Genomic DNA, 166,215 nt, shown 5'->3' with positions numbered 1-166,215 from the left:
TTTTCCTAAAACACGCTTATAGAAAAATACCAATGATCCATTTTTATTATTAAGGGTAGATGATTTATCGCCTTTGTCCTTTAAATATAAAAGGAAATCTCTTGCGTCTTCACAAGTGAGATCTTCAGGGTGTTTGTTGATAAATTTCAGAAAATCTCTGACATTATTTTTATAAGTTCGAATGGTGCCGGGTTTCAGATTTCTAAGCTTGCCAACATCTTCGATTTTATTCATATATGATTCGTACATAAAATAACCTCCATGAAATAAATGTGGTAATAACAATAGTAACTACCCATCATGGAGGTGCATTTGCAAAATAAAACTGCTTGTGTAAGCAGCCTAAAGATGATATTCTTTTCATAGGCAGTTGTTGGGACTAAGCCCGTGTTTGAAGTTTGTTATTGGTGGTACTTTAACAATACTATCTTGGGACAATCCTGTCACTGCCTATTTTAGAAAAAGTAGAAAACTGCGCCACAGCCTTGGCAGGCCATCGCGCAGCGATTTTGTTCAACTGAAAGTTGTTGGGTTCTTTACATAGATTAAATATCAATTTATAAATCAAACTCGTCTTCTATCTTTTCCTGTTCGTCTATAATATTCATCCTTATCTGCATACATCAACTTATCAGCCATTGCCTTAATTTCTTCAAAATTAAGTTCTATATGTTCTGAACAAACAACTACTCCCTTAGACACACTAAGTTCAGAAATAAGATTTCCCTGGAAGTTTTCAGTTAAATAATCAAATGTCTTAACTGCATCCTGTGCTTCTTCTCTCGTTCCTCTCAGTAATGCAACAAACTCATCGCCACCTACACGATACGTCCTTCCAAGACCTGAGAATGCATTATCCATACACTTCGAAGCGCCAATAATTAACTCATCCCCTGCTTCATGACCAATATTATCATTAGCTGCTTTTAAACCGTTCAAATCCATCATAACAAGAACGTATTCTATTAAGTTATTATTTTTCTTGATTATTTCACAGTCAACTTCAAACCCTCGTCTATTATATAAGCCTGTAAGCTCGTCCTTTATAGATGCTTCATATCTTCTGTTGTATGCATCCTTTGCCTTCTTCTCTCTCATACTAATAATAACAAATGAAGTTGCCATTATTAATACGCCTGCAATAAAGATTAAAACAATTGGAAGTATAATTTTATTTACATCCAATTTAACAGGATTATTATCTCTTATTACTATATACCCATCAAATCCTTCGAGATACTTGGTCATATAACAGCCATTCTCCGATAACTGATAATAAAAATCATCATCTGATATATTGCCAAAATATGAATTATCCAAGTAGCCTGTTTCTATAGAACTTACATCCGTATCAACCTGTATAAGTCCATCATGATTAACTAAATATACTTTGATATTGTATTCTTCCTCGAACCTGGCAAGTATGTCTACAAGGTCATTCATATCAACTCCGACACCACATGCTCCCAAAATGTCTCCATTCGTGTCAAAAATACCGTAATTAATAAACACCGAAAGACTCCAGTTATTATCTTCATCAGTATCAACATTAACTGTATATCTTTTCCCTGAATCCAAGTAATCCTTATACCATATATCATGGCTGTCATTTTCAACATCAAGATACCTACTTATTCCACTATATGTATAATATGCTCTTGTTTTATCCGAAACAACAAATACCATTTTATAATCAAATTCATTACCAATGGATACCAGACGATTAGTTATATCGTCTTTGACACTCTCCGCCTCTTCTCTGGTTTTCCCCTCTATATAGGTTCTTATATCAATATCACTGCTAATCGTCTGAGAAACAGTAATTAGCTTAATAAATTCATTCTCAACCTTTGCTGAAACCATCTGCGCAATTGTTCTGCTCTGTATTTCAGAGTTTTCCTTAGTTACCTGCTGAATCACATTAACACATGCTATGATGGAAACACTCATGCTAAGTAGCATTATGATAAACATAATAACAGCATCAAATCTGCTGTCATTAATCATATTCGTATGTTCATCCCCATTATGAGACCAATCATACATATATGCAGCAAACATTACGAATGAACCTATTCCCAGTCCTAAATTGGTTATAGAAAATCCATAAATAAAGGACTGTACAACTGTTGCAATTATTGGAATAAACGAAAACAGCATCATTGAAATGAAGCTTCGTTTTTTCAAATACTTTCTATACTTAATCGCCATACCTGCTCCTATAAATATGACGACAAGTGATATTAGTGTATATACATACCAGGAATTATTCCTGTGATAATAATTTGCCTCATCGAAATAATACATCCATGGATAAAACAAATTAACCACAACAATGAAAATATTAATGCACGAAAAGATATTGGCAATTTTAACACTATTGCCACTTACTTCAGCACCTTTTTCAACAAAAACAGAACTAACAAACCTAACATAGGTATTTGCCATTGCTATGTTCATAGCAAATACCATAAGATTAGCAATTCTAGTTACTAAAATATTAAAAAGACCAAGGTTACCTCTAAAAATATATGCCAAAGTCTCTCCAAAAAACAGAACTGTAGCAATAAGAAATAATCGAACGAACATCCTCATACTCTTCTGTTTTGGATTATTTGCTTTAATTGAAACAAATATTATTAGACAGAACAAACAAAAGAACATATCCATTGTTGCCTGTGCAATTTCAAGACTTGTAATATTCATCTATTTTTCTCCTCGTCGATTGATACTCTTTTTTACCTTATATTTGAATTGATGGATAATGCTTGTTTTTTTATTCTTATACAAGATTACTGTTTTTTCTTCAAAAGGTAAATTTATCAATTCTGCAACTTCCGATTTATCTCTTACATTTTATCATATTCTATCCCAAAACTCTATTCTTAGATTGCCAAAGAGCAGCCTTCCGACTGCCCTTTCTGCTCACATATAGACTTCTTTCAGATTCTCATTCCGGTAACAAATATTTAATTGCACTCTGTCTGGATCAACATTTTCTGCTATAAAATCTCGTCTGTTATGAGCCAGAGACCCTGTCCCGATCATACCACTGATTGTTCGTTTCATCGTCATATTCCTCACCCCGCTTTCTAAAACCAGTGCCAGACATGGCACATAAATTTGTATCTTTGCCAGCTATAGTATAAAAAGAAATATTCGCCGGATACGGCGGTTTTGTTACTTTTGTCAAAAGTAACGCAAAAGCACTTTCGACAGCCGTACCGTCCATCGAAAGTTCTCCGGTATTCCCCGTCTGTCCAGATATTCCTGCCGGAACTTTTCTCTTTCTTCTTCCGTTGGTGCTGTTTTGGATTTGCTATATACTTCACGATTCACCATTGCATCCAGTTTTTTCTCCAATCCCAACCGGATTATTTCTTCGCCATCGTAGTTATCCATCAAAAAATATTGTAGGAGTTGAAAAAATAACTCGTATGGAATCTGTACATTTTTATTCTGGCAACATCCAATACCATTGCTTTCCACGTTTTACGGAATCAATTTCAAGTTCCCGTTTGGCGTTCCATAGCGTTTTACTTTTAATTCCTCTGGCTTCTGCTTCTTCTGCAATTTTCTTCTGAGTCATTCCTCCATTTGCCAGTATCTCAAGGAGAAATTCTTTTGCTTTCCGGCTTTTCTGTCCTCTTCCGTCTCCATTAAGAAGTTCATCAGCACTGATATCATATTCTCCAATCCATTCAAACCCATTATTCTTATCCAGTCTGAATGCAATGGACGTTCCTTCCGGTGCAAGAGAACTCTTCGTATGACATACCACTCTTACTTCCGGTTCATCCTTCACTCGCCCGACAATCAGGACACTTCTTGCAGCAGCCTGAAAATCAATGGAACCAAGTCCACGGTAAGAAGATTTGCCATTGCTGTTTTTGTTCATATGACCGATTAAAATGACTGCACAGTGATATTTTTCTGCCAGCACTGCGATACGCTTCATCAATGGCCTGATCTCATTTGCCCGGTGCATGTCTACATCTGCTCCCAGGAATCCCTGTATCGGATCAAGAACAACCATTTTTGCTTTTGTCTGCACGATTGCTTCTTCCAATCTGACATCTGCCATCGTCAGTGGCTGATCGCTGTCATCAATCACCAGCACCTTTGAACAATCTGCACCTGCAGCAAGTAATCTGGGTTTGATAGTATCTCCAAGTCCATCTTCTGCTGTCTGGTAGATTACATTTACGGGTGACGCTGCAGACTGTTCCTGCATATTATCTTCGGCATCTAAATCTTCATTCCCACTATCGACTTCATCACTTCGTTTTTCTTTTGTTTTCGTTGTATCAGTAACAGGAAGAATCGGCTCTCCTCTGGTCAGTTTTGCAATAATCTGAAGTACCATCGTTGTCTTGCTTTCTCCTGGATCTCCCTGTATAATGGTCACTTTTCCATAAGGAATAAACGGATAAAGCAGCCATTCTATCTGTTCCACCTCGACTGAATCCATGTTGATCAGTTTCAGTTTTGGTTCTATTCTGCAATTCTCAATTTTATTTTTTTCATTCATATTCATTTCATCATCTCCTCCTGCCCGTCCGGGCAAGTCTCTGATGAACAGATATTCGGGAATTGTCGTATTTCCCGATTCGTGATATACTGAATCTGCCAAGATGGTATATCAGTGAATCTGATTATCAGAGAACTTGCTCAGATTATTTATCTGGGCTTTTTCTTTTGCCTTTTCAACATTCATCTCTTTCTTCTCCCAATCCGGTAACTACATTTTCATTATCCAACAGATTTGCAATCTTCCTCTGCTGATTTGGATAAAGATGTCCATAAGTGTTCAATGTGATACGAATATCTTTATGACCTAATCTGTCCCGAATCAGTAACGGTTCTACACCTTTCTCAATGAGATAAGCCACATGGCTATGCCTGAGAAAATCCAAACGTTTGGATTTCATTCGATATCCAAACTTACATAAAATCCAAACCTTTTACAGATGATGCAGGAAATGCAATAAATAAGATCTGAAAACAATCCGTCTGAAACTACAATATCATCGTGATCCGGAACGTGCTGAACAGATCAAACAGATCAAAGGCTGGTAAAAAAATTACTCCTGTGAATAGCAAACATTCGCAGGAGTTTCTTTTTGGCACCGTTTTGGCACCGCTGGTCTGATTATTCGGTTTTTAGTTTGTTTGTACTTCGTCTTACTGATTAATTTTCTGTTTACTTTTATCTTGAAAACTCATAGGTGATTTTACTTTCCACTCGACAGAAAACCCCGGAAACCTTACGGTTCCGGGGTATCTTACGTTTGGACACAATGTACCTTACGGTACTCAATATATATAATTAAGATGTTATGCTAAAATTATTCGATAACTGTAGCAACACGTCCTGATCCAACAGTACGTCCACCTTCACGGATAGCGAAAGTAAGACCCTGAGCCATAGCGATTGGGTGGATCAGTTCAATTGTCATTTCGATGTTATCTCCAGGCATGCACATTTCTGTTCCTTCTGGAAGGTTGCAAACACCTGTTACGTCTGTTGTTCTGAAGTAGAACTGTGGACGATAGTTGTTGAAGAATGGAGTATGACGTCCACCTTCATCTTTTGTCAGAACGTAAACCTGAGCTGTGAATTTTGTATGGCATGTGATTGTTCCTGGTTTAGCAAGAACCTGTCCACGCTCGATTTCGTTTCTCTGAACACCACGAAGAAGTGCACCGATGTTATCACCAGCCTGAGCTTCATCAAGAAGTTTACGGAACATTTCGATACCAGTTACAACAACTTTACGTGTTTCTTCTTTGATACCAACGATTTCAACTTCGTCAGATACATGAAGTACACCAGCCTCTACTCTACCAGTAGCAACTGTACCACGACCTGTGATAGAGAATACGTCCTCTACAGGCATTACGAATGGTTTATCTGTGTCACGCTGTGGGTCTGGAATGTAGCTGTCAACAGCATCCATAAGTTCCATGATCTTGTCTCCCCACTCGCTGCTCGGATCTTCAAGAGCTTTAAGAGCTGAACCCTGGATTACCGGAATGTCATCTCCTGGGAAGTCATACTCGCTTAAGAGTTCACGAATTTCCATTTCTACCAGTTCAAGAAGTTCTTCATCATCAACCATATCACATTTGTTCATGAATACAACGATGTAAGGAACACCTACCTGACGGGAAAGAAGGATGTGCTCTTTAGTCTGAGCCATAACACCATCTGTAGCAGCAACAACGAGGATAGCACCATCCATCTGAGCTGCACCTGTGATCATGTTCTTAACGTAGTCAGCATGTCCTGGGCAGTCAACGTGTGCATAGTGTCTATGCTCTGTTTCATACTCAACGTGTGCTGTAGAAATTGTGATACCACGTTCTCTTTCTTCCGGAGCTTTATCGATGTTAGCGAAATCTGTAGCTGTGTTACCAGCAACTCTTTCAGCCAGAACTTTTGTGATAGCTGCAGTTAAAGTTGTTTTACCATGGTCAACGTGTCCGATGGTACCAATGTTACAATGCGGTTTTGTTCTCTCAAACTTAGCTTTTGCCATTTTAAAACGTCCTCCTTAAAACATTTGGCTCTTATATATTATAGAGCGCCTTTTTCGGTTTTAAACTTGCTATTCTTGATTATATTGCATAACCGGAATATTTGCAAGCATTTTATACAATTTGATAAGTTTCACACTATAAACAGTGTATTATTATCAATTGTTGTATCGTTACAGTTCACACATTACTGAGAACATAGTGAACAGTAACTTTATATCTCCTACACCCTGCCGGCTTTAAACACCGGCAGACTGCAGATGATCAATAATTATCAGTCTTTCTTAGAAAGGATTTTTTCCTGTACAGACTTCGGAACCTGCTCATATTTCTCAAAGAACATAGAGTAGTTACCACGTCCCTGTGTTCTGGAACGAAGGTCTGTAGCATATCCAAACATTTCGGAAAGCGGTACATATCCACGGATCATCTTACCACCGCCGATATCTTCCATACCTTCGATACGTCCACGACGGGAGTTGATATCACCAATTACATCACCCATGTAATCTTCAGGTGTTGTAACCTCTACCTTCATGATCGGCTCAAGAAGTACAGGAGCTGCTTTCTGCATAGCATCCTTGAATGCAAGAGAACCTGCAATGTGGAATGCCATTTCAGAAGAGTCGACTTCATGGTAAGAACCATCGTATACATTAGCGTATACACCGACTACTGGGAATCCGCCAAGGATACCAGCTTTCATAGCATCTTCGATACCTTCGCCGACTGCCGGGATGTATTCCTTCGGAATAGCACCACCAACGACTGTGGATTCGAACTTGTACAGTTCTTCACCGTTGGCATCCATAGGCTCGAATTTAACTTTACAGTGACCATACTGTCCACGACCACCAGACTGTTTAGCATATTTGCTGTCGATATCAACAGGTTTGGTGATTGTTTCTTTGTAAGCAACCTGAGGAGCACCTACGTTAGCCTCTACCTTGAATTCACGAAGGAGACGGTCAACGATGATATCCAGATGAAGCTCACCCATACCAGCGATAATGGTCTGTCCTGTTTCCTGATCTGTATGTGCACGGAATGTCGGATCCTCTTCTGCAAGTTTTGCAAGAGCTTCACCAAGTTTACCCTGTCCAGCTTTAGTCTTAGGCTCGATAGCCAGCTCGATAACCGGTTCTGGGAATTCCATGGACTCCAGGATTACCGGATGCTGCTCGTCACAGATTGTATCACCGGTTGTTGTGAATTTGAATCCGATTGCTGCAGCGATATCACCGGAATATACTTTATCAAGTTCCATACGTTTGTTAGCATGCATCTGAAGAATACGTCCAACACGTTCTTTCTTGTCCTTAGTAGCGTTAAGTACATAAGAACCGGAATTCATTGTACCGGAGTATACACGGAAATATGCAAGTTTACCAACGAATGGGTCTGTCATAATCTTAAATGCCAGAGCTGAGAATGGTTCTTCATCAGAAGAATGTCTCACTACTTCGTTACCGTCCAGATCAGTTCCCTGAATTGGAGGAATATCTGTAGGAGCCGGCATATACTCAAGGATAGCATCAAGAAGTTTCTGAACACCTTTGTTTCTGTAAGCAGAACCACAGCAAACCGGAACAGCTGTACACTCGCATGTCGCTTTTCTTAATGTTGCTTTCAGTCTCTCAACAGTTGGTTCTTCACCTTCAAGATATTCCATCATTAAGTCGTCATCAAGCTCACAGATTTTCTCAATGAGCTCTGTATGATAAAGCTCAGCATCTTCCTTCATGTCTTCAGGAATATCAACGATGGAGATATCATCACCTTTTTCATCGTTGTAGATGTAAGCTTTCATTTCGAATAAGTCAACGATTCCTTTGAAATCATCTTCTTTTCCGATTGGCAGCTGTAAGCAGATTGCGTTTTTACCAAGACGAGTCTTGATCTGCTCTACTGCACCGTAGAAGTTTGCACCAAGGATATCCATCTTGTTGATGAATGCCATACGTGGTACATTGTAAGTGTCGGCCTGACGCCATACGTTTTCAGACTGCGGTTCAACACCACCCTTAGCACAGAAAACGCCGACAGCACCGTCAAGTACACGAAGAGAACGCTCAACTTCTACTGTGAAGTCAACGTGACCTGGGGTATCAATGATGTTGATACGATGTTCCAGAGCACCTGGCTTCGGTTTGCAGTTCTCTTCCAGAGTCCAGTGACATGTTGTAGCCGCTGAAGTGATTGTGATACCTCTCTCCTGCTCCTGTTCCATCCAGTCCATGGTAGCAGTACCTTCATGAGTATCACCAATCTTATAGTTGACACCTGTATAATACAGGATACGTTCTGTAAGAGTTGTTTTACCCGCATCGATATGAGCCATAATACCAATATTTCTGGTACGCTCTAATGGATATTCTCTTCCCTCTTTAGCCAATGGATTTTCCTCCTATATTAGAAGCGATAGTGAGCAAATGCTTTATTTGCCTCAGCCATCTTGTGCATGTCTTCTTTTCTCTTAACGGATGCACCTGTGTTGTTCATTGCATCTAAAAGCTCATTTGCAAGTCTTTCTTCCATTGTTTTCTCGCCTCTTTTACGAGAGAACATTGTTAACCAGCGAAGAGCCAGTGCCTGACGTCTGTCTGCTCTTACCTCGATCGGAACCTGATAAGTAGCACCACCGATACGTCTAGCTTTTACTTCAAGAAGTGGCATGATGTTGTTCATAGCCTCTTCGAAAACTTCAAGTGCTGGTTTACCAGCTTTTTCTTCGATTCTGGCGAATGCACCGTAAACAATTTTCTGTGCTACACCTTTCTTACCGTCTAACATGATGTTATTGATAAGTTTGGTAACCACTTTATTGTTGTACATTGGATCTGCCAGAACGTCTCTTTTCTGAGTATGTCCTTTACGTGGCACGTTACTTCCCTCCTTAATCATTGTGATTAAATCATCGGTACTCACGCAGATAACTATTGCATGTTCGCACTGGTAAGGTCCTATATTTAACCCGCAACCGGCAGGGTATATGGAATACCGTACAAATTCATAGTTCTAGTCTTCCGTGAATTTTCGATTGATTAATTCCTGCTGTCCCAAACAATAGGATCAGCTCTTAAAATTCTTATGAAACCTTTTTAGAATTATTTCTTTTTCGGTCTCTTAGCGCCGTATTTAGAACGGGCCTGTTTTCTGTTAGCAACACCTGCAGTATCAAGAGTACCTCTGATGATGTGGTATCTTGTACCAGGTAAGTCCTTAACCCTTCCACCACGGATAAGAACAACGCTATGCTCCTGAAGGTTGTGACCTTCTCCTGGGATGTAGCTTGTTACTTCGATTCCGTTGGAAAGACGAACTCTGGCGATTTTTCTAAGAGCTGAGTTAGGCTTCTTAGGAGTTGCAGTCTTAACTGCTGTACAAACGCCACGTTTCTGTGGTGCAGACTGTTCAACTGCTTTCTTTCTTAAAGAGTTGAATGTTTTCTGGAGAGCCGGAGCTGTAGATTTCTTTACAGATGTCTGGCGTCCTTTTCTTACTAACTGGTTGAATGTTGGCATTCCATTTCACCTCCCGATTTATTTCTCCATAGATTTTTCTATGGGGCCTTGCGGTTGCTATTCGTGTAATTACGCACAAAAAAATTAAACGTTCCTTTTGCACGCTTGCTCATTATATCCCGTAAAATCCACGCTGTCAAGGTATTTCGCATGAAATTTACATGATTTTTTCTAATTTTTATCATTACCGTAAATTTCTTTTTTCATACACCACATCACCGCAATAAACTTATCAGACAATACCCCTTCCCCAAAAATCTTAACTGCCATCTCTCCCCAAATGTATCCAGACAAGACACTATTCTCTTCCTATTATAATTAGCTACCCACTTCAACTTTTAAAAGCAAAATACACCAAGACCTCACCAAGCCTCCGAACAGAGTTATCGATAACAGTTCCCATAAATCCATATATATTGCGGGAATGATTTTTCAAACACGCTCTAGTACTCCATCCAGCCAGTAATCGTACTTTCAGTACCGAAGGTTTTGTCAGCCTGCAAGGCGGTAGAAAGAGTCAATGTAGTGGCATCGTCAACTGACAACGACACAACAAAACACAACAAATAACAAAACAAGCAACGTCAAAAGTACACTTAGCGATCGGATAGGGTACCAGTCCCAGCCAACAGTCAGCGCCGGAAAATATTTTCCGGCGCGTCCCCCCTGCCACGCTTTCATTCACAATTGCATTTTCCCTCCCCTTTCATTATAATAACAACCAAAGCAACAATTCAAATTTTCAAGAAAGGACACCCCAAAATGAAGAAACCCAGCATGATCAGCGTACTTCTATTCCTGACAGGCCTCCTATGCATCATAGCCCTTATCTTCTTCAATAAAAGTACCCTGAAACAAATCACCACCACCGAAAAAGAAGTCGACACCATGTCCGAGCAGCTCACCACCAAACGCGACGAAGTCAAACAAGCCGTCGATAAATATGCAACCGCCATAGACACCGTTCAATCAAACATCGACCGCATGAAACAAAAACAACAAACAGCCTCCCAGAAGAAAACACAGGAAAAAGCCGAAATCACAGAAGAGCCATCCAAACCATCCGTTTTCAACGAAGCCAACACCTCTTCCGGTTCAGACTCAAGTACCAGCGTTTTCTCCTCCCAGCCAGAAGGCAATGGCCATATAGTAGGAATAGACCCCGGACACCAAAGCGAATCCGTAGATATGAGCGCATTAGAGCCAAACGGTCCCGGCTCCTCCGAAATGAAAGCCAAATGCTCCACCGGTACTCAGGGAACCTACAGCGGCGTACCCGAATATCAGCTCAACCTTGAGATTTCTCTCCAATTAAGAGACGAACTCGAACAGCGAGGCTATCAGGTCGTAATGACCAGAACAGACAACGAAACAGCAATCAGCAACATGGAGCGTGCTCAATATGCTGCTGCACAGGGATCAGAAATCTATGTCAGAATCCATGCAAACGGAGATGACTCCCACACAGCATCCGGAGCCCTGACAATGTCTCCATCCCAGAACAACCCATATATTCCACAACTGTTCGACCAGTCCAATCGTTTATCCCAGTGCATCATCGATTCCTACTGTGCCGCAACCGGTTTTCAAAACCTTGGAATCCAATACACCGACACCATGACCGGAATCAACTGGAGCACCATTCCTGTCACAATCCTGGAAATGGGCTTCATGACAAGTCAGAATGATGACCTGAAAATGAACGATACCGAATTCCAGAAGGCCATGGTACAGGGAATCGCAAACGGAATTGACAGCTATTTCGCATCATAATCGTACCACAATTTCTTCTATATTAATATGAAAGGAAACAATCAAATGAGCATGAAAAACTCTGATAACAACAATAATGAAACTAACAGATTTTCCAAAAACGAAAAACCAGTTTTCCTGTATACAGTGATTGGCGTACTGACAGTTGCTGTTATTGCACTGGGTGCAGTCTCCTTCTTATCACTGAACCATCTTGTCACCCTCCAGCAGAAAGTACAGACACTTTCCAACACCGTACAGGATATCTCAACTGATGCGAACACCCTCATCAGCCAGGCAGATCAGCTGGATGAACTAAGAGAACAGGAAAGTTCCGTTCAGACAGCAACAGGAGAAACAACTGCTGCCGCCCAGTCTGAATCACCAGAACCCGCTCCAGGATCAGAACAGGAAGGAACACTTTCCCCTTCTTCCGGCACCACATTCACTGACAACACAGACTCCAGCATGGATAATCTTCTGAATCAGGTACAGTCACTACTCCCAACAGATAACGGAACCTGGTCCGTATATGTCTGCAACCTGCTGAAAGATTCCGATGGAACGATCAATGACACTCCAATGCAGGCTGCCAGCCTGATCAAACTTTATATCATGGGTGCTGTCTACGAAAATTATGGAACAATTGCCCAGTCCCATAACAGCGAAGAAATAGACAGCAATATTTCTGCCATGATCTCCGTCAGTGATAATGATGCTGCCAATACTCTGGTAAACTGGCTCGGAAACGGCAATGATGCCGCCGGTATGACAAAAGTAAATAATTTCTGTCAGGAACATGGTTTCACCAGCACACAGATGAACCGGCTCCTTCTTGCCAGCAAAGAAAATGGTGACAATTATACATCCGTCAAAGACTGTGGAACATTCTTAAAACAGATTTATCAGGTAGTCAATGGAACTCTTCCATCATCTACTCTCGCAAATGCAGACGCCATGTACTTCCAGTTAAAAACACAGCAACGCAAGAATAAGATTCCGGCTCAGCTCCCTGAGGGCGTTGGCACCGCTAACAAAACCGGCGAACTCGACACAGTAGAAAATGATGCAGCGATCATCTATGACACCGCCAAAGGCATTGATCTTGTTGTATGCTTCATGTCACAGGATCTCACCGATACCGGCGCAGCCCAGAGCACCATTGCTGCAGATGCACGCGCTATCTACGGATATTATAATGAATAAACACTATCTTCTGAATCTACAATCTGTCCAGATAATTGTCATAAATCAGATAGATATTCACAGTTGAAACAAAGAACTTACCTGATTCGATTAAAAGAAGGAGGCACACCCTTAACGGGTTGTGCCTCCTTCTGCAAATTTAACAGGAAGAATTGTCAATGTCTCAATCTCTTCTCCCTTTATTTTCTTTAGTAAAAGCTCCACGCTCTTTCGTGCCATATCCGACACCGGCTGTACAATTGTTGATACCAGATATTTTCCGCTGTTCATCCACTGTATTCCATCATGTCCCACAAGCTGCACTTCCTCCGGAACTTCCACACCAAGAAACTGCAGCTGTTCCAGCAGAGCTTTCGCAAGCAGATCTGTGCTGGTATAGATACCATCGTACCTCATTTTTCCGGTCTTTCTTGCAGATATGATAAAATTCCTCAATACCTCTTCCACAGAAGTTTTTCCTCTGATCAGATCAAAATCATCTCCCAGATTTAATGTTTCACAGGAGACTCCATGAGCATCACAATATCTCTTAAATCCTTTTCCCCGCTTCAACGTCTCTCCGGAAATCTCTGACCCATTTCTCAGATAAAGCAGATGTCTGCTTCCTGTTGAAATCATTTTCTGTGCAGCAAGTTCTCCTCCATGATAGTTATCTGAACTGATACAGCTTACTTTTTTGTGAAAATGTCTGTCCAGAGAGATAAGAGGGATATTTTCCGATACATATGGCTCAACATCCTGATATGTAACACAGATAATGCCATCCACTTTATTCTGCTCTGCCATACGATAATAATATTCTTCCTTCTCAGGCATTCCCTGTGTATTGCATAAGAGCATTTTATAGCCGTTCTTATAAAGTTCCTGCTCAATATAGTAAACCCATTCTGCAAAGAAAGGATTCAGTATCTCAGGTACAATTACCGCTATTGTATAAGTATTCTTTGTCTTCAGACCTCTGGCATAGAAGTTCATCTGATACCCAAGCTTTGTTACAGAAGCTTCTACTTTTATTCTGTTTTTCTCACTTACATGCTGTCCGTTCAGCACCTTGGAAACAGTTCCAACAGCCACCCCTGCATCCTGTGCCACATCTTTAATTGTTACCATATACAACTCCTGATATTTTTTACTGTATATCGCTTATAAAACGGACAAAATCATCTACTTCCACTATATGCTCATGAACGCAGACGCTTCGCGATCTGCGCTCATGTTTCTCATCCGGACAGACTATAGTTGAAACAGGATTCTTACCTGATCCGGTAAAAATCTTTATTTATACAGACACATTTTTTCTGAAACTTTTAAATCTTCTGTTCTGAAAACTTCCCAGTCCATACCCAGAATATTCTCTCCTGTTTCCGCTGCGCCATATACCTTTCCGTTTTCTGCAAATACCTCAATAACTTCCTGATCAAAAATGAAGCTGATTTCCTGTTCTGTTGAGATTCTTTCCCTCATATAATATACATGTGTTTCTGTATCCTCAATACTCAGGATATTGCTGTAGAAATCCGCTGTCAGTCTCAGGCTTCCTATTGTCAGTCTCCACTCTCCCTTAGTACCTGCTTCCGGAGTCAGAACGATCTTGCATGCCTGTCCCTCAGGAGAAATTGTGCTTTTTAGATTATCATACCATCCTGCTTCCAAATTCTCAAGCTCTTTGGCAGGTGCAAAACAGATTTTATAGTCATTGCCTTCTTTTTCAAGGGATAATTCCGTAGGAAGGGACATCAGTCCTCTGTAATTTCCTCTGTCATTCTTCATACGGAGCCATGCCATACTGATCACCCTGTCATCTACACCACTGAATGTCTGAGCTGCATAGGGCAGAACAGAGCTATACCCTGATTTACGGCATCCATCAGGTTTAAATTTATACCCGTCAAATTCTCCGGTCATATAGTAACCATCTGCGGACCAGAATACCCATCTCTTTTCCCCTGGCACATTTTTAACTTCCAGTTCAAGAAGATCCGGACACTCCCACATTCCAGGCTCTGAAATTCTCTGAGTTTCCTCCCAGTTCAGCAGATCTGTTGAGCGATAGACAGCAAAATCATATCCGTCCAGGTATAATACCATAATAAATGCTTTACTTTCTTTATGATAAAAAACCTTAGGATCTCTGTTCTCATTTACAATATGCGGCATACAGAATTTTTCTGATCTCTGAAGAGTTTTTCCTCCATCTGTAGAATACGCCAGTCTCTGGGTGAACAGATTTCCGGCATCCACAGACCACTGATTTCTGCCGCCTGCAGCTGTATAGAAGTACAACAAAGCTCCTTCGCCATAGCCTGTCAGATTAGCTTTATCCTGAATTCCGCAGCCGGAGTAAACAGTTCCTGTTTCATCCGGTGCAATAGCCAGTCCTTCCTGTTCCCAGTGATAGAGATCCTTACTCTTTACATGACCCCACTGCATATTTCCCCACATACTTCCATATGGATTCCACTGATAATAGAGATGATAAAATCCATCTGCATAAACCATACCATTAGGGTCATTATGCCATCCTGTTACAGGTGCAGCATGCAGTTTCGGACGATAAGGATATACATTATCATAAGGTTTTCCGTAACAGAAAATCCCTTCCAGAAGTTCCTTGTCTGCACCCTCTATCTGCAGATCTTTTCCTAAGAACGCAGAAGCATCCCAGCATCCGTAAAATTCACAATCTGTTTTTCCAAGATGAATATCGATCTCCTGGATTTTTTTCCCTTCTATATAAAAATGCAGTTTTCTCTCCGGTGCATTCTTGCTTACCGGGAGCCAGATATATGGTTTTTCAACGTTTAATATCATTTTGTATCCTCCATTTAGCTGTTCCGTTCAAAAATCTTATACTTCCAGTTGTTGCTCATTTCATTTTTTATGGCTTCAACAGATTAGTTTTTCGCTCCTGTAGATGCAATTCCTGCCACATAGTATTTCTGAAGACTAAGGAAAATAATCAGTACCGGAATTGTTACCAGTGTCAGACCAGCCATAACATTTCCATAGTTAACCGGCTGGATACTGAACAGACTGCTCAGAGCCATCTGGATGGTCTGCTTGGAGCTGTCTGAGATTACCATAACCGGCCATACAAAATCATTCCAGCAGGCAATAAATACAAGAATACCAACAGTTGCATACACCGGTTTTGCCAGAGGCACGATCAGTGCAAAAAGCAGATTTTTCTTTGGAAATTTTAATCTGGCAAATGCATAACCTGCCATAGAATTTACGATCAGTCCCAAAGCAATGATAACTATAATATATGACAGTGAATTCAGCATTGCTTTTACAAGAGGAAGCTTTGAGATAACCTCTTTATAGTTAAAAAATACGTCTTCTTTGAATGCCGGTACAAAAGCCTTCAGACTGGTAATATCTGAAAAGATCATAGCATCATCTTTAAAAGAAGAAACGATCATCCAGATCAGTGGAAACATAAAAATTAATGCTACCACTGTCATACCAATATATATAAGAAACTGTTTTGGCAGAGATGGTTTTTTATACATTTATTTTTCCTCCTTTTTTGAGTTTAGTTTTGAAACGTTTTATTTTTTGCTTTTATTTTTTTGCATCCACAAAAGTATTTTTCCATCTGCCGGATTCAGATAAACACTTTTATGAATGCATTATTGATATCAATGGTTGTTTCAAAAAATGAAACGATTCATTTGATAGTTTTATCATATAGTTGAAACGATTCATGGTCAAGAGTCAATTATGTTGTTTTTTACTTTTCTAATATTTTCAACAATATTATATATCTTTTTTTATATATTATGCACAAATCGCAGTTCTTTTAACAAAATAATAAGAGCAAAAAAGAAGCCCTCTGCCTATGCAGAATAGAACAATCTACGTCCGGCAATCCCGAACTGATTTATCCTGCTTAAAGCAAAAGGCTTCTCCTGTTTATACCATTATGCCTCTTCAGTTTCTCCCTCTTCATAGGACTTCTCCCATATCTCCGAGAACACTGCCAGAGGGCAGTCCGTCAGGAGACACATAAGAAGGAAACATTCATAAGGATTCACTATGTAGATTTCGCCCATTCCGCATCGAAGCAGGATGCCCTGAATCTCATCAAGGAAATGCTTGTATCTGTTAAATGGATCATCATCCTCCAGCTCCTGCGATACAATAAAAAACTCCAGCGTGATCAGGTCAAATCGCTCCACCGGGAGTTTGTGGCTGAGGATGTTCGTGATTCTCTGTCTGCTGAAACGCTTCTGGCTGAAATGTTTTGCGAGAATGGAGGCCGACATCTTTTTCAGATTTCCCATTTTGTTAATCGGAATCCCACTGCAGATTACTTTTTCCACATCGGACGGTGTGATTCTCTCTGCTGTCCACACTTTACCCCCGCCTTTTTCCTCCTCATCATGTTGATAAAGTCCGGCGATGATCTGTTTTGCATGATAAAGCAGTCTCGTAAATTCCTGGAATGCCTGACTTTTCTCGGATATCGGATCTACTCGTTTGGCCTTCAGTTTTGCAAGATAATCTATCAGCTTCTCTTCTGTATCCAGACAGAGATTATTTCCGTATAGAACCTGAGTATTATCCATTTCTACCGGAGAGAGCGTTTCATATTTCTTCTTTAACTCCTCTGCTTTGTGATATCCCTGCTGGGTACTGTAACAATACCAGTAGATTACCTCATCCGGATTGTGGAAATCAAAATCCTGCTCTTTTAATACTCTGGTCAGAAAATCCGAAACATCTTCGGCTGTCATTTTTAATCCGAATCCAAGCAGGAAAACGGTTTCTCTTTTTACTGAAGCCTGATTCAGCCAGTTATTGACTAGCGCCGATAATTTCGTTGAGGTAGGATTCATTGACTTAGGGGTATAGGTCTCTTTAAATGAATCCAGTATGATTTCCTTATATACCTCCTGTGGAACTTCTGAGAAAGGTTCTTCCAGTTCTGCTCTCTCATAAATATAACGCTTCAGGTGATCACCAAAGGATACCAACTCCATCTCTTTATATAAATAATGAAAAATAACATCTGCATCCTCATCTTCGAAACTGTCAAGGCTTACTACCTGGCGGAATCTCTGAGCTGCCCTTCTGGTAAATTCATAATCCTGTACTTTATCAAATGCCACCGTCTGCTCAAAGTCCAGATCCTGCATACGATTTTTCATACTGCCTTCACCTCTCATTTTTTATCTTTCAGATTTTTCATCCATGTTTTTACCATTCGGACCGTATCTAACTTCTGCACTTCGCAAAGCACGATCGTCACATTGTCTCTTCCGCCTTTATCCAGTGCAGTCTGTAAAAGAGTATCTACCATTTCTGAAAGCCCCAGATCTCCCGACAGAATTACTTCGATTTCTCTGTCCGAAAGCATATCCGTCACCCCATCCGAGCACAGCAGATATTTATAACCTTCTTTATGCTCGATTTCTGCCACAGATGGTTCCAGCATCTGCAGATCCTCTGGAAGTCCCAGATACTGTGTTAATGGAGCTTTTCCCACCATCGGCCTTCCCAGAACATGATCGGTAGAAATCTGGCGCAGTTTATTTTCACCCCAGAGATAGATTCTGCTGTCACCGAGATTGCAGGCAAACATAGACTCCGGCGTAAATAGAACCATCGCCATGGTACTGCCCATACTCTGAATATGGTTGTCCGTCCCATAACTGCATACTGCCTGATTCATCTTCTTACATATGCCATCTATGAACTCTTCCGGGATATCTCTCAGCATTCTTTTATTTGTATTGTAAAATTTTCCAAATTCTTCGGAAGCGAGAAAAGCTGCTACTTCTCCACAGCTTTCTCCTCCCATGCCGTCAAATACTGCCATTGCCGGTACTCTGCTTCCGGAAATAATCTTCGAACAGATGCCTTTTGTCCCCTCATTGTTCATTGGAAGGGATTCTCCAAAGCACCAGAAATTATCCTCATTATTTGCCCTGACATTTCCCATATGGCAGGTATATGCACACTCAATCTGATACGCCATCGTCTGTCTTTGTACCTTCTCCCTTCAATGCTTTCAGTGAATTATTCCAGTATTTCTCGCCACGTTTTACAAACTCATCATTATCTGTTTCATTGTCATGGCATTTGCCATTGGAATCGATCCAGCGGATCAGCTCACCGTCATCATAATAATAGTATTCTGAAGTTTCATCATACCAGATATATGCAAAGAAAAGCTTCTCACCCCAATAGAAATATTCCTCATAAACACCGTCTTCTGACTCTGCCGGGTAAACCAGAGCTTTCATGCATTCGCTTTCAATGTCCATATTTCCGTCTGACTGCTGAGTAGTCTTAACTCTGCGCAGATATCGTAAAACAGTTCCCTCTGTACCAACCCAGTCATAGCTGTCCAGATTGTCAGTAATCGTTGTTGCCCGCTCCTTGATCGTATCCAATGTCTTTGAGAAATCTTTGGAATCAGATTTCGAGGAGCTGTATTTCTTATCCTCCAGAATTGCAATCGGGTTATCTTCCTGATTTGCCTGCTGATTACGCAGACTTACTTTATAGTAAATGCCTGCCATACCCAGTATTGCTGCTCCTGCTGCGATTGCAACCAGCGCCCTTCGCAATAGCTGCTTCTTTCTGCGTCTGCGTTTTCTGGCTTCTACCGCTCTGGCAGATCTCATCGCAACTGTCTCTGATGGTGTTTCCTGAGTAATTGTACTTCTAACCGCTGAGGCTGTAGCACTCATATTTCTGACCGTTGAAAATGTAGCACTTGTTGCTGCGCCTGCATTTTGCTGCTGCGTTTTATCTGCTGATACAGCAGTCTGTACTGATGCATCTGCTGTTCTCGTCCTATTCGGATTTTGCCCTGATGTAACAGCTGCTGTCTTTCTATTTACGGAACTGTGTAATGGAGCATCTGACAATCTCTTTCTGTCTGAAATATTTTGTCCACTTGACTGGCTTTTCTTTTTAGACACATTCTGCTCTTGTACATCCCGTATATCTGATCCCGTTTTCTTTTCATTTTGGCTCTTTGAGCTCTGTTCGAATGTAATTTGTGGTGTCCTATACTGGTTTCCAACAGTTGATGCAATCTTAGATGAAGGCATCTCGCTTTGCGATATCTGCCGATTCTTTACAATTCTTCCATTCTTCAGATCATCCAGCGCACGATAAAACTCCTCCGGAGTCTGGTACCTCTCCGCAGGATCACAGGCACAGGCTTTCAGAATAATCTGTGCGAACAACTCTCCTGCATCCGCCGGAACGCTCATCTTCTCACCTGCGACACGCTTATTTAATGCATTCTCTTTATCTCTGTATGTAATAAACTGCTTTTCCAAACTCATAAATGGCAGTCTGTTGTGGTTCATCAATTTGTATAGTACAATTCCAAGGGAGTAAATATCTACTCTGCTGTCATATTTCTCGCCCTTATACATCTCCGGAGCCATATAGGAGTAAGTTCCCTTCTTGGAAAATCCGCTCATTGTCCGCTCAAGTTCACGGGCAATTCCGAAATCTCCAAGCTTAAAATCGCCAAATCTGGATACAAAAATATTCTCCGGCTTGATGTCTCTGTGAATAATCTTAAGTTTCCGGCAATACTCCAGTGCTTTACTCAGATCCATTCCAAGCTGTATCACTTCATTTTCAGTCAGCTGTTTCTCTGCACAATAATCAATAAAACTGGTAAGATATTCCATTCGTATGGAGATTTCCCAGCCTATGGCATCCAGATATTCCATAACCTTGAAGTCTTCTACAGAAACAATATAAGAATTTCCCCGGAAATACTCCATGGTGCTGATTTCCTGGATACACTCCTCTACCAGATTCTGAAAATACTGTCTGGTGGACTGGTCATCTCCCGTTTCGGAACGTACACTGTTTAGCTCGCTCTGGCTTCCGGGTATGTTGATGATCTTAATGGCTGAATAAAAAGATTTTCCACGTTCTGTTCTCTGCGCTTTGTAAACTTTTCCAAAAGAACCTTCGCCGATCTTCTCTATAATCTTCCATTCCGGCCATGCCGAAACCGGCAATTCTTTATCCATGCTGCACCTCCTTCTTTGTCTTATATCTATAATACTTTCATTATAATATCAAAATCATAAAACAAATCTTCGTCTTATCTGCAAATTATAACACAAAACCCGACTTCTTTGTATTTTTCTCTTTTTATCTCCACTGGAATCTTTTGGGTCAATCTTTTGGTTAAATCTTTTTATAATATCAAAAAAGAGAACTACCATACCAGCAATTCTGCCAGTATAGTAGTCCTCTTATCATTCATATTAAAGCGAATATTCGCAATTCAATCAATCCGGATAAAAATCCTGTGCCGAAATCAGGAATTATTCATTATCTTCTGTATCATCAGCATCTTCCACATCATCAGCTTCATCTGCATCAAATTCTTCAATATCGAATTCTTCCTCTTCCGGAAGTTCTTCATCCATTGTGATCATCTCATCGTCTTTGATCTCTTCATCCTGAAGTTCCTCTGCTGTTTCTTCAACAGGAGCTTCTGTCTCAGGCATTGTACTGTTCAGTCTTACATCTCTGTAACGCTTCATACCAGTACCAGCCGGAATCAGTTTACCGATGATTACGTTCTCTTTCAAACCGATCAACGGGTCAACTTTACCCTTGATAGCGGCTTCAGTCAGAACTTTAGTTGTTTCCTGGAAGGAAGCGGCTGACAGGAAGGAGTTTGTAGCAAGAGATGCCTTGGTGATACCAAGCATAACCTGTTTTCCTTCTGCAGGCTGTTTGCCTTCTTTTTCCATCTGCTCGTTAACGTCCTCATATTCAAGGAAGTCAACCAGTGTTCCCGGAAGGAATTCTGTATCTCCGTTATCTTCGATACGGATCTTTTTCAGCATCTGACGAACAATAACTTCGATATGCTTATCACTGATCTCAACACCCTGGAGACGATATACACGCTGTACTTCACGGATCATATAATCCTGAACTGCACGAACACCTTTAATTCTCAGGATATCATGCGGATTTACGCTACCTTCTGTAAGTTCATCACCGGCTTCAAGAATCTGTCCGTCTGTGATCTTAATACGGGATCCATAAGGAATAAGGTAAGTCTTAGATTCACCTGTCTCCTGATCTGTAACGATAACTTCACGTTTCTTCTTAGTGTCATTAATAACAGCAACACCAGGAATCTCTGTGATGATGGCAAGACCTTTCGGCTTTCTTGCCTCGAAAAGCTCCTCGACACGAGGAAGACCCTGTGTGATATCTCCACCGGCAACACCACCACTATGGAAGGTACGCATGGTAAGCTGTGTACCTGGCTCACCGATAGACTGAGCAGCGATGATACCAACAGATTCACCAACCTGAACAGCTTCACCTGTTGCAAGGTTCGCACCGTAACATTTCGCACAGATACCAACTTTACATTTACATGTAAGAATTGTACGGATCTTAACTCTCTCGATAGATCCGCCAGTCTGGTTGTCCACGCCTTCTTTCATGATACGGGCTGCACGTTTTGGTGTAATCATATGGTTAGCTTTAACGATAACTTCGCCATCTTTATTCTTAATTGTCTCACAGGAGAAACGACCTGTGATACGTTCCTGAAGTCCTTCGATCTCTTCTTTACCGTCTGTAAAGGATTCTACATACATACCTGAGATCTCATCTCTGTTCTCACAGCAGTCTGTCTCACGTACGATCAGATCCTGAGAAACGTCAACCATACGTCTTGTCAGGTAACCTGAATCGGCTGTACGAAGAGCGGTATCGGACATACCTTTTCGAGCTCCATGCGCAGACATGAAGTATTCCAGTACGTCAAGACCTTCACGGAAGTTTGACTTGATAGGTAACTCGATTGTGTGACCGGTTGTATCGGCCATCAGTCCTCGCATACCAGCAAGCTGTTTGATCTGTTTATCGGAACCACGGGCACCGGAGTCAGCCATCATGAAGATGTTGTTGTATTTATCAAGTCCGGACAACAGAGCATGTGTCAGCTCATCGTCAGTCTTCTTCCATGTATCAACAACTTCTTTGTAACGCTCTTCTTCAGTGATAAGACCACGTTTGTAGTTCTTTGTGATAAGGTCTACAGTATCCTGGGCCTGTTTGATCATTTCCGGTTTCTGAGGCGGAACGGTCATATCGGAGATGGCAACAGTCATGGCTGCACGTGTGGAATATTTATAACCTGTAGCTTTGATTGCATCAAGAACCTCAGCAGTCTTTGTAGCACCGTGTGTATTGATAACTTTTTCAAGAATCTGTTTCAGCTGTTTCTTAGCTACCAGGAAGTCAACCTCAAGAAGAAGTTCATTTCCCGGAATACTTCTGTCTACGAAACCAAGATCCTGAGGAAGGATTTCGTTGAACAGGAAACGTCCAAGTGTAGATTCTACTGTACCGGTCAGAACAGTTCCGTCCGGCATTGTCTTGCTGCAGCGAACATGAATTCTGGACTGCAGTGTGATTACTTTATTTTCATAAGCAAGGATTGCTTCGTTTACACTCTTGAAGTATTTGCCTTCACCCTTATTTCCAGGTCTTTCCTGTGTCAGATAGTAGATACCAAGTACCATATCCTGTGAAGGAACGGCTACAGGACCACCATCAGAAGGTTTCAGCAGGTTGTTCGGTGATAACAGAAGGAAACGGCACTCTGCCTGTGCTTCCTGTGAAAGCGGAAGATGTACGGCCATCTGGTCACCATCGAAGTCGGCGTTGAACGCAGTACAAACTAGCGGATGCAGTTTGATTGCTTTACCTTCTACAAGGATCGGTTCGAATGCCTGGATACCAAGACGGTGCAGTGTAGGTGCACGGTTCAGCATAACCGGGTGTTCTTTGATTACATCTTCCAGAACATCCCATACAGCCGGCTCCAGCTTCTCAACCATTTTCTTAGCGTTCTTAATATTGTGTGCAGTTCCGTTTGCAACAAGCTCTTTCATAACGAATGGTTTGAACAGCTCGATTGCCATTTCTTTCGGAAGACCACACTGGTAAATCTTAAGTTCCGGTCCTACGACGATAACGGAACGTCCGGAATAGTCAACTCGTTTACCAAGAAGGTTCTGACGGAAACGTCCGGATTTACCCTTCAGCATATCAGAAAGGGATTTCAGGGCTCTGTTTCCAGGACCTGTTACGGGACGTCCACGACGACCATTGTCGATCAGGGCATCAACTGCTTCCTGAAGCATACGTTTCTCGTTACGAACGATGATATCCGGTGCACCTAACTCCAGAAGTCTCTTCAGACGGTTATTACGATTGATGATTCTTCTGTAAAGGTCATTTAAGTCAGATGTTGCGAAACGTCCGCCATCCAGCTGAACCATCGGACGAAGGTCTGGCGGGATTACAGGGATAACAGTCATGATCATCCACTCAGGACGGTTTCCTGACTCACGGAAAGATTCTACAACTTCGAGACGTTTGATGATTCTCGCACGTTTCTGTCCGGTAGCATCTTTTAATTCTTTCTTAAGTTCTGCGGAATCTTTCTCAAGATCGATTGCTTCGAGAAGCTCTTTGATAGATTCTGCACCCATACCTACGCGGAAATTATATCCATAAGCCTCGCGGGCATCCTGATATTCTCTCTCTGTAAGTACCTGTTTGTACTGGAGTCCGGAATCTGCCGGATCCAGTACGATATAGTTTGCAAAGTAAAGAACTTTCTCCAGAGTTCTCGGAGAAATGTCAAGGATCAGACCCATACGGGACGGAATTCCTTTGAAATACCAGATGTGGGATACCGGAGCAGCCAGCTCGATATGTCCCATACGCTCTCTACGTACAGAAGATTTGGTAACTTCTACACCACATCTGTCGCAGACAACGCCTTTATAGCGAATCTTTTTGTACTTTCCACAGTGGCACTCCCAGTCCTTGCTCGGTCCAAAGATTCTTTCACAGAAAAGTCCGTCTTTCTCCGGTTTCAAGGTACGGTAGTTGATGGTCTCAGGTTTTAAAACCTCGCCTCTTGACCACTCTCTGATTTTCTCAGGGGACGCCAGTCCGATTTTGATGGCATCGAAAGTCATTGGCTGATATGTTTCATTGGCGTTAGTTGTTTCTGCCATGTATTCTTTCCCCTTTCTTACTCTTCGTCATTGTCTTCAAGAACCTCATCCAGTTCATTGAAGTCGTCTTCCTCATCTTCGTCCTCTTCAACGTCAACGAGTTCTTCTCCGTCAAACTCCTGCTTTGTATAGCCGTGTTTGCCGTAGTCTTCTTCTCTGTCGTGATGTCTTCTTGAATCTCCCTCGATGACAGAACGAAGGTCTGTGTCACCGTAGTCTACAGATTCGAGAAGATGTACTTCTGTATTGTCATCCTTGAGTACCTTCACGTCCAAACCAAGAGACTGAAGCTCTTTTAAGAGAACCTTGAAGGATTCCGGAATACCCGGCTCAGGAATATTGTCACCTTTGATGATTGCTTCGTATGTCTTAACACGACCAACAACATCATCGGACTTAACTGTCAGGATCTCCTGCAGTGTGTAAGATGCACCGTAAGCTTCCAGTGCCCAAACCTCCATCTCACCGAAACGCTGTCCACCGAACTGAGCTTTACCACCCAGAGGCTGCTGTGTTACCAGAGAGTAAGGACCTGTAGAACGTGCATGAATCTTATCGTCTACCAGGTGGTGCAGTTTCAGATAGTGCATGTGACCGATTGTTACAGGGCTGTCGAAATATTCGCCTGTACGTCCGTCACGAAGACGCACTTTACCATCTCTGGAGATCGGAACGCCTTTCCACAGTGCTCTGTGGGCTTTATTCTCATCCAGATACTGCATTACATCCGGTGCTAAAATATCTTTATATTTCTCACGGAACTCTTCGAAATCTTCTGTGTTTACATAGTCATTTGCAAGTTCCAGTGTATCCTGGATATCATGCTCATTGGCACCCTGGAAAATAGGTGTGGCAACATTAAATCCAAGTGCTTTCGCAGCAAGACTTAAGTGAATCTCCAGGACCTGTCCGATATTCATTCGGGAAGGCACACCCAGAGGGTTCAGCACGATATCAAGAGGACGTCCGTTCGGAAGGAATGGCATATCTTCTACAGGAAGTACACGGGAAACAACACCCTTGTTACCGTGACGTCCGGCCATCTTATCACCAACAGAAATCTTTCTCTTCTGTGCGATATAGATACGTACGGACTGGTTTACACCAGGGGACATCTCATCGCCATTCTCTCTTGTAAATACCTTGGCATCTACGACAATACCGTATTCACCATGAGGTACTTTCAGAGAAGTATCACGTACTTCACGTGCTTTCTCACCGAAGATCGCACGGAGAAGTCTCTCTTCTGCAGTAAGCTCTGTCTCTCCCTTAGGAGTGACCTTACCAACAAGGATATCACCGGCACGAACTTCTGCACCGATACGGATGATACCACGTTCATCAAGATCCTTCAGTGCGTCATCGCCGACACCAGGAACATCACGTGTGATCTCTTCCGGTCCGAGTTTGGTATCACGGGCTTCTGCCTCATATTCTTCAATATGAACAGATGTGTAAACATCGTCCATAACAAGTCTTTCGCTAAGAAGTACAGCATCCTCGTAGTTGTAGCCTTCCCATGTCATAAATCCGATCAGCGGGTTCTTACCAAGAGCAAGCTCTCCGTTTGCTGTGGAAGGACCATCTGCGATAACCTGTCCGGCCTCTACGTGTTCACCCTGGAATACGATTGGCTTCTGGTTGTAGCAGTTACTCTGGTTACTTCTTAAGTATTTAGTCAGATGATAATCATCTTTTGTACCATCATCGTTCTTGATGCTGATATCTGTAGATGTGGAACGAAGTACAGTACCGGATTTCTTTGCAACTACGCAGACACCGGAGTCAACTGCTGTCTTCACTTCCATACCTGTACCAACTGCAGGAGCTTCCGTTGTCAGAAGCGGTACGGCCTGACGCTGCATGTTGGATCCCATCAGCGCACGGTTAGCATCGTCGTTCTGCAGGAACGGAATCAGAGCTGTAGCGACAGAGAATACCATACGTGGAGATACGTCCATGTAATCGAACATATGACGCTCATACTCCTGAGTCTCTTCGCGGAAACGACCGGATACATTCTTATGAACGAAATGTCCTTCTTCGTCCAGAGGCTCATTGGCCTGTGCTACATGGTAGTTATCCTCTTCATCAGCGGTCATATATACAACCTCATCTGTTACACGAGGATTCTTAGGATCTGTTTTGTCGATCTTACGGTAAGGTGCCTCAATAAATCCGTACTGATTGATTCTTGCATAAGATGCAAGGGAGTTGATCAGACCGATGTTAGGACCTTCAGGTGTCTCAACAGGGCACATTCTACCGTAATGGGAGTAATGGACATCTCGAACCTCGAATCCGGCTCTGTCTCGTGACAGACCGCCAGGTCCCAGGGCGGAAAGACGTCTCTTATGGGTCAGCTCACCAAGAGGATTGTTCTGATCCATGAACTGTGACAGCTGGGAAGAACCGAAGAACTCTTTCACTGCTGCAGTTACAGGTTTGATATTGATTAAGGACTGCGGAGAAATATTGTCCGTATCCTGTGTTGTCATTCTCTCACGAACCACACGTTCCAGTCTGGAAAGACCGATTCTGTACTGGTTCTGAAGCAGCTCACCTACCGCACGGATACGACGGTTTCCAAGGTGGTCGATATCATCGGCATTGCCAAGGCCATATTCCAGATGCATATTGTAGTTGATAGAAGCAAAGATGTCTTCTTTTGTGATATGCTTCGGAATCAGATCGTGGATATCTCTGTGGATCGCTGCGATTCTGTCTTCTAATGTGTCATTTTCTTCCAGAATATTCTCGAGAACAGGGTAGTATACTGATTCTGTAACACCGATGCTCTTCGGATCTTCGATCTCCGGAAGGTAGTGGCGGATATCCACCATTAAGTTGGAAAGGACCTTGATTCTGCGGTCTTCCTCGCCAAGGATCCATACATATGGAACGGCGCTGTTCTGGATGGTATTTGCCATTTCTTTTGTTACAACAGTTCCCTCTTCTGCCAGGATCTCGCCTGTAGAAGCATCAACAACATCCTCAGCCAGCTTATGGCCAACGATTCTCTTGTTGAAGTGGAGTTTCTTGTTGAATTTATAACGTCCAACCTTCGCAAGGTCATATCTTCTCGGGTCAAAGAACATTGCGTTGATAAGGCTCTCTGCGCTGTCAACAGCAAGCGGCTCACCCGGGCGGATTTTCTTGTATAATTCAAGAAGACCTTCCTGATAGTTTGTGGATGTATCCTTTGTAAAACTTGCAAGAATCTTTGGCTCTTCACCGAAGAGGTCAATAATCTCTGCATTGCTTCCTACGCCAAGTGCACGGATCAGAACAGTGATTGGAACCTTTCTTGTTCTGTCAACACGTACGTAGAAAACATCATTAGAGTCTGTCTCGTATTCCAGCCATGCACCTCTGTTCGGGATTACGGTACTGGAGAACAGTCTCTTACCAAGTTTATCATGCGCGATTGCGTAATAGATTCCAGGGGAACGTACTAACTGGCTGACAATTACTCGCTCTGCACCATTGATGACAAAGGTACCTGTAACTGTCATGATAGGTAAATCTCCCATGAAAATCTCGTGTTCGTTGATTTCCTCTGTTTCTTTGTTAATCAGTCTCACTCGAACCTTCAAAGGTGCGGCGTAAGTTGCGTCACGTTCTTTACACTGTTCGATATTATATTTTGCATCTTTCTCGTCAAATGTAAAGTCGATGAATTCCAGGCTGAGCTTTCCGGCGTAATCCGCGATCGGAGAAATATCATCAAAGACTTCCTTCAGTCCTTCATCAAGAAACCATTTATAAGAATCTCTCTGGACTTCGATCAGGTTTGGCATTTCCAGGACTTCTTCTTGTCTCTGGTAGCTCATACGCATGCTTTTTCCAGTTTTTACAGAACGAATTCTGTTTTTTTCCATTGACGTTTCACCCCTGTTTTTTCTTTAAATTTATTATAACTTGACCCTTTTTGCCAAAAGACATAAAGGCACATCTTGCCATAATATAGCATTCTTCACTATAGCACAGCAAGTTGTGCCTGTCAATCACTTTTTTTTGATTTTTTTATACTTTTTTAAAAATTGGGTTACTGTTTTTTCTCTATATAAAAATCTGCGATTCTTTATCAATAACGTCTTTGTTAATTGTTCACAGTGTACATATTAACTATTCCTCAGAAATTTTGCTGTTCTTTGCGCGGATACTGTCGGAATGACCATTTTCATTGAATTCATTATCCTTACTGCTGTTAATGCGGGAGTTGCTGAATTCGGCCGCATAGTCCTTATTGCTGTCAAATGTGTTTCCATCCACAGAAATCCCTTTTGAATCTGTAATGCACAAACCTGATTTGCTATTTGATCCACATATATTCCCCTGAATTCTGGAATTATCGCTTTCTGCATTGATTTCGATCCCATTGCTGCCATTTCCGGAAGAAAAATTATCCGTTATATCCGCTGACGGACATCTCTGTAAAAGTATTCCTTTTCCTTCATTTTTATAAGTATAGTTTCCATTAACAATACTATTTTCTGTATATTTAACAAGAATACCGTTTCTAAGATTTGAACTTACCCTATTTCTCTCAATCCGGCCTCCTGCTGCAAATCGCAACGCACAGATTCCATCTTTCGAAAATCCGGATATGGTATTTCTATAAACCAGGCAGATTTTCTTTGCTGCCTCTGTTCCATTTATATAGATTCCATAATCGTTTCCACCAGACATATCATTATATAAAATCCGGATATTGCTGCCTTTCGCAACGCTGATTCCCGTATTACTGTACACCTGGTTTTGTGAAAGCCTTATTGTGTTTCCCCGGCATATACAATCCTCAGCCCAGGTAAGCTTAATTCCGTCCCCATATCCACTGATCAAATTGTTTTTGGCAGTAACGCCCCGGACAATATATCGCCCTGCCGGAACACCGTTTGCCGCCGGGCTTGCAGTATTTTCCAGATCATCATCTTCAGACGGTTTATTCTCTCCGGCTGACCCCTGAGATATTTCCCCGCTGATCCAGATACCATATCCATCCCACTGCTTATTATCTATCAGTGCCGGATCCGCAATTGCGATCTGGTTATTCTCGATCCGAATATTCTCCGCATACTGGTTTCCGGCCGCTGAAAGTTCCTGACCATCCAGAGTGTGCGCATTTCTGGTATAAACGGAACGCACATAGATTCCGCCACCAACATTACTCATGACGTTTCCGGTTATCACCGTATCCTGATAGTTCAGGCACCAGATTGCTCTCTTTCTCAGATTGGCAAACTGATTGTCGCAGATCGTAATGTTCTTATATGGTCTGTCAAACACCATACTGTGACTGCCGATTCCTGCAAATACATCCTCAAAAGTGTTATCCTTTATCACGATATTCTCACAGACACTTCCATCATATGGAAGATATCCTGGGAAAATCTTCGGCATACAGGCATCCAGCTGAATACATTCCTGACCGCCGCCTTCATAATCTTTCCAGTAGCCTCTGAATGCACACCCTGTGATTTCTGCATCCTTTACGCCCGCAAACTCCAGAAAATGGGATTTGAGATTGTTAAGAAATATGGCATTTTTTATTGTGACATTTGTAGCATGTCCTATTCTGAAACCTACAAAACCACCAGATTCTTCTTTATTTTCCACCGATTCATAGTTTGCATCCCAGATACCACCATCGATTGTTATATTGCGATATCCATCATATCCGCCTTCTGATGTCTGACTGTCTCCCAGGCGAAGTAAAATCTCTTTTCTCGGTGAAGTTTTCGTTATCGTGGCACCTTCTGCGTACAGATAAATGTTGCTGTACATATGAAGAGTTCCTGTAAGTATGTAGTTCCCTGGCGGAATAATCACTTTGCATGGTTTTTCATCGGTTGCACGGTCTCTTGCCTGAGCCAGCAATGTATTTAATTTTACAGTGATGTCTTCTCCATCCTGCACATTCAGCACAAGCTCCTGCATCTCTTTCTGAGTCTGATCGTCATCTCCCGCGGAAAAACTCTCCGTATTTCCGTCATCAAAGCCATCCACTTCAGATTCATTTTCTGTAAATTCATTCGCAAGATTCTCTGCTGATTGCACATCCGCATCGGAAACATCTTCAAAAGATCCGTCACTTTCAGATGCGTCTTCAAATAACTGCTCTTCCTCTTGCTGGGCAGCCTGTACATTTACACCTACGTATGTGGTCAGGCAAAGCCGCGCCGCCATAATAATGCCAAATATCCCTGCTGCTGTCCTGTTCATCATAGTCTGTAATCCTCCAGCTCTGTAAAAAAAGCAGGAACACCACTGGCATTCCTGCTTGTAAATCTTCTATACATAATAGGAAGATAATTATTTAAGGTTAACCTTAGCACCTTCAGCTTCAAGTTTTGTCTTGATGTCTTCAGCTTCTGCTTTGGATGCGCCTTCTTTAACAACCTTCGGAGCACCGTCAACCATTTCTTTAGCTTCTTTAAGACCTAAGCCAGTTACTTCACGAACAACTTTGATAACTTTAACTTTGTTTGGTCCAACTTCTGCAAGTTCTACGTCGAACTCATCTTTTTCTTCAGCTGCTTCTCCAGCTGCTCCAGCTGCTGCTACTACAACACCTGCTGCTGCGGATACACCAAATTCTTCTTCACAAGCTTTTACTAAGTCGTTTAATTCTAATACAGATAATTCTTTGATTGCTGCAATAAATTCTTCTGTTGTTAATTTTGCCATTTTAAATTCCCTCCATATAATATTATTTTAGATTCGTTCTTTTTGTGCCCTTGGGCATTAATGAAAATTATTCAGCTGCTGCTTCAGAGCCGTTTTTCTCAGCGATCTGATTAAGCACACGAGCGAAGTTTGTAATCGGAGACTGGATGCTTCCAAGCAGTTTGCCAAGAAGTTCTTCTCTGGACGGGATTCCAGCCAGTGCCTGAATACCTGCCTGATCGTTGTAGTTTCCTTCAACGACACCTGCGATTAACTCTAAAGCCGGGTTCTTCTTTGCGAATTTATCAAGGATTCTTGCCGGAGCAGTTGCGTCTGTAGCAGAGATTGCCAGAGCGTTTGTTCCATGTAAGTGCTGGATAAGTTCTTCACACTGAGTACCCTCGAATGCACGATGCATCATTGTGTTCTTGTATACTTTATACTGAACACCAGCTTCTCTTAATTCCTTACGTAAAGCAGTATCCTGTTCAACTGTAAGACCGCTGTAGTTAACAAGTACTACAGATTCTGCCTCTTTCACGTTGTTGATGATTTCTTCTACGATCGGTTGTTTAAGTTCTACTTTTGCCATGAAATGGTACACCTCCTTATAGATTTTGTATACCGCTGCAAATGAGTAAAGAAAAAGCCTTACTGCATGACAGTAAGGCTTGCGTAATCTTCCATAAACATTAAAGAATACTTAGTCCTCGGTAGGCGTTTACAACTTATGCCTTACGGCACCTACTGTCTTCGGCAGCGTTCTTGCATAGAATAGCACATTGACTTTATGTTGTCAAGAGTGATTTTTAATATTTTTTATTTCGTTCCGAAAATTCTGTCTCCGGCATCGCCGAGTCCCGGGCAAATATAAGCATGGTCATTTAATTCACGATCAAGATGTCCGCAGTAAATCTGCACATCCGGATGTGCTTCGTGGAGACGTTTGAGTCCTTCTGGTGCTGCGATGATACACATGAATTTGATGTTTTTGCCGCCCTGTTTTTTGACAAAATCGATAGCCGCTTCTGCGGAGCCGCCGGTTGCGAGCATTGGGTCTACGATAACTGCAATTCTTTCATCAATGGATTCCGGAAGTTTACAGTAATATTCGTGCGGTTCGTGTGTTACAGGGTCGCGATAAAGTCCTACATGACCGACTTTTGCAGACGGAACGAGAGTCAGGATGCTGTTGACCATTCCAAGACCTGCACGCAGAACCGGTACGATTGCCAGTTTCTTTCCGGCGATCATTGGTGTCATACAGGTTTCGATCGGAGTTTCCACTTCCACATCTTCTACCGGAAGATCTCTCAGGGCTTCATAACCCATGAGGATTCCGATTTCCTCTACCAGTTTACGGAATTCATTTGTTCCTGTGTTTTTGTTTCTCAGCATGGAGATTTTATGCTGGATCAATGGGTGATCCATGATATAAACATTTTTCATTATCTTTTTCCTCTCTTAGTTATAGATTGTAACTATTTTTCCTATTATAGTGCCTGATGGCATTTTATAAAAGGAATACTTACATCTGTTTGCGCACAATACGATATTCATCGCCCATCTTGAAATATGGACACTGATGGAAGCTTCCGGTGATAAATTTCACCATCTCGTCTTCATCGAGATTTACTTCGCAAGTATAACATTCGTAATCGTCGTCATAACTGTAGTTTACACAATATTCGCAGTTTACTGCATCGGACATCGTTAATCTCCCCTTTCTGTGACTGGAATCAGGATTTTCAGTTCAAACCAGTTATTTTTCTGGGATGCCACTGCTGATCCCCCATATTTCTCTACAATGGTACGGATACTCTTCATTCCATATCCATGTAAGTGTTTATCTGCTTTCGTTGTCACCGGCAGACTGTTTGTGAATTCAAGTTTCTCATCACAATAATTCTCTGTTCGGATTCTTAAGAATTGTTTTTCCTGTGTAACATATAATCCGATCAGGCGCTTCTCCTGATTTATATAATTGGCAAGACGGATTCCGTATCTCATGGAATAAATCAATATTGCCAGGGAGGCTGCCTGCGTGTTCAGACCTTCGCCACAGTCTACAAAGCACCAGAATTCGCCACTTCTATCTGATACGATGTTCTCCTCATTCAGATAGGACATTCCAATCTAATAGTCAAGCAGAACAAAACCATATAATAATGCATAGTCAGAAAAATACTGTTTGCGATTCCGGCTCAAACCAGCTTCGCAAACGGTACATTTTTTAATTCATGTATATTTAACTTTTACATATCTCCAGCTTCTCGATCTTGCAACTATGCTTCTTAGTCTTTTTATCATAGTTTATTCCCGCAAGAATCAGATTTCCCTGATAGTCTTTCAATGCCTCTACATACTGTTTATCTTTTATCTGGGTAATTGCTCCTTCTGCACTTTTATCCCATTTAGATTGTTTTCTGCCTGTGCAGAGTATGTCTTTTCTGATATACTAAAGCGTGTTTCTATAATGATAAATTGCTATCAACTAATTACAATGTTTCTTTATAGCCACGTTACTATCCACTCCATTTTGGTAAGGAAGCACCTGAACAGTATCATCTATCTCTCCACCCCTACCAGATATGTTTATTAAAGAGGTTACATTTATGTTATTATATCATAGATCTATAAAAAAAATAATAAAACACTGTACTTTTTCAATACTCGCAGGGACTTTTGTGCTGTCTTCTGCGATTACGTCCGGATGTTCTGCAGAAACAGACACTACTCAAACCACAGAGTCAGAATCTCAGGAACCAATTTCCACTACCGCAATTAAACTGAATACTGCAGTTACTGTCACTATTTATGATTCCCAGGACAGAAATCTCCTTACCGAATGTATGAATTTATGCGATAAATATGAAAAAATATTCAGCCGCACCGCAAGTGACAGCGAATTATATAAACTAAATCACAGACAACTCACACCTGTAGATGGAACAGATTATACCTATCAGGTATCAGATTCTCTGGCTGAGCTGATTCAGAAGGGACTTTATTATTCTGAGCTGTCGTATGGTGCTTTCGATATTGCGATTGAGCCATTAACTTCTTTGTGGGATTTTACCGCTGAAGATCCGCAAGTACCGGAAGACAGCCTGATTCAGACTGCTCTGTCGAAATGTGATTATCGCAACATCTCCATTGGCGGAAAAGACAATAATGAGATTACATTAAAAACTGACGACACTGCCATAGAGTTAGGTGCTATTGCCAAAGGATATATTGCAGACCGATTGAAAGAATATCTAATCTCTCAGGATGTGAAAAGTGCGATTATTAATCTTGGCGGAAATGTTCTCTGTATCGGTGGAAAGCCTGATGATTCTTCATTTAAGATTGGAATTCAGAAACCATTTGCGGATCGAAGCGAAACGATTGCTGTTATGGATATTAAAGATAAATCTGTTGTTTCTTCTGGGGTTTATGAGAGATGTTTTGAACAGGATGGAACTTTATACCATCATCTGCTGAATCCCAAGACAGGATATCCTTATGACAATGGACTAATCGCAGTTACGATTATCTCTGATCAGTCTGTAGATGGAGATGCACTAAGCACGACTTGCTTCGCGCTTGGACTTGAAGATGGATTGAAACTGGCAGAATCCCTGGATGATGTGCAGGCATTTTTTGTTACATCAGATTATGAGATACATTATACAAAAGACTTTCAGAAAGAAATTACAGTCACAGAAACTGACTAACACTTCCCTATAATCAAAGTAAAAGAGCTGTTGTGCTAAATAGTTAGTACAACAGCTCCCATATTTCCACTATATTCTAAAATTAAGTATAATTATTATTTCTGCAATTATGCTTATCCCCAAATTCCACTTCTCTGTTCTTCCAGATGATCGAGGATAAAGTTATAAATGTCTATGGACACGCTGTCAGGATAGTGTGTTCCATCTACGGTTGAAAATCCTTCTGATACCAGATGAGAATACACATCTATATAAGTAACACCGCTTAAGTTGGCCTGCATTGCTGCATTGAAGCTCTCAATTTCCGCATTACTGCAATATGGATCGTTCTGCACTGGTCCTACGGAGACAAAATACGTCTGTGCTCCACGACTAGCCCATTCAGCTGCTTTGGAATTGATATAGCTGAGATAATCATTGACATGATAGAGGTCGTTGACTCCCATCAGAATAATGACCGCCGTATTATCTTCTATCTGATCTTCTACCTGCGGCACGCCTGTTGATACCATCCAGTCATAGCCCATGGAAGAAAGACAGGACCAGACGCTGTCATCGTTCACTGCATCTCTGAGTCCTTCTGTTCTGGAATCTCCGATGAAAACAAGCTTGTCTGCTGAGACTGTATCCGGATGATTTGGTTTGCTCAGCGTTCCCTGATCTGCCGGATTCTGTTTAGCTGCTTCTGGTGTCGCTGTCGGCACTGGTGTTGACGTCGGCTTCGGTATTGCTGTCGGTTTTGGTGTTGCCGTTGGTGTAAGTGTTGATGTTGGCTTCATCGCAGCTGGTCTTGGTGGGCCTGCAACTTCTGACGCATAAACGTTTGAGAATATACAAATTGTTGCAATGCCTGCTGCTAATATTATTGATTTGATTTGATGTTTTTTCGTCGTACTCACTCCCCTCAGAATGAATTCTCACATAGTTACCTAATGGATATATCTGACATCTATATATCGTAATTACATCCCCGGCATCATATCCGGCCATGAGAGGATTTCTTTAGAGATAATTTCTTCATAATCACCCTCAATATCCTGGCTTCTGCCTGCTTCGAATACGTTTGTCTCTGCTCCCCAGACACGGTCTTCGTATTCCCACACATGGAATCTCAGACCACGGAACATAAAGTCAAGGCTTCCACATCCATTTTCTTCTGTGTATTCATAATGAATATTTTTTGTTTTTAATGCTTCCTGCACTTTTTCTAATCGCATCGAAATACCTCCCGTTTGGATGATCAGAATATTTTCATACTGATTATTTTTACTGTAAAAATCACTACAACTATTAAACACATACACAATTATCTGCTTAATATCTCTAAGATACGAAAGATAAATACAAATAACTGCAAATTGCTATAGTTTGCATCCCCATGTATACCCCATTACATAGAGATTATTATACCATACTCTGCAATATCCCATGTAATCTGAATACAACTTGGGGCATTCCGAAAATAGATATTGTATTACGGTTCACTCCGTTCTCAGCAGCATAATAACGCATGAACAGCAGCTACTCAATTCTTATTCTTCTTTGTCGGAACCGCCAGAATAATGATCGTCGCAATTACAAGCAAAGTTCCGATCAGATCTGGTGTCGTAAAGCTTACTTTCATCCAGACCGCGGTCAGCACCATCGAAGCTACCGGTTCCACACAGGAGAAAAGACTGGCTTTTACGGAGCCTATCATCTTCACACCTGTCAGGTACATGGAAAATCCGGCCATTGTTCCAAAAATAATAATAAAAGCCAGTGCCACAAATGCTTCTCCGTCAAAAATCACCTGATAGTTCCACGGACGAAATACTGCCATAAGCACCACGCCGCCAATCAGCATCCCCCATGCCAGTACAAGTGGTGTATCAAACTGCGCCTGCAATCTGGCTGGTTTTACCGTATATATGACTACTGAAACTGCCGAAATCAGTCCCATAATCAGTGCTTTCTGTGATAGCGCCAGTGAGGTAGGATTTCCATGTGTTGCGATCAGAAAAATTCCTGTCACCGCAAGGGTTACGCCCAGCACTTCTTTTTTCTCAGGAAGACGTTTTGTGCGCAGACATACCCACACAACGATCAGCGCAGGTCCGAGATACTGAATGACTGTTGCAGTTCCGGCATTGGACCACTCGATTGTCTGAAAATAGCTGTACTGACACAACATCATTCCCGCCAGTCCGTAAATGATAATATCCCCCCTGTTTCTCTTACTTCTCCAGATGTCGAAGGTTTTTCCCTTAATTCTGATGAAATAGTAGCACAGAAGCAGAACTCCTGCTGTTACCAGACGTATCGGCACCAGCCAGGAGGCCGTTACCTCTTTGTTCTGAAATAGAAACTGACCACAGACACCGGAGATTCCCCACAGAATGCCGCCAATGATCGTCAGAAATGTTCCCAGAATCACCTCTCGTTTTTTGTTGTTTGAATTTGTTTTCTCATTCATAACGTATATATCCTGTCTGCATTAATATAATTCAGAAATGAGTATAATCCGCAATGCCAAAACTTGTCAAGGAATCAATTTGAGTGCAAAAAACCGCCACAGAAATGTTCGTTATCTGTGACGGTTTATATTATTTTTCGGAATTTATTCTGCAATAGTTTACTCACATACTTACACAGACCGTTTTCCATATGCTGTCTTTACATTTTTCTGATCCGATCAGATATAGTTTCCATCCTGTGCATTCTGTACTGCAAATACAGATTTCTTCTTCACGAAGTCTACTGCGTCTTTCACAGTAAGTCCATCCAACTGCCAGTTTGCATAGAATCCTTCCATCCCTTTGAGTGTCTCGTCTTTTGCTGTATTTTCATCAAGGACAAGGAGTACGATCAGCCCGGCTGCTTTGAGGTGGCGGACGGTTTCTGCATAATTTTCACTTGCTGCCGGATGATACAGATAGGTATGTCTTCCAAGTACAGTCAGCCCTTTTTCTACCTGCTCTGCAAATTCAAGTGTGATTCCTTCTTTGCCGATTGGGAATTCTACGACAACCGGGGTCTGACCCTTAAGTCCGGCACGAACCTGCTCGTCTACTTTACCAATCTGGGATTTATCCTGGGAAACGAGAGTTTTTCTCACAACGCCGCAGGCAGATGTCATGTTTGTGACACGGTCGATCAGAATTAGTTCTCCAAGTGTTCTGTGCTTGTCAAATTCGTCTACCACGATCTTCTCTGAGAACTCCAGAGTACAGGAGGCAATCTCATTTTTATTTAAAGTATAGGCGTTTTTCTTTTCGCCTGTGTTTACGTCTACGGAATAATTAATCTTTGTAACCAGACCTGGGATCATCTTTGTGCCAATCTTTACAAAGAAATTCTTGCCGTCTGTCAGAGCATTGTCGTCCATCCAGAGGATATCTGCTTCCACAGAGTCTGTCAGGACTGCACCGGAATCGATTGTGAGCACGCATCCTCGGGAAACGTCTACTTCTCTGTCAAGCTGGATGGTGACAGGCTGTCCCTGTACTGCTTCTTCGGCTTCTTTGTTTCCAACCAGAATGCTCTTTACATGAGCTTCTTCCTTGCTCGGAAGTGTAGTTATAAGATCACCGACTTTAATAGAGCCATTCTCGATCTGTCCCTGAAATCCGCGGAATTCATGGTTGGGCCGGCAGACTCTCTGTACCGGCATGTAGAAACCTTTTTCTGTGTCTTCCTTGATATCTACGGTTTCCAGATGTGTAAGGAGTGCTTCGCCTTCATACCATGGCATATTGTCAGATTTTGTTGTGACATTGTCACCCTCTGTGGCAGATACCGGAATAATGGTTACATTGGCAAGTTTTAATTCCTCTACCAGTGCTGCGATCTGATTCTCGATCTCACGAAAACGCTTCTCATCATAACCGATAAGATCCATTTTGTTTACTGCGAATACAAAGTAACGGATTCCCATCAGTGCGCAGATTCTTGCATGGCGTCTTGTCTGAACCAGAACGCCCTGGGAAGCATCCACAAGGATAACTGCCAGATCTGCAAAAGAAGCACCAACTGCCATGTTTCTGGTATATTCTTCATGTCCCGGTGTGTCCGCAACGATGAAGCTTCTGTTATCTGTTGTAAAATATCTGTATGCAACGTCGATTGTGATACCCTGCTCACGTTCTGCCATCAGGCCATCCAGAAGAAGTGAATAATCAATGGCGCCGCCTCTGCTTCCTACCTTGGAATCCAGCTCCAGAGCTTTTTCCTGGTCTGCATAGAGAAGCTTTGCATCATAAAGAATATGTCCGATCAGAGTGGATTTTCCATCATCCACACTTCCGCATGTAATAAATTTCAATAATCCTTTCATCCTAGAAATACCCCTCTCTCTTTCTTCTCTCCATGCTGCCTGTTGCCTCGTGGTCGATCACACGGCTGGTACGTTCAGAGGAAACAGCACTTAATGTCTCATCAATAATCTCGTCCAGTGTATCTGCCTCAGATTCGATACCACCTGTCAGCGGATAACATCCAAGAGTACGGAATCTGACTTTTTTGTGTTCGACCTTTTCACCTGGGCGAAGTTTTAATCTGTCATCATCTACCATGATAATGTTTCCATCTCTGTAGATGACCGGTCTTTCTTTTGCAAAATATAATGGTACGATTTCGATATTTTCACGCTGAATATACTGCCAGATATCCTTCTCTGTCCAGTTGGAAATCGGGAATACTCGCATGCTTTCACCTTTCTGTATCTTGGTGTTGTAGAGTTTCCACATTTCCGGTCTCTGGTTCTTCGGATCCCATGCCTGAGCAGAATTACGGAAAGAGAAAATTCTTTCTTTCGCTCTGGATTTCTCTTCATCACGACGGCCGCCGCCAAATGCTGCTGTAAACCCATATTTTGTCAGGGCCTGTTTTAATGCCTGTGTTTTCATGATATCTGTGTATGCAGAACCATGATCAAATGGATTGATTCCTGCTTTCACACCTTCTTCATTGGTGTATATCAGCATGTCAATTCCGTTTTCTTTTGCGACTCTGTCACGAAATTCGATCATCTCGCGGAATTTCCATGTTGTATCAATGTGCAGGAACGGGAAAGGTGGTTTCTCCGGGTAAAATGCTTTCAGCGCCAGATGGAGCATAACGGAGCTGTCCTTTCCTATAGAATAAAGCATAACCGGCTTTTCACACTCGGCTGCTACTTCTCGCATAATATAAATTGCTTCTGCCTCAAGCTCATCAAGATGAGATAAGTTACTCATTGCATTATCCTCCTCTGTTTGTTAAATATATTTTGAAAAATCTGGCGGATATTTTTCTGCCATATTCTTGGAAAATTTTCTTTCAAAGTTAATACCAGTCAATATTTATTGGCATCCTTCTTATTAACCTGAATCGTAATCTTTGTACCGTCCGGCTTCTCCACTGTCCATGTGGAAATGTCCGGCTTTTCTGATACGACCATGCTTGCGCCTCTGCCGCCCACATCAGCTCCAAGGAAGAATCGGATGGCGTCGTGGCTGCATTCTTTGATACAGGAAGTACATCCCCAGCAGTCTCTTACCTGACGGATGAAGGCTTTTCCTTCTTTGTCCTTTTTAATCAGATTTCCGGGACAGGCTTCGATGCATTTGCCACATCCTACGCATTTGCTTTTCTGAATCCGAATGCTCATCTTTCACCTGCTCCTTTCTCTGCTGTATTTGCTGTTTCCTGCTTACCAGCGTTCTCTTTTGTTACCAGATCTCTATATAAAATTTTGATCTCACCATTTTCCATACAGGAGTTTACATATTTCATCCAGTCTTCACTCTGATCCGGATAATCTGTATTCTCTCCGAAGCTGTGCCATCTGGTTTCCTTTCTTGCTGCCAGATGTGCGATAACTGCGCGGCATATGATCAGTCGCTCACGAAGTTCATAGATCTGCATCAGCTCATAAGCATCTGTCGCTGCCAGTGTATCTACAACAGGAAGCAGTGCTGCGATCTTTTCATCTGCTTTCGCAAGGCTTGTCTCACTGTATCTGTAATCGGTTCCGATTCCGCCTGCATACTGATCCATGATCTTCTGCATTGCTTCTTCAAGCTGTTCTGCATTCATCAGGGAACGGGGAGCATTTAAGTGAGATTCATACTCTGCTTTCTTTGCTTCTGCTATTTCAGAAAGCTTTTTATCTTCTACTATTTCTGTATCTTTGGCTATTTTTGTTACGGTTTTCTCTTCTGTCTGTCCAAATGCATCTCGCTGTTTTTCAGTTGCCCCTTTGCCTCTGGTTTCGGCATCTTTATTACCCAGATATTTCAGAATTGCTTCCGCGGCAATCTCGCCCTCTGCCAGTGCACCGGTTACATATTTCTGCGGGCATCCACCTGCAACATCTCCGGCTGCATATAATCCCTCGATTGTTGTGGCTCTGTTATTGTCTACCCAGTAACCGCTGGCTGTATGTCCGCCTACGATATATGGCTCTGTACCTTCGATCTCTACATTTTCTTCCGAAGGACCCTTGCCGTCTTCCATCCATTTCAAGGTCTGAGATGGTGCCATATTCAGGTATGCTTTGTAGAGATCCTGTTCCTGTTCTTTGGAAATTCCTTCTGTTCTGAGATAGCAAGGGCCATTTCCTTCCCGGTTCTCCATGACCGTACCATAAACACGCTGAGAAGTTGTCAGGCCGTATTTTGTCTCGTAAATATCGCCATGTGCATTAACTTGTCTGGCTCCTACGCCCTGCGCGATAGTTCCTGTCGGAGCGATCGTATCTTTACATCTCAATGCGATGAAACGCATCTCGAAAGTTGTCATCTCTGCGCCGGAAAGTAATCCCATTGCATATCCTGCACCTGTGTTAAATGGCGGATACCACATCTTATGTCTGGAAAATCCCGGATTATTCGGTCTGTAAAGTCCTGCCGCACCGCCTGTCGCACAAAGGACTGCTTCTGCGTCGATATCATAGAAAATATCTTCATTTACGCTGAATCCCACCGCACCTGTGATCTTTCCGTTTTCTGTTTTGTAGTCTGTAATGTTTACGTGGTTTAAAACTGTGACATTTTCCTGCTCAGCCGCCGCTTTTGCCAAGATTGGCTTCATGTTCTCGCCGTTGATCTTGATGTTTCGATTTCCTCTGGCAACGTATTTGCCATTTTCATCTTTCAGTATGACCAGACCCAGATCTTCCATCACTTTTGTCACATGATTCAGTCGCTCTGACATGCTCAGAAGAAGATCTTCTCTGACGATTCCGTGAGCGTCCTTTTTGGCATAATCCACATAATCCTGTGGAACTCTGCCTTCTGTTATATATGCGTTTAATGCGTTGACACCTGCTGCCAGACATCCGCTTCGTTTAATATTCGCTTTCTCCGCGATCAGAACTTTTCTGTCGCTTTTCTGACCGATGACGTATGCTGCAAAACAGCCTGCTGTTCCGCCGCCGATGATCAGTACGTCGGTCTTGATTCTCTCTGTTCTCATACCCTTTCCTCCGAAAGTATGCTTCCTGTTTATTTCTTAATTTGCTCTATCATAAAATTACCTGGACAGAATATTTACAACCTACCTGAGTATGTAATTTTATGTAACGCTGTTTTTATCACTTACAGTTTACCATTTATCATTGTTTAATGAATTAATATCAGGTAGAATTTCGGTAAAATAATAATCATGCCAGGATTTGCTGTCCGAGTTAGTATACATCTCGATTTCAGCCAAATGCTGCATTACTTATTTAGATGATTACCGAATCATCTCTTACAGCTTCATTCTCAATCAGCTGCACCGTATCGTCTCTCAGTGCAAAAATCCTGTACAGGAACACATTAACGATTTCCCCTTCCCTGACATCTGCTTTCTCAAGGCTTCTTCTTGCTGTTACCACCGAATTGTTCACTCTGATCTGAAGTTCCAGATTATCTCCCCGGAAGGAAACCCGTTCAACCACTCCCTGAGATACGGAAGATCTGAACTTTTCTACTTCATCCAGTCTGGAAACTTTTACGAATTCCGGACGGACAATAATCTTGTCTGCACCCTCCGCCTGAGTAAATGTGTGGAAATCATCTGCATTTTTCAGTATAGATGGCTGTCCGAAGAAAGATGCGGTAAAAGCTGTCTCCGGGTTTCGGTAAACTTCTACCGGAGTGCCTTTCTGCTCAATCCGTCCTGCGTTGGTAATGATGATCTCATCCGCTACCTCGATTGCTTCATCCTGATCATGTGTAACGAAAATACTGGTAATTCCCAGCTTCTCAATCATTTCTTTCAACCAACTTCTCAGCTCCTGACGAATCTTTGCATCAATCGCTGCAAAGGGCTCATCCAGAAGCAGCACCTGTGGATTCGGTGCAAGGGCTCTGGCAAATGCTACCCTCTGTCTCTGTCCACCAGACAGCTGACTCGGATACCTTTTCTCCAGTCCTTCCAGACCTACCAGCTTTACCAGCTCTCTGACCCGGGTGTCTATTGTTTTTTTATCTACTTTCTGAACTTTCAGACCAAATGCTACGTTATCATAAACAGTCATGTAACGGAACAGCGCATAATTCTGAAATACAAATCCGATTCCTCGCTCACTGGCCGGCACATCGTTGACTACTTTTCCATCGATAATGATCTCGCCGCTGTCCGGAGTTTCCAGACCTGCGATCATTCGAAGAATGGTTGTTTTTCCACTTCCACTTGGTCCCAGCAGACCGATCAGCTTGCCTTTTTCGATTCCGAAATTTACATTCTTTGATGCCTGGTAGGAACCATAGGTCTTATTTATATTTTTTAACTCTACATACATATCAGGCTTCCTTCTTTCCTTTGTATTCGATCACGCTTCTGACCACCAGAATGATAACTGCCATGATCACCAGCAATGAAGATACGGCAAACGCCGGAACATACTGAAACTCGTTAAATAAAATCTCGACATGGAGAGGAAGGGTATTTGTCTTTCCTCTTAAATGTCCGGAAAGGACGGATACTGCGCCGAACTCTCCCATGGCTCTTGCCGTACAGAGCACAACTCCATAAAGCAACGCCCATTTAATATGAGGAAAAGTAATCTTCCAGAAGATCGTCCAGCCGTTCGCTCCCATCAGTGCTGCGGCTTCTTCCTCGTCTGTTCCTTCTGTTTCCAGAACCGGAATCAGTTCTCTGGAAATAAAAGGAAATGTTACAAATACAGTTGCAATGATGATTCCCGGTACAGAGAATACAACTTTAATTCCGAATTTAATAAGGAAAAAGTAAACAGGACTCTGACGTCCGAAAATCAGAAGAAAAATCAGACCTGCAATGACCGGCGAAATCGTAACCGGAAGATCGATCAATGTGGTCAGCAGTTTTTTGCCCTTGAACTGAAACTTAGTCAGTGCCCAGGCTGCGAAGATACCAAAAATGGTATTAAAGATGACTGCGATCAGTGTTGCTTTGACCGTAAGGAGAAGTGCTTTAATTGTGTACTCATCCGTTACCGCCTCAAGGTAAACTTTCCAGCCGCTTCGCAGAGCCTCTGTGATCACAGTAATCAGCGGGAGGAGAAGCATTACTGCCAGAAACAGGACGCTGATACCGATCAGCAGCCATTTTGTGATTTTCTCTGAAGTCTTTACATTGTTGTCCATCAGGCATTTCCTCCCCGTAAGATTCTCGCGTTTCTCTGCTGGATCACATTATTGAGAAACAGAATGAAAAATGAAACCGCCAGCATCACCAGTGCGATCGCCGTTGCGCTGGAATAATCAAATTCCTGAAGTTCTGACATAATGATCAGCGGTGTGATTTCTGTGTAATATGGCTTATTTCCTGCGATAAATACGATGCTTCCATATTCACCAAGGCATCTGCCAAAAGCAAGTCCGGTTCCTGCAAAAATCGCCGGTTTCAGTTCCGGAAAAATGACTTTCCAGAAAATCGTTGATTTCTTTGCTCCCAGCACTCCAGCTGCTTCGCTGTAGGAATTGTCCATCTTCTCCAGAACCGGCTGTACGCTTCGTACGACAAACGGAATTCCTACGAAGATCATGGCTACTGTAATACCGATCCTTGTGTATGCGATCTTGATACCGAATCTGGCAAAAAAGCTGCCGACGAGTCCGGAATCGGAAGTTAAGGATGTCAGCGCGATACCTGCAACTGCGGTTGGCAGTGCGAACGGAAGCTCAATCATTCCATCCATGATCCGCTTGCCCGGAAATTCATATTTTACAAGTACCCATGCGAGGATAGTTCCCATAATCCCATTGATCACTGCTGCTGCAAAAGCGGATATGAAGCTTGTGTAAAAGGAAGCCAATACTCTGGCTCTTGTAATGGTTTCAATGAAATCTTTAAAGCTCATCTGTGCTGTGTAGATCACCAGACTGGCAAGTGGGATCAGAACCACCAGACTTAGTATGGAAATGGTAATTCCCATGGAGAGTCCGAATCCTGGAATCACTGGTTTATTTCTTTTTTTCATAAAATAAATCCTTTCGTTTGTCGTAGACGGAAACCTACTGCCTTTAGGCGGTGGAAGAAGCCTTGCTAATTGTTACTAAATATGCTACACTTATTGTAACAGTTTATAAAGAGAAAACCGTTAGATGTGTAACTCATCAAAGGCACTCTTTTGTACATTGACAAGATATGAGGTTGCAATACAAAATTCGTGTATTGCGTAAAATCTTGACCGTAAAAGAATGTTTGCTGTATAGCATGGGAAGTTTAGTACCTGATACAGTTACAGATGAGTATATCTTGTCTGTAAAGGGTGCTGTTAACCACCCTATGATGTAACGCCACTTTAGGGATTAAAGGTCGGAGACATAAGCCGTTACTACGACTGGGCAGTTACAAGCCCATTACCTTTAGGTGATGGATCGTTGACAATCAATTACCACCTCTCTGCTTTTCTCTTTCATAGATCTCATCAAAGATCCCACCATCTGTGAAGTGCTTTTTCTGCACTTCATCCCATCCGCCGTAATCACTGATGTTTACCAGATCTACGCTCAGGTCAAACACATCACTGTGTTCTTTCAGGATCTTTTCATTGGTCGGACGGAAGTAGTTCTCTGCTTCAATCTCCTGCGCTTCGTCGGAATACAGATATTTTAAATACTCAGTTGCCACATCTCTCGTTCCTCTGTAATCCACTACTTCATCTACCACTGCTACAGACGGCTGTGCCAGAATACTCACACTCGGAGTAACGATCTCGTACTCATCCGGATAGTCACGCATGGAAAGATATGCTTCATTTTCCCATGCCACCAGCACATCGCCCTGTCCGTTCTCTACGAAAGAAGTGGTTGCACCTCTTGCACCGGAGTCAAGAACTACTACATTCTGATAAAGCTTCCTGATGAAATCCTTCATCCGGGTTTCATCTCCGTCATACTTCTTATCTGCGTAAGCCCATGCTGCCATGTAGTTCCATCTCGCACCTCCGGATGTCTTAGGGTTCGGAGTTACCACACCCACACCATCCTTTATCAGGTCATCCCAGTCTTTGATGCCTTTGGGATTTCCCTTCTTTACCAGAAATACGATGGTCGAAGTATACGGAGAACTTTCATTGTCAAACTTATCCTGCCAGCCTGTCTCGATCAGTCCTGCGTTTTCAATGGATTCTATATCGTATTCCAGTGCCAGTGTTACTACATCTGCATCCAGACCATTGGCTACTTCCAATGCCTGTTTCCCGGAACCGCCATGGGACTGTGTCACTTCTACATCTTCCCCGGTTTTCTCCTTCCAGTGTTCTTCAAATATTTTGTTGTACTGTTCAAACATTTCTCTGGTAGGGTCATAGGAAACATTGGTGATTGACACTGTTTTTCCAAAAGCCTGTACCGGTGTCAGTGCCAGTACAGCTGCCAGGCCAAATGCAAATAATTTTCTGATCATTTATTTCTCTCCTGCTTTGCTTTACAGTAATACAAGTTCTTCCTTCTCAGATTCCGTTCCTTCTATATGGAAAGAATTCAGAACAGGATTCTCATTATCCATCAGAGAAAGAATCATATAGCTTGCTGTGCTGTCATAAGCCAGTCGTTTATCTTCTTCTGAAGGTCTGGACGGGCTTTCCGGATGGGAATGCCAGTTTCCAAGAGGTACCAGACCATTCGCACGCATATCTTTTACTGCTGCAAGCTGTTCTTTCGGATCTAGCGAAAAGTGCTCATTGGAATGATCGATGTTTGTCAGGCAGTAAACCTTTTTGATAGATTTATCATTTCCATCCTTAGTTCCTGCGATCAATCCGCAGGCTTCTTCCGGAAGATTTTCTCTGGCATGTTTTAAAATTATTTCGTAGTCATTCTTTGACATTGTGATCATGATTTTTCTTGCTCCTTTATCTCCAGCCGATATTTACGATCCGCTTTCGCAGCTTACTTATTGCTCTTCGCAGCCGAAGCAGAAGGCTTATCTGAATCGACCAAAGCGAATCAGATTCCGTCACATTCTGCCTGTTCATAGTCGATCAGCTCTGTGATTGTCGGATGCTCACCGCATACCGGGCAGTTCTTTACATGTTTCGGAAGTTTGATCTTACGGAATTCCATTGTAAGTGCATCATATGTAAGAAGATATCCTGTAAGAAGATCGCCAACTCCCAGAAGATATTTGATTGCTTCCATCGCCTGAAGGCTTCCGATAACGCCTCCCATCGCTCCGATAACGCCGGCCTGTTTACAGGTAGGTACGGCATCCTTTGGCGGCGGATCTTTGAATATACATCTGTAACATGGCCCTTCTCCCGGAACATATGTCATCAGCTGTCCCTGGAAACGAAGGATTCCTGCGTGGGAAAATGGTTTCTTTGCCATAACGCAGGCATCATTGATCAGGAATTTTGCCGGAAAATTGTCGGTTCCATCGATGATAAAGTCATAATCTTTGATCAGATCCATGATTGTCTCGGAATCTACGAAAGTCTGGTAAGTTTTAACTGTCACATCCGGGTTGATGGCTTCCATGGATTCTTTTGCGGAAAGTACCTTTGGTTTGCCAATATCTTTTGTTGCGTGGATGACCTGACGCTGAAGATTGGAAAGGTCTACCTCATCTGCATCTGCAATTCCAATCGTTCCCACACCTGCTGCCGCAAGGTAAAGAGCTGCCGGTGCTCCAAGTCCGCCTGCTCCGATGATCAGAACACTGGAATTGAGCAGTTTTTTCTGTCCTTTTGCTCCAACCTCTTTCAGAATAATATGTCTGGAATATCGTTCGAGCTGATCATTTGTAAATGCCACTATCTTCCACCTCCCATGAAGTACAGGAATTCAACGCTGTCGCCTTCTTTTAATGCGTAAGTTTCAAATTCTGCCTTGTCGATAAAGTCATCGTTTACAGATACTGTTACATACTGAGGAGTCTCTACATCTTCCTGTACGATCAGTTCTGCCACTGTGATTGCGTCTTTTACTTCTTTTTTATCTCCTGCTACTGTGATAACCATAATCTCTGTTCTCCATTTCTGTATGTTTTTATATGTGTAATTTTTTAAAGATTTTTATCAATGATTTCTTCCAGATCTGCCGCTTTCTTTGCTCCGGTCAGCTTCTCGATCTGTTCTCCGTCTTTCAGGAAAATCAGTGTCGGCGCCGACATAACTTTGTATTCTTCTACAAGTTCCTGCTCGTAAGCTACATTTACTTTTCCTATATAAATCTGATCACCGTATTTCTCTTCCAGCTTTGCAAATACCGGAACCATTCTCTTACATGGTACGCAGCTGTCGGAATAGAAATCAATCAGTGTAAGTTTTCCTGGCTGGAAAGCTTTCTCTTTAAAAGTCTCTCCGTTTAATCTCTCTGCCATGATAGTTCACTCCTGTCAGTTCCTGTCTTTTTTATTCAGCCTCTTATTCTCAGTCTCTTGTCTTTTTTATCCGGCTTCCCGCTTTCACGGATCAGTCTCCTGCTTTCTTCACATAAAGTGTGTAGGTTCCATCTTCATTATCATCAAGTTTCAGGATCTGATGTCCTTCCTCTTTGATACTTCGTGGTACATTCTGTACCGGTTCTCCATCATTCATGCGGATGGATAAGATCTGACCTTCATCCAGTTCCTCCAGTGCTACCTTTGCTTTTACAAAAGTTACCGGGCAGACAACATCGGTAATATCTACGGTATCATCAAATTTAATCTCACTCATTTTCATATGCCTCCAGGATTTCTTTATTGAATTCGTCCTCGCCTACGCGGTCAATCGTAAATTTCAGTCTCTCACCGGCTTTCGCATTCTTCTCGAAGAATCCGATTGCTGCATCACACACCTTGAGAAGTTTTTCGTGATCTTCGATAAATGGGATCACTGTTTTTCCTTTATTAATGTGATTTCCGAAGATTCCTCCGAAAGAAACGATATATCCGTGAGTATTGTCATAAGCGTCTGTCGGACAGGCTTTTGTACATCTTCCACAGAAGTTACATTTGGAAGAATCTACTGTGATCTTTCCGTCTTCTAATGTGATGGCACTTTCACGACAAGCTTTCACGCAGACACCACACTGGATACATTTATCTTCCTGCCATGCTACTTTGATACCACCTTTGATTCCTACATCGTTCTCCTCTGCTTTTAAGCAGTTGTTCTGGCATCCGGTAACACCAAATTTAAATTTGTGAGGAAGCTCACGTCCGAAGTATCTCTCATCCAGTTCCTGTGCCAATGCGTAAGTATCGATACATCCGCTTGGACAGATGGCTGCACCCTGACAGGCTGTGATGGTACGAACTCTCGGTCCGCACACACCCGGAACTACATCTCCCTCTTCCAGTGCCGCCTTCACTTCATCAATCTGGCTTAATTTGATGAATGGGATCTCCACACCCTGGCGGGAAGTAAGATGTACGTAGCCCTCACCATATTTCTCTGAAACCTCAGCTACTTTCGCAAGCTGTTTCGCATCCAGATGTCCGCCAACTACACGGATTCTTAATGAAAAATTATCTTTCTGTTTCTGGCGCATGAATCCGCCTTTTTTTAATGCTGCATAATCTGCCATTTCTCTTTCCCTCCTGTCAGAGTTTCCCTTGATTTTTGTTTACTTTTCTTTCTCTCATTCACTTTACCGCAGTCAATCGGATATTCGCAATCCGCTTTCGCTACTTGCTCATAACCGAATAACTGCTCCGCAGTTTATCAGAAGGGGCTTGTACCCCTCCTGATACAAGCAAGTCCCACCCACTGCTTATTGCTCTTCGCAATTGAAGCAGGGGACTTACTTGATTCGGTTAACTTGATGGTTATTTTCTACTTTTCATAGTTATTCGGTAGGTTTTCTATGATATTACACGAAATGACATTATTTGTCAATAGTGTATTGAAATAAATACAATGTGCAAAAGTTATATGGTTACTGTTCACATAATTCCTATAAAAAGGACTGCTGTTTTAATATCATCTATTAAAACAACAGTCCTTCTTGTCAATAGTATATCTACAATTCACTTTCGTTGCGCAACCCTATACGGAATAACAGATCTACAGGTTCATTTAAAATTTATTTCTTACTGTGCAAGCCATTTTTTCATTTTATTCAGATCACTAAATACCTTTGTATTAGAACTCTGTATACCAGTTCTAATATTTGACAAAAGCTGTCCTGAAGCATTTGTTACATTTGCCTTGCTTGTATCAAATCTTCCTGCGTTACTCCAAATACCATTAGAATCTTTACGCATCGCCCAACTGTTTAAATAGCTGCTCGAAATCCCATCATCAAGAACTTTTCCTTTATAAGCAACATATGCTGAAATTCTTGCGCTGGTTACATTTTCTCCTTTAAACGCTATCGTACGGTAATAATAGGAGCCGCTTTTGTAAAGATATACTGCACATTTTTCAATAACTGCGTCATCATTTACCACAATTCTTATGCCTTGCTCATCAATTGTTATCGTGGAATATCCTTTACGATATGAGGTTGGTTTAAATGTAAAATATGTTGAATATACCGGATGGGTCGCTTTTTTCACCGTGACAATACACTTTGCTGTGACTCCCTCAACCGATGCAGAAATTGTGACTTTCCCGGCTTTTTTTGCTTCCACTACACCACTGGAGGATACTGATGCCAGTGAAGAATTACTGCTTTTCCATTTTACAGCAGAATTGCTTCCCTTAACTGTAGCTTTTAGCTTAAGCTTCTCGCCTGTATAAATAGTAGCTTTTGTTTTATTCAAAGTAATCTTAGGTTTTACTGTTACTACACAAGTGACACTTGCATCATTCAGTTCAGCGGTAATGGTTGTCGTTCCAACCATTTTCGCTGTAACCTTTCCCTTGCTGTTTACAGAAGCAACCAATGAATCAGAACTACTCCAGATAGCCGTTTTTGTTACACCATTTACCATTGCATTTAATTGATAACTACTACCTGCTGTCAAAGTTAATGAAGTCTTATTTATTGTTGTTTTTGTAATATTGTCAGCAATATTATCAAATACATGATCCAGATCTGATGAATCCTGTATTATAAAATACTTATCTTTAGATGCCAGATCTTTCATAAGACGTTTTCCAAATTTCAGATCATTTCCTTTGGAATTATGAAAGAATCCAAGTGCATAAACAAAATATCCCTTGTCTTTAGAAACTTTTGCTGTATTATATGACGCATTCGCATATCCATACCATTTATGGTCACCCGAACTGTATCTGCCTGAGGAAGTAAGTTTTCCCACAGTTGGCAAACCATCTGAACACAAAACGATATTCTTAAAAACAGTTCCACTTTTATTCACACTATTAAGCAGATTATCTGCAATCGACAATGCAGAATTCATATTTGTATGTCCATTTACTGTAATGGAACTGATTCGCTGATTCAGAACACTGTAATTATCAGTAAAACCTTGCACTACTACAGGAGAACTATTTAACGCAACTACTGCAACATAATTATTTCCTTCTGTGGATAACACTTTCTGGCAAAAACGTTTTGCCGCGGTTTTCTGACCACTGGCGGGAGTTCCCTTCATACTTCCTGACGCATCCAGAATCAAAACATTATAGCGGCTGGTAGAATTGGTCGTTTTTTTCAAAACAGTAACCAGACATTCCACTGTAGAGCCATTCACCATAGCTGTGATCACTGCTGAACCAGCTGCCTTTCCAGTTACAAGACCGGTATTATCAACTACAGCAACAGAAGAATCCGAACTTCCCCATGCAGCATTTTGCTCAATTCCATTCACAGTTACCTGAAGTTGATAGCTTTCATCAGATTTTATGGTAATACTATCCTTATTAATCTGAATATTTCCCTCTGCAAATACCGGAAGTATATTTCCAATAAACATAGCAAATGCCAGAAGAACTGCCAGAAGACTTTTTCTTACTTTTTTCTTATTCATTCTTTTCCCCTCATTTTTAATACCATAAACCAGATATCTTCACTTTTGACCATGGTCCATACTGCTTTTTACCCTTTACAATTTTATATGCTCTGACTTTAGCTTTAGATTGCTCAATTGAAGAGCCAGCTTCTGAATATGAACGTTTCTTTGTTATAATGCTTCTATAGGCACTCCAATTTCCTTCTTTTGTTGATATCTTTACCTGATATCCGGATGCTCCTGCAACTTTATTCCAGGTAACTGTATATTGAACTCCATTTGCCGGCGGTGTACTCCACCTTCCATCCCATGTCTTTTTCCAACTGGACAGTACCGGTGCTTTCAGATTTGTTTTCTTTGTTGCGGCATTAACAGATATTGGCTGAAATGTAAAAATTATCAGTAATACCAGACACCAAAGCAAGCTCTTTTTCATTGTTTTTCTCATACTATTTTCCTCCTTTATCAGCAAGCTTTTTATTTATATTTTCAGTATACCTGTTTTTTCTCTGCTGTCAATAAAACAAATTTGTTACTGTTTACTCCGTGCACAGTAACACACTTCGCGATGCACAGAATTTATGCTATTCGCATAAATTCGCGCGATATGTCTCAGGATTTTGGCATTCACATGCCAAAACACCTCGCGGGATAGTGGCGTGTGAACAGTAACCACAATAACCTCAGTAAGTCAACTTTCAATACTTTATATCATAAAAAAATTTCCCACAAATCAATTCTGACACCTGTTTTTATAAGGACGCATCGTCAGGCGGTCTTTCTTATAATATAAAAGCAGCATCCTGCAAATGCAGAATGCTGCGATCAAATCTCAATATTTTATTCAGCAGAAGCTGCTGCTTTTTCTTTTTCCGGAAAAAATTTTCCGAATACGAATCTTACGAACGGACCTGCATAAAAAATCTGCCAGAAGAATGCCATCGGGAAGTTCATTGCTGTTGTCTGAAGCCATGTCGGGATGATCTGGCTTACCGGTGCATGTTTGATCAGCACAGTTGCCGCAAAGCTCATACATGGACACATAAATGCAACGGATACTGCTGAGATTGCAAGTACAAGGTGGAACGGATTATCTCTTCTCATATCCACAATACCAAATGCAATCTTCTTTGCAAGACCACCGATGATAAAGAAATCAAGAATAAATGCAATCGGTCCCATGAATGTTAATTCATGAAAAGCTAACAGAAATGTCTCATTTGTCATTGTCCCTGTGTTCAGTACAATGTTGTAGCAGATCATGGCATAAACCATTACAAACACCATGATAATCGTAAAAATAACTTCCTGAAACTTGTTTTTAGGCATAAAAAATCCTCCTTAGATAGTATGAATAACATCAATTAGAGATTTGTGTTGTTCATAACCATCCAGGAGGATGTACCGTTTCCAATAATACCAAATATCTGTTTCTTAAATTCACCGTTGGTTATTATACGGACTGTTTTAAAAAAAGTCAAGGATTTTTTCAGTACCTGCAGTGTGAATCAGGGAACAAAGTTTATCTCTACAAATATGGGATCCCCGGTATCTCCGGATAACTGCCCATTCCGATCAGAAGCTCCAGACCTGTCTGTCTGGCATTTAATACCGCTGTCTTAGCAGCACTGGCATCTCCGGAAACTGCCAGGATCACTTCATTGGAATGGCTGGTTCCCTTATTCGGCGTCATATATTTCGCAATGGAAAGAGGCGCTGATTTCACCGCAGTATCTGCCATCACAAGCCCGATCGTATCCAGAACTGCGGTTCCTACAAATTCACTCCTCGTACAGTGTGTACTTATACTGTGTACATCTATCATTCGAAATCCTCTCCCGTTCTTTTTCCGTATTTACTCTGTTAATGGGTATCTTCCTTATACCGCACTCTCAGTCAGACAACAACTTTCTGCGCGTTTTTTCTTATAGCAATTCCATGAAATAATGATAACATGAAACCATTTTACCGTAAAGTTAGATCATGCACATTCCTTGGATTTCTGCGACTTTTCCTCCCCTGCGGAGATTGTGAATATCTGCCTGACTTATAGCAAAAGAGTCCTTCTGTTTCCCACTAACTGAATTATAACGATAAGTACTGATCAGATTATCCTTCGTATCATAGAGATACATAGCCAGAACCTGAGCCTCCTTCGTAAATCGTCTTCTCGCAAAATACCAGCTTCTCCAGTAATAGTCCTTCAGACTGGCATCCTTCTCTGCCGCATCGCGCATAGCACTTATCAGATCCTGTTCACTGTAAATTGTGAGCATTTCTCCACGTATCGTATGGATAAAATCAGACAGATCTGTCTGCATTTTATTCAACGACAGCTCATGGTCTGAAATACTCTCCACCCGGATTTGTCTGCGCAATGACTGATGAAACAGAAATGTCTGTAAAAGCAGTGCAAATACTACGCTGCTGATACACAAAACGAGCAGAGCTTTTCGCATCGTCCATCTTTTCTTCATTATCCGTATCCCCTCAAAAATTATCGTGATTTATATAATTATAATACAGAAATTCCCCCTTGAAGAGAAAAAAGAAAGCAGCGGGAACCCACTGCTTTCTAAAATATGAATCTATATATTTTTTACAGTTCGATATGTACTGCACCAACTGTGCGGATATTCATCGGATATACATTCTCTTTTCCTGCAAATTCAGAAATGTAGGAAACGTAATTCTCAGTCTCTTCTTCCGGTACTACGCACATGATAACTCCGGCAAATCCGCCACCATGAATACGGCAGATACCTTTGCCCAGTTTCTCAAGGAAGAGATCTGTAAGGGCAAGTGCGACAGAAATTTTCTGCTCTGTGTAGGCTTTGATCGGATAACAGTTCTGAAGTAATTCCCATGAAGATTTTCCGGATTCGCTGAGAAGTCTCAGTACAGTCTCTCCGTCTTTCTCCTCAACAGCCTTTGCAGCTCTTTCTACACGTTCATTCTCTTTGAAGAAATGAATCGCTCTTAAGATTGCTCTGTCATTCTCAATCTCAGACATATGCGCCAGCACATCTTCAAGAGTTGTCTCGCAGAGAAGTTCTGCACCTGCTGCTTTTGCTGCCTCTCTCATTTCCATCGGAATTTCAGAGTATTCCTGGCTTAAATCAGCATGGCCTTTTCCTGTATTTACGATTACAAGGTGATGACCATAGTCATGGAAGGAGAAGTTTACTTTTTCATATTTCGGGTTCTCTTTATCAGAGAAATCAAGAAGAATCGGTCCGCCTACTGCACATGCAAGCTGATCCATTAATCCGGAAGCTTTCAGCCAGTATACGTTCTCAGCGTACTGTCCTGCTTTTGCATAGTTAATATATGTCATTGCACCATCATTAAAGAAATAGTTAATGATAGAACATACAAGCATTTCGAAAGATGCAGAAGAACTTACACCTGCTGCACGGATTACATTTGTTGTCACGTAAGCATCAAATCCGGCTACTTTGAAGCCAAATTTCTGGATAGCTTCTACCATACCAGCTACAAGAGATACTGTTCCCTGAGCCTTCGGTACATCAGAAAGCTTCTCAATATCAACAACAACTTCTTTATCATATCCCTCACTTGTGATGCGGATGATATTGCTGTTGTTCGGATAAGCGGCACCAATGGTATCCATATCAATACTTCCTGCGATTACGCGGCCGCCGTTATGGTCTGTGTGGTTTCCGATAATCTCTGTTCTTCCAGGCGCTGTGAAAAATTCTGCTGTATCATGATGGTAAATTTCTGCGAAGTGATCAGCGACTGCCTGAAAACGGGCTGCTGATTTCTCTGCTTCGCCGTAAATACGTGTTAATTCATTTTTATTTGGAATATTCATTTCAAAAATCCTCCGGATATTTTCCGGTCTGGCCGCTGATATACAGGCTTATAAACAGCTGTATACTCTTACTTTTCGTTGTTTACAGTGGCAGTGTATGAAAAGCCAGCGGCAGACGGGAATATGTGTATGAAAGTTTGGAGTAGCCGTTACTGTTACCAGTAACGAAGCAGCCTTATTACGGCTTCACTCTTGGAATTGAGTATACCTTCGTGAGTTGGAAAATTCCTTAATAATTTAAGGAAGAAATAGTAAAATCTTGCGTTTATCACTCTATGCGTGTACAATAAAAATATAGTTACTTTCAGTTTATCATTCATCAAGTCTTTTGACATAAATATAAGCTTCAAAGTATATAGAAAACCAAGATTGAACTGAAATATGTTATGTTGCATCAGGAGGATTTTTATAATGGCGGAAATTATAACAGATGGCTCGCAAAAAGAACTCAAAAAACACGGCAGTGACGAATTTCCTCTGCTGGTAAGCTACGAGCAGCTTTCCGGCTATAAATCCGGTTCTTTTTTATGGCACTGGCATCCGGAAATAGAGATCACACTTGTCTTAGACGGTCAGATTCTTTATAAAGTAAATCAATGTACTTACCATATGAAAACCGGAGATATCCTTCTCGGAAACGCCAATGTCCTTCATGCCGGTTTCATGGAAGATATGCAGGATGGAAAATATGTTTCCATTACCTTTCTTCCGAAAATCATTTATGGTTCTTATGAAAGCGTCCTGCGCCGAAAATATGTAGAACCATTTGTACAGAACTTCTCACTTCCTGCAATTTACATTGACCACTCCCAGCCATGGCATCAGCTTTTTGCCGGATATGTAAAAGACATCATACGTCTGTATGAAGAAAAGAATGCTTTTTATGAACTGGATATCACCGGAACTTTGCAGAAGCTGTGGCGATGCATGCTGCAAAATCTTCCGGAAGATCTTCCCTATACTGAACACAGTAAACTGGAACGTAATCGTATGCGTGAGATCATGGACTACCTGGAACACAACTATATGAACAAAATTCAGATGAAAAATATCGCAGAGGAAATCCACCTCTGCGAAAGTGAATGCAGCCGCTTATTTAAGCGCTACATGAATGTATCTTTATTTACATTTTTGCAGGAATACCGCGTAGAGAGAAGTCTGGAATTTCTCTTAAGTTCCGGCGACAGCATCATGGAAGTCGCCCAGAAATCCGGATTCACAGACTCCAACTATTACGCTAAGGTCTTTTCCAGGGTCAAAGGCTGCAGTCCACAAAAATATAGGAAGCAAAATATAAAAAAAGAATAATGTGCCAATATATTAAGGGAGACAAAATCAAGCTATTGGCTTTTCAAAATGCTGAAAATCTTTAATCCCGCTCTCCCAGTCTCCGCCCCAGCTGAATCCAAGGTTTGTAAATATCTGATAGCAGATATCATCATGTGTGATTACATGCGCCTTTCCACTTGTTCTGTCGAGATATTCCCTTGCATTTTCATGAGAACAGGAACCATTTCCATTCGCATCATAAGTTACATAAGGATTTTGCCGGGAGTTAATATCTATTGCACAGCCATATGCATGATTAGATAATTTCGTACTTCCTGTTGCAACACGATAGCAAAATGCTGAAGTATTATTCTCTTCAATAGAAGCATTATCACTGGTTGAACCATCGCCAGTCCAGTAATTATCAATCAGATACATACTTTGAATTTCATATTCCTGTTCGTATAAGGATCTGAATGCATTAAGAAAATCATCCGTAAGTTGTGCATTTACGATTAATTCTCCGACTTGAACCTGATGTTCAAAATTATAATGTAATACTTTCAGATAACGCAGATCTGACAGCGCAACATTGTCATTCACCTGATAAGATTTTCCAATAATACGGTTATAAATTTCATCACCTTCTATAATCTCATATGCCTGAAAATAATTATCCATATTTGACCATAAAATCTGAGATTCATCTACAATGCTGCCAACCTGAAGGTCTGTAATTCCTGTATCTGAGCTCTGTATCAGTTCTGCATTTGTCTGAGAAGTTTCTATACCCGCACTTTCCTGTTCACTTCTGACCTTTTCTTTTTTCTCCAGTTTCGCTACTTTTTTCTTAATCTTTGTATAGTTTGTCTCAAGATCATCCAACTGTTTTTTAAGTGTCTCTATCTGTGCCTGTTCTTCTTTCAGCGTATTTTGCATTCTCAGATAAATTCTGGCAGCTGCAATACCTACTGCTGCCAGAACGCACAAGCACACAATCCACGTCAGGATCTCTGCTGCTTTTTTTTTCATTTTTCACATCACTCCTTATCGCAAAGAACACGAACATCTGTAATCGCAGTATCATCCCAGCTTATACCTTTATAGACATCATCGATTCTGAAAGTAATTGAAGATGCTTCATACGGATGATTTAATTCCACGCAAAATTCCTCCCAAGTATCCGGGAATTGCACTTCTGTGTTAAAATCTCCAATCGTAATTCCGAGTTTAGAAGGACGGTTATTTCCATAAAAATATTCTTCTGTTTTCCAGTTTCCAAGTTTAAGCAATATATAATGAACCTTTACAGTTTCATCAAAATATGCCGTAACACTCTCTCCAATTCCAGGACCATCGACTCCCTCCTGCCAGTCCGTCTGAGTATTGTTATCAAAAACACAGATAGCTCTGTTATCCACATTATCCTGCTCAATTATCGAAGAAGAATCTGCTGATACAATAGCTACTTCTTTCAGCCTGCTCATATCCACAGACTCCTTATTAATCAGACTTGCAGTAATGTCCGAAGCTTTGTAACTGACTGGAGTCGGATCTGGCTCTTTTGTTGGTGTCGGTGTTACTGTTGGAGTTGGTTCTGCTGTCGGAGTTGGCTCTACCACTGGAGCTGGCTCTGCTTTAGAGACGGGTATCGTTCCTTTTACAGCTAATAAAGCCACACACACTACAACTGCAACACCAACGCAAATCATAACCGGAAGCCATATCCCTTTCCGTTTATCTGGTTTTTGAAAATTATATGGGTCTGACTGATCATGAGGAATCCCTTGTTCATATGGATTTTCCTGGGTATACGGATTCTCCTGGATATACGATTTTCCTTGTCTATATGGATTCTCCCGGGTATATGGATCCTCTTTCAGCTTCTTTTGACTCTGTTGTTTTTCCATCTCCACTTCCTTATCGGAACTCTGTGTAAAAGGACTTTTAAAGTCTTTGCCAAAAGAATCTATATTATCATTAGATACCGAATTGCCATTATAAAATCCATCTGCTCCATACGGATCTTCTGCTCCATACGGATCTTCTGTTCCATGTAAGTTTTCTGTTCCAAATGGCTGCTGCTCCCCAAATGGTGACTGTTGTCCGAATGGCAACTGCTGCCCGAATGGTGACTGCTGTCCAAATGGTGACTGCTGTCCAAATGATGACTGCTGCCCAAATGATGACTGCTGCCCAAATGATGACTGTACAGTTTCAGAATCTTCCTTCTCTTCTACCTTTGCTCCACATTTTGGACAATACAGACAATCATCATCTATTTCACTATTGCATGCCATACACTTTTTCATATGCATTTTCCTCTCTACATACCTATTCTTCCAAGATTACCAATCCCACTCTCTCTTACTACAGTCACTAATTTCTCAATCGTAGTTATCATGAGGCTAAAAAGCAGAACCAGACATGCTCTTGCCACGAATTCTGTCAGAATCAGCTTAAGTCCGAATTCCATAATCAGGGCTCCCAGAATAATTCCTGACAATGAAGTGATCACTGTCATTTTGATATTGGTAGAATCATCTGTAACTGCAATCTTAATGCCAAGAAAAATAATACCCAGAATCGTCAGAAATACAATTCTCATTATTGCATATAGCCAGTTATGATTCGTACGTGCCCTTGCAGACAAAAGGTTTCTATTATTATTTGTAATTCTCACTGCCGAGGCCATCGCATTTGCCAGATCGTCCACGTTATCTGTTGTTACACTGATTCCTCCTGTTTTTTCAGAAATATTATTCAGCATATTTTCGTCTACGTCTCCAAGTCCTACCGTACTTACACTGACATTTTTCTTATTAAATTCTTTTAAGACCGAATTCAGATCCACATCAAAAAATCCTGAATCTGTAGCATAGCCATCTGTCAGGAGAACTACCTGACAGCCATCATAAGACAGGGTTCCCATTTCCATATCCTGCGCAATCTGTCTTAATACTCCTACGATTGGAGTTCCACCTTCCGGAGAAATCGTAAAGTCTCCAATTCCATCTGAAACCGGAGCCATTTCACGAATACATTCAATATTGTCCGAAAATGTATACACTGCAAACTGTACATCCTTGTCACGATTTTCAAGGAGTTCCTTTACTGCAACAACTCGTTTCTGTTCCGGATCATTTTGTTCCATTGAGCCTGAATTATCAATTGCAAATACATACTTATCTGTAGAAATCTTTAACTGATTAAAATTTAATTCATAAAGAAATTCAAATAAACATCCCAATGCCAGAAGCAGAACAATGCATATACCTATGATTGCCAACCCTTTTGATGTAATTTCCAATCCACTGAGCTTCGACGCAATCAAAAGGCAAATTGCCAGAATCAGACCAAATATTGCAAAGTAAACCCCCATAAAGAAAATAGAATTTACTTCTTTGACCAGTGCTCGTTCAATCACTTCGCCGAGCAGAAAAAAGATAACTGCTGCAATTAATGATGCGATCAGAAGTGCTTTGGAAAAATGAGTTTCTCTGTGCTGTTGAAATCTATTCATCCCATTCATTCCGCCACCCCAGGCGCCTGTAGCAGAATTTCCAAACGGATTTCCATAAGAATTCCCTCCGTATGGATTCCCTCCGTATGGATTTCCCTGTGAATTTCCAAAGGATCCACTTCCTGGATTTCCAAAAGGAGAACCTGAAGTACCTCCATTATAAGGAGAACCTCCCGGCATTCCGGAAGGTGTACCTGATCCCTTTATATTTTTGTTCTTATTTATAAATGACATACTTTTACCCCTCGTATTCCTTAGTTGCCTTCATTTTCTCCGTCTATCATTTCTGATGATTCTTGAAGCTCCTGCATCTGTACTTCGTCTTCTACCTGTGCTTCGTCACCTGTCTGTGCCTCTTCCTCTGCCTGCGCTTCTTCCTCTGCCTGCTTTTCTTCCTCTGCCTGCGTTTCTTCTATATGCGCTTTATCTTTCTTTATCTGCTCCTGTTTTGCTTCTTCTTCTGTCTTTGTAATATCCAGCTCTGTCTGCAGACTTTTCTCACTTTCTGATACTTTATGTATCTGGGAATTTACACGGAATCCAGCTAACATCAGAAAAACATTTCCTGCCAGAAATACAATGCATATAACTGTCATAATAATAAGTATAATTCTGGTCTTCTCACTTTTTCTCACTTTTCTTTTCCCTTCTTTCTTTTGGGATTATCACTCAACTTCCTCTTGCTGCTGAGTTCCCTCTTGTTCTTCCTGCTTCTGTTCTTCTAGTTGCTGCGCTTCTTCTTGCCGCTGTCGTTCCTGCTCTGCTTTTTCTTCAACTTTTTTAATTTTCATGTTCAGAGCTTCCTCTTTTTCTTCCAGCTCTGATAATTTCTGTTTTTCTTCTTCTACTTTTGTTTCCAGTACTTTTTCCGCTTGCTGTTCTGCTTTCAGATCGCTTTTTTGCCGTATAAAAGTCTGCCCCAAAATTCCACAACCAGTCACTGCCAGAATAGAAAATATAACTAAAAAGACTTTTATGATTGTTCGGTTTCTTGCATCCATTCCCATTCTACTTTTCCCCCGCTTTCAGATTTGCCAGTATATAAGCTGCTTCATTTCCTACACAAGGAGTTGTACTCTCATTTCTTCCATCTGTAGTGAACACCGACATAATAAATACTTCATCCCCATTTTCCACCAGACCTACCTCATTATAACGGGTATCTGTGATTCCGTTTAAGTTCAGGAAGGTACCAGCATTGGCACAGGCAGGATACATTCCTCTATTAGCTGTATCTGAAGGGGAAATCCAATAATAGTTTCTCAAAAAGGAGCTGTCAATTCCCGTAAAGTTATCCTGGTAAATCGCATTCAGCATCATTGCTGCATCCTTTGGACTGATATAGTTTTCTCTGTCTGTTGTAACTTCACCAATTTTTTTCTGCAGACTTACACTTTCATATCCATACTGATGGCAAACTGTATTGATCCGGTCATATGTAAGATAATCCATCAATGAATTCCATGCATTATTATCGCTGTACATTAATCCGACTTTCAAAAGATCACCAATAGAAACCAACTGACCATTCTGCCCTTCCTTATATCCACCACGTCCATTTGCATATGTATAGGAAAATGTAACCAAATCACTCATGTTGTAAGCACCACTGCTGACACCTTCTGCGACTGTATACATGATTGGAATTCCTATCAGCGCAGATGCCGGCAATGGGGTCTCTGCCTCTCCGATTTCATAATCAACATAATCTGTAAGATCCATCACGTATAAGCCATACCTTGAATTACTGACATCCATCAGGCTCTTCATGTAGTTTTTATCAAGCCATGTACCGTCTGACTGAAGCTCCTCCTGCTCCTGCTTGCTGACTGCTGCCTGCCAGCTTAGTTCAGGCGTTGGAGTCGGCTCCGGTGTTGCTGTTGGCTCCGGTGTTGCTGTTGGCTCTGGTGTTGCTGTTGGCTCTGGTGTTGCTGTTGGCTCTGGTGTTTCAGCTGCTTCTGCTGGTTCCGGCGTTTCATTTTCCGGCTCTGGTGTTAATGTCTCCATCGCAACCTGTGTATCTTTATTCGATTTGCTCATAGTCATATTAGATATCAGAACAGCTCCTGCCACCCCAAGGACAATTCCTGCTATAAGGCAAATAAGTATTGTATGTGATTTATGTGATTTCCGTGGCGCTTCCTGATGCAGATCAGAATGATTTTCTACCTTCCTATTCTGCTGTTGAGTAGAATCCGAGCTTACTTCTGTTTTTTGCGTAGCATTTTCAGATACAGTCTCTTCTGTTTTTTCTGGTTCTGGCTGTCGAATGTCCTTATATGGATCATATGTCGAAGAATTCATATCTTTATATGGGTCGTAACTATAATTTTTGTCCATTCCTCCATATGGATCAACATACGAACCTGACATTTTATCTTCCGATTCTTCTTCCTGAATCTCTTCTAACTTCTCAGTATTTTCCTCAGATTCTTCGGTTTCCTGTTCAAAGTTATTTTCTTCATCCTGCCCGGCGCAATTATTTACATCCTGCTCTGGAATATCATCTTCTATATTTTCCTGATCTTCGCGTTCTTTCCCGTTATACCATTCCATAAGATTCAGCCCACAGTTTGCACAGAATCTTTCTTTTCCGCTTAACTGTGAGTTACATCTGGGACACTGCATTTCTTTTTCCTCCTTGTTTCATACGATCCCCCTCTATTCTCCATATTCTCTTTCACTGCCGTTTTCTCTGCATCAGGACAGGCTCCTGCAGATTCTGAAGAAATGAGGTTTCTTATATCGCTGTATTTTCTCAGCAATTTTTATATTACCGTTCATTCTCAGTAACATTTTTATCTTTCATCAAGATGAAAAAGCATATAGATCATTACTACCACATCACCGATAATTCCCACCGCCGTCAGTATCATTCCAATAAGTAACGTAATTTTTATATCTATTTTTCCATACTGATAATAAAACAGGACTTCCAATCCTACTCCCAGTAAAAAGAATACCACGCCCATCACTTTCGGCAAAACTTTTTCAGCCACAGACTTTTCTTCCCGGATTCCATACTGACTCTGCCATTCTCCTGAAAGTTCCTGCAAACATTTTCCAAACCCTTTTCCTTCCAGAAGTTTTCTGTTGTCTCGATCTATTTTTCGATACAGTCTGACAATTTGTGCATCTTCAAAAATTTTCGGATTTGCTTTTGCCATTTTTAATATCACATTCAGAAGCTGATTTTTTACGTGCTCACAATCATATGCCCCATAATCTCTCTGGTATCCATAATTCTGTATAATATTGAGCAAACGCAAAGCTGTTAAAAGCTGTTCCTTTTTACCATTACCTCCAAAAATTTCTCTGGCTGCTTCCTCCAGTGAAAATTTATCATCATCCAGCATATCCTGTCTGATCTGGCCTTCCAGGAGAACAATATTTCCAAGAAGTTCTTCTGCTCCCTGCACATTTGAGAGAGCTCTTCTTTTCTTTGTCAGAGCATCAAGATAACTTCTTTTCAGACCGTTACCGGTTTCCTGAATGATTTTTGACCGAATTCTAATAAAATCTTCAGTATAACAACATGGCTCAGCCTGATACAAACTGCTGATAACATCCAGGTATTTCCATTTCTCTCCATCAAAAGGAAGAAATCCCTGCTCTTTCAGGAACAGTACATCACCTATATTCAGCTCTGTTCCCTGACTTGCGTCACACTGTTCCATCATTTTTTTCAATTCTGTACTCACATGATCATTGAAATTATTTTTCTCTGAAATTATTTTAATTTCAGGAAGTTCATTTCGATAGATATGGCACAGCTCAGGAAGCGATTCTATTTTTGAAAGAGATTCCAGATAAATCTCAACAGCAGTTTCTGCTTCTTCATTTGTCAGCTCCAGACTTTTTGTTACTTGCAAAAATTGTTCTCGCTGGTCTAAGAAGCTTGTTCTTGCTGTCCTAAGCAATTTGTCATGATCATGATAAACTGTACTTAAAATCAGCATCTGCCATCTCTGAGTCTGACTCATTTGCATGAAAAGACTTTTTTTGTTCTCCAGCTTCTCTGCTGTCATATAACGTTCATATAGCAAATCTGCCGCCTGACGTTCTCTTCCGTTTACAATCAGTAATTCTGTTAACTTACAAAACTCTGAAAACTCCGGATTATAATATGGAACTCCATATTTGAGATTATTTATCTCTGCCACAGCCATTGCATCATAAAGAAGCTGAAGTTTTTCATCATCATGAATATTATTGACCCATCCAAAGAAATTCTCACGAATTCCTCTAAACATTTCCTGACTGTTGCTTCCTGCAAATCTCTGTACAAATTTACCATGTAAAACTTTCCACTGCTCCTGAAGATAAGTCTCATCTCCGGATACAGCCAGATATGTAATCTGCCAAATCACATCTTCATTAATATGAATATCTTCTTCCTGCATCTGCCTTGCAAAGCATTCTCTGAACAAAATCAGATTTTGTGGATTAGAAGAAAATGTTCGTTCTTCATTCTTTATAATTTCAACGATCGGTTTTCTTCCCTCTCCTTGTCCAAAAAACAGAAGATATAACAAATCCTCATAAACTTCTTTTCTTCTTTCCTGACCCAACCCTACATTTTCTAACTGTTCTGACAGTATCCGCACAACCATCGAACTGTTTTCCCAGTCATTCTGTTCAAGAAATTCAAAATACCACTTGGACAAAATAGAAAGGACTTCTCTCTTTCCCTTGTCTTCTTCAGAAATTTCTGGGTTCCGGCAGATATTCATATAAAATTCCGTAAGAGATTTTTTCTCATGCCATGCCGTATTAGTGTTTGCTTCTACATAATCGTTTGCTTCACTGAATTTCTTAAGAACAACACTATCTCTTTCCTCAATCTGGTTGCAGATCCACTGAATACTTTCCTGCGCTCCCTCTCCGGAAAGAATATCCTGCATGAGAATCGTAATGCAGTACGTTCTCAGTTCTTCCGGGCATTTCTCCTGTTCAAGAAGCTCTCTCAAGCATTTCTCTACTTCCTTGTCATATCCCGGTTCCTGAATTTCTTTTTCAAGAATTTTTGCCGTTTTTTCTATTCCATATTTCGACCAGTGTTTCTGACAATAATACACTAATTCCAAAAGCAAGTGTCTTCTTATTGCTGCGTCTGCAAAATTTGTTTTCTCTTCATCCAGAAGCTGTAACACCAGAGCAAATTTCTCCGTTCCATGGTCTTCTTCCCCAGTCTTTTCTTCATCAAAAATGGTATCATACTGTCTTTCAAAATTTTTTCTGACTTCTGGTTCAGATAAATGTTCCCATAAAAATTCCGCATATTTTCTGTCAGTATTTTCAGGAACATAGCTCGTCTTCTGTTCCAGATCAATTACAGAATACTCACTCTTTTCCCATTCCTTTGTATTTCCCGGTTCCATAAACACAAGCTGATAGCCCTCCAGCACAGAAGCTGACGGTTCATGAAGACCACCGGTATTGGCACTTAACTGCTCACGCACACACATAGGAAGAAGTTTCATTGTTGCAGCCAATACTTCTTCTGCATATGCATTTCCACCACTTTTTTCCCATGGCATATTATACTTCTGCGGCAGAATCACGAGCACTTTTTCATTCTTTTGATAATGGGACCCGGAGACTCTATGAATAATACTGGAAATATAATCTATAAACAGCTCTCTGTTAAATCCGGCTTGTTGGAAAATATCCGGAACAGCTTTACGGCACTGACTTCTAAACAGTGAATACTCTTCGTTTGCTTCGATTCTTCCATTATTCCCCTGCATTCTGGATTCTCTGATTCTCTGCATAACAGAAGGATATGGTTCAAAATCCTGAATGTTCAGGAAATATTCAGGATTTTCCAGGAATTTTTCTCTGTCCTCTCCGGCCAGGATATAGTTGCTGGCATAGGTGAAATCTCTGCTTTCACCGCTGCCAGAGCTTCCTTGTTCAGAATGGAGACGATAAGAACGGCATACCACTGTAATCTGTCTGTTCAATCTGCGAATCTTCAAAACACCCCTATATGCCCCCTGAACTTCTGAAGGGACAGGACGTGCATCCTCCAATACACTAATGCTCTCACATTCTCTGGCAATTCTCTTTGCCTGCTCTTTCCGTGCAAACATATCCATACTGATCGTTACTGTCGTACTATCGGCATTGACTCCGGATTTCGAAAAATATCCTTCCAGGCACCTGGAATATATATGTTGACCTATCATAAGAAGTCCCTCCTATTTTCTGCCCCATTTTCTTTTCTTTTCCGTTATTTCTGGTTCCTGTATCTCTGTCCAGTTCTCTGCATAGATTTTTCCCCAGGTTTCCATTACCCCTTTAGGATTATCAAAATATTGATCTCTGTAAAATGGTGGAATAAAATTAAATTCCATCAACAGTCTTAGCAATGGCTCCTCTACTCGCACGGGACTGATTTTTTCACAGCTGTCAATCTTATTTCCTCTTATCTGTACCCTACTTCCCAATGCCGAAACAGACACATAATAAGGATCGTCAAAAGTAGCATTCAGGAATGTGGTGAAACTACCTGAAAGATATGCAATGCATGCTTTAGTAGACTCACTCATTGGTGTATAATAACGCTGTCCCAGATGAGTGCCAAGAACAGGTCTGAAACCAGGTGCGATCACTGGCTGTGTAAGAGGGATACCAAGCTGAGCGTTGTTCTTTAATAAGATATCCTGTTTTGCAAGTGCAACCACGCTGGGGCGTTTTATTTTTCCCATTTCAGCAGTAATACACTCCATGATTGCTTCTTTCATGGAATCAATCGTCCGATATAATTGCTCAACTTTTCTGCCACCAAAATACTGTTCCGGAAGACGGGTATAAACTCCTTCCAGAGTCTCCGGATCAACCATCATAATAAATCCGTTTGCCTCTTTAAACTGCGGAACATTATAATCCAGCAGATCATCATTATGATCCCCCTGAAGCATCTCACCTCGCATATCAATCAGACCCAGAATACACTGTTTACTCATCTCGCCACTTGCAGGATCTGCCACATAGTTTACGCGTAACAAATAGGGATCTTTTCTATTTTCCTGTGTTGTACTTGGAAGTTCATTTTTTCCTCGGATATCAAAAGCGAAATTCTGAAATTCCTTTCCCATTTCGCCCATATGATCAAACGACAGATACCCCTGCGGCAGTGGATAATTCTGACCACTCAGAAGCATATGAAGAATAGTAAGATATACCGTTTTTCCAGCTGAACTCGGACCAAGAAGGCTTACCAGATACATAGGAAGTTTACCTGCCATGGGAATGATTGCATTATGACAATAAGGACAGTAAAATTTACGAATCTTACCACTCATTTTCTTTCCGTTTACATCCAGGTTACGCACAATTATAGACTGAACAAAATCTTTTCTGCATTCCTCAATATTCTGAAATTCTCCTGAGATTTTAATCGGAAGAATTTCTTCTTTTTCAATTACCCCTTCTGCTCGAAGTTCTGCCAGCTTTTTATATAAAATCTTCTTATTTCTGCTCCCCGATATTCTATCTCTAATATCCAGGTCATCATTCAGATCGATTTCCTGTGCTCTGTCTAATCCAGAATCAAAAGATTTAATTTCTTCCGGAGCCAGCTTTACACAACGATCTTCCATTTTTAGCGGTCTCATGCAATGAATGCATTTAATCGGATAATATCCCATTTCTTTTTTCCTCCTTCGTATTGCTTACTTCCGGATCATGTTTGCCAGTTTATCCAGCAAACCACCATTCTTACTTCCCTTATTTTTTCCATTCCAAACAGAAAGTCTCACATTCTGTTCGCTGGATCTCAGCTGTGGTGTCCCTGCCATGTCTCCCGGGAAATAAATATTTCTGTAATAGTTTTCCCCACATCTGATTTCTCCCGGAATGTGAAATCTAAACATTTTATTTCCATACAGATATTCATAATAAAGTATTCCCTGCGGAATTTTTTTATTACTGTTTATCCCAAGTGTCACTCCAGACTGATCCTGAATCCATTTCCATTCTATCTCACCACTTCCACAACAGACTTCACACAAAAATTCCGGATATCTGCTCAATTCATTCAGTTCCTGTCCAGAAGGTGCCATCTGATTATCTGACAAAAACACCAAAAATTGTATTCTTCGTATTTCCTGCAAAGAAACGTTATTATATTGAAAAATTGTCTGTATACGATTATTTATGCATTGCGCATATTTCATCACATATGGTCTGTCTAATTCATCCTCTTTATATACCCAGAGAAAATGTGCCTGATAATCATTTCCCGCTGAATCCCAGGAAAACTGAAATTTATTATAATCTGTCTGTATGCCTCTTAATCCCCTCAACGGCTTATAATGATTGGCCACTCTCGTCACTCTCCTGTTCCTGTGTAAATATCTGTCGTTTTGTCAGTTTATCCGAAACTCGTACAATTTCCAGACGATCATCCAGAGCGCATTCTTTAAATGCTACCTGATAATTGGGCTGTTCTAACATCTTTCTGCACAGATAATTTTCTTTATTTCCCATAATGTACAGCCTCTGGTTTTTATTCTGATCTACACTTCCAATCAGACGAACCGGATAAAGCCAGCTCTCTCCTAATTTAGAAATCAGCTGTTCCATATCGGATCCCGCCAGATTTGCCAATTTTGTTTTCATATAAGATTCTCTGCTCTCAATACTTCCGGAAACGATCTTACTGTAATTATCCAGCAGCAATGTTCCCGTTATGTTCGCATTGCCAATGTTTTTCTGAAACATCTCACATAATATACGCTGATATTCCCTGTAAATTTCTGTTACTTTCTTTGGATCATTGTTTGTATATTCCTGCATCCAGTGCTCTGCCTCATCTTGAGGATTTGCTATATGTCCACCACCTGTGTTGAGCAAAAGTTCTGTCTGACGCAGCCGCCGGATTCTGCTTCGAATCAGGCTTTCCATATTCTGAAGAATATCTTTTAAAGTCTCTTTATTTTCCCTGAACCGCTGCATATATCTACCATCCGGTTTTATGGAATTTTCTGCCAGTTTTTTCTGATATCCTTTTAATTCACCGGCAAGCCATCCTTCACAACTTCTGCGCAAATCATTTACATAAACAGCGCCTGCAGTCTTTACATTCAAAGGAGGAACTTTATCCAAAATCTTCTCTCTGTTTTCTTCTACAGCATCCAGACTCTCTACAGAACCTGCCAATTGCATAAAAAATTCTTCAAAAAAACTCTTCCACCATTGCTCTATTAATTCCGCTTCATTTTCACGCAGTGGTGCAAAATAATATCTTTCACTGAAATCTTCCAGAGATTTCTGATATTCCTTTGCGTCAGGAAGAGGAATATTACTATAAACAGGCGCTGTCAGAATATTATATTTCTCATCATGAGGAAGTTTATCAAGATGTTCTTTCCATATACTTCCCTCAAAAAAGGTATTTCTTAAATTATCAAACAATTTATCCTGAGGAAATCTTCCTTCTCTGAAATAGCTGTGAACAGCTAAAAGACGATTTAACATCAATGATTTTACCGGTTCACAGATAGAAATAGCTCTTGCAGTAAAAAAGCATTCTTTCTCTCCTTTTGCAATAGGAAGCATGACTGTATTGACACTTTCTCCATTTTCGCATTCTGTATTTCGAAATACAGTCAGCAGAACGATGATCTTCGCCTTCTGTTCTAGTGAAATTGCCTGTCCTACTTCATTGACGTCTGAAATTATACAACCAGGACAACAACAATCCTGATTATATTTTCTTCCCTCCTGCATGATTTCATCCATAAATGATGTCGCAACACGAAGCTGCCTTCCTGTAAGTTCTATGTTTTCATCACTTGTCAGGATGAAAGGACTCCACTGCGGATGTCTTCTATGTCCTTCCAGCTCACTCTCAACATAAAGGGCAGCCTGTATAAAATTCATTTCTGACCCTTCCTGTTCAAAACATCCTGGAAGCAATACCGGACAAATCATAAGATTATCCATATCCACATTGAGATAATTATGAGATGCAAAATTGATTCCATCATAGAACCTGTCATATATGTTCTCTGCAATCTCTTCTGGTTTACTGTGAATGATCCATACCGTCTGGCTGTCTTCCACAATACTTTTGATTTCTGTTTTCAATAATTCTTCTATCTGAGCATTCTCTCCGATTACCCATAAGAAAACGAGTTTCTTCATGATGACAAAGTTCTTTTTGCTAAAACCATGTTGGGATTCTACAGCTTTCAGAATCGAATCTAGTTTATTTTCTATTTCTTCCGTATTTTGTCTGGTCTGCGCATGATTACTGCCCATGAAAAGTTTCCTCCAAATTGTTTCTTAAAATGAATCATAACGCTGCAAAATAGCGCTGCGTTATGATTCATCTCTATCACAGCCTTTTAAGGACTGCTCTCTATATTTTATTTCTGATCTCCATCATCTCCAGACGAAAATCCCGGATAACCAGTCGACATTCCCGGCTGCGGATATGGATTCTGGCCATTCACTCCCGGCTGCTGGTATGGATTCTGACCACCCATTCCCGGCTGCCGGTATGGATTCTGACCACCCATTCCCGGCTGCTGGTATGGATTCTGACCGCCCATTCCCGGCTGCTGGTATGGATTCTGACCGCCCATTCCCGGCTGCTGGTATGGATTCTGACCGCCCATTCCCGGCTGCTGGTATGGATTCTGACCGCCCATTCCCGGCTGCGGATATGGATTCTGTCCACCCATTCCCAGTTGCTGAGTTGGATAATACTGAATCATCTGCTGAGTTTCTGTATCAAATACCTGCTGACCCGGCTGCGGATTCTCTATCGGCTGCCATGTCTGCGGATTCAGATATTTTGGCATCTTCGGCGGTTCCGGCTGATAAATAATCATCTGACTGGTCTGCGTATCAAATACCTGCTGACCCGGCTGCGGACTCTCTATCGGCTGCCATGTCTGTGGATTCAAATATCTTGGCGTCTTCGGCGGTTCCGGCTGATAAATGATTATCTGTTTAATCTGGGTATCAAATACCTGCTGACCTGGCTGCGGACTCTCTATTGGCTGCCATGTCTGTGGATTCAGATAACGCAGTGGTGCAGTCCCCTGTTGTGGTTCTAATTTATAAGTTTCTGCTTCCTGTTGTGGCTTTTCCACAACAGAAGATGACCCGGTTTCTTTTTTCTCTTCATCTGCCATACTCATTGGAAGCATACGCTTTAATTCTTCTATAGAACCCTGATAGAATTCTATCTTCTCCAGAAAAGCCGGTCTCTCTTCTTTACCTGCGTTGTACATCTCATTGCGCGCTTTTTCCGTCTGCTTTTCGTATGACTGAATATTTTTTCGTATTTCCTTCACATATTCCTCAAGAGCATTCGGATTAATCTCAATACGATTCTTCAGGTTTTCATACTGAAGACTGATTTCTTCTTTTATATCCTGATTCAGTTTTTCACAGAAGCTCTGATAAATCTGATAGTCCTTATAATCCGGATGCATTTCCTGACCTGTTGTCAGTCTGATTGGGAACGGATCTGCATCTGTACGTTTATAAGTTGTATCTCCTGTGATCGGATTCGTCTTAATCATGTGATTCATATTCGCCATCGCAAAATATTTCGGATAATGCAGTTCCTCGTCTATTGTCTCGATTTTTTCCGCCAACTTATACTCATTTTCAAGAGTATTAAGAAGAAGCGGAAAACGAAGTACATTTTCTTTTACATTATCAATCTCTCCCTGCACCTCATTCTGCGCTTTCATATAAGTACCACAACTGTAAAGTTTTATTACATGATCTTCATCCCACAGCTTTGATTTTATTTTTTCAAACTGTTCCATTTTTCCAAGAACTGTAGGTGCTGTCAGACTTGACCTGCTAACGCTCTTCACAACATCTGGATTTGCCTGCTTCAGTAAAAGGCTGTCTGGTCCATGTGTAATGATTCCATTTGCAAAACAGGTATCAAAAATCTTCTTATATCTATCATTTCTTTCCAAAGTTCGTCTGCACACATATGGTGCCTTCCATGCCAGCTGGATATACGGCGAAGCCAGACGGTCACGCCATTCCGGTTTCAGATGTTTTCCACTGCTGGTACTCTGATTTCCCATCTGCTCTTCATATGCTTTTTCCATATCCTGTATAAACGCGTTGGAATACAGTGGATAGCCACTGGCAATTTTTATGATATACATACGGCTTTCTTCTTTGCTCTTCTTCACCATTACACGTTTACTGAGACTCTTGGCTGCAATATGTTCTTTTGTAACCTTATAGATTGTTGGGCAGTTACTCGGCACGGAAATCATAGCAAACTGTTCTACTGTGCCAGTCAAACCTGTACTCTCTTTATACATTGGATAAGAGAATTTCAGAAGATCCTCTACACGGTTTCTGATATAGTCATCCAGACTTTCTCCATTTTTCAGTTTCGTATTCATTACGGATTCCATGTCAATAGTAAGCAGTGTCTGGAAATTCTCTGAAATAAAATTTGAAATAAATCCTGAAATATCTACGCTGGTAGCAATATTCTCATCTACACCGTCAATATCTCTTCCTATCCATTTATGAATATTCTTGGAAAGGCTTCCAAGGAATTCATTTTCAGCCTTCAAAACTGCCGCGTCAAACACATTCTTTCTTGTCTGTTCGAATTCCAGTGGACGAATCAGAATATCTGTGCCTTCATCCACTTTACTTGCATTTACACGAATATAATTTACATTCTTCTCAAAAATGCTCGGCAATTCCAGTAGAATATCTGTAAGCGGACGGAGAATATTTTCATAATAAAGTTTCAATCTTCCCTGAATTTTCTCAATAACTTCGGCAATTTTTTCATTCAGGAAAGCATGTTCTTCATTTCTGTACCATCTGTCCATAGCTTCCAGATAATGTTTCAACGCCTTACTCTTACTTCCTCCAAATCCCAGGTTTCCACCTTCCGCATAAGCCTGTTGCATATTATCTTTCAGTTCCTTGGATTTTCCGGCACACTGCGCACAAAGTTCCAGACAATATTTACGGAATGCTTCCAGCATATGATACAGGCAATAGGATTCTTCTGATTTTACAAAATAACGCAAGTATACAGGACCTGTCTTTTTGTTTTCAAGATTCGTTTTGATAAATTCTTTTAATCTTCCTTCCAGATATCCCGGAAGATTTCCCGCCTGCTGCACTACAGAACGCTGAAATAGTGCAAGCCAGTTATTTACAGCCTGATAAGGTGCATTATTTGGCCATACATCCGCATATTTATAATTTTTTTCATTAAGAAACGGTCTGTCAACTGTCACATTGCGATAAAGCGCACTGCGGATCGTTTCCTCTGTCATTTCCAAATCTCGGTATACTGTCTGATTAAAAATTGTCTCCGTTGGTCTGTTCTTAAACATTCCCGCATCCAGACGTTCAAATACTCTTGCTGCAATTAATGTAGAAATTTCCGTATATGGAATTTCAATCTTAGAAGCTCCCAGAGAAAGATAATTATAACATGCCGGATATTTCGCAGATGCTGTTAAAGTTGTAATATATCCCTGAATATTATTATACATGGATGCCATGGTACTGGTTGATGTTTCGCCGCCTACTTCTCCTGAAATATAGGCAAAAACATTCTCGGCAACAGATCTGAGAATTTTGTCATAACTGAAAGTATGACCTCCAACATCAGAAGCATCCAATAAGTGACAGAAATCAAATGGGCATTCCAATTCATTAAGTACAAATCCTTTCGGGAACTTCTGATAATAACGTTCCTGGTGCTCACCTGTGCTCATCCAGTATTCCAGTTCCTTCAGGCAAGAAAAGCCATTGGTTCTCAGAGCTTCTGTTTTACCACCATTTAATTCATTAACATCTGTCATGATCAGATAACCCATCATATTTACATTTGGGCTCTTTTCTTTGGCAATTTTTCTCAGAATATATGCCATATCAAGGAATGTACCAGCTCCTGTACCACCGGAAATTCCACTGAATACATAAATCAGTAACTCCTCAATATGTGGATTATTTGTTATAAGGTTATCAATTTTACCAGAAACAGAATTTCTGACTTTCTCAATGTTATTGGCAAGAAGCATTCTTCCTATCTGGCGGATACCGCCGGCACCTCTTGCACCGGCCACCTGGTTCACATCATCATCAAACCACTGCCAACATTCTTCGCCCGCTGCCTTTGCCTTTTTGATATCCTGAATTACATCTGGTGTAGATTTAACGGAAATATCACAGAACTCATTTCCAAATGGATCGAAATGTGCAGTGCCATACGCTGTTGCCTGTACACTGCTGTCTGTATCGATTTCCAGAAATCCAACATTTTTCGGCTGATCAGCAACAGGTGCTCCTGTTTTATCAGAAGGGAGAATCATTCTTGTTTTCACCTGATCTTTGATACGTATCAGCGCATCTGCTCCACTTCCTCCAAGACCTACAAACAAAACTGCACTCCTCTCATCTGCAGGTACTCTGGCTCCTCCGTAATAGATTCCTCCATTTTTTGAAAGACTGAGAGATTTCTCCAATAAGCTAACTTCTTTCTCTTCTGCCATCTTCTTTCCCTTACCTTTCCATTAGTTTTTGCGTTATATTTTTAGAAAAAGCCTCCAAATCCGTTGTCAGATCCGTTTCCGTTAGAATCTTCACCGCCAAAATTAAATCCGCTGTTTCCTCCACCATTATTTACTGATCCCTGAGAATTTTCCTGGGATCCAGTTTCAAAACTTCCCTGTGAAGCGTTGTCATCTGATGTACTTCCTCCAAAATCTTCGGTACTTCCAAATCCATCATCATTTCCGCTTCCTCCGAAGCCTCCGCCAGTTCCAAATCCTCCGGCATTTCCGCCTCCTCCGAAGCCTCCGCCAGTTCCAAATCCTCCGGCATTTCCGCCTCCTCCGAAGCCTCCGCCAGTTCCAAATCCTCCGGCATTTCCGCTTCCTCCGAAGCCTCCGCCAGTTCCAAATCCTCCGGCATTTCCGCTTCCTCCGAAGCCTCCGCCAGTTCCAAATCCTCCGGCGTTTCCGCTTCCTCCGAAGCCTCCGCCAGTTCCAAATGGTGTTCCAAAACTTTCATTGCCGAAATCCGGGCCATTACCTGAACCTCCAAAAGTCACGCCGCCCCAGTTACTGTTATCTTCACCAAGTCTCAACGATACGGTACTTGTCATTCTGCCATCTGCTGAAAACTGAATTCCCAGCTTATCACCTTTGGTCAGTACACGGGTTATTCCCTTAGCAGGATCTACTGTCTGTCCATCAATCATGACCATTCCCTGAACCTTTGGCATGATCTTCACGGAAATTTCACCACCCTTACGTGCAATCAGTTTTACTTTTCCAAGGAGCGGAGACAGTCCTGCATTCATGATCACATCGCCCATAGTACTCTGTGCAAACGTATCATTCTGGATGAGTCTTCCAAGAATAACTTCCGATGTCTTAGATGGCGGAATGATTGTTGCCGGTGCCGGAGTCATATTCACGAGCATTGGCGGCAGTGACAATTCGACAGTCACCGGATCTTTCAGCAATGGTTTGGTTGCTTGTCTGAGTGCAGTAATAAGCGCTATAAGAACTAACAGAATCACTATACCTGCCACAAACCAGATCCAGGATCCTCTTACCTTTGCATCCAGGGTAAGTTCTGCATTCTGACCATACTCATCTGTAAGAGTCAACTTAACAAGTCCGCTTCCTGTTTTCAGTGGTGTGATATTTAATTCTCCTGTGCCTTTATTATAACTGATGTCAATAACACTTTTCTCCGATTCCTCAACATTACAATTAAGTGTAGAAAAATCTTCACACTGAACATAATCTGTCAGATTTAATGTTTCTTTTGTTTTGATTGGATTGCACCACAGACTTACCTTCGGATAATTCTTAGAAACAGCAAGCTGTTCTCTGTCTACAGCCACCTGAAGCTGTGAAGCTTCCTTGGAAAAGCTTCCATCTTTTCCTTCCAGTTTCGCAGTAATATAATAGTTTCCGGATTTTTCTGGTGTCATTTTGTAATAAAATGCACTCTTTTTCTTGTTATACTTCATAGGCAGGTTTTCGCCTACTATATTTCCTTTATTATCTACAATCGTGCAAACTGCAGTTGCTCCTGCAAGAAGGTCACTGTCTTTGATTGCCTCATCGGCACGTACGAGTGTTCCTTTGATAGTTACTGCCTCACCGGCTACCGGATTCTTACTGTTCTTAAGTACAAAGGAAATATCATATGTAGTCAGAAGATTGATCTGAACAGCGTCATCTGCCTCACCAGCTACACTGACTTTCCATACTCCCTGTGCCGGATACATGATCTTAAGGATTGTATAAGTTGATACTGTGCCATCCTGTGTGGTATCTGTTGCAACGATCACTCCATGTGCTTCATCCAACGGAATATCTGCACCTGTCGGATCTGTCAGCTTTGGATCGCTGACTCCCTTATCTGTAAGAATAACAATATTTGCTGTAAGGACACTGCTGTTATCAATTACAAAATCTGTCTGATAACGTCCATCTTTGTATTCCGCTTTCAGATCTAAAGATTCACCATCTGCAACGTTACCAAAAATATCCTTCATATTCTGGTTAAATTCAGAAGCACTGGTAATATTATAAAACTGTCCGCCAGTCTGGTCGGCAATATTCTGCATATAATCTATATCCAGTTTTCCATCCCAGTTCAAACCAATGGAATAAATCGGAACACCAAGCTGAGACGCTTCTGACAGAGTAGTAGTCAGCTCTGCATTGGATTCCTCGACTGTTCTTGGCCCACTTGGAAGATCCGTATTTCCATCACTTAAAAGAATAATGATCGGATGTCTGTCATTTCCAAATGATCCGCCATCTTTCAGCATCTTCAAAGCTTCTGTCAGACCCAGGGAAATATCTGTATCCCAGGTTCCCTTTACAGAATCCTTAAGTCCGGAAAGACGATTTCGAAATGCTTCTTTATTTTCTTCTGTAGAAAGGTCTGTCAGCCCTGCACTGTCCATGATGACATTGGTAAATTGTACAAAGCCTGCTCTTGATGTATCAGACGATGCAAGTTCAGTAAAAAGGCGTCCTGCCGTCAGTCTGAGTTTCATAGCATCTGACTTTTTCATGGAACCACTTCCATCAATTGCAAAGATAACATCAAAATTCATATTATCTGAAGTCATTTGCTGACTGCTGTCAGTCTGGCTGTCTGCTGCCTGTTCTTCAGCAGCCCATACTGCATTTCCCGGCAGACACACAATCATTGTCATTACCAGAAATGCCAAAAGAATGTTTTGTAATTTCTTCATACTCTTTTCTTCCCCTTTGTTTAAAATATATATACGAAACCTCCCTTTCACTTCGCTGATGTGTCAGCAAGTTGGCAAAATTCTTCAAGAAATCAACTTGTTGGCACACTGGTATTCTCATCATATCTTCATGCCTTTTCTTAATTTTTATTATTTTTTGATGAGTTTTTTACTCTATGATCCGGAGATGTTTTTTCATTTTTATTTTTTCCATGATGAAAACACGGCCCTTCCAACAATAACCAGAACGATTGCCGATAAAATCACTCCCTGATATGCCTGAACCACGCCAAAGATTCCTGTGATCAACACACAAAGAACCCCAACTATTCCATATGTTAATGCCGCAAAAATTACAAAAGCCATGATTGCCGCAATACAATATACAGGCACAGAATTTATATTTCTTCCAAAGCTCTTCTGATATAACAATAATCCGGCAATTCCAACAATCCCCGGTAAAATTCCGCCAAACGACAGTGTTGCACATCCCGTCGCCGCGACTGTTGAAACATTTGTATAGATTAAATCTAAAAAACATTTATCCAAAAACAACGCCAGTGCCGCAAATAATATAGCTCCGATTCCTCCCAGAATTATCCATTGAAGTGCACCTGACATTCCAGCAGAGCTAAATACCTGTTTCTGTTGGATTTTGGATCCTGGCATTTGTTCCTGCAAAATGTTGGAATGTGATATATTTTTTTGTGAAGTATGAAATTGGGGCAGATGTTTCTGTTCAGTATAGGATTCCTTGCTCTTTTCCGGAATAATTTCCATATCCGGTCCATGGAAAGTATATCCTGCAAAAGCTCCTTTTTCATTTGTCACAATTTCCAGCGGCCTTTCAAAACCTGTCGATTGTCCCTGACAGATCAGACTATTTATCTGCTCTCTTTTAGTTGACGATTTATCCTTTAGCAATTTTACCCAGAGATTCCTTTCCCCGGCTACAAGATATACAACTCCATCCAAGTCTTTTCTTTTGGTTTTTTCTACCAGCTGATATTGCCTGTATATCCCCTGTACTGTTTTCATCTTCTTCACTCCTCTTTCGAATTCCCTTTTTTTGCAAAAATCTCTTTTCGGAAGAATTTTTTCAGGAATTTTTTCTTGGAACTATTGTAATTTTAAAGATGTAAGAATGTTTTCCACGTTTCTGAAGAACTTTCTTGTTTCCTCAAGTTCATCCTCAAGCTCATCTAACGATTGCAACATTTCCCTCATACTGATCTCCTCAAATTTCTTTCCAACACCATCTTCCCAGCAACACTTCTCAAAATCTTCTTTCACTTTTCTTCTGACATAAGAAACAACTTCTGTCTTCATATCCCGTGCCCCATTTCCTTCTTTAAAATCTCGGCCCTGCGTTTCCAGTAGGCAGTTCTCAATACTTGAAAACCCTGCCGGTTAATGCCGGACGGAATATCTGCAGTATTGATATGTAAGGTTTTATGATCTGCTTTATGTCTGCTTCCTGGTATCTCAATGATTCCTCCGTTTTCTGACTGAATCATATGGTGCAACTCCACAGGCTTTCCATCATATCCGACAGGTGCGTTTCCACACTCCATACGGGAAATATTATCAGATGTAGGAGCAAAAGCACTTCCATCGCAATAAAATGTCGTATTTCTGTAATTCATCACACCATATCTGCCAGGCGTACCACTGTATCCATACTCTTGCAGATTTGTCTGAACAGTATGAATCTCTATCATTTTCAGGTATGCATTCAATATTCTCTTCGCGCCCGAAATAGATCGAAAACACCTTTTTTCTGCATATTTTATTTTTTGCAGGTACTCAGGAATTTTTTTACTGAGAAAACAAAGTTCTTCTTCCTGCTGCTCCAGTTTTTTTAATTTTCTCTGGGCTGCTTCTATTTTGCACTGAATTTCGTTCAACTCTTTTTCATCTTTTGCCTGACTCCTTTTATCCATAAGGAAATTCCGTTCCCTTTTCCACTCTGTCTGTTTATCCATCACATAGGATCTTTTCTGTGTGATCCGGTCCTGCTGGGAATTAAATGCTCGTTCTATATCTTTTATCGCATCTTCGATATACTCTCTGTTTTTATTCAGCGAAATGTAATAATTCCATATTTCATCTGGATCAGATTTCAGAATACCGTCTGCCATTTTTCTTCTCCATTACTTACCATGAGACTCCAAAAGATCTGCATACTGATTCAAAGCAATAACAACTGTTTCCAATGGCTCTTCGCCCAGCTCAACTGCTTTGGATACATAATCCACAATTTCCTGTGCCTGCTGATAAACACGGTCAGACTCTGAACCCTCGATAGCGGAAAGCATTACCTTTGCACTGTCATTGTTCTGTGAAATTGTATCCATACACAGCTTAACGACCCTCGCTAGTGACCGAACATCTCCTGAACTTCCAAATACTTTTCCTTCCATGATATTCCTCCCTGTTTACCGGAACATTTCTTCTATGTGATTTTTATGTTCCAATTCATTCTGTGCTTTTCTTTCCAGTTCTCTGATCCGTTCTTCTCCTGCCATTGACGCTTTATAAAGAGCATCTGCAACAATTTCCAGTTTTGCTGAAGCTTTTGTTGCCATTCCCGTACTTCCAAGAGTCGCTGAAGCACTCGCCGCCGCTATTTTTAATTTTTTCGCATTACTGTTAAGAACATCCAGATATTCCTTATCAAACTTCTGGCAAAATCTGATGACCGATTCAAGATCAATATCTACCATATCTTTATCCTCCATCTTTCTCAGCAATCTATAGTTTATAAGGTATAAAACGTTTTCCTTTTCTTCCATTGTGATAGTATCCCAGATGTGGTGCAAGTTCCCTGATCAGTCTCGACTGCTCGAGGAATTCCCCCGCCTCATAGTCACTCATAGGAAATGCTATTTTATGATTGAAATCCAATGTTTTTATATCTCTAAAATCCCGTAATGCTGTTGCAGAATCATATATAACCAGATTAAAGACATTACAGGTAGGTCCCAGATGAATAATCTTTGCAATATCAGAACGCGCATCATACAGATAAGAATTCTGTATTTCTGTCAGCTCCTCATCATTCTCTGTGTCATCTTCCTCATCTGAAATACCAGACAACAAATCAGAACTTCCAAACAATGCCTCAAACTCACTTAATGCCGGATCATTGATATCAGCTGATTCTTCCTCCTGATCTGCATTTTCTTTATCTATGCTAATTTCTGGTTTCTTCGAAAGCACCGGGGCCTTTCTTTTCTCATCTGCAAGTATATCCGCCATTGCATCCAGCCCCAGCCATACAACCAGATATTTCTTTCGGTTGCCTCTGTTTTTCAACAATTCCAGCAAATCATATATTTCCCGGCAAACATCTTCCAGATTATCTTCCACTGTGATTTCCGGCATATTTTTTGCCATTTCCATAATCTCTGGTTTATATTCTTTATATACACTTGCATATGGATCCGCGAGAACTCTGACCGAAAAATCTGGCTGCCGGCAAAAACTTCGGATAACTGCACTTAAAATCCGCATTTGCTGCTCTTCTGTTCCGGAAACACACATCATATTGTTACCCTTTCTCTGCAACAGTGGAAAATGGAGAGCAAATTCTAAGTCTACCGGTCTTCCAAGATAGATCTGCATATCTTTGCTTCCATCCCTGTGCGATGGAAGACACTGTCTCTCCCACTCATCAATTTCATCCGGTTTCATTGCATCTACTACACGTTCATCAAAAACATCTGCTTCATAATCAGATGCATTGTAAACTTCCCTTGCTTTCTCATTCACATTGTAACGACAGGTACCATTAATATAAATTGCAGTCGCACGCTCGATAGTAGCCACTTCTTCTCTATCTTCATTCTCCTGCACAGTCTGAACCGCAACTTCTCCAACCTTCATATGTGCAAAAGACCGAAGCTGGTCATTATCATTTACATTCAGAGTTTCTTTCAATTCATCCATATAATTAGCAAGTGCGATTCTTGCTTTAATCTGCTTTTTTCCCTTATCAGACAATCCTCGTAGTCCGTCTACGATTGCCTGATCAGATAACAGAAGAATAATTCCCAGGGCTCTGGCTTCTGATAAAATATTTTCTAATTTTATCTTATAATCCGGTTCTAACTGCGCATGCTGACTCATTACATGAAATTCATCCACAATTACCAGAAGCCTTGTCATGGCATTTTTTCCATATACTTTTCTGTAATCTGTGAAAGAAGTGATATTACTTTTTCCACCACCCATTTTATATTGATAATCTGCCTGTGCAATAATATTCTGCCGACGATTCATTTCTTCCACGATTTTATCCATGAAAGCATAGGAAAAATCCGAAGTCTTAGAGAGACCGATAAACCGAATATGAGGCGGTGTATTTGTTTTATAAGAGTAAAACTCTGTAATTTTATAATCAGCCAGCCAAAGTTCCACATCCTCTGGTCTATAGTTCATTACGACAGAGCTGATGAGCATATGAAGCAGTGAACTCTTTCCAGATCCGGTTCCACCACAGATCAGGCCATGCGCATTCAAAGCCTGTCCAAGTGAATATGACAGAATTTTTCCTCTCTGGTCGATAGCAAATGGGATATGTAAACCGTTCGTAGAATCCATTTGTCCAAAAGGACTACTGATATCAAAAACACGCTGGAATTCATTATCTAATTTTATTTCGCTTGAAAGCTCCGCTACAATTTTTTCAATAAACTCTAAATGTGAATTTCCTGTATGCCAGTGTTGAAAAGCGTTGGTAGATCCTTTTGATGAAATCCAGGAACTATTTGCCCCCATCTTAACCCGAATCAGATTTTGAAGCGCCTCTGAAGAAAAGCAGCCTTCAAATCCCTTCTTCCCAACATCTGTATTTTCCTGTTCCCAGCGATCTTCATTATTCAGAATGATTACAAAAATACCAAGTGTTCTTCCATTTTCGATCAGATATTGAAGATTTTTTAAATCTGTATCTGAATATCCTTCATGAAGATTCTGTGCAACAACCACCTGATATGGAATCCATGATTCCATTCCATGCTGCATATTATACTCAGTCACCGTTGTGCAAGAAGCTTTCTCATTGATCACAGCAGTCATTCTCTGTACCAGACTGCTCAATCCCGTGCTGATATCTTCCTTCTTCAAGTAAGAATGTACTAACTGATAGTTTCCACTTGTCACCTTTTTATTCAACAAGACAACATCTGTTTTCTTTACACGCTGAAGACGGATAAAATCCCTAAAATCATTTCCAGATGTAACAGCATCCATAAAATGCAGTTCCATATAATATCTGGGAGTACTTCTCAACATCTGATAAATCACCGATTGAAGCATCTGCCTCGCTCCTGCTGATGTCCTGCTTTTATAATCAATACAGATCTGTACAGGTGCAGATAACATAAATCCCCATGGAACAGCAAGATATTCTCCCTCACGGCAGGAATCAAAGAGCACTTTTTTTCCGTCAAGTTCTTCCAGTTCTTCTCTCTCCTCTTCTGTTACCAGAGGTTTCAGAAAATCTCCAAGAAAGATTCTTTCGTTTTCCAGAGTGTCTGGTACGGTATAATTCGTCCAGTCGGAATCCGAAGAACATCCGCCATAGCACTTCACGTTTTTATACGCAATGCAATACTGGTCAGAAATCTGATCAAGTTTATATAAAATTGATGTAGACTCATTCTGGCAGTTTTCTATCTGATTTTGCATAAAATTCAAAAGCCCGTTCAATTTTCCCATTAATTCCTGATAAACGTCTCTTTGGCTTTTTCCAAATCCAAGCATACTTTTAAGCAATGACCATAATCCACCACTGTTGGCAAGTTCGAGTCTTAACTGAGTCAGTTCCTGTTCCGTATATATCTTTGCCTCTCCGGCTCCAACCTTACCGTACCTGTTTCCAAAACGGGCAAAAAGTTCATTTTTCTGACGTTCATATTGTTCATTTTCTATGAATAATTCATTGCATCGGGAATTTATTTCATGATACGATTGTATCAAGTTTAGAATTTGTTGATAACACTGCTTAAAATCAAACATTTTTCTTTTCCTTTCTGCCAAATTTCCTTCTTATCCTTCTCACAAATAACGTTATTTGTATTATAAAACCTTATACATCTTATTGTCAATTTCATAAACAATAAAACCAATTTATTTTTTAGATTATCATTACTGTTCACTCCGTGCCCGGTAACACGCTACGCGATGCAGGAAATATGAACCTCCTTGTGCAAAGTCCAAGGAGTATCGTTTGCTTCGCAAACTTAATTTATGCTAACAGCAGAAGAACTCTTTTTAATACCCTTCCCATCCATTATATTGTTTTTTATAAACCTCTGTGCTACAATGCCTGCAGATATATTCAAAACAATGCTTTTACATTTATAATCACTCGAAAGGAATCAAAAAATGGAATTATTACATGGACGTCCTGCCAGCAACGCCGGGCGATTAGAAAAAGAAATACGTGTTTATGATTTATTAGACTCTCTTGGCGTCTCCTATGACCGGGTAGATCATGAGGTAGCCATGACTATTGAAGCATGCCAGGATATAGACGCATTATTCGGAACACATATGTGCAAGAACCTCTTCCTGTGCAACAGACAGGAGACAGACTTCTATCTCCTGCTGATGCCAGGAGACAAGAAATTTAAAACAAAAGAACTCTCCTCTCAGATAAACACCGCCCGGCTCTCCTTTGCCAACGAGAAACATATGGAAGAATTACTGGATATCACTCCGGGTTCTGTAAGCGTTATGGGACTGATGAACGACAAGGACAATAAGGTACAACTCCTGATTGATGAAGATCTTTTGAACCAGGCTTATCTTGGCTGCCATCCATGTATCAACACTTCCAGCCTCCGTATAAAGACAGATGATATTTTAAATGTATTTCTCCCTGCCGTTCATCATCAGGCACGTTATGTGAAATTACTCGGGGAATAATCTATCAAAAAAACTGCCTGATAAAAATTACCAAGATTATCCTTTCTGCCATATATACAGACAAATAAAAACTGCTATATCAAACATTTCCTGATATATGTTTCTTTGAATAACAAGCCAAATATATCATTCTTGTTTCTATAGCAGTTTTTAGTCAGTCCCCGTCTTTATATTCTTTCGGTAACTCTCGAAATACTTTTTATTCTATTACTTTATACACAGCAGTTCCAAATGCAGGAAGTGTACATCTTCCTGTTGCTTCTGTTTTATCATAAAGTGCAATCATTGGTTTCTGAAGTGTATATTCAATCTTTTCAGCCTGGTAGTTTAATACAAAAATGTATTTCTCTCCATCCTTCTCACGCATAATCACTTCCGCTGTTTCCGGAGCTTCAATATATTCTTTAAATGGCTCTTTAATCTTCAGATAATCAAACAATGCTTCAGTATTTTCCTTATTGAAAGTTGCCCCCAGATGTAATACCTGTCCTTTGCCAACTGCATGGCAGGTAAGCGCAGGATTTCCTTCATAATAGCTGTTTCCATAGACGGCCAGTGTTTTTGTGCCTTCCAGCGGTGTAATAATATCATTAAATACTGGCATTGGAATTTTCTTATCGCTAAACTCTGCAAATACCTCGTCTTCTGCAGGACTTGTAAATGTAAAATCACGTACATCTGTACCGGTAAGTTCTGCCAGCAACCCCGGCTGTGGAAGCATCACACATTTACCATTCATATCTTTATAACCCGAACGGCATCCGATAACCAATGTTCCGCCCTGCTCAACATATTCTTTCAGAAGTTTCACGCGTTCTTCACTGATCAGAACCGGATGTGCATAAAACAGTACCGGATATTTCGTCAGATCTGTAAGTTCGCTGTCCTCCTGCAGATATACAATGTCATATGGTGTATGTGTCAGCTGAGCAGCTTTAAAGATTCCCTGCTCGCTTGCTCCTGCTACTCTGTTGTGCCATGTATCTACAGAAGTATCCCATTCATTATCGTAATCTTTAACAATTGCAAATGCTGCTTTATATTCTGAATTGCATACACCGTCAATTGCTTTTAACTTCTTATAGAAATCCTGAACCTCTCTGTATTTACGATTCTCGCGATTATCATAATCCAGAATTCCATGCCAGTAGATTTCTGTACCAAATGTACAGGTTCTCCAGCGAAAGAAAGAAATATAATCAGCACCGTGAGCTACACTCTGCATTGCCCAGAGAGTTAACTGTCCCGGACGCGGAGACGGTGCTTCCATTCTGGTTGTCCAACCATTTCCACCGGACTGCTGTTCCATAATTCCAAAATGAGGGCAAATAGAACGTACCTCTGCGAGATTATGGGACCATTTACGATCATTCAGATCATCACTGTGTAGCGGATCGCGATCCAGACCAAATGCAAAATCCGGATAAGAATCATAGCAATAAACATCAAGAGACTCTTTCTCCATTTTATGATTGTCGAGATTCCAGAATTTACCATTTGTTGTGATATAGTCTCCCGGTTTTACATATTTTTTGATAATCTCTGCCTGCATTTTACAGAAATGACGGGCACTCTCTGAAATAAATCTGATATAATCCAGATGCTGATGAGGATTAATTCCCCGAGTTAAAACCGGGCGCAGAACATAAATCTGATCCCATGCTGTATAAGTCTGATTCCAGAAGGTAGTTCCCCATGCTTCATTTAATTTCTCCAGAGTTCCATACTGTTTTCTGAGAAATTCACGAAATGCAACAGAATCTGCCTCTGAATAAAACTCATCCACTTCACAGTTGATTTCATTATCAATCTGCCATCCCACGATTGCCGGATGTTTCGCATAATGAGCAGCTTCTCTCTCCACAACCCTTGCACAAAGTCTCTGATAAACCGGTGAGTTATAATTATAATGTCTTCTTCCTCCATGTCTGAGAAGCACACCATCTTTCCGTGCATTTAAGACTTCCGGATATTTCTCTGTCAGCCATGCAGGAGGAGTTGCTGTAGGTGTTCCGAAGATAACTTTCATCTGCTTTTCACTGCATAGGTCCAGAAATTCATCAAAGAAATCATAGGTAAAAACACCTTCCTCCGGCTCTACTTTGCTCCATGCAAACTCTGCAATACGGATCACAGAAATTCCGGTCTTCTTCATTCTGTCAAGATCATCTGCCCAGAGTTTCTTATCCCAGTGTTCCGGATAATAACAGGTTCCCATTGTCAGTTCGTTCCATTTGTAGTTCTGTTTTGCATTCATTGTCATGTCCTCCACTAAACATTTATGTTTCATTCAGAGTATGATTGCCAGGTACCTGCATTACAGGAATCCTGAAAGTCACCTCTGTTCCTTCTCCCGCTACACTTGTCACATGAAATTCACATGCTTCTCCATATAGCAAATTCAACCTTCGATATACATTACTCAATCCAATACTGCTTTTTTTGTTTTTATCACTATAATTCTGAATGACCTGTTTTAACTGCTCTTCATCCATGCCTTTTCCATTATCCGTCAGATTAAACTGAAGATATTTGTTATTACATAGCTGAATGTTGATCCACAGGATTCCTTTTTCAATCTGTTCTTCCAGACCATGTACAATACTGTTTTCTATAACCGGCTGAATGATAAAGCTTGGTATATAGAAATTCAGCACTTCATCAGGAATATTATGTCTGATCTCTATTTTGTCTCCAAACCTGTATTTCTGGATAAATAAATAGTTATCTACAACCTCCATTTCCTGTTTTACCGTATAATAGTCTTCCCTTTTGATACTTGCCCGGAGAAATTTTCCCAAAGCAACTGCCAGATCCGTTATTTCACTGTTTCCATTTGAAAAACCAAGCCAGCTTATCGTATCCAGACAGTTATACAAAAAATGAGGGTTGATTTGCATTTTCAGAAATTCAATTTCAGCCTCTCTGTTTGCAATTTCCAGCGTATAATTCTTCTCTATCAGATTCTGTACCTTATCCGCCATCTGGTTATAAACCATACCAATCTGGTTGATTTCATCCTGATTTTCCACCTCGAATCGGGAATCAAAATTTCCTTCCTGATATGCTGTCATACTATCCACTAGCTTCTTTGTCGGTTTTACCATAACTCTGGCGGCATGTCTCATTATTACCAGAGACACCAGAAGCACGATTCCAAACGTAAGAAGTACACTCAGAAGGGCAATTCCTATATTCTTCCACAACTGCCCTACGTTGATAGTAGAAACCAAAAGCCATCCATTGTTCATATACTGATATGTGAAATAGCTATTCTTCTCAGTACTGGGATCTCTGACAATTTTTACTCTCTTAAAATCTCTGGTCTTCAGTGGAAAAGAAATTCCCTGCATATTTTCTTCACTGGATACAATAATATCCATCTCATTATTCAAAAGATAAAAACGGTTTTTATAAGTACTCGGAACAGATCGAAGCTTCTCACTGAAGTATGAATTTTTACATTCAATAACCATATATCCAATAGGCTTAAAATCGTCAACACTTAAGATTGCGCGATACAGGCCAACCATCCCGTTTTCTTCATCGTCTGCCCATAATGCACCTCCGTTTTTTGCATATATCTTTTCTCTTGTGATATCATCGGCTTTCATCTTTTTACCGGAAGTTCCTATTACAATTTCCACACCATCAGAAGAATATATTCTGGCTGATACAATACCTGGAATATTAAAAATACTTCCTCGAATATCTCTGGAAATCGCTGTTTTTTCAATCTGAAAAGATGTTTTCTCCGGTTCCATAACCTTTTGATGATTAATTGATTTTAAATTCTTCTGCACACTGTTATTGATCAGAATTGACACAGAAAGTTGATCTATCTGGCTGATTCTTTCTTCTATTCTTGTTTCCGTAGCTGCAGTAACATCATTCATATGAGATTTTGCCTGTGAATTATAAACGCTCGAAAAACGAATTCCAAAAACAATCAAAAGAACCATACAGGAAATGAACATTAACAGCATATAAACTTTAAAAATTTTGTTCATCAGACCGCCATTTGTTTTTAAGCCACCTGTTTTCTTTAATTTATTTTGTCTTGCCATATCACTTTCCATTTCCAGCTTTACTGTTCAGAATTTCATAAAGCCCCGAGAAAGTTTCTCCGCTTTCACTTCTGTAATTCGACGGTGTACATCCAAATGTTTTCTTAAACAATTGTGAAAAATAATGCTGGTCATTAAATCCTGTTTTTTCACACACATCGCTTATCTTTTCACCTGTTTTAAGAAGACTCGCAGCACACATCAGACGAATCCCGTTTAGAATATCCACAAAAGTATAGCCTGTTTCTTTCTTAATCTTACGTGAAATATAACTCTCTGAAAAATGATACTTCTCAGCCAGATCTGCCAAAGAAATATTCTGCTCATAATTCTGCGCGATATCAGTCAGAATCGATTTGATTGCACCGGATGACTGTACAAAAAGACTGTTTACCTGCGATACCGCATCATGCTTTTCCCCAAATTCATCCTTCTGGCTTAATAACTTCTGTTCAAATCTTTTCTGTTCCAGACGGTGCATAACGTTATGCATTGTTTCCATCAGTTCATTTGGAGAAACCGGTTTAAGCAGATATTCATATACACCATATCGCATTGCCGATCTTGCATATTCAAATTCTGAAAATCCAGATAAAAGTACAACGGCCACATCCATAGACCGTTCTTTCACCATCTGCGCCAGTTCCAGTCCACTGAAACCGGGCATTCTGATATCAAAAATAACCAGATCGATCGATGTGCTCAATAAAAGTTCTTTCGCTTCTACTCCATTTGCAACCGAATACACATCTGTAATTCCTATTGATTTCCAGTCAAGACTCAGCAGTCCCCTGCGAATTACAGCCTCATCATCTGCAATCAACAAATTCATAACATTACCACCTTTTCCTGATTCAAAGAATCACTGCCCCATATAAGAAGCAGTGATTTCTTTTTTCTGAATCATATCATCCTTTTACAGCACCTGCAACCATACCTTCCATAATTTGCTTATGTAATAAAATATAAACTACAATGCTAGGAATAATTGTAATAATAACTGCCGCGATCATACCTACATAATCTGTAGAATACATCGCCTGGAAGTTGGTAAGTCCTACCGGCAGCGTCATTTTTGAACTGTCCGTGAGGAAAATTCTCGGCAACAGAAGATCATTCCACACATTGATAAACTGAACGACTGCAACTGTTACAACTGAAGATTTTGCTATTGGCAGGATAATCTTAAAGAAGCACTGAAATACCGTACATCCGTCAATAATTGCTGCCTCTTCAAGTTCTGTAGGAATACTTCTCATAAATCCGCAGATAATGAAAATGGCCATCGGAAATCCTACAGCAATCTGCGGAATAATAACAGCAAGATGTGTATCCAGAAGCCCCATCCCCTTAAAAATAGAGAACAGAGGAATTACCAGAGCACAAATAGGAATCATCATTCCTAAAAGGAAAATACTATGTGTAAGGTTTGCAAGCTTCCAATGCATTCTGGCAATTGCATAAGATGCCATTGTTGCAAGGATTACAGTAACCAGAACCGCAGAAACAGCAATAATAACTGAGTTTCCAAAGTATCTGAATACACCACCTTTTACAACTGCATTTACATAGTTTGTCATTGACCACTGTTCCGGTAATCCCCATGTATTCGTATACAATTCAGCATTCGTTTTAAATGATGACAAAAACAACCATACAAGAGGGTAGATACAAAGAATCGTAAACCCGATCAGCGATACATATTTAATAACGAGCCATATATTTTCTGAGGTACTTCTCTTCATTTCCCAACACCTCCTACACTGTTTCGTCTGTCTTGAATACTCTGTTGGAAATTCCTACAGATAACATACACAGTAACATTAAAACAACACCGATTGCACTGGCATATCCATAATTCAGAATATTAAATGACTGATAATACATATATGTAGACATAACCTCTGTTGCATGGTTTGGTCCACCTGAAGTCATAACAGCAACCAGATCGTAATATTTCAGAGAACCTGTAATAATCAGAACCGCGTCAATTTTCAGGATTGGTTTGATAAGCGGAAATGTGATGTACTTAAACTGCTGCCAGCCTGTAGCACCATCAATCTCAGCAGCCTCATAGAAAGAAGAATCAATATTTCTCATTGCAGCCAACTGAATTACCATATGATAACCAACATACTGCCACATAATAACAATAATGATACAAAGCATTGCCGTTTCTTTGTTAGCCAGCCACATCTGCTGCAGACCACCAAGTCCGATTGCTTTTAAGAAACCATTGAGCAGACCATAATTACCATTGTAAATGAATGTCCATGTAAGACCAACTGCTACACCACAGATTACGCATGGAAGGAAAAATACAGTCTGGAAAAATGATGCACCTTTGATTTTTTTGAAGATTGCATTACCAAAGAACATTGCTAATGGCATATGTGCCACCAAAGATCCGACAACCATCAGAATATTATTTCCAAATGCATGTTTAAATGTTTTATCACTGAAAAGACTCAGATAATTTTTGATTCCTACAAAGTTCATCTTTGACATCAGGTCTGTATCAAATAATGAAAGATATACATTATAAAAAATAGGAGCTAATGCAAAGATCGCATAAATAATAAATGCAGGCAATACAAAAAGTGCTATGGTTTTCTTATTACCCATTACTTTATTCATAGACAACTCTCCCTTTTAACAAGCGGAACCCAATGTAAAATCTCAGGTTCCGCCAATTTATTTAACAATCTGTTTATTTACTCTTGCTTTCTGCATAAGACTGCAGGGTATCAAATGCTTCCTGCACATCATCACCGTTTGCAATTCCAATTGCTGTATTGTTAAATTCATTTCCAAGATCAGTATCTACACGGTCAAACCATGGCGTCTGTGCCTTTGCATCTCCCAGAAGATTTGCGAAATCTGCACACAGCGGTGTTAATTTTGAATCGTCGATATCAATGTTTGTACTTGGGAAACGTCCATAATCATAAAGTAATAAAGAAGTTGATTCTTCGTTTGTCATATATTTTAACAGCGCTACTGCAGCATCTACATTCTTGCAGTTCTTAGTAATCGCATAAGAAGTATCAACAGAGCCAACTTCTACACCTGCATATTCTTCATTTACTGCCGGCATTAAGAAGCAACTAATATTTTCTGCTTCAGCAGCATTCTCTTTCTTATCCAGATTGGAGATTTCCCAACATCCGTTGAAGTACATTGCTGTCTGTCCATTTGCAAATTGTAACTGTGCCTCTTCTCTTGATACTCCGGTAAATCCATCTTCGAAATATCCTTTATTAACTTCTTCCTGGAACATTTTACCAGCTTCAACCATACCTTCATCGTTCCATTTTCCTGTGCCGTCTTTTATAGAGTTGAATAAATCCTCGCCTTTAATTCCATCACTCAGCTGCTGGATATACTGAGATACAAGCCATGCATCATCCGCTGTAGAAGCTAATGCAACAGGTGTAACTCCATTTTCTTTTAATGTGTCGCATACCTGCACATACTCATCATATGTAGTCGGAACTTCAAGACCATATTTATCAAAAATTGCTTTGTTATAATACATGATAGCTGTACTCTGCTGAGTTGGGATTGCATATACTTCGCCATCATATGTTAAAGGCTCTAAAATACCTCCATTGAAACTATTTTTCCAGTCCTCGTCTTCATCCAGATATTTCTGAAGGCTGACGATCTTATCACCATTTACAAAGTTTTCAAGATATCCAAGTTCCCATGTAAAGATAATATCTGTTTCAGAGTCAGAAGCCATCATTGTTGTCAGTTTTGTCTTATAGTCAGCGTTGGTTATGTTCTGAATTTCTACCTTTACTCCATACTCGTTGGACTCATTAAATCCATCAACGATCTTACGGTATCCTTCCATAAATGCATCTGAATCAGAACCGTTCATCATAATAGTCATTGTTTCTGAACTGCTGTCTGCTTTTGAGTCTGAAGAATCAGAACTTCCACCATTGCTTCCACAGCCGGTAAGCATACTTGCAGCCATTGCACCGATCAGTAAACACACTGTAAATTTTTTCATCTTATTTCTTTCCTCCCTGATTGTGATATTTGTATATATCTCTGTGTTTTCTATAAGAATATTTTATCAATTTTCACCTTCATTTAAAGAAAGAATTATGTCCTTTTTGTTTGTTATTTTGTCATTCATTTGTTAATTTTTTTCTTTTATAGTTTTTGCACAATATAATATCAATATTTAAAGGCAATATAAAACACAGGAATATCTATAAGAAAAATCTCCCTGTGTTTTACATTACCTATATCTTATGCTTCTTCAACAATTTTTATATTCCATGGTGAAACCGTGATGCTTTCTCCATCCTGTACAGATTCTCCTGATAACAACTCTGTACCATTTTTGCCATAATAAGAAACTTTCTGTTCTTCTGCGGAATAGTTCAGGATATATCTGACACATTTTCCCAGATCGTTGGTTCCTTTTCTTACGATCACCGGCCATCTGTATTCCGGAAGCTCTACCTCAACGCTCCTAAGTGCTTCTGTGATCACTGCTTTTAAAGTGTTGTCATCTGTCATGCAACCAATGTAGATGGCAGTTCCTTTTTCATAATGATTCTTAGTGATTGCTGCATATTCTTTCCAATTATAATGGTCATAGAACGCAAGTACTTCTGCTTCCTGAGGCATTAATAATTCCATGAATATTTTCGCTTCTGATTTTTCATCTGCTCCTTTTGCAGTTCCATTGATAATACTTCCTGACAGTCCTGTATTCTTCGGGAAAGTGAACTGCTGGTAGCTGATACCGAAACAGTTACTCAGAATATGCGGCTGCATTTCATGGCTTACTTTAACATTCTCATTTGCAAATGCGGTCTTAAATGTTGCCACCAGTGTACCGCCATTTGCTGTGTACTGTTTCAGTTTTTCCAGCAGTTCATCCGGTGCAGCATAGAGTGCCGGGACAAAGATCGCTTTATACTGATCCAGATTGTCTGATTCCGGCCATACAAAATCACACTCAATATTCATCTTAAACAGCGCATCATAAAGCCAGCGGACAACATCATTATATCCAATGCCGTTATCTCCTGCTGCAGTTGCTTCAATTCCAAACCATTTAAGAGCTGTTAATGCCTCATTACTTACAAGAATGGCAACATCATTTTTCTTCTTCAGATTTACCAGATGGCTTCCAAGCCTGGAGAATTCGTTTCCGATGATGCAGGCTTCACGATATGGTGCATTCTCCTGCATGTCATGGCTGAGAAGTCCTCTCCAGTATGTCTCAAAAGAATTATGGATAGAATGCCAGTGCCAGTACATCACACTGTTTGCACCGCTTGCCAGATGACTGTATGCCTGAAGTCTGAGCTGTCCTTTATAAGGAGTCCATCCCGGATAACCCTGTGCTTCTGTTTCCAGAACAAGGTAGTTATCTCTCTTCAAAGAACGTGTCATATCACCGCCAAATGCAATCTCTGCCCCTGTCAGGTCATCCTGTGTGGGATGATAAATATCTGTGCCTGCAATCGTCAGTGCCTTCGCTGCATGATAATGGTTTACATCCGGCTGTACTCCATAGGAATATCCCCTCCATTCAAAGTCAAAATTATGAGTAATAAACTGATCTTCTCTGCGGTATTCATTTACAATATCTGCCTGCCAGCTTAAAAACTCATCTACCAACGTTCTCTGGAACTTCTCAAATTCCGCACCAAGACTTCCATTGATAGTTCCTCTCACGTCTGGGAAATCCTCCCATGCATTGATACGGTTACTCCAGTAATCCAGACCAAATTCATGATTCATGACATCCAGATCATTATTAAATTTCCTGCGGAGATATTTCACAAATTTCTCCTGCACATTCTTTCCAGCTGTTCCGTAGTATTTGGTTTCATTGTCTACCTGAAAACCAATAACGCATTTTCTGTGTGCGGTACACTCCATTAATTTACGGATCACACGCTCTGCATAGAAACGATATACCGGATGAGTGATGTCCATGATCTGACGGGCTCCGTAAATACCTCTGCCCTTTACAGTCTCTGCCATTACATCCGGATGAGATTTCACCATCCATGTAGGAATCGCATAAGTAGGAGTTCCAATGATGACATTGATTCCTGCCTCTTCCATTGCGTCCATTACACGTTCTACATGAGAAAAGTCAAACGTACCCTCCTGCGGCTCACAGGTACTCCATGTAGACTCCGCAATTCTCACTGTATTGATTCCTGCTTTTTTCATCATTGCAACATCCTGCTGCAGACGGTCATATGGCATATATTCATCATAATATGCCGCTCCGAAAAGAAGTTCCTTCATTATAATAATATCCTCCTGTTAATATTTGGTTAACTGTTGATTTATAAAAAGCTCTTATAAATTCATCACTGCTATAATATATTTACGGGTATTTTTTATATCCAGTAATGATTTATCTATTTCATTACTTACAATGATATCTCTTATGAACCTTATATTAACCAAGTCGTGCGGATTATTCTATCATCTATTTTAGGTGAATATCATTTATTTTTGTTCTTTCCATTTTCCATATTTCTTTCTGTATCTGGCAGGTGTCATTCCTGTCTGCTTACGGAAAATATTCCCGAAATAACTCTGTGAGCAGAAAGAAAGATAATTTGCAATCTCTTTTACTTCATAATCAGAATAACGAAGCATATTTTCGGCAAGACGTATTTTTTCTTTACGGATATATTGCTGTATGGTAATCCCTTCAATCTTATGAAAAAGATCCGATAGGTAGCTGGTATTTACTCCTATTTTCTGCCCGATTTCTCCTATTACGATTTCACTGTGAAGATTCTGATAAATATAATTCTTTGTCCGTTCGACCAGCTCATTTTTGTGCTGGTTCTTATTAATTTCTGCCACACGCTCTGCAAACTCATATTCTGCCTGACGCATCATGGAATTAATCTTTACTGCATTATTCATGTCCTCAATCTTTAAAATATATCCATCCACCATAGAAAATGCCTCTTCCGGAACCATTCCACCATCGATAGCAGCACGGGAAGCAAGGGTGATAACACAGATAGCAACATTCTTCGCCTGCCGGACTGGATTTCTGGCCAGCTGCCCAATTTCCCCGCGATAGGTTTCCGACATACTGTGTTTAAGCATTTCCACATCACCACGTCGAATACTATCCATTTCGCGCAATTCCTGATCATAAGGATTATGAGGAATTTCCTGCTCCTGATGCTCAAAAATGACACTGGATACTTGTTCCTTTGCTTCTATAATATCTGTTTCCGACATTACATCTTCCTGCATCTCATCATTGCATTGTAACCCCATTTTGATTTCCTCCTGCTTGTATATCTATAATAAGATATCCTTTTACCTCAATAATTACTTTGAGAATTGCGGGAGCTGCTTTGCAGCGGAGCAATTCGTAGATATCAAGTTAGGGGCAAAATGCCTTTTGACCCTAACATCATTACTTTTATTCTATAACAGAAGAATATAAAAGTCACTTAATACCTGCTTCGCAGCTGATTCGGTTAAAGTAAACAAGATTATTGTTCACTCATAACTGTTCTCAACAGCCAAACAAAAAACTCTCGCATATCATATATTCCATAAACGAGAGTTTTTCCTTATTTCGACATTTTATAACATCAGAGCCAAAGCTAAGGCTCCAATATTTTTAATATATTTTATTTAAAGCGAATCTCATCCGCTAATTCCTTTGCTTCTTTTACCATAACCTGAATCTGATCAAATTCACCGTTTCTGATCATATCTCCTTTTACCATCCAGCTTCCGCCACAGCACAGAATCTTATCACAGGATAAATAGTCTTTCAAATTTCCGATATTTATTCCTCCTGTCGGCATAAATTTAAGGTTCTGGTATGGTGCTGCCATTGCCTTTATCATGGCAATTCCGCCAGCCTGTTCTGCCGGAAAAAATTTAACCACTTTCAATCCTCTTTTTACAGCCTGGGCAACCTCTGAGGGGGAAATACATCCAGGAAATACCGGAATGTTTTTTTTCAGACAATAATCCACGATTTCCGGGTCAAACCCTGGACTTACAATAAATTTTGCACCAGATTTCACTGCAAGATCTACCTGTTCTGTAGTCAGTACAGTTCCCGCTCCTACCAGCATATCCGGATATGTTTCTGATATCAGACGAATACTTTCTGCCGCTGCGTCTGTACGGAATGTTACTTCCGCACATGGAAGTCCGCCCTCAGACAGAGCCTTTGCTAAAGGAATCGCATCTTTTTTATCTTCCAGAACAACAACCGGCACTACTCCTAATTTCTGAAACTGTTCTTCTATTGTTTTCATAATCTCTGCCCCTTTATCTTTTTATATCAAAATTCATCTGCATCACATGACGGATCAGTGAAACATCATCGGTAATGTTTCCATCTCCATGAAGTGTATGCTTGATTGCACTGCTGGCCACTCCGAAATTTACGGTATCTTCCGGAGTAAATTTCTGCATAAGTGCGTAAATAACTCCACTTACAAACGCATCACCACCGCCAACACGATCCAGAATATTAAATGTCAGTTTTCTGCTCTCATAAGTCTTTCCCTCATACCACAGGTATGCTTTCAGACTGTTTTCACTACAGCTTGGAGAATATCGTACATGTCTGGCAATACATTTCAGATTCGGATATCTTTTAACAAATGCATTGAAGACTACCTCTTGCTGTTCTAAATCTGGCTGAAATGGGATATCATCCTTCACGTCTCCTGCACTGTAATTATTTTCGTCTTTCCATAAGTGATATGGTTCTATTCCCATCAAAACGTCGACATACGGAAGACACGCTGTACAGAATTCTCTTGCCTCTTCCCAGCTCCATAATGTACTTCTGAAATTCCCATCAAAGCTGACGGTGATTCCATTCTTTTTTGCAATTTTCAGACAGTCCATGATCATTTTTCTGCAACGCTCTCCCAAAGCAGGGGTAATCCCACTTAGATGCAGCCAGGTATAGCCATCCAGTAATTTTTCCAGATCGACCTTAGTAAAATCATACTCATCAAAAGCACTGTGTTTTCTGTCATAAATAACCTTACTTGGACGAATCCCATATCCAGTCTCCAGATAATATGTTCCTAATCTATGTGTCGGAGTTTCTTCAGATGTACTGAAAATTACAGGTGTACAGTCAACATCATTACTTTTCATCATTCTTATCGCACTTTTTCCAAGGCTATTATCCGGTACAACCGTAAAGTATGAGCTGTCTATCCCAAGATTTGCCAGAGACAATGCCACATTCGCCTCACTTCCTCCATATCTCGCTTCAAAACAATCTGCCGTCCGGATTTTTTCACAGTCAGGAGGAGTCAGACGCAGCATAATTTCACCCATTGTTATAAATCTTTGTTTTCTATTTTCTTCCTGATACATAGTCAATTCCTTTTCTCATATCCCATTTGATTAATATTCCAGATATGCACCCTTCATCGGACTTGCCGCATGCTGGCTGAATAATCTCAAAACTCCTTTTCTATATTTCGGCTCTCTTGGTCTCCAGTTTTTGCGTCTCTCTTTTAGTATCTCATCAATCTCTTCTGCTGTTTTACGCTCTCCGGCAATTCCAATGATATTCAGTTTTCGCTCCATTACATCAATTTCAATCAGATCGCCTTCTTCTACCAGAGCGATAGGACCGCCATCTACTGCCTCAGGGCTGCAATGTCCGATCACCGGACCTGTTGAAGCTCCTGAGAATCTTCCATCTGTGATCAGAGCGATACTTTTTCCTAATTCTTTATCACTGCTGATTGCCTCAGATGTATAAAACATTTCCGGCATTCCGCTTCCTTTTGGTCCTTCATAACGGATAAAGACAGCATCACCTTTCTGAACTTTATGTTTCAGAACCGCATCCAGACATTCTTCCTCACTGTCAAATGGTCTCGCACGAAGAACCGACTTGAACATTTCTTTCGGACACGCCGTATGTTTGATAACAGCACCTTCAGGCGCAAGATTACCTCTTAATACTGCAATACTTCCATCTGTTCCAATGGCTTTGTCATATGGACGGATAATATCTTCTTTTGAAATTTTAATACCATATCTCTGATTAAATTCCTGCAGCCATTTATCACATTTCTCATAAAATCCGTTCTTTTTCAGATCATCAAGATTTTCACCAAGAGTCTTTCCTGTTACCGTCATTACATCAAGATGCAGATGTTCTTTAATTTCTTCCATGATGGCCGGAACTCCTCCTGCATAATAGAAGCATTCTGCGGGCCATCTTCCAGCCGGACGAACATCTAACAGATATCTTGCATTTCTGTGAAGGCGGTCAAAAGTATCTCCTGTAATTTCTATTCCAAACTCATGTGCGATTGCCGGAATATGGAGAAGACAGTTTGTACTTCCTGAAATTGCTGCGTGAACCAGAATTGCATTTTCAAAACTTTCCATTGTCACAATATCACTTGGACGCATATTCTCTGTCTGCGCCAATTTCACCGCCTGTCTTCCGGCCTCTCTTGCATATGCCAGAAGATCCGGGCTGGCTGCCGGCATTAATGCGCTTCCCGGAAGTGCAAGTCCTAACGCTTCTGCCATAATCTGCATGGTTGATGCAGTTCCGATAAAAGAGCATGCTCCACAGCTTGGACATGCATTACATTTAGCCCAGTCCAGCTTTGCCTCATCAATTTCGCCTCTCTCATATTTCGCGCTGTACATACCAAGCTGTTCAAGAGTAAGCATCTCTGGTCCGGCATTCATTGTTCCACCAGGAACAACAACGGCTGGAATATTGACTCTTGCCAGCCCAATCAGATTTCCCGGCATTCCTTTATCACAGCTGGAAAGATAGACACCTGCATCAAATGGAGTCGCATTGGCATGAATCTCTATCATATTTGCAATCATTTCCCGGCTTGCCAGACTGTAATTAATTCCATCTGTTCCCTGACTTTCCCCGTCGCAGATATCAGTACAGAAGTAACGCGCTCCAAAGCCTCCGGCTTCTGCAACACCTTTTCTGACTTCTTCTACCAATATATTTAAATGTCCGCTTCCCGGATGACTGTCACCATAAGTGCTTTCAACCATAATCTGCGGTTTCCCAAGATCTTCCTTTTTCCATCCTGTTCCGATTCTTAATGGGTCTAATTCCGGCGCTAATTTACGCATTTCCTGACTTTTTAAATTCATGATTTTTCCTCCTGCTAAGCAATTTAGACGTAAGATTATTCGAGAAATCAACTTGTTGATACGTTACTGTTCACTCCGTTCTCAGTAACGTAGCCAAAATTCATTCCAGATTGCCTACGGCAATGGAATTTTGGCTTGTATGTCTCGGGATTTTGGCATATTTATGCCAAAACACCTCGCGGGATAGTGGTGTGTGAACAGTAACGTTAGTACACCAATACATCATTTTCGAAATAACCAGAGCATTTTTCAAACATGTGCTAAAATATATATATGGTAATTTTTTATTATGAAACGATAAACCATACGATCGTTGCTCCAACAATTCCTACTAAACCAACAATCGTTTCCATCACTGTCCATGTTTTCAGATTTGTCTTTTCATCAACTTCAAATAAAGATTTGGAAAGCCAGAAACCAGAGTCATTTACATGGCTGAAGGCTGTTCCTCCTGCTGCAATCGCGATAGTAAGTGTTGCAAGCTGCAACTGTGAAAGACCTGAAACCATAGGCATGTGTTGTAACTATTTTTATATTTCCGGCGCCTTGCTTGATCATGGCTACACTATAACAATTGGATTTTCAGCTTTCAATACATATGACGTATATATATATTTTTTCTGCAAAACGACAAAAACAGGCGGTGATTTTTCCTTATTCACCGCCTGTTTTTTGTATATTTTTACTATCTTTCATTAAAAAACGTTTTTATAACGTTCAATACATCTGATGTATTTACATTATTCTTGTTTGATTGATTAATAGCAGATGTACTTATATATCATCTGGTTCATGATTTTTTCTTACTTTTTTCTTTTTTTCCAGAAGTTCCATGATTACCTGCCGGTTATAGGTCAGGTGCATATTCATGGCACATTTTGCCCCTACAGGATCTTTATGTTCAATAGAGTTAACAATTGCCCTGTGTGTTTCCAGGGTTTCCTGCATCAGACTTCTGTATGTGATATTGGCAAATATCACAACTGATGTATTGATTACAGGAATCAGACGCTCTACTACCATATTTCCACTGAGTTTTGCCAGATAACTATGGAATTCTATATCTTTCTGGATATGATTATGCCCTTGCTTGTATAGCATCTCAACTTCATTACATAATTCACGAAGTTTTGCAATCTGTTCCTTCGTTGCCTTTCTACATGCCCATGTGACAATCTCCGGTTCAATCATCAGACGGACATCAAAAAGATCTAATGCCAGCTGATATCTGTCTTTTATCTGCCCAAATCCCAGAACATCATTCTCCATATAAACTGTGCTGATTACATAAGTTCCGTCTCCACGCCGCACTTCCAGAATCCCACGGCTTACCAGCCCCTTCACAGCCTCACGAATTGTACTTCTTCCTACATCAAATATCCCAGCAAGCTCAAATTCATTTGGAATTTTCTCACCAATTGCAATCTGATTATCTAAGATGTACTTCATTAGCTGATCCTCGGTTTGCTGACCAAGAGTCTTTTTTATCTGTACTTTTTTCTGACTCATTGTTTTCTCCTTATGATTGTATGTCCAGCAATATACAACAGAATCGGAATCAGATGTTCCGAATAGTTACTGATCACTCCGAAATTGCATTCTGCTCCAGATATTTCTGCAAAGAAGATACATACAGTTTCCCCATATTACTGAGAATAGAATTCTTCCTGGTTATATATCCGATTTCCATGTCACTGTTCTGGTTCTGCTCATCGCCCTCGAACGGGATTGCCAGATAATCACTGCCATTTAATTCTTCACAGATAATTCCTGAGCACAGAGTATATCCATTTAAACCAACCATCAGATTCAGCATCGTTGCACGGTCTGAAGCTTTGACTGTTCTGGTGTATTCGTTCGTAGACAAAATCTCCTCCGCCAGATAGAAATTGCCTTTTTCTCCCTGCTCAAAGGACAGGCACGGATATTTCTCAAGCTGGCTGTAACTGATTGATTTCTCTTTCGCTAACGGGTGATTTTTCCATAAATATACATAAGCCTGACAGTCTATAAGATGATGAAATTCCAGATTCGCTGAATGAAGAAGTTTCAGCAATGCTTTACGGTTAAAATCACTCAGGTAAAGCACACCAACCTCACTCTTCATAGTACTGACATCACTGATCACATCTGCTGTCTTTGTCTCTCTGATGGCAAATTCATATTCCGACATATCAAATCCCTGCGCCATATCCACGAATGCCTTTACTGCAAAAGAATAATGCTGAGTAGAAACACCGAATTTCTTCTTATAAGAACCGCCCTCGCTGTATTTCTCCAGAACACTCTCGTATTGACCATAAATCTGACGGGCGTACATCAGAAATTCTGTACCGTCATTGGTCAGAGTTACACCTCGGCCGCTGCGGTTGAAGATGGTGATTCCGAGTTCCTTCTCCAGCTCTTTTACAGCATTGGTTAACGATGGCTGGGAAATATATAATGCCTCGGCGGCTTTGTTTAATGAACCTGTTTCTGAAATTGTGATGATGTAATTCATCTGTGTTAATGTCATAGTCTCTCCTTATTTCCCCGTTTCCGGATGATACATTTGATGTTCCTTCTCCAGTTCTTTATAAAGCTGCATACAGTTCCAGTTCTGATTATGCTCTGTCAGAACTGCCTTATAATCCACCGGTGTTCCTGCTTTTCGCAATGTGTAGAGCACCTGGTCAAATAAATTCCCGGTGATTCCTGCAAGGATCAGCATTTCCTTTTCCATCTGTTCCTGCGGTATCAATGCTGACAAAATTCCTGTTGACGCAGTCTCCACCTTCCCAATCTCCTTCAAACCTGCCAGATATCCGATCGGCTGACAGTAATCCTGAGATTCCACTGTTTTTAAGCGGATTTTGAATGGCAGTAATGCCATTTTCAATTTACGAAGTTTCTGCTGATCTTTGAAATTTATTAATAAAATTGTTGGTTTCATTTCTGTTTTCCTCCTATAGTAACCCTCAAAGATTAACTTTGCTGATTTTCTTCCTATTATTTGTTATTTCGTATCCATAATTACAATTATACATTATCTCCTAATATTTATCGCTATCAATATAATCTGCCTTTTATGCTACATACAAATCCACTATATTTTCTCTCTCCATGCCCATAATATCACACAAAATCCGCCAAAGTGAACCTCACATGACTAAAGTCACATGCTTCCAGACGCTTTAGGCGTCAGACTAAATATCGGCGGATACGCCTGTAACTTAGGATAGCGCAGATATGCGCTTTTTCCATGCCAGATATGGCAGGTTCCCACATTACAGGTAGTCCGCTGTATATCTGCCTGTGTTTATGCTGCTTTTAAGAGTCCCATCTCTGAGAACTAAGTTCCCTTAAATCTGCATAAACACATGAGGTTCTACGCTTTACTGAAGGGACTTTTGCCTCCAGTAAAGACCTTTCCGTTACCGGAAGGGGTTTTAAAAGTTCACGGATAAAATATCTGGCTCCGATATTATAAGAAGCTGACAGGTCACAGTTAAATCTTTTTCCCGTCTGGAATGTACAGAGACTGTGATTTTTCCCATCACGCAGGACTGTTCCTGATCCATCGTACGCAAGTCTGCTGCTATTCCATGCACAGATCCTGGATATACGCATTCCTTTCCTGTGTGCCTGATGTTCACACCGTTTCTGGATATCCCGTTTTCTCCACAGGTGCAGTTTCTGCTTCTTACTTCCTGATATCCTTCCATTCATCTCCAGATACTCAAATATGATCACATCCACATGGTTCTCCCATGCATATTTTACAACTGCCCCTGCAATTTTTCTGCTCAGTTCTATATTCAGGCGTCTGGTATATGACCACCTTCCTCCTGTCTGTGCAGCTCCATGTTTCCTCTGGAATCTCCGAATCCGTCCCAGTGTGCGGTACATCCGGTCTTTTTCACTGGGAAAGTCAATAAACTTTCTCCCCAGGACAGTTCCGTCTGCCCGCATGATGGTACAGACTGCATCCGTATTGATCCCCAGATCCACACTGCAGATGATCTGGTCTTTTACAGGTGTCTGAGTAAGTGTCATTTCTTCTGTATAGGAAAAACGCAGAAAATATTTATGGTGTCTTTTTTCCAGTGTCGGGGCAGATGCCTTTTTCCCATACCAGTTCCTGCGCAGATATTCCATATCCGTATGACTTAAACACACACAGAACCATCTCCAGTCATGCCCATCATACAGTTTCAGGTATGCCTCATCTTTTCCCTCTGTCCCTTCGCGGTACATCACATCCCGGTAAAAGACCGGCATGGCATGATTTTCACAGGTGAGGTGCGGTTTCCCAGATAGTTCTCCTGTTGCTCCCCACTGCTCCAGACGGGTTTCATAGGAAGATACACTTCCCAGTGCATGCTGGATGGCTGCCCTCCTGAGATAAGAAGGCATCTTCGGGAAACGGATGTCAAAACCAAAACGTGCCTGGTTCTTTTTCGTTGTATGAACCAAATGCTCTGCCGCGTTAAAACGTTTCTTTGCTTCCGAGATCATTTTCAGTTCTGTCCACACCTGTTCATAGATTTCCGTCAGATAACTGACCGCCTGACGATAGATCTCCAGTGTCTGGCGGACCGGGATATTCTGTTTTCGTATTTCTACACCATAACTGGATACTATCTGCATTTTTTCCTCTTTCCCTGATAAAATAATTGATAAGATCCTGTTATATCTTTTCTTTTTCCTTCTGTCCTTTGATATAGGCAAGTACCTGTTCCCTGCTCCTGTCACTGACCGTCACTGCACAGTAAGAAGGATTCCACAGATGTCCTCCCCACAGTTCTTTTTTTAATTCCGGATGCGCAAGGAACATCTGTCGTGCAAGATTCCCTTTCATGATCTTGATCATATCTGAGATATAAAACTGGGGTCTGCAGTTCACGAGCAGATGAATATGATCCGGCATGACCTCCATTGCCAGGATCTGAAATTTATACTCCTCTGCAAGAGCTTGTAACATTTCTTTACATTCTGTATCAAGCCCGTCTTTTAAAACCTTTTTTCGATATTTTGTACACCAGATCAGATGATACTGTAAAGAATACACATATCCCCTACCATATGAAAGTTCATTTTTACTTATATTAAATATATCTTTTTCCATATTTATATTATACCATATGTATTTGTTCTTGGTAAACATTTGTTTGGATTTTTTGTAAAAAATTGCGCATCTAACTCATCACTAAAGTAACGAGAATGCGATGCACAGTTATTCAACACCTTGCATTGCAATTCACACGTTATTGTGGTAAAGTAATTTCATGCTATTTTTTCTGAGACCGGAAATTTATTGCAGTCTGCGCAGTAAAAATTAAGTACCCAGCATCTTGGCGTAAAAACTTAATTTTTCTGTACCAGCCAATTGACATCTTCTGTTTCTACTTAAACCATATATTCTACACACCTGCAAGTTATTTCCAGCATCAGAAAAATGAAGGAGGGAAATGAAAAATTTCTATTCGTGGTACAAAAAGCATATCACCACAGCAATCTTTATCGGCCTCATCCTCGGTATCCTGACAGGACTGTTTCTGGCAGGCAGATTTGAGCCGGTACTTACTGTCACAAGTCTCATCGGAAGCATTTACATGAATGCCCTGAACATGATGATCTTTCCACTGGTCTTCTGTTCTATCATCATGGGTATCTCCAGTATCGGTAATGCCCGTACAACTGGTAAGATCACAGCCGGAGCCATGATCTTCTTCCTGTGCACAACTGCACTTGCCAGCCTCGCAGGACTGATCATTCCGCGACTGATTCATCTCGGCGAAGATGTCAAATTCGAAATGGCAACTTCCGACATCCAGGCCACAGAAATGACCAGCATTCTGGATACCATCAAGAACCTGATTCCATCCAACCCGGTTGCAGCTTTTGCAAACGGAAATATGCTTCAGGTACTTGTATTTGCAGTAATCGTCGGCTTCACCCTCATCGCCATCGGTGAAAAAGGTGCAGCACTTCTGAAAGTGATCGATTCCTGTAACGAAGTCTGTCTGAAAGTAATCAGCACAGTTATGTATTTCACGCCAATCGGTGTCTTCTGTACGATCGTTCCTGTTGTGGAAGCCAACGGTACAGAAACAATCGTTTCACTTGCAACCCAGCTGATCATTCTGTATGTAGCATTCTTCGGATTTGCAATCGTTGTTTACGGCGGTGCTATCAAACTTCTTGGAAAAGAAAGTCCAATCAAATTCTTCAAGGCAATGCTTCCAGCAGCACTAAACGCATTCGGAACCTGCTCCAGCTCAGCAACTATTCCGATCAGTAAGCAGTGTATGGAAAATGAAATGGGCGTATCTGATAAAATCACAAGTATCGCCATTCCTCTTGGTGCTACAGTAAACATGGACGCTGTATCCATCCTGATGTCCTTTATGATCATGTTCTTCGCAAATGCCTGCGGTATCAACGTAAGCATTTCCCTGATGGTCGTAATCCTTCTGGCAAACGTGCTCCTCTCCGTAGGAACACCTGGAATCCCAGGCGGTGCCATCGCATCCTTCGCAGCACTCGCAACTATGGCTGGATTGCCGGCAGGTGTTATGGGTGTTTATATTAGTATCAATACGCTCTGCGATATGGGCGCTACCTGCGTTAACGTTATCGGTGATATGGCGGGATGTGTAGTCCTCAAAGAGAAAATCAAACTGGAAGATTAAATGAAACACAATAGGTTAAATGATAGAATTTAACCAAATCAGGCAATCAGCGAAACGGATTACGAATATCCACTTGACTTATAGCAATTCTCTAAAATAACGCATTATTTACGAGGATTGCTATAGAAAATTCATACATAAGGAACGAAAAAAGAGGCTGCCGCTTCGCGATTTGTCGCAAAAGTGACAGCCTTTTTTCTATTCTCTTTATTTTTACAGATCATATTTCCCTCTGCCGGTAAAAGATTCACTTTAAAGCAATCTGAACACCTGCTCTGCTGCAGCAGTCATATTTGCTTTTGCAGTTTCCGGATTCATTGCTTCTTCCAGTGTGGAAATCCCACGTACGATCGGGAAAAACGCATCTATTCCTGCTTCATTGCAGGCACCTGCTTCTTTTGTGACACTTCCTGCAAATGCAATGGTTTTCGCACCATATTTCTTTCCGAGCTTTGCAACACCTACAGGCGCTTTTCCCATAGCAGTCTGACGGTCCAGACGACCTTCGCCAGTTACAACCACATCTGCATCCTTCATTTCGTCTTCTACATGAACTGCCTCCAGAATAAGCTGTATTCCGGGTGTCAGTTCTCCATCCAGATAATTCAGGAATGCAAATCCAAGTCCGCCCGCTGCACCGGCACCGGCTGCATTCTGATTATCTTTACCTGTTATCTTTGCGGTAACCTCCGCATAATTTTTCATACCTGCATCCAGAACCGGAAGCATCTCAGGAGTAACTCCTTTCTGCGGACCATAAATATAGGTAGCTCCCTGCAGACCGCAAAGAGGATTGGTGACATCGCATGCAATCCTGAAATTACACTCAGAAAGAAGTTTCTTCTGGTTTGAAATTTTTACGGATGCAATCTTCGCAAGTGCCTGTCCTCCCTCTCCGGCGTCTTTTCCGTTTTTATCCACAAATTGATATCCAAGTGCTTTCAGCATACCAACTCCACCGTCGTTTGTAGCACTTCCACCAATACCGATGATGAAATTACGGATTCCACGGCTGATGGCATGGAGGATCAGTTCTCCCACACCATAAGTTGTAGCAGTTGCAGGATTTTTCTGATCTGAAAGTGTAATACCCGCAGCCGTTGCCATTTCCATAACCGCTGTGTTACTCTCCCGAAGATATCCATAGTATGCCTGAACCGGCTCATGATAAGGCCCGGTAACTGTAACGTCCACACGTTCTCCTTTCAGACCCTCGATCAGGGCATCCGTGGTTCCTTCACCACCGTCTGCCAGCGGTTTTACAATTACTTCTGTATCTTCACAGGCTGCAAGGATGCCTGCTTTGACAGCCATTCCCGCTTCCATGGAAGTCATACTTCCCTTAAATGAATCAACTGCAACTACAACTTTCATAGCCAAAACCTCCTGTTGGATTTTTACATTTCACATATTTTTTTCCAGATTTCTTCTTTGACCGGAATCCCTTTTTCCAGATTTTCCCGTCTTCGCTGCAAAGTTCCCTCGCCCGGATAACGTACTCTGCTACCTTCCTTTGCAGGGACAGATTCCTGAATATCTCTCAGTGTCTCTTCCTGAATCTCCTGTGCTCTGTCCGGGTTCTGATTCAGAATATCCGGCCATATTGCAATAAATACCTGAGTAAGACCATATTCAGCTTCACATTCCTTTCCAATTCCAGTCACTGTTTTTCCCAGGGTCAACATTCCCCCGATCAGATCCAGCACAACGGAAAGCCCGGAACCTTTCCAGTATCCGACAGGAAGCACTCTCCTTGTTTTCTCAATAGCCGCCGGATCACAGGTCAGATTTCCTTTCTCATCATAACCACCGGGATAAGGAAGCTGCTCACCATTTTGTCTGCATACAGACAGTTTACCATAAGAATACTGTGCCATGGCAGTATCAACTACTACATGATTTCCATTTTTATCCGGAACAGCCAATACAAAAGGATTATTTCCAATCCTGCTGTCTGCTGCGCCCCATGCCGGCATATTCGGACAGGTATTTGTCCAGCAGATTCCAATACATCCGGCTTCAGCAGCCTGCCAGCCATATGCACCACCCCGCATCCAGTGATTCGTATTCGACATTGTCACCATGCCAATACCATGCTGTCTGGCCAGTTCTATTGCTCTGTCCATTGCCATTTCCGCATTGAGATTTCCCATCCCCAGATGTCCATCCCAACGTTCTGCTGCACCATATCCGGTGATCTTTTCCGGCAGTGCATTTACATTAATATATCCTTTTCTGATATATTCTATTACTCTTGGAAAGCGCTGGTAACCATGAGAATATACCCCATCTAAAGAAGAATCGGCAAAATTCTTTGCCGATTCTTCTGCACGTTTCTCATCAAAACCATTTTTCACAAGAATTTTTTGCATTTTTTCTTTCATATCTTTATAAAAAATACGCATACTACATTCCCTGTCTTTCTGTTTTTCAGTAGATTTGATGCAACATCCAACAGTCCACTATTCCGAGACATATAAATCAAAATCCCATTACCAAAGACGATTTTTAATAACTGTCAATCATTAAACCAGTTTCATGTCAACGAGTACCTGATGGAGTTTTTCTTTTTCTTCCGGTTTCAGTTCTGCAATTGGGGAGAGGCATTTTCCTACCGGGATTCCCTCCTGAACCAGGCCCTCTTTGATAACTGCCGGGAAAGTACCCATGCTGCATGCAATACGAAGAGGAGCCAGTGTAAACTGTGCATCCAGAGATCCCTTAAGGTCTCCCTTCATGAATTTATCATAGATATCTGCTGTAATGCGCGGAGCTACATTGGCACAGGATGCGATTGCACCGGTTGCACCATAACACAGTGCTGCATGAATCAGAGTGTCTCTTCCCATCAGTACATGGAAATTGTCATTATCTCTTGTGAGACGAATATACTCTGCTGCATTTGTCATGTCCCCGGTACTGTCCTTTACTGCAACGATATTATCGATCTTTGCCAGTTTTGCAACAGTTGCCGGTGTAATTGTTACGTTTGTTTTCGGTGCATTATTATAGAGAATAATCGGAAGTGTTGTGCTTGCTGCGATCTCTGCATAATAATCATACAGTTCATCCTGTGTCTGGGATACAAACATAGGTGTCAGTACAGAAACTGCATCTACGCCAACCTCTTCACAGATTTTTACAAGACGGATAACGCCTCTGGTTGTGATATGATTTGCACCACCGTAAACCGGAACACGTCCTCTTGTCTCATCCTTTACTGTTTCAAGAATTTTACGATATGTATCATCATCAAATGCATAAAATTCTCCGGTTGTTCCCAGTGGGAATAAACCATGTACGCCATTGTCGATCAGATGATTTACCATCTGTCTCAATACCGGATAATTTACTTCTCCGTCGTCAGTAAGCGGAGTAATGATTGGCGGAATAATACCTCTTGGCACAAATCCCATTTCTTTGTCCTCCTTGTGTTTTAACTAATTGTGATGGTTCAGTTTCCATTGTTTTATAAGATACTGAATTAATATTGTCAGTTTTGTCTCACCCGGAGTATATACCGGATGACTTGTCTGCATTTTTTATATAAAGAACTGTGCGATCAACAGTTCCACTACACCCACAGCCGACATAATCATGGAAACAGCTGTCTTGCATCGTACCTGATCCTTTAGCTCTGTCAGTCCAAACATACCATTAAATACCCAGAATCCACTATCGTTGAAGTAGGAGAATGAAATAGCACCCACACAGCAGGATAAGGACATAAGCAGCGGACTGATACTGAGCACACTCATAAGAGGTGCAGTAAGGGAAGCTGCTGTTGTGATAGCTACAGTTGCAGAGCCAAGTGCGATACGCATAAGAGCTGCGATAATGAACGGAATCAGGACTGCAGGAAGAGGCCATGAAGTAACCATCTCACCGAGTGCTGTACCAATTCCACTTACCTTAACCACGTTGCCGAGAGATCCGCCGGCACCTGTGATCAACATGATGATACCTGTATCTTTAATGGCATCATCCATCATTTTCAGAACCTTCTTGTTATCTTCCTTCGGAACCAGTCCATAAATCGCAAGAAGTGTACCAATACCAAGTGCTACTATCGGAGATCCTACGAAATCGATCACGCTGCTGCCTTTATCTACAAAATCAAGGACTGTTTTCAGAAGAATCAGGACAATTGGAACAATGATTGGAAGTACGGATACCCAAAATCCCGGAAGAGGCTTTGCATCCATCATGGCATTTAATTCATCCATGGATTTAATGTACTCTTTTCTGAATTCTTTTCTGTCAAATCCACCGTTGTCATTTGGAATCTGATAGATTTTTTTTCCAATCCACTTTGTATACAAAACAACTACGATCAGCATAGGGATGGAAATTAATGCACCACCGATAATCATAGTTCCCACATCTACATTAAACATTCCTGCTGCTGTCAGCGGACCCGGTGTAGGCGGTACCAGACAGTGAGTCAGCTGAAGTCCTACTGCAAGGGAAAGTGCAAGGCTTACTACAGATTTACCCGTTACTTTTGACATTGCTTTACACAAAGGTGCAAAGATTACAATTGCGGAATCTGCGAATACCGGAATGGAAATAAACCATCCTGTAATTGCCAATGCCCATTCTTCTTTCTTCTGTCCGATAGCTTTAATGAAACTGTAAGCCATCTTTTCGGCAGCTCCGGATTTCTCCAGAATACCACCCATCATAACTCCAAGACCGATAATGATACCGGTACTCTTTAATGTGCTTCCAAATCCTTCCTGAATAGCAGTGATCAGACCAATCTGATTTGTGCCATCCGCAAGGGTTACATCCGAAATCGGCATTCCACCGATAATTCCTGTGATCATGGCTGCGATCAGAAGTGCCATGAAAGAATGTACTTTTGTTTTCATTACCAGGACGATCATTATAATGATTCCCAATGCAAGTCCTAATAACATCCTTGTTGATTCAGACATACCTTTCTCCTCATCATGGTGTACAACCGCTTAACTGTTGTTGCACCAATTGTTTCATATTCATATATAGTTTTTCTTAATTGTAACTGTTCAGCATTCTGTTAAATGCCCGTTTGCCAGACAGTCACTGTACAATTTTGTTTCTGATTATCTGACAAGGCATGGACGTTTGTTGTCAAATTTCCATCCAGGAATCAGATATTGCATTCCTTTGGCATCATCACGTGCGCCAAGGCAATTATCCATGTAAAGCTTGTGAGCTTTGAGAACCTGCTCGCGGTCAACTTCGATACCAAGTCCGCCCTTATTCGGAAGATCAATACATCCGCCAACAATCTGCATTGGCTCTTTTGTCAGTCTCTCACGACCTTCCTGCCAGATCCAGTGAGTATCAATTCCGTTCATCCTTCCAGGAATAGCTGCTGCACACTGAACTACCATTGCAAGACTTACATCAAAGTGATTATTGGAATGACATCCCCACATCATACCAAAATCATTACACATCTGACCTACACGTACAGATCCGTTCATAGTCCAGAAATGTGGGTCTGCAAGTGGAATATCTACGCTCTGCAGGGACAGGCAGTGATGCATCTGACGCCAGTCAGTATTGATCATGTTTGTTGCTGTAGGTATTCCGGTTGCCTGACGGAACTCTGCCATGATCTCACGTCCGGAGAAGCCATTCTCTGCGCCACATGGATCTTCGCAGTATGCAAGACATTCTTTTAACTGAGGAGCGATCTCCAGTGCTTCTTTCAGGCTCCAGCATCCGTTCGGGTCAAGGTCTACTCTTGCATCCGGAAATTCTTTCTTAATAGCCTGAACCGCTTTCAGTTCTTCTTTCGGTGCAAGAACACCGCCTTTCAGCTTGAAGTCTACGAAACCATATTTCTCATGAGTAGCTTTTGCCAAGGCAACAATTGCTTCCGGTGTAAGCGCCTCTTCATGGCGCAGGCGGTACCAGTCACATTCTGCATCCGGTTCTTCTTCATATGGAAGATCTGTTTTCTTACGATCTCCTACATAAAACAGATAACTTAAGAACTGTACTCTTTCTCTCTGGATACCATCTCCCATAAGAGCTGCTGCCGGAACATTCAGGAATTTTCCAAGCAGATCCAGAAGTGGTGCTTCAATCGCTGTTACTACATGAACTCCTGTACGAAGGTCGAATGTCTGTAATCCACGAACGTCATCTTTAATATTTGCATCCAGCCATTTACGTACTTTATTTAATGTCTGTTTGTAATCCGCAATGCTTGTGCCAAGTACAAGATCCTTTACCTGCTCCAGAGCAGTTGTGATCTTTTGTCCTCCCGGAACTTCACCGACACCTTCCACACCATTGGAATCTGTCAGAATAACAATATTACGGGTAAAATACGGCGCATGTGCACCGGAAAGATTCAGTTCCATACAGTCATGTCCGGCTACAGGGAAAATTTCCATTTTTTCTACAACAGGTATCATTTGTTTTCCTCCTAAGATTTTTGAAATCATTGCGGCCACAATGTTTTTTGTTTTCGTGTACTTTTTGTTTCTCTCATTTATGTATTTTATTATATACAATCCCGATTTTTGTGCAATTCGCATAATATCCAAGAAAAAATCGCTGATTTTTACACATTTTTGAATCTTTCACAATCTGCAATATCTGCATTTCATTTCATTTCAAAGTATTTCTTTTCATGTCATAAACCCGGTGCTTTCAGGTTTACATAAAAAATATTCCCAAAAATTTTATTCTCCTGTTGTTGAAATACGGTAGTACAATTCCTTGTAATACTTTTTATATAACAGAAAATCTGCCAGAAGTCTCTGTTATACAAAAAAAACAGACATACTGCAAAAATGTCAGTATGTCTGTCAGTTATCTTGTTATAAAAGACGTTAAAACAAATCAGCTTATCTGTCTGGCTGTATTTATATATCAGGTAATCGGTGCTGGATTAAAAATGCACAGATCATTGTGAAGTTTGTATTTCTCCGCAAAAGACTGATCTCTTCCGCTGGCAACTGCAATGATCTTATTAAACAATTCTGTTCCGATATCCTGGATCGTTGCTTCTCCTGTGGCAATCGGACCCGCATTGATATCGATCAGATCCTGCCACATTTCTTTCATTTCATTACGTGAACAGACCTTGATAACCGGTGCTGCTGCGAGTCCATATGGAGTGCCGCGTCCTGTCATAAATACCTGTAAGGTGATTCCTGATGCAAGCTGACATGGACCACAGACAATATCACTTGCAGGTGTTGCCGCATAGATCAGGCCATGTTTTGAAGGTTTCTCTGCCGGAGAAAGTACTTCTACAATTGGAGATGTACCAGATTTTGCAATAGAACCCATTGCTTTTTCTACAATATTGCAGAGTCCGCCTTTCTTATTTCCTGGTGTAGGATTTGCGCTTCTGTCTACCTGTCCTTCAGCGAGATAATGATCGTACCAACGCATTTCCGCTGCCAGTTTGTCTCTTACTTCTGCGCTCACACAACGTTCCGCCAGATAATGAACGCCATCGCGGACTTCTGTTACCTCAGAAAACATGACGGTTGCCCCACCTTTTACCAGCATATCCGCTGCATAGCCTGCTGACGGATTCGCAGTTACCCCGGAAAATGCGTCACTTCCTCCACACTGCATACCAATGCAGAGTTTGGAAAGCGGCAATGTCTCACGTTTTCGTTGATTCAGAATTGCAAGTTTCTTATCTGCCATTTCCATCAGAGCATTGATCATGGCATCAAATCCTTTTTTCTCCTGAAGAATAATCACATTTTCCGGTGTAATATCTGCCTCGTCCAGAAGCATCTGTACTGTAAATTTCTCACAGCCAAGTCCTACAACCATTAACTGTCCGCCAAAATTGGGATGTTTTGCAAGATTGCGAAGTGCACGTATGGGAACTTTTGCTTCCGGTGCATTGATAGCAACTCCACATCCATATGCATGATTGATTGGCACAATATCGTCTACATTAGGATATTTCGGCAGAAGTTCTTCCTTCATTCTCTTTACTGCCACATTTAACACACCGGTTACACACTGGACAGTGGTACTGATTCCAAGAATATTTCTGGTTCCTGCATAACCTCCATCAGAATTGACATAACCTTCAAAAGTAGTTACCGGCGGGTCTGGCAGTTCTGTAACAATGTTTTTACCATATTCCATATCATCCACAGACGGTGGCGTAGGCAGTTCCAGCATAAATTCATTGATCCAGTCGCCGCGTCTAATCGGATTCATGGCATACCCCAGAATTACGCCATATCTGATGACCGGACTGCCCTTTGGAATATCTGCAAGAGCTACCTTATGTGCCTGTGGAATATCCTGATTAATATGAAGTCCTTCAATCTCTGTTCCGGCAGTCAAAGGCTGTACAGCAATAGCCACATTATCTGACTGATTCACTTTAACCAACAATGACATTAGAAATTCCTCCTTCGTTTTGATATCTTTATTATAATGCCGCATGAACTGTAAGTAAAATTCGTTATAATTATAGTTCTCTTAATTTTTTTAAGAAATCTCTTGGATTTTTTGAAATGTAGGAATAAAATAAAAACAGCAAAATTATAACAATTCAGATGGACATTGCCATATACCATAAAATGGAGGTACCCATGGATTTAAGACAAATACAATATATCGTTGCCATTGCAGAAGAAAACAATATCACACGTGCTGCCGAAAAGCTCTATATTACACAGTCTGCCCTGAATCAGCAGCTTCTTAAACTGGAAAAAGAACTGGGAGTTTCCCTCTTTCATCGTTCACGTACAGACTGGCATCCAACCGAGGCCGGTGAAATTTACCTGCAGGCTGCCAGAGAAATTCTTCTTATCAAAAAAGACACCTATCATAAAATTCACGATCTCGCGAAAATCCAGCAGGGGGAACTCTCCGTTGGCTTCACCCCGGGACGTGGTATTTCTATGTTTTCTCATGTCTATCCGAAATTTCACCATATGCATGCCAACATTCAGGTTACTCCAAGAGAACTGAGTGTCCAGAAACAACAGGAATTACTCATATCTGGTGATCTGGATCTGGGATTTGTTACACTTATTCCCTCACAGCAGAAGCCCTCTTTAAATTATATCCCACTGTCCTCAGAGGAAATTCTTGCAGCAGTTCCTGCACGTTATCCTATGCCTCCTGAAAGCAGATGTTCTGACAATACAGACCGTATTTCAGGCAGATCATTTCCTTCAGTAAATCTCTATGCTCTTCGAGAAGAACCATTTGTACTGACCTACAAAGAATCTACCCTCCGTGAGATTACTGACCACATATTTGAAACCGCCGGCTTCAAACCTCATGTACTCTTTGAAACCTCCAGCAATTCTACTATTGCAACTATGGTCAGTGCCGAAATGTGCTGTGGTCTGATTCCATCATTTTATGCTCGTGGACATGAAGGCAAACTACGTTTTTTCTCCCTTCCCGACCAGCCTTCCTGGGATATTATGGCATGTTATCATAAAAAACGCTATTTAAGCAAAGCAGCCAGAGACTTTATATCTCTGGCTGATGAATTCTGGGAAAATATTGTTTGATATTTTATTAATTTTCCATATATGCGATCATTGCAGCAGCGGCTTTTTTTGCATTTTCCACAGCATGTACCACTGTTTTGGAACCATGCACCACATCCCCTGCTGCAAATACCCCTTCACGGGTGGTCATTTCGTTCTCGTCCACGATCAAAAGTCCCTTATCAGAACCTTCCAGACCTACTGTTGTGCGAATCAGACGGTTTCTTGGTCCCTGACTGATGGCAATGATCGTAGAATCCGCTTCAACCTGATCTTCTCCCTCCTCATATCCTGTCACCTTGTTATTCTCATCAATAATGGAAGTCTTAAATACCGGTCCCTTTTCTGTAATTCTCTCAATTGCCTTTCCAAATACAAACTGCGCACCATCCAGTTCTGCATAAGCCATCTCATGAGAATTGGCTGCCACATGGGTTCCTCTGGCATAAAGTGTTACTTGCAAGGCGCCATTTCGAAGCGCTGTTCTTGCCACGTCCATGGCGGCATTTCCCATACCGATCACAGCAACCTTTTCTCCCAGATTATATGCTGCCGGATTCTCCAGATAATCAATTCCAAAATGTACATTTGCAAGACATTCACCGGGAATTCCCAGATTTCTTGCCTTCCACACACCGGTTCCTACAAATACAGATGCATAACCATCCCGAAAAAGATCATCGATTGTCAATACCGTTCCGATAGCTGTGTGTGGACGGATACGAATGCCCATATTCAGGATTTTCTTTTCCATACGGTCAAGAATTGACTTTGGCAAACGAAATTCTGGTATCCCATAACGAGTGATGCCGCCAATTTTATCCTGCTGTTCAAAGATTGTAACCTTATAGCCATGCTGCGCAAGGATGATGGCAACAGTAAGTCCTGCAGGTCCGGCACCGATTACAGCCACAGCCTTTCCTTTCGGTTCTGCTTTCACCGGCTTCATACGATCCAGATAAGTATCTGAAATGTAATTCTCAATACTGGAGAAATGCACCGGATTTCCTTTTTTCCCAAGGACACAATGTCCTGCGCACTGCTGTTCATGGTCACAGACAATGGAACAGATCACAGACATCGGATTATTTTTAAACAGTTCTTGCCCTGCCTCCATCACCTGATGTTCTTTAAACATTTGTATAATATGAGGAATCGGGGTATGCACCGGACATCCTTCCATGCATTTGGGTTTTTTGCAGTTGAGACATCGGTTTGCTTCATCTATAATATGAATTGACATTTTCTCATATCCTTTCTCTTGCGCACTTGATAAATTTTTGCGATCATCCCGGCAAATTGTCTTGAGACCTTACTTTTCAAATCACAATGTTTCAGAATAAGTCATATTTATTAATCACGCCATATTTCTTCATTTTCCGCCAAAGTGTGGTGGTACTGATTCCCAGTTCCTTTGCCACCTCAGTGCGGTTTCCATGATGTTTCTCCAGAAGTTCTGTCAGACGGACTGCTTCCGGATTCTGATAAATTATCTCTGTTCCGTCTGCTGTTTTTTGCTTTGGCTGCGGATATAATTCATTCAGCAGAAATCTGACAAAATCTCCTGTAATTGTTTTCTTTGGTGTGGTCAGCATCATACGCTCACAGAAAGCCTCCAGTTGTATCTCATTTCCAGGCCATTCATATGACATCAGTGCTTCCATCGCCTCATCGGAAATACGTGGAAATCTGGCATATCTTCTGGTAAACTTTGCACGTCTTTCCTCGACGATCATGCGGATATCTTCTTTTCTCCTGCAAAGAGGCGGCATTTCCACTGTAAGCCCGTTTAAAAGATAATATAAATCCTCGCGAAAACTTCCATTTTTCACACACTGCCAGAGGTCCTCCGTAGTAGTGACAATAATACGATTGTCCAGTGTCTGGCTGCGCTCCAGATCATTGCGGATCAGAGAATCATAGCGAATGGCACGATACAGACGATACTGACAGGAGGCAGACAATTTATCAACTTCAGAAATCAGGACTGTTCCCAAATCCCCAATTGCCAGTGCACCTTTGCGGATCCCCTCATCCTCTGCCAGCGGATTTCCAAAGATACAGTCAATCTGCATCTGCTCTGTCATTCCGCTGCAGTTAACTGTCACAAATGGACCTGTTTTATAAGGACTGTTATTATGAATACACTGTGCCAACTTTTCTTTTCCTGTTCCGGCTGCACCGGTGATCAATACCGGTTTGCGGGAAAGAGCGTACATTTTGGCCAGTTCAACACAGTACTCCATTTCTTTTCCGGTAATCTTGATATCTGAAAAATGTGTATGAGCCACATATCCCTTCAGATAATGAGTTCTGAGTTCCTCTGTATTCGTACTCAGCCTTGCCGCCGTATTTCTGTATACAGAAATAAAAGCTCCCCGGATTTGGTTTTCATATTGTATAGGTGCTGCCGTCACCATCATCGGCATTCCGGAAACATACACTGATGTCATAAAAGCATCTCTTTTACCTTCCAGCACTTCATCTATATAATGCTGTTCAAGTTCTGGCAATACCTTTTCCAGCGGCATCCCCTGAAGCTTCTGTCCTTTCTTACGGAAAAGCTCTTCTCCGGCTTTATTTACAATTCGTATCTGCTTTTGTTCATCAATTTCGAGTATCCCGTTATAGGAATTGTCAAGAACCGTTTCAAACTGAACCGTGTGATTTTTTTCTGCTTCTGCTGTCTGAAGCATTTTTACCGCCACAGCCAGAGCTGAACGAATGGACTCTTCTGTAGAATCTATGAACTGTCCCGGAAATCTCCTCTGTAAAGCCAGTGCATTCACGGTATCCCCACCGATCAGCACATCAGCACCTTCCTTAATGGCAAGTTCTACTTTTTCGGCTGCCTGCTCAATTGCTGTAATATTATAAAATTTCATCTGCACATCAAACAATTGATCCATGTAAGTCATGTCACTGAACATACCTTTGAAACCGATCAATGCAATCTTCGGGTGTTGGATATCCGGTACTTTTTTCTTTGCACTGGTAATCATCAGACCAATTTCCTGGCCGGTCAGTGTCAGTTCCACAACAGGGATATTGGTGTATTGTCTGATAAATGAAGCCTGAACTCCCCGCGCCAGTATGATCTCAGCTCCAAGCTCCACTGCCTGACGCGCTTCATAAACAGAGTCTGAGGTTTTAATCACTTTGAGAATATCAACATCCAGGTGCTCTTCCTCTATTACTCTTTTTGCCTGTTCAAGCATATACTCTTTTGAAAGTAAAATTGCTATTTTTGACATAAAAACCCTCCTTACTCTTCCGACTTCATTGTAACTCAAGAGCCCCGGCAGGTCTATACCTGTCGAGGCTCCTGAATTAATTCATAGTAAGTATCCTGTCACGGTTCAATGCTTATCCGTAACTGTTCAGTACCTTCACAGTTGCAGCATTTTGCTGTCCACTCTGTTCTCTGCAACAGACATCAGTCTCTTGTAACAGTTACATTGGAGATTTTTTCATAAAATTTCACAATACTGGAATGGTCTTCTTTTTCATATCCGTCAGCTTTAAGTGCCTGCATGATCTCCATCAGCTCGCCTGTCAGAGGAAGTGGAGCACTTACTGCGTGTCCTGCATTCAGAGCATTGTTCAAATCTTTGATATGAAGTTCAATACGGAACCCTGGTTTGAAGTTTCTATCCATCATCATCGGTGCTTTTGCATCAAGAACAGTAGAACCTGCAAGTCCGCCGCGGATTGCCTGATATACAAGTTCAGGATCTGTGCCGGCTTTCTTTGCCAGAGTCAGTGCCTCGGAAACTGCTGCGATATTTACAGCAACGATAATCTGATTTGCAAGCTTTGCAACATTTCCTGATCCAATTGGTCCTACATATACAACAGAACCTGCCATAGCCATCATCAGATCATAATATTTATCAAAGGATTCTTTCTTACCACCAACCATTACGGAAATTGTTCCATCAATTGCTTTTGGTTCTCCACCGGAAACAGGAGCATCCAGCATATCAATACCTTTCTTTGCCAGCTCAGCAGAGATTGCCTTGCTTTCGGTAGGATCAATAGAGCTCATGTCAATAAGAATGCTTCCTTCTTTACCGCCCTCAATAATTCCTCCTTCACCAAGAGCAACTTCTCTTACCTGTGGGGAATTTGGCAGCATTGTGATGATCACATCTGCTTCTTCTGCAACTTCACGTCCGCCGGTTACAGCTTTTGCACCAAGTGCTTCCATTTCTTTTAGTGTCTCTTTGTTATGAGTTGTTACAACCATTTCATAGCCTGCTTTGATCAGGTTTTTGCACATTGGTTTTCCCATAATTCCAAGTCCGATAAATCCTACTTTCATTTTGATTCCTCCTGATATTTATTTGTTTTGCGGCAATTGTTCAGTTACCACTGCCTTGCGGGATACTAAACAGTTACCCTTTACCTTATAATTGTCTCTGAGTTTTCTGAAACAATTGTGTTTACTTTGTTATCTTTTACGGTTTTTATTGTAGCGTTTTTCTATCTTAATTTCTATTGGCAAATGGAATCAAAAAATATATATTTTTTTATTACATTAGAAAAATGTTGCATATCGTGAAATGTTCATTTCATGATGTGCAACATTTTTCATAATTCTTTATTTAAAGTGTCCTTACTGTCCCAAGTTAAAACTTATTGATCGCTTCCTTTTTACTATACATCACAGTTCTTACAGATACTGACTAAATTCCACTTTCTCCTTATTCGGTCCCTCAATCGTAAAGAATTTCACACCGTTCTCCCAGAATGGCAGAAAATGAATGGTATCCTGTGTAGAATTTAATCCTGCTTCATTGATATAATGGAAAATCTCTTCAATATCTCTTACATCAAGCGCAACATGATCAATCGCTCCATGCTCCATTTTCGCTGCATGGTTCTCATAAGTCTCCACTACCAGAGTTCCAAGCTTCAGGAAAACGACCTTCTCATTCGCTTCCTCATTTACAGTCTCAAATGCTGTTTCAAACCCTAATTTGTGATAAAATTCTACTGTTTTGTCAATGTCATTTGTCGGAATTCCAATGTGCTGTACCCCTGTTGAATAGTTCTTTAAATCCATAGTTGCCCCTTTCTGCTAATCCTTGTGGCTTTTTATCGCTCATTATATCAGACTATTTTTTAACCTGACTTATCAGTCACTTAATATCTTATTTTTTTACAATATACGCAGAAAATTATCCGGTTGTCAAGAGTAACCGTCGATTCTTTTCACTAACATAGTCACTATCTACTCTGTGCATAATAACACTTTTCACAATGGTACCACTGATGAGCCTGCTCGGAACCATCGAATCCTCAGGGATCACTTCAAACCTGATCTTCATCTGGCTCCAGACCATCTGCCTGAACTTCATCATGGCCTACCCACTGCAGATCCTGGTTGTCGGACCATTCTGCCGCTTCGTATTTCGCCACCTGTTTGCATCTGCAAATCAGGGAAATGAAACTAAAGTAGAACGTGAAATGGAACAGCAGGGATTTGCGGAATAACTCTGCAAAAAAGAGAGGGCGATTTCTCGCCCTCTGACTTTTGATTAAATTCTATTTCTAAGAATTTCTATTTTACATTTATGCACCTTAGTTTCTTTGTTATAACTAATTCCAACGCCTAAAATTTCTCCAGTATATTTAGGTTCTTCTCCTAATTTACCGAGGAACCGTAGAATATATTCTTTATCTTTAATCTGCTGAATAGCTTCTTCCGGTGTATGATTCACTTTTAATTCCAGAATAATACATGTATCTGTTTTATCTACCGGATAAAAAATAAAATCAACATATCCTTTCCCTGATTTATCTTCCCTCTCCACACGATACCTGTCCCTTGCTGCCAGATATGCAAGATTTACAATTGCCGATAATTCAATTTCATTATTATAAGAAAGTATTGGTGTTTCCGTATTATGAACATAAGACAATATTGTCTCCATTGTTTCCGTGTCCCCATAAAGTGTGGCCTCAAGCATACGCTCAGATTCTTTCGCCAATCTATATACATATCCTAATGAAGCTTCCTTCTGGATCATCTCATCAAATTTATCCATCAATTCTTTATTAGGGATATATACCTTTCCGTTATAATAACTCAAAAAACCATAAACTACCATTGCAGACAAAATTTCATCTCTGGTCGTCAGATTCATAGAAGTAGCTGCATATTCCTGAATCTTTGCCTTCACACCCTCTCCTGTTATCATAACAGCAAGATCGTTGCGCACATCAGCAATATTATGTCTCACATAATAAAATATTTCATCATAAGGGCCAGAACTTGTCCAATAGCTACTTAAATTATTATTCTCTAAAGCCATTACAACTGACCTGGGATTATACATTCTCTCTCCATCTTTTGTAAAATACCCATCATACCATTCGCGCAAGCCTTCACGTGATATATTTATAACTTCGTTTCTCTCTTCTCTGATCTTGCTGTATCTGTTATAAAGCATATCAACTTCTGCATCAGAAAAACCAAAAGCATTTCCAAATCTAAATTCTGAAGCCATCGTATACTCTACAAACATATTCAATTCAGAACCACTGGAATACTTTGCAATCGGCAATATTCCCGTCATATATGCCAGCGCAACATACGGCTTATCCTTCAGCAGTCCCTTCAAAAACAGCAGATATGATTGCTTATCGTTCTCTGTAATAAACGGCATATGAAACACCGAATCCCATTCATCAAAAACAAACACAAAACGTTCATTTCTTTCTGCAAAAATCCTCTGCAGATCTTCTCTTACCGAACTTCCCCTTCGAAATGTAATTTCAGGATATTTCTGCTTTAAATCTATCTTCAGAGTCTCTTTTATGGCATCAATATATTCCTTATAACTGGTGCATTCATCATCAACTACACTAAAATCTATATAAATCGTATTATACTGATTCAAATGATTTTTATAATCAGGGAATTCTGCAATCTTCAAGAAATCAAATACATCATCGGCATCTACATCTTTTCCGAAAAAAGCACCGATCATATTTGCCATTACTGTTTTACCAAATCTCCGGGGACGCGTTACACATACATGACGATTTCCAACTTCCACCAATGGAATCAATTCCTTCAGCATCTGCGACTTATCTACAAAGTATGGACTATTCACTTCACTTTTGTACAACGTATATGGTGACATACTATTTAAATAAATTCCCATATGACCAGTCTCCTTTCCCAACAATATCCTTTTATATTCTTCCCTTATATGTAACTACAATTGTAAGCCTTTTCCACTATATAATCAACCGCAGGATTCTCCCTGTCCATCTTTGCATCTTTCGAAACCTACGACCAACAGAAAATCCTCCTCGAAAGCGAAGGCGTAACTGTCATCCACACAGACAAAGGCTGGAAAACCGACCTCAGAAAATACCAATGGAAAACCACCCTTGATGATGCTTTGTATTTCGAAAGTATATTTAAACAAAATAACATATAAACAAAGCAAATAAGTTCTCTGCCTATTGTTCTTTACAATTAAAACAGAAAACTTACTTGGTCATACTATCATTATTCCAGTATCTCTCCAGCTTTATAACATTCTGCAATATAATCACGCGACTGATAATAAAAATCTGTATTATAGTCTGATATACTTTTATCTATCCAAGAATGATACACTTCCCATACCCCTTCCATAATCTCCTGATCCTTATAACAATCTTCAATCACCCGTTCGTAAACTTCACCGATTGTCCAATAATCTGGAATACGATACCTACAGTCTCCAACATTATCAAACTCCCCCTCTGGAATCTGACATTCTTCTATAAATTCCGATGCAACCTTCTCGATTGGTTCACAATGAAAAACATCCGCATAGTCATAAATCCTCTCCAATGTTTCTCTCCCCATCAAATCCAGAACCATGCAACGTTTCTGTTTCCGAATACGCCCGATATATTCGATTAAACTACAAGTATAAAATAAATTACTATTATTTTTTGTTCCCATAAACTTCCTCACTTCCCATAAATGTTAATGTATCTAATGCAGAAATCGTATGAAAACTAATCTGATGTGTCGGATGATTAAATTTGGCAAGCTCCCAAAATGCAGCCCTTGTTATTTTCCCATCCACAAAAGCCTGTACATAATTAAAAATTGTATCATCAGTCATAGGTCCCTCTACAATATCATACGTATGCGCTTTCCCCGTTCTGCACGCCACAATAAAATCAAGCCATTCATCCGTCATTTTCTCAAATTTCAAATACTTCAATGCCGGATTCGGAATATAATCATAACTGTTCACATATCCCTTTTTCCCATATCTGGTCGCCCACCGCTCCGCCTGTTCCTTATAAACAGTACAATAAAAACCAAAATAAAAATCTTTATTAAAAACCGCTCTTCTCACCTCAGGAAACCTGACAATTTCTCTACTTCCATGAAATAAAATCATCTAATTATACTCTCCCCTTTCTAATATTATATTTCACAATCACTATATGTACTTATGTCATAAGTATATATCATCTCATATCTAAAAACAATTTTATATATCCATAAGATATTCGAAAATTAATCTCTAAAATAAATTTTCCCCTTATAAAATAATCTCACACTACGCACCCACCCCAAGAAGAAATCGGCTTCGCCCAATTTCTTCCAACAAACTCATTTTTCCACCACAGCCAATAGCCAGCGCGAAGCAGCATCTCTCTGCAGGTGAATTTGGAGGGGGCTTAGTAACTCTTAGACGGGGGAAATCCGCGTTATGAAGAAAAATAGCAACCTGTCTGAGCGGAGTCTGCAACGGAGCGAGTTTTGCATTTTTCTTCATGCTTTTAGCGGATTTTCCCCCACCTTAGAGTTACTTAGCCCCCGGAACTGAACCTGCAGAGAGATGTTGCTTCGCGCGTCCCCCTATTGCAAGTGTACGCCCCACACCAACAAACTTCCCCCAAATACTTACAAAAACCTCTTGACTTTCAAAACAAACAGCGTTAAAATTGCTTTAGCTTTTTAAACAGCTAAACCTATAACGCATAAATTCAACGAAGGGAACCAGTAAAAACAGTCCCCCTGTCCCCAGAGAACTGCAGTCCGGTGAAATGCAGCGACAGACCTGTTTCGAATATCATCCCCGAGAAGGAAAGCCGAACCCTTGAATACCATCATTACAGATATAACCGTATTCACAGTAAGCTTCCCCGGCCGCCCCCCGTTACAGGAGCCGCGTATATCGGTACGTTGCAGAATCGTACTTGTTTCAAAGATGAAACAGGGTGGTTACGGAATATTATATGTCCGTCCCTGCGTGGGGCGGACTTTTTTTATGTTATAGGAAATTACTCCATAATATTCCTATAACATAAAAAAGCCCTCTGGGCAGGATCGCACTGCGATGGAGAGGAATTATGTCGCTGAAGCGACCCATCGCAGGCGGAGAATCCTGCAAGCAGGATTCTTTCTTGTGTCAAAAATGCCCTTACACACGAGACATACTTTCTTTACCAGGCTGTCGATCTGAAACCGAAACACTACTTCTGTTTTTCGCAGACAACAGAATTCACCACAGATGAAAAATGTAACTAATTACATATTATAACCATTACACTCCATCTGCCTTGAATCTGCTCCAAATTCCGAAAAACAGCAGCAAATTTTTGAGAGGAGTAGAGAGCATGAAAATCTACAGAAAAATCATGAACGCACTGGCTGCAGTAGAAAAGATCGTCCTTGTGATCTCCACACTGCTGATCCTGGTGCTGACTGTGGGAAACGTATTTTCCCGTAAAGTCATCCACCGTTCCTGGTCCTTCACAGAAGAACTTGTAGTAGCGGTATTCGTACTCATCACCCTGCTGGCAGCCGCACTTGCCTGCCGCGAAGGAGAACTGGTCAGCCTGACACTGGTCACAGACCGCCTTCCAAAGAAACTGAAGAAACCGTCCGTAATCCTGATCACAGTCCTGAGCATCATCTTCAGCGTCATCCTTTTCAAATACGGAATGGACAAGGTTATCACCCAGCTTCAGAACGGAAAAAGAACCTTCGTATTAAACTGGCCTGAATGGATCTTCTGGTCCTTCGTCCCTATCGGTGCAGGATGCATGATCCTTCACTTCATCGAATTCTGTCTGGACTTCTGCTGCAAAACCGACAGCGCAGAAAGTACCGACAACAGCACAAAAAGTAACATAAACACAATCACAACAGACAAAAAGGAGGGCAAATAAATGATCAGTGCAATCTTATTTATCTCCTTCTTCATTTTCCTGATTCTCGGTGTGCCGATCGGAATCTGCCTCGGACTTTCCTCCGTGTGCGCGATTCTCTACTCCGGTACATCCCTGACGATCGTAGCAACAAACATGTACTCAGGAATCAGTAAATTCCTGCTCCTGGCAATCCCATTCTTCGTACTGTCAGGTAACATCATGGCAAAAGCCGGTATCTCCAAACGACTGATCAAATTCGTTGATACCTGCGTAGGGCACAAAAAAGGTGGTATTGCCATCGTATGTGTTATCGTAGCCTGCTTCTTCGGCGCAATCTCCGGTTCCGGTCCTGCAACTGTTGCAGCCCTTGGTGCCGTACTGATTCCGGCCATGGTAGAACAGGGCGGTTTCTCCGCACCATTCTCCACTGCACTGATGGCTACCTCAAGTTCCATTGCCATTGTCATCCCGCCAAGTATTGCCTTCGTTGTATACGCATCCATCACAGGCACATCCATCGCAGATATGTTTATGGCAGGTATCGTACCAGGTCTTCTTATGGGCGTGGCACTGGTAATCGTAGTAATGCTGGAAGCAAAGAAACACAACATCAAACCATCCAGAGAAAAGGCCTCAGGCAAAGAACGCTGGGACACTTTCAAAGATGCTTTCTGGGGATTCCTGATGCCGATCATCATTCTGGGCGGTATCTATGGCGGTATCTTCACACCAACAGAAGCAGCAGCCGTATCTGTTGTATACGGACTCTTCGTAGGTATGGTCATCTACCGGGAGGTTTCCATCCGCGATATGTTTGACATCCTGGTAGACTCAGCCAAGACAACCGGCGGTATCATGCTCATCGTAGCAAGTGCCTCCCTGTTCTCCTTTGTATGTACCAAATTCGGTATTGCAGATGCAGCCTCCAATTTACTTGGAAGCATCGCACATAACCAGTTTACCTTCCTGCTGATCGTAAACATCATCTTCCTGATCGCAGGATGCTTCATCGATGCAAACTCCGCTATGTACATCTTCATCCCGATCATGCTTCCTGTATGTAAGGCTCTTGGATACGATATAGTAGCATTCGGTGTTATGGCAACTGTAAACCTTGCAATCGGACAGGTAACTCCTCCTGTAGGCGTAAACCTCTTCGTAGCAATCAGCATCAAGATCAAAAAAGGTCTGGAAGTTACTCTGCAGGAGATCTCAAGGGCAGTTGTGCCAATGATCGCAGCCTGCGTTGCAGTTCTTCTGATCGTTACCTACATCCCGATCACCTCCACTTTCCTTCCGAAAGCTCTTGCAAAAGAAGGCTCCTACACAGGTGATCAGTCCTCCGCTTCCTCTGATACAGCTTCCAAGGACGCAGGAGACGGCAATAACTCCTTTGACACAATCGCAGATTACAGTGACCTCGACTGGCCGGAAATGACATGGAACTTCGCATGCTCCACTACTGAGACAAGTACCTGGGCTGACGGTGGACGTAAGTTCGGTGAACTGATGGAAAAAGCCACAGGCGGCAAAGTAAAGGTCAACATTTACGCTGCTGACCAGCTGACAAACGGTAACCAGTCCGAAGGTATCCAGGCTCTGATGAATGGTGACCCGGTTCAGATCTCCATGCACTCCAACCTGATCTACTCTGCATTTGACCCACGTTTCAACGTTGTTTCTCTTCCATTCGTCTATGATTCTTACGACGATGCGGATGCGAAATTCGACGGCGAAGCTGGTGAGAAGCTGAAGGAAATCCTCAGTGAGTACGGACTCCACTGCATGGGTATTGCAGAGAACGGTTTCCGCGAAATCACAAACAGCAAACATGAAATTAAATCTGTAGACGATATGAAGAACCTGAAGGTTCGTGTAGCAGGCTCCAACCTTCTGATGGAATGCTACAAGAGATGGGGCGCTGATGCCACCAACATGAACTGGTCAGAAACCTACACAGCACTTCAGCAGAACACTGTTGAAGGTCAGGAGAATCCACTTCCTGCTATCGACGCTGCAAGTGTTCAGGAGGTTCAGCCTTACTGCTCTATGTGGGATGCAATTTATGACTGTCTGTTCTTCTGTATCAACGAAGACATCTACAACAGTCTCACACCACAACAGCAGGAAGTTGTTGACGAAGCAGGACAGAAAGCAGTTGAATATGAGCGTTACATCAACCGTTCCGGAGATGACGAGATCAAAGAACGCTGGGCAAGCCAGAACGGTGTAACAATCACAGAAAAAGATGACATGGACATCGACTCCTTCAAAGAAGCAGTTGACGGTATCGATGACTGGTTTGTAAACGAATTGAAGAGCCAGGGCTATGACGATGCCCAGAATCTGGTTGATCTTTTCACAAAGGATTCCTTCAACACAGTGGAAGATCACAGTGATCTGGACTGGCCGGAAATGACATGGAACTTCGCATGCTCCACTACTGAGACAAGTACCTGGGCTGACGGTGGACGTAAGTTCGGTGAACTGATGGAAAAAGCCACAGGCGGCAAAGTAAAGGTCAACATTTACGCTGCTGACCAGCTGACAAACGGTAACCAGTCCGAAGGTATCCAGGCTCTGATGAATGGTGACCCGGTTCAGATCTCCATGCACTCCAACCTGATCTACTCTGCATTTGACCCACGTTTCAACGTTGTTTCTCTTCCATTCGTCTATGATTCTTACGACGATGCGGATGCGAAATTCGACGGTGAAGCTGGTGAGAAGCTGAAGGAAATCCTGGGTGAATACGGACTCCACTGCATGGGTATTGCAGAGAACGGTTTCCGTGAATTGACCAACAGCAAACGAGAGATTAAATCTGTAGATGATATGAAGAATCTGAAGGTCCGTGTAGCAGGTTCCAACCTTCTGATGGAATGCTACAAGAGATGGGGTGCTGATGCCACCAGCATGAACTGGTCTGAGACTTACACAGCACTTCAGCAGAACACTGTTGAAGGTGAGGAAAATCCACTTCCTGCTATTGATGCTGCAAGTGTTCAGGAAGTTCAGCCTTACTGCTCTATGTGGGATGCAATTTATGACTGTCTGTTCTTCTGCATCAACCAGGATATCTACGACGGCCTCACACCTGAACAGCAGGCAGTTGTTGACGAATGCGGCCAGAAGGCAGTTGAGTATGAACGTTACATCAACCGTTCCAGCGACAATGAGATCAAAGAACGCTGGGAATCCAAAAACGGCGTAACCTTCACAGAGAAAGCAGATATGGATATCGATTCCTTTAAAGAAGCTGTTGACGGCGTAGACGAATGGTTTGTAAATGAGCTTAAGAGCCAGGGCTACGAAGATGGCCAGGATCTGGTTGATCTGTTTACCAAATAATCCTTACGGTTACAAAACTCCATAAAAATAAACGAACAAGGTATGAAGCTTTATCAGATTACGATGAACTTCATACCCTGTTTTGTTTTTAACCGAATCAAGTAAGTCCCCTGCTTCAATTGCGAGAAGCAATAAGCAGTGGGTGGGACTTGCTTGTATCAGGAGGGGTACAAGCCCCTCCTGATAAACTGCGGAGCAGTTATTCGGTTATGAGCAAGTAGCGAAAGCGGATTGCGAATATCCGATTGACTAATATAGAACGTAAAGTACTTGATATCTTCTATTTTTCACGTTATACTGAACAAGTATAATTGAACAGACCCGGATGCGAAGTTTCGACCCCTGCCCTCCAGTTTCACGAAAGGAGGGTGATGCCCGATGAACATAATGGAAGTCCTTACTTTACTGTTGGTAATCTTTACGGCATTGACTTACATAGATCAACATAAAAAGAAATAAGCATCCCACCGCCCAAAGTTGGATGCTTAAATTCTTTTCACATTAAATTTACCGAGGGCAACCGGAACACGCTTCCGGTCATCTTCTAAGTAGATTATACAATGGGCACTTGAATTTTTCAAGTGCCCTTTTTTATAAAATAAAGCGGACATTTGCAATCCGTTACTGTTCACTCCGTTCAAATCTCAGATTTTCAGGTAAGACTTGATTTTCTCCTCCTGCAGCACTTCCCCGATCACGATCAGAACCTCCTGCCCCACATGAAGCGGACGGATTGTAATTTCATTCTTCGTAGCATTTAATTCAATCCACTGCTGTCCATCGCTTTCTGTACGGACAGCTAGTCCAGAACTGTCTTCGCTGTCACTGTCTACTCTCATAAATCCCTTCATCCGAAACACACGCCCACATTCAGGATCAGACAGAATCTTCTCAGCTGCTTCCCGCAGTTCCTTCTCAGTCATCTTCACATTCATAAAGTACAGAGAAGTAAAGGCATCCTCTGCCTCGAACTCCGGTTTCCTGTAACTTGCCATTACATATCCACAGGATGCGATTCTGTCAAAGTCCTCTTTCGACATTTCCTCCCAGTTTTTGTGGATAATATTAACTGTATCCACATCATCCATTTCACAGCAAAATCTCCTGCTGCAGTGAACCTTCTCAAGTGCCTGATTCACATGAGCAATTGTGCCCTGGATTTCCTCAGGTGATGCATCCTGGCTTTTGCTCATCACAATGCATCCCGCATCTGCCACCTCAGAAGCCAGAATAAAATCCGCCTCATCCGACAAATCATTCTCCAGCCTGGAATCCACGATTGCAATCACATTTCCAATCTGATACCAGCGGTTCAAGGGCTCTTCATGAAGAATATCAAAGAACTCATCCACATCAAAAATCCCTGACGGCTCCACGATCACCCGGTCATATCCACACATTCCCATAGCAATCAGTTTCGTCTTAAATCTCCTCCTGTGGCAGTCTTTGTCACATCCACCGGAAATCATCTCCAGCTCACAATTATCTCCCATCAGATCCTGAAGCAGCATCATATCTACATTCACTGCCCCGTAATCATTCTCAAGTATTCCAATATTATTTCCTTCATTCATCAGATACTTTGCGTACTTCCTGATAAACGTCGTCTTCCCCGACCCCAGAAAACCTGTAATCAAATCTACCTTAACCATTATTTATTTTCCATTCCTTTCGCAAACTTATATTGCATAATAATTGATAATTTCTTATCTGAATTTTTATTTTTCATGAACTATCTCTATAATTTTTTTATTATACCTGAAAGCTCAAGTAATAACAATGGACTAACAGAACAATAGATTAACTTAAGTTACTGTTCACTGGTAATATCCCGCGAGGTGTTTTCTGTTGCCAAGCGTGTTGCTGTGAACGGAATGAACAGTAACTAACTTAAATATATTTTAAGGGCGCAGCAGACCTTATCTGTCTGCCACACCCTTATACGCATACCTTTTAATCCATATAACTCTATATAAAAATAATCCTTTAAGATAACTCCAGCTTACCAGTATAAAGCTGATAATAAGTTCCTCTTAACTTAATGAGGTCTTCATGGTCGCCTCTTTCGATGATCTTACCATGATCCAGTACGATGATGGCATCGCTGTTTCTGATGGTTGAGAGTCGATGGGCGATTACAAATACGGTACGGCCTTTCATCAGGTTATCCATACCTTTCTGTACGATACTTTCTGTACGGGTATCGATACTTGAAGTTGCTTCATCCAGGATCAGCACCGGCGGGTTGGCTACGGCTGCTCTGGCGATAGAGAGAAGTTGGCGCTGTCCCTGGGAAAGTTCCTCGCCGTCACCGCTTAACATAGTGTCATATCCATTCGGAAGCATCTTGATGAACTGGTCTGCATGAGCCAGTCTTGCTGCCTCGTATACTTCCGCATCTGTCGCATCCAGTTTACCATAGCGGATATTTTCCATAATAGTTCCAGTGAACAGATGAGTATCCTGAAGTACAATTCCCAGAGAACGTCTGAGGTCGTCTTTCTTAATCTTCGTGATGTTGATTCCGTCGTAACGGATCTTACCTTCCTGAATATCGTAGAAACGGTTAATCAGGTTTGTGATGGTTGTCTTACCGGCACCGGTAGAACCTACGAAAGCAAGTTTCTGTCCTGGTTTTGCAAAGAGGCTGATGTCTTTCAGAATTACTTTATCTGGGTTATAACCGAAGGTAACATCTTCGAAACGTACATCTCCTGTCAGCTCTGTGTAGCTTACAGAACCGTCTGCGGAATGCGGATGTTTCCATGCCCACATACCTGTTCTTTCTTTGCATTCTATGATGTTTCCATTGGCATCTTTCTTCGCATTTACAAGTTCTACATAGCCTTCATCCTCTTCCGGTTTCTCATCAATGAGCTTGAAGATTCGTTCTGCACCAGCCAGAGCCATAACGATTGCGTTAAACTGCTGTGCCACCTGCATAAACGGCTGTGTGAAGCTCTTTGTAAACTGCAGATAGGAAGCTATGACCCCAAGAGTGATGCCGCCGACTCCTGTTACAGAGAGAAGTCCGCCAAGTACAGCTGTTAAAACAAACTGCAGGTTACCAATGTTACCAATTACAGGTCCCATCATGTTACCGTATTTATTTGCATTTGCAGAACTTTCGAAAAGTGCTTCGTTGAGTTTGTCAAATTCTTCTTTGGACTGCTCTTCGTGGTTAAAAACTTTTACAACTCTCTGTCCGTTCATTCTCTCTTCCACGAAACCAGTCACGTCTGCCAGAGATACCTGCTGGCGAATGAAGTATTTACCACTGTTAGAACCGATTTTATTCGTGACTTTCAACATGACGAAAATGATTACAACTGCCAGGATTGTAAGCAGCGGGCTTAACACCAGCATGGAAATAAATGTAACAATGATTGTAAACAATGCCATCAATGCCTGCGGAATCGCCTGGCTGATCATCTGTCTCAGTGTGTCGGTATCGTTGGTATAAAGACTCATGATGGATCCGTTTGTGTTCTGATCGAAGTAGCGGATCGGGAGAGTCTGCATATGTTCAAACATATCGTCACGGACACGTTTCAGCACGCCCTGACCGATATAAACCATTGTTCTGGTATAGATAAATGTAGCAATTACACCAAGAAGGAAAATACAGCCAAGAACGGAAAGCGCCTTATACAGTTCTGCAAAGTTCGGATCTGTCTGTCCGATCAGCGGAATGATAAAATCATCCAGCAGGAATTTCAATGACAGAGAAACAGAAATGCTGGCTGCTGAACTGATAAAGATACAGATAAACACAAGGATAAACTGTGCTTTATAAGTTGCTGTCATATATTTCAGAAGTCTTTTGGCAGTTTTGATGGTGTTCTGATCCAATTTTTTTTTCTTATTCATCGTCTCCGCCTCCTTTGACCTGTGATTCATATACTTCTCTGTAAATATCGTTTGTCTTAAGCAGTTCTTCTGATGTTCCCACACCTACGATCTTACCGTCATCCAGTACGATGATCTGGTCTGCATCCTCAATAGAAGAAACTCGCTGTGCAATAATGATCTTTGTTGTGTTCGGGATTTCCTCGCGAAAAGCCTTACGGATCAGGGCATCTGTTCTGGTATCTACCGCACTGGTAGAATCATCCAGAATCAGAATCTTCGGTTTCTTAAGAAGTGCTCTGGCAATACACAGACGCTGCTTCTGTCCACCGGATACGTTATTACCGCCCTGAACGATCATAGTGTTATAGCCATCTGGAAATTCACTGACGAATCCGTCTGCCTGAGCAAGCTTACAAACTCGCTGAACTTCTTCATCACTGGCATGTTCATCGCCCCAGCGGATGTTTTCATAAATGCTTCCGGAGAAAAGCACGTTTTTCTGCAGTACCATAGAAACCTGGTCACGAAGAACCTCCAGACTGTAGTTACGGACATCTACGCCACCAACCTGTACATTTCCCTTCGTGACATCATAGAGTCTCGGAATCAGCTGTACCAGAGTAGATTTGGCACTACCGGTTCCACCGATAACACCGACGGTCTGACCTGATTTAATATGAAGGTTTACATCCTTCAGGGAAAGGTTTCCGCCTTCTCCTGCATAGCTGAAATCTACATGATTGAAATCAATAGAACCATCTGCCACTGTTTTTACTGCATCAGCCTTATCCTGCATTTCCGGAACTTCATCCAGAACTTCAATGATACGGTCTGTAGACGCCTGTGCAATCATGATCATAACAAATACGAAAGTTACCATGTTCAGGGACATCAGAATCTGAAGTGCGTAAACGATAACACTTGTCAGTTCACCTGTCTCCATGCCGCCGAGAACGATTCCTCTTCCACCGATGGCAACAATGATAATAATTACGGTATACATCATAAACTGCATAACCGGAGCATTCCATGCAACAATCTTCTCTGCTTTAGTAAAGAGGTTGTAAACGTATTTGGAAATTCCATGGAATTTCTCAATCTCATGGTCTTCTCTTACGAATGCCTTAACTACGCGGGATGCATTTACATTTTCCTGTACAGAATTGTTCAGGATATCGTACTCATCAAATACTTTGATAAAATGCGGATGTGCTTTCTTTGCAATGAAGATCAATGTACCGCCCAGAAGCGGAACTACGACCAGGAAAAGTAAAGCAACTTCCTTGTTAATGGTCAGTGTCATGATCCATGACAGAATGATCATAAACGGTGCTCTGGCAAGGAGACGGATGCTCATCATATACGCCTGCTGCACGTTCGTGATATCTGTAGTCAGTCGTGTGACCAGACCTGAGGTTGAAAAGTGGTCGATATTTTTGAAGGAAAAATCCTGCACCTTGTAAAAAATATCATGTCGTAAATTCTTTGCATATCCTGCTGCCGCAACTGCCGCCATGTTTCCGGCCTGTACACCGAAGAACAGAGAAAGCATTGCCATGACAACAAGGATGACTCCTCGCTGGATGATATAGCTTATATCGCCGTTTGCGATACCTACGTCGATGATCTTCGCCATTTCCAGCGGAATCAGAACTTCCATCAGTACTTCCAGGACTACAAGGATCGGAGCCAGTACAGACTGCTTCTTGTATTCCCGGACGGAACTTAAAAGTTTCTTATTCATCTTTGTCGATGTCCTCCTTATTCTTTATAATTGTTACCTCTCATTACTTTTTATGTTCACAATGTTCTTCTTTACCATGAACATCATCAACTTCCTGTGACTGTCTCTTTTTCTCCTGATCTGCCAGACAATTACATACGCTTCTGCGATTTTCATACATCTGCCACAGAACCTGCTTGCACAGCTCCACATCTTCTTTCGGGATTCCCCGAACCATTGCCTCTTCATTTTCCTCGATGCTCTTAAGAATTGCCGAGCGGATGTTCTCTGCCTTTTCGGTAGGGACAATCCGTTTCAGACGTGCGTCCTGTCTGGCACTCTCTCTGTAAATATAGCCATTCTTCTCCATCAGCTTCAGAATTCCGGTCGCTGTTGGCTTTCTGACCTGAAATTCCTCTTCAACATCTTTCTGATAAAGATCCCGATGCATCGTTTCGAGAAGAATGAATTTCAGCACATGCTTCTGCATCGTTGTCAGATCATCATTCTCCATCACTTCGGTCGGATTATGCCGCCGCATGGAATGTGACAAAATATGGATCAGTCTGCCAACATGCATATCCTTTAGTCTCTGTTTCATTTCTTCCTCTATCGCTCCTGCACCTCCTGTCAGTCAGATATTTGTAATCCGCTTCATTACTTTCTGATTTATAGCAAGCTGATAAAATCCCACCTCTTCAGAATACCAGTACATAGAATCCTGAAAGTGGGAAGTTTTATGGCTTTCCATTTAGTTAGTACACTAACTATTTTTTTATTATAATGATGCATATGTGGAATGTCAATCATTTTTATCAATAACAATTTGTATTTTTTATAATCCAGAAATTGCGTCTGCCCGGAAAGTATGTTAATATAGTTTCACTGAGTACAGCGATAAAATACAAAAGTCCGAAAATAATATTCTGTAAAATCAGATGGATTCCGGACTATGTTTAATAACAAAGGAGGATTTTTATTATGTATATTACATGTCTTGACGTAGAAGGTGTATTGGTGCCGGAAATCTGGGTTGCATTCGCAGAAGCCAGCGGAATCCCGGAACTTAAGAGAACTACCCGTGATGAGCCGGATTATGATAAATTAATGAACTGGCGACTTGGCATTCTGAAAGAACATGGTCTCGGACTGAAAGAGATCCAGGATGTTATCGCAAAAATTGACCCGCTTCCAGGTGCTAAGGAATTTCTGGATGAACTTCGTTCCTTCTCTCAGGTCATCCTGATCAGTGATACTTTCACACAGTTTGCTGCACCTCTAATGGAAAAGCTTGGCAGACCGACACTGTTTTGCAACACTCTTGAAGTTGCAGACAGCGGTGAGATCACTGGCTTCAAGATGAGAGTGGAACAGTCCAAATTAAGCACTGTCAAAGCTTTACAGTCTATCGGATTTGATACGATTGCAAGTGGTGATTCCTACAATGACCTTGGTATGATCCAGGCAAGTAAAGCCGGATTCCTTTTCAGAAGCACTGATAAGATCAAAGCTGACTACCCGGATATCCCGGCGTATGAAGCTTATGATGAATTACTGTCAGCTATTAAGAATGCTATGAAATAATTGACGGAAATCCCAGAAACTAATTATTTTGAAACATTACTCAAAAATCAATCAATAGCAATTTCGTATTGTAAATAATTTCCAGTTATTACAAAAACCATCATACATTCCCAACAACATCGAAATATTTTTTCGTTGCATCGGTTCTGTATGATGGTTTTTTATAAATTCACACAATATATCTCAGAATTTTAGAAGATCCAAAAACGCTTACTATTTTTACTATTTCGTTATCCCGTATTTCTCTTTAAACTGCTCCGCCGAACATGGCTTGCTGTAATAATATCCCTGAATATAATCCGGTTTCATTTTAGCGATCAATTCCAGTTCTTCTTTCGTCTCAATCCCCTCTATCACAACATTAAGGTTCAGGCTATGTATCATATCTATAATATGATCTAACAGTTTATGTTCATATTCGTTCTTTAACGCCTGCATCGTGAAGCTGCGGTCAATCTTCACCGTGTTCGGAGAAAGTCTTCCGATATTTTTCAGGTTCGAATATCCCGTACCGAAATCATCCATCGCGATACAGACACCCATCTCCTTAAAACTCTCCCACATGTGCTGGACATTCTTGGATGTCTCCAGATATCCACTCTCCGTCAGTTCCAGGATAATACTTTCCGTGGAAAGAGAATGCTTCACGAGAATATTGTGGAAATCCTCAACCAATGCACTCTTAAGCAGCTGAATATAAGACAGATTGATACTGATCTTGAAGTTTGAATAAATCTTTCTGCATTCTTCACACATCGTCATAGCGGTATCCATGATCCATCTTCCCACAGGAATGATCAGACCGCAATTCTCCAGAAGCGGTACAAACTCCATCGGAGAAATAAATTCGCCCTCAGAGGTATGGAATCTAAGCAATGATTCTGCCGCATACAGACTCTGATCTTTCAGTTCAATGATCGGTTGATAATTCAGGGAAAATCCTTCATAATTATGATTTACGGATTTTCTCAGTTCTCTGGTAATCTGTCGTTCTCTTAAGAATACTTTATAATCTTCCTCATTGTAGACGTAAACCTGATTTCTTCCAAGTTCCTTCGCATGGTTCAAGGCAAACAGGCTTTGCTTTTCAAGAGCGGTATATTCAATCTTTTCGCTTCCGTCACCGCCGTACAGTCCGGCTGATATGGTAAACACAGCTTTATATTGAAGCTTCTCCATCAGATGTTCAATGTTTGCACGAATCTTATTATAAAGCTCCACTCCACTTTCCAGATCTCCGCCAACATCATTAACGACCAGGTATTCATCCCCTATGATACGGTAAACCTGCTCTCCACAGCCAAGACTTTCCCGAATACAGCCTGCCACCCCACGGATAACTTTATCTCCGTAAGCGGTTCCCAGTCTCTCATTCAGTTTCTTGAATTCATCAATTCCCAGTCTGAGAACGTATCCTCTGAAATATCCGTTTTTACGTTCCAGAAGATCTGCAAATACCCTATCTCTTAAAAGTCCGCTGGTATTGTCTGCCATCGGATTTGCACCGATCTCATTGATACAACCAATCAGATAACGCAGATTTCCGTCCTCGTCTTTTACTATATTTCCACGGCAGTTTATCCAGATTGGATTTCCTTCGCGATCCATCCAGCGGTAAACCATGTTGTGCTTTGTTTTCTTTCCGGAGAGAATCTGGTCAAATTCCTCTTCAAACATCTTCTTGTCTTCCGGACATACAAAAAGTTCATGTGTTTTCATCACATCATGAAAAACCGATGTCGGAATCCTGAAACGTTCTACCGCTCTCTTGGAAATGTAATATACATCGTTCACAATATCGTAGGCATAAAGATAGTCATTCATACTGGACGAATATTCTTCCCCGTATTTTATTAAGTCATTAAATATAATCCTCTTGTTTTCCATGTAAAATATCCCCCAACATTTCCACTATACTATCTGCCACTAGTGTGCCGACAAGTTTCTCTCGACTTGTTGCACATTATATATTACCGTAAGGTTTATCGTAACCGAATCAAGTAAGCCCACTGCTTATTGCTCTTCGCAATTGAAGCGGGACTTACTTGATTCGGTTAAATTTTTCATCTACAGTTCCCTTCAGGAATTCTTATATCAATCCGGCTGCAGTTCAAACGCTTTCTTTATGCTGTCATAATGCAGAAATTTTCCTTCTGCCGCAAATGCCTTAATCTCATCAACTGTAGCAAACATATATCCGTCTGTTTCCTCTGTCTGCAGATGCAGATCCTTCTCGTTAATGTCCATCACAAAGCGATACACATCCACAAAATAATTATCGCCCTCACCCGGGTTCTCTCTTTTATATGTAAAAAGATATCCACCTTCTGCACCACGTGCATCCAGACCTGTTTCCTCTTTTACCTCACGCAAAACAGCTTCGTAAGATTCCTCTCCCGCCTGAGCAGCTCCGCCGGATACTTCCCACCAGCCTGGTGCCCATGCTTTCGTCATTACGCGTTTTGTTATAAGGAAAGTTCCATCCGGTCTTGCAACCACACCCAGAACTGTCAGATGATATTCTCCATCCTTTAAGCACCAGTCATTTCTCTTCATTGTGCGTCCGGTCGGTTTCTTGTCTTTATCATAAATGTCCCAAAACTCCATGTTGATCTGTTTCCTTTCATTAATGTATTGCTACCCTTTCATTATACGGCTTTTCCCTGTCGTAAAGCAACTTATTTATGAAAAATAAACAAGATACCTGCAAAATATCCTTAAATTCCATGCATCCTTGCATTGAAATTAAAACAATTATTAAGTATAATTGCATTAGACAACTGTCACCGTATGGAGGCAGTCATTTAAAGGAGGAATATTATTATGGCAACATGGAAAAATCTAGATACCCTTGCTTCTTACAGCAAACTTGCCGAACTGAAAGGTCATGTAAATATTGCAGATGCCATGGCAGGCGAGAAAGGTGCTGAACGTGTAAAGAAATACAGCACACCGATGGCAGCCGGCTTAACTTACAACTACGCTGCAAAACAGGTTGATGAGACAGTTCTGGATGCACTTGCAAAACTGGCAGATGAGGCTGAGCTTATTGACAAATTCCAGGAATTATACAACGGTGCTGTGATCAACACAGGAGAGAAACGTATGGTTCTTCATCACCTTGCACGTACACAGCTTGGCGAAGACGTAGTAGTTGATGGTGTCAACAAACGTGAATTCTACGTTGCACAGCAGAAGAAAGCCGCAGACTTCGCAAATAAAGTTCACGCAGGTGAGATTACTAACGAAAACGGCGAGAAATTCACAACTGTTGTACAAATCGGTATCGGTGGAAGTGATTTAGGTCCTCGTGCATTATATATTGCTCTTGAGAATTGGGCTAAAGCAAACAACACATCCAAGATGGAAGCTAAATTTATCAGCAACGTAGATCCTGATGACGCAGCTGCTGTTCTTGCTTCCGTAGACCTTGCTCATGCTCTGTTCATCGTTGTGTCCAAATCCGGTACAACTCTTGAAACACTGACAAATGAAGCCTTCGTAAAGAATGCTCTGGTTAAAGCAGGATTAAACCCATCCAAACATATGCTTGCCGTAACAAGCGAGACATCACCTCTGGCAAAGAGCGAAGATTATCTTACAGCAATCTTTATGGATGACTATATCGGCGGACGTTACTCTTCCGTTTCCGGTGTAGGCGGTGCGATCCTTTCCCTTGCTTTCGGTCCTGAAGTATTTGCACAGATCCTCGATGGAGCTGCTGCTGAGGACAAGCTTGCTACAAACAAGAACATCCTTGAGAACCCGGATATGCTTGACGCCCTGATCGGTGTTTATGAGAGAAACGTACAGGGATATCCTGCTACAGCAGTTCTTCCATACTCTCAGGCATTAAGCCGTTTCCCTGCACACTTACAGCAGTGTGATATGGAGTCCAACGGTAAATCTGTAAACCGTTTCGGTGAACCTGTAAACTATGTGACAGGACCGGTTATCTTCGGTGAGCCAGGTACAAACGGACAGCATTCCTTCTATCAGTTACTACATCAGGGAACTGATATCGTTCCGCTTCAGTTCATCGGCTTTAAGAAGAGCCAGCTTGGTGTAGATGTTGATATCGAGAACAGCACAAGCCAGCAGAAACTCTGCGCTAACGTTGCAGCTCAGATCGTAGCATTTGCATGCGGTAAAGAAGACGAGAACCTCAACAAGAACTTCACGGGCGGTCGTCCTTCCAGTATCATCGTAGGTGAAGAACTGACACCGGCTTCTCTTGGTGCATTACTTGCTCACTTCGAGAACAAGATCATGTTCCAGGGATTCGTATGGAACTTAAACAGCTTCGACCAGGAAGGTGTACAGCTTGGTAAGGTCCTTGCCAAACGTGTTCTCGCACACGACACTGACGGAGCACTGAAAGTATACAGCGATCTGTTAAACATCTGATTTGCAATTTTATAAAAATATATACGGGAAATCATCCAGATCTGGATGATTTCCCGTTTTTTTACTATAGCCATTCTACAAAATAATGCAAATAAGACAGCCCAGCAGAGTGCGAAGGAAAAGGAAGATTACGCTCCACAGAGCTTCTCCACAAATTCAGCTCTCGGCAATGGTCTGGAATAATAAAATCCCTGAATAGCATCACAGCCCATTTCTCTCAGAAGTTCTACCTGAGCTGCACTCTCCACACCTTCGGCGATCACATTCATGCCGAGTCCATGTGCAAGAATCGTCACCTGTTGTACGATCATTCTTCCTTTATCCTGCCCGATACAGTCAATCAGACTCTTATCAATCTTTAATGCATTAAATGGCAGTTCACTCAACGTGATCAGCGAAGAATATCCGGATCCAAAGTCATCCATATGTAATGCAAACCCAGCCTTTACAAGTCTCTCTGTAAAGTCTCTGATCTTCATATTATGAAGCGTAGCCGTCTCTGTCAGTTCAATTGGCACATAGGAAAATGGAATTCCCGTTTCTTTTATGATATCAACATAACGATCTACAACGCCTGTATGATGAATACTTGCACGTGACAGATTTACCGAGATTGGAACCAGTTTCTGTCCTTTCTCCATAAGTTCTCGCTGAAATTCACATACATGTCTGAATATATATTCATCCAGTTTTACGATCAGGCCATCTTTCTCATATAGCGGAATAAAATCCCCCGGCATCACCATAGAACCATCCGGATTGATCCAGCGTACCAGGGACTCTGCTCCTACGATTTTCTCTGTTTTTACATCATATTTCGGCTGGAAATATGATGTAAATTCTTTATCACGAATCGCACTGTCAAATCGGTTCTCCAGCTTTCTGTCAAACATCTGTTTCCGGTTTAACTCTTTCGTATAATATGCAATGCTGTACTCATAATTATCACGAATACTGCGGATCGCCATAAATCCTCTGTCACAGATTACGGAAACCGGTAACGAAATATCAATATTTTCATAAATTCCGTACTTGATCATAAGATTCGGAATCGGAGCATTCTCCGCAATTTCTTCTGTCACTCTCTTCATTATATCTAACGACAGATCCATCTCCCCGTAAGCAAGGCATACAAACTGATCACTTCCATATCTGGATACCAGACCACGCGGTATCATCTTTGTATATGCCCGGGCCAGATAACACAGAACCTGATCCCCGATCTTATCTCCATAACTGCTGTTAATCAGTTTAAAATCTCTGATGTCGGCAACTACCAGATGAAATTTCTCCTCCGCCTTATCCTTCAGAAGTGCTTTGGCATGATAGAAGAATGCCTGTCTGGTATAAATTCCGGTAAGTTCGTCATGCTCTACCGCTGTAAGTGTCAGCACAGACTCTCTTAACTTTATTACACTGTTGATTCTGCCCATTACGATTTTAAAATTATAAGGTTTCGGAATAAAATCAACCGCACCCATATCCAGACACTGAATCTCCGCATCCTTCGAATTACTTCCGGTCATAACAATGACCGGTATTGTTGATAATACTTTATCCGTATTTCTCCGTCTGAGAAATTCAAATCCATCACACACTGGCATGCAGATGTCAAGTAATACTACAGATAATTCTCTGTAATATTCCCTGAGAATCTTAAGTCCTTCTTCCCCATTCTCCGCAAGAAGAACTTCAAATCTCACTTCCAGAAAAGAAGAAAGGATTTCACGATTCAGTTCATTGTCCTCTACGACCAGAATCTTTCTCTTTGCTGGCTTTTTTCCCGATTCCAGCAGTTTTACATTGTCAGAATCTTTTATCATACTTCTCTATTGCTCCCTTCAGACCGAAAAGCCAAACATTACTGTTCACTCCGTTTCAGGTAACAGTAAAACATCTCCGGATATGTCTGCCGGAGATGCTTAAAATTCATTGACGATCTGTTTGTTCTTCTAATGTATCTTAAAATAACCAACCAGATGTATACTCTCGTTTCCTGTCAGAGTTTTCTACAATTTAGGCCTCGTAACCTCACGATTTTAATTATGCAAAATATCCTAAGTTATAAAAAATCATACATGATATAAATGTATTTTGGCTCCTTAATTTTACCTTATTTTGCATAATCTTTCAAGAGTTAATGTGAAATCGGGGAAACTCTTTCGTTACTGTTCACACGCCACTATCCCGCAAACAGTAACATGACGTCCACAATTTGCAGACGTCACATTTCCAATTGCTATCGTTTTCTCTTTCCCGGTAGCTCATATAAAATTTATTCCATTACAGAATATCGCAGAACTTCTCTTCGTCAAGAGCAAACTCCATTTCATTACTGACAGAAAAAATATATCCATCGAATTCCAGAGTCTTAAAAAAACAGTTTTTCTCTGAAGATTTTCCGAGGATAAATCCATTCTCTGTCGGAATTACTTCAAACGAGTCCAGTGCAAGGCTCATTCCTTTTCCAGTCATCTTCATGTAGCTTTCTTTTAACGTCCAGAGTGTAAAGAATGCTCTGTTTTTGTCATCCGCAGATCTTATATATTCAAGTTCTGTGGAGTAGAAATAATGTTCTGCTACCTCAAGTGGCGCTTTACTGTTCTTTTCAATGTCACATCCGACTTCGCAGTCTGATAATACACCGACTACATAATCCCCTGCATGTGACACATTAAAAAAGAGGTTGTCCACAAATGGTTTTTCATTTTCGGAATACTTCAGATTATTTTCTGAAAATCCATTTTCATTAAGAATTTTTCTGATGATGATACCTGCTCCAAGGCTTCTTTTCCGGTCATCAGGCTGAAGATACCTGATGGCCTTTTTTCTTCGCCTCTCGTCAACCAGTTCGAGAAGCTTTTTATCCTGCAGCGGATCATTAAAATTCCTGATATTGATTCTGTATAATTTCATTCTATATCATCCATGAATCAAATTGCTGACCACTCAGTCCTCAGCAATACACTACCTGAATACCTCGTAGAATAACGTTATATAAACATCAGCAATCCTTATATCTTATCTCTCGATTTCTATCTGCTGGTCAAATCCGGTAAGTCTGAAAATATCAAATACTTCATCCGAAACATTTATAATCTTAAATCCATCCTTACCCATCATCTTCTTATATGCAACGATTACCTGACGCAGTCCTGCTGAAGAAATATATTCAAGCTTTGCAAAGTCAAACACGAGGCTTGTAATGCTATCCTCAAGTTCTGAAAGTGCCTCCTGTAACTGAGGTGCTGTCTGTGTATCAAGCCATCCTCTGATCTCCAGCGTTGCTTTTTTTCTTTACGATTTCCATGAAATGTACCTCCTTCAAATAAGCTCTAAATTTCACAATTTCCCCTATATTAAATTATTATTTTATCATAAAAATAACTACATTTCATTTAAAAAGAACGAAATGCAGTTATTTGGAATGAAATGATATTTTGTTGTGCGTTTTCCTGCCGCAAACAGGGCATACAATCTATTCTGTTTTTATAAGCTTATCCATTCCATCCTGTACCAAAGCTTCAGTACGAGTATCAATGGAAAAGGTCGCTTCATCTAAGTACTGCACTCGTTGTTTTGTCCCTACCACGACAATATTAGAATATATACAGTTCCTTACTATAAAATCTTTCTTATACAACCCACTGGCTTTTACTCGTTCTTCAATCATTGACTTTTCCCATGGCGTAGGACGAAACGCTATTGTTGGATTGATGTGCTGCCCTGGCATATTTTTCGGCTCCTTCCATTAATTTTCATCCGCTTCCGCTAACCTCTCCAACTGATCTGCCAGCTTTCGTGACTGGTCTGGATACAAATGAGAATATGTAGATAGTGTTGTCTGAATCTTTTCATATCCCAGTCTGTCTGCTACCAGATTAGGCTGTGCCCCAAATTTGGAAATCAGCATGCTGGCGTGAGAGTGCCGAAAAAAATCCAAACGTTTGGATATCTAAGATCATGTAATCGGATTCTTTTTACCTCTGATAACTCAACACCTCTCTGTATTTCATGTTCCCAGTATGCTTTTGTCGTGTTCTGAAACAATCTGTCTCTTGCCATGAGTCCGTACAGCCTACCTGTGTACTCCTTTAACTCTGTTACGAGAAAATCCGGTAATGTGATGATTCTCTTTCCTTTTTTTGTTTTCGGATCAGTAATCACATCTCTGTTCCCGATTCTCTGATAGGACTTAGTTATCCTGAGCGTTTTTTCTTCCTCGTCAAAATCTTCTAATGTAAGAGCCAGCAATTCGCCAATTCGGCATCCTGTCCAGTATAAAATCATAAAACCACAATGGGAAGTTGGCTTATCTTCCATACAGGAAATAAACTGTTCAAATTCATCCTGTGTCCAAAAATTCATCTCGTCTGCTTTACTTTTCCCAATAGTTCCTGCCTGACGGCATGGATTCCTCGGAAGATCATAATACTTTACAGCATAGTTAAAAATGCAGGAGAGCTGATTATTCACAGTACGCAAATATGTCTGAGAATACCCTTCCTTCAGTAACGTGTTCTGCCACTCTCGGATATCTTCTGCTGATATCTCTGAGGTGTTTCGGTTTCCAAAGTAGGGTAAAATTTTTAACTCTACAATGTAATCTTTGCCTCTCATGGTGTTCTCACGCAGACGCTCCTTCATATCATTCCTGTATATCTCCCAGAAAGCCTTGAAATCCATGTTCAGATTGTGAGCCTGTTGCATTGTAAACTGATTAACCCATGCTACTGCTTCTCTTTTCGTTTTAAAATTTCGTTTATGTTTCTTTACGCTTTTCCCGGTCCAATCCCTGTAATAGAACTGAACATCCCATAAACCTTTCTCGTTCTGATTTACTGTCAATTATATTGCTCCAGCCTGCGTGGACTTGTGTCAGCATTATTCTTTTATTTAGTCAGCAATAGATTTTTGAAATTATTAAAAATAACTCGTATCAATTCCGGTTCATCAAGCGATTTTGCTATAAGTTCATACTCTTCCCGTAATAATGACGGTGAAAACTTTTTTCCATCAACTTTTGAATATGGTCCATCACTTTCTATCAACAATCTATCTTTTGAAATTGTCTTTAAAGCCTTACTATGTCTATATGACTTCAGGTGCCAACAAGTTTCTAAGAATCTACTACTGACGAGTGAAAGAATATCTCGCATCTCTTCCAGAGTCTTAATTATCCACCAAGATTTTCAGACCAGCACTGGCGTGGTGGTCTTATTTTGATACCCAATTTTCAATCTGTATAAATTTTTCAATGTTCTTTCAATTTAGCCTTGACTTTTTATTTGCAGGCTGTTTTACCGTCAAGTATATCTCTCCTTTCTGCCTCAGAGGCATAAAATTACCTCTGAGACATCTGCTACCTAGGCTTCTCTTTCTGCTATTCCATGGCAACGTTCTTCTAAGTACTTCCTTGGAACTTTACCCGAAATAGTGATAAAACCTTTTTGTTCCAATTCTTTGTTTAAATCCCTTATAATTGCATAGCTCTTACCTTTCGCTTCGAGTTGCGTTCTAAACGCAATAAATTATATAACGATAAGAAAATCCAAAACTTGTCTGAATTAGAGTTAATCTCCGGTAAAAATCAAAATCCCATTTCTACCGTACAAAAACTGCTCAGACAAATGTGTGGTACCGGAGATTTCTATACATATAACAGAGCGAAAGAAATAATTCAAAACTGTTCTTACCTTCCCAAAGTAAAAAAATATGCTGCGTCTCCTGGAAGCCATGAAATTTCATCGCACACTTAATTATTCGGTTCTCCACGAATATGATGACACCATAACCAGAAAGTGGTTCAAACAATGCATGAAGCATCTCAACGATATCGATTTATCACCAATTACCCTACCAAACAAATGTCCTCTGAAATATTTTCCTAATCCTGTCGAATACCTCTTAGGACATTCATCAGAGCACTTAAAAAAAACAGATGTTGTAACTTTTGATTTTACCGAAATTGAAGAATAAGTTTATATCTATTCCAAACACTACTGAACATATTTCCAATCAATACTGCTATTATGATTAGGACTCTACTATTCCGCCTGATAATAGAACCAAAGCATAAACAAAGAGACCGGAAACGCCTTGTTTTCAAGGCTTTCCAGTCTCTTAATATGCCAAATTTATTATTCAAACTCGGCAAGTCCAAAGATATTCTTAAATATATTTGTTTAAGTTTTGTATCTTTCTTGCCATTATTTTATTTCTGTTTCATATATTATTTTGGCTCGCTGATTTTCTGTTGCCAATTTGTTGCCAAAGCATTATAAATGCTGTAAATAAACTTGACAACATTTATTTTGAAAACACCGCATCATTTCTGGAAAGTAGATACACACAGTATTGATTCATACTGATTCCCTCTCTCTGAGAATGCTCTGCCAGTGATCTGTGTAGGCTTCGTGGAATTCTCAATTTAAACTGTCCGGAATAATCTTCCAAACTGTCTGGTTTATGAATCTCTACACCATCTTCCAATGCAGCTTCAATCCATGCTTTTTTTGCATCCAGTGCATTTGCTACCGCACTCTCCACTGTCTCACCACAAGTAATGCATCCAGGCAAATCCGGATAAGAAACTACAAATCCGCCTTCATCTTTGTCTTCCACAATTTCCATACGATAGGACATTGCCATATAATCATTCAGCGTCTTCATCATTCTTCGCCTCACTTTCTACAATCTGCCTTACTATTTCTACATACACCTTCTTGATTGGTTCGTGCTTTGGTATTGTAATTGGCATACACCCTTGCTTTCTAAAAGTGTAATGACTGCTTCCACTTCTTGGTGCATTCATTTCGTATCCGTAGCTTTCCAATACCTTTCGTAACTCATCAAATCGGAGGTCTTTTGATAAATTACATATACGTGCTATCAGTTTATCCCACTTTGACATTTGTTATACCTACTATCTATATTATATGTGGTATCGTATATGGTGTCAATATTTTATTGTCTATTCCAAAATTTTTCATTTGATCGCATAAAATAATATAAAACATACCTATGTCAATGTTTCTTTGAGCTATCAACATTCCGTTCTAATTTGTTACTTCTGTTTTCCACTCTTCTTCTGACAACTCCATTACATTGACTAACTGTTTGCAGAAATTGTATATATGACTTGCACTTAAATTTGATTCATAATAATATTCATTGCACAACTCTTTAGGTCTTCTAAAAATTTTTGCATTTTTTCCAACGAGCGATGGATAATCCGTTTCTATGTTTTCAAGCTTATCCGGGGCTAAATCAGATACAACTTTCAATGTATACATTAAAACATCTGCCCATGTCTTTACATTAAATTCTTGTCCAAGAACTACTAACAAATAAGGTTTTGTTCCAGTTACACTTGACAAATCGCTACTATTGATTGTTTCACCAAAATATGGATATATTTTCATCAATTTACTTGCAAGAATACCTGCTCTTTGTTTTATTTCTATATCGCTCCATTTTTCAACCGTTGAAAAATACTTATTCATCTCTAAGTGAGATTCATTGTATATTTCACGCTTTCTTTTAAAACTATCATTTGACAATTCTGAATTATACGCCGTAAGCGTTAAATTTCCCAGCGTGTTTAAGTATAATTCATGGGTTTGTTCACAATCATCACCTAAATGTATTTTCCATTCGTCAGAAAGTGTTTGTGGCATAACATGCTCTATTGTCATATTATCTAAGTTTTGCAAATATCTTATTCCATGAAACACCAATGCTGACCGTGACTCCCAACTCATGCTGTATTCTTTTACTGATTTCATTTGCAATTTTCATTCCATCACCTTTTATCGAAGTGCTGGCAGATACATCCAGCCAACTTTCATCAATTCCGAATGGTTCTCTCAAATCTGTATCTCTGTCATTGGATTATCTGCATTTGGTTCTGTCTCGTCTTCCTCTGTAGTCTTTTCCGGAAATGCAATCTCTTCCACCTCCCGGTATTTCTGTCTGTTATCATAAGAATCCTGCCAGTAATCCAAGAGGAATTTCCCGCATATCACCGAAATTACCAGAAACACAATCAACATTACTTTTTCTATTTTCCTCACATAGCACCTCCTTCCGGGCATGAAAAAACCGGCAGGTATTTCACTGCCAGCAAACGCCATAACTTAATATAAAGTTCCTACATATTTTCCATCTTCCAGATGCATATAGCACTCATTCATCTGTGCAGATTCCATCATCTGCAAAACGTACTCCATCCCAGTGGCAAGTTCCTTTTCTTTAAACTCTTCCTTCGGAATCCAGTAAACACTTCCTTCCTCAGAGCTATGTAATATTCCTGAATACCGATCTGCCTTATACAAGAATATCACATGATGAGTGCCTGATTTATTCCAATGATATATGCCACAGAACAGAGGATTCTCAATCGTAAGTCCCGTCTCCTCGTAAACTTCACGGATGACAGCCTTTGTAAAGATCTCACCATTTTCCACATGCCCACCCGGAAACGTTGTTCCGGTATAACTGTCATTTACTTTGTCCAGTGCAAGTACATTTCCTTTTCCATCTTGCACCATACATAGATTCATGAAGCAAACTGTTTCCGTTTTCTTTTCCTCATGCTGGTTAAGGGAGCGTCTCACTCGTTTGTTAATATCAGCCCTCTTTTTCTTATAGTGTTTCACCACTTCGCCATAGGGAATCCATATATCTGCAACTGTGATCCGATCATATACTTTTGAGATAACATCCCCGATTTGCTTATCCCCGGGAAATGTATAGTTTTTCTCATAATATGCCTTTGTCTCCAGATACATCCATTCAGCTATTTTTTCCTTTTGTTTCAGTTTCAGATGAGAATACTTCTTATCCGTCTGAAGAAGTTTGCCATCAATCATTTTATGGTTCTTCCGGGACAACGGAACCATCTCCCTTCTATTCTTCCGTTTCTAACTCCAATCTCTGCAAAATATCTTTTATAATACCGGCATCTTCAATCAGGTTAATGCCAAAGCACTTCTTTCCAGCATCTTTTAGCGACGCTCCTATATGATACGCCGTTTTTCTGTCAAGGATTAAAAAGCGGTCATGAAATACGTTCGTGTATTTCACATTCAATGTTGGATACTGCATATTAAAATTATCAACATCCGTTTTTGATAGTTTTGTCCTTTTTAACGTATATACTGTAACGTTTACATTATCTTTTTTCTTTGAAAGCAGGTTCAGCGTTCCTACATCGACATAGCCGTCAATTAAAGTAATTTCTTTTTCTGCTTTTTGAATCAGGCTTACTATCAAGCTGAAAGCATCATATATTTGCCCATCAAAAAATACCTTTTGATTTGACTCCTCATGATCAGCTATGTACTCAAATATCTGCTCAAGCTTTTCATCCGTTTTTTTCTGGTATTCCAACTGTTTTAATTCAACATTACTGATACGCTCAAAAAGCAGAGAATTATTGGCAATAAAACGCCTCATCTCTACAAAAGCATTCATGATATTAATACTGACCTGAATAGCTACGTCACTTCTGAGTACTGCAGAAAGCATAGCAATTCCCTGCTCTGTAAAGGCATATGGCAGATATCTTCTTCCGCCTTTTTTCTCATTGTCTCCGTTACTTTTCATTGAGGTCGCAATTTGCGACCTCAAACTCTCTGTTTCTTTTTCTGTCAGTTGAAACCGGAATTCTTCTGGAAACCGGGCGATATTTCTTTTTACAGCCTCATTCAACCGCTTGGTCTCCACATGATAAAGCATTGCAAGATCACTATCTATCATAACCTGTTTGTCACGGATGACATAAATTAGTTTTTCAATAGCAGGCTGTACAACTTCTACCATCTGTGTTTCCGCAGTTCCCTGGTCTATCACTTCATTTGTCATTTGATCAGCCATATAATCTCCTTACTCAACTTGAAATACAAATTTGGCACGTCAAGCTGATACATTCATTTTTTATTTTTTCAAAACCTGCCTTTATTTTACATTATTTTCATTCTCTTGCATACCATTATTTAGCCAATACAAATCTCGCTTGATATCCCGATTCTGTCTTCAGTATTTTCCAGTTGAGTACTCTTTTTATATGCACTGATTTTATCATGAATCGAACGTTTTCATTTTTCAGGGAAAGGATAAATTCCTTATTCCAGGAATCAAACTTTAAGCGGATGGAAAATCCCTGATACTGTCCGACATTGATCATGGCATCCGCCTGTTTCATGGACTGACAGACAGCAAGGAGGGCTGCTCCCGCTTCTTTTTTCTCATAAAAGACAGTGCCACCGACTTCCATCACAAATTTCTCCGGATCCGTAATCTTATTTGCCTGACGGATGATACGCCCTTCCCTTTGTTCCAGGTCAGAAGGCTTCCAGCCCACATCCAGATGATGCAGGGCAATCAGACGATCCTGCACGTTGGTTCCGGCACCCATTTTTGCTGTGGAACCCAATAAAAAACGAACCTGTCCGGATTTTACTTTACTGAACAGCTCCGTTTTCTTCACTTCCGTATTGGCATCATGGATAAAAGCAATCTCTGCTTCCGGTACTCCTTTTGCCATAAGTTTCATTTTTAAATCGTCATAAACATTGAATGTCCCATCCCCTTTCGGTGTGCTGAGGTCGCAAAAAATGAGCTGGGCTGACCGTTTTGATGCGGTCTCTTTCCAGATAGCAAAGCTCTTTTCCACACAGGCACAGATTTTACTATCCTCATCATCCGGAAGCAATGGATTAACAAGACGCTGATCCAGTGCCAGCTTCCTTCCATCATTGGTCACTTTCAGCATATTGTCAACAGAGGAATCCACACCACCATCACGGATCACCTCTGCACGTTCTCCAAGGCTTTCCACGATCTCTTTCTGATGTTCAGATGGTTTTAACACCACCGTTTCATACTCTACTTCCGGAACGGGAAGTTCCAGCTGGTCTGCCGTCTTAATGTCAGCAATCTCCTTGAACATGCTCATCAGTTCCGGGATATTGTAAAACCTGGCAAATCTGGATTTTGCCCGGTATCCGGTACCCTCCGGAGCCAGTTCGATACTGGTCACAACCTCACCAAAGGTGGATGCCCAGGAATCAAAATGTCCCAGTCCCATCCGGTTCAGTTTGCCATACTGCAGGTAACGCTGCATGGTATAAAGTTCCGTCATGCTGTTGCTGACCGGCGTGCCCGTTGCAAATGTAATGCCTTTCCCGCCGGTGATTTCATCCAGATACTGGCATTTGTTAAACATATCTGCCGATTTCTGTGCTTCATTCTGGGCAATGCCTGCCATATTCCTCATTTTTGTGTAAAGGAATGCATTTTTGTAATAATGAGCTTCATCCACATACAGACGGTCTACCCCCAGTTCTTCAAACGTTACCACATCATCCTTTTTCTCTTTGTTCTCCAGCTTTTCCGGACGCCTCCTGAGACTCTTTTTGGTCTTTTCCAACTGTTTTACCGTAAAACGGCTGCCATCACTTTCCAGCTTTGCCTGCTGAATTCCTGCTTCCAGTTCTTCGATCTGCTCTTCTATGATCTTTTTCTGGCGTTCTTCCGATAAGGGAATCCTCTCAAACTGGGAATGCCCGATGATCACTGCGTCATAGCTGCCCATTGCGATTCTGGCACAGAACTTTTTACGGTTTGCCGGTTCAAAATCTTTTTTCGTTGCCACAAGGATATTGGCTCCCGGATAAAGCTGTAGAAACTCTGCGCCCCACTGCTCCGTTAGGTGGTTGGGAACTACAAAAAGGCTTTTCTGGGCAATACCAAGACGTTTGCTCTCCATAGCTGCAGCTACCATCTCATAGGTCTTTCCGCTTCCCACGACATGGGCAAGCAGGACATTATCCCCATAAAGCTGATGGGCAACGGCATTTTTCTGGTGCGGACGAAGCTCTATTTCCGGATTCATTCCCGGAAAGGTCAGATGGCTTCCATCGTATTCCCTGGGACGGATGGAATTGAAACGTTCATTATAAATCCGGCACAGCTTTTCCCTCCGTTCCTGATCCCTGAAGATCCAGTCCTTAAATGCTTCCTTGATCGCATCCTGTTTCTGGGTTGCCAGCATCGTTTCTTTTTTATTCAACACACGGATTTCATTTCCCTCTGCATCCAGCTTTGTGTCATAAATCTGTACGTCTTTTAAATTCAGGGTTTCTGCCAGAATCTTATAGGCATTGATCCGGCTGGTACCATACGTTGCTGTGGTCAGCACATTCCGGTCACTGTCCGTATTTTTACCGCTGATATTCCATGCACCACTGGCTTCCGATGTTTCCTCATTTACAATTTTCATAAGAATTGTAGCCAGTGTAACATTCAACTCATCGGGATTTTGATAGCCAAGGCTTGCCGTCATGCTTTCCATCCCCTGCTCTGATAAGTCTGGGCTGTCCTTTTTTATGTCTTTGGACACTTCTTCAAGGACAGTGTACATTTCACGAGCCTCAGATCTGAGAATTTCCAGGTTCTCCCGTTTTCCCACCACACAAACATGGTTATAGATACAGGAGCGAACAATATAATCCTGCTTTTTCATGCCACTTGCCTTTACCCTTTCATTGATGACCTGCTGTTCATAAGGTGTAACCCGGAATGCAATTGTCGGTTTATTGTGTTTCCCGTGTCTGTCACTTGCCATTTCAAAGTACCTCCATTTTTGAATTATCATATTTTTTCAAAGATTTTCTAACCATTGATACCATCCCCTTCAAATTCACTGTCATTCTTATACTTTTTATCAAGAAGCCCTGCCAATTTGCTCTGGGTTGAAGGATACAGATGGGAATAGGTATTTAATGTTGTTTCTACCTTTTCATGTCCCAGACGTTCTGCGATCTCCAGCGGAGCAACTCCCATATCCACCAGCATACTGGCATGGGAATGCCTGAGATCGTGCAAGCGAATTCTTTTTACTCCCGATTTTTCAATTCCGTTGACCATACAATGTTCCATATATGATTTTGTAAAACGAAACAGCCTTTCGTGCTTCATAATTCCGTACAGATGACTGCAGTATTCTTGAAATTCCTCAACCAGAAAATCCGGAAGTGTAATTACCCTGATACTTTTTGGTGTTTTCGGTCTGGTAATTACATCTTTTCCTTTTAATCTCTGATAAGATTTGTTGATAGAAACCGTTTTTTCCTCAAGATTGATATCATTATAAGTTAATGCCAAAAGCTCCCCGATTCTCATCCCCGTCCAGTACAGAAACTGAAATGCCATCTTCGCCTCCGGTTTGTCATTTACTGTTTCAAGAAAAGCCTCAAATTCATCCTGCATCCAGAAATCCTTCGGTTCTCCTTTGCTTTTCCCGATACTACCTGCTTTCCTGCAAGGATTATCTTTCAGGTTGCAATACCGCACAGCATAATTAAAAATTGCTCCCAGCTGGCAGTTGATTGTTTTCAGATATGTCTCAGAATAATTCTGCTTTAACAACCCATTCTGCCAGTTTCTGATATCTGCAACTGTAATCTCACTTAAGACCTTATGCTCAAAATACGGCTTGATTTTCAGATCGATAATATAACGTTTTGTGTACATGGTATTTTCACGCAACCGGACTTCCATATCTTTGTAATAGAGTTCAAGGAAATTACCAAACTCGACGTCGACGCTCTGCGTCTGCTGCTGAAGGAAATCCCTTTCCCACTCTTTTGCTTCTCCCTTGGTCCGAAAACCACGTTTCTGTTTTCTCTTCCGGTTTCCCTGCCAGTCCCTGTAATATACCTGTACTTTCCAGTTTTTTTCCTTCTTTATATACTCCCATTGCTATTCCTCCACCTTCATGCCATAAATCTTCTCGGCAAGAAATTTTGTTGATATTTTTCCAGGAATGACCAGAAATCCTCTTTCTTTCAGTTCCTCGTTGTAGCCTTTCATGATTTTATATGCAAAGGCTTTTGATACTCCCAACACTGCACAAACATCATCTACGTTCATATACATTTTTTCCTGTGTCATACTCATATTGCTTTTTCCTCCGATAAATACTGTTCTACATGTTCCAAACCATAAATCTTGTCCTCAACATACCGAGTGGGCACCCGCCCTAAAATCACATAATAGTTTTTACTTGCCAGGTCAGCGTTCATCCGCTCCACCACCCGGTAAGCAAAAGAGACCGAGATATCAAATACTTCCGCTACGTCTTCCACTGACAGATACATCTTTCTTTTACGCATGGAACCATTCCACTCCCTTCTCCTGTGGGATCCGGCAAACATCCTCAATCCCGTAAAAACGTTCCACAAAATACTTGGTCGGAACCTTGCCTTTAAGAACCAGATACCCTTTCTTCTCCAGTTCGCTGTTCAAATTTGCAATGATCTCATAAGCAGAGGTTGTAGATACCTCCAAAAGTTCACACACATCAGCTGCTTTTAAAAATAATTTGTTCTGCATAATCAGTACCTCCTTTGTGTTCTGAAAGTTTTCCCTTCATGTACACCGGACTGGCGGGAGGATTTTCGGACACGTTTTTCCGAAATTTTGCAAATTTTCCACAGGTAATATTTCCTCACAAATTCAAAAGCAATAAAAAAACAGTCTGCCCTGATGAAAACTACTTCATCAAAACAAACTGTTCTATAATAATTCCCCGATATTCTCTTCTGGAAATGCAATGATATTCCGGAAAACCTTGCCTATTCAAGAAATCCGGCTAGCAAAAAAAATAATTTTTAACTCCATTTGCACTCCAGAGACAAAAATAAAGCCCCGGGAAAGCCCATAAATACAGGCTTTTCCGAGGATTCGACTTCTATTCAAACTCGCAAATAAATCCTTGTCACTATACATTTTTGTATTGGCATTATGATTCTATTTGGTTTTATATGTGTTCCACTGTCCTAAGCCCATAGACTGTACTGAACGGTGTTATCAATTTGTTATCAAATTTCTGTTATCAGTCAAAGATTCTCGTAATATCCTGATATCGGTTGATCACACGATAAATCTCTACATACTCATTCCCTACCTTGTAGATAATCACGTAATCTTCCCATATCGCATATTTATAGTCTGTCCGAAAGCTGACTCGTTTGGAAAGATCTGATCCCATTCCCGGAAACATCTGAAGATTCTCAAATTTACCGTAAATTTCTTTTATGGTTTTTGCAGCATATTCCTCGTTGTCTTCAGCAATATAATCCCGGATGTTCTTCAGGTCCTTTGCAACAATCGGATTGATCCGCAATTTTAACATCTTATTCCCCCACAAGCGCCTTCAGTTCATCCAAATCCAGCCATCCTTCGCCATCTTTCACTGCTTCTTCAGCTTCCTGCAGCTTCATCAAAAGCTTCTTTTCCGCACGATCATGTTCATAATCTTCAAAATCCATAACCACAAAACGTCCTCTACCATTCTTGGTAAGATATACAGGCTCGCCTTTGTGACAGTTCTTCAGGACTTCGTTATAATTTCTCAAATCAGATACTGGTAAAATACTTGCCATATTCTTTCAGCTCCTTCCTTGATTTTATATTGTTTCTGCTACTTATATTATACACAAAAAGCTGTAAAATTCAACGTGAATTTTTACAGCTTTTTTATTCAAGTGATAATCCAGTCTTTGTTGTTACAGAATTACGAATCCGAATAACGAATAAATAAAAAATCATTCTTTATTGATTATTAACTACATTTTCACCAGTTTAGTAGAAAGCGTCTCCTTAAACTTAACATCATGCTCTACAAGCAACATCGTCGGGGCATAGTGCATTAACAATTTTTCAATCTGCATTCTGGAAAAAACGTCAATATAATTCAGCAGCTCATCCCATATGTAGATATGTGCCGGTGTGAGCAGACTGGACGCTATCAGAACCTTCTTTTTCTGCCCCTCTGAAAATTCTATCATATCCTTACCAAACTGTACTCTTGAAAAATCAAGTTGTCTTAAAAGTGTCAGTAAAAGTGTATAATCAATATCATTTTTTTCTGCATAAGCTTTCAAAGTTCCTCTCAAATGAGAAGTATCCTGACTTATATACGAAATCTTAAGCCCGCTTACTACTGATAGAGTTTTCTAAAAAGCAATGACTGGCATCTGTAATACTGTCACCTAAAAATATAATCTTTTTCATCTGTCCTTAACACCAAATAGCCTTATACTATAAATTGCATGAATTATAATTCCTGTCCGTCCTTAATTACCATCTTAAGCTCCAAATTCTCGTCTAATAATACGATATTCGCTTTCTTTCCCGGTGCGATCGAACCATATGTATCTTCAATTCCAAGACTCTTAGCCGGATTGATCGTCGCACATGCTACAGCCGTCTCAAGCGGGATCTCCATCTTCTTAACTACCGTACGCATACAGTCTGCAAGGTTTGTAACAGATCCTGCAAGTGCTCCATCAGATACCAGTGTTGCATGATTACCGACTACTTTTACATCCAATCCACCAAGTGTATACTGTCCGTCCGGCATTCCGGTCGCACGCATACTGTCGCTGATCAGGATCATACGGTCTGCTCCCATCATCTTGAACGCTGCTCTCACCATCGATGGATGGATATGTACACCGTCACAGATAATCTCTGCCATTACATGTGCACTGTCGGACACTGCTCCTACAACACCCGGTTCACGGTGAGTGAATGCAGGCATCGCATTAAAGAGATGTACGGCATGATTTGCTCCGGCATCGAATGCTGCTTTCGCATGTGCATAATCCGCATTGGTATGTGCAAGCGAAATGTTCACTTTATCTTTCATTGCTTCTACAAATGCAACTGCGTCCTCACTTTCTTCCGGCGCAAGTCCTACAAACTTCACAAGGCCTTCCGAAGCATCAAGGAATCTCTGACAAATATCCGTATCACAAGGCATGATATTTCTTTCATCCTGCGCTCCTTTTTTCACCGGGCTGATGAACGGGCCTTCCATGTTCACGCCAACAAGATCCGCTCCCTTCGGATTCTGCTCTTTTTTGTATTCTGCTGCTGTTCTTAAGATATCTTCCAGTTCTTCTACCGGAAGTGTCATTGTTGCTGGTGCGATTGTTGTAACACCCACAGAAGCCTCATATTTTGCAATATTTTCAATAGCCTCTTTACTGTTATCACAGAAGTCATCTCCCATACACCCGTGGAAATGCAGATCGATCAGTCCCGGAATTGCGTATGCCCCCTGTCCGTCAACGACTTCTTCCCCCGGCATATCCGGTACGTTTTCTGTCGTGTAAATGCTTTCGATCTTGTCATCGTGAACAACAATGCCGCCTGCTGTAAATTTTTTGTCTCCTGTATAGACAATTACATTTTTGATTATCATTTTATATATCCTCCATTTTATTTTTTCCCAACATACCTCTTAACATTCTAAAAACTCCTGTGCATCCCTTCTCCTTCTTCCAGTGCACGCAGTGTATTATCATGCAGAACTTCTTTTTCATATTTATCCTGTTCCAAATAGTAAGAATAGATAATATCAAGCATGACCAAAATCGGGAACTGCGGTGAGATTACATTCCCATGATTCAGGTGTCTGAGTGATGGAATCAGAACAACTTCTGTGCAGAACTGCTCGAAGCCACCCCGGTTGTTCGCCGTAAAAAGAATCGTTTTCGCACCTTTCCGATATGCTTCTTTCAGAAGAAACAAGACCTCTTCCTTGGATCCGCTGATACTGATTCCGAATACGAGGCTTCTTCTGTCCTGGAATACCGCCTGCATACGCATCATATCTCTTTCTACCAGCGAATCAATATCCACACCAATTCGCATAAAACGCAGTTCCATCTCTCTTGCTGCCAGACCGGAACTTCCGGTTCCGCACACGAACACACGCTCCGCCTGATTCAGACATCTGCTGATCCTTGCAATCTGCGCCTCATCCACCAGACTGTAAGTCTTATTCAGAAGTTCCTGATACGCATTCAGGATCATTCGCGTATTACCGGTAATGGATTCCTGCTTTTCTACAAATGTCTCTTCATACTGATAGATGAATTCTCTGTATCCGCGATATCCGCATTTCTTCGCAAATCTGGATAACGACGCTTCTGATACGAAGAGTCTCTCGGAAATGGATTTTGATGAAAAATCCACTTTCTTTCTGTTCTGTATAAAAAAATCTGCGATATTCCGTTCCACTGTCGTAAATTTATCATAATTCGATTCTATGATCGGAACGACTGATTTTACATAATATTCCATATCTTACTATTCCTGCTTCTTTATTTTATAACTCCAGACTATGCATGTCTTCCCTGAAAATGATAGAATGCGCCTAACATACCGGCATTGTTCTGGTTTTTGGCAAATGCGATACTTGTATGCTCCCACATGCTGGACACCAGGTATTTTTCCACTGCTTTTTCAATCTTGTCCTTCAGGAATGCTTCCTGCGCCATGATTCCGCCGCCAAGTACGACAACTTCCGGATTCACTACATAACAGATATTGGCAATACCTTTCCCAAGTACATCCGTCATCTCATCAATTGCACGGTTACAGATCTTATCACCTTTTTTTGCCTCTTCAAAAATGCGATATCCGCTCCAATTTTCTGCCGGTTCTCCCTTCCATGCAGCAACCTTCTTCGTCAGAATACTGGCTGCTCCGAGTGTCTGGAAATCGCTGTCATCCATATGCATATATCCGACTTCACATGCGCTGTTACTGAATCCGTGGAACACCTCGCCATTCAGCAAAATACAGCCGCCGATTCCGGTTCCGATTGTCAGCATCACAGCCGCCTTACTTCCTGCCGCCGCTCCTGCTTTGTACTCAGCAAGTCCCGCACAATTCACATCATTTTCCACTTCACATGGAATTCCGAATCGTTCTTCTACCGTCTTTTTGAATGCCGTTCCGATATAATTCGGGATCAGCGGTGCCGAATAGAAGATTTCACCTTTCTCAATGTCAACCATACCGGCTGTAGAAATACACACACCTGCGTCTGCCTCTTCTTTTAATGCTTCTACGATACCGATGACTTTATCAAGGATCGCCGGTCCGCCTTTCTGCGCTTCTGTCTTCATTTCTTTCTTTAACAATACTTCTGCATCTTCGCTCACAATACCATATTTGATTGCTGTGCCGCCGATGTCAATACTAATATATTTTTTCATCTCTGCTTTGCCTCTTTCATTTTTCTTCATTATACTCGTTCAGCCAGAAAAGGGCAAACCGTTCTTTTATGGTTTGCCCTCGACTTTTTCTGATTAAATCTTTACTTTAAATATTGCCTTTTTAATGGTTTCCGGTTCCTGAACCTGAACCGCTGTTCTGTGTCCGTCACTCGGATAACAGATCAGGAAATCTCCATCTGTCAGGACTACGGAAGAATTCTTTTCCCCATCCATCGGAAGAAAATCATCTTTTTCCACAAAATCTTTTAATTCCATATTCTGAATGAAGTTCAGATCGATCTGTTCATTTCCATGGATCATTACATGGACGTCCAGATAATTTTTATGTGCTTCCCAGAAACGTTCTTCCGGTGTTGTTGTTGTATATTCTACGATATTGACAAACAGTCTGTCACCATCGATTTCATGACTTCCCTTTTCATAAGATGCAAGGTCGTGTGTCTTTGCATATTCAAAGCACTCTTTTACCTGTTCTTCTAAGAATGGGAATTCTGATAAATTATTGATATTTCCAAAAATCACGAAAATCGTCACTCCTTCTTAGTTTTTGTAAATGGTTGTGTTAGGAGCAGGTACGGAATTGTCTCCTTTTGCCTTTCTCCAGATGATACTTGCCGGGATACCAATTACCAGTGATACTACAATTGAGATGATTGAGTATGACCAGATTGATACGTGATCAGCAGGTACGAAGTATTTGATGTATACCATTACGCCTGATGCAACGATGAATGCACATACTGCACCAAATGTATTGGCAACCTTTGTAAATGCTCCAAGGATAAATGTTCCGATCAGGATACCAAGTACCAGTCCCATGAATCCATTGAACCATTCGTATGCAGATTTTACTCCGCCGTTAGCCAGTACCATAGCAACTACGATTGCGAAGATACCAACGATCAGAGATACATACTGTCCGATCTTTGTCTGTTTCTCAAAGCTTAATTCTTTCTTAGAAAGTCTTGTCTGGATATCCAGTGTCCAGCTTGATGCTACAGAGTTCAGACCTGTAGAAAGTGTAGACTGTGCTGCTGCATAAATAGCTGCTAACAGAAGTCCTGTTACACCAACCGGAAGCTCAAATGCGATGTAAGATGCGAAGATCTGGTCCTGAGCTGCTGCCGGTGGAAGTGCATTCTGCTGATAGAATACGTATAATCCTGTACCGATCAGGTAGAATACTGTTGCGATGAAGATTGATAATCCTCCGTTTGTAAGCATCATTTTGTTCAGTTTCTTTGTATCAGTTGTTGTTGTAAAACGCTGTACAATATCCTGGCTTGATACGTAAGATGCCATTGTATTGAATCCGGCACCAACGATCATGATGAATACGCTGTCTTTAAAAATATTAGCATTGAAGATTGGCTGATCTACAGCAAGGAACTTATGCTCTGTTGTCAGTGCATGTGCGATTGCTCCAAATCCACCATCTAAGTGTGCTAACAGGAAGATCAGTGCAAATGTAACACCGATCAGAAGTACAGATCCCTGGATGAAGTCTGTCCAAAGTACGGATTTAAGACCTCCTGTGTATGAGTAAATAATAGCAATGATACCCATGATAATGATCAGTAAGTTTACGCTGATTCCAGTCAGACTTCCAAGTACCATACATGGAAGGTACATGATGATTGACATACGTCCGATCTGGTAAATGATGAACATTACAGCTCCAAGTACACGAAGTCCTTTGCTTCCGAATCTCAGTTCCAGATAATGATATGCTGTATCAATATCCAGTTTGCTGTAGATTGGCAGGAAGAATTTAATCGTGATCGGGATAGCTAACAGCATACCAAGCTGTGCGAACCACATGATCCATGTTCCTGCGTATGAGTTTCCTGCTAATGACAGGAATGAAATCGGACTTAACAGTGTTGCGAAAATTGATACGGAAGTTACCCACCACGGTACAGTTCCGTCTCCTTTAAAATACTCTTTTCCTTTCATTTCTTTCTTTGCGAAATGAAGACCGGCGAACAGTACAGCCGCGAGATAAACTACTAAAATGACTAAATCTACTACGGTAAACCCTTGCATCGTCTCTCTCCTTACAGATATTTTTCTTTCACATATTTTTTATATAATCTTACAGATATTTAGCTTTTGCGTCGCGAACCATCTTAGCTGCTTCTTCAACGATAGCCATGTCTTCTTCTACTAATGCTGGCAGTGGCTCTCTTACTCCGCCAAGTTCCAGACCTTCGTTGATCTTTAACATAGCTTTGATCACTGCGTACATATTTCCGTGTGCAGAGCACATCTTATAGATAATCTCATCACAAGCATACTGGATTTCTCTTGCTTCTTCCATCTTTCCGGCTCTTACATACTCGTCTAATTTCAGATATAATTCCGGCATAACTCCGTATGTACCACCGATTGCTCCTTCAGCTCCGATGACACGTCCACTCATGAACTGCTCATCTGGTCCGTTGAAGATGATGTAGTCAGGGCCTGCTGCCTGTTTGAACATCTGGATATCCTGTACCGGCATAGAAGAGTTCTTAACACCAATTACGTTAGGATTCTTTCTCATCTCTGCGAAAAGTCCCTGTGTAAGAGCCACTCCTGCAAGCTGTGGAATGTTGTAGATTACGAAGTCTGTGTTTGGTGCTGCTGCACTGATGTCATTCCAGTACTGAGCGATTGCATACTCTGGCAGGTGGAAGTAGATCGGTGGGATTGCTGCGATTGCATCAACTCCAAGGCTTTCTGCATGTCTTGCAAGTTCCTGGCTATCTTTTGTGTTATTGCATGCAACGTGTGCGATAACTGTAAGCTTTCCTTCTGCTGCTTTCATAACGTTCTCAAGGATGATCTTACGGTCTTCTACGCTCTGATAAATACATTCTCCTGACGAACCGTTCACATATACACCTTTCACACCTTTTTCTACAAAGTATTTTGTCAGTGCCTGAACGCCTTCCGGGCTTACATTTCCTTCGTTGTCATAGCATGCATAGAATGCAGGGATTACGCCTTTGTACTTTTCAAGATTTCTCATGGTTTCTTTCTCCTTTTCTTTGTCTTTTTATATAAATTTAATTTAATAAATTCCTTGCAGAATTATCTTTCCATTTCTTCTACAAATGATTTTGTGATCAGCTGCGGTCTTGTGATAATAGATCCTACAACAACACTGTACGCACCAAGCTCGATCACATGTTTTGCTTTTTCCGGTGTATTGATGTTACCTTCTGCGATCACTCTGTGTTTTGCTTTTGCGACAATCTTTCTTAAGATTTCGAAATCATTTGCCTCGATCTTATCGCCCTTGCTCTGCTCTGTGTAACCAACCATTGTAGTTCCGATGAAGTCAAATCCAAGTTCATCCGCATGCAGTGCTTCTTCCACTGTAGAACAGTCTGCCATGAATAACTGATCCGGATATTTTGCTTTTACTTCTTTAAAGAACTCATCTAATGTCTTTCTGCCAGGTCTCTTTGAAATAGTAGCGTCCATAGCGATGATTTCAGGTTTTACTTCCATCAGTTCTTCGATTTCTTTCATCGTTGGTGTAATGTAGATATCACTGTCATCATAATCTCTTTTTACGATTCCGATGATTGGCAGATCAACCTGTGACTGGATCTCCTTGATATCTTCTTTTGTATTTGCACGAATTCCGCTTGCACCTCCCTGTTTTGCAGCCAATGCCATTCTTCCCATAATGAATGAAGAATGTAATGGTTCATCTGGTAATGCCTGACATGATACAATTAATTTACCCTTCAGATTTTCAACTTTCTGATTCATTTTTTGTTCCCTCCTTTGTTCTGCAATCAGTATAGTATTGTTCGATTTTATTTTCAAGTACCTTTGCAGTTCTTGAAACTTCTTTCATCCTTTTCAATACTTCTTTCTGTTTTGCCTATTTTAAAATCCGTTTTTTATGCAATATGCACAATTCCAGGCAATTTCTTTCCACTTTTGAAAGTAGTTTCAGTTTATGCTATTTTACTTGAAAATTCATTTATAATGTATATACTAATATTCAGAAACAAAAAAACAATAGAATAAGGAGAGATTTTATTATGGTAATTTATAAAGCAAAAGACTATCAGGATATGAGCCGTAAGGCCGCAAACATCATTTCTGCACAGATTATTATGAAGCCAAACTGTGTACTTGGACTTGCAACCGGATCTTCACCGGTCGGTACATATAAACAGCTGATCGAATGGTATAAGAAAGGGGATCTTGATTTTTCCCAGGTTACAAGTGTAAACCTCGATGAATACAAAGGACTCAGTCCTGAAAATGATCAGAGCTACAGATATTTCATGAATACCAATCTCTTTGATCATGTAAACATCGACAAAACCCGTACTTTCGTTCCAGACGGACTGGAAGCAGATTCCGCGAAAGCCTGCAACGATTATAATGCAGTCATCCGTAAGCAGGGCGGTGTAGACCTCCAGCTTCTCGGTCTTGGACACAACGGACATATCGGATTCAACGAACCAGGTGCCGCTTTTGAGAAAGAGACACACTGCGTAGATCTGACAGAAAGTACAATTGAAGCCAATAAGCGTTTCTTCGAATCTGAAGATGATGTTCCGAGACAGGCTTATACAATGGGAATCAAGAATATCATGCAGGCCAAGAAAATTCTGGTTGTTGTAAGCGGAGAAGATAAGGCGGATATCTTAAAAGAGGTCTTATACGGACCAATTACTCCGAAAGTTCCTGCTTCTATTCTTCAGTTACATAATGATGTTACGATTGTAGCTGATGAAGCAGCACTCAGTAAGATTGATATGTAATATGAATAAAAAATCCCGGTATGTGAATCAGACATTTTTGAGCATCCAGCTCATTGTCCTTTCACATACCGGGATCTTTTTCTGTATTCGATTATATTTGCGGCAGCCGGACTATTTTTGTAAAGCTGCTGCTTTTTTTCTTCCTGCAATGATCAGTATAGCGGATATCATGTAAGCGCTTAATTCTTGGGTAGATAGACATTTGCCTAATTCAAGCTCATAATGATGATAGTAAATAGATTTTTACTACAGTCCATGGATA

The 166,215-nt window shown here is 41.0% G+C and carries 139 protein-coding genes, 2 pseudogenes and 1 other annotated feature; of the genes and pseudogenes, 13 read left to right on the top strand and 128 right to left on the bottom strand.

Annotated elements, in window-relative coordinates; all coding sequences use genetic code 11:
• The 9 genes and pseudogenes from ACTNC0_RS10640 to rpsL all read right to left on the bottom strand — a co-directional run.
• A partial coding sequence (locus tag ACTNC0_RS10640; protein WP_441087335.1) for a site-specific integrase occupies positions 1–249 on the bottom strand: 249 nt, incomplete at its 3' end.
• A gap of 315 nt (positions 250–564) precedes the next feature.
• Entirely contained in the window at positions 565–2,706 is a 2,142-nt protein-coding gene (locus ACTNC0_RS10635) for a sensor domain-containing diguanylate cyclase (protein ID WP_441087334.1), read from the bottom strand.
• A gap of 483 nt (positions 2,707–3,189) precedes the next feature.
• A complete protein-coding gene (locus tag ACTNC0_RS10630; protein ID WP_441087333.1) occupies positions 3,190–3,402 on the bottom strand; it encodes a complexin-2 in 213 nt (70 codons plus the stop codon).
• Between the two features lie 52 nt (positions 3,403–3,454).
• Positions 3,455–4,537 (bottom strand): AAA family ATPase, encoded by a 1,083-nt coding sequence (locus tag ACTNC0_RS10625; RefSeq protein ID WP_441087332.1) that lies wholly within the window; start codon positions 4,535–4,537, stop codon positions 3,455–3,457.
• Between the two features lie 169 nt (positions 4,538–4,706).
• Positions 4,707–4,910 (bottom strand): annotated as a pseudogene (locus tag ACTNC0_RS10620) (tyrosine-type recombinase/integrase); the annotation flags it as partial.
• A gap of 438 nt (positions 4,911–5,348) precedes the next feature.
• Positions 5,349–6,542 carry an elongation factor Tu gene (gene tuf, locus ACTNC0_RS10615; RefSeq protein ID WP_119234119.1) on the bottom strand — a complete coding sequence of 398 codons (1,194 nt, stop codon included), beginning with the start codon at positions 6,540–6,542 and terminating at the stop codon, positions 5,349–5,351.
• A 272-nt stretch (positions 6,543–6,814) separates the two neighbouring features.
• Positions 6,815–8,935: an elongation factor G gene (fusA, locus tag ACTNC0_RS10610; protein ID WP_441087331.1), complete on the bottom strand. Its 2,121-nt coding sequence runs from the start codon at positions 8,933–8,935 to the stop codon at positions 6,815–6,817.
• Between the two features lie 17 nt (positions 8,936–8,952).
• Positions 8,953–9,423, bottom strand: coding sequence for a 30S ribosomal protein S7 (rpsG, locus tag ACTNC0_RS10605; RefSeq protein WP_020993199.1), 471 nt, complete (start codon positions 9,421–9,423; stop codon positions 8,953–8,955).
• Positions 9,424–9,647: 224 nt separating this feature from the next.
• Positions 9,648–10,064: a 30S ribosomal protein S12 gene (gene rpsL, locus ACTNC0_RS10600; protein WP_008705161.1), complete on the bottom strand. Its 417-nt coding sequence runs from the start codon at positions 10,062–10,064 to the stop codon at positions 9,648–9,650.
• A gap of 762 nt (positions 10,065–10,826) precedes the next feature.
• Here rpsL and ACTNC0_RS10595 point away from each other — a divergent pair.
• Together ACTNC0_RS10595 and ACTNC0_RS10590 are read left to right on the top strand one after the other, a co-directional pair.
• Positions 10,827–11,837: an N-acetylmuramoyl-L-alanine amidase gene (locus tag ACTNC0_RS10595; RefSeq protein ID WP_441087330.1), complete on the top strand. Its 1,011-nt coding sequence runs from the start codon at positions 10,827–10,829 to the stop codon at positions 11,835–11,837.
• 45 nt (positions 11,838–11,882) lie between these two features.
• Positions 11,883–13,022, top strand: a complete 1,140-nt coding sequence (locus ACTNC0_RS10590; RefSeq protein WP_441087329.1) for a serine hydrolase — start codon at positions 11,883–11,885, stop codon at positions 13,020–13,022.
• A 111-nt stretch (positions 13,023–13,133) separates the two neighbouring features.
• Here the strand turns inward: ACTNC0_RS10590 and ACTNC0_RS10585 are convergent, their stop codons facing one another.
• The 14 genes from ACTNC0_RS10585 to ACTNC0_RS10520 all read right to left on the bottom strand — a co-directional run bounded on the left by ACTNC0_RS10585 (position 13,134) and on the right by ACTNC0_RS10520 (position 33,880).
• Positions 13,134–14,132, bottom strand: coding sequence for a LacI family DNA-binding transcriptional regulator (locus ACTNC0_RS10585; protein ID WP_441087328.1), 999 nt, complete (start codon positions 14,130–14,132; stop codon positions 13,134–13,136).
• Between the two features lie 165 nt (positions 14,133–14,297).
• Complete coding sequence (locus tag ACTNC0_RS10580) at positions 14,298–15,833, bottom strand: glycoside hydrolase family 32 protein (protein ID WP_441087327.1); 1,536 nt, start codon at positions 15,831–15,833, stop codon at positions 14,298–14,300.
• Positions 15,834–15,916: 83 nt separating this feature from the next.
• Positions 15,917–16,537 (bottom strand): carbohydrate ABC transporter permease, encoded by a 621-nt coding sequence (locus ACTNC0_RS10575; protein WP_441087326.1) that lies wholly within the window; start codon positions 16,535–16,537, stop codon positions 15,917–15,919.
• Between the two features lie 411 nt (positions 16,538–16,948).
• On the bottom strand, positions 16,949–18,178 hold the full coding sequence (locus ACTNC0_RS10570) for a hypothetical protein (protein WP_441087325.1): 1,230 nt from the start codon (positions 18,176–18,178) through the stop codon (positions 16,949–16,951).
• 14 nt (positions 18,179–18,192) lie between these two features.
• Positions 18,193–19,008 (bottom strand): PP2C family protein-serine/threonine phosphatase, encoded by an 816-nt coding sequence (locus tag ACTNC0_RS10565; RefSeq protein WP_441087324.1) that lies wholly within the window; start codon positions 19,006–19,008, stop codon positions 18,193–18,195.
• Positions 18,992–21,040 carry a protein kinase domain-containing protein gene (locus tag ACTNC0_RS10560; RefSeq protein ID WP_441087323.1) on the bottom strand — a complete coding sequence of 683 codons (2,049 nt, stop codon included), beginning with the start codon at positions 21,038–21,040 and terminating at the stop codon, positions 18,992–18,994. The genes ACTNC0_RS10565 and ACTNC0_RS10560 overlap by 17 nt, the downstream gene beginning before the upstream one ends.
• 300 nt (positions 21,041–21,340) lie before the next feature.
• Positions 21,341–25,081 (bottom strand): DNA-directed RNA polymerase subunit beta', encoded by a 3,741-nt coding sequence (gene rpoC / locus ACTNC0_RS10555; RefSeq protein WP_441087322.1) that lies wholly within the window; start codon positions 25,079–25,081, stop codon positions 21,341–21,343.
• Positions 25,082–25,098: 17 nt separating this feature from the next.
• On the bottom strand, positions 25,099–28,962 hold the full coding sequence (rpoB, locus tag ACTNC0_RS10550; RefSeq protein WP_441087321.1) for a DNA-directed RNA polymerase subunit beta: 3,864 nt from the start codon (positions 28,960–28,962) through the stop codon (positions 25,099–25,101).
• A gap of 247 nt (positions 28,963–29,209) precedes the next feature.
• Entirely contained in the window at positions 29,210–31,309 is a 2,100-nt protein-coding gene (locus ACTNC0_RS10545) for a right-handed parallel beta-helix repeat-containing protein (RefSeq protein ID WP_441087320.1), read from the bottom strand.
• 87 nt (positions 31,310–31,396) lie between these two features.
• On the bottom strand, positions 31,397–31,771 hold the full coding sequence (gene rplL, locus ACTNC0_RS10540; protein WP_019163102.1) for a 50S ribosomal protein L7/L12: 375 nt from the start codon (positions 31,769–31,771) through the stop codon (positions 31,397–31,399).
• A 67-nt stretch (positions 31,772–31,838) separates the two neighbouring features.
• Positions 31,839–32,342, bottom strand: a complete 504-nt coding sequence (gene rplJ, locus ACTNC0_RS10535) for a 50S ribosomal protein L10 (protein ID WP_441087319.1) — start codon at positions 32,340–32,342, stop codon at positions 31,839–31,841.
• A gap of 41 nt (positions 32,343–32,383) precedes the next feature.
• Positions 32,384–32,525 (bottom strand) — a sequence feature (ribosomal protein L10 leader region).
• Between the two features lie 44 nt (positions 32,526–32,569).
• Positions 32,570–33,199: a uracil phosphoribosyltransferase gene (gene upp / locus ACTNC0_RS10530; RefSeq protein WP_441087317.1), complete on the bottom strand. Its 630-nt coding sequence runs from the start codon at positions 33,197–33,199 to the stop codon at positions 32,570–32,572.
• Positions 33,200–33,278: 79 nt separating this feature from the next.
• Positions 33,279–33,461, bottom strand: coding sequence for a DUF6472 family protein (locus tag ACTNC0_RS10525; protein ID WP_118136154.1), 183 nt, complete (start codon positions 33,459–33,461; stop codon positions 33,279–33,281).
• Between the two features lie 2 nt (positions 33,462–33,463).
• Entirely contained in the window at positions 33,464–33,880 is a 417-nt protein-coding gene (locus ACTNC0_RS10520; RefSeq protein WP_441087316.1) for a GHKL domain-containing protein, read from the bottom strand.
• Positions 33,881–34,365: 485 nt separating this feature from the next.
• Here ACTNC0_RS10520 and ACTNC0_RS10515 point away from each other — a divergent pair, with 485 nt between their 5' ends.
• Complete coding sequence (locus tag ACTNC0_RS10515; RefSeq protein ID WP_441087315.1) at positions 34,366–35,469, top strand: FAD:protein FMN transferase; 1,104 nt, start codon at positions 34,366–34,368, stop codon at positions 35,467–35,469.
• Positions 35,470–35,582: 113 nt separating this feature from the next.
• Here the strand turns inward: ACTNC0_RS10515 and ACTNC0_RS10510 are convergent, their stop codons facing one another.
• The 23 genes from ACTNC0_RS10510 to ACTNC0_RS10400 form a co-directional block, all read right to left on the bottom strand.
• Complete coding sequence (locus tag ACTNC0_RS10510; protein ID WP_441087314.1) at positions 35,583–36,248, bottom strand: hypothetical protein; 666 nt, start codon at positions 36,246–36,248, stop codon at positions 35,583–35,585.
• Positions 36,249–36,431: 183 nt separating this feature from the next.
• Entirely contained in the window at positions 36,432–36,686 is a 255-nt protein-coding gene (locus ACTNC0_RS10505) for a kinase (protein WP_117674972.1), read from the bottom strand.
• 308 nt (positions 36,687–36,994) lie between these two features.
• Positions 36,995–37,924, bottom strand: coding sequence for a DMT family transporter (locus tag ACTNC0_RS10500; RefSeq protein WP_441087313.1), 930 nt, complete (start codon positions 37,922–37,924; stop codon positions 36,995–36,997).
• A 219-nt stretch (positions 37,925–38,143) separates the two neighbouring features.
• Positions 38,144–39,784, bottom strand: coding sequence for a sulfate adenylyltransferase subunit 1 (locus ACTNC0_RS10495; RefSeq protein WP_441087312.1), 1,641 nt, complete (start codon positions 39,782–39,784; stop codon positions 38,144–38,146).
• Between the two features lies 1 nt (position 39,785).
• Entirely contained in the window at positions 39,786–40,685 is a 900-nt protein-coding gene (cysD, locus tag ACTNC0_RS10490) for a sulfate adenylyltransferase subunit CysD (RefSeq protein ID WP_441087311.1), read from the bottom strand.
• A gap of 98 nt (positions 40,686–40,783) precedes the next feature.
• On the bottom strand, positions 40,784–41,098 hold the full coding sequence (locus ACTNC0_RS10485) for a 4Fe-4S dicluster domain-containing protein (protein WP_118247510.1): 315 nt from the start codon (positions 41,096–41,098) through the stop codon (positions 40,784–40,786).
• A complete protein-coding gene (locus ACTNC0_RS10480; protein WP_441087310.1) occupies positions 41,095–42,906 on the bottom strand; it encodes an adenylyl-sulfate reductase subunit alpha in 1,812 nt (603 codons plus the stop codon). Before ACTNC0_RS10480 ends, ACTNC0_RS10485 begins: the two co-directional genes overlap by 4 nt.
• Before the next feature lie 253 nt (positions 42,907–43,159).
• A complete protein-coding gene (locus tag ACTNC0_RS10475; RefSeq protein ID WP_441087309.1) occupies positions 43,160–44,218 on the bottom strand; it encodes a sulfate/molybdate ABC transporter ATP-binding protein in 1,059 nt (352 codons plus the stop codon).
• Between the two features lies 1 nt (position 44,219).
• On the bottom strand, positions 44,220–45,044 hold the full coding sequence (gene cysW / locus ACTNC0_RS10470) for a sulfate ABC transporter permease subunit CysW (protein WP_441087308.1): 825 nt from the start codon (positions 45,042–45,044) through the stop codon (positions 44,220–44,222).
• The gene (cysT, locus tag ACTNC0_RS10465; RefSeq protein ID WP_441087307.1) at positions 45,044–45,880 is read right to left on the bottom strand and encodes a sulfate ABC transporter permease subunit CysT; all 837 of its coding nucleotides are present in this window, start codon (positions 45,878–45,880) and stop codon (positions 45,044–45,046) included. Before cysT ends, cysW begins: the two co-directional genes overlap by 1 nt.
• 410 nt (positions 45,881–46,290) lie before the next feature.
• Positions 46,291–47,310, bottom strand: a complete 1,020-nt coding sequence (locus ACTNC0_RS10460) for a sulfate ABC transporter substrate-binding protein (protein WP_441087306.1) — start codon at positions 47,308–47,310, stop codon at positions 46,291–46,293.
• A 21-nt stretch (positions 47,311–47,331) separates the two neighbouring features.
• Complete coding sequence (locus ACTNC0_RS10455) at positions 47,332–47,742, bottom strand: M67 family metallopeptidase (RefSeq protein WP_117674993.1); 411 nt, start codon at positions 47,740–47,742, stop codon at positions 47,332–47,334.
• Between the two features lie 110 nt (positions 47,743–47,852).
• On the bottom strand, positions 47,853–48,659 hold the full coding sequence (locus tag ACTNC0_RS10450) for a HesA/MoeB/ThiF family protein (RefSeq protein ID WP_118247514.1): 807 nt from the start codon (positions 48,657–48,659) through the stop codon (positions 47,853–47,855).
• Entirely contained in the window at positions 48,659–48,865 is a 207-nt protein-coding gene (thiS, locus tag ACTNC0_RS10445) for a sulfur carrier protein ThiS (protein ID WP_117674997.1), read from the bottom strand. The genes ACTNC0_RS10450 and thiS overlap by 1 nt, the downstream gene beginning before the upstream one ends.
• Positions 48,866–48,909: 44 nt before the next feature.
• On the bottom strand, positions 48,910–49,227 hold the full coding sequence (locus tag ACTNC0_RS10440; protein ID WP_117674999.1) for a thioredoxin family protein: 318 nt from the start codon (positions 49,225–49,227) through the stop codon (positions 48,910–48,912).
• 91 nt (positions 49,228–49,318) lie between these two features.
• Entirely contained in the window at positions 49,319–49,564 is a 246-nt protein-coding gene (locus ACTNC0_RS10435; RefSeq protein ID WP_117675001.1) for a sulfurtransferase TusA family protein, read from the bottom strand.
• Entirely contained in the window at positions 49,557–50,417 is an 861-nt protein-coding gene (locus ACTNC0_RS10430; RefSeq protein WP_117675003.1) for a 4Fe-4S binding protein, read from the bottom strand. The genes ACTNC0_RS10435 and ACTNC0_RS10430 overlap by 8 nt, the downstream gene beginning before the upstream one ends.
• Before the next feature lie 505 nt (positions 50,418–50,922).
• Positions 50,923–52,770 (bottom strand): Ig-like domain-containing protein, encoded by a 1,848-nt coding sequence (locus tag ACTNC0_RS10425; RefSeq protein ID WP_441087305.1) that lies wholly within the window; start codon positions 52,768–52,770, stop codon positions 50,923–50,925.
• Between the two features lie 16 nt (positions 52,771–52,786).
• On the bottom strand, positions 52,787–53,200 hold the full coding sequence (locus ACTNC0_RS10420) for a hypothetical protein (RefSeq protein WP_441087304.1): 414 nt from the start codon (positions 53,198–53,200) through the stop codon (positions 52,787–52,789).
• Positions 53,201–53,592: 392 nt separating this feature from the next.
• Positions 53,593–54,081, bottom strand: coding sequence for a DUF2798 domain-containing protein (locus ACTNC0_RS10415; RefSeq protein WP_441087303.1), 489 nt, complete (start codon positions 54,079–54,081; stop codon positions 53,593–53,595).
• A gap of 199 nt (positions 54,082–54,280) precedes the next feature.
• Positions 54,281–54,577 carry a BMC domain-containing protein gene (locus ACTNC0_RS10410; protein WP_441087302.1) on the bottom strand — a complete coding sequence of 99 codons (297 nt, stop codon included), beginning with the start codon at positions 54,575–54,577 and terminating at the stop codon, positions 54,281–54,283.
• 151 nt (positions 54,578–54,728) lie between these two features.
• Positions 54,729–55,229 carry a hypothetical protein gene (locus ACTNC0_RS10405; protein WP_441087301.1) on the bottom strand — a complete coding sequence of 167 codons (501 nt, stop codon included), beginning with the start codon at positions 55,227–55,229 and terminating at the stop codon, positions 54,729–54,731.
• 122 nt (positions 55,230–55,351) lie between these two features.
• A complete protein-coding gene (locus ACTNC0_RS10400) occupies positions 55,352–56,590 on the bottom strand; it encodes a galactokinase (protein ID WP_441087300.1) in 1,239 nt (412 codons plus the stop codon).
• 411 nt (positions 56,591–57,001) lie between these two features.
• Between ACTNC0_RS10400 and ACTNC0_RS10395 the strand changes: the two genes are divergently transcribed.
• On the top strand, positions 57,002–57,898 hold the full coding sequence (locus ACTNC0_RS10395) for an AraC family transcriptional regulator (protein WP_441087299.1): 897 nt from the start codon (positions 57,002–57,004) through the stop codon (positions 57,896–57,898).
• Between the two features lie 27 nt (positions 57,899–57,925).
• On the opposite strand, the gene ACTNC0_RS10390 is transcribed toward ACTNC0_RS10395, so the two are convergent.
• From ACTNC0_RS10390 to ACTNC0_RS10305, 18 genes are all read right to left on the bottom strand, one after another.
• Positions 57,926–58,891, bottom strand: a complete 966-nt coding sequence (locus tag ACTNC0_RS10390; RefSeq protein WP_441087298.1) for a M15 family metallopeptidase — start codon at positions 58,889–58,891, stop codon at positions 57,926–57,928.
• An 8-nt stretch (positions 58,892–58,899) separates the two neighbouring features.
• The gene (locus ACTNC0_RS10385) at positions 58,900–60,171 is read right to left on the bottom strand and encodes an NADase-type glycan-binding domain-containing protein (RefSeq protein WP_441087296.1); all 1,272 of its coding nucleotides are present in this window, start codon (positions 60,169–60,171) and stop codon (positions 58,900–58,902) included.
• Positions 60,172–60,185: 14 nt separating this feature from the next.
• Positions 60,186–61,616 carry a VWA domain-containing protein gene (locus tag ACTNC0_RS10380; RefSeq protein WP_441087295.1) on the bottom strand — a complete coding sequence of 477 codons (1,431 nt, stop codon included), beginning with the start codon at positions 61,614–61,616 and terminating at the stop codon, positions 60,186–60,188.
• Positions 61,617–61,636: 20 nt separating this feature from the next.
• Positions 61,637–62,017 (bottom strand): hypothetical protein, encoded by a 381-nt coding sequence (locus ACTNC0_RS10375; RefSeq protein WP_441087294.1) that lies wholly within the window; start codon positions 62,015–62,017, stop codon positions 61,637–61,639.
• Between the two features lie 30 nt (positions 62,018–62,047).
• On the bottom strand, positions 62,048–62,389 hold the full coding sequence (locus tag ACTNC0_RS10370) for a hypothetical protein (RefSeq protein WP_441087293.1): 342 nt from the start codon (positions 62,387–62,389) through the stop codon (positions 62,048–62,050).
• A 1-nt stretch (position 62,390) separates the two neighbouring features.
• Positions 62,391–64,010: a serine hydrolase gene (locus ACTNC0_RS10365; protein WP_441087292.1), complete on the bottom strand. Its 1,620-nt coding sequence runs from the start codon at positions 64,008–64,010 to the stop codon at positions 62,391–62,393.
• Positions 64,011–64,180: 170 nt separating this feature from the next.
• Positions 64,181–67,573: a hypothetical protein gene (locus ACTNC0_RS10360; protein WP_441087291.1), complete on the bottom strand. Its 3,393-nt coding sequence runs from the start codon at positions 67,571–67,573 to the stop codon at positions 64,181–64,183.
• A gap of 12 nt (positions 67,574–67,585) precedes the next feature.
• Positions 67,586–69,037 (bottom strand): TRAFAC clade GTPase domain-containing protein, encoded by a 1,452-nt coding sequence (locus tag ACTNC0_RS10355; RefSeq protein WP_441087290.1) that lies wholly within the window; start codon positions 69,035–69,037, stop codon positions 67,586–67,588.
• A gap of 24 nt (positions 69,038–69,061) precedes the next feature.
• Positions 69,062–69,715: a hypothetical protein gene (locus ACTNC0_RS10350; RefSeq protein WP_441087289.1), complete on the bottom strand. Its 654-nt coding sequence runs from the start codon at positions 69,713–69,715 to the stop codon at positions 69,062–69,064.
• Positions 69,699–71,654, bottom strand: a complete 1,956-nt coding sequence (locus ACTNC0_RS10345) for a hypothetical protein (protein WP_441087288.1) — start codon at positions 71,652–71,654, stop codon at positions 69,699–69,701. Before ACTNC0_RS10345 ends, ACTNC0_RS10350 begins: the two co-directional genes overlap by 17 nt.
• A gap of 107 nt (positions 71,655–71,761) precedes the next feature.
• The gene (locus ACTNC0_RS10340) at positions 71,762–75,907 is read right to left on the bottom strand and encodes a tubulin-like doman-containing protein (protein WP_441087287.1); all 4,146 of its coding nucleotides are present in this window, start codon (positions 75,905–75,907) and stop codon (positions 71,762–71,764) included.
• 41 nt (positions 75,908–75,948) lie between these two features.
• On the bottom strand, positions 75,949–78,642 hold the full coding sequence (locus ACTNC0_RS10335) for a vWA domain-containing protein (protein ID WP_441087286.1): 2,694 nt from the start codon (positions 78,640–78,642) through the stop codon (positions 75,949–75,951).
• Between the two features lie 201 nt (positions 78,643–78,843).
• Positions 78,844–79,680 (bottom strand): hypothetical protein, encoded by an 837-nt coding sequence (locus tag ACTNC0_RS10330; protein WP_441087285.1) that lies wholly within the window; start codon positions 79,678–79,680, stop codon positions 78,844–78,846.
• A gap of 81 nt (positions 79,681–79,761) precedes the next feature.
• Positions 79,762–79,971, bottom strand: coding sequence for a hypothetical protein (locus tag ACTNC0_RS10325; protein WP_441087284.1), 210 nt, complete (start codon positions 79,969–79,971; stop codon positions 79,762–79,764).
• The gene (locus ACTNC0_RS10320; RefSeq protein ID WP_441087283.1) at positions 79,968–80,783 is read right to left on the bottom strand and encodes an HNH/ENDO VII family nuclease; all 816 of its coding nucleotides are present in this window, start codon (positions 80,781–80,783) and stop codon (positions 79,968–79,970) included. The genes ACTNC0_RS10325 and ACTNC0_RS10320 overlap by 4 nt, the downstream gene beginning before the upstream one ends.
• A 12-nt stretch (positions 80,784–80,795) precedes the next feature.
• Positions 80,796–81,065, bottom strand: a complete 270-nt coding sequence (locus ACTNC0_RS10315) for a hypothetical protein (protein ID WP_441087282.1) — start codon at positions 81,063–81,065, stop codon at positions 80,796–80,798.
• A gap of 15 nt (positions 81,066–81,080) precedes the next feature.
• The gene (locus tag ACTNC0_RS10310; protein ID WP_441087281.1) at positions 81,081–81,368 is read right to left on the bottom strand and encodes a hypothetical protein; all 288 of its coding nucleotides are present in this window, start codon (positions 81,366–81,368) and stop codon (positions 81,081–81,083) included.
• A gap of 28 nt (positions 81,369–81,396) precedes the next feature.
• Positions 81,397–84,666 carry an FtsK/SpoIIIE domain-containing protein gene (locus ACTNC0_RS10305; protein WP_441087280.1) on the bottom strand — a complete coding sequence of 1,090 codons (3,270 nt, stop codon included), beginning with the start codon at positions 84,664–84,666 and terminating at the stop codon, positions 81,397–81,399.
• 369 nt (positions 84,667–85,035) lie between these two features.
• On the opposite strand from ACTNC0_RS10305, the gene ACTNC0_RS10300 reads away from it, so the two are divergent.
• A complete protein-coding gene (locus ACTNC0_RS10300) occupies positions 85,036–85,578 on the top strand; it encodes a prolyl-tRNA synthetase associated domain-containing protein (protein ID WP_441087279.1) in 543 nt (180 codons plus the stop codon).
• A 199-nt stretch (positions 85,579–85,777) separates the two neighbouring features.
• Here the strand turns inward: ACTNC0_RS10300 and ACTNC0_RS10295 are convergent, their stop codons facing one another.
• From ACTNC0_RS10295 to tnpA, 17 genes are all read right to left on the bottom strand, one after another.
• Positions 85,778–87,835, bottom strand: a complete 2,058-nt coding sequence (locus ACTNC0_RS10295) for a beta-galactosidase (RefSeq protein ID WP_441087278.1) — start codon at positions 87,833–87,835, stop codon at positions 85,778–85,780.
• Between the two features lie 22 nt (positions 87,836–87,857).
• Positions 87,858–89,645 carry a sensor histidine kinase gene (locus tag ACTNC0_RS10290; protein WP_227295813.1) on the bottom strand — a complete coding sequence of 596 codons (1,788 nt, stop codon included), beginning with the start codon at positions 89,643–89,645 and terminating at the stop codon, positions 87,858–87,860.
• Between the two features lies 1 nt (position 89,646).
• Positions 89,647–90,477, bottom strand: coding sequence for a response regulator transcription factor (locus tag ACTNC0_RS10285; RefSeq protein ID WP_008705219.1), 831 nt, complete (start codon positions 90,475–90,477; stop codon positions 89,647–89,649).
• 76 nt (positions 90,478–90,553) lie between these two features.
• Complete coding sequence (locus tag ACTNC0_RS10280; RefSeq protein ID WP_441087277.1) at positions 90,554–91,390, bottom strand: carbohydrate ABC transporter permease; 837 nt, start codon at positions 91,388–91,390, stop codon at positions 90,554–90,556.
• Between the two features lie 13 nt (positions 91,391–91,403).
• Complete coding sequence (locus ACTNC0_RS10275; protein WP_055152973.1) at positions 91,404–92,282, bottom strand: carbohydrate ABC transporter permease; 879 nt, start codon at positions 92,280–92,282, stop codon at positions 91,404–91,406.
• 73 nt (positions 92,283–92,355) lie between these two features.
• Complete coding sequence (locus ACTNC0_RS10270) at positions 92,356–93,666, bottom strand: ABC transporter substrate-binding protein (protein WP_441087276.1); 1,311 nt, start codon at positions 93,664–93,666, stop codon at positions 92,356–92,358.
• A gap of 245 nt (positions 93,667–93,911) precedes the next feature.
• Positions 93,912–95,939, bottom strand: coding sequence for a beta-galactosidase (locus ACTNC0_RS10265; RefSeq protein ID WP_441087275.1), 2,028 nt, complete (start codon positions 95,937–95,939; stop codon positions 93,912–93,914).
• 207 nt (positions 95,940–96,146) lie between these two features.
• Entirely contained in the window at positions 96,147–96,941 is a 795-nt protein-coding gene (locus ACTNC0_RS10260; protein ID WP_441087274.1) for a helix-turn-helix domain-containing protein, read from the bottom strand.
• A gap of 362 nt (positions 96,942–97,303) precedes the next feature.
• Positions 97,304–97,945 (bottom strand): bifunctional 4-hydroxy-2-oxoglutarate aldolase/2-dehydro-3-deoxy-phosphogluconate aldolase, encoded by a 642-nt coding sequence (locus ACTNC0_RS10255; RefSeq protein ID WP_441087273.1) that lies wholly within the window; start codon positions 97,943–97,945, stop codon positions 97,304–97,306.
• A gap of 13 nt (positions 97,946–97,958) precedes the next feature.
• Positions 97,959–99,029 (bottom strand): sugar kinase, encoded by a 1,071-nt coding sequence (locus ACTNC0_RS10250; protein WP_271728198.1) that lies wholly within the window; start codon positions 99,027–99,029, stop codon positions 97,959–97,961.
• A gap of 30 nt (positions 99,030–99,059) precedes the next feature.
• Complete coding sequence (ilvD, locus tag ACTNC0_RS10245) at positions 99,060–100,805, bottom strand: dihydroxy-acid dehydratase domain-containing protein (RefSeq protein WP_177285420.1); 1,746 nt, start codon at positions 100,803–100,805, stop codon at positions 99,060–99,062.
• A gap of 287 nt (positions 100,806–101,092) precedes the next feature.
• A complete protein-coding gene (locus tag ACTNC0_RS10240) occupies positions 101,093–101,320 on the bottom strand; it encodes a GntT/GntP/DsdX family permease (protein ID WP_118609842.1) in 228 nt (75 codons plus the stop codon).
• A 259-nt stretch (positions 101,321–101,579) separates the two neighbouring features.
• Positions 101,580–102,314 carry a FadR/GntR family transcriptional regulator gene (locus ACTNC0_RS10235; protein ID WP_008705236.1) on the bottom strand — a complete coding sequence of 245 codons (735 nt, stop codon included), beginning with the start codon at positions 102,312–102,314 and terminating at the stop codon, positions 101,580–101,582.
• A gap of 73 nt (positions 102,315–102,387) precedes the next feature.
• Positions 102,388–103,320 (bottom strand): LysR family transcriptional regulator, encoded by a 933-nt coding sequence (locus tag ACTNC0_RS10230; protein WP_119245289.1) that lies wholly within the window; start codon positions 103,318–103,320, stop codon positions 102,388–102,390.
• 9 nt (positions 103,321–103,329) lie between these two features.
• Positions 103,330–103,737, bottom strand: coding sequence for a DUF3783 domain-containing protein (locus ACTNC0_RS10225; RefSeq protein WP_441087272.1), 408 nt, complete (start codon positions 103,735–103,737; stop codon positions 103,330–103,332).
• A gap of 377 nt (positions 103,738–104,114) precedes the next feature.
• Positions 104,115–105,434: an IS200/IS605 family accessory protein TnpB-related protein gene (locus tag ACTNC0_RS10220; protein WP_441087271.1), complete on the bottom strand. Its 1,320-nt coding sequence runs from the start codon at positions 105,432–105,434 to the stop codon at positions 104,115–104,117.
• Between the two features lie 40 nt (positions 105,435–105,474).
• Complete coding sequence (gene tnpA / locus ACTNC0_RS10215; RefSeq protein ID WP_294652784.1) at positions 105,475–105,912, bottom strand: IS200/IS605 family transposase; 438 nt, start codon at positions 105,910–105,912, stop codon at positions 105,475–105,477.
• Positions 105,913–106,255: 343 nt separating this feature from the next.
• Between tnpA and ACTNC0_RS10210 the strand changes: the two genes are divergently transcribed.
• The gene (locus ACTNC0_RS10210) at positions 106,256–107,479 is read left to right on the top strand and encodes a dicarboxylate/amino acid:cation symporter (RefSeq protein ID WP_441087270.1); all 1,224 of its coding nucleotides are present in this window, start codon (positions 106,256–106,258) and stop codon (positions 107,477–107,479) included.
• 252 nt (positions 107,480–107,731) lie between these two features.
• Here the strand turns inward: ACTNC0_RS10210 and ACTNC0_RS10205 are convergent, their stop codons facing one another.
• The 6 genes from ACTNC0_RS10205 to garD all read right to left on the bottom strand — a co-directional run bounded on the left by ACTNC0_RS10205 (position 107,732) and on the right by garD (position 115,864).
• Complete coding sequence (locus ACTNC0_RS10205; protein ID WP_291808985.1) at positions 107,732–108,853, bottom strand: glycerate kinase family protein; 1,122 nt, start codon at positions 108,851–108,853, stop codon at positions 107,732–107,734.
• Positions 108,854–108,876: 23 nt separating this feature from the next.
• Positions 108,877–109,884 carry a 3-dehydro-L-gulonate 2-dehydrogenase gene (gene yiaK / locus ACTNC0_RS10200; RefSeq protein ID WP_291808982.1) on the bottom strand — a complete coding sequence of 336 codons (1,008 nt, stop codon included), beginning with the start codon at positions 109,882–109,884 and terminating at the stop codon, positions 108,877–108,879.
• 120 nt (positions 109,885–110,004) lie between these two features.
• Positions 110,005–110,895 (bottom strand): dihydrodipicolinate synthase family protein, encoded by an 891-nt coding sequence (locus tag ACTNC0_RS10195; RefSeq protein ID WP_291808980.1) that lies wholly within the window; start codon positions 110,893–110,895, stop codon positions 110,005–110,007.
• A 126-nt stretch (positions 110,896–111,021) separates the two neighbouring features.
• On the bottom strand, positions 111,022–112,419 hold the full coding sequence (locus ACTNC0_RS10190) for a GntP family permease (RefSeq protein WP_441087268.1): 1,398 nt from the start codon (positions 112,417–112,419) through the stop codon (positions 111,022–111,024).
• A gap of 147 nt (positions 112,420–112,566) precedes the next feature.
• A complete protein-coding gene (locus ACTNC0_RS10185) occupies positions 112,567–113,895 on the bottom strand; it encodes an enolase C-terminal domain-like protein (protein WP_291808976.1) in 1,329 nt (442 codons plus the stop codon).
• A gap of 460 nt (positions 113,896–114,355) precedes the next feature.
• A complete protein-coding gene (gene garD, locus ACTNC0_RS10180) occupies positions 114,356–115,864 on the bottom strand; it encodes a galactarate dehydratase (protein ID WP_291808974.1) in 1,509 nt (502 codons plus the stop codon).
• A 194-nt stretch (positions 115,865–116,058) separates the two neighbouring features.
• On the opposite strand from garD, the gene ACTNC0_RS10175 reads away from it, so the two are divergent.
• On the top strand, positions 116,059–116,994 hold the full coding sequence (locus ACTNC0_RS10175; RefSeq protein ID WP_291808972.1) for a LysR family transcriptional regulator: 936 nt from the start codon (positions 116,059–116,061) through the stop codon (positions 116,992–116,994).
• A 7-nt stretch (positions 116,995–117,001) separates the two neighbouring features.
• Here ACTNC0_RS10175 and ACTNC0_RS10170 read toward each other — a convergent pair whose 3' ends face one another.
• The 4 genes from ACTNC0_RS10170 to ACTNC0_RS10155 form a co-directional block, all read right to left on the bottom strand.
• Positions 117,002–118,216: an NAD(P)-dependent oxidoreductase gene (locus ACTNC0_RS10170; protein ID WP_291808970.1), complete on the bottom strand. Its 1,215-nt coding sequence runs from the start codon at positions 118,214–118,216 to the stop codon at positions 117,002–117,004.
• 91 nt (positions 118,217–118,307) lie between these two features.
• A complete protein-coding gene (locus tag ACTNC0_RS10165; RefSeq protein WP_291808968.1) occupies positions 118,308–120,227 on the bottom strand; it encodes a sigma 54-interacting transcriptional regulator in 1,920 nt (639 codons plus the stop codon).
• A 182-nt stretch (positions 120,228–120,409) separates the two neighbouring features.
• On the bottom strand, positions 120,410–121,297 hold the full coding sequence (gene garR / locus ACTNC0_RS10160) for a 2-hydroxy-3-oxopropionate reductase (RefSeq protein ID WP_441087267.1): 888 nt from the start codon (positions 121,295–121,297) through the stop codon (positions 120,410–120,412).
• Positions 121,298–121,648: 351 nt separating this feature from the next.
• Positions 121,649–122,041 (bottom strand): VOC family protein, encoded by a 393-nt coding sequence (locus tag ACTNC0_RS10155; RefSeq protein WP_441087266.1) that lies wholly within the window; start codon positions 122,039–122,041, stop codon positions 121,649–121,651.
• Between the two features lie 197 nt (positions 122,042–122,238).
• Between ACTNC0_RS10155 and ACTNC0_RS10150 the strand changes: the two genes are divergently transcribed.
• On the top strand, positions 122,239–122,472 hold the full coding sequence (locus ACTNC0_RS10150) for a DUF2798 domain-containing protein (protein WP_291808424.1): 234 nt from the start codon (positions 122,239–122,241) through the stop codon (positions 122,470–122,472).
• 44 nt (positions 122,473–122,516) lie between these two features.
• Here ACTNC0_RS10150 and ACTNC0_RS10145 read toward each other — a convergent pair whose 3' ends face one another.
• From ACTNC0_RS10145 to ACTNC0_RS10135, 3 genes are all read right to left on the bottom strand, one after another.
• Positions 122,517–124,148 carry an AAA family ATPase gene (locus tag ACTNC0_RS10145; protein ID WP_300335441.1) on the bottom strand — a complete coding sequence of 544 codons (1,632 nt, stop codon included), beginning with the start codon at positions 124,146–124,148 and terminating at the stop codon, positions 122,517–122,519.
• 353 nt (positions 124,149–124,501) lie between these two features.
• The gene (locus ACTNC0_RS10140) at positions 124,502–124,945 is read right to left on the bottom strand and encodes a hypothetical protein (protein WP_216458480.1); all 444 of its coding nucleotides are present in this window, start codon (positions 124,943–124,945) and stop codon (positions 124,502–124,504) included.
• On the bottom strand, positions 124,929–125,396 hold the full coding sequence (locus ACTNC0_RS10135; protein WP_291808414.1) for a DUF3990 domain-containing protein: 468 nt from the start codon (positions 125,394–125,396) through the stop codon (positions 124,929–124,931). The genes ACTNC0_RS10140 and ACTNC0_RS10135 overlap by 17 nt, the downstream gene beginning before the upstream one ends.
• A 1,225-nt stretch (positions 125,397–126,621) precedes the next feature.
• On the opposite strand from ACTNC0_RS10135, the gene ACTNC0_RS10130 reads away from it, so the two are divergent.
• Positions 126,622–127,176 carry a TRAP transporter small permease gene (locus tag ACTNC0_RS10130; RefSeq protein WP_441087265.1) on the top strand — a complete coding sequence of 185 codons (555 nt, stop codon included), beginning with the start codon at positions 126,622–126,624 and terminating at the stop codon, positions 127,174–127,176.
• Entirely contained in the window at positions 127,177–130,509 is a 3,333-nt protein-coding gene (locus ACTNC0_RS10125; RefSeq protein ID WP_441087264.1) for a TRAP transporter large permease subunit, read from the top strand.
• A gap of 644 nt (positions 130,510–131,153) precedes the next feature.
• Here the strand turns inward: ACTNC0_RS10125 and ACTNC0_RS10120 are convergent.
• From ACTNC0_RS10120 to ACTNC0_RS10105, 4 genes are all read right to left on the bottom strand, one after another.
• Positions 131,154–132,161 carry a GTP-binding protein gene (locus ACTNC0_RS10120; protein WP_441087263.1) on the bottom strand — a complete coding sequence of 336 codons (1,008 nt, stop codon included), beginning with the start codon at positions 132,159–132,161 and terminating at the stop codon, positions 131,154–131,156.
• A 334-nt stretch (positions 132,162–132,495) separates the two neighbouring features.
• Positions 132,496–134,379, bottom strand: coding sequence for an ABC transporter ATP-binding protein (locus tag ACTNC0_RS10115; protein ID WP_441087262.1), 1,884 nt, complete (start codon positions 134,377–134,379; stop codon positions 132,496–132,498).
• Positions 134,372–136,105 (bottom strand): ABC transporter ATP-binding protein, encoded by a 1,734-nt coding sequence (locus ACTNC0_RS10110; RefSeq protein WP_441087261.1) that lies wholly within the window; start codon positions 136,103–136,105, stop codon positions 134,372–134,374. Before ACTNC0_RS10110 ends, ACTNC0_RS10115 begins: the two co-directional genes overlap by 8 nt.
• A gap of 43 nt (positions 136,106–136,148) precedes the next feature.
• Positions 136,149–136,685 (bottom strand): MarR family winged helix-turn-helix transcriptional regulator, encoded by a 537-nt coding sequence (locus ACTNC0_RS10105; RefSeq protein WP_441087260.1) that lies wholly within the window; start codon positions 136,683–136,685, stop codon positions 136,149–136,151.
• 380 nt (positions 136,686–137,065) lie between these two features.
• On the opposite strand from ACTNC0_RS10105, the gene thrH reads away from it, so the two are divergent.
• Positions 137,066–137,668: a bifunctional phosphoserine phosphatase/homoserine phosphotransferase ThrH gene (gene thrH, locus ACTNC0_RS10100; RefSeq protein WP_117675585.1), complete on the top strand. Its 603-nt coding sequence runs from the start codon at positions 137,066–137,068 to the stop codon at positions 137,666–137,668.
• A 222-nt stretch (positions 137,669–137,890) separates the two neighbouring features.
• Here the strand turns inward: thrH and ACTNC0_RS10095 are convergent, their stop codons facing one another.
• Positions 137,891–139,555 (bottom strand): bifunctional diguanylate cyclase/phosphodiesterase, encoded by a 1,665-nt coding sequence (locus tag ACTNC0_RS10095; protein WP_441087259.1) that lies wholly within the window; start codon positions 139,553–139,555, stop codon positions 137,891–137,893.
• Positions 139,556–139,762: 207 nt separating this feature from the next.
• On the bottom strand, positions 139,763–140,275 hold the full coding sequence (locus tag ACTNC0_RS10090; RefSeq protein WP_441087258.1) for an NUDIX hydrolase: 513 nt from the start codon (positions 140,273–140,275) through the stop codon (positions 139,763–139,765).
• 216 nt (positions 140,276–140,491) lie between these two features.
• On the opposite strand from ACTNC0_RS10090, the gene ACTNC0_RS10085 reads away from it, so the two are divergent.
• Complete coding sequence (locus ACTNC0_RS10085) at positions 140,492–142,075, top strand: glucose-6-phosphate isomerase (RefSeq protein WP_441087257.1); 1,584 nt, start codon at positions 140,492–140,494, stop codon at positions 142,073–142,075.
• Between the two features lie 128 nt (positions 142,076–142,203).
• Here the strand turns inward: ACTNC0_RS10085 and ACTNC0_RS10080 are convergent, their stop codons facing one another.
• From ACTNC0_RS10080 to ACTNC0_RS09945, 28 genes and pseudogenes are all read right to left on the bottom strand, one after another.
• Positions 142,204–143,898, bottom strand: coding sequence for a two-component system response regulator (locus tag ACTNC0_RS10080; RefSeq protein WP_441087256.1), 1,695 nt, complete (start codon positions 143,896–143,898; stop codon positions 142,204–142,206).
• A gap of 460 nt (positions 143,899–144,358) precedes the next feature.
• Positions 144,359–144,991: a 4'-phosphopantetheinyl transferase family protein gene (locus tag ACTNC0_RS10075; protein WP_441087255.1), complete on the bottom strand. Its 633-nt coding sequence runs from the start codon at positions 144,989–144,991 to the stop codon at positions 144,359–144,361.
• 105 nt (positions 144,992–145,096) lie between these two features.
• A complete protein-coding gene (locus ACTNC0_RS10070) occupies positions 145,097–145,351 on the bottom strand; it encodes an STAS domain-containing protein (RefSeq protein WP_441087340.1) in 255 nt (84 codons plus the stop codon).
• Between the two features lie 202 nt (positions 145,352–145,553).
• Positions 145,554–145,808, bottom strand: coding sequence for a hypothetical protein (locus tag ACTNC0_RS10065; RefSeq protein WP_441087254.1), 255 nt, complete (start codon positions 145,806–145,808; stop codon positions 145,554–145,556).
• 173 nt (positions 145,809–145,981) lie between these two features.
• Positions 145,982–146,923 (bottom strand): Arm DNA-binding domain-containing protein, encoded by a 942-nt coding sequence (locus tag ACTNC0_RS10060; RefSeq protein WP_441087253.1) that lies wholly within the window; start codon positions 146,921–146,923, stop codon positions 145,982–145,984.
• A gap of 44 nt (positions 146,924–146,967) precedes the next feature.
• Positions 146,968–147,126 (bottom strand): hypothetical protein, encoded by a 159-nt coding sequence (locus ACTNC0_RS10055; RefSeq protein ID WP_441087252.1) that lies wholly within the window; start codon positions 147,124–147,126, stop codon positions 146,968–146,970.
• 1,258 nt (positions 147,127–148,384) lie between these two features.
• Positions 148,385–148,747, bottom strand: coding sequence for a type II toxin-antitoxin system HicB family antitoxin (locus ACTNC0_RS10050; protein ID WP_441087339.1), 363 nt, complete (start codon positions 148,745–148,747; stop codon positions 148,385–148,387).
• Entirely contained in the window at positions 148,731–148,988 is a 258-nt protein-coding gene (locus ACTNC0_RS10045; RefSeq protein ID WP_441087251.1) for a type II toxin-antitoxin system HicA family toxin, read from the bottom strand. Before ACTNC0_RS10045 ends, ACTNC0_RS10050 begins: the two co-directional genes overlap by 17 nt.
• Positions 148,989–149,133: 145 nt before the next feature.
• The gene (locus ACTNC0_RS10040) at positions 149,134–149,754 is read right to left on the bottom strand and encodes an HNH endonuclease family protein (RefSeq protein WP_441087338.1); all 621 of its coding nucleotides are present in this window, start codon (positions 149,752–149,754) and stop codon (positions 149,134–149,136) included.
• A 25-nt stretch (positions 149,755–149,779) separates the two neighbouring features.
• A pseudogene (locus ACTNC0_RS10035) lies at positions 149,780–149,953 on the bottom strand (Y-family DNA polymerase); the annotation flags it as partial.
• Positions 149,944–150,150, bottom strand: a complete 207-nt coding sequence (locus ACTNC0_RS10030) for a hypothetical protein (RefSeq protein ID WP_441087250.1) — start codon at positions 150,148–150,150, stop codon at positions 149,944–149,946. The gene ACTNC0_RS10030 and the pseudogene ACTNC0_RS10035, both read right to left, overlap by 10 nt.
• 63 nt (positions 150,151–150,213) lie before the next feature.
• Entirely contained in the window at positions 150,214–150,948 is a 735-nt protein-coding gene (locus ACTNC0_RS10025) for an 8-oxo-dGTP diphosphatase (RefSeq protein WP_321069819.1), read from the bottom strand.
• 37 nt (positions 150,949–150,985) lie between these two features.
• Positions 150,986–151,900 carry an ORF6N domain-containing protein gene (locus ACTNC0_RS10020; protein WP_441087249.1) on the bottom strand — a complete coding sequence of 305 codons (915 nt, stop codon included), beginning with the start codon at positions 151,898–151,900 and terminating at the stop codon, positions 150,986–150,988.
• A 169-nt stretch (positions 151,901–152,069) separates the two neighbouring features.
• Entirely contained in the window at positions 152,070–154,706 is a 2,637-nt protein-coding gene (locus tag ACTNC0_RS10015; protein WP_441087248.1) for a DEAD/DEAH box helicase family protein, read from the bottom strand.
• 47 nt (positions 154,707–154,753) lie between these two features.
• Entirely contained in the window at positions 154,754–155,830 is a 1,077-nt protein-coding gene (locus tag ACTNC0_RS10010; RefSeq protein ID WP_441087337.1) for a site-specific integrase, read from the bottom strand.
• A 12-nt stretch (positions 155,831–155,842) separates the two neighbouring features.
• On the bottom strand, positions 155,843–156,040 hold the full coding sequence (locus ACTNC0_RS10005; RefSeq protein WP_115623697.1) for a DNA-binding protein: 198 nt from the start codon (positions 156,038–156,040) through the stop codon (positions 155,843–155,845).
• Complete coding sequence (locus tag ACTNC0_RS10000) at positions 156,037–156,255, bottom strand: hypothetical protein (protein WP_087315809.1); 219 nt, start codon at positions 156,253–156,255, stop codon at positions 156,037–156,039. The genes ACTNC0_RS10005 and ACTNC0_RS10000 overlap by 4 nt, the downstream gene beginning before the upstream one ends.
• Entirely contained in the window at positions 156,248–156,475 is a 228-nt protein-coding gene (locus ACTNC0_RS09995) for a DNA-binding protein (protein WP_441087247.1), read from the bottom strand. The genes ACTNC0_RS10000 and ACTNC0_RS09995 overlap by 8 nt, the downstream gene beginning before the upstream one ends.
• Positions 156,476–156,977: 502 nt before the next feature.
• Positions 156,978–157,277: a type II toxin-antitoxin system RelE/ParE family toxin gene (locus ACTNC0_RS09990; RefSeq protein WP_114001840.1), complete on the bottom strand. Its 300-nt coding sequence runs from the start codon at positions 157,275–157,277 to the stop codon at positions 156,978–156,980.
• 1 nt (position 157,278) lies between these two features.
• Positions 157,279–157,527 carry a type II toxin-antitoxin system prevent-host-death family antitoxin gene (locus ACTNC0_RS09985; protein WP_441087246.1) on the bottom strand — a complete coding sequence of 83 codons (249 nt, stop codon included), beginning with the start codon at positions 157,525–157,527 and terminating at the stop codon, positions 157,279–157,281.
• A gap of 183 nt (positions 157,528–157,710) precedes the next feature.
• Positions 157,711–158,061, bottom strand: a complete 351-nt coding sequence (locus tag ACTNC0_RS09980) for an ATP-binding cassette domain-containing protein (protein WP_441087336.1) — start codon at positions 158,059–158,061, stop codon at positions 157,711–157,713.
• A gap of 140 nt (positions 158,062–158,201) precedes the next feature.
• The gene (nagA, locus tag ACTNC0_RS09975; protein WP_291809349.1) at positions 158,202–159,353 is read right to left on the bottom strand and encodes an N-acetylglucosamine-6-phosphate deacetylase; all 1,152 of its coding nucleotides are present in this window, start codon (positions 159,351–159,353) and stop codon (positions 158,202–158,204) included.
• A 47-nt stretch (positions 159,354–159,400) separates the two neighbouring features.
• On the bottom strand, positions 159,401–160,237 hold the full coding sequence (locus tag ACTNC0_RS09970; protein WP_227079801.1) for a MurR/RpiR family transcriptional regulator: 837 nt from the start codon (positions 160,235–160,237) through the stop codon (positions 159,401–159,403).
• A gap of 38 nt (positions 160,238–160,275) precedes the next feature.
• Complete coding sequence (locus tag ACTNC0_RS09965) at positions 160,276–161,157, bottom strand: ROK family protein (RefSeq protein ID WP_055157330.1); 882 nt, start codon at positions 161,155–161,157, stop codon at positions 160,276–160,278.
• Positions 161,158–161,250: 93 nt separating this feature from the next.
• Complete coding sequence (locus ACTNC0_RS09960; protein WP_055284298.1) at positions 161,251–161,700, bottom strand: YhcH/YjgK/YiaL family protein; 450 nt, start codon at positions 161,698–161,700, stop codon at positions 161,251–161,253.
• An 18-nt stretch (positions 161,701–161,718) separates the two neighbouring features.
• Positions 161,719–163,224: a sodium:solute symporter gene (locus ACTNC0_RS09955; RefSeq protein WP_291809327.1), complete on the bottom strand. Its 1,506-nt coding sequence runs from the start codon at positions 163,222–163,224 to the stop codon at positions 161,719–161,721.
• Between the two features lie 49 nt (positions 163,225–163,273).
• Positions 163,274–164,191 (bottom strand): dihydrodipicolinate synthase family protein, encoded by a 918-nt coding sequence (locus ACTNC0_RS09950; protein WP_006427785.1) that lies wholly within the window; start codon positions 164,189–164,191, stop codon positions 163,274–163,276.
• 62 nt (positions 164,192–164,253) lie between these two features.
• The gene (locus ACTNC0_RS09945; RefSeq protein WP_441087245.1) at positions 164,254–164,943 is read right to left on the bottom strand and encodes an N-acetylmannosamine-6-phosphate 2-epimerase; all 690 of its coding nucleotides are present in this window, start codon (positions 164,941–164,943) and stop codon (positions 164,254–164,256) included.
• Positions 164,944–165,221: 278 nt separating this feature from the next.
• Here ACTNC0_RS09945 and nagB point away from each other — a divergent pair, with 278 nt between their 5' ends.
• Positions 165,222–165,953 (top strand): glucosamine-6-phosphate deaminase, encoded by a 732-nt coding sequence (nagB, locus tag ACTNC0_RS09940; protein ID WP_117685531.1) that lies wholly within the window; start codon positions 165,222–165,224, stop codon positions 165,951–165,953.
• Positions 165,954–166,215: the final 262 nt, after the last annotated feature.

Source organism: Blautia sp. HCP3S3_B11, assembly GCF_052064435.1.
GTDB lineage: Bacteria > Bacillota > Clostridia > Lachnospirales > Lachnospiraceae > Blautia_A.
This window is presented reverse-complemented; position numbering and strand designations above follow the sequence as displayed.

What these genes read in the sequence shown, in the direction of transcription:
- ACTNC0_RS09945 (WP_441087245.1), bottom strand. Translation starts at nt 164,943, where the DNA reads ATGAATCAGAAAGTTGAAAATCTGAAGGGTAAATTAATTGTATCATGT.
- ACTNC0_RS10025 (WP_321069819.1), bottom strand. Translation starts at nt 150,948, where the DNA reads ATGATTGATGGCAAACTTCTTCAGACGGATAAGAAGTATTCTCATCTG.
- ACTNC0_RS10115 (WP_441087262.1), bottom strand. Translation starts at nt 134,379, where the DNA reads ATGAATAAGAAAAAAAAATTGGATCAGAACACCATCAAAACTGCCAAA.
- ACTNC0_RS10430 (WP_117675003.1), bottom strand. Translation starts at nt 50,417, where the DNA reads ATGGCAGATTATGCAGCATTAAAAAAAGGCGGATTCATGCGCCAGAAA.
- ACTNC0_RS10325 (WP_441087284.1), bottom strand. Translation starts at nt 79,971, where the DNA reads ATGAAGACAGAAGTTGTTTCTTATGTCAGAAGAAAAGTGAAAGAAGAT.
- ACTNC0_RS10290 (WP_227295813.1), bottom strand. Translation starts at nt 89,645, where the DNA reads ATGGCAAGACAAAATAAATTAAAGAAAACAGGTGGCTTAAAAACAAAT.
- ACTNC0_RS10305 (WP_441087280.1), bottom strand. Translation starts at nt 84,666, where the DNA reads ATGTTTGATTTTAAGCAGTGTTATCAACAAATTCTAAACTTGATACAA.
- ACTNC0_RS10250 (WP_271728198.1), bottom strand. Translation starts at nt 99,029, where the DNA reads ATGTATCAGGAAGAAAATAGAAAACAAAGATTTATAACAATGGGTGAA.
- ACTNC0_RS10225 (WP_441087272.1), bottom strand. Translation starts at nt 103,737, where the DNA reads ATGAAACCAACAATTTTATTAATAAATTTCAAAGATCAGCAGAAACTT.
- ACTNC0_RS10360 (WP_441087291.1), bottom strand. Translation starts at nt 67,573, where the DNA reads ATGATAGGTCAACATATATATTCCAGGTGCCTGGAAGGATATTTTTCG.
- ACTNC0_RS10065 (WP_441087254.1), bottom strand. Translation starts at nt 145,808, where the DNA reads ATGCCAGGGCAGCACATCAATCCAACAATAGCGTTTCGTCCTACGCCA.
- ACTNC0_RS10380 (WP_441087295.1), bottom strand. Translation starts at nt 61,616, where the DNA reads ATGTCATTTATAAATAAGAACAAAAATATAAAGGGATCAGGTACACCT.
- ACTNC0_RS10190 (WP_441087268.1), bottom strand. Translation starts at nt 112,419, where the DNA reads ATGTCTGAATCAACAAGGATGTTATTAGGACTTGCATTGGGAATCATT.
- ACTNC0_RS10105 (WP_441087260.1), bottom strand. Translation starts at nt 136,685, where the DNA reads ATGAAACAGAGACTAAAGGATATGCATGTTGGCAGACTGATCCATATT.
- tuf (WP_119234119.1), bottom strand. Translation starts at nt 6,542, where the DNA reads ATGGCAAAAGCTAAGTTTGAGAGAACAAAACCGCATTGTAACATTGGT.
- yiaK (WP_291808982.1), bottom strand. Translation starts at nt 109,884, where the DNA reads ATGCGTATTTTTTATAAAGATATGAAAGAAAAAATGCAAAAAATTCTT.
- ACTNC0_RS10455 (WP_117674993.1), bottom strand. Translation starts at nt 47,742, where the DNA reads ATGATCACAATGTCAAAGAATGACTACGAAATAATTTTAAAACATGCC.
- ACTNC0_RS10130 (WP_441087265.1), top strand. Translation starts at nt 126,622, where the DNA reads ATGAAAATCTACAGAAAAATCATGAACGCACTGGCTGCAGTAGAAAAG.
- ACTNC0_RS09990 (WP_114001840.1), bottom strand. Translation starts at nt 157,277, where the DNA reads ATGTTAAAATTGCGGATCAATCCGATTGTTGCAAAGGACCTGAAGAAC.
- ACTNC0_RS10575 (WP_441087326.1), bottom strand. Translation starts at nt 16,537, where the DNA reads ATGTATAAAAAACCATCTCTGCCAAAACAGTTTCTTATATATATTGGT.
- ACTNC0_RS10000 (WP_087315809.1), bottom strand. Translation starts at nt 156,255, where the DNA reads ATGCGTAAAAGAAAGATGTATCTGTCAGTGGAAGACGTAGCGGAAGTA.
- ACTNC0_RS10580 (WP_441087327.1), bottom strand. Translation starts at nt 15,833, where the DNA reads ATGATATTAAACGTTGAAAAACCATATATCTGGCTCCCGGTAAGCAAG.
- ACTNC0_RS10435 (WP_117675001.1), bottom strand. Translation starts at nt 49,564, where the DNA reads ATGAGTGAGATTAAATTTGATGATACCGTAGATATTACCGATGTTGTC.
- ACTNC0_RS10505 (WP_117674972.1), bottom strand. Translation starts at nt 36,686, where the DNA reads ATGCGATTAGAAAAAGTGCAGGAAGCATTAAAAACAAAAAATATTCAT.
- ACTNC0_RS10500 (WP_441087313.1), bottom strand. Translation starts at nt 37,924, where the DNA reads ATGAATGAGAAAACAAATTCAAACAACAAAAAACGAGAGGTGATTCTG.
- ACTNC0_RS10050 (WP_441087339.1), bottom strand. Translation starts at nt 148,747, where the DNA reads ATGAAGACGCTGAATGATTATATGGCAATGTCCTATCGTATGGAAATT.
- ACTNC0_RS10300 (WP_441087279.1), top strand. Translation starts at nt 85,036, where the DNA reads ATGGAATTATTACATGGACGTCCTGCCAGCAACGCCGGGCGATTAGAA.
- ACTNC0_RS10515 (WP_441087315.1), top strand. Translation starts at nt 34,366, where the DNA reads ATGTTATTATATCATAGATCTATAAAAAAAATAATAAAACACTGTACT.
- ACTNC0_RS10210 (WP_441087270.1), top strand. Translation starts at nt 106,256, where the DNA reads ATGAAAAATTTCTATTCGTGGTACAAAAAGCATATCACCACAGCAATC.
- ACTNC0_RS10420 (WP_441087304.1), bottom strand. Translation starts at nt 53,200, where the DNA reads ATGAGAAAAACAATGAAAAAGAGCTTGCTTTGGTGTCTGGTATTACTG.
- nagA (WP_291809349.1), bottom strand. Translation starts at nt 159,353, where the DNA reads ATGATAATCAAAAATGTAATTGTCTATACAGGAGACAAAAAATTTACA.
- rpoC (WP_441087322.1), bottom strand. Translation starts at nt 25,081, where the DNA reads ATGGCAGAAACAACTAACGCCAATGAAACATATCAGCCAATGACTTTC.
- ACTNC0_RS10085 (WP_441087257.1), top strand. Translation starts at nt 140,492, where the DNA reads ATGGCAACATGGAAAAATCTAGATACCCTTGCTTCTTACAGCAAACTT.
- ACTNC0_RS10045 (WP_441087251.1), bottom strand. Translation starts at nt 148,988, where the DNA reads ATGTCAAAGTGGGATAAACTGATAGCACGTATATGTAATTTATCAAAA.
- ACTNC0_RS10185 (WP_291808976.1), bottom strand. Translation starts at nt 113,895, where the DNA reads ATGATACCTGTTGTAGAAAAAATGGAAATTTTCCCTGTAGCCGGACAT.
- ACTNC0_RS10425 (WP_441087305.1), bottom strand. Translation starts at nt 52,770, where the DNA reads ATGAATAAGAAAAAAGTAAGAAAAAGTCTTCTGGCAGTTCTTCTGGCA.
- ACTNC0_RS10560 (WP_441087323.1), bottom strand. Translation starts at nt 21,040, where the DNA reads ATGGATAAAGAATTGCCGGTTTCGGCATGGCCGGAATGGAAGATTATA.
- ACTNC0_RS10145 (WP_300335441.1), bottom strand. Translation starts at nt 124,148, where the DNA reads ATGGGAATTTATTTAAATAGTATGTCACCATATACGTTGTACAAAAGT.
- ACTNC0_RS10565 (WP_441087324.1), bottom strand. Translation starts at nt 19,008, where the DNA reads ATGGCGTATCAGATTGAGTGTGCATATACCTGCCATATGGGAAATGTC.
- ACTNC0_RS10295 (WP_441087278.1), bottom strand. Translation starts at nt 87,835, where the DNA reads ATGAATGCAAAACAGAACTACAAATGGAACGAACTGACAATGGGAACC.
- ACTNC0_RS10410 (WP_441087302.1), bottom strand. Translation starts at nt 54,577, where the DNA reads ATGATAGATGTACACAGTATAAGTACACACTGTACGAGGAGTGAATTT.
- ACTNC0_RS10175 (WP_291808972.1), top strand. Translation starts at nt 116,059, where the DNA reads ATGGATTTAAGACAAATACAATATATCGTTGCCATTGCAGAAGAAAAC.
- ACTNC0_RS10510 (WP_441087314.1), bottom strand. Translation starts at nt 36,248, where the DNA reads ATGAAGCCAACATCAACACTTACACCAACGGCAACACCAAAACCGACA.
- ACTNC0_RS10475 (WP_441087309.1), bottom strand. Translation starts at nt 44,218, where the DNA reads ATGTATGTAGAGTTAAAAAATATAAATAAGACCTATGGTTCCTACCAG.
- ACTNC0_RS10415 (WP_441087303.1), bottom strand. Translation starts at nt 54,081, where the DNA reads ATGCCTAAAAACAAGTTTCAGGAAGTTATTTTTACGATTATCATGGTG.
- ACTNC0_RS10195 (WP_291808980.1), bottom strand. Translation starts at nt 110,895, where the DNA reads ATGGGATTTGTGCCAAGAGGTATTATTCCGCCAATCATTACTCCGCTT.
- ACTNC0_RS10170 (WP_291808970.1), bottom strand. Translation starts at nt 118,216, where the DNA reads ATGTCAATTCATATTATAGATGAAGCAAACCGATGTCTCAACTGCAAA.
- ACTNC0_RS10005 (WP_115623697.1), bottom strand. Translation starts at nt 156,040, where the DNA reads ATGAGTATGACACAGGAAAAAATGTATATGAACGTAGATGATGTTTGT.
- ACTNC0_RS10080 (WP_441087256.1), bottom strand. Translation starts at nt 143,898, where the DNA reads ATGATAAAAGATTCTGACAATGTAAAACTGCTGGAATCGGGAAAAAAG.
- ACTNC0_RS10520 (WP_441087316.1), bottom strand. Translation starts at nt 33,880, where the DNA reads ATGTCCTATCTGAATGAGGAGAACATCGTATCAGATAGAAGTGGCGAA.
- ACTNC0_RS10240 (WP_118609842.1), bottom strand. Translation starts at nt 101,320, where the DNA reads ATGCCTATGGTTTCAGGTCTTTCACAGTTGCAGCTTGCAACACTTACT.
- ACTNC0_RS10630 (WP_441087333.1), bottom strand. Translation starts at nt 3,402, where the DNA reads ATGGATAACTACGATGGCGAAGAAATAATCCGGTTGGGATTGGAGAAA.
- ACTNC0_RS09985 (WP_441087246.1), bottom strand. Translation starts at nt 157,527, where the DNA reads ATGGCAAGTATTTTACCAGTATCTGATTTGAGAAATTATAACGAAGTC.
- ACTNC0_RS10090 (WP_441087258.1), bottom strand. Translation starts at nt 140,275, where the DNA reads ATGGAGTTTTGGGACATTTATGATAAAGACAAGAAACCGACCGGACGC.
- ACTNC0_RS10150 (WP_291808424.1), top strand. Translation starts at nt 122,239, where the DNA reads ATGGTACCACTGATGAGCCTGCTCGGAACCATCGAATCCTCAGGGATC.
- ACTNC0_RS10265 (WP_441087275.1), bottom strand. Translation starts at nt 95,939, where the DNA reads ATGAAGGAACTTCTTTTCGGAGCGGCATATTATGATGAATATATGCCA.
- ACTNC0_RS10440 (WP_117674999.1), bottom strand. Translation starts at nt 49,227, where the DNA reads ATGGCAGAGAGATTAAACGGAGAGACTTTTAAAGAGAAAGCTTTCCAG.
- ACTNC0_RS09955 (WP_291809327.1), bottom strand. Translation starts at nt 163,224, where the DNA reads ATGCAAGGGTTTACCGTAGTAGATTTAGTCATTTTAGTAGTTTATCTC.
- ACTNC0_RS09965 (WP_055157330.1), bottom strand. Translation starts at nt 161,157, where the DNA reads ATGAAAAAATATATTAGTATTGACATCGGCGGCACAGCAATCAAATAT.
- ACTNC0_RS10220 (WP_441087271.1), bottom strand. Translation starts at nt 105,434, where the DNA reads ATGCAGATAGTATCCAGTTATGGTGTAGAAATACGAAAACAGAATATC.
- ACTNC0_RS10590 (WP_441087329.1), top strand. Translation starts at nt 11,883, where the DNA reads ATGAGCATGAAAAACTCTGATAACAACAATAATGAAACTAACAGATTT.
- ACTNC0_RS10075 (WP_441087255.1), bottom strand. Translation starts at nt 144,991, where the DNA reads ATGAAATTATACAGAATCAATATCAGGAATTTTAATGATCCGCTGCAG.
- ACTNC0_RS10015 (WP_441087248.1), bottom strand. Translation starts at nt 154,706, where the DNA reads ATGGCAAGTGACAGACACGGGAAACACAATAAACCGACAATTGCATTC.
- garR (WP_441087267.1), bottom strand. Translation starts at nt 121,297, where the DNA reads ATGAAAGTAGGATTTATCGGACTTGGAATTATGGGAAAACCAATGTGC.
- ACTNC0_RS10120 (WP_441087263.1), bottom strand. Translation starts at nt 132,161, where the DNA reads ATGGTTAAGGTAGATTTGATTACAGGTTTTCTGGGGTCGGGGAAGACG.
- ilvD (WP_177285420.1), bottom strand. Translation starts at nt 100,805, where the DNA reads ATGAATTTAAAAAGTCAGGAAATGCGTAAATTAGCGCCGGAATTAGAC.
- tnpA (WP_294652784.1), bottom strand. Translation starts at nt 105,912, where the DNA reads ATGGAAAAAGATATATTTAATATAAGTAAAAATGAACTTTCATATGGT.
- cysT (WP_441087307.1), bottom strand. Translation starts at nt 45,880, where the DNA reads ATGAAAAAAAGAAATAAACCAGTGATTCCAGGATTCGGACTCTCCATG.
- ACTNC0_RS10040 (WP_441087338.1), bottom strand. Translation starts at nt 149,754, where the DNA reads ATGCCACAAACACTTTCTGACGAATGGAAAATACATTTAGGTGATGAT.
- ACTNC0_RS10405 (WP_441087301.1), bottom strand. Translation starts at nt 55,229, where the DNA reads ATGAAGAAAAGATGGACGATGCGAAAAGCTCTGCTCGTTTTGTGTATC.
- ACTNC0_RS10205 (WP_291808985.1), bottom strand. Translation starts at nt 108,853, where the DNA reads ATGAAAGTTGTAGTTGCAGTTGATTCATTTAAGGGAAGTATGACTTCC.
- ACTNC0_RS10335 (WP_441087286.1), bottom strand. Translation starts at nt 78,642, where the DNA reads ATGAAGAAATTACAAAACATTCTTTTGGCATTTCTGGTAATGACAATG.
- upp (WP_441087317.1), bottom strand. Translation starts at nt 33,199, where the DNA reads ATGAAAAATGTTTATATCATGGATCACCCATTGATCCAGCATAAAATC.
- cysD (WP_441087311.1), bottom strand. Translation starts at nt 40,685, where the DNA reads ATGAGTAACTTATCTCATCTTGATGAGCTTGAGGCAGAAGCAATTTAT.
- rpoB (WP_441087321.1), bottom strand. Translation starts at nt 28,962, where the DNA reads ATGGAAAAAAACAGAATTCGTTCTGTAAAAACTGGAAAAAGCATGCGT.
- ACTNC0_RS10400 (WP_441087300.1), bottom strand. Translation starts at nt 56,590, where the DNA reads ATGAATATTCCAAATAAAAATGAATTAACACGTATTTACGGCGAAGCA.
- ACTNC0_RS10365 (WP_441087292.1), bottom strand. Translation starts at nt 64,010, where the DNA reads ATGCAGTGTCCCAGATGTAACTCACAGTTAAGCGGAAAAGAAAGATTC.
- ACTNC0_RS10140 (WP_216458480.1), bottom strand. Translation starts at nt 124,945, where the DNA reads ATGGGAACAAAAAATAATAGTAATTTATTTTATACTTGTAGTTTAATC.
- ACTNC0_RS10460 (WP_441087306.1), bottom strand. Translation starts at nt 47,310, where the DNA reads ATGATCAGAAAATTATTTGCATTTGGCCTGGCAGCTGTACTGGCACTG.
- ACTNC0_RS10625 (WP_441087332.1), bottom strand. Translation starts at nt 4,537, where the DNA reads ATGAATATGAATGAAAAAAATAAAATTGAGAATTGCAGAATAGAACCA.
- ACTNC0_RS10165 (WP_291808968.1), bottom strand. Translation starts at nt 120,227, where the DNA reads ATGTCAAAAATAGCAATTTTACTTTCAAAAGAGTATATGCTTGAACAG.
- cysW (WP_441087308.1), bottom strand. Translation starts at nt 45,044, where the DNA reads ATGGACAACAATGTAAAGACTTCAGAGAAAATCACAAAATGGCTGCTG.
- ACTNC0_RS10635 (WP_441087334.1), bottom strand. Translation starts at nt 2,706, where the DNA reads ATGAATATTACAAGTCTTGAAATTGCACAGGCAACAATGGATATGTTC.
- ACTNC0_RS10320 (WP_441087283.1), bottom strand. Translation starts at nt 80,783, where the DNA reads ATGGCAGACGGTATTCTGAAATCTGATCCAGATGAAATATGGAATTAT.
- ACTNC0_RS10315 (WP_441087282.1), bottom strand. Translation starts at nt 81,065, where the DNA reads ATGGAAGGAAAAGTATTTGGAAGTTCAGGAGATGTTCGGTCACTAGCG.
- ACTNC0_RS10275 (WP_055152973.1), bottom strand. Translation starts at nt 92,282, where the DNA reads ATGAATAAAGTAATGGGTAATAAGAAAACCATAGCACTTTTTGTATTG.
- ACTNC0_RS10585 (WP_441087328.1), bottom strand. Translation starts at nt 14,132, where the DNA reads ATGGTAACAATTAAAGATGTGGCACAGGATGCAGGGGTGGCTGTTGGA.
- ACTNC0_RS10235 (WP_008705236.1), bottom strand. Translation starts at nt 102,314, where the DNA reads ATGAGTCAGAAAAAAGTACAGATAAAAAAGACTCTTGGTCAGCAAACC.
- ACTNC0_RS10270 (WP_441087276.1), bottom strand. Translation starts at nt 93,666, where the DNA reads ATGAAAAAATTTACAGTGTGTTTACTGATCGGTGCAATGGCTGCAAGT.
- ACTNC0_RS10260 (WP_441087274.1), bottom strand. Translation starts at nt 96,941, where the DNA reads ATGGGGTTACAATGCAATGATGAGATGCAGGAAGATGTAATGTCGGAA.
- thrH (WP_117675585.1), top strand. Translation starts at nt 137,066, where the DNA reads ATGTATATTACATGTCTTGACGTAGAAGGTGTATTGGTGCCGGAAATC.
- ACTNC0_RS10280 (WP_441087277.1), bottom strand. Translation starts at nt 91,390, where the DNA reads ATGAAGAGAAGTACCTCAGAAAATATATGGCTCGTTATTAAATATGTA.
- ACTNC0_RS10310 (WP_441087281.1), bottom strand. Translation starts at nt 81,368, where the DNA reads ATGGTAGATATTGATCTTGAATCGGTCATCAGATTTTGCCAGAAGTTT.
- ACTNC0_RS10355 (WP_441087290.1), bottom strand. Translation starts at nt 69,037, where the DNA reads ATGGGATATTATCCGATTAAATGCATTCATTGCATGAGACCGCTAAAA.
- ACTNC0_RS10345 (WP_441087288.1), bottom strand. Translation starts at nt 71,654, where the DNA reads ATGGGCAGTAATCATGCGCAGACCAGACAAAATACGGAAGAAATAGAA.
- ACTNC0_RS09950 (WP_006427785.1), bottom strand. Translation starts at nt 164,191, where the DNA reads ATGAGAAATCTTGAAAAGTACAAAGGCGTAATCCCTGCATTCTATGCA.
- ACTNC0_RS10385 (WP_441087296.1), bottom strand. Translation starts at nt 60,171, where the DNA reads ATGAAAAAGTGTATGGCATGCAATAGTGAAATAGATGATGATTGTCTG.
- ACTNC0_RS10340 (WP_441087287.1), bottom strand. Translation starts at nt 75,907, where the DNA reads ATGGCAGAAGAGAAAGAAGTTAGCTTATTGGAGAAATCTCTCAGTCTT.
- ACTNC0_RS10125 (WP_441087264.1), top strand. Translation starts at nt 127,177, where the DNA reads ATGATCAGTGCAATCTTATTTATCTCCTTCTTCATTTTCCTGATTCTC.
- ACTNC0_RS10370 (WP_441087293.1), bottom strand. Translation starts at nt 62,389, where the DNA reads ATGGGAATGGATGCAAGAAACCGAACAATCATAAAAGTCTTTTTAGTT.
- ACTNC0_RS10135 (WP_291808414.1), bottom strand. Translation starts at nt 125,396, where the DNA reads ATGATTTTATTTCATGGAAGTAGAGAAATTGTCAGGTTTCCTGAGGTG.
- rplL (WP_019163102.1), bottom strand. Translation starts at nt 31,771, where the DNA reads ATGGCAAAATTAACAACAGAAGAATTTATTGCAGCAATCAAAGAATTA.
- ACTNC0_RS10230 (WP_119245289.1), bottom strand. Translation starts at nt 103,320, where the DNA reads ATGACATTAACACAGATGAATTACATCATCACAATTTCAGAAACAGGT.
- rpsL (WP_008705161.1), bottom strand. Translation starts at nt 10,064, where the DNA reads ATGCCAACATTCAACCAGTTAGTAAGAAAAGGACGCCAGACATCTGTA.
- rplJ (WP_441087319.1), bottom strand. Translation starts at nt 32,342, where the DNA reads ATGGCAAAAGTAGAACTTAAACAACCGATCGTAGAAGAAATCATCAAC.
- ACTNC0_RS10155 (WP_441087266.1), bottom strand. Translation starts at nt 122,041, where the DNA reads ATGGATTTAAAGAACTATTCAACAGGGGTACAGCACATTGGAATTCCG.
- ACTNC0_RS10110 (WP_441087261.1), bottom strand. Translation starts at nt 136,105, where the DNA reads ATGAATAAGAAACTTTTAAGTTCCGTCCGGGAATACAAGAAGCAGTCT.
- thiS (WP_117674997.1), bottom strand. Translation starts at nt 48,865, where the DNA reads ATGGTTATCACAGTAGCAGGAGATAAAAAAGAAGTAAAAGACGCAATC.
- ACTNC0_RS10095 (WP_441087259.1), bottom strand. Translation starts at nt 139,555, where the DNA reads ATGGAAAACAAGAGGATTATATTTAATGACTTAATAAAATACGGGGAA.
- ACTNC0_RS10020 (WP_441087249.1), bottom strand. Translation starts at nt 151,900, where the DNA reads ATGGTAGAAGTTGTACAGCCTGCTATTGAAAAACTAATTTATGTCATC.
- ACTNC0_RS10485 (WP_118247510.1), bottom strand. Translation starts at nt 41,098, where the DNA reads ATGAGCATTCGGATTCAGAAAAGCAAATGCGTAGGATGTGGCAAATGC.
- ACTNC0_RS10255 (WP_441087273.1), bottom strand. Translation starts at nt 97,945, where the DNA reads ATGAAAACAATAGAAGAACAGTTTCAGAAATTAGGAGTAGTGCCGGTT.
- nagB (WP_117685531.1), top strand. Translation starts at nt 165,222, where the DNA reads ATGGTAATTTATAAAGCAAAAGACTATCAGGATATGAGCCGTAAGGCC.
- ACTNC0_RS10570 (WP_441087325.1), bottom strand. Translation starts at nt 18,178, where the DNA reads ATGAAAAATCGTATGCAGGATCTGGACTTTGAGCAGACGGTGGCATTT.
- ACTNC0_RS10545 (WP_441087320.1), bottom strand. Translation starts at nt 31,309, where the DNA reads ATGATGAACAGGACAGCAGCAGGGATATTTGGCATTATTATGGCGGCG.
- ACTNC0_RS09995 (WP_441087247.1), bottom strand. Translation starts at nt 156,475, where the DNA reads ATGCAGAACAAATTATTTTTAAAAGCAGCTGATGTGTGTGAACTTTTG.
- ACTNC0_RS10595 (WP_441087330.1), top strand. Translation starts at nt 10,827, where the DNA reads ATGAAGAAACCCAGCATGATCAGCGTACTTCTATTCCTGACAGGCCTC.
- ACTNC0_RS10495 (WP_441087312.1), bottom strand. Translation starts at nt 39,784, where the DNA reads ATGAAAGGATTATTGAAATTTATTACATGCGGAAGTGTGGATGATGGA.
- ACTNC0_RS10525 (WP_118136154.1), bottom strand. Translation starts at nt 33,461, where the DNA reads ATGTCCGATGCAGTAAACTGCGAATATTGTGTAAACTACAGTTATGAC.
- ACTNC0_RS09970 (WP_227079801.1), bottom strand. Translation starts at nt 160,237, where the DNA reads ATGGAATATTATGTAAAATCAGTCGTTCCGATCATAGAATCGAATTAT.
- ACTNC0_RS10395 (WP_441087299.1), top strand. Translation starts at nt 57,002, where the DNA reads ATGGCGGAAATTATAACAGATGGCTCGCAAAAAGAACTCAAAAAACAC.
- ACTNC0_RS10285 (WP_008705219.1), bottom strand. Translation starts at nt 90,477, where the DNA reads ATGAATTTGTTGATTGCAGATGATGAGGCTGTAATTCGCAGGGGACTG.
- ACTNC0_RS10330 (WP_441087285.1), bottom strand. Translation starts at nt 79,680, where the DNA reads ATGAAAACAGTACAGGGGATATACAGGCAATATCAGCTGGTAGAAAAA.
- garD (WP_291808974.1), bottom strand. Translation starts at nt 115,864, where the DNA reads ATGTCATTGTTGGTTAAAGTGAATCAGTCAGATAATGTGGCTATTGCT.
- ACTNC0_RS10390 (WP_441087298.1), bottom strand. Translation starts at nt 58,891, where the DNA reads ATGAAAAAAAAAGCAGCAGAGATCCTGACGTGGATTGTGTGCTTGTGC.
- ACTNC0_RS10480 (WP_441087310.1), bottom strand. Translation starts at nt 42,906, where the DNA reads ATGAGAACAGAGAGAATCAAGACCGACGTACTGATCATCGGCGGCGGA.